Annotated in this window: 209 protein-coding genes, 2 tRNA genes, 2 pseudogenes and 1 riboswitch (2 of these 214 only partly in view); of the genes and pseudogenes, 124 read left to right on the forward strand and 89 right to left on the reverse strand. The window is 67.5% G+C overall.

Annotation, left to right across the window (positions count from 1 at the left end):
• Positions 1–874, forward strand: partial view of a GTPase ObgE gene (obgE, locus tag DFO45_RS00270; protein ID WP_133863328.1) — the 3' portion only. 164 nt of this gene lie to the left of the window's left edge; 874 of the gene's 1,038 nt are visible here — the last part of the coding sequence; its start codon lies off the left edge, out of view; it ends in the stop codon at positions 872–874.
• Positions 875–950: 76 nt separating this feature from the next.
• Positions 951–1,130, forward strand: coding sequence for a hypothetical protein (locus DFO45_RS00275; protein WP_012172660.1), 180 nt, complete (start codon positions 951–953; stop codon positions 1,128–1,130).
• A gap of 40 nt (positions 1,131–1,170) precedes the next feature.
• Here DFO45_RS00275 and DFO45_RS00280 read toward each other — a convergent pair whose 3' ends face one another.
• On the reverse strand, positions 1,171–2,334 hold the full coding sequence (locus DFO45_RS00280) for a GGDEF domain-containing protein (protein WP_133863329.1): 1,164 nt from the start codon (positions 2,332–2,334) through the stop codon (positions 1,171–1,173).
• A gap of 349 nt (positions 2,335–2,683) precedes the next feature.
• On the opposite strand from DFO45_RS00280, the gene proB reads away from it, so the two are divergent.
• From proB to DFO45_RS00370, 18 genes are all read left to right on the forward strand, one after another.
• Positions 2,684–3,814, forward strand: a complete 1,131-nt coding sequence (gene proB, locus DFO45_RS00285; RefSeq protein ID WP_245517909.1) for a glutamate 5-kinase — start codon at positions 2,684–2,686, stop codon at positions 3,812–3,814.
• Between the two features lie 120 nt (positions 3,815–3,934).
• Positions 3,935–5,248, forward strand: coding sequence for a glutamate-5-semialdehyde dehydrogenase (locus tag DFO45_RS00290; RefSeq protein WP_133863812.1), 1,314 nt, complete (start codon positions 3,935–3,937; stop codon positions 5,246–5,248).
• A gap of 35 nt (positions 5,249–5,283) precedes the next feature.
• Positions 5,284–5,934, forward strand: coding sequence for a nicotinate-nucleotide adenylyltransferase (locus DFO45_RS00295; protein ID WP_332118281.1), 651 nt, complete (start codon positions 5,284–5,286; stop codon positions 5,932–5,934).
• A gap of 131 nt (positions 5,935–6,065) precedes the next feature.
• Positions 6,066–6,428 carry a ribosome silencing factor gene (gene rsfS / locus DFO45_RS00300; protein WP_133863813.1) on the forward strand — a complete coding sequence of 121 codons (363 nt, stop codon included), beginning with the start codon at positions 6,066–6,068 and terminating at the stop codon, positions 6,426–6,428.
• A 42-nt stretch (positions 6,429–6,470) separates the two neighbouring features.
• Entirely contained in the window at positions 6,471–6,953 is a 483-nt protein-coding gene (gene rlmH, locus DFO45_RS00305; protein WP_133863330.1) for a 23S rRNA (pseudouridine(1915)-N(3))-methyltransferase RlmH, read from the forward strand.
• Positions 6,954–7,025: 72 nt separating this feature from the next.
• On the forward strand, positions 7,026–8,315 hold the full coding sequence (locus DFO45_RS00310) for a peptidoglycan DD-metalloendopeptidase family protein (RefSeq protein WP_043879685.1): 1,290 nt from the start codon (positions 7,026–7,028) through the stop codon (positions 8,313–8,315).
• Positions 8,312–9,661: a S41 family peptidase gene (locus DFO45_RS00315; RefSeq protein WP_043879684.1), complete on the forward strand. Its 1,350-nt coding sequence runs from the start codon at positions 8,312–8,314 to the stop codon at positions 9,659–9,661. Before DFO45_RS00310 ends, DFO45_RS00315 begins: the two co-directional genes overlap by 4 nt.
• Before the next feature lie 315 nt (positions 9,662–9,976).
• On the forward strand, positions 9,977–10,768 hold the full coding sequence (locus DFO45_RS00320) for a transporter substrate-binding domain-containing protein (RefSeq protein WP_133863331.1): 792 nt from the start codon (positions 9,977–9,979) through the stop codon (positions 10,766–10,768).
• 107 nt (positions 10,769–10,875) lie between these two features.
• Positions 10,876–11,550, forward strand: coding sequence for an amino acid ABC transporter permease (locus tag DFO45_RS00325; RefSeq protein WP_012172651.1), 675 nt, complete (start codon positions 10,876–10,878; stop codon positions 11,548–11,550).
• Positions 11,547–12,206 (forward strand): amino acid ABC transporter permease, encoded by a 660-nt coding sequence (locus DFO45_RS00330; protein ID WP_133863332.1) that lies wholly within the window; start codon positions 11,547–11,549, stop codon positions 12,204–12,206. The genes DFO45_RS00325 and DFO45_RS00330 overlap by 4 nt, the downstream gene beginning before the upstream one ends.
• Entirely contained in the window at positions 12,184–12,912 is a 729-nt protein-coding gene (locus DFO45_RS00335) for an amino acid ABC transporter ATP-binding protein (protein WP_043879683.1), read from the forward strand. The genes DFO45_RS00330 and DFO45_RS00335 overlap by 23 nt, the downstream gene beginning before the upstream one ends.
• Positions 12,913–13,341: 429 nt before the next feature.
• Positions 13,342–13,902, forward strand: a complete 561-nt coding sequence (locus DFO45_RS00340) for a F0F1 ATP synthase subunit delta (RefSeq protein WP_012172648.1) — start codon at positions 13,342–13,344, stop codon at positions 13,900–13,902.
• On the forward strand, positions 13,902–15,434 hold the full coding sequence (atpA, locus tag DFO45_RS00345; protein WP_012172647.1) for a F0F1 ATP synthase subunit alpha: 1,533 nt from the start codon (positions 13,902–13,904) through the stop codon (positions 15,432–15,434). Before DFO45_RS00340 ends, atpA begins: the two co-directional genes overlap by 1 nt.
• 38 nt (positions 15,435–15,472) lie before the next feature.
• Positions 15,473–16,342 carry a F0F1 ATP synthase subunit gamma gene (locus tag DFO45_RS00350; RefSeq protein ID WP_133863333.1) on the forward strand — a complete coding sequence of 290 codons (870 nt, stop codon included), beginning with the start codon at positions 15,473–15,475 and terminating at the stop codon, positions 16,340–16,342.
• Positions 16,343–16,379: 37 nt separating this feature from the next.
• On the forward strand, positions 16,380–17,816 hold the full coding sequence (gene atpD / locus DFO45_RS00355) for a F0F1 ATP synthase subunit beta (RefSeq protein ID WP_133863334.1): 1,437 nt from the start codon (positions 16,380–16,382) through the stop codon (positions 17,814–17,816).
• A gap of 157 nt (positions 17,817–17,973) precedes the next feature.
• Positions 17,974–18,390, forward strand: coding sequence for a F0F1 ATP synthase subunit epsilon (locus DFO45_RS00360; RefSeq protein ID WP_012172644.1), 417 nt, complete (start codon positions 17,974–17,976; stop codon positions 18,388–18,390).
• Positions 18,391–18,514: 124 nt separating this feature from the next.
• A complete protein-coding gene (locus DFO45_RS00365; protein ID WP_133863335.1) occupies positions 18,515–19,435 on the forward strand; it encodes a LysR family transcriptional regulator in 921 nt (306 codons plus the stop codon).
• Positions 19,436–19,582: 147 nt separating this feature from the next.
• Positions 19,583–20,500, forward strand: a complete 918-nt coding sequence (locus DFO45_RS00370; RefSeq protein WP_166657014.1) for a DMT family transporter — start codon at positions 19,583–19,585, stop codon at positions 20,498–20,500.
• A gap of 62 nt (positions 20,501–20,562) precedes the next feature.
• Here DFO45_RS00370 and DFO45_RS00375 read toward each other — a convergent pair whose 3' ends face one another.
• Both DFO45_RS00375 and DFO45_RS00380 read right to left on the reverse strand, forming a co-directional pair.
• The gene (locus tag DFO45_RS00375) at positions 20,563–21,096 is read right to left on the reverse strand and encodes a DNA starvation/stationary phase protection protein (protein ID WP_133863337.1); all 534 of its coding nucleotides are present in this window, start codon (positions 21,094–21,096) and stop codon (positions 20,563–20,565) included.
• Between the two features lie 143 nt (positions 21,097–21,239).
• The gene (locus tag DFO45_RS00380; protein WP_133863338.1) at positions 21,240–22,127 is read right to left on the reverse strand and encodes a LysR family transcriptional regulator; all 888 of its coding nucleotides are present in this window, start codon (positions 22,125–22,127) and stop codon (positions 21,240–21,242) included.
• 121 nt (positions 22,128–22,248) lie between these two features.
• Between DFO45_RS00380 and DFO45_RS00385 the strand changes: the two genes are divergently transcribed.
• Positions 22,249–23,745, forward strand: a complete 1,497-nt coding sequence (locus DFO45_RS00385; RefSeq protein ID WP_133863339.1) for a CoA-acylating methylmalonate-semialdehyde dehydrogenase — start codon at positions 22,249–22,251, stop codon at positions 23,743–23,745.
• Positions 23,746–23,824: 79 nt separating this feature from the next.
• Here DFO45_RS00385 and DFO45_RS00390 read toward each other — a convergent pair whose 3' ends face one another.
• The 4 genes from DFO45_RS00390 to treS all read right to left on the reverse strand — a co-directional run bounded on the left by DFO45_RS00390 (position 23,825) and on the right by treS (position 31,905).
• Complete coding sequence (locus DFO45_RS00390) at positions 23,825–24,085, reverse strand: hypothetical protein (protein WP_245517910.1); 261 nt, start codon at positions 24,083–24,085, stop codon at positions 23,825–23,827.
• A 152-nt stretch (positions 24,086–24,237) separates the two neighbouring features.
• Positions 24,238–26,298, reverse strand: a complete 2,061-nt coding sequence (gene malQ / locus DFO45_RS00395; RefSeq protein WP_133863341.1) for a 4-alpha-glucanotransferase — start codon at positions 26,296–26,298, stop codon at positions 24,238–24,240.
• Between the two features lie 8 nt (positions 26,299–26,306).
• The gene (glgB, locus tag DFO45_RS00400; protein ID WP_133863342.1) at positions 26,307–28,520 is read right to left on the reverse strand and encodes a 1,4-alpha-glucan branching protein GlgB; all 2,214 of its coding nucleotides are present in this window, start codon (positions 28,518–28,520) and stop codon (positions 26,307–26,309) included.
• A gap of 76 nt (positions 28,521–28,596) precedes the next feature.
• On the reverse strand, positions 28,597–31,905 hold the full coding sequence (treS, locus tag DFO45_RS00405; protein ID WP_133863343.1) for a maltose alpha-D-glucosyltransferase: 3,309 nt from the start codon (positions 31,903–31,905) through the stop codon (positions 28,597–28,599).
• Between the two features lie 293 nt (positions 31,906–32,198).
• Here treS and DFO45_RS00410 point away from each other — a divergent pair, with 293 nt between their 5' ends.
• The 3 genes from DFO45_RS00410 (at position 32,199) to DFO45_RS00420 (ending at position 35,658) form a co-directional block, all read left to right on the forward strand.
• Positions 32,199–33,842 (forward strand): alpha-amylase family glycosyl hydrolase, encoded by a 1,644-nt coding sequence (locus tag DFO45_RS00410; protein WP_245517911.1) that lies wholly within the window; start codon positions 32,199–32,201, stop codon positions 33,840–33,842.
• Positions 33,843–34,275: 433 nt separating this feature from the next.
• On the forward strand, positions 34,276–35,133 hold the full coding sequence (locus tag DFO45_RS00415) for a hypothetical protein (RefSeq protein WP_133863345.1): 858 nt from the start codon (positions 34,276–34,278) through the stop codon (positions 35,131–35,133).
• A gap of 108 nt (positions 35,134–35,241) precedes the next feature.
• Positions 35,242–35,658, forward strand: a complete 417-nt coding sequence (locus DFO45_RS00420; RefSeq protein ID WP_208299715.1) for a hypothetical protein — start codon at positions 35,242–35,244, stop codon at positions 35,656–35,658.
• A 21-nt stretch (positions 35,659–35,679) separates the two neighbouring features.
• On the opposite strand, the gene DFO45_RS00425 is transcribed toward DFO45_RS00420, so the two are convergent.
• From DFO45_RS00425 to DFO45_RS00450, 6 genes are all read right to left on the reverse strand, one after another.
• Positions 35,680–37,545, reverse strand: coding sequence for an ABC-F family ATP-binding cassette domain-containing protein (locus DFO45_RS00425; protein ID WP_133863346.1), 1,866 nt, complete (start codon positions 37,543–37,545; stop codon positions 35,680–35,682).
• Positions 37,546–37,606: 61 nt separating this feature from the next.
• Positions 37,607–39,064 (reverse strand): aminotransferase class V-fold PLP-dependent enzyme, encoded by a 1,458-nt coding sequence (locus DFO45_RS00430; RefSeq protein WP_133863347.1) that lies wholly within the window; start codon positions 39,062–39,064, stop codon positions 37,607–37,609.
• Positions 39,065–39,238: 174 nt separating this feature from the next.
• Positions 39,239–39,880 carry a ChrR family anti-sigma-E factor gene (locus DFO45_RS00435; protein ID WP_133863348.1) on the reverse strand — a complete coding sequence of 214 codons (642 nt, stop codon included), beginning with the start codon at positions 39,878–39,880 and terminating at the stop codon, positions 39,239–39,241.
• Positions 39,877–40,485: a sigma-70 family RNA polymerase sigma factor gene (locus DFO45_RS00440; protein ID WP_133863349.1), complete on the reverse strand. Its 609-nt coding sequence runs from the start codon at positions 40,483–40,485 to the stop codon at positions 39,877–39,879. The genes DFO45_RS00435 and DFO45_RS00440 overlap by 4 nt, the downstream gene beginning before the upstream one ends.
• A 253-nt stretch (positions 40,486–40,738) precedes the next feature.
• On the reverse strand, positions 40,739–41,671 hold the full coding sequence (locus tag DFO45_RS00445; RefSeq protein WP_133863350.1) for a response regulator: 933 nt from the start codon (positions 41,669–41,671) through the stop codon (positions 40,739–40,741).
• A complete protein-coding gene (locus DFO45_RS00450; protein ID WP_133863351.1) occupies positions 41,661–45,026 on the reverse strand; it encodes an ATP-binding protein in 3,366 nt (1,121 codons plus the stop codon). Before DFO45_RS00450 ends, DFO45_RS00445 begins: the two co-directional genes overlap by 11 nt.
• 615 nt (positions 45,027–45,641) lie before the next feature.
• On the opposite strand from DFO45_RS00450, the gene urtA reads away from it, so the two are divergent.
• The 7 genes from urtA to DFO45_RS00485 all read left to right on the forward strand — a co-directional run bounded on the left by urtA (position 45,642) and on the right by DFO45_RS00485 (position 52,452).
• Positions 45,642–46,922, forward strand: a complete 1,281-nt coding sequence (gene urtA, locus DFO45_RS00455) for an urea ABC transporter substrate-binding protein (protein ID WP_133863352.1) — start codon at positions 45,642–45,644, stop codon at positions 46,920–46,922.
• A gap of 268 nt (positions 46,923–47,190) precedes the next feature.
• On the forward strand, positions 47,191–48,117 hold the full coding sequence (gene urtB, locus DFO45_RS00460; protein WP_133863353.1) for an urea ABC transporter permease subunit UrtB: 927 nt from the start codon (positions 47,191–47,193) through the stop codon (positions 48,115–48,117).
• Positions 48,118–48,129: 12 nt separating this feature from the next.
• The gene (gene urtC / locus DFO45_RS00465) at positions 48,130–49,245 is read left to right on the forward strand and encodes an urea ABC transporter permease subunit UrtC (protein ID WP_133863354.1); all 1,116 of its coding nucleotides are present in this window, start codon (positions 48,130–48,132) and stop codon (positions 49,243–49,245) included.
• A 12-nt stretch (positions 49,246–49,257) separates the two neighbouring features.
• The gene (gene urtD / locus DFO45_RS00470; protein WP_133863355.1) at positions 49,258–50,025 is read left to right on the forward strand and encodes an urea ABC transporter ATP-binding protein UrtD; all 768 of its coding nucleotides are present in this window, start codon (positions 49,258–49,260) and stop codon (positions 50,023–50,025) included.
• An 11-nt stretch (positions 50,026–50,036) separates the two neighbouring features.
• On the forward strand, positions 50,037–50,726 hold the full coding sequence (gene urtE / locus DFO45_RS00475; protein ID WP_012172622.1) for an urea ABC transporter ATP-binding subunit UrtE: 690 nt from the start codon (positions 50,037–50,039) through the stop codon (positions 50,724–50,726).
• 78 nt (positions 50,727–50,804) lie between these two features.
• Entirely contained in the window at positions 50,805–52,037 is a 1,233-nt protein-coding gene (fmdA, locus tag DFO45_RS00480) for a formamidase (RefSeq protein ID WP_133863356.1), read from the forward strand.
• Positions 52,038–52,098: 61 nt separating this feature from the next.
• Positions 52,099–52,452 carry a zinc ribbon domain-containing protein gene (locus DFO45_RS00485; RefSeq protein WP_133863357.1) on the forward strand — a complete coding sequence of 118 codons (354 nt, stop codon included), beginning with the start codon at positions 52,099–52,101 and terminating at the stop codon, positions 52,450–52,452.
• A gap of 22 nt (positions 52,453–52,474) precedes the next feature.
• Here DFO45_RS00485 and DFO45_RS00490 read toward each other — a convergent pair whose 3' ends face one another.
• Positions 52,475–53,452 (reverse strand): alpha/beta hydrolase, encoded by a 978-nt coding sequence (locus DFO45_RS00490; RefSeq protein ID WP_133863358.1) that lies wholly within the window; start codon positions 53,450–53,452, stop codon positions 52,475–52,477.
• Positions 53,453–53,576: 124 nt separating this feature from the next.
• On the opposite strand from DFO45_RS00490, the gene DFO45_RS00495 reads away from it, so the two are divergent.
• The 3 genes from DFO45_RS00495 to DFO45_RS00505 all read left to right on the forward strand — a co-directional run bounded on the left by DFO45_RS00495 (position 53,577) and on the right by DFO45_RS00505 (position 58,478).
• Positions 53,577–54,368 (forward strand): class I SAM-dependent methyltransferase, encoded by a 792-nt coding sequence (locus DFO45_RS00495; protein ID WP_245517912.1) that lies wholly within the window; start codon positions 53,577–53,579, stop codon positions 54,366–54,368.
• Positions 54,369–54,609: 241 nt separating this feature from the next.
• Entirely contained in the window at positions 54,610–56,304 is a 1,695-nt protein-coding gene (locus DFO45_RS00500) for a HAMP domain-containing methyl-accepting chemotaxis protein (RefSeq protein WP_133863359.1), read from the forward strand.
• Positions 56,305–56,657: 353 nt separating this feature from the next.
• On the forward strand, positions 56,658–58,478 hold the full coding sequence (locus DFO45_RS00505) for a diguanylate cyclase (protein ID WP_166657016.1): 1,821 nt from the start codon (positions 56,658–56,660) through the stop codon (positions 58,476–58,478).
• 508 nt (positions 58,479–58,986) lie between these two features.
• Here the strand turns inward: DFO45_RS00505 and DFO45_RS00510 are convergent.
• The 3 genes from DFO45_RS00510 to DFO45_RS00520 all read right to left on the reverse strand — a co-directional run bounded on the left by DFO45_RS00510 (position 58,987) and on the right by DFO45_RS00520 (position 62,535).
• Complete coding sequence (locus DFO45_RS00510) at positions 58,987–60,576, reverse strand: hypothetical protein (RefSeq protein ID WP_133863361.1); 1,590 nt, start codon at positions 60,574–60,576, stop codon at positions 58,987–58,989.
• A 487-nt stretch (positions 60,577–61,063) separates the two neighbouring features.
• The gene (locus tag DFO45_RS00515) at positions 61,064–61,378 is read right to left on the reverse strand and encodes a hypothetical protein (RefSeq protein WP_133863362.1); all 315 of its coding nucleotides are present in this window, start codon (positions 61,376–61,378) and stop codon (positions 61,064–61,066) included.
• Positions 61,375–62,535, reverse strand: coding sequence for a DNA sulfur modification protein DndB (locus tag DFO45_RS00520; RefSeq protein ID WP_133863363.1), 1,161 nt, complete (start codon positions 62,533–62,535; stop codon positions 61,375–61,377). Before DFO45_RS00520 ends, DFO45_RS00515 begins: the two co-directional genes overlap by 4 nt.
• Positions 62,536–63,192: 657 nt before the next feature.
• Here DFO45_RS00520 and DFO45_RS00525 point away from each other — a divergent pair.
• From DFO45_RS00525 to DFO45_RS00540, 4 genes and pseudogenes are all read left to right on the forward strand, one after another.
• A complete protein-coding gene (locus DFO45_RS00525; protein WP_133863364.1) occupies positions 63,193–63,417 on the forward strand; it encodes an antitoxin MazE family protein in 225 nt (74 codons plus the stop codon).
• Positions 63,414–63,776, forward strand: coding sequence for a type II toxin-antitoxin system PemK/MazF family toxin (locus DFO45_RS00530; RefSeq protein ID WP_133863365.1), 363 nt, complete (start codon positions 63,414–63,416; stop codon positions 63,774–63,776). The genes DFO45_RS00525 and DFO45_RS00530 overlap by 4 nt, the downstream gene beginning before the upstream one ends.
• A gap of 109 nt (positions 63,777–63,885) precedes the next feature.
• Positions 63,886–64,110: a hypothetical protein gene (locus DFO45_RS00535; protein ID WP_133863366.1), complete on the forward strand. Its 225-nt coding sequence runs from the start codon at positions 63,886–63,888 to the stop codon at positions 64,108–64,110.
• Between the two features lie 21 nt (positions 64,111–64,131).
• Positions 64,132–65,751 (forward strand): annotated as a pseudogene (locus tag DFO45_RS00540) (recombinase family protein); the annotation flags it as partial.
• On the opposite strand, the gene DFO45_RS00545 reads toward DFO45_RS00540, so the two are convergent.
• Together DFO45_RS00545 and DFO45_RS00550 are read right to left on the reverse strand one after the other, a co-directional pair.
• Positions 65,722–65,811: transfer RNA gene (locus tag DFO45_RS00545), tRNA-Ser, on the reverse strand. The pseudogene DFO45_RS00540 and the gene DFO45_RS00545 sit on opposite strands and share 30 nt — an antisense overlap.
• 244 nt (positions 65,812–66,055) lie before the next feature.
• The gene (locus DFO45_RS00550; RefSeq protein ID WP_133863367.1) at positions 66,056–66,451 is read right to left on the reverse strand and encodes an acyl-CoA thioesterase; all 396 of its coding nucleotides are present in this window, start codon (positions 66,449–66,451) and stop codon (positions 66,056–66,058) included.
• Positions 66,452–66,746: 295 nt separating this feature from the next.
• On the opposite strand from DFO45_RS00550, the gene rplU reads away from it, so the two are divergent.
• The 6 genes from rplU to wrbA all read left to right on the forward strand — a co-directional run bounded on the left by rplU (position 66,747) and on the right by wrbA (position 70,103).
• The gene (gene rplU, locus DFO45_RS00555; protein WP_012172614.1) at positions 66,747–67,055 is read left to right on the forward strand and encodes a 50S ribosomal protein L21; all 309 of its coding nucleotides are present in this window, start codon (positions 66,747–66,749) and stop codon (positions 67,053–67,055) included.
• 18 nt (positions 67,056–67,073) lie between these two features.
• Positions 67,074–67,343: a 50S ribosomal protein L27 gene (gene rpmA / locus DFO45_RS00560; protein WP_012172613.1), complete on the forward strand. Its 270-nt coding sequence runs from the start codon at positions 67,074–67,076 to the stop codon at positions 67,341–67,343.
• A 151-nt stretch (positions 67,344–67,494) separates the two neighbouring features.
• Complete coding sequence (locus DFO45_RS00565) at positions 67,495–68,127, forward strand: GNAT family N-acetyltransferase (protein WP_012172612.1); 633 nt, start codon at positions 67,495–67,497, stop codon at positions 68,125–68,127.
• A 77-nt stretch (positions 68,128–68,204) separates the two neighbouring features.
• Complete coding sequence (locus tag DFO45_RS00570) at positions 68,205–68,717, forward strand: metallophosphoesterase family protein (RefSeq protein ID WP_133863368.1); 513 nt, start codon at positions 68,205–68,207, stop codon at positions 68,715–68,717.
• 105 nt (positions 68,718–68,822) lie between these two features.
• Entirely contained in the window at positions 68,823–69,329 is a 507-nt protein-coding gene (locus DFO45_RS00575) for an RNA pyrophosphohydrolase (RefSeq protein ID WP_133863369.1), read from the forward strand.
• Positions 69,330–69,503: 174 nt separating this feature from the next.
• Positions 69,504–70,103, forward strand: a complete 600-nt coding sequence (wrbA, locus tag DFO45_RS00580) for an NAD(P)H:quinone oxidoreductase (RefSeq protein ID WP_133863370.1) — start codon at positions 69,504–69,506, stop codon at positions 70,101–70,103.
• Positions 70,104–70,185: 82 nt separating this feature from the next.
• Here the strand turns inward: wrbA and DFO45_RS00585 are convergent, their stop codons facing one another.
• Positions 70,186–71,031, reverse strand: a complete 846-nt coding sequence (locus DFO45_RS00585) for a polyphosphate kinase 2 family protein (RefSeq protein WP_133863371.1) — start codon at positions 71,029–71,031, stop codon at positions 70,186–70,188.
• 159 nt (positions 71,032–71,190) lie between these two features.
• Between DFO45_RS00585 and DFO45_RS00590 the strand changes: the two genes are divergently transcribed.
• Positions 71,191–71,703 (forward strand): hypothetical protein, encoded by a 513-nt coding sequence (locus tag DFO45_RS00590; protein WP_133863372.1) that lies wholly within the window; start codon positions 71,191–71,193, stop codon positions 71,701–71,703.
• A gap of 123 nt (positions 71,704–71,826) precedes the next feature.
• On the opposite strand, the gene DFO45_RS00595 is transcribed toward DFO45_RS00590, so the two are convergent.
• The gene (locus DFO45_RS00595) at positions 71,827–72,015 is read right to left on the reverse strand and encodes a DUF3008 family protein (RefSeq protein WP_133863373.1); all 189 of its coding nucleotides are present in this window, start codon (positions 72,013–72,015) and stop codon (positions 71,827–71,829) included.
• A 174-nt stretch (positions 72,016–72,189) separates the two neighbouring features.
• Between DFO45_RS00595 and mbfA the strand changes: the two genes are divergently transcribed.
• A complete protein-coding gene (mbfA, locus tag DFO45_RS00600; RefSeq protein WP_133863374.1) occupies positions 72,190–73,167 on the forward strand; it encodes an iron exporter MbfA in 978 nt (325 codons plus the stop codon).
• Positions 73,168–73,205: 38 nt separating this feature from the next.
• Here mbfA and DFO45_RS00605 read toward each other — a convergent pair whose 3' ends face one another.
• The 4 genes from DFO45_RS00605 to DFO45_RS00620 form a co-directional block, all read right to left on the reverse strand.
• Positions 73,206–73,739, reverse strand: coding sequence for an AAA family ATPase (locus DFO45_RS00605; protein WP_133863375.1), 534 nt, complete (start codon positions 73,737–73,739; stop codon positions 73,206–73,208).
• Positions 73,740–73,757: 18 nt separating this feature from the next.
• Positions 73,758–75,185 carry a GGDEF domain-containing protein gene (locus tag DFO45_RS00610; RefSeq protein WP_245517913.1) on the reverse strand — a complete coding sequence of 476 codons (1,428 nt, stop codon included), beginning with the start codon at positions 75,183–75,185 and terminating at the stop codon, positions 73,758–73,760.
• A 432-nt stretch (positions 75,186–75,617) separates the two neighbouring features.
• Positions 75,618–77,435: an alpha/beta fold hydrolase gene (locus DFO45_RS00615; protein WP_133863377.1), complete on the reverse strand. Its 1,818-nt coding sequence runs from the start codon at positions 77,433–77,435 to the stop codon at positions 75,618–75,620.
• A gap of 75 nt (positions 77,436–77,510) precedes the next feature.
• Positions 77,511–78,401, reverse strand: coding sequence for a LysR family transcriptional regulator (locus tag DFO45_RS00620; protein WP_244421749.1), 891 nt, complete (start codon positions 78,399–78,401; stop codon positions 77,511–77,513).
• A 135-nt stretch (positions 78,402–78,536) separates the two neighbouring features.
• Here DFO45_RS00620 and DFO45_RS00625 point away from each other — a divergent pair, with 135 nt between their 5' ends.
• The 10 genes from DFO45_RS00625 (at position 78,537) to DFO45_RS00670 (ending at position 88,264) form a co-directional block, all read left to right on the forward strand.
• A complete protein-coding gene (locus tag DFO45_RS00625; protein ID WP_133863378.1) occupies positions 78,537–79,355 on the forward strand; it encodes a putative hydro-lyase in 819 nt (272 codons plus the stop codon).
• A gap of 91 nt (positions 79,356–79,446) precedes the next feature.
• Positions 79,447–80,712: an ABC transporter substrate-binding protein gene (locus DFO45_RS00630; protein ID WP_043879671.1), complete on the forward strand. Its 1,266-nt coding sequence runs from the start codon at positions 79,447–79,449 to the stop codon at positions 80,710–80,712.
• Positions 80,713–80,743: 31 nt separating this feature from the next.
• The gene (locus tag DFO45_RS00635) at positions 80,744–81,622 is read left to right on the forward strand and encodes a branched-chain amino acid ABC transporter permease (protein ID WP_012172598.1); all 879 of its coding nucleotides are present in this window, start codon (positions 80,744–80,746) and stop codon (positions 81,620–81,622) included.
• On the forward strand, positions 81,622–82,605 hold the full coding sequence (locus DFO45_RS00640; protein WP_012172597.1) for a branched-chain amino acid ABC transporter permease: 984 nt from the start codon (positions 81,622–81,624) through the stop codon (positions 82,603–82,605). Before DFO45_RS00635 ends, DFO45_RS00640 begins: the two co-directional genes overlap by 1 nt.
• Positions 82,602–83,333, forward strand: coding sequence for an ABC transporter ATP-binding protein (locus DFO45_RS00645; protein WP_012172596.1), 732 nt, complete (start codon positions 82,602–82,604; stop codon positions 83,331–83,333). The genes DFO45_RS00640 and DFO45_RS00645 overlap by 4 nt, the downstream gene beginning before the upstream one ends.
• Positions 83,326–84,030 carry an ABC transporter ATP-binding protein gene (locus DFO45_RS00650; protein ID WP_133863379.1) on the forward strand — a complete coding sequence of 235 codons (705 nt, stop codon included), beginning with the start codon at positions 83,326–83,328 and terminating at the stop codon, positions 84,028–84,030. The genes DFO45_RS00645 and DFO45_RS00650 overlap by 8 nt, the downstream gene beginning before the upstream one ends.
• 355 nt (positions 84,031–84,385) lie before the next feature.
• Entirely contained in the window at positions 84,386–85,147 is a 762-nt protein-coding gene (locus DFO45_RS00655) for a 5-oxoprolinase subunit PxpA (RefSeq protein ID WP_133863380.1), read from the forward strand.
• Positions 85,144–85,884, forward strand: a complete 741-nt coding sequence (locus DFO45_RS00660) for an allophanate hydrolase subunit 1 (protein ID WP_133863381.1) — start codon at positions 85,144–85,146, stop codon at positions 85,882–85,884. The genes DFO45_RS00655 and DFO45_RS00660 overlap by 4 nt, the downstream gene beginning before the upstream one ends.
• The gene (locus DFO45_RS00665) at positions 85,881–86,921 is read left to right on the forward strand and encodes a biotin-dependent carboxyltransferase family protein (RefSeq protein ID WP_133863382.1); all 1,041 of its coding nucleotides are present in this window, start codon (positions 85,881–85,883) and stop codon (positions 86,919–86,921) included. Before DFO45_RS00660 ends, DFO45_RS00665 begins: the two co-directional genes overlap by 4 nt.
• Before the next feature lie 284 nt (positions 86,922–87,205).
• The gene (locus DFO45_RS00670) at positions 87,206–88,264 is read left to right on the forward strand and encodes a YwqG family protein (protein WP_166657017.1); all 1,059 of its coding nucleotides are present in this window, start codon (positions 87,206–87,208) and stop codon (positions 88,262–88,264) included.
• Between the two features lie 83 nt (positions 88,265–88,347).
• Here DFO45_RS00670 and DFO45_RS00675 read toward each other — a convergent pair.
• The 7 genes from DFO45_RS00675 to DFO45_RS00700 all read right to left on the reverse strand — a co-directional run bounded on the left by DFO45_RS00675 (position 88,348) and on the right by DFO45_RS00700 (position 94,153).
• Positions 88,348–88,424, reverse strand: a tRNA-Arg gene (locus tag DFO45_RS00675).
• Positions 88,425–88,744: 320 nt separating this feature from the next.
• Complete coding sequence (locus DFO45_RS00680) at positions 88,745–90,217, reverse strand: HAMP domain-containing sensor histidine kinase (RefSeq protein WP_133863384.1); 1,473 nt, start codon at positions 90,215–90,217, stop codon at positions 88,745–88,747.
• A gap of 118 nt (positions 90,218–90,335) precedes the next feature.
• Complete coding sequence (locus DFO45_RS00685; RefSeq protein ID WP_012172589.1) at positions 90,336–90,635, reverse strand: HPr family phosphocarrier protein; 300 nt, start codon at positions 90,633–90,635, stop codon at positions 90,336–90,338.
• Positions 90,636–90,675: 40 nt separating this feature from the next.
• A complete protein-coding gene (locus tag DFO45_RS00690; RefSeq protein ID WP_012172588.1) occupies positions 90,676–91,077 on the reverse strand; it encodes a PTS sugar transporter subunit IIA in 402 nt (133 codons plus the stop codon).
• A gap of 110 nt (positions 91,078–91,187) precedes the next feature.
• Positions 91,188–91,643, reverse strand: coding sequence for an HPr kinase/phosphatase C-terminal domain-containing protein (locus DFO45_RS24870; RefSeq protein ID WP_166657018.1), 456 nt, complete (start codon positions 91,641–91,643; stop codon positions 91,188–91,190).
• Between the two features lie 4 nt (positions 91,644–91,647).
• Positions 91,648–93,426 carry a sensor histidine kinase gene (locus DFO45_RS00695; RefSeq protein WP_166657019.1) on the reverse strand — a complete coding sequence of 593 codons (1,779 nt, stop codon included), beginning with the start codon at positions 93,424–93,426 and terminating at the stop codon, positions 91,648–91,650.
• Between the two features lie 25 nt (positions 93,427–93,451).
• Positions 93,452–94,153, reverse strand: coding sequence for a response regulator transcription factor (locus DFO45_RS00700; protein WP_012172585.1), 702 nt, complete (start codon positions 94,151–94,153; stop codon positions 93,452–93,454).
• Between the two features lie 298 nt (positions 94,154–94,451).
• Here DFO45_RS00700 and DFO45_RS00705 point away from each other — a divergent pair, with 298 nt between their 5' ends.
• The 3 genes from DFO45_RS00705 (at position 94,452) to DFO45_RS00715 (ending at position 98,287) form a co-directional block, all read left to right on the forward strand.
• A complete protein-coding gene (locus DFO45_RS00705) occupies positions 94,452–95,183 on the forward strand; it encodes a DUF2470 domain-containing protein (protein WP_133863386.1) in 732 nt (243 codons plus the stop codon).
• 128 nt (positions 95,184–95,311) lie between these two features.
• Positions 95,312–96,925 (forward strand): phosphoenolpyruvate carboxykinase, encoded by a 1,614-nt coding sequence (locus tag DFO45_RS00710; RefSeq protein ID WP_133863387.1) that lies wholly within the window; start codon positions 95,312–95,314, stop codon positions 96,923–96,925.
• A gap of 96 nt (positions 96,926–97,021) precedes the next feature.
• Positions 97,022–98,287, forward strand: a complete 1,266-nt coding sequence (locus DFO45_RS00715; RefSeq protein ID WP_133863388.1) for an MFS transporter — start codon at positions 97,022–97,024, stop codon at positions 98,285–98,287.
• 25 nt (positions 98,288–98,312) lie between these two features.
• Here the strand turns inward: DFO45_RS00715 and DFO45_RS00720 are convergent, their stop codons facing one another.
• On the reverse strand, positions 98,313–98,594 hold the full coding sequence (locus DFO45_RS00720) for a hypothetical protein (protein WP_133863389.1): 282 nt from the start codon (positions 98,592–98,594) through the stop codon (positions 98,313–98,315).
• Between the two features lie 220 nt (positions 98,595–98,814).
• Between DFO45_RS00720 and DFO45_RS24875 the strand changes: the two genes are divergently transcribed.
• Together DFO45_RS24875 and leuC are read left to right on the forward strand one after the other, a co-directional pair.
• On the forward strand, positions 98,815–98,985 hold the full coding sequence (locus DFO45_RS24875) for a hypothetical protein (protein WP_158304150.1): 171 nt from the start codon (positions 98,815–98,817) through the stop codon (positions 98,983–98,985).
• Between the two features lie 77 nt (positions 98,986–99,062).
• Positions 99,063–100,487 (forward strand): 3-isopropylmalate dehydratase large subunit, encoded by a 1,425-nt coding sequence (gene leuC, locus DFO45_RS00725; protein WP_133863390.1) that lies wholly within the window; start codon positions 99,063–99,065, stop codon positions 100,485–100,487.
• A gap of 122 nt (positions 100,488–100,609) precedes the next feature.
• On the opposite strand, the gene DFO45_RS25385 is transcribed toward leuC, so the two are convergent.
• Positions 100,610–100,732, reverse strand: a complete 123-nt coding sequence (locus DFO45_RS25385; protein WP_274532298.1) for a hypothetical protein — start codon at positions 100,730–100,732, stop codon at positions 100,610–100,612.
• Between the two features lie 182 nt (positions 100,733–100,914).
• Here DFO45_RS25385 and DFO45_RS00730 point away from each other — a divergent pair, with 182 nt between their 5' ends.
• The 10 genes from DFO45_RS00730 to yihA all read left to right on the forward strand — a co-directional run bounded on the left by DFO45_RS00730 (position 100,915) and on the right by yihA (position 109,614).
• Entirely contained in the window at positions 100,915–101,334 is a 420-nt protein-coding gene (locus DFO45_RS00730; protein ID WP_043879666.1) for a metallopeptidase family protein, read from the forward strand.
• Positions 101,335–101,451: 117 nt separating this feature from the next.
• A complete protein-coding gene (locus tag DFO45_RS00735; RefSeq protein WP_012172578.1) occupies positions 101,452–101,991 on the forward strand; it encodes a cytochrome b in 540 nt (179 codons plus the stop codon).
• A gap of 108 nt (positions 101,992–102,099) precedes the next feature.
• Complete coding sequence (gene leuD, locus DFO45_RS00740; RefSeq protein WP_133863391.1) at positions 102,100–102,705, forward strand: 3-isopropylmalate dehydratase small subunit; 606 nt, start codon at positions 102,100–102,102, stop codon at positions 102,703–102,705.
• 224 nt (positions 102,706–102,929) lie between these two features.
• On the forward strand, positions 102,930–104,834 hold the full coding sequence (ybaL, locus tag DFO45_RS00745; protein WP_133863816.1) for a YbaL family putative K(+) efflux transporter: 1,905 nt from the start codon (positions 102,930–102,932) through the stop codon (positions 104,832–104,834).
• A 296-nt stretch (positions 104,835–105,130) separates the two neighbouring features.
• A complete protein-coding gene (gene rpmH, locus DFO45_RS00750; protein ID WP_012172575.1) occupies positions 105,131–105,265 on the forward strand; it encodes a 50S ribosomal protein L34 in 135 nt (44 codons plus the stop codon).
• A gap of 3 nt (positions 105,266–105,268) precedes the next feature.
• The gene (gene rnpA, locus DFO45_RS00755) at positions 105,269–105,679 is read left to right on the forward strand and encodes a ribonuclease P protein component (protein ID WP_012172574.1); all 411 of its coding nucleotides are present in this window, start codon (positions 105,269–105,271) and stop codon (positions 105,677–105,679) included.
• Positions 105,676–107,499 (forward strand): membrane protein insertase YidC, encoded by a 1,824-nt coding sequence (yidC, locus tag DFO45_RS00760; protein WP_133863392.1) that lies wholly within the window; start codon positions 105,676–105,678, stop codon positions 107,497–107,499. The genes rnpA and yidC overlap by 4 nt, the downstream gene beginning before the upstream one ends.
• 268 nt (positions 107,500–107,767) lie before the next feature.
• Positions 107,768–108,340, forward strand: a complete 573-nt coding sequence (locus DFO45_RS00765; RefSeq protein WP_133863393.1) for a YceI family protein — start codon at positions 107,768–107,770, stop codon at positions 108,338–108,340.
• Complete coding sequence (locus tag DFO45_RS00770) at positions 108,337–108,876, forward strand: cytochrome b (protein ID WP_208299716.1); 540 nt, start codon at positions 108,337–108,339, stop codon at positions 108,874–108,876. The genes DFO45_RS00765 and DFO45_RS00770 overlap by 4 nt, the downstream gene beginning before the upstream one ends.
• Before the next feature lie 66 nt (positions 108,877–108,942).
• Positions 108,943–109,614, forward strand: coding sequence for a ribosome biogenesis GTP-binding protein YihA/YsxC (yihA, locus tag DFO45_RS00775; RefSeq protein WP_133863394.1), 672 nt, complete (start codon positions 108,943–108,945; stop codon positions 109,612–109,614).
• Between the two features lie 12 nt (positions 109,615–109,626).
• Here yihA and DFO45_RS00780 read toward each other — a convergent pair whose 3' ends face one another.
• Positions 109,627–111,222 carry a gamma-glutamyltransferase gene (locus DFO45_RS00780; protein ID WP_133863395.1) on the reverse strand — a complete coding sequence of 532 codons (1,596 nt, stop codon included), beginning with the start codon at positions 111,220–111,222 and terminating at the stop codon, positions 109,627–109,629.
• Positions 111,223–111,362: 140 nt separating this feature from the next.
• Between DFO45_RS00780 and DFO45_RS00785 the strand changes: the two genes are divergently transcribed.
• Positions 111,363–111,605: a hypothetical protein gene (locus DFO45_RS00785; protein ID WP_043879665.1), complete on the forward strand. Its 243-nt coding sequence runs from the start codon at positions 111,363–111,365 to the stop codon at positions 111,603–111,605.
• Positions 111,606–111,743: 138 nt separating this feature from the next.
• Entirely contained in the window at positions 111,744–112,121 is a 378-nt protein-coding gene (locus tag DFO45_RS00790; protein ID WP_043879664.1) for a hypothetical protein, read from the forward strand.
• A 56-nt stretch (positions 112,122–112,177) separates the two neighbouring features.
• Here DFO45_RS00790 and DFO45_RS00795 read toward each other — a convergent pair whose 3' ends face one another.
• Complete coding sequence (locus tag DFO45_RS00795) at positions 112,178–112,861, reverse strand: nitroreductase (RefSeq protein ID WP_133863396.1); 684 nt, start codon at positions 112,859–112,861, stop codon at positions 112,178–112,180.
• A 374-nt stretch (positions 112,862–113,235) separates the two neighbouring features.
• Between DFO45_RS00795 and DFO45_RS25390 the strand changes: the two genes are divergently transcribed.
• Together DFO45_RS25390 and DFO45_RS00805 are read left to right on the forward strand one after the other, a co-directional pair.
• A complete protein-coding gene (locus DFO45_RS25390; protein ID WP_043879663.1) occupies positions 113,236–113,904 on the forward strand; it encodes a cold-shock protein in 669 nt (222 codons plus the stop codon).
• Between the two features lie 78 nt (positions 113,905–113,982).
• On the forward strand, positions 113,983–114,186 hold the full coding sequence (locus DFO45_RS00805) for a hypothetical protein (RefSeq protein ID WP_043879662.1): 204 nt from the start codon (positions 113,983–113,985) through the stop codon (positions 114,184–114,186).
• Positions 114,187–115,309: 1,123 nt separating this feature from the next.
• Here the strand turns inward: DFO45_RS00805 and DFO45_RS00810 are convergent.
• Positions 115,310–115,906 (reverse strand): CarD family transcriptional regulator, encoded by a 597-nt coding sequence (locus tag DFO45_RS00810; protein ID WP_012172563.1) that lies wholly within the window; start codon positions 115,904–115,906, stop codon positions 115,310–115,312.
• Between the two features lie 499 nt (positions 115,907–116,405).
• Here DFO45_RS00810 and ahcY point away from each other — a divergent pair, with 499 nt between their 5' ends.
• The 3 genes from ahcY to DFO45_RS00825 all read left to right on the forward strand — a co-directional run bounded on the left by ahcY (position 116,406) and on the right by DFO45_RS00825 (position 121,164).
• Positions 116,406–117,800: an adenosylhomocysteinase gene (ahcY, locus tag DFO45_RS00815; RefSeq protein WP_133863397.1), complete on the forward strand. Its 1,395-nt coding sequence runs from the start codon at positions 116,406–116,408 to the stop codon at positions 117,798–117,800.
• A 274-nt stretch (positions 117,801–118,074) separates the two neighbouring features.
• Positions 118,075–119,961, forward strand: a complete 1,887-nt coding sequence (locus DFO45_RS00820) for a KUP/HAK/KT family potassium transporter (RefSeq protein WP_208299717.1) — start codon at positions 118,075–118,077, stop codon at positions 119,959–119,961.
• A gap of 150 nt (positions 119,962–120,111) precedes the next feature.
• Positions 120,112–121,164 (forward strand): lysylphosphatidylglycerol synthase domain-containing protein, encoded by a 1,053-nt coding sequence (locus DFO45_RS00825; RefSeq protein WP_043879660.1) that lies wholly within the window; start codon positions 120,112–120,114, stop codon positions 121,162–121,164.
• Positions 121,165–121,212: 48 nt separating this feature from the next.
• On the opposite strand, the gene DFO45_RS00830 is transcribed toward DFO45_RS00825, so the two are convergent.
• On the reverse strand, positions 121,213–121,836 hold the full coding sequence (locus DFO45_RS00830) for a hypothetical protein (RefSeq protein WP_133863398.1): 624 nt from the start codon (positions 121,834–121,836) through the stop codon (positions 121,213–121,215).
• 276 nt (positions 121,837–122,112) lie between these two features.
• Between DFO45_RS00830 and DFO45_RS00835 the strand changes: the two genes are divergently transcribed.
• From DFO45_RS00835 to DFO45_RS00875, 9 genes are all read left to right on the forward strand, one after another.
• Entirely contained in the window at positions 122,113–123,474 is a 1,362-nt protein-coding gene (locus DFO45_RS00835) for an ATP-binding protein (RefSeq protein ID WP_133863399.1), read from the forward strand.
• 128 nt (positions 123,475–123,602) lie between these two features.
• On the forward strand, positions 123,603–124,646 hold the full coding sequence (gene pstS, locus DFO45_RS00840) for a phosphate ABC transporter substrate-binding protein PstS (RefSeq protein WP_043879659.1): 1,044 nt from the start codon (positions 123,603–123,605) through the stop codon (positions 124,644–124,646).
• Between the two features lie 205 nt (positions 124,647–124,851).
• Positions 124,852–125,829, forward strand: coding sequence for a phosphate ABC transporter permease subunit PstC (gene pstC / locus DFO45_RS00845; protein ID WP_012172556.1), 978 nt, complete (start codon positions 124,852–124,854; stop codon positions 125,827–125,829).
• A 14-nt stretch (positions 125,830–125,843) separates the two neighbouring features.
• Entirely contained in the window at positions 125,844–126,677 is an 834-nt protein-coding gene (pstA, locus tag DFO45_RS00850; RefSeq protein ID WP_012172555.1) for a phosphate ABC transporter permease PstA, read from the forward strand.
• 97 nt (positions 126,678–126,774) lie between these two features.
• On the forward strand, positions 126,775–127,569 hold the full coding sequence (gene pstB / locus DFO45_RS00855; protein WP_244421883.1) for a phosphate ABC transporter ATP-binding protein PstB: 795 nt from the start codon (positions 126,775–126,777) through the stop codon (positions 127,567–127,569).
• A gap of 20 nt (positions 127,570–127,589) precedes the next feature.
• Positions 127,590–128,318 carry a phosphate signaling complex protein PhoU gene (gene phoU / locus DFO45_RS00860; protein ID WP_043879658.1) on the forward strand — a complete coding sequence of 243 codons (729 nt, stop codon included), beginning with the start codon at positions 127,590–127,592 and terminating at the stop codon, positions 128,316–128,318.
• A gap of 6 nt (positions 128,319–128,324) precedes the next feature.
• The gene (phoB, locus tag DFO45_RS00865) at positions 128,325–129,026 is read left to right on the forward strand and encodes a phosphate regulon transcriptional regulator PhoB (protein WP_012172552.1); all 702 of its coding nucleotides are present in this window, start codon (positions 128,325–128,327) and stop codon (positions 129,024–129,026) included.
• A 65-nt stretch (positions 129,027–129,091) separates the two neighbouring features.
• On the forward strand, positions 129,092–129,430 hold the full coding sequence (locus tag DFO45_RS00870; RefSeq protein WP_245517914.1) for a hypothetical protein: 339 nt from the start codon (positions 129,092–129,094) through the stop codon (positions 129,428–129,430).
• Between the two features lie 110 nt (positions 129,431–129,540).
• Complete coding sequence (locus tag DFO45_RS00875; protein ID WP_012172550.1) at positions 129,541–129,849, forward strand: hypothetical protein; 309 nt, start codon at positions 129,541–129,543, stop codon at positions 129,847–129,849.
• Positions 129,850–129,952: 103 nt separating this feature from the next.
• Here the strand turns inward: DFO45_RS00875 and DFO45_RS00880 are convergent, their stop codons facing one another.
• Positions 129,953–130,480, reverse strand: coding sequence for a GcrA family cell cycle regulator (locus tag DFO45_RS00880; RefSeq protein WP_012172549.1), 528 nt, complete (start codon positions 130,478–130,480; stop codon positions 129,953–129,955).
• Positions 130,481–130,821: 341 nt separating this feature from the next.
• Between DFO45_RS00880 and DFO45_RS00885 the strand changes: the two genes are divergently transcribed.
• From DFO45_RS00885 to DFO45_RS00895, 3 genes are all read left to right on the forward strand, one after another.
• Entirely contained in the window at positions 130,822–132,030 is a 1,209-nt protein-coding gene (locus tag DFO45_RS00885; protein WP_012172548.1) for an aspartate aminotransferase family protein, read from the forward strand.
• Positions 132,027–132,956: an ornithine carbamoyltransferase gene (gene argF / locus DFO45_RS00890; protein WP_133863400.1), complete on the forward strand. Its 930-nt coding sequence runs from the start codon at positions 132,027–132,029 to the stop codon at positions 132,954–132,956. The genes DFO45_RS00885 and argF overlap by 4 nt, the downstream gene beginning before the upstream one ends.
• A gap of 121 nt (positions 132,957–133,077) precedes the next feature.
• Positions 133,078–134,064: an Hsp33 family molecular chaperone gene (locus tag DFO45_RS00895; RefSeq protein ID WP_133863401.1), complete on the forward strand. Its 987-nt coding sequence runs from the start codon at positions 133,078–133,080 to the stop codon at positions 134,062–134,064.
• A gap of 41 nt (positions 134,065–134,105) precedes the next feature.
• On the opposite strand, the gene DFO45_RS00900 is transcribed toward DFO45_RS00895, so the two are convergent.
• The 5 genes from DFO45_RS00900 to DFO45_RS00920 all read right to left on the reverse strand — a co-directional run bounded on the left by DFO45_RS00900 (position 134,106) and on the right by DFO45_RS00920 (position 139,333).
• On the reverse strand, positions 134,106–135,602 hold the full coding sequence (locus DFO45_RS00900) for a TrkH family potassium uptake protein (RefSeq protein ID WP_133863402.1): 1,497 nt from the start codon (positions 135,600–135,602) through the stop codon (positions 134,106–134,108).
• Positions 135,603–135,615: 13 nt separating this feature from the next.
• Positions 135,616–136,008, reverse strand: coding sequence for a Co2+/Mg2+ efflux protein ApaG (gene apaG / locus DFO45_RS00905; RefSeq protein ID WP_133863403.1), 393 nt, complete (start codon positions 136,006–136,008; stop codon positions 135,616–135,618).
• 71 nt (positions 136,009–136,079) lie between these two features.
• A complete protein-coding gene (locus DFO45_RS00910; RefSeq protein ID WP_133863404.1) occupies positions 136,080–137,528 on the reverse strand; it encodes a TRAP transporter large permease subunit in 1,449 nt (482 codons plus the stop codon).
• A complete protein-coding gene (locus DFO45_RS00915) occupies positions 137,525–138,010 on the reverse strand; it encodes a TRAP transporter small permease subunit (RefSeq protein WP_133863405.1) in 486 nt (161 codons plus the stop codon). The genes DFO45_RS00910 and DFO45_RS00915 overlap by 4 nt, the downstream gene beginning before the upstream one ends.
• A 120-nt stretch (positions 138,011–138,130) precedes the next feature.
• Positions 138,131–139,333: an O-succinylhomoserine sulfhydrylase gene (locus tag DFO45_RS00920; RefSeq protein ID WP_012172541.1), complete on the reverse strand. Its 1,203-nt coding sequence runs from the start codon at positions 139,331–139,333 to the stop codon at positions 138,131–138,133.
• 52 nt (positions 139,334–139,385) lie between these two features.
• A riboswitch (SAM riboswitch) is annotated at positions 139,386–139,465 on the reverse strand.
• Positions 139,466–139,522: 57 nt separating this feature from the next.
• Between DFO45_RS00920 and DFO45_RS00925 the strand changes: the two genes are divergently transcribed.
• Complete coding sequence (locus DFO45_RS00925; RefSeq protein WP_012172540.1) at positions 139,523–140,647, forward strand: 2'-deoxycytidine 5'-triphosphate deaminase; 1,125 nt, start codon at positions 139,523–139,525, stop codon at positions 140,645–140,647.
• A 6-nt stretch (positions 140,648–140,653) separates the two neighbouring features.
• Here DFO45_RS00925 and DFO45_RS00930 read toward each other — a convergent pair whose 3' ends face one another.
• Positions 140,654–142,894, reverse strand: a complete 2,241-nt coding sequence (locus DFO45_RS00930; protein WP_133863406.1) for an FUSC family protein — start codon at positions 142,892–142,894, stop codon at positions 140,654–140,656.
• Between the two features lie 217 nt (positions 142,895–143,111).
• Positions 143,112–143,426 carry a hypothetical protein gene (locus DFO45_RS00935; RefSeq protein WP_043879656.1) on the reverse strand — a complete coding sequence of 105 codons (315 nt, stop codon included), beginning with the start codon at positions 143,424–143,426 and terminating at the stop codon, positions 143,112–143,114.
• 413 nt (positions 143,427–143,839) lie between these two features.
• On the opposite strand from DFO45_RS00935, the gene zapE reads away from it, so the two are divergent.
• The 9 genes from zapE (at position 143,840) to lpdA (ending at position 155,498) form a co-directional block, all read left to right on the forward strand.
• On the forward strand, positions 143,840–145,027 hold the full coding sequence (zapE, locus tag DFO45_RS00940; RefSeq protein ID WP_133863407.1) for a cell division protein ZapE: 1,188 nt from the start codon (positions 143,840–143,842) through the stop codon (positions 145,025–145,027).
• A 133-nt stretch (positions 145,028–145,160) separates the two neighbouring features.
• The gene (gene mdh / locus DFO45_RS00945) at positions 145,161–146,126 is read left to right on the forward strand and encodes a malate dehydrogenase (protein ID WP_012172536.1); all 966 of its coding nucleotides are present in this window, start codon (positions 145,161–145,163) and stop codon (positions 146,124–146,126) included.
• A 133-nt stretch (positions 146,127–146,259) separates the two neighbouring features.
• Entirely contained in the window at positions 146,260–147,462 is a 1,203-nt protein-coding gene (sucC, locus tag DFO45_RS00950) for an ADP-forming succinate--CoA ligase subunit beta (protein ID WP_012172535.1), read from the forward strand.
• Positions 147,462–148,346, forward strand: coding sequence for a succinate--CoA ligase subunit alpha (gene sucD, locus DFO45_RS00955; protein ID WP_043879654.1), 885 nt, complete (start codon positions 147,462–147,464; stop codon positions 148,344–148,346). The genes sucC and sucD overlap by 1 nt, the downstream gene beginning before the upstream one ends.
• A 350-nt stretch (positions 148,347–148,696) precedes the next feature.
• Positions 148,697–151,654, forward strand: a complete 2,958-nt coding sequence (locus DFO45_RS00960; protein WP_012172533.1) for a 2-oxoglutarate dehydrogenase E1 component — start codon at positions 148,697–148,699, stop codon at positions 151,652–151,654.
• A 12-nt stretch (positions 151,655–151,666) separates the two neighbouring features.
• Positions 151,667–151,969: a YciI family protein gene (locus tag DFO45_RS00965; protein WP_043879652.1), complete on the forward strand. Its 303-nt coding sequence runs from the start codon at positions 151,667–151,669 to the stop codon at positions 151,967–151,969.
• 44 nt (positions 151,970–152,013) lie between these two features.
• Complete coding sequence (gene odhB, locus DFO45_RS00970) at positions 152,014–153,252, forward strand: 2-oxoglutarate dehydrogenase complex dihydrolipoyllysine-residue succinyltransferase (RefSeq protein ID WP_012172531.1); 1,239 nt, start codon at positions 152,014–152,016, stop codon at positions 153,250–153,252.
• 128 nt (positions 153,253–153,380) lie between these two features.
• Complete coding sequence (locus DFO45_RS00975) at positions 153,381–154,037, forward strand: LysE family translocator (protein ID WP_133863408.1); 657 nt, start codon at positions 153,381–153,383, stop codon at positions 154,035–154,037.
• 57 nt (positions 154,038–154,094) lie between these two features.
• Complete coding sequence (gene lpdA, locus DFO45_RS00980) at positions 154,095–155,498, forward strand: dihydrolipoyl dehydrogenase (RefSeq protein WP_133863409.1); 1,404 nt, start codon at positions 154,095–154,097, stop codon at positions 155,496–155,498.
• Positions 155,499–155,637: 139 nt separating this feature from the next.
• Here lpdA and DFO45_RS25395 read toward each other — a convergent pair whose 3' ends face one another.
• A complete protein-coding gene (locus DFO45_RS25395) occupies positions 155,638–155,760 on the reverse strand; it encodes a hypothetical protein (protein ID WP_012172528.1) in 123 nt (40 codons plus the stop codon).
• A gap of 112 nt (positions 155,761–155,872) precedes the next feature.
• Complete coding sequence (locus tag DFO45_RS00985) at positions 155,873–156,286, reverse strand: VOC family protein (protein WP_338010015.1); 414 nt, start codon at positions 156,284–156,286, stop codon at positions 155,873–155,875.
• A 160-nt stretch (positions 156,287–156,446) separates the two neighbouring features.
• Between DFO45_RS00985 and DFO45_RS00990 the strand changes: the two genes are divergently transcribed.
• The 3 genes from DFO45_RS00990 to DFO45_RS01000 all read left to right on the forward strand — a co-directional run bounded on the left by DFO45_RS00990 (position 156,447) and on the right by DFO45_RS01000 (position 159,373).
• A complete protein-coding gene (locus tag DFO45_RS00990) occupies positions 156,447–157,049 on the forward strand; it encodes a hypothetical protein (RefSeq protein WP_133863410.1) in 603 nt (200 codons plus the stop codon).
• 6 nt (positions 157,050–157,055) lie between these two features.
• Positions 157,056–157,337 carry a hypothetical protein gene (locus tag DFO45_RS00995; protein ID WP_133863411.1) on the forward strand — a complete coding sequence of 94 codons (282 nt, stop codon included), beginning with the start codon at positions 157,056–157,058 and terminating at the stop codon, positions 157,335–157,337.
• A 152-nt stretch (positions 157,338–157,489) separates the two neighbouring features.
• Positions 157,490–159,373 carry an acyltransferase family protein gene (locus tag DFO45_RS01000; protein WP_133863412.1) on the forward strand — a complete coding sequence of 628 codons (1,884 nt, stop codon included), beginning with the start codon at positions 157,490–157,492 and terminating at the stop codon, positions 159,371–159,373.
• Positions 159,374–159,382: 9 nt separating this feature from the next.
• Here the strand turns inward: DFO45_RS01000 and DFO45_RS01005 are convergent.
• Positions 159,383–160,276, reverse strand: a pseudogene (locus DFO45_RS01005) (tyrosine recombinase XerC); the annotation flags it as partial.
• A gap of 215 nt (positions 160,277–160,491) precedes the next feature.
• On the opposite strand from DFO45_RS01005, the gene DFO45_RS01010 reads away from it, so the two are divergent.
• A complete protein-coding gene (locus DFO45_RS01010; RefSeq protein ID WP_133863414.1) occupies positions 160,492–161,136 on the forward strand; it encodes a PadR family transcriptional regulator in 645 nt (214 codons plus the stop codon).
• 77 nt (positions 161,137–161,213) lie between these two features.
• Here DFO45_RS01010 and DFO45_RS01015 read toward each other — a convergent pair whose 3' ends face one another.
• Both DFO45_RS01015 and DFO45_RS01020 read right to left on the reverse strand, forming a co-directional pair.
• Entirely contained in the window at positions 161,214–161,615 is a 402-nt protein-coding gene (locus DFO45_RS01015; protein WP_133863415.1) for an MAPEG family protein, read from the reverse strand.
• A 28-nt stretch (positions 161,616–161,643) separates the two neighbouring features.
• Positions 161,644–162,123 (reverse strand): YaiI/YqxD family protein, encoded by a 480-nt coding sequence (locus tag DFO45_RS01020; RefSeq protein ID WP_133863416.1) that lies wholly within the window; start codon positions 162,121–162,123, stop codon positions 161,644–161,646.
• A gap of 101 nt (positions 162,124–162,224) precedes the next feature.
• Between DFO45_RS01020 and DFO45_RS01025 the strand changes: the two genes are divergently transcribed.
• Positions 162,225–162,995: a phosphatase PAP2 family protein gene (locus DFO45_RS01025; protein ID WP_012172519.1), complete on the forward strand. Its 771-nt coding sequence runs from the start codon at positions 162,225–162,227 to the stop codon at positions 162,993–162,995.
• 252 nt (positions 162,996–163,247) lie between these two features.
• Here the strand turns inward: DFO45_RS01025 and DFO45_RS01030 are convergent, their stop codons facing one another.
• From DFO45_RS01030 to lgt, 17 genes are all read right to left on the reverse strand, one after another.
• Complete coding sequence (locus tag DFO45_RS01030; RefSeq protein ID WP_012172518.1) at positions 163,248–164,180, reverse strand: ribose-phosphate pyrophosphokinase; 933 nt, start codon at positions 164,178–164,180, stop codon at positions 163,248–163,250.
• Between the two features lie 104 nt (positions 164,181–164,284).
• Positions 164,285–164,992: a hypothetical protein gene (locus DFO45_RS01035; protein ID WP_133863417.1), complete on the reverse strand. Its 708-nt coding sequence runs from the start codon at positions 164,990–164,992 to the stop codon at positions 164,285–164,287.
• A 169-nt stretch (positions 164,993–165,161) separates the two neighbouring features.
• Complete coding sequence (locus DFO45_RS01040; protein WP_166657020.1) at positions 165,162–166,085, reverse strand: efflux RND transporter periplasmic adaptor subunit; 924 nt, start codon at positions 166,083–166,085, stop codon at positions 165,162–165,164.
• Complete coding sequence (locus tag DFO45_RS01045; protein WP_012172515.1) at positions 166,082–166,801, reverse strand: ABC transporter ATP-binding protein; 720 nt, start codon at positions 166,799–166,801, stop codon at positions 166,082–166,084. Before DFO45_RS01045 ends, DFO45_RS01040 begins: the two co-directional genes overlap by 4 nt.
• Positions 166,802–166,804: 3 nt before the next feature.
• The gene (locus DFO45_RS01050) at positions 166,805–167,938 is read right to left on the reverse strand and encodes an ABC transporter permease (RefSeq protein ID WP_012172514.1); all 1,134 of its coding nucleotides are present in this window, start codon (positions 167,936–167,938) and stop codon (positions 166,805–166,807) included.
• A gap of 3 nt (positions 167,939–167,941) precedes the next feature.
• Positions 167,942–169,375, reverse strand: a complete 1,434-nt coding sequence (locus DFO45_RS01055; RefSeq protein WP_133863419.1) for an efflux transporter outer membrane subunit — start codon at positions 169,373–169,375, stop codon at positions 167,942–167,944.
• Positions 169,376–169,422: 47 nt separating this feature from the next.
• Positions 169,423–170,367 carry an alpha/beta fold hydrolase gene (locus tag DFO45_RS01060; RefSeq protein WP_208299718.1) on the reverse strand — a complete coding sequence of 315 codons (945 nt, stop codon included), beginning with the start codon at positions 170,365–170,367 and terminating at the stop codon, positions 169,423–169,425.
• Positions 170,351–171,274 (reverse strand): hypothetical protein, encoded by a 924-nt coding sequence (locus DFO45_RS01065; protein ID WP_012172511.1) that lies wholly within the window; start codon positions 171,272–171,274, stop codon positions 170,351–170,353. The genes DFO45_RS01060 and DFO45_RS01065 overlap by 17 nt, the downstream gene beginning before the upstream one ends.
• Positions 171,275–171,277: 3 nt before the next feature.
• Entirely contained in the window at positions 171,278–172,705 is a 1,428-nt protein-coding gene (locus DFO45_RS01070; protein WP_133863420.1) for an aminotransferase class III-fold pyridoxal phosphate-dependent enzyme, read from the reverse strand.
• Positions 172,702–173,352 (reverse strand): HAD-IB family phosphatase, encoded by a 651-nt coding sequence (locus DFO45_RS01075; RefSeq protein ID WP_208299719.1) that lies wholly within the window; start codon positions 173,350–173,352, stop codon positions 172,702–172,704. Before DFO45_RS01075 ends, DFO45_RS01070 begins: the two co-directional genes overlap by 4 nt.
• Before the next feature lie 125 nt (positions 173,353–173,477).
• Positions 173,478–175,199 (reverse strand): cyclic peptide export ABC transporter, encoded by a 1,722-nt coding sequence (locus tag DFO45_RS01080; RefSeq protein ID WP_208299720.1) that lies wholly within the window; start codon positions 175,197–175,199, stop codon positions 173,478–173,480.
• Positions 175,196–176,353, reverse strand: a complete 1,158-nt coding sequence (locus DFO45_RS01085; RefSeq protein ID WP_166657021.1) for a GNAT family N-acetyltransferase — start codon at positions 176,351–176,353, stop codon at positions 175,196–175,198. The genes DFO45_RS01080 and DFO45_RS01085 overlap by 4 nt, the downstream gene beginning before the upstream one ends.
• A gap of 139 nt (positions 176,354–176,492) precedes the next feature.
• A complete protein-coding gene (locus DFO45_RS01090) occupies positions 176,493–177,845 on the reverse strand; it encodes a HAMP domain-containing sensor histidine kinase (protein ID WP_133863423.1) in 1,353 nt (450 codons plus the stop codon).
• Positions 177,842–178,516, reverse strand: a complete 675-nt coding sequence (locus tag DFO45_RS01095) for a response regulator transcription factor (RefSeq protein WP_012172505.1) — start codon at positions 178,514–178,516, stop codon at positions 177,842–177,844. Before DFO45_RS01095 ends, DFO45_RS01090 begins: the two co-directional genes overlap by 4 nt.
• A 124-nt stretch (positions 178,517–178,640) precedes the next feature.
• The gene (gene pgeF, locus DFO45_RS01100; RefSeq protein WP_133863424.1) at positions 178,641–179,408 is read right to left on the reverse strand and encodes a peptidoglycan editing factor PgeF; all 768 of its coding nucleotides are present in this window, start codon (positions 179,406–179,408) and stop codon (positions 178,641–178,643) included.
• Complete coding sequence (locus DFO45_RS01105; RefSeq protein WP_245517915.1) at positions 179,405–180,508, reverse strand: SAM-dependent methyltransferase; 1,104 nt, start codon at positions 180,506–180,508, stop codon at positions 179,405–179,407. The genes pgeF and DFO45_RS01105 overlap by 4 nt, the downstream gene beginning before the upstream one ends.
• Positions 180,505–181,320, reverse strand: coding sequence for a prolipoprotein diacylglyceryl transferase (gene lgt, locus DFO45_RS01110; protein WP_133863425.1), 816 nt, complete (start codon positions 181,318–181,320; stop codon positions 180,505–180,507). Before lgt ends, DFO45_RS01105 begins: the two co-directional genes overlap by 4 nt.
• Positions 181,321–181,619: 299 nt before the next feature.
• Here lgt and DFO45_RS01115 point away from each other — a divergent pair, with 299 nt between their 5' ends.
• The 5 genes from DFO45_RS01115 (at position 181,620) to DFO45_RS01135 (ending at position 184,810) form a co-directional block, all read left to right on the forward strand.
• Positions 181,620–181,934, forward strand: coding sequence for an accessory factor UbiK family protein (locus DFO45_RS01115; protein WP_012172501.1), 315 nt, complete (start codon positions 181,620–181,622; stop codon positions 181,932–181,934).
• Positions 181,935–182,222: 288 nt separating this feature from the next.
• The gene (locus DFO45_RS01120; protein WP_012172500.1) at positions 182,223–182,723 is read left to right on the forward strand and encodes a YbjN domain-containing protein; all 501 of its coding nucleotides are present in this window, start codon (positions 182,223–182,225) and stop codon (positions 182,721–182,723) included.
• Positions 182,724–182,791: 68 nt separating this feature from the next.
• Entirely contained in the window at positions 182,792–183,628 is an 837-nt protein-coding gene (gene proC / locus DFO45_RS01125; RefSeq protein ID WP_133863426.1) for a pyrroline-5-carboxylate reductase, read from the forward strand.
• 108 nt (positions 183,629–183,736) lie between these two features.
• The gene (locus DFO45_RS01130) at positions 183,737–184,399 is read left to right on the forward strand and encodes a TetR/AcrR family transcriptional regulator (RefSeq protein WP_133863427.1); all 663 of its coding nucleotides are present in this window, start codon (positions 183,737–183,739) and stop codon (positions 184,397–184,399) included.
• Between the two features lie 54 nt (positions 184,400–184,453).
• The gene (locus tag DFO45_RS01135) at positions 184,454–184,810 is read left to right on the forward strand and encodes a tRNA-binding protein (RefSeq protein ID WP_012172497.1); all 357 of its coding nucleotides are present in this window, start codon (positions 184,454–184,456) and stop codon (positions 184,808–184,810) included.
• 312 nt (positions 184,811–185,122) lie between these two features.
• Here the strand turns inward: DFO45_RS01135 and DFO45_RS01140 are convergent, their stop codons facing one another.
• Genes DFO45_RS01140 through DFO45_RS01155 form a run of 4 tightly spaced genes read right to left on the reverse strand, consistent with a single transcriptional unit; the run spans position 185,123 to position 188,235 of the window.
• A complete protein-coding gene (locus DFO45_RS01140; RefSeq protein ID WP_133863428.1) occupies positions 185,123–185,572 on the reverse strand; it encodes a GNAT family N-acetyltransferase in 450 nt (149 codons plus the stop codon).
• Positions 185,569–186,906: an ATP-binding protein gene (locus tag DFO45_RS01145; RefSeq protein ID WP_244421882.1), complete on the reverse strand. Its 1,338-nt coding sequence runs from the start codon at positions 186,904–186,906 to the stop codon at positions 185,569–185,571. The genes DFO45_RS01140 and DFO45_RS01145 overlap by 4 nt, the downstream gene beginning before the upstream one ends.
• 47 nt (positions 186,907–186,953) lie before the next feature.
• Positions 186,954–187,673: a response regulator gene (locus DFO45_RS01150; protein WP_133863429.1), complete on the reverse strand. Its 720-nt coding sequence runs from the start codon at positions 187,671–187,673 to the stop codon at positions 186,954–186,956.
• Positions 187,674–187,683: 10 nt separating this feature from the next.
• Positions 187,684–188,235, reverse strand: coding sequence for a MarR family transcriptional regulator (locus DFO45_RS01155; RefSeq protein ID WP_012172493.1), 552 nt, complete (start codon positions 188,233–188,235; stop codon positions 187,684–187,686).
• A gap of 214 nt (positions 188,236–188,449) precedes the next feature.
• Between DFO45_RS01155 and DFO45_RS01160 the strand changes: the two genes are divergently transcribed.
• A complete protein-coding gene (locus DFO45_RS01160; RefSeq protein WP_012172492.1) occupies positions 188,450–189,337 on the forward strand; it encodes a branched-chain amino acid aminotransferase in 888 nt (295 codons plus the stop codon).
• A gap of 130 nt (positions 189,338–189,467) precedes the next feature.
• Here DFO45_RS01160 and DFO45_RS01165 read toward each other — a convergent pair whose 3' ends face one another.
• The 6 genes from DFO45_RS01165 to uvrC all read right to left on the reverse strand — a co-directional run bounded on the left by DFO45_RS01165 (position 189,468) and on the right by uvrC (position 196,503).
• The gene (locus DFO45_RS01165) at positions 189,468–190,952 is read right to left on the reverse strand and encodes a diguanylate cyclase (RefSeq protein WP_166657022.1); all 1,485 of its coding nucleotides are present in this window, start codon (positions 190,950–190,952) and stop codon (positions 189,468–189,470) included.
• A gap of 183 nt (positions 190,953–191,135) precedes the next feature.
• A complete protein-coding gene (locus tag DFO45_RS01170; RefSeq protein WP_133863431.1) occupies positions 191,136–192,692 on the reverse strand; it encodes a sensor domain-containing diguanylate cyclase in 1,557 nt (518 codons plus the stop codon).
• 149 nt (positions 192,693–192,841) lie between these two features.
• A complete protein-coding gene (locus DFO45_RS01175; protein ID WP_133863825.1) occupies positions 192,842–193,318 on the reverse strand; it encodes a molybdenum cofactor biosynthesis protein MoaE in 477 nt (158 codons plus the stop codon).
• Between the two features lie 30 nt (positions 193,319–193,348).
• Entirely contained in the window at positions 193,349–193,600 is a 252-nt protein-coding gene (moaD, locus tag DFO45_RS01180) for a molybdopterin converting factor subunit 1 (protein WP_012172488.1), read from the reverse strand.
• Positions 193,597–194,229: a CDP-diacylglycerol--glycerol-3-phosphate 3-phosphatidyltransferase gene (gene pgsA, locus DFO45_RS01185; protein WP_012172487.1), complete on the reverse strand. Its 633-nt coding sequence runs from the start codon at positions 194,227–194,229 to the stop codon at positions 193,597–193,599. Before pgsA ends, moaD begins: the two co-directional genes overlap by 4 nt.
• A 117-nt stretch (positions 194,230–194,346) precedes the next feature.
• Positions 194,347–196,503: an excinuclease ABC subunit UvrC gene (uvrC, locus tag DFO45_RS01190; protein ID WP_133863432.1), complete on the reverse strand. Its 2,157-nt coding sequence runs from the start codon at positions 196,501–196,503 to the stop codon at positions 194,347–194,349.
• Positions 196,504–196,621: 118 nt separating this feature from the next.
• On the opposite strand from uvrC, the gene DFO45_RS01195 reads away from it, so the two are divergent.
• The 10 genes from DFO45_RS01195 to DFO45_RS01240 all read left to right on the forward strand — a co-directional run bounded on the left by DFO45_RS01195 (position 196,622) and on the right by DFO45_RS01240 (position 209,147).
• Entirely contained in the window at positions 196,622–198,769 is a 2,148-nt protein-coding gene (locus DFO45_RS01195) for an adenylate/guanylate cyclase domain-containing protein (protein WP_133863433.1), read from the forward strand.
• A gap of 7 nt (positions 198,770–198,776) precedes the next feature.
• Positions 198,777–200,198 (forward strand): mechanosensitive ion channel family protein, encoded by a 1,422-nt coding sequence (locus tag DFO45_RS01200; protein ID WP_133863434.1) that lies wholly within the window; start codon positions 198,777–198,779, stop codon positions 200,196–200,198.
• 117 nt (positions 200,199–200,315) lie between these two features.
• A complete protein-coding gene (locus DFO45_RS01205; RefSeq protein WP_012172483.1) occupies positions 200,316–200,924 on the forward strand; it encodes an outer membrane protein in 609 nt (202 codons plus the stop codon).
• 211 nt (positions 200,925–201,135) lie between these two features.
• Positions 201,136–201,834 carry an outer membrane protein gene (locus tag DFO45_RS01210; protein WP_012172482.1) on the forward strand — a complete coding sequence of 233 codons (699 nt, stop codon included), beginning with the start codon at positions 201,136–201,138 and terminating at the stop codon, positions 201,832–201,834.
• 335 nt (positions 201,835–202,169) lie between these two features.
• Entirely contained in the window at positions 202,170–202,805 is a 636-nt protein-coding gene (locus DFO45_RS01215; protein ID WP_133863435.1) for an outer membrane protein, read from the forward strand.
• 241 nt (positions 202,806–203,046) lie between these two features.
• On the forward strand, positions 203,047–204,036 hold the full coding sequence (locus tag DFO45_RS01220) for a Gfo/Idh/MocA family oxidoreductase (RefSeq protein ID WP_012172480.1): 990 nt from the start codon (positions 203,047–203,049) through the stop codon (positions 204,034–204,036).
• A gap of 99 nt (positions 204,037–204,135) precedes the next feature.
• Positions 204,136–205,308, forward strand: coding sequence for a DegT/DnrJ/EryC1/StrS family aminotransferase (locus tag DFO45_RS01225; RefSeq protein WP_133863436.1), 1,173 nt, complete (start codon positions 204,136–204,138; stop codon positions 205,306–205,308).
• Between the two features lie 139 nt (positions 205,309–205,447).
• Entirely contained in the window at positions 205,448–207,205 is a 1,758-nt protein-coding gene (locus DFO45_RS01230; protein ID WP_133863437.1) for a hypothetical protein, read from the forward strand.
• Between the two features lie 28 nt (positions 207,206–207,233).
• On the forward strand, positions 207,234–208,211 hold the full coding sequence (locus DFO45_RS01235) for a glutathione S-transferase family protein (protein ID WP_133863438.1): 978 nt from the start codon (positions 207,234–207,236) through the stop codon (positions 208,209–208,211).
• Between the two features lie 30 nt (positions 208,212–208,241).
• The gene (locus tag DFO45_RS01240; RefSeq protein ID WP_133863439.1) at positions 208,242–209,147 is read left to right on the forward strand and encodes a hypothetical protein; all 906 of its coding nucleotides are present in this window, start codon (positions 208,242–208,244) and stop codon (positions 209,145–209,147) included.
• A gap of 77 nt (positions 209,148–209,224) precedes the next feature.
• On the opposite strand, the gene rplS is transcribed toward DFO45_RS01240, so the two are convergent.
• From rplS to ffh, 5 genes are all read right to left on the reverse strand, one after another.
• A complete protein-coding gene (gene rplS / locus DFO45_RS01245) occupies positions 209,225–209,620 on the reverse strand; it encodes a 50S ribosomal protein L19 (protein ID WP_012172475.1) in 396 nt (131 codons plus the stop codon).
• A 172-nt stretch (positions 209,621–209,792) separates the two neighbouring features.
• Entirely contained in the window at positions 209,793–210,485 is a 693-nt protein-coding gene (gene trmD / locus DFO45_RS01250; RefSeq protein WP_133863440.1) for a tRNA (guanosine(37)-N1)-methyltransferase TrmD, read from the reverse strand.
• A gap of 52 nt (positions 210,486–210,537) precedes the next feature.
• Positions 210,538–211,071 carry a ribosome maturation factor RimM gene (rimM, locus tag DFO45_RS01255; RefSeq protein ID WP_012172473.1) on the reverse strand — a complete coding sequence of 178 codons (534 nt, stop codon included), beginning with the start codon at positions 211,069–211,071 and terminating at the stop codon, positions 210,538–210,540.
• A gap of 376 nt (positions 211,072–211,447) precedes the next feature.
• Complete coding sequence (gene rpsP / locus DFO45_RS01260; RefSeq protein WP_133863441.1) at positions 211,448–211,813, reverse strand: 30S ribosomal protein S16; 366 nt, start codon at positions 211,811–211,813, stop codon at positions 211,448–211,450.
• A gap of 86 nt (positions 211,814–211,899) precedes the next feature.
• The gene (gene ffh, locus DFO45_RS01265; protein ID WP_133863442.1) at positions 211,900–213,435 is read right to left on the reverse strand and encodes a signal recognition particle protein; all 1,536 of its coding nucleotides are present in this window, start codon (positions 213,433–213,435) and stop codon (positions 211,900–211,902) included.
• 370 nt (positions 213,436–213,805) lie between these two features.
• Between ffh and DFO45_RS01270 the strand changes: the two genes are divergently transcribed.
• Entirely contained in the window at positions 213,806–214,735 is a 930-nt protein-coding gene (locus DFO45_RS01270) for an MBL fold metallo-hydrolase (protein ID WP_043880563.1), read from the forward strand.
• 32 nt (positions 214,736–214,767) lie between these two features.
• Complete coding sequence (locus DFO45_RS01275; RefSeq protein WP_133863443.1) at positions 214,768–215,697, forward strand: hypothetical protein; 930 nt, start codon at positions 214,768–214,770, stop codon at positions 215,695–215,697.
• Positions 215,698–216,018: 321 nt separating this feature from the next.
• Here the strand turns inward: DFO45_RS01275 and DFO45_RS01280 are convergent, their stop codons facing one another.
• The 3 genes from DFO45_RS01280 to DFO45_RS01290 all read right to left on the reverse strand — a co-directional run bounded on the left by DFO45_RS01280 (position 216,019) and on the right by DFO45_RS01290 (position 219,350).
• The gene (locus DFO45_RS01280; RefSeq protein WP_133863444.1) at positions 216,019–217,500 is read right to left on the reverse strand and encodes an NAD-dependent succinate-semialdehyde dehydrogenase; all 1,482 of its coding nucleotides are present in this window, start codon (positions 217,498–217,500) and stop codon (positions 216,019–216,021) included.
• 159 nt (positions 217,501–217,659) lie between these two features.
• A complete protein-coding gene (locus DFO45_RS01285) occupies positions 217,660–217,881 on the reverse strand; it encodes a hypothetical protein (protein WP_133863445.1) in 222 nt (73 codons plus the stop codon).
• 152 nt (positions 217,882–218,033) lie between these two features.
• The gene (locus tag DFO45_RS01290) at positions 218,034–219,350 is read right to left on the reverse strand and encodes a cobyrinate a,c-diamide synthase (RefSeq protein ID WP_133863446.1); all 1,317 of its coding nucleotides are present in this window, start codon (positions 219,348–219,350) and stop codon (positions 218,034–218,036) included.
• A gap of 47 nt (positions 219,351–219,397) precedes the next feature.
• On the opposite strand from DFO45_RS01290, the gene DFO45_RS01295 reads away from it, so the two are divergent.
• Positions 219,398–220,537, forward strand: a complete 1,140-nt coding sequence (locus DFO45_RS01295) for a cobalt-precorrin-5B (C(1))-methyltransferase (RefSeq protein ID WP_133863447.1) — start codon at positions 219,398–219,400, stop codon at positions 220,535–220,537.
• 347 nt (positions 220,538–220,884) lie between these two features.
• On the opposite strand, the gene cobM is transcribed toward DFO45_RS01295, so the two are convergent.
• The 3 genes in view from cobM to cbiE are tightly spaced (at most 13 nt apart) and all read right to left on the reverse strand, a layout consistent with a single transcriptional unit that may run on beyond the window.
• The gene (cobM, locus tag DFO45_RS01300; RefSeq protein ID WP_133863448.1) at positions 220,885–221,646 is read right to left on the reverse strand and encodes a precorrin-4 C(11)-methyltransferase; all 762 of its coding nucleotides are present in this window, start codon (positions 221,644–221,646) and stop codon (positions 220,885–220,887) included.
• 13 nt (positions 221,647–221,659) lie between these two features.
• Positions 221,660–222,046: a cobalamin biosynthesis protein gene (locus tag DFO45_RS01305; protein ID WP_133863449.1), complete on the reverse strand. Its 387-nt coding sequence runs from the start codon at positions 222,044–222,046 to the stop codon at positions 221,660–221,662.
• Positions 222,043–223,225, reverse strand: partial view of a precorrin-6y C5,15-methyltransferase (decarboxylating) subunit CbiE gene (gene cbiE, locus DFO45_RS01310; protein ID WP_133863827.1) — the 3' portion only. 59 nt of this gene lie beyond the right edge of the window; the window shows 1,183 of its 1,242 coding nt (coding positions 60–1,242); its start codon lies beyond the right edge, outside the window — the gene reads right to left on this strand; the stop codon is at positions 222,043–222,045. Before cbiE ends, DFO45_RS01305 begins: the two co-directional genes overlap by 4 nt.

The raw sequence follows: 223,225 nt of genomic DNA on the forward strand, positions 1-223,225 counted from the left end.
GCTGATCGACTATCGCTACCAGCAGCACTTCAAGGCCAAGAAGGGCGAGCACGGCATGGGTGCCAACCGCGCCGGCGCCAAGGGCTCGGACGTGGTGCTGAGGGTGCCCGCGGGCACGCAGGTGCTGGATGAGGACGAGGAAACCATCCTCGCCGACCTCACCGAAGTCGGCCAGCGCATCCGGCTGCTGAGCGGCGGCAATGGCGGCTTCGGCAATGCCGAGTTCAAGACCTCCACCAATCAGGCGCCCCGCCGGGCCAATCCCGGCCTTGAGGGGCAGGAGAAGTGGATCTGGCTGCGGCTGAAGCTGATCGCGGACGCCGGCCTCGTGGGCCTGCCCAATGCCGGCAAGAGCACGTTCCTGGCCGCCACCACGGCGGCGAAGCCGAAGATTGCCGACTATCCCTTCACCACCCTCCATCCCGGCCTCGGCGTGGTGCGGGTGGACGGGCGCGAATTCGTGCTGGCGGACATCCCCGGTCTCATCGAGGGCGCCCATGAGGGCGCGGGTCTCGGCGACCGCTTCCTCGGCCATGTGGAGCGCTGCCGCGTTCTGCTGCATCTGGTGGACGGCACCTGCGAGCATGCGGGCAAGGCCTACAAGACCGTGCGGCAGGAACTGGTCGCCTATGGCGGCGGGCTGGAGGACCGGGTGGAGATCGTGGCCCTGTCCAAGATCGACTCCCTCACGCCCGAACTCCTGAAGCAGCAGAAAGAGCGCCTCCAGCGGGCGGCGAAGAAGAAGCCGCTGCTGCTCTCGTCCCAGTCGGGGCAGGGCGTGCCGGAGGCGCTGCGCGCGCTGCTCGCCGTCATCGACGAGGGGCGCGAGGCCGAGGTGGCCGAGGCGCGCAAGACCGAGTGGCGGCCCATCTGAGCCGCTGAACGCTCCGCTGCCGGACAGACCGTGCCCATCGGGGACGGTTCCGGCGCGCACGCGGGAGGAGCATGCCATGGGTGAGCGGTTCGAACGGCACAAGCAGCCCTGGACCTATGAGGAAATCCAGAAGCTGCACACCATGGCCAAGAAGGGCATGTCCCTGAAGGCCATTGCGCAGGGGCTGACCCGCAGCGAAGAGTCGGTGAAGATCCGCGCCAAGCTGGACAAGCTCACCATCGAGAAGCTGCGCTGAGCGAAGGGCCGCTATCGAGCAGGATGACGATCCGCGCCGCTCAGCTCTCCGCCGCTGCGATCATCGTGTCATCAGCGGCAGTGCGGTTGCGGCCGCCGCTCTTGGCCACATAGAGCAGCCGGTCCGCGCGGCCATAGAGACCGTCGAACCTGTCATGCGGCTGGAGTTCCGACACGCCGAAGCTTGCCGTCACGGACGCCAGATCGCCAGGCAAGGGGAAGTGATGGCGTGAGATGGCGAGCCGGAATGCCTCCGCGCGGGCGTAGGCCTCCGCGAGGCTGATCCCGGGCAGGAAGATCGCGAACTCCTCGCCCCCAAGACGGCCAATGAGGTCGGAGCCGCGCGCGCCCTGCCGGAGCACCTCGCCCACTTCCCGCAGGACGGCATCGCCCGCGCCGTGGCCGAAGGTATCATTGATCCGCTTGAACCGGTCGATGTCGAGAACGATCAGCGCCCCCGCCCGCACCGTGGCGCGGGCGAAGCTGTCCTCGAACCCCCGGCGGTTCAGCAGGCCGGTCAGCATGTCGACGTCACGCTCGCGGCTCACCTCCTCGAGGATATCCACGGCGGTCACGGCGAGGATGGCGAGGGCGAGGCTCGTGCCGAAGAGGGCGAGGCAGAGTTGCAGGGTCTGCCAGAACCAGGAATTTGCGAAGGCATTCAGCCCCCGGGGCGCCGCGAGGCCGAGGGTCAGCAGCGTGCGCGGAAGGAAGTGCAGACCTAGAAGCAGGAGGATCACGAACAGGAGCCGATCGACGCGCCGGCCACGTGCGAGGTGGCGCAGGCGCCATGCTGCAGCGATGAAGATCACGCCGTAGGAGATGTTCTGGATATAGATGCGGACCGTGAGATCCGAATGGACATAGGAAAAATAGGAGATGGCGAGGACGATCAGGCCGAGCGCGGCAAGATAGGCGAGGGCGGGGAACGAGCGCCCGTAGCGGTGAAGGAGCGCGGCCGCCGTCAGCAACACGGAGCCACTGTAGAAGACGGCGGACACGACAGCATTGGCGTTCACGCCGGGTGGCAGATGCAGGATCTGCGTGCAGGCCCCGAGGCTGAACAGCAGGCACGCCGCGCTGAGGATGAGGAGATGCCGGCGACGGCGTTCCCATAGCCAGAACAGGAGAAACGAGAAGCCGAACACCACCACGATTCCGGCGGGGATCAGGGCCAGCGTCTTGCGGATTATCGCGACTTCCATGCGGGACACGTGCGGATGATCGCCGCCAGCTATGGGGAAGTGGGGAGGCCCGTTCCGGGCAGGACGATACGGCGGTCGGGCGATTGCCGGAGCGACATCATACACATTCAGGTCACGCCGCGCGATGCTGCTGCGGCGCGGTGTGGAGCAGGACGTCGGCCCTTCGCTAACCCCAAGCGGGCGGATGCGCTCCGGCGTTTCCGGCGAGCGGTGTGGGCCGGGCGTCCAGTGCCCGCCCGCGCCCCCTGTTCGCGCGCGCCCGCTTGGAGTATCGAAGCCGCCTCAGCCGAACAGACGCGGCATCGGGGCGGTGCCGCTCCGGCCCGCGCCCAAGCGAAGATCCCGATCCGTGACCAACGCCGCACCCGCCCTTTCCGATTTCCGCCGCATCGTCATCAAGGTGGGCTCGGCCCTCCTCGTGGATCAGGCCAAGGGTAAGGTGCGCCTGCCGTGGCTCACCTCGCTCGCGGAAGACATCGGCACGCTGCATGCGCGGGGCGCCGATGTGCTGGTGGTCTCTTCCGGCGCCATCGCGCTCGGGCGCACGGTGCTGCACCTGCCGCGCGGGCCGCTGAAGCTGGAGGACAGCCAGGCGGCGGCCGCCGTGGGCCAGATCGCGCTCGCCCGCACCTGGGCGGAAATCCTCGGCCATGAGGACATCACCGCCGGCCAGGTGCTGCTCACGCTGGGCGATACGGAGGAGCGGCGGCGCTATCTCAACGCCCGCTCCACGCTCGCCAAGCTGCTGGAATATCGCGCCGTGCCGGTCATCAATGAGAATGACACGGTGGCCACCAGCGAGATCCGCTATGGCGACAACGACCGCTTGGCCGCCCGCGTCGCCACCATGGCGAGCGCGGACCTGCTGATCCTCCTGTCCGACATCGACGGCCTCTACACCGCACCGCCGGCGCAGGATCCCAACGCCACCCACATCCCCGTAGTGCCGCGCATCACCGGCGAGATCGAGAGCATGGCGGGCGCCGCGGGCTCGGAGCTGTCGCGCGGCGGCATGCGCACCAAGATCGAGGCGGGCAAGATCGCCACCTCCGCCGGCACCCACATGGTGATCGCCTCCGGCCATCTGAAGAACCCGCTGAAGCGCATCGCGGAAGGCGGGCGCTGCACCTGGTTCCTCGCTGGCGCCACCCCCGCCCGCGCCCGCAAGGCGTGGATTGCCGGCACGCTGGAAGCACGCGGCGTGCTGCATCTGGACGACGGCGCGGTGGCCGCGCTGCGCCGGGGCGCCAGCCTGCTGCCGGCGGGCGTCGTGCGGGTGGAAGGCCAGTTCGAGCGCGGCGATGCGGTGCTGCTGCGCGGGCCGGACGGCAGCGAGATCGGCCGGGGTCTCGTCGCCTATGACCACGACCATGCCGAGCGCATCCGGGGACGCTCGACGGCGGAAATCGAGGCGCTGCTTGGCCTGCCCGGCCGGGCCGAGATGGTCCACCGCGACGACATGGCCCTCGGCGCGGAATGAACCGATAAGAATTCCAATCGCTTTCCGGGCCTGTGAGCGTGGCGCCCCACATGCTAAGGATGCCGTAGCCGGCTGTTCACAGGCCGGGTCGAGGGAACGTTAGAGAGTTTCGCCATGGCCATGCCCCATGCCGCCCGTCTCTCCGTGGCCGCCAGCGTCGGAAGCGCCGCGCCCGTGGACGTGCCGGCCGTCCTGTCGCAGATGGGGCGGGCCGCCCGCGCCGCTGCGCGCACGCTGGCCTTGGCCCCGGCCGAGCAGAAGACGGCGGCGCTGAAGGCCGCCGCCGCGCGCATCCGCGCCGCGACATCCGAGATTCTCGCCGCCAATGCGGACGACATGGCCCGCGCCAGGGCGGATGGCATGAGCGCCGCCTTCCAGGACCGCCTCGCCCTCACCGAGAGCCGCATCGAGGCGATCGCCGCCGGCGTCGAGATGGTGGCCGGCCTGCCCGATCCCGTGGGCGCCGTCACCGAAAGCTGGACGCGGCCCAACGGCCTTGTGATCGAGCGCGTGCGCACGCCGCTCGGCGTCATCGGTGTCATTTATGAGAGCCGTCCGAACGTGACGGCGGATGCGGCGGCGCTGTGTGTGCGGGCCGGCAATGCGGTGATCCTGCGCGGCGGCTCCGACAGCCTCGGCTCCTCCGGAGCCATCCATCAGGCGTTCGTGGCCGGGCTCGTGGACGCGGGCCTATCCGCCGACTGCGTGCAGTTCGTGCCGTTTTCGGATCGCGCAGCGGTGGGCCTGATGCTGGGCGGCCTCGACGGCAATCTCGACGTGATCGTGCCGCGCGGCGGCAAGGGGCTCGTCGCCCGCGTGCAGAGCGAGGCGCGGGTGCCCGTCTTCGCCCATCTCGACGGCATCGTGCATGTCTATGTCCATGCCGCCGCCGATCTCGACATGGCCAAGACCGTGCTCCTGAACGCCAAGATGCGCCGCACCGGCATCTGCGGCGCCGCCGAGACGCTGCTGGTGGACGAGAAGGTCGCCGCGTCCCAGCTCAAGCCGCTGGTGGAAATGCTGCTGGACGCCGGCTGCGAAGTGCGCGGCGATGCGGCGGCGCAGGCGGTGGACCCGCGCGTGAAGCCGGCCGTCGATGCGGATTGGGACACGGAATATGAGGACGCCATCATCTCCGTGAAGCTGGTGCCGGACCTTGCCGCCGCCATCGATCACATCGAGACGCACGGCTCCCACCACACCGATTCGATCATCACCACGGACGAAGCCGCCGCCGCGCGCTTCCTGCGCGAGGTGGATTCGGCCATCGTCATGCACAATGCCTCCACCCAGTTCGCCGATGGCGGCGAGTTCGGTTTCGGCGCCGAAATCGGCATCGCCACCGGCCGCATGCATGCCCGCGGCCCCGTGGGGGCGGAGCAGCTGACCTCCTTCAAGTATCGGGTGCACGGCAACGGGCAGACGCGCCCGTGAGCTGCGAACCACGGATCGGCACGCCGATGAGACCGGTGAGCGCCCATGACGCCGTCAGCATGCCCATGGCGCCGGCGGGGCTGCGCGTCGGCCTGTTCGGCGGCACCTTCAATCCCGCCCACGCGGCCCACCGGGCGGCGAGCCTCCTGGCGCTGAAGCGCCTCCAACTCGACCGCATCTGGTGGCTGGTCACGCCCGGCAATCCGCTCAAGGACAACTGGGACCTGCCGTCCGTGCAGGAGCGCGTGACGTTCGCGCGTCATGTGGCCCACCATCCCCTCATCGACGTCACCGGCGTCGAGACCACGCTCGGCACGCGCTACAGCTACGAGACAGTCTCCCGCCTCGTGGAGCGGATGCCGCGGGTGCGCTTCGTCTGGATCATGGGGGCGGACAATCTCGCCCATTTCGCCCGCTGGCAGCGCTGGCGGGGGCTGGCGGGCCTCGTTCCGATGGCGGTTGTGGATCGCCTTGGCGACAGCCTGTGCGCGACCTCCTCGCGCGCCGCGCAGGCGCTTGCGCCCTACCGCGTGCCGGAGGAGAAGGCGGCGGCCCTCGCCGACATGGCGCCGCCCGCATGGACCTTTCTTCACGGGCTGAAATCCCCTATATCCTCCACGGAGATAAGGGCCGCGCGGCGGATGCCGGCAGCGGATGCCACGGGGGCGGTGCCCCCTCGCCCTTGAAATTTCCTTGATTCACAGCCATTCTGATGGCGCGGTTCCAAGGCTCGGCACACGTCGGCCCGAGGGGATCGTTTAACTGACCGAGAGGATCCGGACCCCTGTCCACGACGGCTCTCTTGGCCGCAGAGACTATGGCGGCCGCACCGATCTCACAGGCGCAACTCGACGCCGAGGAGATCCTCGCGCTCATCGTGACCCGGCTTGACGAAGACAAGGCCGAGGATCTCGTCTCCATCGACCTGCGCGGAAAGACCTCCATCGCCGACTTCATGGTGGTTGCCTCCGGCCGCTCCCAGCGGCACGTGGGCGCCACGGCCGAGCACCTCATCGAGGCGCTCAAGGCGGCGGGCGTGCGTCAGATCCGCGTCGAAGGGCAGCCAGCCTGTGACTGGGTGCTGATCGATGCCGGCGATGTCATCGTCCACATCTTCCAGCCCGAAGTCCGCAGCTTCTACAATATCGAGAAGATGTGGTCCGGAACCGCGCGCGCCTGAGGGCGCGCGTTCGTTTTCGGCCACCAAGGTTTCGGGCCTGAGGTGCGCGTCCTCCTCATCTGTGTCGGCCGGCTGAAAGCCGGGGCCGAGCGGGAACTCGTGACGCGCTATCTCGACCGCGCCAAGGCGGGCGGGCGGGCCCTTGGCCTGTCCGGCTTCGAGACCATCGAACTGTCTGAATCCGCCGCGCGCCGTCCGGAGGACCGCATGGCGGAGGAAGGGCAGGCCATTCTCGGCGCGCTGCCGCAGGGCGCCGACGTGATCGCGCTTGATCCGCGCGGCAAGAACCTCACCAGCGAAGCCTTTGCCGAACGCGTCCGCACCGGGCGCGATGGCGGCCGTCCGGCAGCCGCCTTCCTCATTGGGGGCGCAGATGGCCTGAGCGAGGCGGTGCGCGCCCGCTGCGACCTCATGCTGGCATTCGGCGCCGCCACCTTTCCCCACCAGATCGTCCGCGCCATGCTGGCCGAGCAGGTCTATCGCGCCACCACCATCCTCGCCGGGCACCCCTACCACCGGGCGTGAGGCGGGCGGGGCAGGGGACGGCGGCAGGATATGGTTTACAGATCCTCAACTTCAGGCGCTTAAGTGTGTCGCATGGATGCCCGTTCCGGCTCGCTCCTCTGCGCCCTTGCCGTCTGCGCGACCCTTGTCGCGGGCGTGCCCTTGCGCGCGCAGCAGGCGACGCCGCCCGCGCCGCGTCCCCGCCCGCTGCCGCAGGTGGACACCAATGCCATCAACGCGGACATCAAGGGTGCCGCCGAGTTTCAGGCGCGGGTGCGCTCCGAACTTGATTCGGTGAAAGGCGACCGGGCCCGCTTCAACCAACTCCTTGTGGACACCACAACCCGCCTGCGCACCGTGGAGCAGAAGATCACGGAGCTGGAAGGCCGCATCGCCACTCTGGACACCAATGCCGCCGAGATCCGCACGTCGCTCCTGAAGCGGCGGGATGTGCTGGCGGACGTGCTCGGTGCGCTGGTGCGCATGGGGCGCAATCCGCCGCCCGCTCTGCTGATGCGGCCGGACGATGCGCTGGATGCGGTGCGCTCGGCCATCCTCCTCGGCGCGCTGCTGCCGGAAATGCGGGTGGAGGCGGAGACGCTGGCGGCCGATCTTGCCGATCTGTCGCGCCTGCGTGGCGATCTCTCCAAGGCCCGCGACCAACTGGCCGAACTGCGCACCTCCATGGAGGAGGACCGACGGCGCCTCACCGCTTATGTGGACGAGCGCCAGCGCCGGGTGGCCGAGGACAATAAGGAGCTTCCGCAGGAGAAGGCGCAGGCGGAGGCCGTCGCGAAGTCAACCGGCGATGTGCACGATCTTGTGACCCGGCTCGAAAGCGAGGTGGCCCCGGCCGCCAAGGCGGCCTCCGAAGCGGCCAAGCCCGCGCCGCCGGCGAAGACGGAGGTGGCGGCCCTGAACCCCGCCCGCATCGCGCCCGCGCGCCCCTTCGCCGAGGCCAAAGGCTTGCTGCCATTGCCCGTGGCCGGGGTGCGGCTCAAGGATTTCGGCGCCTCGGACGGGCTCGGCGGCACCGACAAGGGCATCACCTTCGCCACCCGCGCCGGCGCACCCGTGGCGGCTCCGGCGGACGGCTGGGTGGTCTATGCGGGGCCCTTCCGCTCCTATGGACAACTCTTGATCATCAATGCGGGCGGCGGATACCATATTCTGCTGGCGGGCATGGAGCGGATCACCGTTGAGCTGGGACAGTTTGTCCTTGCTGGTGAGCCTGTCGCGGTGATGGGGAGCGTATCGCGGGCGACGCCCGGAGGTACGGCCTCCGGTCAGCCGCAATTGTATGTGGAATTCCGCAAGGACGGAATCTCGATCGACCCCGCCCCCTGGTGGGCGGCAACGGATAGTCAGAAGGTGCGCGGATAATGCGTCGTACGTCTCTCTTCCTCCTTGGCGTTGCGGCCGGTGCGCTGGTGGCCGTGGCCGCCGTGCAACCGCGCCTCTTCCTTGGAACTGCCGCCGAAGCGGCGGCTTCCGACACCTATCGCCAGCTCAGCCTCTTCGGTGACGTGTTCGAGCGCGTCCGCTCCGACTATGTGGAGAAGCCGGACGATGCGAAGCTGATCGAGGCGGCCATCAATGGCATGCTGACCAGCCTCGACCCGCACTCCTCCTACATGGACGCGAAGAGCTTCCGCGACATGCAGGTGCAGACCCGCGGCGAGTTCGGCGGCCTCGGCATCGAGGTGACGATGGAAGACGGCCTCGTGAAGGTCATCGCCCCCATCGACGACACCCCGGCCGCCAAGGCCGGCGTGCAGGCCGGCGACATCATCACCAAGCTCGACGGCGATCAGGTCCAGGGCCTGACCCTGAACCAGGCGGTCGAGAAGATGCGCGGCGCGGTGAACACGCCGATCACCCTCACCATCGTCCGCAAGGGCGCCGAGAAGCCCATCGAGATCAAGGTGGTGCGCGACACCATCAAGGTGAAGGCGGTGCGCGCCCGCGTCGAGGATGGCAACATCGGCTACCTGCGCATCACCTCGTTTAACGAGCAGACCTACGACAACCTGAAGAAGGGCATCGAGGACGTGACCGCCCAGATCGGTCCGGACAAGGTCAAGGGCTACATCATCGACCTGCGCAACAACCCCGGCGGCCTGCTCGATCAGGCCATCGCGGTGTCGGACGCCTTCCTGGAGCGCGGCGAGATCGTCTCGACCCGCGGCCGCAATGCGGATGAGACCCAGCGCTTCTCCGCCCGTGGCGGTGACCTCGTGAAGGGCAAGCCGATCATCGTGCTGGTGAACGGCGGCTCGGCCTCGGCCTCCGAAATCGTGGCCGGTGCCCTGCAGGACCACAAGCGCGCGACCATCCTCGGCTCGCGCTCCTTCGGCAAGGGCTCTGTGCAGACCATCATCCCGCTCGGCGGCAACGGCGCCCTGCGCCTCACCACCGCGCGCTACTACACGCCGTCTGGCCGCTCCATCCAGGCCAAGGGCATCGAGCCGGACATCGTCCTCATCCAGGACATGCCCGCCGAGCAGAAGGCGAAGCTGGAAGCCGTCGGCGCCGACACCACCCGCGGCGAAGCTTCGCTGAAGGGCCATCTGAAGAACGGCGACGACGAGCAGACGGGTTCGCCCTCCTACGTGCCGCCGGATCCGAAGGACGACACGCAGCTCAAGATGGCCAAGGAGCTCATCGAGGGCACGCAGAAGAACGCGGCCTTCCCGCCGAACCCGAACAAGACCAGCCAGTCGAACTGATCTTCCCAGGGTTTCCCGTTCCGAACCCCGCCGCGCCCCGCGCGGCGGGGTTTTCTTTTGCCCGCCCGTTTTCTGCCTGCCAAATGGGCAGCTGCGGAATGGCGAAACGGATGGGAAATCCAGAGATTCCAATGCGATCTGTCAGAAACAAAGATGAATTGATCTATTTTCCACGTCTGTTGCCGGATTCTGATGCGTGGATGGTGGGCTTTTTGCCCAATGCGTGAGCTTGGGCCTGTTTTTTGGACGAGAATGCGTGGAAAACGGGCTGGCACGGCCCTTGCTCCCGATGAGGCATCAGATCGGGAGAGATTTATGCGTTTGGACCGCCGTACCCTCGTCCTCGCGGGCCTTGGCCTTGCGGCCGCTTCCCTGACCGCGCTGCCGGCCCGTGCCGATGCGCTGGACGACATCATGAAGGCCGGCGTCATCAAGATTGCCGTGCCGCAGGATTTCCCGCCCTTCGGTTCGGTCGGGCCGGATCTGAAGCCGGTGGGCTATGACATCGACATGGCCAACCTCATCGCCCAGAAGCTGGGCGTGAAGGCCGAACTGGTGCCGGTGACCAGCGCCAACCGCATCCCCTATCTGCAGACGAAGAAGGTCGATCTCGTCATCTCGAGCCTCGGCAAGAATCCGGACCGCGAGAAGGTGATGGATTTCTCGGTGGCCTATGCGCCCTTCTTCAACGGCGCCTTCGCCCCGGCGGACGTGAAGGTGACAAAGCCGGAAGAACTGGCGGGCCTCACCGTGGGCGTCACCCGCGGCGCAAACGAGGACATCGAGCTCTCGAAGATTGCCCCCGCGACCGCCGACATCAAGCGGTTCGAGGACAACAACGCCACCATCTCCGCCTTCCTCTCCGGCCAGGTGAAGGTGATCGTGACCGGCAACGTAACGGCCGCCGCCATCCTGGCGCGCAACCCCCCGCGCAAGCCGGAGGTGAAGTTCCTGATCAAGGATTCGCCCTGCTACATCGGCCTCAACAAGGATGAGCCCAAGCTGCTGGAGAAGGTGAACGCCATCGTCACCGCCGCCAAGGCGGACGGGGCGCTCAATGCCATCTCCCAGAAGTGGCTCGGCTATCCGCTGCCTGCCGGCTTCTGACCGTCCGGCCGGTTCGGACCCGTGGTCCGCGCCGGCCGCCTTCCCCTGAAGCTCCGCGCGCCGGTCCTTCCGCCCGGCGCGGCTCCGCCCCGGCAGGTTGCTGACGCATGGCCTATACCTTCGATTACGGGGCGATCGTCCCCTATACGCCGCTCATCGCGAAGGGTGTCGGCATCACCGTCGAACTGACGGTGGTGGGCGGCGTGCTCGGCGTGCTGTTCGGCATCGTCTGCGCCTGGGCGCGCAGCCTCGGACCGAAATGGCTGCGCCCGCCGGTGGTGCTTTATGTGGAGCTGATCCGGAACACGCCCTTCCTGATCCAGCTCTTCTTCATCTTCTTCGGCCTGCCCTCGCTCGGCGTCTCGCTGACCGAGATGCAGGCGGCCATCTTCGCCATGGTCATCAATCTCGGCGCCTATGGCTGCGAGATCATCCGGGCCGGCATCGAGGCGACCCCGCGCGGCCAGTTCGAGGCGGGAGCGAGCCTGGCCATGACGCGCATCCAGACCTTCCGCCATGTGGTGCTGGTGCCCGCGCTCCAGCGCATCTGGCCGGCGCTCTCCTCGCAGATCGTCATCGTCATGTTCGGCTCGGCGGTATGCTCGCAGATCGCGGTGGAGGACATCACCTTCGCCGCCCAGTTCATCCAGTCGCGCACCTTCCGCGCTTTCGAGGTCTATATCCTCGCCACCATCCTCTATCTGGTGCTGGCCCTCGTGCTGCGGCAGGTGATGCGCGCGCTCGGCACCCTTCTCTTCCCGCGCCGGAGGGCTGCCCGATGATCCAGTTCACCACCTGGGACATCCTGCGCAACCTGCTGCTGGCGGCGGAATGGACGGTGCTGCTCTCGCTGGTCGCCTTCGTGGGCGGCGGCATCGTGGGGCTGGCCGTGCTGTTCCTGCGCACCGGCCGCAGCCGTGGGCTGCGGCGCGCGGCCATGCTCTATATCGAGCTGATCCAGGGCACGCCGCTGCTGATGCAGCTCTTCCTTTCCTTCTTCGGCCTGTCGCTTCTGGGCTTCGACGTGCCGCCCTGGTTCGCCGCCGGCCTGTCGCTGACGCTCTGGACCTCGGCCTTCCTCGCCGAGATCTGGCGCGGCTGCGTGGAATCCGTCCCGCGCGGCCAGTGGGAGGCCTCCGCCAGCCTCGCCATGACCTATTTCGAGCAGATGCGCCATGTGGTGCTGCCGCAGGCGCTGCGCATCGCGGTGCCGCCGACGGTCGGCTTCTCGGTGCAGGTGGTGAAGGGCACGGCGCTCACCTCGATCATCGGCTTCGTGGAGCTCTCCAAGGCCTCCACCATGATCACCAACGCCACCTTCCAGCCCTTCGTGGTCTACGGCCTCGCCGCCCTCATCTATTTCGCGCTCTGCTGGCCTTTGTCCAAGAGCAGCCAGATCCTGGAAAGGAAGCTGAATGTCGCTCATCGCAATCACTGAGGTGCGCAAGCGTTTCGGCGACAATGAGGTGCTCAAGGGCATCAATCTCGACGTTCAGGCCGGCGAGGTGATCGCCATCATCGGCAAGAGCGGCTCGGGCAAGTCCACGCTCCTGCGCTGCATCAACGGCCTCGAATCCATCGATTCCGGCTCGATCCTCGTGGCCGGCGCCCATCTCGCCCCGGACGATGCGCATCTGCGGGCGCTGCGGCTGAAGGTCGGCATGATCTTCCAGCAGTTCAACCTGTTTCCGCACCTCACCGCCGGGCGCAACGTGATGCTCTCGCCTATGGTGGTGAAGAAGGTTTCCGCCGCCGAGGCGGAGAAGGAGGCGCGCCTGCGCCTCGAACAGGTGGGGCTTGGCCACAAGTTCGATGCCTATCCGGACGAGCTCTCCGGCGGCCAGCAGCAGCGCGTGGCGATCGCCCGTGCGCTGGCCATGCAGCCGCTCGCGCTGCTCTGCGACGAGATCACCTCCGCCCTCGACCCGGAACTGGTGAACGAGGTGCTCCAGGTGGTGGGCAAGCTGGCGCAGGAGGGCATGACGCTCCTCATGGTTACGCATGAGATGCGCTTCGCGCGCGAGGTGTGCGACCGTGTGGTTTTCATGCATCAGGGGCGGGTCCACGAGATCGGCCCGCCGGAAGAGGTGTTCAGCAATCCACAGACGCCTGAGCTGCAGCAGTTCCTCGGCATGAACGCCTGAGGTGGCTCCTCCCTTGGCGGGCGACCGGGCGTGCGGGTTCCATAGCCTTTACCCAAGCGGCACCCCGGTGCTGTGCCCGCGGACGCCGGCTAAGTGACCGCAGGATAAGGCATTCGTGCCCCTGACGCCGGGGGCGGAGGGGGCGGCTCTCCACATCACACGTTGCATTTGCCTCTGGCGCGATGGGGGGGAAATCCCCTATGGGAATTGCCAATGCGCGGCTATGTCTCGTGCGGTGCGTCAATCCAGCACTGGCTTGCCAGATTTTGACCGTGTTGCCGCACGAAAGCGCGTGTGTTAGGGAACCCGCGACGCTCGGGACACAGCACTTAGTGCGGTTCTGGAGCCAAGAAAAATCTTCCCTACAGATCAAGGGCTTGGCCGGTGATTTCCGCGATGAAGTCGCGCGGTTCGGGCAGATCGAGAGAGGTGCGGCTGGTGGAGACGATCGTGTCAGGCATGGCGGGGCGCTATGCAACCGCTCTGTTCGAGTTGGCCGAAGAGGCCGGCTCCACCGACGCCGTGGCGGCGGATCTGGACCGGTTGAAGGGCCTGATCGCGGAAAGCGCGGATCTGGAACGCCTTGTGAAGAGCCCCGTCTTCACCGCCGAAGAGCAGGTGAAGGCGGTGGGCGCGGTTCTGGCCGCCGCCGGCATCACCGGCATTGCAGCAAATTTCGTGAAGCTGGTGGCGCAGAATCGCCGCCTCTTCGCGCTCCCCTCCATGTTCGATGCGTTCGCGGCCCTCGTGGCCGCCAAGCGCGGGCAGACGGTGGCCAAGGTCACCGTGGCCGAGCCGCTGAATGACGCGCATCAGGCAGCGCTGAAAGAGGCGCTCGCGCAGCAGACCGGCAAGGACGTGAGCCTCGACGTCACCGTCGATCCGTCCATCCTCGGTGGTCTCATTGTGAAGCTCGGCTCACGCATGGTCGACGCCTCTCTCAAGACCAAACTCAATTCTATCCGGCATGCGATGAAAGAGGTCCGCTGATGGACATTCGAGCCGCTGAAATCTCCGCGATCCTCAAGGAGCAGATCCAGAACTTCGGCCGCGAGGCGGAAGTCTCCGAGGTGGGTCAGGTTCTGTCCGTCGGCGACGGCATCGCGCGCGTCTACGGCCTCGACAACGTCCAGGCGGGCGAGATGGTCGAGTTCGAGAACGGCACGCGCGGCATGGCGCTGAACCTCGAAATCGACAACGTCGGCGTCGTGATCTTCGGCTCCGACCGCGACATTAAGGAAGGCCAGACCGTCAAGCGCACCGGCGCCATCGTGGACGTGCCGGTCGGCCGTGGCCTCCTCGGCCGCGTCGTGGACGCCCTCGGCAACCCGATCGACGGCAAGGGCCCGATCGAGGCCACCGAGCGCCGCCGCGTGGACGTGAAGGCGCCGGGCATCATCCCGCGCAAGTCCGTGCACGAGCCCATGCAGACCGGTCTCAAGGCGATCGACGCCCTGATCCCGATCGGCCGTGGCCAGCGCGAGCTCATCATCGGTGACCGCCAGACCGGCAAGACCGCCGTGGCGCTCGACGCCATCCTCAACCAGAAGCCCCTGAACGTCGCCGGCGCGCCCGAGAGCCAGAAGCTCTACTGCGTGTACGTCGCGGTCGGCCAGAAGCGCTCCACCGTCGCCCAGTTCGTGAAGGTGCTGGAAGAGCAGGGCGCGCTTGAGTATTCGATCGTCGTCGCGGCTACCGCGTCCGATCCGGCCCCCATGCAGTTCCTGGCGCCCTTCGCCGGCACCGCCATGGGCGAGTATTTCCGCGACAACGGCATGCACGCCCTGATCATCCACGATGACCTGTCCAAGCAGGCCGTGGCCTATCGTCAGATGTCGCTGCTGCTGCGCCGCCCGCCGGGCCGCGAAGCCTATCCCGGCGACGTGTTCTACCTGCACTCCCGCCTGCTCGAGCGCGCCGCCAAGCTCAATGACGAGAACGGCGCCGGTTCGCTGACCGCCCTCCCGGTCATCGAGACCCAGGCGAACGACGTGTCGGCCTACATCCCGACCAACGTGATCTCGATCACCGACGGCCAGATCTTCCTTGAGTCCGACCTGTTCTACCAGGGCATCCGCCCGGCGGTGAACGTCGGCCTCTCGGTGTCGCGCGTGGGCTCCTCGGCCCAGATCAAGGCGATGAAGCAGGTGGCCGGCAAGATCAAGGGCGAGCTCGCCCAGTATCGCGAGCTGGCGGCCTTCGCCCAGTTCGGCTCGGACCTCGACGCTTCGACCCAGAAGTTGCTGAACCGCGGCGCCCGCCTCACCGAGCTGCTGAAGCAGAGCCAGTTCTCCCCCCTCAAGGTGGAAGAGCAGGTGGTGGTGATCTACGCCGGCACCAATGGCTATCTGGACAACCTGCCCCTGAACAAGGTGCGGGAGTTCGAGGCGGGCTTCCTGCTGGCCATGCGCACGCAGCACCAGGATCTGCTCGACACCATCCGGACCTCCAAGGAGCTGTCCAAGGACTCGATCGCGAACCTGACGAAGGCCCTCGACGCCTTCGCCAAGAGCTTCGCCTGATCGTTTCTCTGGACCTCTGACGCAAAGGGACGGGTGCGATGGCGAGCCTGAAAGACCTCCGTAACCGCATCGCCTCTGTGAAGGCGACGCAGAAGATCACCAAGGCGATGCAGATGGTCGCCGCGGCGAAGCTGCGTCGCGCCCAGATGGCCGCGGAAGCCGCCCGCCCCTATGCGGAGCGGATGGACAGCGTGCTCGGCAACATCGCGTCCGGCGTGACCCTGAGCGCGGACACGCCGCTGCTGCTGTCCGGCACGGGCAAGGACGAGAAGCACATGCTTCTCGTCTGCACCTCGGAGCGCGGCCTGTGCGGCGCGTTCAACACCAACATCGTCCGCGCGGTGCGCGAGCGGGCGAACCTCCTGATCGGCCAGGGCAAGGACGTGAAGTTCTTCTGCGTCGGCCGCAAGGGCTATGACCAGCTGCGCCGGCTCTATCCGGGCCAGATCGTTGAGCTGGTGGACCTGCGCTCTGTGCGCAACCTGGGCTTCGTGAACGCCCACGACATCGCCGAGAAGATCATCGACCGCTTCAACAAGGGCGAGTTCGATGTCTGCACCCTGTTCTTCTCGCACTTCAAGAGCGTGATCTCACAGGTGCCCACCGCCCAGCAGATCATTCCCGCGACCTTCGAGAAGGCCGAGGGTCCGAGCGCGGTCTATGACTACGAACCCGAAGAGAGCGAGATCCTTGCCGATCTCCTGCCCCGCAACGTGGCGGTGCAGATCTTCCGCGCGCTCCTGGAAAACCAGGCCTCCTTCTACGGCTCGCAGATGAGCGCCATGGACAACGCCACGCGCAACGCGGGCGACATGATCAAGAAGCAGACGCTGATCTACAACCGCACCCGCCAGGCCATGATCACGAAGGAACTCATCGAGATCATCTCCGGCGCGGAAGCGGTCTGACGGCGGCGCGGCCTCAAGGATAAAAGGACGTACGAATATGGCGAACAAGAGCGGACGCATCACCCAGGTTATCGGCGCCGTCGTCGACGTGCAGTTCGATTCCCACCTGCCGGAAATCCTGAACGCCCTCGAGACGACCAATCAGGGCAACCGCCTCGTGCTCGAGGTCGCCCAGCACCTCGGCGAGAACACCGTCCGCACCATCGCCATGGACTCCACCGAGGGTCTCGTGCGCGGTCAGGCCGTGCAAGACACCGGTGGCCCGATCATGGTGCCGGTCGGCGAGGCGACCCTCGGCCGCATCATGAACGTGATCGGCGAAGCCGTGGACGAACTCGGCCCGGTGGTCGGCGAGGCCAAGCGCGCCATCCACCAGCAGGCCCCGTCCTATTCCGAGCAGTCCACGGAAGCCGAGATGCTCGTCACGGGCATCAAGGTGGTGGACCTGCTGGCGCCTTACTCCAAGGGCGGCAAGATCGGCCTGTTCGGCGGCGCTGGCGTCGGCAAGACCGTGCTCATCATGGAGCTCATCAACAACATCGCGAAGGCGCACGGCGGCTACTCCGTGTTCGCCGGCGTCGGTGAGCGCACCCGCGAGGGCAACGATCTCTATCACGAGATGATCGAGTCCAAGGTGAACGTGGACCCGCACGAGAACAACGGCTCCTCCGCCGGCTCCAAGTGCGCCCTCGTGTACGGCCAGATGAACGAGCCTCCGGGCGCCCGCGCCCGCGTCGCGCTCACCGGCCTCACCGTCGCCGAGCACTTCCGCGACCAGGGCCAGGACGTGCTGTTCTTCGTGGACAACATCTTCCGCTTCACCCAGGCCGGCTCGGAAGTGTCGGCGCTCCTCGGCCGCATTCCCTCGGCGGTGGGCTATCAGCCGACGCTCGCCACCGACATGGGCGCCCTTCAGGAGCGCATCACCACCACCACCAAGGGTTCGATCACCTCGGTGCAGGCCATCTACGTGCCCGCCGACGATCTGACCGACCCGGCGCCCGCCGCGTCCTTCGCCCATCTCGACGCGACCACCGTGCTCTCGCGCTCCATCGCCGAGAAGGGCATCTATCCGGCGGTGGACCCGCTGGACTCCACCTCGCGCATCCTCTCCCCGCTGGTCATCGGCGAGGAGCACTACAATGTGGCGCGTCAGGTGCAGCAGACGCTCCAGCGCTACAAGGCGCTGCAGGACATCATCGCGATCCTGGGCATGGACGAGCTCTCCGAAGAGGACAAGCTCACCGTGGCCCGCGCCCGCAAGATCGAGCGCTTCCTGTCGCAGCCCTTCCACGTGGCGGAAGTGTTCACCGGTTCGCCCGGCAAGCTGGTCGACCTCGCCGACACCATCAAGGGCTTCAAGGGCCTGGTGGAAGGCAAGTACGACCACCTGCCCGAGCAGGCCTTCTATATGGTCGGCACCATCGAAGAAGCCATCGAGAAGGGCAAGAAGCTGGCCGCCGAGGCCGCCTGAGCCTGATGGTTCGGGGCACCTTTCGGTGCCCGTGAGATTGAACCGCCGGACCTCGTGTCCGGCGGTTGCGGCATAAAGGGGCGAGACCCCGCGGGGCGAAACCGGGTGACCGGCGCCGTCGTTGGATGGACGGCATCGCTCAGGTCGGAGAATGAAGATGGCCACCTTTTCTTTCGAGCTTGTGTCGCCGGAGCGGCTCGTGTTCTCCGGGCAGGTCACCGAGGTGGTGGTGCCCGGCAGCGAGGGCCAGTTCGGCGTGATGGCGGGCCATGCCCCGTTCATCTCCACGCTGAGCGCCGGCATCCTCACCATCAAGGGTGAGGGCGCCGACAAGCGCCTGTTCGTGCGCGGCGGCTTCGCCGAGGCCAATCCGGCTGGCCTCACGGTCCTGGCCGAGCAGGCGACCCCGGTGGAGAGCTTCGACCGCGCCGAGCTTCAGCAGCTCATCAAGAATGCGCAGGAAGACGTGGCGGATGCCAAGTCGGACGAAGCCCGCCAGAAGGCGGCGAGCAACCTCGCCGACCTCCAGCAGGTGGCCGCCCTTCTCGACGGCGCCGCGCCCACCGCGCACTGATTTTCGCCCACCGGCGTTTGTGAAGCGGCCCCCCTGCGGGGCCGTTTTGCGTTTCGGGTGACGCGGGGACGGCCGTTCGGTTTCGCTCACCGCGGGCTATGATCCGCCGTTCGAGGACGCTTCCATGACCCAGACCGGCACGCCCACCTTCGACCAGCTCCGCGTGTTCCTCGCGGTGGTGGATGCGGGCAGCTTCACGGCGGCGGCCCGTCGCCTCGGCCGCGCGACGTCGGTGGTCAGCTACGCCATCACCAATCTGGAGACCCAGCTCGGGGTCGCCCTCTTCGACCGCACCCATGCCAAGACACCGGAACTCACCGAGGCAGGCCGGGCGGTGCTGGTGGAGGCGCGCACCGTCGCCAATGGGATGGACGGCCTGCGCGCCAAGGTGAAGGGACTGCTGGAGGGCCTTGAGCCGGAGGTGCATCTCGCCCTCGACGTCATGCTGCCCGCCGCCCGCGTCGTCGATGCCCTGAAAGGCTTCGCGGAGGCCTTTCCAACGGTGACGCTGCGCCTCTATGTGGAGGCTCTCGGCGCGGTGGGCGAGATGGTGGTGAGCGGCCGGGCCAGCCTCGGCGTCTCCGGCGCCGTGCTGGCGCTGCCCGACAATGTCGAGCGCATCTCCATCGGGGCGGTGGAACTGGTGCCTGTGGCGGCCCCGGACCATCCGCTGGCCCGAGCGGCCCACAATGCGCCCGGCGCCGGGCGCGACCACGTACAGCTTGTCCTCACCGACCGTTCGCGCCTCACCGAGGGCCAGGAGTTCGCCGTGCTCGGCACCCGCACATGGCGGCTCGCGGATCTCGGCTCCAAGCACATGCTGCTGCGCGAGGGGGTCGGCTGGGGCAACATGCCGGAGCCGATGATCCGCGAGGACCTCGCCGCCGGCCGCCTGGTGCGGCTCGACCTGCCGGACATGCGGGCGATCTCCTATCCGCTCCAGGCCATCCACCGCAGCGGAGCCCCGCCCGGCCCGGCCGGAAGCTGGCTCATCCGCCGCTTTCAGGCGCAGGCATGCGAGGAAGCGAAAACGGCAGGGGCCTGAACGGTTTACCGCGCCAGCGCCGGGCGCATGGCGCAAGCCCGAGCAATGCCGCAGCGTCGGTGGTGCTCACCGGCGGAAGCCACCAAGTTGCACTGCAACACGGCCGCGCGAATCGTGGCGCGGCCCGCCTTCCCCGAAAGTTGCATCATGCGCCTTTCCGCCCCGTCCGCCGTCCCGGCGCCCTCGTTCCGCCTGGGGCTTCTCGGCGCGCTCGTTACCGTGGCCATCTGGACCACCTGGATCACCACCACCCGCGTCGCCATGCACGGGCGCACGCCCTTGGCACCGGAACTTCTGGCCTTCATCCGCTTCGGTACGGCGACGCTGCTGCTCGCCCCCTTCTGGTGGCGCTTCCGCCTGTTTCCGCGCCAGTCACCGCCGCTGGCCTTGCTCGGCCTCATGGCGGCGGGGCTGCCCTATCAGTTCCTCGTGCTCTGGGGGCTGCATTTCGCGCCAGTCTCCACCGCCGGGCCGCTGCTGGCGGGCACGCTGCCGCTCTTCATCGGCATTCTTTCGGCCGTGGTGCTCCGGGAGCGGCTCACGCCGCTGCGCATCCTCGGTATCGCCCTCATCACGCTCGGTGTGCTCGCCATCAGTGGTGAGGGCATCGCCTCGCTGACGGGGGACACATGGCGGGGCGCCCTCGCCATTCTAGGTGCCGCCTTCGCCTGGTCGCTCTATACGGTTGCCTTCCGCTACAGCCGCCTCAGTGGCATTGAGGCGGCGGCCTTCGTCGGTGTCTGGTCGCTGGTGGTCCTGCTGCCGTTCGAGGCCGGCAACATCTGGACTGCCGTACAGGCGACGCCGGTGGCGCTGCTGGCGCAGCAACTGGTCACGCAAGGCCTGCTGGCGGGCGTGGTCTCTCTGCTCACCTATACGACCGCCGTCCGGCATCTCGGGCCGGCACGGGCGACGGCCCTCACCGCACTCACCCCGCCGGCGGCGCTTCTGACAGCAACGCTGCTGCTCGGCGAGCATCCGCAGCTGGAGGAGCTGATCGGCTGCGGCTTCATCGTGGCGGGCGTCGTCGCCGCGAGCGGCGCGCTGTCACGGGCGCGCGCCTGAAATGGAAACGCCGGCAGGATGACCTGCCGGCGGTGCATGCTGGGGTCTTCGAGAGCCTGAGATCAGGCCGGCTCGGAGCGGGTGCGGGTGGTCTCGTAGAGGAACCACGTGCGGCGCTCCGCCTCGTCGATCCAGTTTTCGATCAGGCTCGCCGTCGCGACGTCATTGTGTTCGTCGCACAGGTCGTGGGTTTCCCGCAGGAAGGCGGTGAACTGGAGATTGTCGTCGCGCAGCTCGGCCAGCATGTCGAGGGGCGTCACATACTCCGCATCATTGTCCTCGATGCGCTGGAGGCGGGTGGCATGGCCCAGCGAGCGCAGCGTGGTGCCGCCGATCTTGCGCGCGCGCTCGGCCACGTCGTCGGTCATGGCGAAGATCTGGTCCGCCTGCTCGTCCAGCAGCAGGTGATAGTCGCGGAAATGCGGGCCGGACATATGCCAGTGGAAGTTCTTCGTCTTCAGATAGAGGGCGAAGGTGTCGGCCAGCAGCGTGGTGAGCGCGGCGGCGATGTCCTTGGTGGCGTTGGTGGGCAGGTTGGAAGGCGTCTGGAGGGCCGCCGTCTGGCGGGACTTCGGCGCGGCTTTGGTCGCGGGCATGGCAATGTCTCCTGAGGCAAGCGCGCGGAGCGCCGCCGGCGGGCGGGCTCCGTGAACCGGTCCGGTTACGACCCTAGAGAACGTCAGCGGAGCAATATTGTTCGATCGCAGCATTCCTTGCCGCGGGGCCGTGCGCTCTGCGCTCAGCGGGCGAGAAAGGTCCGCCGCGCCGCCTGAACCTCGGTGGTGATGAAGCGCTCCACCTCCTCGATGCGCTTGAGCCCGCGCATGTCCGCATGGACCGCCAGCCAGTAGGCGCGCTCGAAGCGCATCTGGGGGAGCACGGGCACGAGGTCCGCGTCCGGCGCGGCGGCATAATCGTGCAGGATGCCGATGCCGACGCCTGCGCGCACCGCCTCCATCTGGCCGGCGACGCTGGCACATTCGAAGCGCCGGGCGCAGAGGCCGGTCAGCGCCTCCATGTAATCGAGGCCGGGGCTGTAGGTGAGATCCTGCACATAGGTCACCGCCATCCGGTCCTTCAGATCCTCCGGCGTCTCGATGGGACCGAAGCGGTCGAGGTGCGCGCGCGCGGCATAGAGGCTGAGCGAATAGCCGGTGAGCTTGCGCCCCACGAGCCGCCCCGTGCGCGGCCGGTCCAGCACCACCGCAATGTCCGCCTCGCGCCGGGACAAGGAGAAGGTGCGGGGCAGGGGCACCAGCTGGATGACGAGATCGGGATGGAGGGCCGCGAAGGCGGCAAGGCGGGCGGCCAGGAAATAGGTGCCGAAGCCGTCCGGCGCGCCGATGCGCACGGTGCCCGAAAGCGTGAGGTCCGCATTGCCCAGCAGCGACTGGGCCTTCACCATTTCGCTCTCCACCCGTTCGGCGATGGCAAGCAACTGCTCGCCCGCCGGCGTCGGCACGCAGCCGGTTGGGCTGCGCTCGAACACCTTGGCGCCGAGGTCCGCCTCCAGCGCGTTCAGCCGACGGGTGACGGTGGCGTGGTCGAGGCCGAGCTTGCGTGCCGCCCCCAGCATCTGCCCCTCCCGCGCCACGGCGAGGAAGACGCGGGCATGGTCCCAGTTCATGGGGTGCGCCTATATCTGCATAATGGTTGGGCTGTCTTACCCGTTGATCCGCGCGGATGCCAGACCGACAGTGCGCCCGACCCTTCACCCCTCAACCCAGATTCCTGAAGGAACGGCGGGCATGGACACCATCGGCCATTACATCAACGGTCAGGCGATCGGCGCTGGCGCCGGCGAGCGCAGCGCGCCCACCTTCACGCCGGCCACGGGGGAGCAGATCGGCACCGTACTGTTGGCGAGCGCCGCCCGCGTGGACGAGGCGGTGCGCGCCGCCGCCGCCGCTCTCCCGGCCTGGGCCGCGACACCGGCGCTCAGCCGCGCCCGCATCATGTTCCGCTTCAAGGAACTGCTGGACCGCAATCTGGACCGTCTCGCCGTCCTCATCACCCGCGAGCACGGCAAGACGGTGGAGGACGCCAAGGGCGAACTCATCCGCGGCCTGGAGGTGGTGGAGTTCGCCTGCGGCATCCCGCATCTGCTGAAGGGCGAGTTCTCCGATCAGGTGGGGCGCGGCATCGACGTCTTCTCGCAGCGCCATCCGGTGGGCGTTTGCGCGGGCATCACGCCGTTCAACTTCCCGGCCATGGTGCCCATGTGGATGTTCCCAGTGGCCATCGCCTGCGGCAACACCTTCGTGCTGAAGCCCTCCGAGAAGGATCCGTCCACGGCGCTGGTGCTGGCGGAACTGCTGGCGGAAGCCGGCCTGCCCAAGGGCGTGTTCAATGTGGTGAACGGCGACAAGGAGGCGGTCGACGCCCTGCTGACCCATCCGAAGGTGGCGGCGGTGAGCTTCGTCGGCTCCACGGCGGTGGGTGAATATGTCTATCGCACCGCCTGCGCCCACGGAAAGCGCGCGCAGGCGCTCTGCGGCGCCAAGAACCACCTCGTGGTGATGCCCGACGCCGATCTCGACAAGACCGTGGATGCGCTCATGGGCGCGGGCTATGGCTCGGCCGGGGAGCGCTGCATGGCGGTGTCCGTGGCGGTGGCCGTGGGCGGCATCGGCGATGCGCTGATGGACAAGCTGGCGCCCCGCGTGCGGGCGCTCAAGGTCGGTCCCGGCACCGATCCGGACAGCGAGATGGGCCCGCTCATCACCAGGGAGCACCTCGCCAAGGTGTCCGGCTATGTGGACCTCGGCGTCACCGAAGGCGCCAAGCTCGTGGTGGACGGCCGTGGCCTGAAGCTCCAGGGCCACGAGAACGGCTATTATATCGGTGGCTGTCTGTTCGACGATGTCACGCCGGACATGCGCATCTACAAGGAAGAGATCTTTGGTCCCGTCCTTTCCGTGGTCCGCGTGCCGGCATTCGATGACGCGCTGAAGCTCGTGAACGAGCACGAATATGGCAACGGCACCGCCATCTTCACCCGTGACGGCGACACCGCCCGCGCCTTCGATTACGGCGTGCAGGCGGGCATGGTGGGCATCAACGTGCCGATCCCGGTGCCCGTGGCCTTCCATTCCTTCGGCGGCTGGAAGCGGTCCATCTTCGGTGATCGCAACGTCTATGGCATGGAGGGCGTGGGCTTCTACACCCGCGTCAAGACCACCACGGCACGCTGGCCCAACGGCCAGCGGGGCGGCGCCGAGTTCGTCATGCCCGTGATGTCCTGACGGTCATCGGGTCACCAGACGAGAAAAGGCCCCCGTCGTCATTGGCGGGGGCCTTTTTCATTGAACCGGGGGCGGAAGGTCAGTCGCGCGGGTCGGCGTCGTCCTTGCCATGCTTGATGGTGATTGCCGGCGGATCGCTGGCGGGAAACGTGTCCTCCAGAGCCTCGTCCAGCAGGTCGGATTCCGCTTCCTTGCCGGAGGAAGCCGCAGGCTTCGTGTCGGGTGTGTCTTCTGCGCCGGTGAAGTGGCCGGGGGCCGGCGGATCGCTCGCGGGGAAGGTTTCCTTCAGCGTATCGTCCAGCGCCCGTTCCGGCTTGCGCGGTGTGGCGTGTGCGGTCATGGCCATCCTCTTGTCTGCGCGAAGGCGCTCTGCCTCCGCATTGTCGCCTGTCCCTGCCCGCGCGTCTTGCCGGAAAGCGCGGGCAGGCGGCCTTCACAAAAGACAACGCTGCCGCAGCGGGATCGGTTTCAGCCAAGCTTGCGCGCGAGGGGTCAGGCGAGCGGCTGGCGGGCCTGGTCGAGCAAAGCGAGGCGTCGTTTCACCTCTGGCCGGTCCAAGAGCTGGGCCGTCGCCCCCGGCTGGCGCCGCCGCCAGTTGGGGTGGTCGTCCACGGTGCCCGGCAGGTTGGGCTGCTCGCTTTCGCCCAGAACGTCCTCCAGCGGGATGATGACCAGCGGCGCGGTCGTGCGCCCAACGAAGCCGAGGGCGGCATCGACTGCGGCATCCGGCTCGGTGGCGGCGGGTGGCGGCGTGCCGTCGCCGATGGTGGACCACAAGGCGTGCCGGTCCGCCTCGCGCTCGGCCCGCGCGGCCGGCTCGTCTATGCCTTCGCCGAGCAGGCCGAGGGGCGCGCGCCAGTCGATGTCGCGCCCGCGCCACCAGCCGGCGACGGTGGGCAAATCGTGCGTGCCGGTGACCGCCATGGCGGTGGGCAGATATTCGCCCGCCGTCTTGAAGCGCGGCCCCTCGCGCTCGAACCACAGCACCTGCATGCCGAGGATCTGCCGGCTGGCGAGCGTCTCGCGGAAGCCATCGGGCACGGTGCCAAGATCTTCGCCGGTCACGATGGTGCGGTGGCGCTGGGATTCCAGCGCCACCAGCCGGATCAGATCCTCGAAGGGATAGGCGAGATAGGCCCCGTCCTTCGGATCGGCCCCGTCCGGCACCATCCACAGGCGCAGCAGGCCCATCACATGGTCGATCCGCACCCCACCCACATGGGCCATGCTGGCGCGCAGCATGGCGATGAAGGAGCGGAAACCCGAGGCAACGAGGGCGCGCGGGGAGAAGGCGGCGAGCCCCCACGCCTGCCCGAGCGAGTTGAGCAGGTCCGGCGGTGCGCCGATGGAGAGGCCGATCAGCATGTCGTCCGGCGCGCTCCAGCACTGGCTGCCGCCGCCGTCGCAGCCCACCGCCAGATCGCCGATGAGGCCCACGGGCATGCCGGCCGCGCGGGCGGCCGCCTGCGCGCTCGCCAGGCCATGCGCCGCCGCCCATTGCAGGAAGGCGTGGAATTCCACCTCCGATCCGTGCTCGCGGGCAAAGGCCGCTACCGCCGGGCTCGTCGCATCGCGGTACTCGCCGGGCCAGGTGCGCCAGTTCCAGCGGTGAAGGTCCGAGCCCCAGATATGAGCATGCAGCGCCTCGAAGCGGGCGTGGCCCTCGAGGGCCTGGCCCCGGGCGCGGCGGAAGTCCGCATAGGCGGCAACGAGATCCGGGCGCGCCGGCAGTTCGGTGTCGAACAGGCGGCGCAACAGGGCGAGGCGCGCCGGGCCGGCGCGTACCCAGTCCACCAGCGGAGCGCTCTCGCAGGCGGAGAGGATGCCGCCGAGGGAGAGAGCGTCCGCGGCCTGCCGCACGGCATCGGTGCCGAACAGACCGGCGGGGTCCACATGCAGCACGTTGAGGAAGAGCCGGCTCGATGGTGCATAGGGGCTGAAGTGATGCGGATCGGCCGAAAAGGCCGCATGCACCGGGCTCAGCACCGTCGCCGAGGCACCGGCCCCTGCGGCGTGGCGCACGAAGTCGGACAGGGCGGTGAAGTCGCCGATGCCGCCGTCGCCCGGTCGCTTCAGCCCATAGAGCTGGACCCCCAGTCCCCAAAGCCGAGCCCGTTCGTCTCCGGTGGCGTCGGCGATGGAAAAGCACCGCTCCGGCGCGATGGCGAGCGTCACGTCCAGCCCGCCCGCCTCCAGCCTGTGATAGCCGGGCACGTTGAGCGCCGGCAGGTCCAGCCCGCCGCCTTGGCTTTCGCCCTCCACCAGCCCGCCCTCCTCCAGCGTGATGCGCCAGCGCATCGGCCCGCTGCCGGGCAGGGGCACCCGCAGGGGCGCACCCACGTCGCCGGTCACGAGCGGCGGGGTGGGGACCGCCGTGTGCCGGAGGCCGTCAAGGCTCTCGCGCGCCAGCGCATCGGTCTCCGCCGGCAGGCCGAGCGCACCGAGGATGGCGCGCAGGGCATGGGGCGGCACCGTCTGCGGGCGGCCGAAGGCATCGTGCCAGTGCGGCGAGACGCCGGCCGCGCGCGCGAGGTCGTGGAGGGTATCGTCCATGGGTCGGTTCAGCCTTGGCGCGGCGTCAGGAAGAGGGTGGCGAGCGGGGGCAGGGTGAGGGACAGGCTGAAGGGCAGGCCGTGGCTCCCGATGGCCTCCGCCTCCACCGAACCGCCATTGCCCACGCCCGAGCCGGCATAGGCCGCGGCGTCCGTATTGACCGCCTCGAGCCACGGGCCGCCGTCCGGCACGCCGATGCGATAGGCCTCGCGCGGCACCGGCGTCATGTTGGCGACCACCAGCACCGGCGGCGCGCCGGGCGCGTGACGGAAGAAGGCGAAGACGGAATTGGCGCTGTCGTCACCGATGATCCAGGAGAAGCCGTCCGGCGTCGCGTCGCGGGCATGGAGGGCCGGCAGGTCCGCATAGGTGGCGTTGAGGTCGGCCACCAGCTTCTGAATGCCCGCATGGGCAGGCTGCTCCAGCAGATGCCACGGAATGACGCCGTCGTGGTTCCACTCGTCCGGCTGGGCGATCTCGCAGCCCATGAACAGCAGCTTCTTGCCCGGATGGCCCCACATGAGCCCGAGATAGGCGCGCAGGTTCGCCATGCGCTGCCAGTCGTCGCCGGGCATGCGGGCCAGCAGCGAGCCTTTGCCGTGCACCACCTCGTCGTGGGAGATGGGCAGGATGAAGCGCTCGGAGAAGGCGTAGACGAGGCCGAAGGTGATGTCGTCGTGGTGATGGCGGCGGTGGATACTGTCGTGCTCAATGTAGCGCAGCGTGTCGTGCATCCACCCCATGTTCCACTTGAAGGAAAAGCCGAGCCCGCCCTCGCTCACCGGCGCCGTGACGCCAGGCCACGCGGTGCTTTCCTCCGCGATGACGATCGCGCCCGGTGCCCGTTCCGCGACCATGGCGTTGAGCCGCTGGAGGAAGGCGACCGCCTCCAGATTCTCGCGCCCGCCATGGATGTTGGGGACCCACTCGCCGGGCTTTCGGGAATAGTCGCGGTAGAGCATCGAGGCCACCGCATCGACCCTGAGCCCATCCACATGGAAGCGCCGCAGCCATTCCAGGGCCGAGGCGATCAGGAAGCCGGACACCTCGCGCCGCCCGAAATTGTAGATCAGCGTGTTCCAGTCGGGGTGGAAGCCCTCCCGCGGATCAGCATGCTCATAAAGCGCCGTGCCGTCGAAATGGCCGAGGCCGTGGGCGTCATTGGGAAAGTGCGCCGGTACCCAGTCGAGGATCACGCCGATACCGGCGGCATGGCAGCGGTCCACGAAACGGGCAAAGGCCTCCGGCGGACCGAAGCGGGCGGTGGGCGCGAACAGGCCGAGCGGCTGATAGCCCCAGGAGCCACCGAAGGGGTGCTCCATGATGGGCAGGAACTCCACGTGGCTGAAGCCCATCCGCTGCACATAGGGGAGCAGCCGGTCGGCGAGTTCATCCCAGTTCGGGCTGCGGTGGCCGTCCGCCTCGATGCGGATCCAGGAGCCGGGATGCACCTCATAGATGGAGATGGGCGCCTCAGGCCCCTGCCGGCCGGCGCGGCCAGCCATCCATGCCGCGTCGCTCCAGTGGAACGGCGCGGGACTGCTGACGATGGAGGCGGTGGCGGGCGGCAGCTCTGCCGCGCGGGCGAGGGGGTCCGCCTTCAGCGGCAGCAGCGTGCCGTCCGGACCTAGCAGCTCGAACTTGTAACGCGCGCCGGCCCGCACGCCGGGCAGGAAGATTTCCCACACGCCCGACTGGCGCAGCCGCATGGGATGGCGGCGGCCGTCCCATAAGTTGAAGTCGCCCACCACGGAAACGCGCCGGGCGTTCGGCGCCCAAAGCGCGAAGCGCACACCCTCCACGTCTCCGACCCGCACCACATGGGCGCCGAGCATCTCCGAAAGGTCGAGATGAGTGCCCTCAGCGATCAGATAGAGGTCGAGATCGCCCAGCAGTGGCCCGAAGGCGTAAGGGTCTTCGGTCTCCTCCACGGTTCCGTCCGGCCAGGTGATGCGCAGGAGATAGGGGCCTGCGCCCTCTGGCAGCCGGCCGGCGAACAGGCCGGCGGGGTGGATCTTTGCCAGTTGCACGGTCATTCCGGCTGGCCCCACGTGCACCTCCACAGTGGCGGCGCCCGGCTGAAAAGTGCGCACGATGGGCGTGCCATCCACCATGTGCCGGCCGAGCAGGCTGAAAGCGTCGCCATGGCGGCCCTCGACCAGCGCCGCGAGGGCGCCGGCTTCGGGCGCAAGCGTGCGGTCGATGGGGTCCGCGAGGGTCATGAGCACTCTCCAATGGATGTGGGGCCGACGCGGCACGCCGCCGCGTCGGGAAAGGGAGCCGGGGCGGCAGCCGCGCTCATGCGGGCTGGCCGGCGACGGGCGCTTCGGTGTCCACGTCCTCGCATCCGGCAAGGCGAACGGCGAGCGCATGCAGGCGCCGGACAGGACCTGCGAGCCAGGACGGCCGTTCGGCCGCCTCCCGGCGGATGTCGCGGGCCACTTCCGAGAGCAGGAAGAGATCGAGCAGCGCCCGGTCCCGCGTCACGACGGGGGGAGCCGCTTCAAAATAGCCGTTGAGGAAGGCGCGTTCCGCCCGCGCGCGCACCCGGCGGATCAGGCCGAGCCGCTCGCCCCCGTCGCCTACACCCGTATTCTCGTAAGATGCGGAGGCCAGCGTGCTGGCGGCGAAATCCAGCGAATGCAGGAGATCAGCGACATCGCGCCACGGGCTGCTCTTCGCCCGCCGCTCGGCGAGCGGGCGGGAGGGCTCCGCCTCGAAGGCGACGATATAGGCATCGCCCGCCACCGCCAGCACGTGGCCGAGGTGGAAGTCGCCATGGGTGCGGATGAGGAGCGCCCCGTCCGCCGACCCCGAGAGGCGCCGGATGGCGGCCATCAAGGGCTCGCGCACGGCCAGGATCGTGGCCGCGAGATCCTGTGTTTCCCTGTCCGCTCCTGCCGATAGCCCGGCCAGAGCATCGAGCGCCTCGCCCATCTCGCGGCAGCCGGCTTCCGCCCAGGCGGCGGTCTCCGCTTCCCCGGCGGTTGCGGGCAGGAAGGCCTCATACACGCTCTCGGTGGCGAGCAGGGCGTGGAATTCCGCGAGGCGCCGGCCGATGGCGCGCAGGAATGGTGTGAGGCTCGACACATGCTCTTCGAAGCGCGCGTCCCGGTCCTGCGGCGTGGCGGTGGTCTCGTCGAGCGCCCGGCGCAACTGGTCGAGCGTCCAGGACCAGCCGTCGCCCTGATGGGCGACGAAGCCCAGCATCAGGCCGAGGAGGGCGGTTTCGCCCTGCGGCGAGACCCGCAGCAGTTCACCCAGCAGGGGCGGGGTGTTGGCATAGCCGCGCTCGGTGAGATAGCGGGCCACCTCGCTTTCCGGATGCCCGCCATAGACGGTGCGGCGGACCACCTTGATGACCGCCGAGGTGCCGATGGTGATGGTGGAATTCGCCCGCTCGGCGGCGCTGCGCTCGATGGGCGCGTCCGGCGGGATGTCGATCTCGCCCAGCGCCCGCGTGGGCACGAAGCGCAGTTCGCCGCCGTCGGGCAGCGGCATCACCGCCTTGCGCCGCAGGGCCCGGCCGAGGGCATGGGGCAGAGCGTCCGAGGTGAGCGCGTCGGTGAGATAGCCCACGCGCCGCCCCTTGCGCACGCGGGTCAGGGCCAGTTGGGGAACAAGGGCAGACGGACTCTGGTCCTCCCAGACGATGGTGAGCGGCAAAGCGTAATGCTCGATGGACCCGCCATGTTCGACCACGATGTCAGCGAACTGGAAGTCGTTCTCCTTGCCCGGCAACGCCGCGGTGAGGGCAAGGCGCGCGCCCGTGATGGTCTCGTTGCGTCCGCCGAACCAGCGGCGCCGGTCGAGATAGGCGGGCAGCGCGTCGCGCTCGATGACGGCAAGGTTCCGGCCCGCGAGAGCGTCCGACAGTCCTTCCTTCACCACCAGCGTCGTGAATTCCGGCAGCTGTTCCGGCGGAATGGTGTGCCAGGACGGCTCAGCCTCGTCCTTGGAGAGCTGGAAGGCGTACATGCCGTACGGCGGAATGGTCAGCAGATACGGCAGCCGCCCGACCGGCGGAAAGGGCGTGCCGCCGGCCATGGAGACGGGCACGCGATGCTCGAATTCCTGAAGGTCCAGCTCCACTGCCTGCAGCGTGTGCGAGAGGTTGGCGACACACAGGATGGTCTCGCCGTCATATTCGCGCAGATAGGCAAGGATCTTGCGGTTGCCGGGATAGAGCAGGCGGAAGCTGCCGCGCCCGAAGGCCCGTGAGCGGCGGCGGATCGCCAGCATCTGGCGCATCCAGTTCAGCAGCGAATGCGGGTCGCGGGTCTGCGCCTCCACATTCAGGGCATTGTAGCCATAGAGCGGATCCTGAATGGGCGGCAGGACCAGTTGTTCGGGGTCGGCGCGGGAGAAACCGCCATTGCGGTCCGGCGACCACTGCATGGGCGTGCGCACACCGTCGCGATCGCCCAGATGGATGTTGTCGCCCATGCCGATCTCGTCGCCATAATAGATGACGGGCGTGCCGGGCATGGTGAGGAGGAGGCCGTTCATCAATTCGATGCGCCGGCGGTCGCGCGCCAGCAGCGGGGCGAGGCGGCGGCGGATGCCGAGATTGAGCCGCGCCCTCCGGTCCGCCGCATAGACGCTCCAGAGATAGTCGCGCTCGGAATCCGTCACCATTTCGAGCGTCAGCTCATCATGGTTGCGCAGGAAGATGGCCCACTGGCAGGTCTCGGGGATTTCCGGCGTCTGGCGCAGGATGTCGGTGATGGGGAAGCGGTCTTCCTTGGCGATGGCCATGTACATGCGCGGCATCAGCGGGAAGTGGAACGCCATGTGGCATTCGTCCGCATTCAGCCCGAAGTATTGCTGGGTGTCCTCCGGCCACATGTTGGCCTCGGCCAGCAGCATGCGGCCCTGATAATTGGCATCGAGATGGGTGCGGATCTTGCGCAGGATCTCGTGGGTCTCGGGCAGGTTCTCGTTGGAGGTGCCTTCGCGCTCGATCAGATAGGGCACCGCGTCGAGCCGCAGGCCATCGACGCCGATGTCCAGCCAGAAGCGCATGACCGAGAGCACGCGCTCCAGCACCTCCGGATTGTCGAAGTTGAGGTCCGGCTGATGGGAATAGAAACGGTGCCAGAAATACTGGCCTGCGACCGGATCATAGGTCCAGTTGGACTTCTCCGTATCAAGGAAGATGATGCGCGTGCCGCCATAGCCCTGATCGTCATCGGCCCAGACGTAGAAGTTCCGCTCGGGCGAGCCCTTCGGCGCCTGACGGGCGCGCTGGAACCAGGGATGCTGGTCCGACGTATGATTGATGACGAGTTCGGTGATGACGCGAAGGCCGCGGGCATGGGCGGCTTCGATGAAGCGCCGGGCGTCCTCCATGGTGCCATAGTCGGGCGAGACGCCTTCGTAGAGGGAGATGTCATAGCCATCGTCCCGCCGGGGCGAGGGATAGAAGGGCAGGAGCCAGATGGTGTCGGCGCCGAGTTCGGCGATGTAGTCCAGCTTGGCCAGCAGGCCGGGGAAGTCGCCGATTCCGTCATTGTTGGAATCGAAGAACGACTTCACATGGAGCTGGTAGATGACCGCATCCTTGTACCAGAGCGGGTCCATGTCAGGGCGCGCGGCGGCATCCATGGCTCATCCTCCCCGCGTCTGGGTGGCGCGCCGCTGGAACGGCGAGGGAGCGGCGGCGGAGGTCGGGGAGAGGGGCGCGCGCGGGATATGCATGGGTCTCGTCGAACGGGATCAAGAATGACGCGCCCCCGCCGTGTGGCGACGGGCGCGTCCTGCCTGTTCCACAACGCGGGATTCTGACACGGGGTTCCATCGAACCCCGTCCGCGCGCGTCGCGTTATGCCATCGGGCTGTTGCCACTTGTGTGGCAGGGAACAGGTATCACGATCGGGCGCGAGCCGAGGGAGATGAGCGTGAGCGAGAGCCGAGCCGAACGGGAGGACGCGCCGCGCTGGTGGCAGAGCGGCGTGATCTATCAGATATATCCGCGCAGCTTTCAGGACAGCGATGGCGACGGCATCGGCGATCTCGAAGGCATCCGCCGGAGGCTCGACCATCTGGTGGACCTCGGCGTGGACGCGCTCTGGATCTCCCCCATCTATCCATCGCCCATGGCAGACTTCGGCTATGACGTGGCGGATTATACCGGCATCCATCCTTTGTTCGGCACGCTCAAGGATTTCGACCGGCTGGTGGCCGATGCCCATGGGCTCGGCCTCAAGGTCATCCTCGATCTCGTGCCCAACCACACCTCCGACGAACACCCCTGGTTTCGCGAGGCCCGAGCGTCCCGCACGAGCCCGAAGCGGGACTGGTATATCTGGCGCGATCCCGCGCCGGATGGCGGGCCGCCGAACAACTGGCTTTCGGAATTTGGCGGCAGCGCCTGGGCCTTCGATCCGGCGACGGGGCAATATTATTACCACGCCTTCCTTGACCGGCAGCCGGACCTCAACTGGCGCAATCCGCAGGTGGCCGAGGCTATCCACGCGGCCATGCGCTTCTGGCTGGATCGCGGCGTGGACGGCTTTCGCGTGGATGTGATCTGGCACCTCATGAAGGACGCCGCCTTCCGCGACAATCCGCCGGATGAGGACTGGCGTGAGGGCATGAACCCCTATCGGCGCCTCAAGCCCGTCCACACCACCGATCTCGAGGAGGTACATGGCGTCATTGCCGGTCTTCGGTGTGTGATGGACGCTTATGATGACCGCGTGCTCATCGGAGAAATCTACCTGCCGGTGGAGCGGCTCGCGGCTTATTACGGGGCGAGCCTCGACGGCGCGCATCTGCCCTTCAATTTCGCGCTGCTGGAAGCCGAGTGGAATGCGCGAGCGCTCGCGGATCTCATCGCCCGTTATGAAGGTTCCCTGCCCGAAGGCGGCTGGCCCAACTGGGTGCTGGGCAATCACGACCGCCCGCGCGTGGCCGCCCGCCTCGGCCCCGATCAGGCGCGGGTGGCGGCCATGCTGCTCCTCACCCTGCGCGGTACGCCGACGCTCTATTATGGCGATGAGATCGGCATGACCAACGTGCCCATCCCGCCCGAACGGGTGCAGGACCCCTGGGAGAAGAACGTGCCCGGCCTCGGCCTCGGCCGCGACGGTGTCCGCACGCCCATGCAGTGGGATGGCTCGCCGCATGCTGGCTTTTCGGATGTCGAGCCCTGGCTGCCGGTTGATGAAGCCTTTCCAGAGGTGAACGTGGCGCAACAGCGCGCGGAACCCCACTCCATGCTCGAGCTTCATCGCGAACTGCTACGCCTGCGGCGAGCGCATGCCGCCTTGTCGATTGGAGCCTACGTGCCAGTGGCGGCGGGCGGCGACCTGCTGCTCTATGGCCGAGAGCACGCCGGCGAAAGCTTCCTGATTGCCCTCAATCTCGGCGACGTTCCAGTTCTGGCGGCCTGCGGGCCCGGGCTTGCTGGCAGGATCGCCCTATCCGTCTTCTGCGACCGGATGGGCGAGCGCGTGGTGGACGAGGTGGCACTACGGCCCTCCGAGGGTGTCGTCATCACGCTCGACGGGGCCCCGCCGTCGTTCTCCGGGCTGCGGTGATTGCAAGATCAGTGGAGCGGGAACGTCTCTGCTGCCGATGATTGGCGCCGGAGGCTCCATGAATGGGGGACGTGCGGCCCCCGGCGCTCGCGCCTGAGCAGGATGTCAACGGAGCGGCCGCGAAACTGTCCAGCGCGATGCGGATGCCAATGGTGATGCGGGGCAGGGCTGGCTCCGGGATCGGGCCAGCCCTGAGATGAACAGCTAGCATAGCTTGCAACTTCTCGGTTAAGTTGTATTGCATAACATTAAATATTAAAAGTTGTATTTCGAGATAAACGCTCCTAAAGATTGTGTCGCGCATCCATGCGCGAAGTCATAGGAGGGCGTTATGGGGAAGTCACCGTCCATCGAGGAAAAAGAAAAAGAGGATAGAAAATTCCGGGAGTACATGGATAAGTTGGCCGCGGAATCAAAGGCCAAAGAAGCGGAAATGTTGAAGGAGATCACGGCTCTCGTTGCCGAACATTATACAAAGAGTGGATGGAAATATGCCCGCTTCTTCGGGGATCGGCGATCGGACTATCAGAATTACGCCGAGTGGTCCCTCAAGAGCGTCACCAACATCATCCATCATATCGGACGCGCCATCACCGCTGGAAAATTCCCGTCGCCGGATATTCCTGGCTCCGAAGATGCCAAGCCGGAGACCAACAAGGAAGTGAAGGACTATCTGCCGTCCTTCATCGACGACATCAATCTCACGCTGGCGCGGGTCGTTGCGCTTCTGGACGGCTTCCTCACGCAGTTCGCCTCCACGTCCAGTGCGACCCAGAAGAGCATCTTCCAGGACATGCCCCTGTCCGGTGGCCTGCATCTCTTCCTTGCCCAGAACGGCAGCGTCTACCGGGAGAAGCAGTTCTTCACCAACTCCTTCATCGGTTCCTTCCAGATCGTCTTCGAAGTCTACATGAGCGTTGAAGAGGCCCGCGCCATCAGCATTCAGCAGATTCTCAAGACGACGCAGAAGGAGATCGAGATTATCAACGACCTGATCATCTGGATCCGCACCGAACAGTCGAAGACGCTGAAGGAGCTGATCAAGGACCCGGCTGCCTACAAGCAGACCAAGAAGGATTTCGACGACATGCTCGCGCTGGAGCGCGAGGATCGCGATCGCCTGGTGAAGGAGTATGACAAGTACAAGGACGTGGTCGACGCTGTGCACCGTCTGGTCCTGATCGACGGCGCGGATCCGAAGCTGGCCCTCGATTTCGACCTCAGCACCATCTTCGACGAATGGGAGGCGCGCATCGCCACCCGCCATATCCGCGAGCAACTCGCCGCCTAACGGCCGGGCCGGTCGTACAATCAATCATATGTTCATTTAAATGGCCTCCGCATCTCCGGTCCGGGAAGCGGCGGCATCGGTTCCACTTTGTCCACGAAAGGAAACGTCATGACCTATGCAAACGCCACGACTTTGGCACCGACGGCGATCACTGCGCGGCTCCCGAAGCTTGCCCTGGCGGCGGGCCTGCTCACGTCGGCCAGCCTGCCGGCCTTCGCCGCGGATCTTAATTTCGACGCCACCTGCCAGAATCCCACGGCCATCAGTGTGTCGCAGCCCAACACCGGCATCACCTTCCGCAAGAACCCGAACAGCTCGACCACGCGCGCCGCCACCGCCACGGTCCAGCGCGGCACTGGCGCGGCGGCGGTCAATATCGTCATTCCGGCCGGGCAGCTACCGTCATGCTTCTATCAGGTGCAGGGCAGTTATAGTTATTGCTTCACCCAGCGGGGCACGGCGGACATCACCGACATCAACGCGGTGCCCGGCACGAACACCGCCGGAGCCGCCGCCTGCCAGTGACCTGGGGGGCAGTTCCGCCCTTTACGTGGTGAGCCCCTCCAGCTCCGCGCTGGCTTCCAGCCAGTCTTCCTCGGCCTTCGCCATGGCGGCGAGGGCCTCTTCCCGCTGGCGTTGCAGGCGGGCGGCGTCGTTGGGGAATTTCTCGATCTTCGGGTCGGCGAGGCGCTTGTCGATGGTGGCGATGTCCTTCTCGCACTTGGCCATCAGCGCTTCCATGTCGCGTACCCGCCGGCGCAGAGCGGCGGCCGCGTCACTCTCCGACGGGATCTCATCGGAGACATCCGACGCCTTGTCCTTGCGCCCGTCGCCGGTCATGCGGCCCGTGCGGCTCAGCACCTCGGAGCGATACTGGTCGAGGTCGCCCTCATAGGGCTTCACCGTGCCATTGCCCACCACCCACAGCCGCTCGGCGCAGGCTTCCAGCAGGTGCCGGTCGTGGGAGACGAGGACGATGGCGCCGGGAAAATCGTTGATGGCGGTGATGAGGGCCGCGCGCGCCTCGATGTCCAGATGGTTGGTCGGCTCGTCGAGGATGAGCAGATGCGGCCCGTGGAAGGCGGCAAGGCCCAGCAGCAGGCGGGCCTTCTCGCCGCCGGAGAGCTGGGAGACTTTCGTGTCGCCGGCGGCGGAGGAGAAGCCCATCTCGGCGGCGCGGGCGCGCACGCGGGCTTCCGGCGCATCGGGCATCAGGCGGCGCACGTGCTCCACCGGGCTGTCGCCGGGGCGCAGTTCGTCGATCTGGTGCTGGGCCAGATAGGCGATCTCCAGCTTATCCGCCCGCACCACGCTGCCCTTCTGGGGCGCGAGCCGGTCGGCCAGCAGCTTGGCGAAGGTGGACTTGCCGTTGCCGTTCGGCCCGAGGAGGGCGATACGGTCGTCCTCGTCGATGCGCAGGTTCAGCTTCCTGAGGATCGGCTTGTCCGGCTCATAGCCCACGTTCACGTCGTTGAAGACGACGATGGGCGGGGAGAGCAGCTTTTCCGGATGGCGGATGGAGATGTGGGCCGGTGCCTCGGAAATCTCGTCCGCCAGCGGTTCCATGCGGGCCAGCGCCTTGAGGCGCGACTGCGCCTGCTTGGCCTTGGTGGCCTTGGCGCGGAAGCGGGCGACGAAGGCTTCCATGTGGGCGCGCTGGGCTTCCTGCTTCTTGCGGGCCTTCTGGTCCTGCAACAGGCGCTCGCGGCGCTGGCGGTCGAACTGGCTGTAGCCGCCGCGATAGAGCGTCAGCTTGTTGTTGAAGACGTGGAGGATGTGGTCCACGGACGTGTCCAAGAGGTCGCGGTCATGGCTGATGAGGATGACCGTGCGCGGATAGTGCGCGAGATAATCCTGAAGCCAGAGCGTGCCTTCGAGGTCGAGATAGTTGGTGGGCTCGTCGAGCAGCAGCAGGTCCGGCTCGGTGAAGAGCAGGGCCGCGAGCGCCACGCGCATGCGCCAGCCGCCGGAGAATTCCGAGCAGGCGCGGGCCTGCGCCGCCTCATCAAAGCCGAGACCCGAGAGAATGCGCGCCGCCCGCGCGGGGGCGGAATGGGCGTCGATGTCCACCAGCCGGATCTCGATCTCCGCGATGCGGTGCGGATCGGTGGCGGTTTCCTTTTCCTTGAGCAGCGCCGCCCGCTCGGTGTCCGCCGCGAGCACCCGCTCCAGCAGGCTGTCCGGGCCGGCGGGCGCCTCCTGCGCCACGCGGCCGATGCGGGTGCGGTTCGGCAGGCGCACGGCGCCGCTTTCGAGCTCGAGCTCGCCCATCAGCGCCTTGAACAGCGTGGTCTTGCCGGCGCCGTTGCGCCCCACCACGCCCACATGGGCGTTCTCGGGCAGGGCAACCGAGGCATGGTCCAGCAGCAGGCGGCCTGCGATGCGCAGGGAAATGTCGTCGAGCACGATCATGATGGCGCCCTTGTCGCAGGCACGGGCGCCAAGGGCAAGGCCGACGCGCGGCCCTGCCGCATCAGGCGGCCGCTGAGGCCGCCGTGCGCCGCGCGCCCAGCTCCAGCACGCCGGCCAGCAGCGCGTCCAGATCCTGACGGCGGGTGCGGTGGTTGACGAGACAGACCCGGATGGCGGTGCGGCCGTTCAGCGTCGTGGTGGAAGGGGCGGCGATGCCGGCCTCCTGGAGGTCCGCCACGATGTCCTTGTTGAGCTGGTTCAGCGCGGCTGTGTCGCAGGGCGCGACATAACGGAAGCACACGATGTTGAGGCTGGCCGGTGAGAGCAGTTCGAGGCGCGGCTCGGCGGCCACCTTGTCTTCGAGATAGCGCGCCTGCGCGATGTTCTTGGCGATGATGGCGCTAATGCCGTCGACGCCGTGGCTCTTCAGCGTGAACCAGACCTTCAGCGCGCGGAAGGTTCGCGAGAGTTCCGGACCGTAATCACAATACCAGGGCTCGCCTGCAGCCAGGCCGCGTTCCGAACTGGCGAGATATTCCTTCCGGCCCGCGAAGGTCTCGTAATGCGCCTTGGCATCGCGGATCAGCACGATGCCCGCGTCATAGGGCACCTGAAACCACTTGTGGAAGTCGAAGGCGATGGACTCCGCCTGCGCCATGGGCGCGGCCTTGGCCTTGTGGGCGTCGCTGAACAGGGCGCCGATGCCGAAGGCGGCATCCACATGGAACCACATGCCTTCGCGGTGGGCGAGGGCGCCGATGCCGGCGATGTCATCGATGGCCCCCGTGTTCACGGTGCCGACGGTGGCGGCGACCACAAAGGGCTTGAGGCCGGCGGCGCGGTCGGCGGCGATCATGGCGTCGAGTGCGGCGATGTCCATCTCACGGGCCGCATTGACGGGGACCGCGCGCAGGGCATTGCGGCCGAGGCCGAGCAGGTCGAAGGCCTTGGCGATGCAGGAGTGGGCCTCGGTGGAGGCATAGCCCACGAGGCCGCGCCCGGCGACGGCAACACCCTCGCGGCCGATGTCGCCGTCCGCATGGACGTGGCGGGCGGTGGCGATGGCGAGCACGGTCGCCATGGAGGTGCCGGAGGTGAGCAGCCCGCTGGCCTCGGCGGGCAGCCCGGTGAAGTCCTTGCACCAGTCGACGACCACGCGCTCCAACTCATTGGCCATGTGGGCGCGTCCGCCCACGTTGCAATTCATGAAGGCGGCCATCAGCTCGCCCAGCACGCCTTCCGCATTGCCGGCGCCATGGACCCAGCCATAGAAGGCCGGCCGCACATTGCCGACCCCGTAGGGCAGCACATGGGTGCGGAAGGTCTCATAGACTTCTGCGGCGGGCATCGCGGTGCGGGGCAGGGGCTCGTGGAGCGCGCTCTTGGAGCCGTCCGGCGGTGCCACCCAGACGGGGGTGTCGAGTGCACCTTGAAGATGCGCGAGACCGTCATCCACCGCCTGATGGAAGACCGCGCGCAGCGCGCTCCAGTCCGCCGGATCGAGGGTGGGCTCGCGCATGGGTGTCTCCACAGGGATGTGCGCCGCCTGAGACGGCTGGCCGGTCAGAAAAGGGGCTGTGTACCCGCCGGCGACGGACGCGCCGCAGGGGCCGACAGCCGCCTCCGCAGAGGTCTAGCCCGAATGGCTTGCGGGAAGATGCCGTGGGGCGGGATGTGGTAGAGGGGAGGGGCGTCAGCCGGTGAAGGGCTTCAGCACCGCGCCGAGCAGGCCCTTGAAGCGCATGGGCGCGTCCATGGCGATGATGCACAGGCAGCCTTCCGGATCGGCCACCGGCTGGTGCTCCAGGCTCTCGTCCGCCTCGCACACGTCGCCAGCCTCGTAATGGCCGTTCTCGTCGGAGAAGCCGCCGGAGATCACATAGGTGATCTCGTTGCCGCCGTGTCCGTGGTCGGGCATGCGCCGGCCGGGGCCAACTTCCACGAGGCCGACATTAGCTTTCGGGGCGCCGGGAATGGTGATGGCGCTGTAGCGCACGCCCGGGCCAATCCAGATCCAGCGGCCGATGGAGCAGCCTTCCAGCGCCTTCGGCAGCCGGACGTCGGTCGGCATGCGGGCGGCGTGGCGCACGGGGATAGGCGCGGGCGGCGGCGGTTCCGACTCGTCGAGGCGGGCCAGCAGGCGGTCGAGGGCGTCGTTCGCCAGATCCGTGGGCGGCAGGTCATCCAGCACGGCGCCGGCGGCGGCCTCGAAATGAGCGAGGCGGGCACGGCTCTTCGGCGCGGCCTCCAGATGGGCCGCGACCGCGAGGCGAATGCCGGCGTCGAGCGTGCCGGCGGCGTAACTGGCGAGCGTTTCGTCGTGCGGGGTCGTCATCCGATGTCTTCCAGCAGCGCGCGCAAGCGTGCAAGGGCAAGCCGCACCCGCGATTTCGCGGTTCCGAGCGGAATGCCGAGTTCCTTTGCGATCTGGGCGTGGGGCTTGTCCTGAAAGAAGGACAGGCGAACGATATTGGCCTGGTCGGCCGAGAGACGGGAGAGGGCGGCGCGCACCTTATCCTCCCGCTCCTGCGCCAGCATGAGGGCTTCCCCATTGGGGGCCTCGTCCGGCGTATCTTCCGCCTCGGTGGGCAATTGCGCCACCGGGCGCTCGCGGCGCAGGGCGTCGATCTTGAGATTCCGGGCGATGGTGAAGATCCAGGTCGCCGCGCCGGCCTTGGCAGGATCGAAATAGCCGGCCTTGCGCCAGACCGAGAGCATGGTCTCCTGCGCAATCTCCTCCGCCGCCGTGGCGGAGAGGCCGGAGCGCATGAGGAAGGTCTTGAGGCGCGGAGCGAAGTGCTTGAACAGGGCTGCGAAGGCGGCCCGGTCCTGGCGTTCCGCGATAGCGAGGATCATGGCGTTGTGGGCGGCGCGCTCGTCCGTCGCAGGCGAGGCATTGGGTGCCACGCCCTCGTCCCGTGCCGACAGGGGTTCGCTCATGATGCGCCGTTCCGGGGGCACGATCCGGGCGCTGGACCGGTGGCGGCCGTTCCGCCCTGAGCGCCTGCGAGCGCTTGGTTCTGGCGCCCCCACATCCGGATCGACATTCCACCCTCGCCTTTGACCGACGCATCCCATAAACGCGCGCAGGCATGCCTGCCGCCGCGGCCGGTCGGCGGCGCTAGAATAGGCGAGACGGCGGCTTTGTCCATGCGCCGCGCGAACGCCAGTCATTCGCAAGGGGCGGGCCGATCTACTGCGGACCGGAAAGCGCCTTAACGGCCATGGCGGCGGCGGCGGCGCGGTTCTCGACGCCGATCTTGGCGTAGATCTGCTCCAGATGCTTGTTCACGGTGCGGGGCGAGAGGCCGAGGATTTCGGCAATGTCGCGGTTGGGCTTGCCGCGGGCGATCCACAGCAGGACTTCCGCCTCCCTCTGCGTGATGCCGAGCGCCGTGCGCAGAATGTCCTCGTCGCGGGCGCGCACCTCGTCGGTAACACGCAGCAGCACTTCCTGCTCGCCGATCTGGCCCACGTAGGAGAGCTTGAGGCTGCGCCCGCCGTTGGGGTCGGGCAGTTCCACACTTTCCGGCGGGGTGCCTAGGGCGGCGTGTCGCGCGCGCAGCCACGAGAGGGCGGCGTCCGGCAGCAGATAGCCCTCTCCGGGCAGGGCGGTGAAGAGAGCGCCGATGAGGCGGGTGGCCTGCGGCGTGCTCCACAGCACGCGGCCGTCGAGGCTGGCGGACATGAGAAAGCGCCCCGCCGCATCCAGCGCCACCTGCGCGCTCTGGGTTTGCCGGGCATTGGCCAGATGCACGCGCATCCGGGCGATGATCTCGTTCGGCACCACGGGCTTGGTCACATAGTCCACGCCACCCGCGTCGAGCCCCTTCACGATATGCTCGGTCTCCGAGAGGCCGGTCATGAAGATGACCGGCACATGGGCGAGGGCTTTCAGGGCCTTGAGCCGGCGGCAGGTCTCGAAGCCGTCCATGCCGGGCATGATGGCATCGAGCAGGATCACGTCCGGCGTGATCTGCTCGACGAGGGTGAGCGCATTGGCCCCTTCCACCGCCACGAGGACGGTGACCCCGGCATCCTCCAGGGCATCAGTGAGCAGGCTCAGCGTCTCGGGGCTGTCGTCCACCACGAGGACGATGTCGCGGCGTTTGGCACTATGCATCATGGGTGCGCAGAGCCTCCAGAACGGACATGTAGCGGTTGAGATCGAAGGTGCGCACGATGTCGCTCATCTCCTTGACGAACGGCTCGTGCTCGGGGGATTCGGCGGCAAGGGACTGAAGCTTGGCCTGGATGCCGCGCACATAGCCGATGCGGCCGAGCTTCAGCAGTTCCTCGATATGGCCGGCGGACGGCGGCACCACCGGCGGGGCGATGGCGGCGGGCTGGTCCGGCGCGTCCGACTGATAGACCCAGTCGAGGCCGAGCTGGGCGCGGATCTTCTCCAGCAGCATGCGCAGGTCCACCGGCTTCACGCACTGGTCGTCGTGGTGGCGCGGCTCGGCGGGCCGGCGGCCCATTTCCTGCGCATTGGCCGAGACCATGATGATGCGGGCGCGTGGGGCAACGCGCGTGCGCAGGGCGGTCGCCGTCTCCCAGCCCGTGAGGCGGGGCATGGAGACATCGAGCAGCACGAGATCGGGATCGGTCTGGCCCGCCATCTCGAGGCAGGCGAGGCCATCGGCGGCGGTGAAGACGATGAAGCCGAGCGGGCGCAGCATCTCGCACATGAGATCGCGGTGGGCGTCGTCGTCGTCGGCCACGAGCACCGTGCGGGCGGCGCCGGCATAGGCGACGATGCGCTGCTCGGGTGGCGCAGCCTCCCGACCCGGCGCTTCCGAGAGCAGCAGGCGCACCTTGAAGGTGCTGCCCTTGTCGAGTTCGCTCTTCAGCGAGATTTCCCCGCCCATGATCTCGGTGAGGAGCTTGGTGATGGTGAGGCCGAGCCCGATGCCGATGGCGTTGAACGCCCCGCCGCGCGAGCCCCGCTCGAAGGGCTCGAAGATGCGGCCGCGTTCCTCCGGCGCGATGCCGATGCCGGTATCCTCGACTTCGAACTCCGCCACCTGATTGCGATAGGTCACGCGCAGCGCCACGTGCCCCTTGGCCGTGAACTTGATGGCGTTTGAGAGGAGATTGATGAGGATCTGCCGCAGGCGCTTCTCATCGGTAAACACCACCGCCGGCAGGCGCTCGGAGCGCATGTGGATGAACTCGATGCCACGCGCCGAGGCCTGGAGGCGGAACATGTCCACCAGCTGGTCCAGCAGGTCGCGGATGCGCACCTCGTCGCGATAGAGGTGCAGGCGCCCGGCCTCGATCTTGGAGATGTCGAGCAGGCCGTCGATGAGGCCGGACAGATGCTCCGAGGAGCGGCGCACCACCCGGATGGCATCCCGCCGGTGGGCGGGGATGGAGGTGTCGCGCTCCAGAAGCTGGGCATAGCCGAGGATGGCGTTCAGCGGCGTGCGCAGTTCGTGGCTGATGCCCACCACGTAGCGGCTCTTGGCGAGGTTCGCCGCCTCCGCCACTTCCTTCGCCTTCTGGAGCTTGGCGTCGGTGCGCTTGTGGGCCTCGATCTCGCGCATGAGCAGGGTGGTCTGGCGCTGGCTCTCCTCTTGCGCCACGCGGCGGCTCTCCTGCGCCAGCACGAACAGCCAGGCCACCACGCCGACGATGATCATCAGCACGAAATAGAGCGTCCACAACGTGCCCCGGATCGCTTCGCCATGGGACGGGCTCTCGAAGCGGGCGTGGAAATAGATGATAGCGAGGATGCCGCCGATGACCGAGGCCAGCATGGCCTGAATGGCGAGATAATGCCCGACGCGGGAATTGAGCTTCGCCACCACCCAGGCCGGCAGGGCCGAGCCGAGCAGGGCGAGGATCTGGTCGGCGACGCGCGCGTCCGTCTTGCAGCGGTCGTGGCAGCGCGCATCCAGCGTGCAGCAGAGCGAGCAGATGGGGCCGGCATAGACGGGGCAATGGGCCATGTCCTCCGGCTCGTATTTATGCTCGCAGATGCAGCAGCGCACGATGCCCTTGCGCCATTCGGTCTTGGGCTTGCGGGCTGTGTAATAGCGCCCGCCCGTGGCGAATGCGATGGCGGGAGCGGTGAGGAAGGACACGATGAGCGCGATGAAGGGCGCAAAGGCCTGCGGCAGCGGGCCGAATGCCCCCGTATAGGCGAGGATGGCGGCGCCCGTGCCGGCCAGCACCGCGCCGACGCCCACCGGGTTCACATCATAAAGATGCGCCCGCTTGAATTCGATGGTGGGCGGGGACAGGCCGAGGGGCTTGTTGACCACGAGATCGGCCACCAGCGCCGCCACCCAGGCGATGGCGACGATGGCATAGATGCCCAGCGTCTCGTTCAGCACCCGATAGATGCCGAGCTCCATGAGCAGCAGAGCGATGGTGACGTTGAATACCAGCCACACCACGCGGCCGGGATGGGAATGGGTGAGGCGGGAGAAGAAGTTGGACCAGGCGATGGAGCCCGCATAGGCGTTCGTCACGTTGATCTTCAACTGCGAGACGATGACGAACACGCCCATGAGCCAGAGCGCCGCTTGATGGGAGGGGATCATGGCGCCGAAGGCGACGAGATACATCTGCGTGGGCTCGGCCGCCTTGTCGAGCGGCACACCGCTCTCCAGCGCCAGATAAGCGAGGAACGAGCCAACCAGCATTTTAAGCGCGCCGGGAATGATCCAGCCCGGCCCCGCCGCCAGCATGCCGCACCACCACTTGATGTTGCGTCCCGAAGCCTCCCGGGGGAGGAAACGCAGATAGTCCACCTGCTCGCCGATCTGCGCCACCAGCGCGAAAACCACCGTGGCGGCGCCGCCGAAGGCGATGAGGCTGAAGGCGCCATCCTTCGGGCCGGCGAGGCCGGTGAAATCCATCCAGTGGCTCAGCTCCTCGCCCCGATGGGCCAGAAGCCAGACCAGCGGTACGATATGGAGGGCGAGCCACAGCGGTTGCGTCCAGGTCTGGAACCGGCTGATGAAGGTGATGCCGTGGGTGACGAGGGGGATGACCACCAGCGCGCTCAGCACATAACCCGCCGCCAGCGGCAGGCCGAGGCACATCTCCAGCGCCAGCGCGAGGATGGCCGCCTCCAGCGCGAAGAAGATGAAGGTGAAGGAGGCGTAGATGAGCGAGGTGACGGTGGAGCCGATATAGCCGAAGCCGGCGCCCCGCGTGAGCAGGTCGATATCGACGCCGAATTTCGCGGCATAATAGGAGATGGGCAGGCCGGTGAGGAAGATGATGAGGCTGACCGCCAGAATGCCGGCCGCCGCATTGGTGAAACCGTAGGAGAGCGTGACCGCCCCGCCGATGGCCTCCAGCGCGAGAAAGGAGATGGCGCCGAGCGCCGTGTTGGCGACGCGGAACGGCGACCACCGCCGGGCACTCTTGGCGGTGAACCGCAGGGCGTAGTCTTCCAGGGTCTCGTTGACGACCCATTGGTTATACTGGCGTCTGACCCGGACGATACGCTGTTCCGCCGCCATGGACGTGCGCCCCGCCTCCAGATGGGGTGAAGGGCCTCCGTGCTGCATCGCTCCCCGTGGATTTTTGATTATGTCCCTTTCCGGAACCGTGACTGTTCCGGGCCCTGAAGAATTCCGTGCTGGCGCGCTCCGACCCTGAGGGACCACGCTCCAGAGGCCGTTCCGCTCCTGTTGCATCAACCTGAGCGATGAGTCAGTCCGTCCCACGACGCGGCATGATCCAGCCTGCGGGAGACTACGGCCGTTGCCCGGCTTTCCACAAGTAGAATTCGTGCTGCATTTTCAGCCGCTCCGTTCTTTTTCTGCTGATATCTCCGCAGCTTTCCGCCTGCTTCCATGAAGCCCTCATGCGACCGTCCTGCCGCTGCTTAGCAACGCGGCAGGCACTGCTCACGAATTACACTCCCCCTCGCTTCGCGCACGCGCGAAACACATCGCGCACGGACAAGCCGCTCGTTCAAGCACAGCATAGCGTCGGCCGGGCGGGGGCATATACGTCAATCGACGTATTGCTGCGCTGCGGCACTCACGGGAAGCATGAGGTCCATGGCAGCTTCGCTCGTGAATCTGCTGGGGCCGAAGTTCGGGCCACGATTTTCCGTGGAGGGAATGGGCATGTCATCCAGTGACGACCGTCAGGACAAGATGAGCGCCACGCGCCGTGGCGTATTGAAGGGGCTTGCCGCACTGCCGATTGCTTCGGCTGTTCCTGCCGTCTCTTTTCTCTCGACGCCGGCCCGCGCTGATGTTCCGCCGACTTCTGCCGTGAATACGACCGGTCTCGCCGTGACCGATACGGAAGTCACGGTCGGCATCCTGCACTCCGTCACCGGCACCATGGCCATTTCCGAGACCGGCTCGGTGCAGGCGGAGAAGCTCGCCATCGATCAGATCAATGCCGCCGGCGGCATCCTCGGCCGCAAGATCAAGTTCATTCAGGAGGATGGCGCCTCCGATTGGCCGACCTTCGCCGAAAAGGCCAAGAAGCTGCTGGTGCAGGACAAGTGCGCCTCGGTGTTCGGCTGCTGGACCTCTGCGTCCCGCAAGGCGGTGCTGCCAGTGTTCGAGCAGTATAACGGCATGCTGTACTATCCCACCTTCTATGAAGGCCTGGAGCAGTCCAAGAACGTCATCTACACTGGCCAGGAGGCCACCCAGCAGATCATCGCCGGCCTCAACTGGGTGGTGAAGGAGCGCGGGGCGCAGACCTTCTACCTGCTCGGCTCGGATTATATCTGGCCGCGCACCTCCAACAAGATCGCCCGCAAGCACATCGAGAATTTCCTGAAGCTCAAGGTGGTGGGCGAGGAGTACTTCCCGCTGGGCCACACCCAGTTCAATTCGGCGATCAACAAGATCAAGCTGACCAAGCCGGATGTGATCTACGCCATCATCGTTGGCGGCTCGAACGTCGCCTTCTACAAGCAGCTCAAGGCGGCGGGCATCGACCTCTCCAAGCAGACGCTGCTCACCATCTCGGTGACGGAAGACGAGATCCTCGGCATCGGCGGCGAGAATATCGCGGGCGCGTTTGCCTGCATGAAGTACTTCCAGTCGCTCAACAATCCCAACAACAAGGCGTTCGTCGACGCATTCAAGAAGACCTATGGCGACAAGATCGTCATCGGCGACGTGACGCAGGCCGCTTATCTCGGCCCGTGGCTCTGGAAACTGACGGTGGAAAAGGCCGGCTCCTTCGACATCGACAAGGTGGCCGCGGCCTCGCCGGGCGTTGCCTTCGACAAGGCGCCGGAAGGCTACGTGCGAATCCACGAGAATCACCATCTCTGGAGCAAGACCCGCGTCGGCAAGGCACGCGTCGATGGCCAGTATGACGTGGTCTACGAGACCTCCGAGCTGGTCGAGCCTGATCCGTTCCCGAAGGGCTATCAGTGAGCGATTGAACAGGGATTGTGGCTGGATATACTCCCTCCCCCCTTGAGGGGGAGGGCTGGGGAGGGGGGTAATGCCCTCTCCGCCGGAGCGAGTTCAGCCGAGAGCAGGGGGCACGACAGACGTAACCGCGTTACCCCCCTCCCAACCCTCCCCCGCAAGGGGGGAGGGCTTTGAACGCTCAGCGGGTCATTCGCGCCATGGGGCGCTTGCAGACGCCAACGCAGTTTCTGAAGCCGACCACCCAGAAACCGGAACCGGGAACCATCGCATGTTCATGGGATATTCGCTCGGCGAGCTCGGCTCGATCTTTGCCATGCAGGCCTTCGCGGGCCTGATCCTGTTCTCGGTCTTCGTGCTGATGTCCCTCGGCCTTGCCATCATCTTCGGCCAGATGGGCGTGATCAACATGGCGCACGGCGAGTTCATGATCCTCGGCGCCTATATGACCTATCTCACCTCCCAGCTTTTCCAAGCCTACGCGCCGGGCCTTTACGGCATCTACTTCTTCGTGGCCATGGCGGTGGCCTTCGTTGTCTCCGGAGGGCTCGGGATGCTGGTGGAATGGGGGCTCATCCGCTTTCTCTACAAGCGCCCGCTGGACACGCTGCTCGCCACCTGGGGCCTCTCGCTCATCATGCAGCAGGCATTCCGCTCCATCTTCGGCGCGCGCGAGGTTGGCGTGGAACTGCCGGACTGGATGATGGGCTCGCTGCCCGTCACCGACACCATTGAAGTGCAGATCAACGGCCTGTTCGTCATGGGCCTCACCACGCTCATCGCGGTCGCCGTCTATCTGCTGATGTTCCGCTCCCGCTGGGGCCTTCAGGTGCGCGCCGTGGTGCTCAACCGCACCATGGCCGGGGCGGTTGGCATCTCCACCGAGCGGGTGGACCGCATGACCTTCGGCATCGGCTGCGGCATCGCGGGCGTGGCGGGCTCCGCCTTCACCATGGTCGGTTCCACGGGGCCGACCGCCGGCCAGCTCTATATCGTGGATACCTTCCTCGTGGTGGTCTTCGGCGGCGCGGCTTCGCTCGCGGGCACCATCGCCTCGGCCTTCACCATCTCGCAGGCCCAGTCGACCATGGAATTCTTCATGTCCGGCTCCATGGCCAAGGTGCTCACGCTGCTGGTGGTGGTCGGCATCCTGATGCTGCGCCCCGAAGGCCTCTTCGTCCTCAAGGTCCGTCGCTGAGGAGCCCGACCCATGTCATTCTCGCTGCGTTCCAAGGATCTCGTCGGCGTTCTCCTCCTCGCCGTGCTTCTGGTGGTGGTGCTGCCGCTGGTGCTGGAGCCCTTCCGGCTCAACATGGTGGGCAAATATCTCACCTATGCCTTCGTCGCCGTGGGCCTCGTGCTGTGCTGGGGCAATGCGGGCATTCTCTCCCTCGGTCAGGGCGTGTTCTTCGGCCTCGGCGGCTATTGCATGGCCATGTATCTGAAGCTGGAGGCCTCCACCCCGGAGGCGACGAAGATCCAGTCCACGCCCGGTATTCCGGATTTCATGGACTGGAACCAGCTCACTTCGCTGCCCTTCTTCTGGGTGCCGTTCAAGTCACTGGGCTTCTCCATCATCGCGGTGATGCTGGTGCCGGCGGTGTTCGCCCTCGTCCTCGCCTTCGCGCTGTTCAAGCGGCGGGTGGGCGGCGTCTACTTCGCCATCATCACGCAGGCGCTGGCCGCGATCATGAGCATCCTCATCATCGGCCAGCAGGGCTACACCGGCGGCGTCAACGGCATCACCGATCTGCGCACCCTGCACGGCTGGGACATCCGCACCGACAGCGCCAAGTTCATCCTGTATTTCGTCAATGCGGGCCTGCTCATCGGCGTCATCCTGCTGTGCCAGTTCGTGCAGCGCTCCAAGCTCGGCCGCATCCTCGTTGCCATGCGCGACAAGGAGGACCGGGTGCGCTTCTCCGGCTATGACGTGGCGAGCTTCAAGATCTTCGTCTTCTGCTTCGCCGCCGCGCTCGCGGGCATCGGCGGGGCCATGTTCACGCTCCAGGTGGGCTTCATGTCGCCTTCCTTCGTGGGCATCACGCCCTCCATCGAGATGGTCATCTACACCGCCGTGGGCGGCCGGCTGTCGTTGCTCGGCGCGGTGTATGGGACGCTCCTGGTGAACTGGGCCAAGACCTCCTTCTCCGAGAGCTTCCCGGAGCTGTGGCTGTTCGGCCTCGGCGGCCTTTTCATCGCCGTGGTGCTGCTGTTCCCGAATGGCCTGGCCGGCCTCTACCGCACCTATGTGGAACCGCGCCTCGGCGCGCTCCTTGGCGGGCGCCGAGCCGCCGCCAAGCCCGCTCCCGCCCCGGCCGAATGAGGAGGAAACCCCATGAATGCGCAGGTCATCTCCGACCAGATGGCGCCGGACTTCCTCCTCGCGGTGGAAGGGCTCACCGTCTCCTTCGATGGCTTCAAGGCCGTGGACGATCTCTCCTTCTATGTGGATGAGAACGAAATCCGGGTCATCATCGGCCCCAACGGTGCCGGCAAGACCACGGTGCTCGATCTCATCTGCGGGCGCACCAAGGCGACCTCCGGTTCGGTGAAGTTCAAGAACACCGAGCTCACCAAGATGAAGGAATATGAGATCGTGCGCGCCGGCGTGGGCCGCAAGTTCCAGAACCCCTCCATCTATGAAGACCTCACGGTCTTCGAGAATCTGGAGATTTCCTATCCCAAGGGGCGCGGCGTCGTCGGCGCGCTGGCCTTCAAGCGCGATGCGGCGGTGAAGGGGCGCGTTGAGGAAGTTGCCGAAACCATCTTCCTCGCGGACCTGCTGAACCAGCGGGCTGAATATCTCTCTCACGGCCAGAAGCAGTGGCTGGAGATCGGCATGCTGCTGATCCAGGACCCGGAGCTCCTCATGCTGGATGAGCCGGTGGCCGGCATGAGCGTCGCCGAGCGCAAGAAGACCGCTGAGCTCCTGAACAGGATCATCAAGGACCGCTCGGTGATCGTGATCGAGCACGACATGAAGTTCGTGGAGGACATCGCCCACAAGGTCACGGTGCTGCACCAGGGCAAGATCCTTTCCGAGGGCACCATGGCCAAGGTGCAGGCTGATCCTAAGGTCGTCGAAGTCTATCTGGGCCATTGAGGAGGCGCGCCATGCTGAACGTCGAGAATCTCGTCGTCTCCTACGGCCAGAGCGAAGTGCTGCACGGCCTGAACTTCTCCGTCGCACCCGGCGAGATCGTCGCCATCATGGGGCGCAACGGCATGGGCAAGACCACACTCATGAAATCGCTCATGGGCGTGGTGCCCACCCGCTCCGGCAAGGTCTCGCTGGGCGAGGGGGATATCACCGCAATGAAGAGCCATCAGCGGGTGGCCAAGGGCATCGCCTATGTGCCGCAGGGGCGCATGATCTTCTCCACCATGTCGGTTGAGGAAAATATCGAGACCGGCCTCGTCGCCCATGGCGAGAGCAAGGTGCCGGGCGACATTTACGAGCTGTTCCCCGTGCTGCTGGAGATGAAGAAGCGGCGCGGCGGCAATCTGTCCGGCGGCCAGCAGCAGCAGCTCGCCATCGCCCGCGCGCTCGCAACCAAGCCTAAGGTGCTGCTGCTGGACGAGCCCACGGAGGGCATCCAGCCCAGCATCATCCGCGACATGGCCCGCACCCTGAAGCGCATTCGTGATGAGCGCGGGCTTTCCATCGTGGTGTCCGAGCAGGTGCTCTCCTTCGCGCTCGACATCGCGGACCGGGTGCTGGTGCTGGAGAACGGCGAGATCGTCCATGAGGATGCCCGCGCCGATATCGACGAGGCCAAGGTCTCGAAATTCCTCTCCGTCTGATCCGCCCGCGCCGCGCGGCGCTCCCGCGCGTTTTCACGCCCTCCTTCGTCTTTGCGTCCCAAGGAAACGGAGCCGTCCATGACTGATACGCTCATCAAGGTGGATCTCAGCCAGTCCGCCTATGACAACGATATGGTGCACAACCGCTGGCACCCGGACATTCCCATGGTGGCCTGGGTGAAGCCGGGCGACGATTTCATCGTCGAGACCTATGACTGGACCGGCGGCTTCATCAAGAACAACGACAGCGCCGACGACGTGCGCGACATCGACCTCTCCATCGTCCACTTCCTTTCCGGCCCCATCGGGGTGAAGGGGGCCGAGCCCGGCGATCTGCTGGTCGTTGATCTGCTGGACATCGGCGCCATGCCCTCCAGCCAGTGGGGCTTCAACGGCTTCTTCTCCAAGAACAATGGCGGCGGGTTCCTGACCGACCATTTCCCCCAGGCGCAGAAGTCGATCTGGGATTTCAAGGGCATGTTCACCTCGTCCCGGCATGTGCCGGGGGTGAATTTCGCCGGCCTGATCCATCCCGGCCTGATCGGCTGCCTGCCCGATCCCAAAATGCTGGAGACCTGGAACACCCGTGAGGCGGCCCTCATCGCCACCAATCCCAGCCGCGTGCCGGGCCTCGCCAATCCCCCGTTCGGCCCCACCGCCCATATGGGCCGGCTCACTGGCGCGGCCAAGGAGAAGGCGGCGGCGGAAGGCGCGCGCACCGTGCCGCCGCGCGAACATGGCGGCAATTGCGACATCAAGGATCTCTCGCGCGGCTCGAAGATCTATTTCCCGGTCTATGTGGAGGGCGGCGGCCTTTCCATGGGCGATCTGCACTTCTCGCAGGGCGATGGCGAAATCACCTTCTGCGGCGCCATCGAAATGGCCGGCTGGGTGCATCTCAAGGTGGACGTGCTGAAGGGCGGGATGGCGAAGTACGGGATCAAGAACCCCATCTTCAAGCCCTCGCCCATCACCCCGCACTATAATGACTACATCATCTTCGAGGGCATCTCGGTGGATGAGGCGGGCAAGCAGTATTATCTCGACGTGCACATCGCCTATCGCCAGGCCTGCTTGAACGCCATCGAATATCTGAAGAAGTTCGGCTACTCGGGCGCGCAGGCCTATTCCATCCTCGGCACCGCTCCGGTGCAGGGGCACATCTCCGGCGTCGTGGACGTGCCCAACGCCTGCGCCACGCTCTGGCTGCCCACCGAGATCTTCGATTTCGACATCAATCCCAGCGCCGCCGGGCCGACCAAGTTCCTCGACGGCTCGGTGGACATGCCGCTGTCGCCCGATCTCGTCTGAGCGTCACCCTTCAATGGCAGGCCGGGTAAACCGGTCTGCCGGCCCATCTCGGGAGAGCCCCATGCCGGTCTATGACTACATGTGCGAGGACTGCGGCCCCTTCACGCAGATGCACCCCATGAGCGCGTGCGCAGACCCGCAGTCCTGCCCGGACTGCGGGCTGCTGGCGCCCCGCGCCTTCCTCTCTGCCCCCTATTTCGCCGGCATGGACAGCGCCCGTCGCAGCGCCATCGCCACCAATGAGCGCAGCGCCAATGCGCCCATGACGTCTTCTGAATTCGCGGCGAAGAAGCATGGCGCCGGCTGCTCCTGCTGCTCCGGAATGCAGAGCCGCTCGAAGAAGAGCCGCACCGCCACGGCGCCCTCGGGGGCCAAGAGCTTCCCCTCGGCCCGGCCGTGGATGATCAGCCATTGACGCCAGGCCGCTGGCGCGAAGCTTAGCCCAGCGCCGCCTTCAGCCAGCCGGCGATGTCCCTCAGCGTCGCCACGCATTGCGGGAAGCGCGCAACCGTGCCGCCGCCCACGGCGAAGTCATGGTGCATGTCGGGGGCGTGGAGGTGCGTGACGGTCACGCCCGCCGCCTGAAGCTTGTGCGCATAGACGATCGCCTCGTCCCGCAGCACGTCATATTGTGCCGTGGTGACGAGGGTCGGCGGCAGCGGCGGCAGATTGGGGTGGCGCAGCGGCGCGGCGTCGAAATCGGCCCCGCTCACACTCGGCGCATAGATGCGCCAGAACCAGCGCATCAGGTCGGCTTCGAGACCATAGCCGCGCGCATTCTCCTCATAGGAGGGATGCCCCGCGTCGGGCAGATCGGTCACGGGATAGAGCAGCATCTGGGCGCGGAAACTCGACCCAAGGCCTGCGGTCGCCAGCCGGTTGAGTGCGGCTGCCGCGAGATTGCCGCCGGCGCTGTCGCCGCCGATGGCAAGGCGCATGCGGTCGCCACCCAGATGATCGGCCTCCCGCAGCACGAAGCGGGCGGCCGTCACCGCATCCTCCAGTCCGGCCGGAAAGGGGTGCTCCGGCGCGAGGCGATAATCTACCGAGAGGATGAGCACGTCCGCCGCCGCGCTCAGCAGGCGGCAGAAGGGATCGTGCGTGTCCAGCGAGCCGGCGGCCCAGCCACCACCGTGGAAATAGACGAGCAACGGATGCGGGCCATCCCGGCCGGGCCTGTAGAGCCGCCCGCGCAGGTCATCGTCGATACGGATATCGGCGGTCTCGACGCCGTTGGGCAGACCCGGGATGGTTGTGCGCACGGCGCGGGCCGTCTCAAGCGCCGTACGCCGGGCGATGAGGATCTCCGCGTCGGTCTGCGGCACGGGTGTGCCGGGCGGGGGCACCAGGCTGTCCAGATAGGCGCGCAGGGCCGGATCAAGAGGCCGGGAGGCGAGGCCGCTGCCGTTGGTCATCTGGAATGTCCGCTTTCCGTCTCGGGAGTATGGAAGGCGGATGAAGGCCCGTTGTGGCTCCGGCGTCAACGGTCAAGGTTCGTCATGGCACTGTCATGGATCGGTCGCACAACGCCCGAAACCGATGAAGGGCATCACGATGGACGGGCGGCGGCGGGACGGCAGTGCGGGCGATGCGGACTATGGCCGCATCGGAGGCCACTATAGCCGCTACCGCCAGCCCGATCCCCGCATCGCCGCCATCATCCTCGACGCGCTCGGCACCGCAGAGCGTGTGCTCAATGTGGGGGCGGGCGCGGGCTCTTATGAGCCGACGGACCGCCGCATCACGGCGGTGGAGCCCTCCGCCACCATGCGCGCCCAGCGTCCCGCGCACCTCTCCGCCGCCATCGACGCCGTGGCCGAGGCTTTGCCTTTCGATGACGGCACCTTCGATGCCGCCATGTCCACCTTCAGCATTCACCAGTGGAGCGACCTGCGAACCGGCTTGCGCGAGTTGCGGCGCGTGACACGCGGGCCGATCGTGCTTCTGTCCTGCGAGCCGGGGGAGGTGGAGCGCTTCTGGCTGTCGGATTATGCCCCCGGCGTTCTGGCGGCCGAGGCGCGGCGCTATCCGTCACACGTGACCATTGCCGAGGCTCTGGGAACGGACGTGGAGGCGCGGTGGGTGCCGATCCCCTTCGATTGCGTGGATGGCTTCAACGAGGCCTATTACGGCCGTCCGGAGATGTTTCTCGATCCCGGTGCCCGCCTGTCCTGCTCCGCGTGGAGCTTCATCGAACCGGCCGCGGCGGAGGCGGCCGTGGCCCGTCTGGCAGATGATCTAAAACAAGGCGTCTGGGATGCCCGGTACCGCGACCTGCGGCAACAGCCGAGCTATGAAGGCTCGCTTCGGCTCTATGTCGCGACGATATGATTGCTTGCATTGCATGCGTTGGGTGCATGTCACTGCGTCACCTGTCGCGGGGGAATTCTGCGCAAGGCTTTGCCGAACTTGAAAAAATGACAGGTGCAAACAACTAAGCCTCACAACCCTTAAGTTCACCAAGCAAGCTCGGTGCAAGCATCGGTGAACTTTCTGTGGACCAGGTTACCGCCGTCGCGCCCAAGCCGCCGGCTCCGCCTCCACAACAAGCCGATGTGCTTCCGAGGGTGTGATGTACACGAACCTGTCTTTGATCTGGAAAGTCGCTTCGCTGCTTCTCGCCCTCGGGCTCGTGAGCATCGCCGGCGCCACCTATTCAGACTATGCCCTGCGCGAGGTGAACTCCTCCTACATGAGCGTCCTTGAAGGGCCGAGCGCCGCGGCGGTGGCGGGCGCCCGTGCCAACCGCCTCGTCTCCGACACGCTCGGCGCGCTCTATCAGAACATCGCGTCCATCTCGCCGGAGGACAACGCCCGCGCCAAGGCGGCGATCGTCAAGGCGCGCGAAGGCACCTTGACCCGCCTGGCGGAGGCAGCGCGGCTCTCCCCGCAGTTCGCCCCGCGCTTTCAGGATGTCAGCGATCGCTTCCAGTCCGTGGTGGACAAGAGCTGCGCGGAGACCATCCGCCTCGCCAATGCCAGTTCCGATGGCGATGGCAATGCGCGCACCATGGCCGAGATGAACAAGACGTGCGAACCCGCATTCCGCGCCCTCATCGAGGGGCTGTTCGCGCTCAATGGCGATCTGGTCAAGGCCGCCACCGAGGCCGGCCGCCAGACTTCCGCCAAGGCCGAGCGCAGCAGTGTTCTCGTCCTTGTGGTCATCTGTCTCGCCACGCTCCTGTTGCTGGCCGCAGCGGCGGTTCTCGTCCGGCAGAAGATCGTCGCCCCGATCCGCGCCATGATCGAGGTGATGAAGGGGCTCGGCGAGGGCCGGCTGGCGCAGGCTGTGGCCGGCACCGATCGCAAGGATGAGGTCGGTGCCATGGCCGGCGCGCTCGAAGTGCTGCGCGGCCAGCTTTCCGATGCGGAGACCGCGCGGCAGGTGCATGCGGCGCGCGAGGCCGAGGAGCGCCGTGTGCTCGACCGCCGCAACACGCTGGCGGAGGATTTCGTGGCGCGCATGACCGAGCTGTCCTCGGCCTTCGCGGCCTCGTCCGATCAGGTGGCGGGTTCGGCCCGCAACCTCTCTGCGACCGCCGAGCAGACCTCCCGTCAGGCGCAGGCCGTGGCTGAAGCGGCCGAAGAGGCCGCCGTAAACGTGCAGACGGTTGCCGCTTCCTCAGAGCAGCTTGCGGCCTCCGTGCGCGAGATTACCGGGCAGGTGAGCCATTCGGCGCAGGTGGCGGATGTGGCCTTCAATGAGGCGGAGACCTCCAACAGCCGGATCGGCGAACTGGCGACTGCCGCCACCGCCATCGGCGACGTGATCTCGCTCATCAAGGGCATCGCGGACCAGACCAACCTTCTCGCGCTCAACGCCACCATCGAATCCGCCCGTGCGGGCGAGGCGGGCAAAGGCTTCGCGGTGGTGGCCTCCGAGGTGAAGGAGCTGGCCTCCCAGACCGCCCGCGCCACCGACGAGATTGCGGCGAAGATCTCGGAAATCCAGCAGTCCACGCAGGGCACGGTGAGCTCCATGGCCGAGATCATGCGCGTGATTGCCAGCATGAAGCAGATCTCGTCCTCCATCGCCGGCGCGGTGGAGGAGCAGGGCGCCGCGACGGGCGAAATCGCCCAGAACTGCCAGCGCGCCGCCGACGGCACGCAGAAGGTCACGCAGAACATCACCGGCGTCGGCCAGGCAGCGGAACTCACCGGCTCGGCCTCGACCGAGCTTCTGGCCCTGTCCGAGGGGTTGTCCGGCCAGGCCTCGGATCTGAAACGCGTGGTTGAGGCCTTCGTGCTCGACCTGCGCGCTGCGTAAAAGCAGCAGCGGATCGCCGGGAGCGGGCCGCCGCGTCCGGCGATCCGGAAGCTTGATCTTTATCAAGTGGTTGACGCTCAGATCGCCGCCCCCGTTCGCGCGGGTTTCGTTCGCCGGACCTTCGTGTCTCCAGCGGGCCGCCCTCGACCGCTGGTTGGTGCGGAAAAAGGTTGGCGTGTTTGTTTTTGCTGCGCTAAGTCAGTTTCACGCAATCGCGCAGTGGTATCTGGGCGGTAAGATGTTGGCGTGGAGCGGGGCGGTGGGCGTTCTGTTTCGAGCGCCCCGCCGCGTGAGTTCTGGCCCGATGTCCGCAGATGTCCGTTATCCGCAAAGCTAGAGGCGCCCGCCATCTGATGGCGGTCCTCTACGGGATCGCGGTCTTCCTCGCTTTCGGCGTCTGGAGCGAGGTTACTAGCTGGAACGCCTATCGTGAGCGGGTGTCCTCCCAGTTGGCCGAAACCGCGCGGGCCGTGGGCAACCACGTGGACGATGTCATCGAAGTGGCCAAGCAGCCTCTGGGGGCTCTGGCGCTTGATCTGGATCGCGATCGGGCAACGGCCCTCGGCGGGCTCCACTTCATTTCCACCATGCGCACGCTGGCTGAGCAGTCGCGCTTCGTGCGCAGCCTCGCCTTCGTCCGTGCCGACGGTTACCTGGTGGAGTCCACCCTGTCCCCCTTGAGCCCCGGTCTCAATCTCGGCCACCGGGACTATTTCGAGCATCACAAGACGTCGCCGAGCCTCGAACCTCACATCGGAAACCCCGCCTTCGGCCCGGTCATCCGGGACTGGTTCATCACCATCTCGCGGCGCGTCAACCGCCCCGACGGCACCTTTGCCGGCGTCCTGCTGGCGACGGTGAGCATCGATCATTTCGCGAAGTTCTTCGATGGTTATGCACTGGGCGAGGGGCGCACCCTGCTGCTGATCGGCACGGATGGACGGGTGTTGCTGCGCCTGCCCGTAGAGGCGTCGTCTTCCGTCGTTTCCCTCGCCCAGACGAAGTTTTTCCGCGAGCGGCTGGTGGTGGAGCCGTTCGGGACCGCCGAATACACGTCACCGTTTGATGGGGAGCGACGGGTCGGCGGCTACTTCAGGAGCGCCGCCTCCGGGATCACCTCGACCGTCGGCGTCGCGACGTCGACGCTCTTTGCCGATTGGGTGCGGCAAGTGGCCATGCGCTGGGCCTTCGCGCTGATGGCCGTGATGGGGGCGGTCTTCCTCGGCATCCGCTGGCAGCGGCAGTCCTGGATGCGCGAGCGTTCGGAGGCGGAGACGGCCGCGCGGGTGGCGGAATTCCGTGTCATTGCCAATGCCTCGTCGGACCTCATCGAGAAGCTCGATGACGCGGGCACCCGCGAATATGTCTCGCCGTCCGCGCGGGACCTGCTGGGGCGCGAGCCGGAGGATCTGATCGGGCACCCGATCTTCTTCGGTTACGGCCCTGAGGCGGAGGCCGACTGGCGCGCCGCGCTGTCCCGCATCCGCGGCGGGTCCTCGGTCGAGCGGCTGATCTTTTCCAAGACGGCGGTGGATGGCGGGACGATCTGGTTGGAAAGCCTCATCACCAAGGCGGCGGATACGGGCGGCATGGTGGTGGTGACGCGCAACATCACCGGCCAGAAGATGCTGCAGGAGAAACTCGACGCGCAGACGAAGATCGACGAACTGACGCGGGTCTTCAACAAGCGTCATTTCAACGCCGCGCTTCAGTCCCTCACCTCGGCGGCGCTGGCGTCGGGCGGGCGGCCCTTCTCGCTGCTCATCGTCGATGTCGATCGCTTCAAGATGTTCAACGACACCTACGGCCACGTGCCGGGCGACGCCTGCCTGCGGCGCATCGCGACGGCGATTGCGTCGGCGGTGCGTGCGAGCCAGGATGTCGTGGCGCGCTACGGCGGCGAGGAATTTGCGCTCCTGCTGCCGGACGTCGGCCCCGAACGGGCGGCCGACATTGCCGAGAAGGTCCGCGCGGCCGTTTTTGACCTCGGCATCGAGCACCGCGCCAACGTGCCCTGGGGGCGCGTCACGGTGAGCATCGGCTGCGCCACCTTCGATGGCACCATCCTGCGCGAGGCCAACGAACTTGTGGTCCTCGCCGACCGCGCCCTCTATCGCGCCAAGACCGAAGCCCGGAACGCCGTCCGCGTCCACGAGCCCGTCGGCGGCGTCTGACGCGCGAAGCTGCCGCCACGCGAACGGGGTGCCTGCGCGGGTATGTGGTTCGATCAGGAAAGGAGACTGGCGGGCCGCGCCGGATAGCGATGAGCATTATGAAATATTCATAACCCTTTGATGATTATGAAGATACTTGGCGTTGTGCGGTTATCGGCGGCATTTGGGTGGCTAATGGCGGCCATTTCGGGCGCTTGGCGGGGTATTTCCAGTTCGTCGGCCGATATCGCCATGCAGTTGCTCCTTCGATCTACCGGTCTGTTAAACCTGTGCTACAGTTCAATCAAACGGTAAGAACTGGGACGATGCCGCCATTCGCAAGCCGACAGTTGGACGGCAGCTTACGCTTAGAGCGGCGGTCCCAAACCCGAATGTGCCGAAACCCGATCGGGAGTCGGTGGCACTTTTCCGAGCCATAGAGAGAAGATACCGGCATCGCCGATAGGCGCCCGATCATTCGTTTGGAACCGCTATCGCCCGTCCAGCGGTCGCGAGCGACCTTATTGACCTAGAACTTGAACACCCCGAGCATCAGCCAGCCGATGGCATCATCGACCTGAATGCAGTTATAGGGCCAGAACTGCCGCAACACGTCAGCATGGGGATGCTTGTCGCCCTTGCTGGGGTCGGAACAAAAGATGCTCGCACGTGGCGCCACAAGGGCTGCGACCTCGGGCGACGAGTTCCCGGACGCGCCATGATGCATCACCTGGAAAACGGATGCCTTGTCGAGTCGGCCATCGGGCGTGAAGAAAGTCTCAAACCCTGTCCGACGCGGTTTTGAGTTGAGCGAACCATCCCCTGTGAACAGCATCGAGAAATGGCTCGCAGAGAGGCGGGACCAATCTGGCTCGTGGTGCCAGGCCATATTCCCAAATAGGGTCTCGCCGGTCCCGAAATAGGCCTCGACGGGTGTCGACACCGGACCGCCGTACAGGAACAGCGAGATGATATTGCGGCGATAGGCGCTGCCGCCGAAGGTCGCGTCATAATGGGCCTTGAGGGCATCGAGGGCCTTTTTGCGGTCGGCCGGATTGGCGGCGGCCAGCAACGTCTCGATTAGCGGCTCGACAGTCGCCGGGAAGCCAGCCGGGCAACGCTCGGCCTGGTGCGCGTCGTTATACGGCACGAACTCCCACAGCCCGTCGATGTGGAGCACCGATTCTGCCTTCAGGAACTCAGCCTCCGACAGGCGCAGGCCCGTCACGCCAGGGATCTCGCCGTCGACCACGACCGGGACGCGCTCAGTCTCCAGCCCCAATTTCATCGGCCGGACGTCGAGTTCGCCGCGCGGACCTTCGGGCGGACCGGGATCGGGCGCGGGCGGGGGCGGGGGATAGCTCTCGCTCGGCGACACAAACACGATCCTCGCCTCCGCGCCGCCGTCCACGCCAAGAAGGTAGCCGGCGGGATCGATCAGAAACTGGAGGAAGTCGGCGTCGAGATCGTCGGCTGATGTCGCAATCCAGAATCGCTGCCAAAGCTGCAGGAAGGGCAGGAGGATCATCTTGACCTCGAACAGCCCGAGCAGGTGCACGAGACCAGAGATATGGTCCGCATCGAAATGGGACAGCGCGACGAAATCGAGCTCGGGTTTCGACCCGTGCGCCGCGCCGCGTGCGGTGCACAGGTCATCGAGCTCGCTTTCGACCTGCGCCTGCGCGGTGACGCTGCCGCAATCATAGACCCAGGTGAAGGGCGGGCGGCGTCCCTGTCGCAATTCGCCCGAGTGCAGCATGCCCTGGCCCACGGGATGGAAACGATAAGCGACCTGCCACGCATCCCCATTGAGGCCCTGCTCGTCGAGGCAATACCAAAAATGGGAGACGGGAGGAAAGGTCGACCAGCAGTCAAGAAAGGCTTGTAACTGCGCGTGGGTTGCGGGCGGCGGCAGGAGGGACCGATCGGCCGAGCGCAGGGCTGATATCCTGTTATGATTGAAGTCGCGTCCGGGCTGGCTGAAAAAGGCGTGGATCTGCTGATCCTTTAGCCCGGCATCGATCATCGCCAGGATGAGGCGGAGATCGCGGCGGCAGATGAATACTTGACCGGTTCGCACCAACCCGTTGAAACGCAGAGGAGAAGGGGAAGTAGGCAAGGGCCGTCTCCTACTACGATGATGTCGCATTCTGCCGATAGAGCGCAGAAGTATGCTTTGGACAAGATTAGAATTGCGATCCCTCTCCCGGAAGTCCCATCATTAGATGCTGGACCCAAGGACGCGTAGGAACTAAGTGCTCAGCGGGATGCCCGCGGGATCGTAGGCGGATGACTAGTTCCGGCATGAACAGACGTTAATCTTCGACCCCGGAATGGCAATGGTTGGTTGAAAGCTGCTGCACTGCCGGCCCTGGTGTGCAAGTATCGGACAATAGCGTGGAAACGGCGGTTCGTTATACCGCATGGCGATGTGCGGTGTTCGGCGGCAATATCGGGTCATAGAGGGAAATCGGCGGGGTTGGCGGGCCACGACCGATAGCGATGATCACTACGTATACGCTGTAACCCTCACTAATTAGCTCCGTTCGGGCTCGTCGACCCAATAAGAGGAGGGGCGACGCCGTCCCTCCCCCGTTTCGGCTGAATCAGCGGTGCTGGGCGAGCTGCCTGATAGTATTTTCAGCTGCCGCCAACGCGCTTTTCACCAATGTCAGAGACTCTATCGCGGCAAGGGCCTGCGCCGCTTTCGGATAAGGCCCCCGAGGCGGAAGTTCCGCCGGATTTGCCTCCTGCACATCTGCAAACCGGTCTCCCACCGCGATCTCGGCTATCCGGCCGCCATTGACGCCGAACCATGCAGCGATATCGTGCTGACGATCCCCACGGCGCAGCATTCCCTTGATAAGCGCAGCGTCAGCGGCGCTTAAGGTTATGCCGCTTGGCTTTGCCCGCCGGCTCATAGCGCGGCTTTCACTGCAATGGAGTTCTTCTCGCCCTCGGTCAGGTTAATACCTAACTTGGACTTGATGAACGCCTTTGTGGCGGCACGAGCCTGTCGGTTAGACACTACCGAGTTGGCTACAATGCAAATATTCTCCCACTCAGGGTTCTTCTTGGACCAGTTGATTTTCTCAAGGGGAGTGAGCCGGGCCTTCCAATCGCCTGACACCATCAGATCGACCCCGAGCCCGCCCAATGCACGCAAAACGGTCGAATGGGAGGAAATCTTCTCCTGACGCAGCTCAACCGCCAATTTCTGCCCTGCCAATACCTTGCCCCAATCGGGCATGTGTTTCGCGACTTCCGTCCAGTAGTCGATGAGCAGGCCTGCATTGGTGGAAATGTCGTTGTTGCCGTAGCCCTTCAGCAACTCGACATTTGCGTCATATAGGGCAGCCAAGGTGAACAGCTTGGTCGATTTTGATTCAAGCGAAACCTTTTCTTTTTCGGTCAGCTCTTTGAAGGCGGGGACCTTCTCAATCATCATCAGCGTCGCAGCTGCCACGTCGTCGCGCTTGTCGTACAGAATATCGAGAGACTTCGAGGTTTTCTGCACAAAGCGATTTAGGTCTGAGAACATCTGCTGCACCCGGTCAGTGCTTTCCCATGGGAACAGCAGGACCGACAATGTATGGTGCTTAAGTGCCTCGCTACCGTTCTTCAGCGCCCTGACGATGCCTGCGCACCGGTGCTGACCGTCATTGATGATCAGCTCGTCGCCAAGTTGCAGTTTTAGGATGCCGATGTCGCTTCCAGGCGTAAACGACTCGAACACCGGCTCAGACTTGTAGGAAGCCGTAATGGATGAAAACAGATAATCGTCTTCATTCTCAGTGATATAGTTGGCTAATTCAGGGATACGCTTTTCCACCAGGACCCGCTGTTCGCGGTCCTCCGGGAGCATCCCGCTCCAGTCCGTAAACTTGAAAAACTGGGGCACCGCATTCAGCGGCATGAGGCACGAGTAATAGGTGCGGGAGCCCATCCTTCCACGCATAGCAGGCACATGTACTTGCATAATATCTTCTCCATAGAGCTCGCGATCACTAGAGCGAACAGCTCGCTCTTTCACGTCTAGCAGCTCTATGGAAAGATATCGCACAGCTGCGATTTTCAATCAAGAGCTCCTGCGAATAAAATTGAGAGCTCCTGCGACGTGACTGTGGAGCTCCTCCGGACGAAGAGGCGAGTGCCGGAGTGGCAGCACCGCACTTATGCATGTGTCCGGCGGGGCTGTACCGATGTTTGCACTTGGCAGGAGGCGCCACTCTCAATGCATATGTCCCGAGCTCGTCGAGCCGGGTGCGCGCGTCCCTGGGGGCCTTGGGACCTACGTCAGGCGCGCTGTTTCCGACATCGCTAGCGTGCCTCGCTTCGCGTTTAGCGGCGCAATATCGATGCTGTACCCCCGCGCCAGTGGGGCCGTACGGCGGATTTCCCTCAGGGCGGTCGGCGGCGATTTCGTAGGGCGCTGGCGAGGGGGGGCTTGATGGCAGGATAAAAGCGCGCACATTGCGCTTTGGGTCGGTCGTTGTCTTTTCAGTGACTTAGCATTCGAGGGGGCAATGTATGGGGAGATTTCCCAATGTGCCCTGAGGCGCGAAAACCGCAATTTTCATCGTATTTCCAGGGAGATGGCCAAAAGGTGCGTTCCGCCGAATGTGCGACATGGCTCTCAGCCTTCGGGAGCCCCGCAGGAGCCGTTTTCCATTCGGATGGACTGGTCAGAAGGGCATCCCCATGCTAGTTACATGTAACTTCTGAGGGGGCTTCCATGTCATCCGCACCCCGGCCCAAGTCCTCGCGCGTGAAGGTCGGCGAGCATCGTGCGCGACTGCGCGCCCAGGGGCTTCGGCCGATCCAAATCTGGGTGCCGGATGTACGGGCACCCGCCTTCCGAGCGGAAGCGCGACGCCAGTCGCTGGCCGTCGCATCGAGCGCGCCGGCTGCCGATGATCAGGCCTTCATCGATGCCGTGTCGGACTGGGGCGACGAATGAGGCGCGGCGAAGTGTGGACCGTTGCCGGAGGGCAGGATTACGCCGGAAAGCCGCGCCCGGTGGTCATCGTGCAGGACGACAGTTTCGAGGGAACGGACTCCCTCACCATCTGCGCCTTCACAACCGATGAGACGGAGGCCCCGCTGTTCCGGCTGGTAGTCCAGCCGAACGAGAGAAATGGCCTGCGCGCGGTCTGCCGCCTGATGGTCGACAAGATCACGACCGTTCGAAAGGCGAAGTTCGGGCAGCAGGTCGGTCGCCTGGACGACGAGGACATCGTCCGGCTCAATCAGGCGATGATCGTCTTCCTCGGGCTGGCGGCGTCGCCAAGGGCAAGCCGGAAAGGGAGTGAGCCATGATGCGCGTCGCCCCCGCTGTTCGAGCGTCAAGCGACGCGGGGCGAAACGGTGGGCTGTGGCGTGGATATCGGCCCTTCGTCCGAGCGCGGTCCCGGGCGAAGCTGGCGTCATGGCCAGAACGCGACGACCTCCCCCTTCCGGCGCATCCGCCGAGCTTGAGGCCCTGCTGGGATATCCGTGGCCGTTTGCGGGCCGACCACCGAAGCACGATCCCGCAACCTGGATCGTCACCGATGACTGGCCCGAAGCTGTGCCGATCACAGAGGCCGAGATCGACGTTTTCGAGCGCTGGTTCGGCGACCTGTTCGATGATCTGCTCGGCCCGGACACCTGATCTTCTCGGGAGATACCAGTCATGACCGCACCTTTGCGCGCCGCCCTCTATCTGCGCGTCTCGACGGTGCGCCAGGCCGAGCACGATGTCTCCATCCCCGACCAGAGACGCCAGGGGGAAGCCTGGTGCGCCGCGCGCGGCTACCAGTTGGTCGAGACCTATGTGGAGCCGGGCGCATCGGCCACCAATGACCGCCGCCCCGAGTTCCAGCGGATGATCGAAGCGGGCACGTCAAAACCCGCGCCCTTCGACGTGGTGATCGTCCACTCGTTCAGCCGCTTCTTCCGCGATCATTTCGAGCTGGAATTCTACGTCCGCAAGCTGGCGAAGAACGGCGTGAAGCTGGTCTCGATCACGCAGGAAATGGGCGACGATCCTATGCACGTCATGATGCGGCAGATCATGGCGCTGTTCGACGAGTATCAGTCGAAGGAGAACGCCAAGCATGTGATGCGGGCCTTGAAGGAAAATGCCCGGCAAGGCTTCTGGAATGGCGCCCTGCCACCCATCGGCTATCGCATCGTCGCGGCCGAGCAGCGCGGGGCGAAGACCAAGAAGAAGCTGGAGATCGACCCGCTCCACGCCGAGACCGTGCGGCTGATCTATCGGCTCGCGGTGGAAGGCGACGGCACCACCGGCCAGATGGGCGTTAAGAACATCGTCTCGTACCTGAACAAGCGGCGCATCTTCACCCGCGATGGTGGGCGCTGGGGCATTGGGCAGGTTCACCGCATCCTGACCCGCCGCACCTATATGGGCGAACATGAGTTCAACAAGCGATCCAAGACCAAGGAGCTGAAGCCGGTCAGCGAGATCGTTGTCGTGCCCGTGCCGCCGATCATCAGCCGCGAGACCTTCGACACCGTGCAGGCGCTCCTCAAGGCGCGACATCCCAGGGTGACACCATCTGCCGTGATCAGCGGCCCGACCATGCTCACCGGCCTGATCCATTGCGCAAAGTGCGGCGGCGCCATGACCATACGCACCGGCAAGGGCGGACGCTACCGCTACTACGCCTGCTCCATGAAGGCGCGGCAGGGGCCGACCGCCTGCACCGGCATGGCGGTGCCGATGGAAAAGCTCGACGATCTTGTCGCCAGTCATCTGGAGGAACGCCTGCTCCAGCCGGAGCGGCTGGAAACGATTCTCGCCACCGTGCTCGATCGGAGGCAGGAGCGATCCGAACGCCAGCGCGAGCATGTCGCCGAGTTGAACAGGCGTGCAGCCGAGTCTGAAGCCCGCCTCAGGCGGCTTTATGACGCCATAGAGGCAGGCGTCGCCGATCTGGACGACCCGGCGCTGAAGGACCGCATCCTTGGCCTGAAAGCCATCCGCGATCAGGCCAAGGCTGACGCCGAACGCGCCCAGGCCATGCTCCAGAACGCCGGGAGCAAGGCCGTTACGCCGGAGATGCTGGGCAAATTCGCGAAGGCCGCGCGTCAGCGCATCCGACTAGAGGGCGGGGGCTATCGCCGTGACCACCTCCGCGCGCTAGCCCAGCGCGTCGAAGTTGCCGAGGGTGAAGTGCGGATCATGGGATCGAAATCCCGGCTGCTTCAGACGCTGGTATCGGGTGATGGCGTAAACGCAGTGCCCACTCAGGGACTGAAATGGCGGAGAGGGGGGGATTCGAACCCCCGATACGGTTGCCCGTATGCCGCATTTCGAGTGCGGTGCATTCAACCACTCTGCCACCTCTCCATCCGAGGGCACGAGCCTGAAAACAGGTCCGGCGTGGTTGTCCGGCGCTTCTAGCCGAGAGCTCGCGTGGAGACAAGAGAGGCTTGTGGGCAACGCAAGGTCCACGCAATCCGTGGCGGCGGTGGTCCGCGGGCGGGACTTTGCGGCCCGCACGCACCGTAAACGGAGATTTCGCCCGGCTGCTCCGTCCGCGTGACGCGGAAGGCGGACGCCTTCGGGCCAGATGCAGCCGGGCGTCCGCGGCTCAGAGCTCGGGCGGGACGGGGCGGGCCTTGCGGTCGGCGTCGATGGCCACGAAGGTGAAGATGGCTTCCGTCACCTTGTGTGTCTCCTCGCTCTCGCGGGCGCGGCGCCAGGCTTCCACCTCGATGCGCATGGAGGTGCGGCCCACGCTCAGGAGGGTGGCGAACAGGCTCACCTCGTCGCCCACATAGACCGGCGAATGGAAGGTGATGGCCTCGACCGCGATGGTGGCGGCGCGGCCGCGCGAGCGGCGGGCGGCCACATTGCCGGCGGCAAGGTCCATCTGCGACATCAGCCAGCCGCCGAAGATATCGCCGGCGGGATTGGTGTCAGCGGGCATGGCGATGGTGCGGATGACGGGCATTCCGTCAGGCATCTGGGCGGAGGGCGGGTGCATGAAGCGCGTCCTTAAGGCGGGCTCATCGCATCGCGGCTGGGGCCGCAACGATCGGGCGGAGAGGCTCGCGGGGAGCCGGCGGTGAAGGCCAAGCCTTCCTGAAGGCTCGATGCCATCGCGGGCCTTGCGGCGCAAGCGCTCTCTGGAAGCGTTCCGGGCAGCGCTTTCCATTGACAGGCGCTGGTCCGGCCTATAAAGGGAACCCTCCCCGAAAAGCTCCTGCGGATCGGGGTTCCCGTAGCGACCGAAAGAAGCCTGCCCTTCGAGGCGTGGCTGAACACGAAAGCGAGACAAGATGTTCGCGGTCATCAAGACGGGTGGCAAGCAGTATCGCGTTGCCACCAATGATGTGATCACGGTGGAGAAGCTCGAAGCCGCCGCTGGCGAGAGCGTCACCTTCCCCGTCCTCCTCCTCTCCGGTGAGACGACCCTCGTGGGCGCGCCGCTGGTGGAAGGCGCTTCCGTCACCGCCGAGGTGGTGGAGCAGACCCGGGGCGAGAAGGTGATTGCCTTCAAGAAGCGCCGTCGGCAGAATTCCCGCCGCAAGCGCGGTCACCGTCAGGATCTGACGGTGGTGCGCATCACCGAAATCGCCACGGCCTGATAGGACGGAGAACGCAAAATGGCTCATAAAAAAGCAGGCGGTTCGTCCCGCAACGGTCGCGATTCCGACGGCCGCCGCCTTGGCGTGAAGAAGTTCGGCGGCCAGGCCGTTGTGTCCGGCAATATTATCGTGCGCCAGCGCGGGACCAAATGGCATCCCGGCACCAACGTCGGCATGGGCAAGGATCATACCCTGTTCGCCCTCGTGGAAGGCCGAGTCGAGTTCCGCACCAAAGCCAACGACCGAACTTACGTATCCGTCGTCCCCGCCCTTGAGGCGGCTGAATAAGCAGCGAGACCCTGACGTGAAGGATCCCGCTGCGCTCGTCGAGCCGGTGGGAGCCTGATCCAGGATCATCTGGGCTTCCAATACGAACCGGGGAGACGAGCAATCGTCTCCCCGGTTTCGTTTTGTCCACCGTCTGGCCAAGGAGCCCGCCATGACCCTCGTCGAACCGCCTTTCGGCGCCCCGCTCGCGGAGAGCTGTATCCCCGTCCTCGAAACCGAACGGCTCGTGCTCCGCGCGCCGCGCATCGAGGACATCCCGGCCATCGCGGCCCTTGCCAACCATCGAACTATCGCCGAGATGACGGCGAACCTGCCCTATCCCTATCGCCTGTCCGATGCGCGCGCCTTCGTGGAGACGCTGGCGCAGACGCCGGACGCCGCAACCTTCGCCATTTTCCTCAAAACCGGGGACGAGGAGGTGTTCGCCGGCATGTGCGCCTATGGCCGCAAGCCGCCGGAGACCATGCACGAAGTGGGCTACTGGCTCGGCCAGCCCTTCTGGGGGCTCGGCATCGCGACCGAAGCCCTGCGTGCCATGATCGATTACATCTTCTCGGAGACCGACATCGACATCATCGGCGGCGCCGCCCGCGTGGTGAATCCGGCCTCCCGCCGGGTGCTGGAGAAGTGCGCCTTCCAGTGGTCGGGCGTCGGCCTGTGCCGCGTGCGCGCGCTCGCCGCCTCGGTGCCGGTGGACCGCTTCCAGCTGGAGCGGCGGACCTGGGCCTCGCTCCGGGCCTGGGGCTCCACCGCCATGCCGATGCGGCGGGAACTGGCACACTGACAGGGACAGGGCGGGCGGCCTCAAGTGCCGCCCGGACCTCACGCACGGGCGTGCCTTCAGGGCTATGATGGCGCCGCATGGCCATCCATTTCACCAGCGATACCCATTTCGGCGACATCGGCGCGATCAATATCCGCCGCCGCCCCTTCGCCTCCCTCGCCGAGCATGATGCGGCGCTCATCGCACGCTGGAACGCCGTCGTCGCGCCCGGCGACGAGGTCTGGCATCTGGGCGACTTCGGCAAGGGAAAGGTGGAGCGCCTCGCCGCGATTCTTGGCGCGCTCAACGGCTGCAAGCATCTCGTCACCGGCAATATCGACACACCGGCCCTGACCGCGTTGCCGGATTGGGCGAGTGTCCAGCCCTATGCGGAACTGAGCCTCGACGGCCACCGTCTCGTGCTGTGCCATTATCCCTTCCGGTCCTGGAACGGGGAGGGGAAGGGCGCCCTCAATCTGCACGGCCATTCCCATGGCCGGCTGAAGCCGCTGCGGCGGCAGGTGGATGTGGGCGTGGATGTCTGGAACTATGCGCCCGTGGCCCTGCCGGCCCTTTTGCAAGCGGCGGCCGGAAAGCGCGCGCCCGCCTGACGGGAAGGGGCAAATCCTCTTGCCTCCACCCGGCGCCTGCGCTTCCGTGGCCCGGACAGGTGGGGGCCACGGACGCGAATCGGGGGCCCTGAGGAAAAGGCAGCGATGACACGTCTCGAGGATCTTCCCTATCGCCCCTGCGTGGGCCTCGCCATCTTCAATCGTGCAGGTCAGGTGTTCCTCGGCCAGCGCCTGAGCGGCCCCGAGCATGTGGATGCCACCCATTCCTGGCAGATGCCCCAGGGCGGCATCGACAAGGGCGAGGAGCCCTATGAGGCGGCCCTCCGCGAGCTGTATGAGGAGACCTCGATCCGCTCGGTGGTGAAGCTGGGCGAGGTGGAGGACTGGCTGTCCTACGATCTGCCGGGCCGCGTGGCGGGAGAGGCCTGGAAGGGCAAGTATCGTGGCCAGACACAGAAGTGGTTCGCGCTGCGTTTTACCGGCGACGAAGGCGAGATCGACATCCTCAAGCCCGGTGGCGGCGCGCACAAGGCCGAGTTCTGCAACTGGCGCTGGGACGCGCTGGACCGGGCAGCCGAACTGGTGATCCCCTTCAAGCGGCAGGTGTACGAACGCGTGGCCCGTGAATTCCGCCGCTTCGCGCAGGACTGAATGGGTCGGCGTGCGTTCTGAAAAATAGAACGTAACAGACAAGATTATTCGACTATTTCGTTTCTCTCTGCCGTGCCAATGTCCGCCTCGAGTTCAGGGCGGTTGGCGCGGCAGAAGTCCCGCGGCGCTGCCACAGCATTTCCCGGCGCAAGGCGCTGGGGCAGGGAGAGTGAAATGGCGAAGGTCCTGGTCCTTTATTATTCCACCTACGGCCACCTCGAGACGATGGCGAACGCGGTTGCCGAGGGCGCGCGCGCTGCCGGCGCCACGGTGGACGTGAAGCGCGTCCCCGAGACCGCTCCGGAAGAGGTGGCGAAGGCCGCCCACTTCAAGCTGGATCAGGCGGCGCCCATCGCCACCATCGCGGACCTCGAGCATTACGACGCGATCATCGTCGGCGCCCCGACCCGCTTCGGCCGTATCGCCTCGCAGATGGCCGCCTTCCTCGATCAGGCCGGTGGCCTGTGGTTCCGCGGCGCGCTGAACGGCAAGGTCGGCGCGGCTTTCACCTCCACCGCCACCCAGCACGGCGGCCAGGAGACCACGCTCTTCTCCATCATCACGAACCTGCTGCACTTCGGCATGGTGATCGTGGGCCTGCCCTACAGCCACCAGGGCCAGATGAGCATGAGCGAGATCGTCGGCGGCGCGCCCTATGGCGCCACCACGCTCGCGGCCGGCGACGGTTCGCGCCAGCCGAGCGAGATCGATCTCGCCGGCGCGCGCCACCAGGGCGAACTGGTCGCCAAGACGGCCGCCAAGCTGTTCGGCTGATCCATCGTTCAGTGAATGACTGGAGGCCGGTCCGGCGCATGCCGGGCCGGCCTTTTACGTTTAGGCGGGGCCGCGCCGGGAGCTATTTGTCTTTCTTCGCCTTGGCGACCTCGGCCGCATAGAGCTTGCGGATCGCGGCAATGTCCACGTTCGGCTCCGGCGGCCGCAGATCCATGTCCTGCAACGTGTTCGCGATGATCTGCGAGATGGCGAGATCGCGGAACCACTTGTGGTTGGAGGGGATGACATACCAGGGGGCGTGTTCGGTGGAGCAGCGGCCGATCATGTCGTCATAGGCCGCCATGTAGTCGTCCCAGCGGGCGCGCTCGGTATAGTCGCTCTCGCTGATCTTCCAGTGGCGGTCCGGATCGTCCAGCCGGTCGCCGAAGCGCTTGAGTTGCTCCTCCTTGGAGATGAAGAGGAAGAACTTCAGGATCGTGGTGCCGGAAAGTTCAAGCCCGCGCTCGAAATCGTTGATGGTCTCGTAGCGGTGCTTCCAGACCTGCTCGGGCACGAGGTCATGGACCCGCTCCACCAGAACGGCCTCGTAATGGGAGCGGTTGAACACCGCCACGGAGCCCAGAGCCGGCGTATGGGGATGGATGCGCCACAGAAAGTCGTGCGCCTTCTCCTCGTCGGAGGGCACCTTGAACGCGTGCACGTGGCAGCCCTGGGGCCCCATGCCCTTCAGAACGTGCCAGCACACGCCATCCTTGCCGGCGGCATCGATGCCCTGAAGCACGATGAGCAGGGAATGACGCCGCTCCGCATAGAGCTTCTCCTGCAAATTGCCCATGCGCTTCAGTTGGGCGTCGATCTCCGGTTGGGCTTCGGAGCGGCTGGAGAAGGCGTTGTGGAAGCCGGCGTCGCAATCGGCGAGACGGAAGGGGGCGCCGGGCTTGGCGAGGAAAGCGGTGCGATAGTCCATGGCGCCATGGTGCCTGCTTTCGCAGCGCTTTTTAACTGCTCGCGACGCCGCGGGGGCGGATTTTGTCCGGCAAAGTAAGGGCGCATTATCGTCCCAGCTTCAGGCAAGCTTGCGCCAGCAGGGTGCGCGGCGTGGTGGGGACCACAGGAGCATGGTCCTATGACCAGTGTTTCATCCACAACCTCCTCGCTCGTCACCGGCCTGACCGCCAGCACCGGTGGCTCGGGGCGGCTGGCCAGGCTGCAGGACCAGCTTGAGCAGGCCCAGCAGGCGCTGGAGGAGGCCCAGGAAGCCAACGATCAGGAAGAGATCGCGGCTCAACAGAAGACCATTGCGACTCTGCAGCAGCAGATCCAGCAACTGGAGCAGCAGCAACAGCAGCAGACGCTGGCGGCCCAGCAGACGCAGGGCACCTCCGCCACCGGCCGGACGGACGCCACGTCCGCAACGTCCGGTACCTCAACCACGTCTTCATCCTCTGCCACGTCTTCGAGCAACGCCACCGGCGGGAGCAATCCCTACCGGCCAGTGATGAAGCTCGATCTGGCTGCCATCGCCGAACGGGTCAGGGCCTCCGGAGAGGACAAGACCGGCGCGGTCGATGCGTCCAGCGAGACGTCCGCCGAGCAGGCGGCTTCGGAAAGCCTGGAAAAGTCCACGTCGTCGGTCTGACCGGCCGTCCTCTTCATCGCGGACGGGAGGTGTCTGCGGCGAAGTCCGGTTCCTCGCGGCCGCGAACCCATGGCCGTACCCACATGGTGGCCGCGAGGACCGAGACCAAAGAGGCCGCCGTTCTCAGTCTTCGCTCGCATGCTTCGGCTTGCCCTTGCGCGGGGTGTCCGCGAGATCGTGCAGTTCCTTCTTGTCCATGGACTTGTACATGGATTTCGAGGCGCCCTTGAGCTCCTGCGCCTTGCTGTGATCGCGCTTGGCGGCCAGCGCTGCCCCCGCCGCCATCTGCTGTGCCTTTGACTTGGCCGGCATGTGATCCTCCTTCGGTTTGCCTCTGCTCCCCCAACGCGGAACCCGCCCGCACGGTTCGCGCGTGCCATTGCGGCCGCGCGTTTCCAGGCGGGCAGGGCGCCTGCGTCGCATTGCAACACGCGCGGCCGACTGCTATCTAAATTAGAAGAGTTCTAAAAATAGAGGCTTGGCCCAATGGTTGCCCTGTTGGCTTCGCGTCGGCGTTTCTCCGATCTGTCCGAGCAGGAGGTTCTGGCGCTGGCGATCTCGTCCGAGGAGGACGATGCGCGCATTTACGGCGACTATGCCGCCATGGTGCGGGAGGAGTTTCCCGACACCGCGAAGATGTTCGACGGCATGGCTGCCGAGGAGAGCGCCCATCGCGGCCGGCTGATCGCCGATTACGAGCGCCGCTTCGGCCCGCACATTCCCCTCATCCGGCGCGAGCATGTGGCGGGCTTCTATTCCCGTCGGCCGGTGTGGCTGGTGAAGAATCTCGGCATCGACCGCATCCGCGCCGAGATCGCCAAGATGGAAGAGGACAGCGCCAATTTCTATCTTGAGGCGGCCAAGCGCACCTCGGATGCCGGTACGCGGCGCCTGCTCGGCGATCTCGCCCTTCAGGAGCGCCGGCACGAGGAACTGGCCGACCGGCTGGAAGCCAAGAACCTGCCCGCCGATGCCAAGGCGGAGGAGGACGGCAAGGCGCGGCGCCAGTTCGTGCTCACCTGGGTGCAGCCGGGCCTGGCGGGCCTGATGGATGGCTCGGTGTCGACGCTGGCGCCCATCTTCGCCACCGCCTTCGCCACTGAGAATTCCTATACGACCCTGCTCGTGGGCCTCGCCGCCGCCGTGGGCGCGGGCATCTCCATGGGCTTCACGGAAGCCGCCCATGACGATGGCGTCATTTCCGGCCGCGGCTCGCCGCTGAAGCGGGGCCTCGCCTCGGGCGTGATGACGGCGGTGGGTGGCCTCGGCCACGCGCTGCCCTATCTGATTCCCGACTTCTGGACCGCCACCGTGTTCGCCGGCATCGTCGTCTTCGTCGAACTCTGGGCGATCGCCTGGATCCAGAACCGCTACATGGAAACGCCCTTCTTCCGGGCGGTCATCCAGGTGGTGGTCGGTGGCGCGCTGGTGCTGGCGGCCGGCATCCTCATCGGCGGCAGTTAGCGCCGGCCGGAACCTCGAGCGCTCCGGCCGATGGCGCTTCAGCCGTCGGCGAGCGTATCCAGCACAAAGCGGACCCGCGCGCCGACATCGGTGCGCGGCAGGATGACGGCCTCATAGCCGAGGGCGGGGAGGATGGTGCGCAGCCGCTCGTATTCCTCTTCGGCAGCCGCAAGATCATGGCGCCGTTCGGCGTCCCTCACATAGATCTCCGGCCAGGGCGGGGTGAGGAAGACCCGGCGGTGGTAGTGCCGCTCCGGGCCGAGGCTGTCCCGTAAAGGCACGCCTTCCACCTGCTCCAGCGCGGCGGCCGCGTCGATCGTGCCGCGGTCGAAGAAGACGAGGCCCGGCCGCGCGAGCGCCGCCGCACGATCGGAGCGCGCGAGGGCCAGAGCGTGGCGCGCAAACGCACCGAGATCGTTCCACGGGAGGGCGCCGCCTTGCCCGGCGTGAAAGGCGGCGATGACCCGCCGGCCGGGTTCGGCAACCACCTCATGGCCGAGGGCGGCCAGGGCTTCCAGCAGGGTGGACTTGCCGCCGCCGGAGCAGCCGGAAATCAGGACGAGGCGGCCCATGGTAGTCCGCACGCGGCCTCAGTGGACCGCTTCGTCCTTTTCCCGCTTCTTCTCATACATGCCGAGATCGGCGCGCTTGATGGTGGCTTCCAGCCGCTCGCCGATGCGGCTGGTGGCAACGCCCACCGAGAGCCGCAGCGGCGTCTTGGCGGAATTGTACTGGTTGTTCAGCTCCACCAGCTTCACGAGATTGTCGAGCACCGTCTGCGCACCCTCGCCGTCGATGCCGGGCAGGAGGATGACGAATTCGTCGCCGCCGATGCGCGCCACGTGGCAGGGCTTCTCGACGAGGGACGACAGCACCTCGCCGGCCCGCCGCAGCAGGTCGTCGCCCGCGCTATGGCCGAGCTGGTCGTTCACCAGCTTCAGGTCGTCGAGGTCGATCATGATGATGCTCACCGGCCGGGGGCCCTTGCGGTCCAGCCGGTTCAGCTCTTCCACATAGAAGGAGCGGTTGTAGAGCCGGGTGAGCACGTCGTGCTTGCCGAGATATTCGAGATAGGCTTCGGCCTTCTTGCGGGCGGTGATGTCCACGAAGGCGACCTGCACCTGCGCCCAGTCGGTCTCATGGCCGGGAAGGACCGAAAACTGCTGGAGCAGATAGAGCTGCGTGCCCTCCAGCGTATAGGCGGCGACCTCGCGCTGCTGGAACAGCTTGCCGTCCCAGAGGTCGATCAACTGCTCGCGGAGCGCCTGGAGCATCTCTTCGCGGAACACTTCGTCCAGGCGGCGGATGATCGCCGCCTTTTCGCCCGAGCCGAACAGTTGGAGCGTCTGGTGGTTGACCTCCAGAACGCGGATCTCGCTGGCGCACTGGTCCACGAATTCCGGATGCACGTCGGTGAAGACGCGGAAATCCTGGATGCCCTGCATGCGCACGCGGTCGAGCAGCGCCTTCACGCCGGAGAAGTCCTCCACCCAGAGCGAGACTGGCGAATGCTCGAACAGGCCCCGCGCATAGGCTTCGCTGAGCGCCAGACGGCGACGCGACTGCACGCTGTCCGTGACGTCTTCCAGCGAGACGAGGACGCGCGACCAGCTGTCCTCATAGCCCGGCAGGATGACGCCGTGCAGTTGCACGTCGATGCGCCGTCCGCTGAGCGAATAGTTGCAGGTGTGGCTGGAGAAGCTGGTTTCGCCAGACCACAGATGGACAAGCTCCTCGGCGTGAACCGACAGCATGTCGTCACGGAAGATCTTGCCGAGATTGGCGGTGAGGTCCTCCAGCGAGTCTGCTTCGAACAGGTCGAGCGTACGCCTGTTGACCTTCACGATGTCGATGTGCGCGGCACACTGACTGACGCGCGTCATGTCATCGGCGAAGAAGGAGCGCAGGTCGCGGACGCCCTCCGCGCGCCACTGATCGAACAGCCGTTTCAGGCGGCTGTAGTCTTCGACCCATAGGGAAACGGGCGACAGGTCAAAAATCAGGGCGTCATCGAGCATGGCGGGCAAAATCGGATTGGCCGGGAGGAGCGATCGCGCCGTCATGGCGCGTGCCCCGAGGCGGGGCAAAGCAGACCGGCACGGCGCGCGGGACCGAAACGGTCGATGGCGCGTGCGATCATGTCTTTTTGAACAAGAGCGGAGCTATGCATACACCGAGGAGCAAAACCGATAAAGGCCCGCGCCGCAAATTGCGACGCCGCCATCATGCCTATCGTGCATCACCGCTGCGGTGGCTGCGGCGATGTGCATCAGAACATCCCTCTATATCGGGCACGGGCGGGAAATAGTCGCGCCCAGGTTGCCAAACGGAAGCTTGGCCATATCGCGCGGCGACGTTCCCTGCGATCGGTTTATCGCTGCCGCCAGAGCCGATGCCCTGCGGAAGCGCCGCTTTCCCGCTCTCTCATGTTGAGGTATCTGGTGCCGGCGTCACCGTTGGTGGACATACGTTCCCGGCGCCGGGCAGAGCGGGTGCAGGCCCGCTTGGGGCGCACCCATCGGGGGCGGCAGCACGCGGCCGGGCGAGGAGTGCGCGGCCAGCCATTCGCTCCATTCCGGCCACCAGGAGCCGGGCTTCAGGTCGCTCCCCGCCACCCATTCGTCCGGGCTGATGTAGGCATCCGCAGCCGCCTTTCGCCGCACGCGATAATGCCGGTGCGGATGGCCCGGCTCGGAGACGATGCCGGCATTGTGCCCGCCGGAGGTGAGCACGAAAGTGACGTCCGTATCCGTCAGGTGGTGTAGCTTGTATACGGAATGCCAGGGCGCCACATGGTCCCGTTCCGTCCCCACCGCGAAGATGGATTGCCGGATGTTGGGCAAGGCCGCCGGATGGCCGTCCACGATGTAGTGGCCGCTGGCCAGGGCGTTGTCGAGGAACAGCTCGCGCAGATACTGGCTGTGCATGCGATAGGGCATGCGGGTGGAATCCGCATTCCAGGCCATGAGATCGATCATGGGCGTGCGCTCGCCCAGCAGATAGTCCTTGATCATGTGCGACCAGACGAGATCGTTGGAGCGCAGCATCTGGAAGGCCCCCGCCATCTGTTCGGCGGACAGGAATCCCTGGTCCCACATCATGCTTTCGAGGAAGTGCAGCTCGCTGTCGTCGATGAAGAGCTGCAGCTCGCCCGGCTCAGTGAAATCCGTCTGGGCCGCGAACAGGCTGAGGCTGGCGAGCCGCTGGTCGCCCGCCCGGCCCATGGCCGCCGCGGCGATCGCCAGCAGCGTGCCCCCGAGGCAGTAGCCGGTGCCGTGGACTCGCGTGCCGGGCACAATGGTCGAGATGGCATCCAGCGCATCGAGCACGCCCTGACGGCGGTAGTCGTCGAAGGAGACGTAGCGGTCCTCGGCGGTGACGTTGCGCCAGGAGATGCAGAAGACCGTGTGTCCCTGCGAGACGAGGTAGCGGATCAGCGAGTTCTGCGGCGATAGGTCGAGGATGTAGTACTTCATGATCCAGGCCGGCACGAGCAGGACCGGCTCGGCATAGACGTCCGGTGTCGTCGGCGCGTACTGGATCAGTTCGATGAGGTGGTTGCGATAGACCACCTGTCCGGGGGTGACGGCCACCTCCACGCCGGGGCGGAACTTCTCGGTTCCGGCCGGCGGCTCGTCGGAGAGTGCCGCGCCCACGTCTTCCAGCCAGTTCTGGAAGCCGCGCAGGAAATTGGCGCCCCCTTCCGCATGGGCGCGCGCGAGCACGTCCGGATTGGTCAGCGGCAGGTTGGAGGGCGAGGCCATGTCCAGCATCTGCCGCACCAGGAAGGAGGTGACGTCCTGCGTGTGGCGGGAGGTGCCCGGCACCTCATGGGTGGCATTGTGCCACCACTGCTGGGTCATCAGGAAGCTCTGGGCATAGAGGCTGTAAGGCCATTTCTGCCAGGCCTCGGAGGCAAAGCGGTCGTCGCCCGGCAGCGGCTCGATCACTGGCGGCGTCGCGGGATCGCGGCTCGCCCGCGCCATGTAGCCCGCGAGGCGGGAATATTTGCGCCAAGCCTTCAGCATCAACTCGGCCCGCTTGCCGGGAGCCGCCGCGAGGTGGATGGACCAGTCGGTCCAGGCCAGCGCCATGGCGGCGGGCGAAAGTCCGCCGGTGAAGCGGGCGGTGAGGGCCTGTGTCATCCGGTCGAAGGCGCGGAAGCCCTCGAGGCCGAGAGCGCCGTCGTCCGACTGCGGAGCGGGTGTGCCGTGGAGCGATCGTTTGGCGGGAGCGACTTCGGCGGGCGGGGCATAAGGCGCATTCATGGGACGACACCTCTCGGGGATGCTTGTCCATGGACCGGCAACGCCTGTTCCGCCTTGAGCCGAATCAAGCGTTGTTCACATGCCGCCGCGTTCCTGGGCGATGACGGCGGCGATCTCGACGATCTGCCGGGCGGCGCTGCTGTCCGGCGTGGAGGTCCAGGCCGCATAGAAGGGCAGATCGGGAATGTGCGTGTTGGTCTCGATGACGGCGAGGCGGCCGCTCGCCAGCTCGCCCGAGACGATGGCGGCGGGAATGACCGCGATGCCAAGGCCCTCGGTCGCCATATGCACGACGGTGGAGAGCGAGGCGCTGGCGTGCAGGCGCACCGGCGGCAGGTCATGGCGCGAGAACAGGGTGCGCACCGCCATGTAGGGTTGTGTGTTGCGGGAGAAGGTGATGATCGGGAAGGTCGCCAGCTCCTCCAGCGTCACCGGCTTCTGGCTCCAGCTGATCTCCGGGCTGGCGACGAAGGAGACCGGATAGGAGCAGAGCAGCCGGTTCTCCATCAGCGGCAGGTGGCTGGGGCCGAGCATGAAGACCACGTCGAGTTCCTGCGCCGCGAGCCGGTCGCGCAGGTTCGGCGAGATGTCGACCTCGATCTCGAGCCCCAGATGGGGATGGATGGCGTTCACCTGCTTGAGGAAGCGCGTCAGCCACGTGTGGACGATGGTCTCCGCAAGCCCGATGCGCATGACGCCGCGCAAGCTCGTTGAGTCGCTGAACACGGTCAGCATCTCCGCACGCAAGGCGAGCATCTTTTCCGCATAGGCCAGCAGGGTGCGGCCGCGAGGGGTGGGCGTGACGTTGCGGCGTTCACGCTCGAGCAGCCGGGCGCCCAGTTCGCTCTCCAGTTGAGCGATGCGCTGGGAGATGGCGGGCTGGGTGGTGTGCAACTTGTTCGCTGCGGCGCGAAAACTCCCCAGTTCCGCCACACGCACGAATGTTTCCAAGGCTTTGAGGTCCATCACCACCCTCCGCCGGGGCCGGATGCCTGACGCATCGATAAGGCCAGTTTATCCAAAACGATCCGAAATTAAAATTCGACACAATGGATTCGTGGTGATGATATGGGCATGCGCAACCAATGAGCAGGTTTTCCGATGACCGCGCATGCCTCCATTGCCACTCCCGGCGGTATTTCCCTGGCCACCGGCCGCGACGTGCGCCTTGCGAGCCGCAGCGGCGCGCTCACCGGCTCGACCGCGGGTTTCGCCCCCGGCTTCGTGCAGGCGAACCTCGCCATCCTGCCCGAGAAGCTCGCCTTCGACTTCCTGCGCTTCTGCCAGCGTAACCCCAAGCCCTGCCCGGTGATCGGCGTGTCAGAGCCTGGTGATCCGACGCTGAGCTCCATCGGCCTCGATCTCGACATCCGCACCGACGTGCCCGGCTACTGCGTCTACAAGGACGGCGTGCTCGTGGACGAGCCGGCGGACCTCAAGGCCTACTGGCGCGAGGATCTCGTGACCTTCGCCATCGGCTGCTCGCTCTCCTTCGAGGAGGCGCTCATGGCGGCGGACATTCCGCTGCGCCATGTGGAGAAGGGCGTGAAGGTGCCGATGTTCCGCACCAACATCGCCTGCGTGCCGGCCGGCCCCTTCGCCGGCCCCATGGTCGTGTCCATGCGGCCCATGACGCCCGCCAATGCGATCCGCGCGGTGCAGATCACCTCTCGCTTCCCCTCGGTCCATGGCGCGCCGATCCACATCGGCCTGCCGGAAGCCATAGGCATCAAGGATCTCTCCAAGCCTGACTATGGCGATGCGGTGGAGATCCTCGAAGGCGAGATCCCGGTGTTCTGGGCCTGCGGTGTCACGCCCCAGTCGGTCATCTCGGCCGCCAAGATCGAATACGCCCTGGCCCACGGGCCCGGCATGATGCTGTGCACCGATCTCAAGAACAGTGCGCTCGCAACCGGCTGAGCGCCGGCACAACCTTTCCAAATCGACACTACCCCCGCGGAAGCAAACGCCGTAGAGCGTGACCGGGGCATTCAGCAGAGGGATCCCTGATATGTCGTTCACGATCAATCGTCGCAATCTTCTCGTCGGCACCGCCGCGACGCTCGCTTTGGGCGCCGGGGCGGCGGGCAAGGCCAGTGCCCAGACCAAGGAAGTGGTCATCGGCGCGCTCTATCCCATGTCGGGTGCGGCCGCGCAGATGGGTGTCGACGCCCAGAAGGCGTTCGAGACCGCGCTGATGTTCATCAACGAGAATTCCGACGCGGATCTGCCGCTCGCGGGTGCCGGCGGCCTGCCGAACCTCGGCGGCGCCAAGGTGCGCATCGTCTATGCCGACCATCAGGGCGACCCCCAGAAGGGCCGCGCCGAGGCCGAGCGCCTCATCACGCAGGAGAAGGTGTGCGCCATCGTCGGCACCTACCAGAGCGCGGTGGCGGCGACCGTCAGCCAGTCCTGCGAGCGCTACGGCGTTCCCTTCTTCTCGGCTGACAACTCCTCGCCGAGCCTGACCCGCCGCAACCTGAAGTTCTTCTTCCGCGCCGCCGCCCACGACGAGATGTTCTCGGCGGCCATGTTCGACTTCCTCGACAGCCTGAAGAAGAAGGGCCAGAAGGTCGAGACGGTCGCCCTGTTCCACGAGGACACCATCTTCGGCACGGACAGCGCCAACGCGCAGCTGAAGCTCGCCAAGGAGCGCGGCTACAACGTCGTCGCCGACATCAAGTACCGCGCCAACTCGCCCTCGCTCACCGCCGAGGTGCAGCAGCTCAAGGCGGCGAATGCGGACGTGCTCCTGCCGTCCAGCTACACCACCGACGGCATCCTGCTGCTCAAGACCATGAACGAGCTGGGCTACAAGCCCAAGGCGCTGCTGGCGCAGGCGGCCGGCTTCTCCGAGCAGGCCCTTTATGATGCCGTCGGCCCGCTGGCCGAAGGCTCCATGACCCGCGGCAGCTTCTCGCTCGACCTCGCCGCCAAGCGTCCGTCGGTCGGCAAGGTGAACGACGCCTTCAAGAAGATCTCGGGCAAGGACCTGAACGACAACACCTCGCGCGAATTCATGGCCCTGCTGCTGCTGGCCGACGCCATCAACCGCGCCAAGTCCACGGAAGGCGAGGCCATCCGCGCCGCGCTGGTCGCCACCGACCTGCCGGGCGAGAAGACCATCATGCCGTGGTCCAAGGTGAAGTTCGACGAGACCGGACAGAACCCCTATGCGGACCCCGTCCTGCTCCAGCGCATCGGCAACAAGTTCGTCACCGTCTTCCCGGCTCAGGCGGCCATCGCCGAAGCCGTTTGGCCGATGAACAAGAGCTGATCTCTCGAAAGGAGGTGCGTGGAGCAGGAACATGACAGCCGCAATCGTTATCCAGAGCCTGGCCAGCGGCCTGCTCATGGGCTTGCTCTACGGCCTTATCGCCGTCGGGCTGGCGCTCATCTTCGGCCTGATGGACGTGACCAACTTTGCACATGGCGAATTCCTGATGTTCGCCATGTACATCACCTTCTTCTGTTTCAGCTGGTTCGCCCTCGATCCGCTGCTTTCCGCCCCCATCGCGGCGGCGGTGCTGTTCGGGTTCGGTGCCTTCGTCTATCTCGCCATCATCCGCTTCGCGATGCGGGCGAAGACCAACGTGGGCATGGTGCAGATCTTCGCCACCTTCGGACTTGCGGTGGTGATGCGCGGTCTCGCCCAGCTGCTGTTCACGCCGGACTACCGCTCCATTCCCCACACCTGGCTCGGCGGCAAGACCGTCTCGGTGTTCGGCATCTTCCTGCCGGCGCCGCAGCTGGCGGGTGGCGCGGTCTCCATCCTCGCCTTCGTCGGCCTGTTTTTCCTCATCAAGAAGACGGACTTCGGCAAGGCGCTGGAAGCCACCCGTGAGGACGCCGGCGCGGTGGCGTTGGTGGGCATCGACAAGAACAAGGTGTTCGCGCTCGGCTGGGGCCTCGGCGCGGCGCTGGTGGGTCTCGCCGGTGCCATCATGGCGAGCTTCTTCTACGTCTATCCGGATGTGGGTGCTTCCTTCGCGCTCATCGCCTACGTCACGGTGGCGCTCGGCGGCTTCGGCTCGGTGTTCGGCGCCTTTGCCGGCGGCATCGTGGTCGGCCTCGTGGAGGCCATGACGGCGATGGTGCTGCCGCCTTCGCTGAAGTCGGTGGGCATCTACGTGGTCTACCTGCTGGTGGTGTTCTTCCGCCCGCGCGGCCTGTTCGGGAGCATCTGATGAGCGCCGCACCCTCCTTCACGGCGCGGCGCACGCGCCAGCTCCTGCTCGCCCTGGTGATCTTCGCGCTGGTCGCCCTGCTGCCCTTCGGGGTGAAGGACGTCTACACGCTGAACGTCCTCATCCTGTTGCTGCTCTATGCCGGCCTCTCGCAGAGCTGGAACATCCTCGGCGGCTATTGCGGGCAGCTCTCGCTGGGCCATGCCCTCTACTTCGGCATCGGGGCCTACACCTCGACGCTGCTCTACACCAAGTTCGGCGTGCTGCCCTGGTTCGGCATGGCGCTCGGCGGTGTCATCGCGGCGCTGATCGCCATGGGCATCGGCCACGCCTGCTTCCGCCTTGCCGGCCACTATTATGTCATCGCGACGATCGTGATCGCGGAGATCGGACTGCTGCTGTTCCACAACTGGGACTGGGCGGGCGCGGCCACCGGCATCGAACTGCCCATCGGCCGCGACAGCTGGCTGACCTTCCAGTTCGCCCGCGACAAGCTTCCCTACTTCTACTTCGTCCTCGTCTTCGCGGCGGTGGTGTGGCTCGTCACCTGGAAGATCGAGAATTCCAAGTGGGGCTACTGGTGGCGTGCGGTGAAGGACAATCCGGAAGCCGCCGAGAGCTTGGGCGTCGTGGTGTTCAACTCCAAGATGATGGCCGCGGCGGTCTCCGCCTTCTTCACGGCGGTGGGCGGCAGCTTCTACGCCCAGTTCCTCGGCTACATCGACCCGGAATCGGTGATGACCTTCCAGTTCTCGCTGCTCATGGCCCTTCCGGCCGTGCTCGGCGGCATCGGAACGCTATGGGGGCCCGTGCTCGGCGCCGCCATCCTCATCCCGCTCACCGAACTCACCCGCACCTACATGGGCGGCTCGGGCAAGGGCATCGACCTCATCGTCTACGGCTGCCTGATCATGGCCATTGCGCTGGCCCGTCCCGACGGTCTCGTGGGCCTGTTCCAGCGCCGCAAGAGGAGCGCAGCATGAGTGCCTCGCCCCTTCTCGATGTGCGCAACGTCTGGCAGCGTTTCGGCGGCCTCGTCGCCAACAGCGATGTCAATCTTCAGGTGGCGGCCGGCGAGATCGTCGGCCTCATCGGCCCGAACGGGGCCGGCAAGTCCACGCTGTTCAACGTCATCGCGGGGCTTCGGCCCCCGACCGAAGGCTCGGTCTGGTTCGACGGTCAGGACGTGACGCGCCTCTCAGCGCCGGAGCGTTGCGCCCGTGGTATCGGCCGCACCTTCCAGGTGGTGAAGAGCTTCGACAGCATGACGGTGGCGGACAATGTCATCGTCGGCGCCCTCGTGCGCACCTCCTCCACCAAGGAGGCGCGCAAGAAGGCCGAGGAAGTGCTGGAGTTCGCAGGTCTCGGCCATCGCGCCGAAGTGTTCGCCAACGAGCTGACGCCGCCGGAAAAACGGCGCCTGGAAGTCGCCCGGGCCCTCGCGACCGAGCCCAAGCTCCTGCTGCTGGACGAGGTGATGACCGGGCTCACGCCCTCCGAGGCGCGGGCGGGGGTCGAGCTCGTGCGGGCCGTGCGGGCGAAGGGCGTCGCCGTGCTCATGGTGGAGCACGTGATGGAGATCGTCATGCCGCTGGTGGACCGCGCCGTGGTGCTGAACCTCGGGGCCGTGCTGGCGGAAGGCAAGCCTGCGGACGTGGTCCGCGACGAGCGCGTCATCAGCGCCTATCTGGGGGACCGCCACCGTGCTTGAGGCGAAGGACATCACGGTCACCTACGCGGGCCTCATCGCGGTCTCCGGCGCCTCCATCGAGGTGAACAAGGGCGAGATCGTCTGCGTGGCGGGCGCCAACGGCGCGGGCAAGTCCTCGCTGCTCAAGGCCATGGTCGGCATGGAGAAGCCGAAGTCCGGCTCGGTGAGATTCGACGGCGAGGAGCTGGTGGGCGTGCCGCCCCATCTCATCACCGCCAAGGGCCTCGCCTATGTGCCGGAGAACCGCCGGCTGTTCCCGCGCTTGTCGGTGCGCGACAACCTGCGGCTCGGCAGCTACATGTACCGGGCGCAGGACGACCGCGAGGCGCCGCTGGAGATGGTGTTCCGTCTCTTCCCGCGGCTTGCCGAGCGTCTCGACCAGCGGGCCAACACGCTGTCGGGCGGCGAGCAGCAGATGCTGGCCATCGGCCGCGCGCTGATGACGCGTCCGCGCCTGCTGATGTTGGACGAGCCCTCGCAGGGCATCATGCCCAAGCTCGTGGACGAGATTTTCCAGGCCGTCACCACCATCCGCGACACCGGCATGACGATCCTCATCGTCGAGCAGCGGCTCACGGAGTGCCTGGAGATTTCCGACCGGGCCTATGTGCTGCAGACCGGACGTGTCACCATGAGCGGGCCGGCGGACGAGATCCGCGCGAACCCCGACGTGCGCCGCGCCTATCTCGGCCTGTGAGGCCGGGGAGGGGTTCGTCGGTGGCGTGAACGTCAGGACCATTTCAGCCCGTCACCGACGGCAGGGCGGTCCTGAATGCAGCAAAAGAGGTGTCATGCCCGGACTTGGTCCGGGCATCCACGGGTCGCCGCTGGCGGGAGCTTCGAGGTCCGCACTGTCGGCGCGGCGTGGATGGCCGGGACAAGCCCGGCCATGACGGATGTGTGAGATGCGGGCCTGACACGGCGAACGCCGATCGTGGAAGGCCGGTTGAATGAGGCGTGGACGCGAGGACGCATCTCGACGCCCACACATCGTGTAAAAGCTCGCCACCGGCCCACGCCCGATGGCAGCATTTCCGTTTCGAGGCCGACCCATGCCGTCCGTTGACCTGAATTCCGATCTCGCCGAAGGCTTCGGCATCTGGCACCTCACGGAAGACGAAGCCCTGATGGACATCGTCTCCTCGGCCAACATCGCCTGCGGCCTGCATGCGGGCGATCCGGAGATCATGGCCAAGGCGTTTGCCTACGCCAAGTCGCGGGGCGTGGCGGTGGGCGCGCATCCTGGCTTTCCGGATCTGTGGGGCTTCGGCCGCCGCCGCATGCCCTTCACGCCCGGCGAGATCGAGCGGCTGGTGGCCTATCAGGTGGGCGCGGCGCAGGCGCTCGCCACCTATTCCGGCCATCGCATCACCTATGTGAAGGTCCATGGGGCGCTGGGCAACATTGCCGAGCAGGAGCCCGAGGTCGCGGTGGCGGTGGCCAATGCGGTGAAGGCGGTCGATCCCTCGCTCGTGGTCCTCGCCGGCCCGCTGGGCGCGCAGGCGCCCGCCACCCGCGACGCGGGCCTGCGCCTCGCCGCGGAGATCTTCGCCGATCGCGGTTATACGGAGCAGGGTCATCTCATTCCGCGCAGCCAGCCCGGCGCCATGATCCACGATCCCGTGGCGGCGGCCGACCGCATCATTGCCATGGTGCAGTCAGGGGCCGTCATCACCGCGCAGGGCACGCACCTGCCGACGTCCATCGATTCCATCTGCGTCCATGGCGACGGGCCGAAGGCGGTGGAGACCGCGCGCTATGTGCGCGAGCGGCTGGAAGCGGCCGGCATCACCATCGCGCCCTTCGCGCCATGATCGAGGGGGAGGTCTACGCCGCGCCGCGCTTCCTCGACAGCGGCGAGACGGCGCTGGTGGTGGAGTTCGGACGGGCGGTTGAGCCGGAGATCAGCGATCGCGTGCTGGCGCTCGACGCCGCGCTCGTGGCGCGGGCGCTGCCTGGCGTGCGCGAGAGCGTGCCCACCTATCGCTCGCTGATGGTGCATTACGATCCGCTGGTCATTTCCCGCGCGACGCTGGTCGGCGAGATCGAGGCCATGGTCAATGCGCCGCGGGCGGCCTCCGGCCCCGTGACGCGCTGGGTGCTGCCCTGCTGCTACGATCCGGAATATGGCGAGGACATCGGCGAGGTCTCTCGCATGACCGGCCTGTCCGAGGAGAAGGTGGTCGCGCTGCACGCCGCCGCCGTCTTCCGCGTCTATATGTACGGCTTCGCCCCCGGCTTCTGCTATCTCGGCGGCCTGCCGAAGGAACTCGCGGTTTCCCGCCGCACCCGCCCGCGTCCGCCGCATCCGCCGAACACGACGCTGATCGGCGGGGGCCTCGCCATCGTCACAACTTTCTCCATGCCCACCGGCTGGTGGCTGATGGGGCGCACGCCCGAGCGCATGTTCGCGGCCGAGCGCAACCCGGCCTTCCTCGTCGCCGTGGGTGATGAACTGAAATTCGAGCCGGTGGATCGCGACACCTTCCTCGCCCTCGATGCGCGCGCCGCGTCGGGCGAGGTGGTCGCGCGCCGGGAGATCCGCTCATGAGCGAGACGGCCGCGCAGCCGGGCCTGCGCATTCTCTCCGCCGGCCCCGGCGTCACCCTTCAGGATGCCGGCCGGCACGGCCTGCTGCGCTTTGGCGTGACCGGCGCGGGCCCGATGGACCCGCTCGCCTTCGCCCTCGCCAATCGCGTGGCGCAGGTGCCAGAGGGCGCCGCTGCGCTGGAAATCTCCATGGGCGGGGTCGAACTGGAGGCCGTGGAGGCGCCCGTCACCGTCGCGCTGGTGGGCGGCGCGTTCAGGATCACGCTGGACGGTCAGCCCGTCCCGTCGGCGTGCCGCCTGACACTGGAGGTGGGCCAGAAGCTCGCCGTGCGCGCGGGCACCACGGGCGCCTGGTGCTATCTCGCGCCCTGCGGTGCCATCGACATTCCCCCGACGCTCGGCTCGCTCTCCACCCACGCCCGCTCGGGGCTCGGCGGCCTCAAGGGCCGCGCCCTGATGGCAGGCGACCTGCTGCCGCTCGCCGGCGGGCACGTGCTGCCGGGCGGCACCATGGAGCTGGCCGCGCCCGTGCTGAACCGCCCCGGCGAGATCATCCGCGTGATGCTCGGGCCGCAGGACGATTATTTCAACGCCGCCGAGATCGCCGCCTTCCTCGCCGGCCCATGGACGGTGTCCGTGCGCTCGGATCGCATGGCCTATTTCCTCGATGGCACGCCGCTCACCCATGCGGGCGGCTTCAACATCGTTTCCGACGGCATCGCCCATGGGGCCATTCAGGTGCCGGGGGAGGGCTTTCCCGTGGTGCTGATGGGTGACCGCCAGCCCACCGGCGGCTATCCCAAGATCGCCAACGTCATCGGCGCCGATCTCGGCCGCATCGCCCAGCTGCGTCCCGGCGCTACCTTCCGCTTTGCCGCCGTGACGGCGGAGGAAGCCATCGCCGCCCGCCGGGCGGAAGCCGCCGCCCTCACCGACGGCTGGACGCTGACGCCGCTCGTGCGCACGCACCTCACCTCCGAATTCCTCTTCGGCTGCCGCCTCATCGACGGCTGGGTCGACGCCTTCGCGGAGGGGTGAGGGGCGGCGTGTCATCGGGCGTCGCGCCTTGTCGCCGACGGTCCGCGGCGATCCATACGGCCGCCCTACGGCTCCGGCGATAAGCGATTGTGATGCACGGTGCCGGGGCGCGGCACCGTATGCCACGCGCGCAGATGCTGTCTCACGTGAGACGTCACCAAAATGTCCCATCGCTTGGCTACGTGGTGCGGGATATGCCGCCAATCCCGGCGTGATTTTCTTTCGTTTCTTTCATCCTGATGTGTGCGGAACGACAAGAGAAGCGACAGGAGTCGTTGCGAAATATGAGCAAAGCCCTGCCACGGACGCGCGATGCACTTCGGGCATCTTTAGGCGATGAGGACCTGCCGGCGGAAATTGTGGAGCGTCTTGCCGCTCAGGCGCTGCCGGCGCTGCTTCTGACCACGGCCGCACTTGGCGAGAACAGGCCGCTTCCCGGCGCAAGTCGGCTGGGCGGGACGCCCGACCTTCCGCCGGGCATGGGGTGGCCGATGCGACCGCCCTATCCGGATGCAGAACGGCGTGCCACCGGACATCGGAAGGATGCCAGACGGCTCCTGGAGGACTCCCGCAAGCCGCGTTCTTGGATGACCCCCGAGCAGGGCGTGATGTTCAGCCAGGAGCGCATGGCGAAGGCGGATGCGACGGAGCGCCCGTTTCCGCTGGCCTTCTTCGGTCAGTTCGATCTGGCGGCTCTGTCGGCCATCGAAGGGTTCGATCCCCTGCTCCCGAAGACGGGCCGCCTCCTCGTCTTCTACGATTTCTGGGAGCAACCGGAAGACTTCACCCCCGAGGCCGCGGTCGGCTGGCGCGTGATCTGGGATGACAGCCCGAGGGACCTCCTCACACCGGCTGCCGTCCCCATGGATCTGGAGACAATCTCGAGCGACGACTGGACGACCATTTTCGCGCCGGCCCTGATCAGTGCGGTTCCCGTCGTCACGCCGATCCCCATGAGCGAGCGTGGCTGGGATGCTTTCGATCTCGAGGGCGAAGACCTGCGGGAGGTTTACGGCGACTGGCTTTCGCAGTTCGGGACGCCGGATGAGGACGGTGGAGAGAACCACCAGTTGGGAGGCTTCCCGCGTCCCCTTCAGAACGGCCTGCAAGCCACCAGTCAGCTCGCATCGCACGGCATCTATTGCGGCAATGGAGACGCGTGGAAAACCCCGGAGGCGCAGGCGCTCCTTAAAGAGGCCGGCGCCTGGCGGCTTCTGCTTCAGGTCGGTGTCGATCTTAATGCGGGGATGAGAGGCCCCGGCGCCTATTACGTCATCATCCGGAACGAAGACCTTGCCGCCCGCCGTTTCGAACGCGCACGCGTCACCTATCAGTGTGACTGAGCGGGTAGCCTCAATTGTGAGGGACGGCAGTCAGGAGCGTAGGCACAAGCTCCAACCGTCGACAGATCTGATTTGAAGATAAATGGCGCGCCCGAAAGGATTCGAACCTCTGACCCCCAGATTCGTAGTCTGGTGCTCTATCCAGCTGAGCTACGGGCGCGTTTCCCTTTGGAGATCAACGGTCAGGCCGTGATCCGGAGGCTGGTCCTCCGAGGGCCCGCCCCGGTGTCCCGGCGGCGAGGTGTGTTGAACTACTGCCTTTTCCCCGGCAGTGCAAGGCCCGCCGCTGCGAGAAATGTGAGCCGGCCCACGGTCCTGTGGAAAGCTGTACTGTCGGCGGCGGGCTCCGCGCCGGTCGATCCTTGACGCGCCAAGGGCTTGCGCGTGCGTCGTCCACAGGCGCCGGACAGGGAAGGGGAGGGGCGCGTCCGTTCCGGCGTGCGGAGGGCCGCTGGCGGGCAGGGGCGAGCCCAACGGCCCTCAGGCGCGGGCGCGCAGGGCGCGCTGGCGTAGCTCGATGGGGCGGTCGGGCAAGGAGATGAGGAAGGTGGCGCCGATGGTGCCTTCCAGCAGGCGCAGTTCGCCGCCATGGGCGCGCACGAGTTCGTCCGCGATAGGCAGGCCGAGGCCCGTCCCGCCCCGGCGGGCGGAGCCCTGGAAGGCGGCGAACAGCCGGTCGCGCCGTTCCGCAGGAATGCCGGGGCCGGTGTCCGACAGCTCGATCTCCACCACCGAGCCGATGCGGCGGGCGCTGATGCGGATCTGGTCGCGCTCCGGCGTGTTGGGCGCGCGGGCCTCCAGCGCCTGCACGGCGTTGCGGGCGATGTTGAGGATCACCCGGAAGAGCTGGTCGGGATCGGCATCGGCGGCCAGATGCTTCTCCACCGCGCACACCCAGCCGATGGGCGCGTCCGGGCCGAGGCCCAGCGTCTCGCGCACCTCGGTGAGCAGGGCGGCGATGTCCACGGGCCGGCGGTCGGGCAAAGGCTCCTGCGCGCGGCCGTAAGAGAGGGTCTGCTGGCAATAGGCGATGGCGCGATCCAGCGCCGCCACGAGCTTCGGGGCGAAGCGCTGCACGGCGGGATCGGGAATGTCCACGAGGCGGTCCGACATGAGCTGCGCAGAGGCCAGCAGGTTGCGCAGGTCGTGGTTGATCTTGGAGACCGCGAGGCCTAGGGCGGCCAGATGCGTCTTCTGGGAAAGCGTCTGGGCAAGCTCCGTCTGCATCTCGGCCAGCGCCTCCTCGGCGACACCGATCTCGTCGTCGCGCCCGCTCGGCACGACGATGCGGGAAGCATCCTCGGGCGCCGCCTGGAACTCGGCCATCTGCGCGGTGAGCCGCCGCATGGGCCGCACGAACAGCCAGTGCAGGGAGAAATAGACGAGCACGCCCGCCAGCACCGAGACCACCAGCGAGATGGCGAGCACGGTGGCCGAGAAGCGCAGCATGGCCTTGCGCAGCGGCGTCTCGGGAATGACGATTTCGAGAAATTCGCCGTCGCGGGGCGCATCGCCCACCACGCGCAGCGTGCGGCCGTTGCCAGCGGCCAGCGTGTCGAAGGCGTCCGCCACCGCGTCCCAGAGCGAGGTGTTGCGCATGTCCACGTGCCGGTCGATGGGCGGCGGCATGTCGGACATGGCGAGCAGGCGGCGCGTCTCCTGCCGCTTCACCACCACCACCTTTGCGCCCACGCTCTGGAGCAGGGCACGGGTGAGATCACCGGGAATGGTGTCTTCCGGCGCGGCATCGAGCACGAGGGCGGCGGTCCGCGCCGCCGCCAGACGGTCCGAGAGCCAGGCGAGCCGGAAGTTCGCCATGGTGGGCACGAAGATGGCGATCTCCGCGATGGTGACGAAGGCGATGGTGAGGGTGAGCAGCTTTGCCGACAGGCCAAAGCGCACCCGCCGCGCGGCTGCGCGGGGAGAGGATGTGCTGGTGTCTGCCTGCGTCATTCTGCTTGTACGCACGCCTGTCGGAGCTTGGATGGCGATCCGGGTCGCGCATAATTGAAGAAGTGGGCGGTTTGGTGGGCGCCCGCCCGAAGCCTGATCCGGATGTCCGTGCCGAGGGCTATTCGTCTTCGCCGAAGCGGTTGGCGACCAGCGCCTCCAGCGCGTTCAGCACATCCTGCGCCTGTTCGCCGGTTGCTGTCACCACGACGCTCGTGCCGGGCGCCGCGGCCAGCATCATCAGGCCCATGATGGAGTTGCCGCCCACCGCCTCGCCATTGCGGCAGACGGTGACGTTGGCATCGAAGCTCTCCACCATCTGCACGAACTTGGCGGAGGCCCGCGCATGCAGGCCGCGCTTGTTGATGATGGGCAGGCGCCGCACCAGGGCGCCTTCGGGCGCGGGCGCGCCGCAGACCACGGCGACGTCCTCGGCCTCATCGAGCGTGGTGGGGGAGGCGTTATTTTCCGGCAAGGACGCGGCTGGCGACATTGATGTATTTCCGCCCGGCTTCCTGCGCCACGTCCACCGCCTCCGAGAGGGGGAGTTCGCCCCGGACCTTGGCGAGCTTGACCAGCATGGGAAGATTGATGCCCGCCACCACTTCCACGTCCGGCGCATTCATCACGGAGATGGCGAGGTTGGAAGGGGTGCCGCCGAACATGTCGGTGAGGATGACCACGCCCTGGCCGCTCTGGACCTTGGCGACGGCCTCGATGATATCGTGTCGGCGCCGTTCCATGTCGTCATCGGGGCCGATGGTGACACTCGCGATCTGGGCCTGTGGCCCCATCACGTGCTCCAGCGCAGAACAGAACTCGGTGGCCAGGCGGCCGTGGGTGACGAGCACGAGACCGATCATGTTGCCTCCGCCTTCACCTCTTTTGAATGGGTGAAGGCCTTCCCGCACAACGGGGCCGTCATATTCAGAGCGGCTCAAAAATTACGCAAGGGGTGCAGCGCACAAAAGCATCATGTGTTGCCTGTTTCCTGCGTCGCCAGGGCTGCGGCGAGCAGCAGCGCTGCGTCAGCCCCCGGTGGCACCGGCAAACGCTGGATCTTTATTCCGCAAAGGATTTCCGTGAGATCGGCGGCGTCGGGCAGGCGCGGCGCAAGCTCTGCCGCAAGATCGATCACAATCTTCACCTTCCCGCAAAAAAGATGGGGAACCTGCCGGATGCCCAGATGCCGGACCTCGATCAGCCCGGCGAGCACTTCCGGCGCCTGCGCCACGAGGTCGGCTCCCTCCGCGCGCAGCAGCACCCGGTCGTCCGCCACCAGCCGCGCCTCCGGTAGGGCGCGGGGTGGGTCGAGCATCAGCCGCAGCGCGAGGGTGGACTTGCCGGCGCCCGACGGGCCGCGGATGAGCACGCCGGTTTCGCCCAGGACGACGCAACTGGCGTGAATGCTGGCGCCGGCCACGCTCATGGCGTCAGCCGTTAGGCAGGCGGACGATGAAGCGGGCGCCGAGCACCTTCGGCTCCTCGCCCGACGCGCCGGCCTGCGTGCGGTTCTCGGCCCAGATGTGGCCGGCGTGGGCTTCCACGATCTGCTTGGAGATCGAGAGGCCGAGGCCGGAGTTCTGGCCGAAGCCCTGGTGCGGGCGGTCCGTATAGAAGCGCTCGAAGATGCGCGAGAGGGCATCGGGTCGGATACCGGGGCCCTCGTCGTCCACGATGATCTCCGCGCCGGTCTTGGTGCGGCGGCAGAGCACCTTCACCGTGCCGCCTTCGGGCGAGAAGGAGCGGGCGTTGGAGACGAGATTGTCCACCACCTGACCCAGCCGCGAGGCATGGCCGGCGATGGTGAAATCGGCTGGCGCGCCGGGCAGGCGTTCAAAGGCGAGGGCAACGCTCACGCCGTCATCCTTGCGCACGTCCTGCGCCATGCCCACCACCATCTCCAGCAACTGCTTGAGATCGACGCTGGCGGCCTCCTGCCGCTGAAGCTCGGCATCGAGGCGGCTCGCGTCGGAAATGTCCGAGATCAGGCGGTCGAGCCGCTTCACGTCGTGCTGGATCACCTCCAGCAGGCGGCCGCGGGAGGCGTCGCTCTTGGCGAGCGGCAGGGTCTCCACAGCCGAGCGCAGGGAGGTGAGGGGGTTCTTCAATTCATGCGCCACGTCCGCCGCGAAGCTCTCGATGGCCTCAATGCGGTTGTAGAGCGAACTGGTCATGTCGCGCAGGGCGCCCGACAGGTGGCCGATCTCGTCGGCGCGGCTGGTGAAGTCGGGGATTTCCACGCGCGTCTTGATGCGCCGGCGCACCCGCTCGGCGGCGTCGGCCAGCTTGCGCACCGGATCGGCGATGGTACCGGCGAGCAGGATCGACAGCAGAACCATGACGGCGGCAGCGACGAGGAAGACGCGCACGATGACGAAGCGCTCGGCCTCCACCGCCTCGTCGATCTCGCCGCCCTGGGTGGAGAGCAGCAGGACGCCCAGAATGGCGCGGAAGCGCTGGATCGGGACCGCCACGGAGACGACCACGCGGCCGCGATCATCCACCCGCACGGCGCTGGCCTTCTGGCCGAGGGCGGCGGAAGCGACTTCGGGATACTCCTTGCCGCTCTGGGGGCCGAGTTCCTTGTAGAGGGGCAGGTCGCCCCGGCCGAGCCAGGATTGCGCGCCGCGCCATGCCCGTTCCAGCAGGCCGGGCGGCGGCTGGGTGGGCGGGGGCAGATCAAAGCGCAGGATCTCGCCCTTGGAATAGAGCGAGCGGGAATCCAGCAGCATGATCCCGTCCCGGTCATAGATGCGGGCACGGGTGCGGGTCGGGCCCACGAGACGGCGCAGGACCGGGGCGACGCGCTCGGGATTGATGGGGAATTCCAGCGGCGCGAAGCCTTCTTCCGAGGGGCCGTAGCTCTCGCCGGCCTGAAGCTCCAGAAGGCGCTCGGGATCGATGGTGATGGCGTTGGTCTCGACCTGCGCCGAGGCGGCGATGGCGCCGGCGATGATCTCGCCCTGCACCAGCAGGCTCTGCACGCGGGCATCGATGAGGCCGGCGCGGAATTCGGACAGATAGAGGATGCCGGAGACGAGCGCGCAAAGACCCGCCAGATTGAGCAGGACGATACGCTTGGTCAGGCTGGAGAAGCTCTTGAAGACCACGAACCGGCGCACACGCCGGAGGGTCGCAAGAATCCCGAGCCCCCGTTTCGGGGGGGCTTCGGGTCCTCGACCTGAGATCGGATCTGCGGCGTCGGTCATGGGAATGGGCGCCCCGCGCCCGCCCTCAGCTTTCCTTGAAGCGATAGCCGACGCCGTACAGCGTCTCGATCATGTCGAAATTGTCGTCGGCGGATTTGAACTTCTTGCGCAGACGCTTGATGTGGCTGTCGATGGTGCGGTCGTCCACATAGACCTGGTCGTCATAGGCCGCGTCCATGAGGGCGTTGCGGCTCTTCACGACGCCGGGGCGCTGGGCGAGCGCCTGGAGGATGAGGAATTCGGTGACGGTGAGCGTCACCGGCTCGCCCTTCCAGGTGCAGGTGTGGCGCTCGGGGTCCATGCGCAGCAGGCCGCGCTCCAGAACCTTGGCGCTGTCCACCTCGCGGGGGGCGGTGCCATCCTTGGCGCCCACGCGGCGGAGCACCGCCTTCACGCGCTCCACCAGCAGGCGCTGGGAGAAGGGCTTCTTGATGAAATCGTCGGCGCCCATCTTGAGGCCGAACAGCTCGTCGATTTCCTCATCCTTCGAGGTGAGGAAGATCACCGGCATGTCGGTCTTCTGGCGCAGGCGGCGAAGCAGCTCCATGCCGTCCATGCGGGGCATCTTGATGTCGAGGATCGCGAGATCGGGCGGGTTGGTCTTGAACCCGTCCAGCGCCGAAGCCCCATCGGTATAGGTGTCGATACGATAGCCTTCCGCTTCCAGCGCGATGGAGACGGAGGTCAGGATGTTGCGATCGTCATCGACGAGGGCGATTGTGGGCATGACACCTCTTTCAAGCGTCGGGGTCGGTCAAGATCACGTCTTCGTGCCGAAGAAGCCGGTTCGCGTGGCCGAAATGTGACACCGCGCTTTATTCTGCACGGAAAATAGACGGAAACGCTTGAGTCGCCAAATCTCGGTTGCCAAAGCCGCGCGTTTTCCAACGGCGGTGCGGGGATAAGTCTCCCGGCGCGCGGATGCGTCAGCTTGAATTGCTCCAATCGCACGCCGAGCCTCTCACGCTGTCGGGGCGATGGCTTTACGGTCCCGCGCGTTGTTGCAGCCGCTTCGGGAGGAGACCATGGGCGAGGCCATAACGCGGGCGAGCGAGGTGATCCGCAGGCTGATGCGCGAGGCGCGCTTCGGCGCGCTGGCGACGCTGGAGGAGACAGGCGCGCCCTATGCTTCCCTCGTGGCGGTGGCCCCCGACGAGACCGGCGCGCCGGGCCTTCTCATCTCGCGTCTCGCCCGCCACACCCAGAACCTTGCCCGCGACTCCCGCGCCTCGCTTCTGCTGGCCGCGAGCGGCACCGATCCGCTGGATTCCCCCCGCGCCAGCCTGCTCGGCCGTGTGGTGCCGGCGGCCGAGGGGAGCAGCCTCCGGGTGCGCTACCTCGCCCGTCATCCCAACGCCGCCCAATATGCGGACTTCGCCGACTTCGGTTTCTTCACGCTGGAACTGGCCGAAGCCCATCTGGTGGAGGGCTTCGGCCGCATCGTCACGCTCCCGGCCAAGGGCCTTCTCACCGACTGGACCGGCGCGGACGAGGTGCGCGAGAGCGTGGAGGGCGTGGTATCGCACATGAACGAGGACCATGCGGACGCCATTGCCCTCTATGCGACGCGCCTGCTCGGTGAGCCGGAGCGCGAGGGCGTCGCGTGGCGCATGATCGGGCTCGATCCGGATGGATGCGAACTGGCCGGTGGTGATGTGGTGCGGCGTCTCGACTTTCCGCAGCGCGTGACGGGACGTGGTGCGGTGCGGCAAGTCCTTGTGCAGCTTGTGACGCAGGCGCGAGAGAAAATGCCCTGAAAATTCAAACGATTTGAACGCATTTAAAAGAATAGACAGTCTCCCTGTCCGTATTTCATCCTGCTGCTCCCCTTCGGGAATCCGGCGCAGGCGCGTCGCGTTACGTCGCGCGCAACAGGAGATGTTCCGTGATCGAGACAGGACTTCGCAACAGCTCTCAGGGCATCGAGACCTTCGGCCTCCGGAACCTCGCGGGGGTTCACTGGAACCTCACCGAACCCCAGCTCTATGAGCATGCCATCGCCAAGGGCGAGGCGCGGCTCGCCGCCGGCGGGGCGCTCGCGGCCAATACGGGCGTCCATACCGGGCGCAGCCCCAAGGACAAGTTCGTGGTGCGCGATGCGACCACCGAGGGCGAGGTCTGGTGGGACAACAACGGCTCGATCACGCCTGAGCAGTTCGAGACGCTCTATCAGGACTTCCTCGCCGCCGCCGAGGGCAAGACACTGTTCGCGCAGGATCTTTATGGCGGCGCCGACCCGGCCCACCGCATCGCGGCCCGCGTCTACACCGAATATGCGTGGCACTCGCTCTTCATCCGCACCATGCTGCGGCGGCCGGCCCGCGAGGAACTGCCGGGCTATGTCCCCGAGCTGACCATCATCGACCTGCCGAGCTTCAAGGCCGATCCGGCCCGCCACGGGGTGCGCAGCGATACCATCATCGCGGTGAATTTCACCCGCCGCATCGTGCTGATCGGCAGTTCGTCCTATGCGGGCGAGATGAAGAAGTCGGTCTTCACCTTCCTAAACTATCTCCTGCCGGCCAAGGGCGTCATGCCCATGCACTGCTCGGCCAATGCGGGCAAGGACGGCGACGTGGCGCTGTTCTTCGGCCTGTCCGGCACCGGCAAGACGACGCTCTCCGCCGATCCCGCCCGCACGCTGCTGGGCGATGACGAGCATGGCTGGAGCGACACCGGCGTCTTCAATTTCGAGGGCGGCTGCTATGCCAAGACCATCCGCCTCTCCAAGGAAGCTGAGCCGGAAATCTTCGCCGCCTCGGACCGCTTCGGCACCATTCTGGAGAACGTGATCCTCCATGAGGACACCCGCGTGCCGGACTTCGACGACGGCAGCCTGACCGAGAACACGCGCTCGGCCTATCCACTCGATTTCATCCCGAACGCCAGTCCCACCGGGCGGGCCGGCGTGCCGAAGAACATCATCATGCTCACGGCCGATGCCTTCGGCGTGATGCCGCCTATCGCCCGCCTCACGCCGGCGCAGGCCATGTATCACTTCCTCTCCGGCTACACGGCCAAGGTCGCCGGCACGGAGAAGGGGGTGAAGGATCCCGAGGCGACGTTCTCCACCTGCTTCGGCGCGCCCTTCATGCCGCGCCATCCGTCCGTCTATGGCAATCTGCTGCGCGATCTTATCGCGAAATATCAGGTGGACTGCTGGCTGGTGAACACCGGCTGGACCGGCGGCAAATATGGCGTCGGCCGGCGCATGCCCATCAAGGTCACGCGGACCCTGCTCACCGCCGCGCTGGATGGCTCGCTGAAGGACGCCGCCTTCCGCACCGATCCCTATTTCGGCTTTTCCGTTCCCACATCGGTTCCGGGCATCGAGCCGCACATCCTCTATCCGTCCAAGACCTGGGCGGACAAGGCCGACTTCGACGCCACTGCCCGCAAGCTCGTCGCCATGTTCCGGGACAATTTCGCGAAGTTCGAGGGGCATGTGGATGCGGCGGTGCGCGATGCCCAGCCGCAGGTGCGGATCGCCGCCGAGTGATCGTTTGACCCAGCGGTAGCGGGAACCCGCCAAAGCTCCGCTTCGTTGGGGACGTGCCGCGACGCTCACGCTCGCGCCCGTCCCCAGCGAGGTCTCATGAGCGCTTCCTCTCCCGCCGCCGATGTGGCCCTGTCTCCCCGCACGGTCGGCGCCTCCGTGGCGGCGCTGGCCGGGCTCAATTTCTTCCTGGCGGACGTGCGGGACGGGCTCGGCCCCTTCCTCGGCGTGTTCCTCGTGGAGCAGGGCTGGAAGGCCGACGCCATCGGACTCGTGATGATGGTCGGCGGCCTGGCCGGCATGGTGGCCACGACGCCGCTGGGCATGCTGGCGGACGCGGTGCGCTCCAAGCGCGCGGTGGTCGCCGTCTCCGCCGTGCTGGTGGTCGTCGCGACGCTGGCGCTGCTGCTCTATCCCTCCGGCCCCGTGGTGACGCTGGCGCAGATCGCCACCGGCCTCACCGGCGCGGCCATTGGGCCGGCGATTGCGGGCCTCACCCTCGGTCTCGTGGGGCAGGCGGGCCTCGCCGCCCAGCTTGGCCGCAACGAGGCCTGGAACCATGCCGGCAATTTCGCCGCCGCCGGTCTCGCGGGTCTGTTCGGCTATTTCTATGGGCTCACCGCCGTCTTCGTGCTGATGAGCCTGATGGCCGTGGGCTCGCTGGCGATGCTGGCGCGCATCCGTCCGCAGGACATTGACCATGATGTCGCGCGCGGGCTGGAGGCGGTGCCGGAAGGGGCGGCCCATCCCGAGCCGCCCAGCCTCACCGTGCTGCTGCGCTCCGTGCCGCTGCGGGTGCTGGCGGTGACGCTGCTGCTGTTCCATCTGGGCAATGCCGCCATGCTGCCGCTGCTCAGCCAGCAGGTGGCGAGTGCCGGCAGCTTCGATCCGGCCGCCTATGCCGCCGGCACGGTGCTCATCGCCCAGCTCACCATGGTGCCAATGGCGCTCTTGGCTTCGCGGCTCGCGCAGACGCGCGGCTATGGGCTGGTGATGGTGCTGGCGCTGGTGGCCCTGCCGGTGCGCGGCCTCGTGGCGGGCTTCTTCGATCACCCGCTGACGGTGCTGCCCGTGCAGATCCTGGATGGCGTGGGCGCCGGCCTGTTGGGCGTGGCGACGCCCGGCATCGTCGCCCGCATCCTGCGGGGCACCGGGCATGTGAATGCGGGGCTCGGGGCGGTGATGACGGTGCAGGGGATCGGGGCCGCGCTCAGCCCCGGCGTCGCCGGGCTGGTGGCGGCGCGCCTCGGCTATGCGCCAGCGTTTCTGGCGCTGGGCGGGTTTGCGCTGCTGGCGCTGGCCCTGTGGCTCGTGGCCTTGCCGCGCACGGCGTCCGCCATGAACGGCGGCGAGAGCCTCAGGTGAGGCCGCCCCGGCGCGGCGCTCCGCGTCAGCGGGCGTCGCAGCCGGTGGCGAAGTCGGAGGTGACGTAGGTGCCGGGCTCCAGGAACTGGAGCGAGGTCGCGGCAGGGCGGCCCGGAATGCGGCTGCAGGCGGTGTCCGTGGCGGGCGTCTTGTCCTCGGCGCGGGCCGTGGTCGAGTAGGCGACCGGGGCATCATAGCGCGCCGTCATCTCGCTCTGGTCCGGTGCTGCCGCCCGTCCGAGATCGCCGAAGATCGAGGCGCTCGCCGCAACCACAAGCGCGCCCAGGACATAAACCTCCAACCGCATGACCCTTCTCCGTCCGGCCCCCCGAAATTCTGAAGATGATGCAAGGCAACACCATTTGCTGCATCGCAGCAATACGGCTGAGCTCATGGCTTTTCGCCGCGCTCTGAACAGGGCGCAGACCTGCGGTTGTTGCCGCGGCGGATTGATCGCGTGCGCCGCAGCGTCGAGGGCACGGGCTCGTGCATTGTCGCAGCACGCTGGAACTGCTAAAAAGCGCAGCATGAACCGCCCCTTCCATGTCGCCCCGCATCTGCCCAGGGCCGCGCTGTGCGCGACCGGGCACTATGCCTGCACGACCATGGACTTTGCCGCCGTGCCGGATCACGTGCGTTTGCCGGGCCGTTTCTTCGGGCGCTTCACCACGTCCGCGCTGGCCCGACTCGGTCGCTGACACCCTTTCTTCCGTCATCATCGTCGCATCGAATGACCCGGCGCGTGCGCTTGGGTTCATGCTCCTAGGACATCGTCATGAACGCCCCCACCAGCGGCCCCAAGACCCTCTACGACAAGATCTTCGACGACCACGTGGTCTCCCGGCAGGAGGACGGCACCTGCCTGCTCTATATCGACCGCCATCTCGTCCATGAGGTGACGAGCCCGCAGGCCTTCGAAGGACTGCGCATGGCCGGCCGCAAGGTGCGCGCGCCCTCCAAGACGCTCGCCGTGGTGGACCACAACGTGCCCACCACCGACCGCTCGCACGGCATCGACGATCCGGAAAGCGCCACGCAGGTGGAGACGCTGGCGGAGAACACCCGCGAATTCGGCATTGAATATTATAACGAGCGCGATATCCGTCAGGGCATCGTGCACGTGATCGGCCCGGAGCAGGGCTTCACGCTGCCCGGCACCACCATCGTCTGCGGCGACAGCCACACCTCCACCCATGGGGCGTTCGGCGCGCTGGCCCATGGCATCGGCACCTCGGAGGTGGAGCATGTGCTCGCCACCCAGACGCTGATCCAGAAGAAGTCCAAGAACATGCGCGTCACCGTGGACGGCACCCTGCCGGAGGGGGTCGGCGCCAAGGACGTGACGCTCGCCATCATCGGTTCCATCGGCACGGCCGGCGGCACCGGCTACGTGATCGAATATGCCGGCGACGTGATGCGCCAGCTCTCCATGGAAGGCCGCATGACGGTCTGCAACATGTCCATCGAGGGCGGCGCCCGCGCCGGCATGGTGGCCCCGGACGAGAAGGCCTTCGCCTATCTGAAGGACCGTCCCCGCGCGCCGAAGGGCGCCGACTGGGACAAGGCGGTCGCCTATTGGGAGACGCTGCGCTCGGATGACGGCGCCTATTTCGATGCGGAAGTCCGCCTCGACGGCGCCAACCTGCCGCCCATCGTCTCCTGGGGCACCAGCCCGGAGGACGTGGTGTCCGTGGAAGGCCTCGTGCCCGATCCGGAGGCCATCGAGGATGCGGTGCGCCGGGACGCCAAGAAGCGCGCTCTGGCCTATATGGGCCTCACCGCCGGCACGAAGATTTCCGACATCGCCATCGATCGCGTGTTCATCGGCTCCTGCACCAACGGGCGCATCGAGGACATGCGTCAGGCGGCACAGATCGTTGCCGGCCACACGGTGAACGCGAATGTGAAGGCCATGGTCGTGCCGGGCTCCGGCCTCGTGAAGGCACAGGCGGAGGCCGAGGGGCTGGACAAGATCTTCCTCGCCGCCGGCTTCGAGTGGCGTGAGCCGGGCTGCTCCATGTGCCTCGCCATGAATGCGGACCGCCTGTCGCCGGAGGAGCGTTGCGCCTCCACCTCGAACCGCAATTTCGAAGGGCGCCAGGGCTTCAAGGGCCGCACCCATCTCGTGTCGCCCGCCATGGCGGCGGCAGCGGCCATCGCCGGCCGCTTCGTGGATGTTCGGACCTGGCCGCGCGGCTGACGACGGAAATAGAAAGGCCGCACGATCAGGTGCGGCCTTTCATGGCGTTACGAGGCGCGCCGCAGGATGCAGCGTTCGCCTTCCGGCGTTCCGGCAGATTCGGTGCACGGCAGGGTGCGGTGTTACTGAATGGCCGCGAACGTCGTCGCAACGAGGGTGGCGTTGGCCTCGTGGGGAGCCAGGTACGCGGCGATACCCAGTATCGTCACCAGCGCGCTGGTGACCGCAAGCTTGCGCAGCAGCATGGTCACTCTCCGTAGTCGTCCTGTTATTGCAACGACGTTTTCGCTTCACGGTTCCTTAACCATGTTCGCGTGGCGTCAACTTGAGCGAAACTTGGCGAAGCCCGGACCAACTTGGGCGGCGCCGTGGCGGCGGAGTACCGCCGCCGGTCCGGTGCGGGATCATCCCGAAGGAGCAGGTTGAAATGTCCGACGCCCTGAAGTGGCGGACGCTGGAGGCCCCGAGCCTCGCGGAGATGGAGGAACTGGCGGACGAGGTCTTCGCCCGGCTGCCGGAGCCGTTCCGCCGCCTGTGCGCGGGCGTGGTCATCCGGGTCGAGGACTTTCCCACCGACGAGGTGCTGGAGGAGATGGAGGCGGAAAGCCCCTTCGACCTCCTGGGGCTGTTCCAGGGGATCGGCCTCGCGCAGGACGAGGCCGTGGCACCCACCGGCCGCCTGCCCAACATGATCTTCCTCTACCGCCGCCCCATCCTCGACTACTGGGCGGAGCACGAGGAGACGCTGGGCCATGTGGTGGCCCACGTGCTGGTGCATGAGATCGGTCATCATTTCGGCTTCTCGGACGATGACATGGAGCGCATCGAGGCTGCGGCGGACCTATGACGCGCACCCCTCACTCCCATGCGACCGGCGGGGTGGTCCTCCGCAAACATCCGAATTTATGCCGTATTGCACGCTCTCTAGTCTGGACCGGTTCTAAACAGGCGGGCGGAGGTCAGCGTGCAACCGGTTCAGAGATATCCCAACCTCTTCTGTTTCATTCACTGGGCGACGGTGGCGCTGATCGCCATCATCTACGGCCTCACCTACGTGCGCTTCCTGTTCGAGCGCGGCACGCCGCTGCGGGCGATGGTGTGGTGGCTGCACATTTCGTTCGGGCTGGTGCTACTCGCCTTCATCGTCGCCCGCGTGGTGGCGCGGCACGCCATGACCATGCCCGGCCCCTCGGCGGCGCTCTCGCCGCTGGTGCACCGGGCCTCGCAGGCCGTGCACGTGCTGCTGTATGCGCTGCTGGTGCTGACGCCGGTGGTCGGCGTCTATCTCGCCTTCCTGCGCGGGGATGCGGTGACGCTGTTCGGCCTGTTCACCATTCCCTCTCCGGTGGCGGTGGATCGCACCTTCGCCCGGCAGGTGGTGGAAGTTCACGAGTGGCTGGCGAATGGCCTCGTGGCCGTGGCGCTGGTGCATGGGGCGGCGGCCATCGGCCACCACTTCGTGCTGAAGGACGACGTCCTCACGCGAATGTTGCCGCGGCGCTGAGCCGATCGCGCGGCGTCGCCGGCCTCTCGCTTTTTCGCACGGACGCGCGGGCGCTGCCCCGCGCGTCGGCATCTGGAACAGCCAAGGCAAGGGAGCTGCGTTAGGCCCATGGAAAAGTTCACGACGCTGGAAGGCGTGGCCGCACCGCTGAAGATTGTGAATGTCGATACCGACATGATCATTCCCAAGCAGTATCTGAAGACCATCAAGCGCACGGGCCTCGGAACGGGCCTGTTCTCGGAGATGCGTTACAAGGAGGACGGATCGGACAATCCGGACTTCGTGCTGAACCAGCCGGCCTACCGGAATGCGAAGATCATCGTGGCCGGCGACAATTTCGGCTGCGGCTCCTCGCGCGAGCACGCGCCGTGGGCGCTGCTGGACTTCGGCATCCGCTGCGTGATCTCCACGTCCTTCGCGGACATTTTCTATAACAACTGCTTCAAGAACGGCATCCTGCCGATCGTCGTCTCCAAGGACGACCTCGACAAGCTGTTCGACGATGCCGACCGCGGCGCCAATGCCACGCTCACCATCGATCTCGCGGCGCAGGAGATCCGCGGCCCCGACGGCGGCACGGTGAAGTTCGAGATCGACCCCTTTCGCAAGCGCTGCCTGCTGGAAGGCCTCGACGATATCGGCCTGACGCTCGAGAAGGGCACCGAGATCGACACCTATGAGGGCGAGAAGAAGACCGAGCAGCCCTGGCTGTGACCGGCCGGCTTCACCCGCCCACGCCCGCAAGGCGCCTCCCCGGAGGCGCCTTTTTTGTTCGGCAGGGCGCGGCGGGCAAAAAAGTTCCGCTCCGGAAGGCGGAAGTCACTGTTCTGCCTTTGAGATTGGCTTAAACTCGCGGAGTTCCCTTCCGCGCCGTGCGCCCGTACTCCCTCCGGGAGTGGGTGTGCCTTTCCATGCTACCCCTCCAGGAGGATGTGCCCGTGCCGCATGAGACGCCGCTTGTCGCCACCATCGTGGGGGCCATCGTCCTGGCCTTCATCTTGGGTACGCTGGCGCAGCGTCTGCGGGTATCGCCTCTGGTGGGCTATCTGCTCGCCGGCATCCTCGTGGGGCCCTTTACCCCCGGCTTCACCGCCGATCCCGAGCTGGCGATGGAGCTGGCCGAGATCGGCGTCATCCTGCTCATGTTCGGTGTCGGCCTGCATTTCTCCCTCGCCGACCTGCTCTCGGTGAAGGCCATCGCCATTCCCGGCGCGGTGGCGCAGATCGCGGTCGCGACCCTGCTCGGCATGGGCCTCGCCCACCTTCTCGGCTGGCCGCTTGGAGGCGGCCTCGTCTTCGGCCTCGCTTTGTCGGTGGCGAGTACCGTGGTGCTGCTGCGCGCCCTGCAGGAGCGGCGCATCCTGGAAAGCGAGCAGGGGCGCATCGCGGTCGGCTGGCTCATCGTCGAAGACCTCGCCATGGTGCTGACGCTTGTGCTGCTGCCGGCGCTCTCCGAGGCGATGGGCGGCAAGCCGGCGGGGGCTTCGCAGGCGGAGCTGCTGTTCGGCACCTCCAGCATCGCCGCGACGCTGGGGCTGACCCTCGCCAAGGTCGCGGCCTTCGTGGTGCTGATGCTGGTGGTGGGCCGTCGCCTCATCCCCTGGCTGCTCGACCGGGTGGCGGGTCTCGGCTCGCGCGAACTCTTCCGCCTTGCGGTCCTCGCCATCGCACTGGGCGTGGCCTACGGCTCGGCCAAGCTGTTCGACGTCTCGTTCGCGCTCGGCGCTTTCTTCGCCGGCATGGTGCTGAGCGAATCGCCGCTGTCGCACCGCGCCGCCGAGGAGACGCTGCCGTTGCGCGATGCCTTCGCGGTGATGTTCTTCGTCTCCGTGGGCATGCTGGTGGATCCGGCCATCATCCTGCGCAGCCCGATCCCGCTCCTGTGCACACTGCTGATCGTGCTGGTGGGCAAGTCGCTCGCTTCCTTCGCGCTGGTGCGCATGTTCGGCTACGGGAAGGGGACGGCGCTCACAATCTCGGCCAGCCTCGCGCAGGTGGGCGAGTTCTCCTTCATCCTCGCCGCGCTGGGCGTGGAGCTGGGCCTTCTGCCGCAGGAAGGGCGGGATCTCATCCTCGCCTCCGCCATCATCTCCATTCTCCTCAACCCTTTCTTCTTCCTCGCGCTGGACAAGCTGCGCGGCAAGCTGGTGGTGCAGAAGCCGGAGGACGACGTGGGCATGGGCCCCGCCGCCGCCTTGGCGGCGACGGCCCAGAGCAACCACACCGTTCTTGTCGGCTTCGGGCGGGTGGGGCGCCTCGTGGCGGCCGGGCTCGAGACCGCGGGCACGCCCTTCCTCGTGGTGGAGGACCGGGAGGATGCCATTCACGAGCTGAAGGAGGCGGGCATCGAGGTGGTGCCGGCCAACGCCGCCGCCGCCGAGGCGCTGGTGGCCGCGAACGTGACCGGGGCGCGCCGGCTGATCCTCGCGATTCCCGATGGCTTCGAAGCCGGCCGCGTGCTGCGCCGGGCGCGCGAGCTCAACCCCGAGCTCGACATCATCGCCCGCGCCCATTCGGACGCCGAGGTGGAGAATCTGCGCCAGGGCGGCGCCGGCTTCATCATCATGGGCGAGCGCGAGGTGGCGCGCGGCATGCTGGGCCACGTCTTCGGGCTCAATGACGCAGCCCGCGAGGCCTCGCCCGGCAAGGTGGAAGGCGAGCGGACCCAGATCATCACGCCCGAAGGCGTGTTCTTCCCCGTGGACGAGCCCCTGAAGCCCGCCGATACGGCGGATGAGAGCATTCTGCCCGACGTGGGCGAGGTGCTGGCCGGCAAGGGCCGCAGTCCGGAGGAGGCTTCCGAGGCCGAGGCTGAGAAAACCGACAAGCTCATGGCGGGCTGAAGCGGGGCGGGAAGGGTGTTCGGCTGTGTCCGACCGCCGGTTCGCCGTTGACGCGCGGCCCTCCCACCCCTATAAGCCGAGCCCGAACTCGGGCGGCCGTGCCTCCTGGGATACTGTCTTATTCTCCCGTTGAACCGGGAGGCGGCCGAAGGCGAAGTCCGGTGGCCGGGGCAGACCCGGGACACAGCCGCTGGAGCCGGTTCGGGAGCGCGTCTCGCGATCCCGGTGACCGTGCTCGACATTTTTGAAATCGGCCGTGCCTCAGGGCGTGGCCCGTCAATCCGGAGACAAGACCCGTGAAGCGCACTTATCAACCGAGCAAGCTCGTGCGCAAGCGTCGGCACGGCTTCCGTGCGCGCATGGCGACCAAGAACGGCCGCAAGATCATCGCTGCGCGCCGCGCCCACGGCCGCAAGCGCCTGTCTGCGTGAGGCGTGCCCGCGGAGCTGGCCGTCGTGGATCGTCTCCGCAAGCGTCGTGACTTCCTGGCAGCGGCCAGGGCAGAGCGTGCGAATGTCCCGTCCTTCCTTCTGCAGGGGCGGGACCGGCACGACGAGGCCGAGCCCCGCCTCGGTTTCACGGTGACCAAGAAAAACGGCAATGCCGTCGTGCGCAATCGCATGCGCCGCCGGCTGCGCGAGGCTGCCCGGCTGGTGATGCCGCAGCTCGGCCGCAGCGGCTTCGATTACGTTCTGGTGGCGCGCGGCCCCTGTCTCGACGCGCCCTTCCAGACGCTGGTGCGCGATATGGAGCGCGCCGTCTCCCGGCTGCATGCCGCGAAAAAAGCCAAGACCCCCACATCCAAGACACCTATCGCCCCCGCCGACGGAGGCCGCCCGGCATGACCGATAACCGCAACATGTTCATCGCCATCGGCTTGTCGTTGGTGATCCTCATCGGGTGGCAGTATTTCATCGCCCTGCCGCAGGCCGAGAAGCAGCGCCAGATCCAGGCGCAGCAGCAGGCCGCGCAGGCGATCCCGACGCCGTCGCCGTCCGCCGAGGCCGCGCAGGGCGGTGGTGCCGCGCCGACCGCGCCCGGCTCCACGGGCGTTGCCGGTTCGCGCGTCATGACCCGCGCCCAGGCGCTGGCCGCGACCCCGCGCGTTGCCATCGAGACCCCGAGCCTGCGCGGCTCCATCTCGCTGCGCGGCGCCCGCGCCGACGACCTGACCCTCAGCCAGTTCCGCGAAACGGTGGACCCCAAGAGCCCGAACATCGTGCTCCTGTCCCCCTCCGGCTCGCCCGAGCCCTTCTATGCGGAGTTCGGCTGGACGGTGGCCCCAGGCGCCAACCTGCCGGTGCCCGGTCCCGATACGCTGTGGACCGCCGAGGCCGGCGCCAAGCTCACCCCCGCCACCCCGCTGGTGCTGACCTGGGACAATGGCCAGGGCCTGCTGTTCCGCCGCACCTTCACCGTCGATGACCGCTACATGTTCACGGTCAAGGACGAGGTGGAGAACAAGGGCGCGGCCGCCGCCACCCTTTATTCCTACGGGCTCGTCTCCCGTCATGGCATGCCGCACACCCAGGGCTATTACATCCTGCACGAGGGCCTCATCGGCGTGATGGGTGACCACGGCCTGCAGGAAGTGACCTATGCCAAGATGGACGACGCCAAGCCGCTCGCCATGAAGGCGACCGGCGGCTGGCTCGGCATCACCGACAAATACTGGGCCGCGACGGTTATTCCGGACCAGAAGGCGCAGGTGGACAGCCGCTTCTCGTCGAGCACGGTCGCCGGCACGCGCACCTTCCAGGCCGATTATCTCGGCAGCGCCCAGAGCATCGCGCCCGGCGCGAGCATCGCCTCGCAGTCGCGCCTGTTCGCCGGCGCCAAGGAAGTGGCGGTGGTGGACGGCTACGAGCGCCAGTACGGCATCGACCGCTTCGACCTGCTCATCGACTGGGGCTGGTTCTACTTCATCACCAAGCCGCTCTTCCTCGTCATCGACTGGATTTACAAGCTCGTCGGCAACTTCGGCGTTGCGATCCTCATTGTGACCGTGCTGCTGAAGGGCATCTTCTTCCCGCTGGCCAACAAGTCCTACGCCTCCATGGCGAAGATGAAGGCCCTGCAGCCGGAGATGATGGCCATCCGCGAGCGCTATGCCGATGACAAGGTGAAGCAGCAGCAGGCCACGATGGAGCTGTACAAGAAGGAGAAGATCAATCCGGTGGCGGGCTGCCTGCCCATCCTGATCCAGATCCCGGTCTTCTTCGCCCTGTACAAGGTGCTGTTCGTCACCATCGAAATGCGGCAGGCGCCCTTCTTCGGCTGGATCCACGACCTCTCCGCGCCCGATCCGACCACCGTATTCAACCTGTTCGGGCTCATTCCGTGGGACCCGAGCGTGGTGCCCGTGCTCGGCCCCTACCTGATGCTCGGCGCCTGGCCGCTCATCATGGGCGTGACCATGTGGGTGCAGATGAAGCTCAACCCCGCCCCGCCGGACCCGACGCAGGCGATGATCTTCAACTACATGCCCATCATCTTCACCTTCATGCTGGCGCATTTCGCCGCCGGTCTGGTGATCTACTGGGCGTGGAACAACACCCTCTCGGTGCTCCAGCAGGCGGTCATCATGCGCCGCAACGGCGTGAAGATCGAGCTGTGGGACAACATCACCCGCACCTTCTCAAAGAAGAAGACCGCCAAGGGTTGATGCCCCTGGGTCAAGTCGAATTCGGAAGGGCCGCGCATTGCGCGGCCCTTTTTATTTGGCGCGGGCCTCGAAAATACGCTCTCGCCACATCCAGAGACCACGCCCTGCGTAGAAGAGGCGGGGACGAAACCTCGCGGCGATGCTGCCGTAAGGGACGGTTGCTTGGTGGGAATGCGACCAGCGGCGCAGCGGGATCTCTTCCGGCGCCGCGTGGCCTGCTCCCCGTGCCGGCCGATGCCCCATCGGCGGCACCTTCGGGGAGGTCTGAATGTCCATGTTTCGTCGCACCGCCGGGCGGGCGGTCATCGCTGCCGCCGTTCTGGCGCTTGCCGCGGGCGCCGTGCGCGCCGCGCCCTATGTGCTCGATCCGGCCCGCAGCGCCATCCGCTTCGAGATCGGTGCCGAGGGCTATCCGCTGACCCGCGGCCAGTTCCGCAAGTTCACCTCCAACCTTGCGGTGGACTTCGACCATCCCGCGCGCAGCAAGGTGAGCTTCAAGGTGGAGGCAGCATCGCTCGACACCGGCCTGCCCATGCTGGACAGCTATGTGCGCAGCGATGCCTTCCTCAATACCGAGCGCTTTCCCGCCGTGAGCTTTGAATCCACCGCCGTGGAGAAGCTCGACGACCACCGGGTGCAGGTGACCGGCATCCTGACGCTGCTCGGCGTCAGCCGCCCCGAGGTGTTCGTGGTGGATGTGGACCAGTCCACGGGCAAGGGCGCGCTCGGCCTCACGGCGCGCGGCCACATCCACCGGTCGGACTTCGGCATGACGGCGGGCCTGCCGCTGATCTCCGACGATGTCGCCATCACCGTCGCCGCGCTGGCGGACACCCAGTGAGGAGCGAACGCCGGCGCTGGAGCCTGCCGCTCCGGCTGCTGCACTGGGCCATGGCGGCGCTCATCCTCGGCCTGCTGGTGCTTGGCTGGGTGATGACCCATGTGCGCACGGACCTCGGCACCACCTTCGCCTGGTATCTGTGGCACAAGTCCTTCGGCTTCGCCGTTCTGGTGCTGGTGGCGGCGCGGATCGCCACTCGCCTCCTGTCGCCCGCGCCCCGCGAGGCAATGCCGCCCGGCTGGCAGCGGCGGGCGGCGCATTTGGCGCATGGGCTGCTCTATCTGCTCATGGTCGCCGTGCCGGTGGCGGGCTGGATGATGGCCTCGGCTTCGCCGCTGCATCTGCCCACCCGGCCGTTCAACCTCTTCACCTTGCCGGATCTGGTGGCGCCCAACGCCGCCTTGTTCCGGCAACTGGAGCTGGTGCACGCGACGCTCGCCTATAGCCTTCTGGGGCTGGTGGTGCTGCATGTGGCAGCGGCGCTGAAGCATCGCTTCCTCGACCGGGATGGCGTGCTGGCCCGCATGGGCTTCTGACCGCCTGCGGCGGGGCTCGACGGCGCCGCCGCTTGCGTCCGCCGGCCGTGCGGACCATAAGCGGGCATGACCGAGACGCCCGAAGCCGCCGCGCCCGCCGAAGAGCCCGTTGATCCCTTCCTGGAGAAGGGCCGCCTGCTGTTTGCCGGCGAGTGGAAGTTCGTGACCGCTGCGCCCACCGTGGACGTGCTTCCGCCCATGCAAGGGGTGGAGATTGCGCTCGTGGGCCGCTCCAACGTGGGCAAGTCGAGCCTCGTGAACGCACTCACCGGTCGTACGGCGCTCGCCCGCACTTCGGTGACGCCGGGCCGCACGCAGGAACTCATCTTCTTCCGGTGCGTGCCCGAGATGATGCTCGTGGACATGCCGGGCTACGGTTTCGCCAAGGCGCCGAAGGACAAGGTGGATGCCTGGGTCGCCACGATCCGCGCCTATCTGCGCGGCCGGGTCAACCTTGCCCGCGTGTTCGTCCTCATCGACGCCCGCCACGGCATGAAGCCGGTGGATGCGGAAATCCTCGACCTGCTCGACAAGGCAGCGGTGTCCTATGCCATCGTGCTGACCAAGAGCGATCAGGTGAAGCGGACCGACCTTGAGGCCGTCATCGCCGACACCAAGGACAAGATCCGCCGCCGCCCCGCCGCTTTTCCGGAGGTGTTTCCCACCTCCAGCCATGGCGGCAAGGGCCTCGCGGAACTGCGCGCGGCCATCGCCCGGATCATCGACGAGCGCAGCTGATGCGCGGCGGGATCAGACGCCCGCCGCCCCGCCGTCCGCGCGCGGATCGTGCGCGCCTTCGAGATCGCGCTTGGGCGTATAGATGACCGCGCCCGCATGGCCCATGGTGTCGGAGAAAGCCTCCGGCAGAACTTCCAGATCATGGCCGGCGGAGACGAGGGCTCGCACCACATCCTCGTCGAAGCGGTTCTCGAGCCGCAGGTTGGTGTGGGTCGAGCCCCAGGTGCGGCCCAGCAGCCAGCGCGGCCGCTCGATGGCCTCGCCCAGCGGCACGCTGTGCAGCACATGGCGGGAGAAGACGGCGGCCTGCGTCTGCGGTTGGCCCTCGCCGCCCATGGTGCCATAGGCCATCACCCGCCCGTCCCGCAGCACCGCCAGCGCCGGGTTGAGCGTGTGGAAGGGCCGCCGGCCGGGCGTGAGCGGGTTCACGGCTCGCTCGTCGAGGCTGAAGCTGGCGCCCCGGTTCTGCATGAGGATGCCGGTGCGCGGCAGCACGCAGCCCGAGCCGAACTCGAAGAAGATGGACTGGATGTAGGAGACGACGAGCCCGCTCGCGTCCGCCGCGCCCAGCCAGATGGTGTCGCCGCGCTTGGCCGGCTGCGGCCAGGGCAGGGCGCGGCGCCTGTCGATCCGGGCCGCATCCGCATCGAGCGCGGCGGGGGTGAGGAAATGGGCGGGATCGTGCTTCAGATGCTCGAAGTCCCGCACCACCTCGTTGCGCACGAGGAAGGCGCGCTTTGTCGCCTCGACCAGACCGTGGATGAAATCGAAGCTCTCCGCCCGCTTCACGCCGAGGCGGCTGTAGAGCCCGAGGATGAGAAGGGAGGCGAGACCCTGCGTCGGTGGGGGCGCGTTGAAGATGCGGCCCTCGGGCAGATCGACGCTGAGCGGCTCGCGCACCACGGCGCGATAGCGCTCCAGATCGGCGCGGGTGACCGGGCTGCCGATGCGCTCCATATCCGCCGCCATCTCGTGGGCGACGTCGCCCCGGTAATAATCCTCCAGCCCCGCCCGACCGAGATGCTCCAGCGTGTCGGCGAGCCGCTCCGCCTTCTGGATGTGGCCGACTTCCGGCGGCTTGCCATCCACGAGGAACTGGGCGGAAAAGCCGGGCGCGTCCTTCAACTCGGTGAGTTTGTCGGCGGTGAGCTGAGCCTGCGAGCGGGTGACGGCCACGCCGGCGCGGGCGTGCTGGACGGCGCTCTCCAGCAGCCGCGGGAGGGGCAGGTGCCCGCCGGCGGCGCGGGCCGCTTCCAGCGCCAGCCCCCAGCCGCCGACGAGGCCGGGGACGGTGAGCGCGGCGAGGGGGCCGCGCTCGGGAATGGTGTCATAGCCGGCGTCGCGATAGCTCTTGATGGTGGCGCGGGCGCCGGCATAGCCGCAGGCTTCGATATAGCGCACCCGGCCGTTGGGCTCGCGGATGAGCCAGAAGCCGTCGCCGCCCAGATGGTTCATGTGCGGATAGACCACCGCAATGGCGGCGGCGGTGGCGAGCGCCGCTTCCACCGCATTGCCGCCCTCCGCCAGCACCTGCCGCCCGGCCTCGACGGCGAGGGCATGGGGCGCGGCGACGATGCCGCGCGCGGTGTGGGTGCTTTCGTGGCTCATGGGGCCCTCCGGGGCGGCTGATGCCGTGCGCTTGACCCGCGCGGCTTTGCAGAGCAGTGTCCCGGCCTCTTAATTCAGCTTGCCCCCGACCGGAAGGGTCGGCGCGGCGCAGCGGGCGCAAGGCCCTGACGGAGACGAGAATGGCGCGGACGAATGATGGACTGACGGCACGCGGGCTGGTGAGCGTCATCAGCGCCACCATTCTCGTCGCGGTCCAGGCATTCACGGTGGCGGTGGCGGCCGGGTGGGCGCTCGCCGGCCTGTTCCAGCTCGGCGATATTGGCGAATACGCCTTGATGGCCCTGTTCGGCCTGCTGGCCGTCTATTTCAGCGTAAAGTATGTGCGCAGCGCCGCCCAGGCCGAGGCCAAGCTGCACTATTGACCGCGCCTTTCGAGCGCTGCTGGGGGATCGACCCCATTTGCGCCATGGGAGACGGGCGAAACCTCGATTGACCACGCAAAAGTGATCCCGTAGTTGGGTACGGCGATCGGGCCTGTGGCCCTGCGTGGGAGGCTGAGGATGGTTTCGCGTATCTGCGCCGCAGTGCTGGCGCTCTTTACCGTGCTGGCGGTGTCCGGCCCGCTCGCTGCCGCCGAGGCGCGGCAGAATTTCACCCTCGTCAACAAGACCGGCTACGACATCGAGAAGGTGTTCGTCTCGCCGAGCAAGTCGGACGACTGGGAAGAGGACGTTCTCGGCAAGGACACGCTGGACGACGGCGATTCCTGGGAGATCAAGTTCCACCGGGCCACCAAGACCTGCAAGTGGGACCTGAAGGTCGTCTATTCGGACGATAACTCCAGCGCGATCTGGTACGACATCGACCTGTGCTCGGTGTCGAAGATCACCATTCGCTACAACCGCAAGAGCGACAAGACGACGGCTTCCTTCGACTGAGGACGGCGCGTCGCTGAACCTTTGGAGAGGCGGGCTCTGGCCCGCCTCTTTGCGTTTCAGCCCGGCTGCCAGTGGGTCACCACGTCGGGGAGCGCGGGGCGGGGGCGATCGTCGGGCCGCTCGGCCGGGCTGCCGAGATGGATGAAGCCGGCCACCTGCTCGCCCGCGCGGACGCCCAACAGGGCCGCGGCCTCTGGGTCCCGGCCGGGCCATTTCAGCAGCCACTGGGCGCCATAGCCCAGCGCCGTCGCGGCGCTGACGAGCGCCATGCCGGCGGCGCCCGCCGATAGGATCTGGTTGAAGACCGGAACCTTGGCGGCAGGGTCCGGCCGGCTCACCAGAACCACCGTGACCGGGGCCCGCAGGAGATAGAGGCGCCACATGTCCGCCTTGCTCTCGGGCAGGTCCGGGTTCTGGCGACGATAGAGCGCATCGAGCAACCCTCCGGCCTGCGCCCGCGCTTCGCCCGACAGGACGATGAAGCGCCACGGCACCAGGCGGCCGTGATCCGGTACGCGGGCGGCCACCGCCAGCAGGCGGTCCAGCTCCGCCGGCGTCGGGCCGGGTTCGACCAGGGAGCGCAGGGGCAGGGAGCGGCGCCGTTCCAGCAGCGCGAGGGCTTCCGGCGCCTCGGCGCGGGGCAGGGCGACACCGGAATGGGTGGGGGCGGCGCCGTGGTGGCGGGCGGCGGGAGTCTCGGCGGGCGCGCGAATGTCCTGTTGGGTCAATGGCTCGGACATCATGCTACCTCTGGCCTCGGCGGGGCGGCGACGAAAAACATTGCAAGCCTGACCGGTTTTGCTTGTTCCAAAAATGTAAAGCGTCTTTCTGACGGGCCCCTGATCACGTCAGATAAACATTGATGTACCAAATCGGCAGGAATGTGTGTTAGTGTGTGAATATGCCGGTGTGATGGGCGTTTCTGCATTGAACGCACGGAAAATCCGGCCATGTCCATTTAGGCTGTAAGGCGAGAAGCGGGAAGCTGGCTTGAGCGTGTCGAGGGGGACTTATTCAGGTCGTTCCAAGACGGTATCAGTACAAACGACGACAAGTTCAGCAATGGTGGATGGCCCAGGCCAAGATTGGCGACCTGACCTCAACGGAAATACACATGAGCCGTAACCGAGACTTCCGAGAGCCGCGCCGTCGTGGCTTTGATGACGATTATGCCCCGCCCCCGTCGCGGGACCGCGCCTTCGGCGGAGAGCGTGCTTTCCCCTCGCACAGCTCGTTCAGTGCACCGGCTCCGTCGGGTCCGCCCATTGAGGCCACCGTCAAGTGGTTCAACCCCGAGAAGGGCTTCGGCTTCGTCGAGCTGTCCGACGGTTCGGGTGACGTGTTCCTGCACGCCCGCGCCCTCGAGGCCGCCGGCCAGGAAAGCGTGCCTCCCGGCTCGAAGCTGAGCGTCCGCGTCGGCCAGGGCCAGAAGGGCCGTCAGGTCACCGAGGTGCTCGAGGTCGATACCTCGACCGCCGAGGCTGCCCCGCCCCGTCGCGCGCCCGCCGGCCCCGGTGGCTTCGGCGGCGGCGCCCCCCGTTCGGGTGGCCCGCGCGCGGCTTCCGGCCCGACCGAGGAGCGTGTCGGCACCGTGAAGTGGTACAACCCCGAGAAGGGCTTCGGCTTCATCGCCGTTGAGGGCGGCGGCAAGGACGTGTTCGTTCACGTCACCGTCGTGTCCCGCTCCGGCCTTGCCGACCTCAGCGAAGGTCAGCGCGTGGTGGTGCAGGTCGGCCAGGGCCCGAAGGGTCCGGAGGCCCGCGGCATCGAAGTCGCGGACTGACCGGCGCCTTAGCGTTCATGGGCGGCCGCTGCCTTCGGGTGGCGGCCGTTCCCGTTGTTTTCGGGAGTTGGCTGTTTCATGGCTCAAAGTTCTGAGGCGGATCTCGACGGTCTCCTCGATCGACTGAAGAAGGCGCAGAGGGACCTGATCGTCACCGCTGCCAAGGCCGGGACGCTTCCGTCTGACGGCGCACTCCGCAAGATTTCGGAGCTGGAAGGGGCCATCGCGGCCACCGAGGCCCTGCTTCAGGAAGAGCAGCACGCGCCGCAGGCGCGCCGCTGATACCAAGAGATTCCGGCCGCCGTCCGAAGGGGATGGAGCGGCGCCGGAATATCGCCCGCACTCCATGAGTTCGATGAGCGCCTCGCGGGTCCGCGACGGCGCTTTTTGCATTCCGGGGGAAGGCCTCCCGCGCGGGGCGATGTTCCGGACGTGCTCCGAGGAGGGTGTGCGGCAGGGCTCCTGCCAGGGCGGCGCCTGCGGCCCGCAGCGGGGTTGGGGGGGCTTTTATCAGGATCGCGCCAGACGTCTCGATCTTGGCTATGACGGGCGATGCGTCGCCTCATCTCGGCGCTCCCGCACGAGCAGGCGTCGCTCACGAATGGAGCGTCTTCTGAGCTCGCTGTTTCTTTCGAGAAGTGGCGGCCCGGGCGTCCGCGCTAGCGGACGATTGGTCCGCACCCGGCGTGGCGCGCTTCCCGCTTCTGCCAGTGCCGGCTTCTTCCCGAAAGCTTGGGTGGGCCGGGGAACCTGGAGGCCGGACCCGGCGGCTCTCAGCGAAGGCCCGCTGAAGTGAGGCCTAAGCTGCCTCCGTTCGGGTGACGACGGCTCAGGCAACAGCTTCCGCCTCGCCGACACTCCGCGCCTGAAACTTCCTGCGATTCTGCTCGAAGGCCTTGAGTCGGCCTTTCTCAACGACGTGTCTGTCGGAATAGCCGGTCCGCTTGCGACGTGACGGTCAGCGTCGCCATCCCCGGACGGCTGCACGCATATCGCGCGTCGCTTTCCAGCTCCGCCGGCGTCTGTCTTGTCCGCGAACGCTTATGTCGGGCTGGCAGGCCCGTAAGACCTGTCGGTTTCGGCCAGCGTAAAAATAGAGATCCGCTGAAGCGCGGCCATGACCAGACGGCAAGGGGGGGATGGCTCAGGTCCGTCTCTCCTCCTGTGCCGGGATCGCGGATGCGCCTCCCTATGCAGGGGATGGTCTGCGGGTGTTCCGGCCGGCACGCATATGGCGCATTGGCTTTCCGGCTCCGCCAACGGCGGATTGGTCCGCATGCGCTCGGCTGCCCGCAGGCGCGGATGGCCGACACTCCGGCCGGGAGGGTCGGCTCGTTTGGGGGCGCCCAAAAGCAAAGGCCCCGCCGAAGCGGGGCCTTGACTGGAGAGGTGTGGGCGAAACGGCTCAGGCCGCCTCTTCCGCCTCGATGTCCTGGTCGATCTCGCTGTCCTCGACCTCTTCCGCCTTGCCGGCCCCCCGCTTGGGGCCCTTCTGGAGGTTCTGCTCGATCAGCTTGACGGACTCGGTCTCGGTGATGTTCTGCACGGCCGAGAGTTCGCGGGCCATACGGTCCAGCGCGGCTTCATAGAGCTGGCGCTCGGAATAGGACTGCTCGGGCTGCGCGTCGGAGCGATAGAGGTCGCGGACCACTTCCGAGATGGCGATGAGATCGCCGGAATTGATCTTCGCCTCATACTCCTGGGCGCGGCGGCTCCACATGGTGCGCTTGACGCGGGCGCGGCCCTTCAGGGTCTCCAGCGCCTTGGTCACGACCGGGCCTTCCGACAGCTTGCGCATGCCCACCGAAGCGATCTTCGGCACCGGCACGCGGAGCGTCATTTTGTCCTTCTCGAAGGAGATCACAAACAGTTCGAGCTTGAAGCCCGCGACTTCCTGTTCTTCTATGGAGGTGATTCGGCCGACGCCGTGAGAGGGGTACACGATGTGTTCTCCCGTCTTGAAGCCAAGACGGGCCTGCGCGCTGCTCTTCTTTGTCGACATGCTTTGAACCGCTCCTGATCAGGCCCGGAGGCCGGATCGTCCTGACACGCGCGCGCCGATGACCGGCTTTTCGACGGGTGCGTGACTTGTGCTGACGACTGGGCTACGGAAGATCCGGCAGCCCGCTGGCAGTCGAAATCAACAATCAATCCTTCGCGCCAAGCCGTACCCCGCGGCCGGACACGCCAAACTCTCGCCCCTATGTCCCGAGAATGCGCAGATGATATGAGCGCGGGATGGTTGACTGAGACGCAATCGACTGTAACACCTTACATAACACAAAAATCACCTGAATGAAAGCGTCGTTCATTTTCGCGCAAGCGATCCGGCGCAGGGCACGCATGCGATTCTGCGGGGCCGTTCCGTTTTGGAAGTGGTCATATAAACATTTCTTTATATCGTTATTGATGCTGCTGCCGGGTCGTGCTACGTCCCCGGCACTCGGCTGGCGTGCCGCAGCATGCCGCGCCGCCTTGAGGCCCCGACAGGGAGAGCAGACATGACCGATTATGTGGTGAAGGACATCAATCTCGCCGATTGGGGCCGCAAGGAGCTCGACATCGCCGAGACCGAAATGCCGGGCCTCATGGCCACCCGCGCCGAATACGGCCCGTCGCAGCCGCTCAAGGGCGCGCGCATCGCCGGCTCCCTGCACATGACCATCCAGACCGGCGTCCTCATCGAGACGCTGAAGGCGCTCGGCGCCGACGTGCGCTGGGCCTCGTGCAACATCTATTCGACCCAGGACCACGCCGCAGCCGCCATCGCCGCCGCCGGCACCCCCGTCTTCGCCGTGAAGGGCGAGACGCTGGAGGAATACTGGGAGTACACCCACCGTATCTTCGAGTGGGCCGACGGCGGCACCCCGAACATGATCCTGGACGACGGCGGCGATGCCACCCTGCTCGTCCACCTCGGCCTGCGCGCGGAGAACGGCGACACCGCCTTCCTCGAAGGCGCCACCAATGAGGAAGAGGAAGTCCTCTTTGCCGCCATCAAGCGCCGCCTGAAGCACAAGCACGGCTGGTACACCCAGCTCGCCAAGAACATCCGCGGCGTGACGGAAGAGACCACCACGGGCGTGCACCGTCTCTACGAGATGCAGAAGAAGGGCACGCTGCTCTGGCCTGCCATCAACGTGAACGACAGCGTCACCAAGTCCAAGTTCGACAACCTCTACGGCTGCCGCGAGAGCCTCGTGGACGGCATCCGTCGTGGCACGGACGTGATGATGGCCGGCAAGGTCGCGATGATCGCGGGCTTCGGCGACGTGGGCAAGGGTTCGGCCGCTTCGCTGCGCAACGCCGGCTGCCGCGTGCTCGTCTCGGAGATCGACCCCATCTGCGCGCTGCAGGCGGCGATGGAAGGCTATGAGGTCACCACCATGGAAGACGCCGCGCCGCGCGCGGACATCTTCGTGACGGCGACCGGCAACCTCGATGTCATCACCGTGGACCACATGCGCGCCATGAAGGACCGCGCCATCGTCTGCAACATCGGCCACTTCGACAGCGAGATTCAGGTCGCCGGCCTGAAGAACTTCAAGTGGCACAATGTGAAGCCGCAGGTCGACGAGGTCGAGTTCCCCGACAAGAAGCGCATCATCCTTCTCTCCGAAGGCCGCCTCGTGAATCTCGGCAACGCCACCGGCCACCCGAGCTTCGTGATGTCCGCCTCCTTCACCAACCAGACGCTCGCCCAGATCGAGCTCTGGACGAAGCCAGGCCATTACGAGAAGAAGGTCTACACGCTGCCGAAGCATCTCGATGAGAAGGTGGCGGCGCTTCATCTCGAAAAGATCGGCGTGAAGCTCACCAAGCTCTCCAAGGTGCAGGCCGATTACATCGGCGTGCCGGGCGAGGGCCCCTTCAAGCCCGAGCACTACCGCTACTGATCGCACAGATGGCCGCGCCCGAAAGGCGCGGCCATCCATTTTGGCTGGTGCGGGGCTGAGGTGCCCTGATCCGGCACATTGTCAGCCGGTCCGATCGGAGCTAGGTGTGAGCGGCAGCCGATGCTTCGGCCGCGTGTTCTAGGGGGCAGCCTTGGACCGTTTCGACCGGAAATCGGGACGCATGGTGCGCGCCCGATCGAGAGTGAGTGTCGTGCGCGTGCCGCTCCCATCCCTTCCGTCGCCACAGCAACCGTGAACGACCGGAACGCGAGCGATGGCCTTGAGCTTCAGTCGTGATCGTTCCCGCGCCCTGCCGCTCGCCGCGGAGATCGGCGCGCTGGGCGTCGTCTTCGGCGATATCGGCACCAGTCCGCTTTATGCCCTGAAGCAGGGCGTCTTGGCGGTTGGCGGCACGGACTTCACCAGCGCCGACGTGATGGGCCTCCTGTCGCTCATCACCTGGAGCATCATCCTTTCCGTCACCGTCAAATACGTGATGCTGGTCCTGCGCGCCGACAATGACGGCGAAGGCGGCATCCTCGCGCTCGTGACGCTGCTCGACCTGCATCGCAGCGCCATCGGCCTGCGCTGGTATCTTCTGGCGGCCGGCCTCGTGGGCGCCGCCATGCTCATCGGCGACGGCGTGCTGACGCCCGCCATGTCGGTGCTCTCGGCGATCGAAGGCCTTCAGGTCATCTCGCCGGCCCTGCTGGACTGGATCGTGCCGCTCACCGTGCTGGTGCTGGCGGCGGTGTTCCTGTCGCAGCGCCTCGGCACCGAGCGGATCGCCAGTTTCTACGGCCCCATCATGGTGCTCTGGTTCGGCTCGCTGGCGGTGCTGGGCGTCTATGGCATCATGCAGGCGCCCGAAGTCCTGGCGGGCCTCGACCCGCGGGCGGGCTTCCATACGGTCACCACCCATCCGGGTCTTGCCGGCGTCATCATCGGCGCCTGCTTCCTCGCCATCACTGGCGGCGAGGCGCTCTATGCGGACCTTGGCCATTTCGGCCGCAAGACCATCGCCCGTGCCTGGCTGTTCGTCGCCATGCCGGCGCTGCTGCTGAACTATTTCGGGCAGGGCGCCATCCTGCTGCGCGACCCGCAGGCGGTGCGCAATCCCTTTTACGACCTCTGCCCGGACCTGTTTGACATCCCGCTGCTGTTCCTCGCGACGGCGGCGACGGTGATCGCCTCTCAGTCCATCATCACCGGCGTGTTCTCGCTGGCGAAGCAGGCGATCGAACTCGGCTACCTGCCGCCCATGCGCATCCGCTACACCAGCGAGCACAACGAGCAGCACATTTATGTCGGCCGCCTTAACTGGCTGCTCATGGTGGCCTGCATCGCCGTCGTGCTCGGCTTCGAGGCCTCCGACCGCCTCGCCTCGGCCTATGGCATCGCGGTGGCCTTCGCCATGGTCACCACCTCCATCCTGTTCGTGGCGCAGGTGAACCGGGCGTGGAAATGGCCCAAACCCGCGGTGATCGCGCTGGGTGTCGGCCTGTTCAGCCTTGATGCGGCGTTTGCCTCCGCCAATCTCACCAAGCTGCATGAGGGCGGCTGGCTGCCGCTCACCATCGCCGGCATCGTCATCTTCGTGATGGTGAGCTGGCGGCGGGGCCTTGAGGGGGTGGTGGCGCAGCAGCAGCGCTTCACCGAGCCGCTCGATGAATTCGTGCTGCGCGGGGATCGCGCCTCGGATGCGGAGAGCCCGCGCACTGCCATCTTCCTGTCCCGCGCCGGTGCCATGACGCCGGTGGCTCTCTCGCGCATGGCGGACCTGCTGAAGGTGCGCTTCCAGCGGGCGGTCATCGTCTCGGTCTGGATCGCCGCTCGGCCGCGCGTCTCGGTGGATGACCGGGTGCGGGTGACCAATCTCGACGGCGGCTTCATCCGCGTGGATCTGCGCTTTGGCTACATGCAGCAGATCGACGTGCCCTCGGTGCTCGGCCCGGCGCTGAGCGCCCGCGGAGTCGATCCCGACGAGGCGATCTACGTGATCGGCCACGAGCGCATCATCCCTCCGGACGAGGTGGTGCGGGGCCGCGACGTGGTGGCCCACGTCTTCGCCTTCCTCGCCCGCAACGCCGAGCGCTCGGTGGACCGCTTCGGCCTGCCGCGCAGCCGCACGGTCGAGATCGGTTATCCGGTGAAACTTTGAAAATCGGGCCGCGTGCCTTGGGCGCGCCGTCTTGAGGCTGTAGGGCTTCAATGCAAGGATGGTGGCGACGTAGCGTCATCCCATCCGATCCGGGCGGTTCGCCGGTGGGGCAATGGGGCGGGCGGGCCGTCTGCGGGGACACGGTGCGTGATGAGCTTTCCTAAGACGGTTTGGCGTTTCCTGCGGGACCGCGTGGGCCTGCATGGCTTGGGCTTTATCCTGAGCCTCGTGGTGATCGGCTTTGCCATCACCGTCCTGTACAAGATGCTGCACAACCTCAACGTGGCCGACGTGGTCGCCGCGCTGAAGGCGAAGAACCCGCTGCACGTGGCCGCGGCCTTCATTCTCGTGGCCTGCGCCTACCTGACGCTGACCTTCTATGACTGGTTCGCGCTCCGGACCATCGAGAAGCCGCACGTGCCCTATCGCGTCGCCGCGCTCTCGGGCTTCTGTTCCTATTCGGTCGGCCACAACGTGGGCTTCACGGTCTTTACCGGCGGCTCCGTGCGCTACCGCATCTATTCCGCCTGGGGCCTCTCGGCGGTGGACGTGGCGAAGATCTGCTTCGTCGCGGGCCTGACCTTCTGGCTCGGCAACATTGCGGTGCTGGGCCTCGGCATCGTCATCCATCCCGATGCGGCGACCGCCGTGGACCAGCTTCCGCCGCTGGTGAACCGGCTGATCGGTATCGGCGCGCTCGCCGTGCTGGTGGGCTATGTGTGGTGGGTCAGCGCGGCGCCGCGCAAGATCGGCCGCTCCAACTGGTTCATCACGCTGCCGGCGGGCAAGACGACGCTGCTGCAGATCGGCATCGGCATCCTGGACCTCAGCCTGTGCGCCGCCGCCATGTACATGCTGATGCCGGCGAGCCCTTATATCGATCCCATCTCGCTGGCGGTCATCTTCGTCACCGCGACGCTGCTGGGCTTCGCCAGCCATGCGCCCGGCGGCCTCGGCGTGTTCGACGCGGCGCTGCTGGTGGCGCTGCCGCAGTTCGACACCGGCGAGATGGTCGGCGCGCTGCTGGTGTTCCGGCTGTTCTACTACATCGTGCCCTTCGCCTTCGCCCTGTCCCTGCTGGGTGGGCGGGAACTCTACCTCGGGCGGCTGCGGGCCCGCGGAGCGGCGGAAGCCGCAGCCGAGGCGGCCACCGCGAAGGACACGGTCGTTCCCGAGAAGAAGCACGTCACCGCCGCCGAGTGAGGCTTGCGGCGAGAAGGGACTTGCGGCGGCGTTGCCGGCCGCAGGGGCCTATGGCGCGGAGGGGGCAGCCAGAAGGTTGAGCCCCGGCACCGCCGCCACCGCCGATTTCGGCAGCTTCACCGTCTGCACGCCATGGGGCACCATGAACTGGCGCGGGTCCTGAGGGCCGCGCGTCAGCGCGGTCGCTTCATAGACCAACTGCGGCTTGCCCTGGATTTCCACATGGGTGCGCAGGGCGATGCCGTCGGCCGTGATGCAGGCGGTAGTGGGGCCGGCGGTGGTCTGGCTCGGCACCGGATCGATCTTCCAGAGGTCGCAGGTTTCGCCCGCCACCGTGTCGGTGCCGGTCTTGGTGCCGGAGCCGGTGAGGGCGGCGAAGCTGAAGCTGGGCGGCAGGTCCGTCTGCATCGCCATCTTGGGCATGGACGGCACCATCAGCGCCACCTTGCCGGACTTCAGGTCGGCGATGCCGACGATCAGGGTGGGCGAGGATTTCGGCAGCAGTTCCAGGCGCATGCGCCCGTCCGCATAGGCGAGGTCGAGAGAGCCCCCGTCGCGCAGGACCGCCTTCAGGGCGAAGTCCGCGGAAGGGTAGGGCAGGGGATCGGCAGCGGCGGCGCCGAGGCCCGCGGCCAGGGTCGTCACCGCCAGAAGACCCGTACGAATGGACATGGTTTCGTCCCGTCAGATACACGCCGCCACAGCGCAGCCTGCATGGAAAGAGTTCTATAGGAGAACAGGTTCCCTTGAAGGAACTTTGAATCACACCCTGCGGCGAAAATAGGGACCGCCGCTTTGTCGTATTGCTTTCGCAGCCCGAATTCACCATCACCCGATTAACGAATCGAAGAAGGCCGGCCAGCCGCGCCTTCCGTTGCCAGAGGTCACGCCCATGTCGGGCCGCAATGTGAGGCGCGCCGGTCCTGTAACCGGCGGGAGAGCGCTGCCATGAACGAGCCTGTCGAGGCGCGCGATGCCGCGTCCGCGCCGCCGTTCTGGCGGCAGCCGCGCCTGTGGATCGGCCTGATCGCCGCGATCGTGCTGGTGGCGATGCTGAGCGGCGAGATGGCGCCCGGCGTCGGGCTGCCTTTGCTGGTGGTGGCGGTCATCGGCTTTTTTGCCTGCGCCATCCTCACCGGAGAGCCGCCGGTGCTCCAGCGTCTCGCCGAGAAGGTGCGGCCCCAGGAGGACCGCGTGGAAGGTGAGCCGGCGGTGCATGCGCTGATCGCCGCTCTGCCGGAACCGGCATTGCTGCTCACGCCCACCGGCGAGATCCGTACCGCCAATTCCCGCGTGGCGCTTGCCATCGGCCCGGCCAAGGTGGGCGATCCGCTCTCCTTCCTCGTGCGCGTGCCCGAGGTGCTGGAAGCGGTGCGCATGGCGGCCGAGGACGGCATCCCCCGCCGGGTCGAGTTTGCCGAGCGCATCCCGCTCGACCGCTGGCTCGAGGCCCATGTGGTGCCCGTCCAGCTGAAGCCGCGCCCCGACGCCTCGGGCTCGAAGGGAGCGGCGCCGGCGCCAGCGAAGCCGGACGGCGTGCTGCTGACATTCCGGGACCTCACCGCCCAGCGGCGCAGCGAGCAGATGCGGGCCGACTTCGTGGCCAATGCCAGCCACGAACTGCGCACCCCGCTCGCCTCCCTCTCCGGCTTCATCGAGACGCTGCTGGGTCCCGCCAAGAATGACGCCGCCGCGCGCGAGCGCTTCCTTGGCATCATGGGCGCACAGGCCCGCCGCATGTCGCGCCTCATCGACGATCTGCTCTCGCTTTCGCGCATCGAACTCAACGTGCATGTGCGGCCGGACACGGTGGTGGACCTGTGCGGCATCCTCTCCCATGTGCGCGACACGCTCGGCCCGCTGGCGCAGGACCGCGCCATCACCATCACGCTGGAGACGGACGGGACCGCCATGCCGGTGCGCGGCGATCGGGATGAACTCATCCGCCTGTTCGAGAATCTGGTGGAGAACGCCCTGAAATACGGCGGCTCCGGCCAGAACGTGGATGTGCGCATCGCCCGCGAGCCGGGGACGCAGGGCGATGTGGCTGCGGTGAGCGTGCGGGACTATGGGCCGGGCATCGCGCCGGAGCATCTGCCCCGCCTGACCGAGCGTTTCTATCGGGTGGACGTTGCGGCGAGCCGCGACCAGGGCGGGACGGGCCTCGGCCTCGCCATCGTCAAGCACATCGTCGCCCGCCATCGGGGCCGGCTGATGGTGGAGAGCGCCCCCGGAAAGGGGGCAACTTTTACCGTGCGCCTCGACCTCTCCGATGACGCTGCGAAAAACTCAGTGAATACAGCGGCTTGATCCGTCATTCAGGTGTCACGAACCAGTCATAGAAGGTTCGGGCCAGACCGCTATGTGTGGGCGGTCCAAAGTTGCGTCAGGACGGGAACGTCCCGTGGCAGCACCTGATTGGCAATGGAGAGAACCCCGTGAAGCTCACCCATATTCTCGGCGCAGCCCTCGCTGTGGCCGGCACCCTCGTCGCCGGTAACGCGTCTGCCCTCGATTTCAACGGCGCTGGCGCGTCCTTCCCGGCCCCGGTCTATCAGTCCTGGGGTGCGAAGTATAAAGAGAAGACCGGCAACGGCCTGAACTACCAGTCCATCGGCTCCGGCGGCGGTCAGAACCAGATCATCAACCGCACCGTGGACTTCGGCGCCTCCGACGCCCCGGTTGAGGGTCCGAAGCTGGCCTCCAACAACCTGCTGCAGTTCCCGGCCGTGATCGGCTCCATCGTCGCCACCGTGAACCTCGACGGCATCCAGACTGAGCAGCTCAAGCTGACCGGCCCGGTCCTCGCCGACATCTACCTCGGCAAGATCACCAAGTGGAACGACAAGGCGATCGCCGACCTCAACGCCGGCGTGAAGCTCCCCGACCAGGCGATCGTCCCGGTGTATCGTTCGGACGCCTCGGGCACCTCCTACGTCTTCACCTCCTACCTCGCTGAAGTCAGCGCGGACTGGAAGGCCAAGGTCGGCGCCGCCACCTCCGTGCAGTGGCCGACGGGCGCGGGCGCCAAGGGCAACGAAGGCGTTGCCGGCACCGTGAAGAACACCAAGGGCGCCATCGGCTACGTCGAGTTCGTGTACGCCGCCGCCAACAAGCTGGTCGTGACCCAGCTCCAGAACAAGGCCGGCAAGTTCGTCGCCCCGACGGTCCCGGCCTTCATGGAAGCCGCCGCTGCCGCCGACTGGGCCGGCTCGAAGGACTTCGCCGCCTCCATGCTGAACACGCCCGGCGCCAATGCGTGGCCGATCGTGTCCGCCACCTACATCCTGCTGCCGAAGAACCCCACCAACGTGGACGCTTCCAAGGAAGTGATGAAGTTCTTCCAGTGGGCCTACACCAAGGAAGGTGGCGAGATCGCCGAGAAGCTTCACTACATCCCGCTCCCCGAGGCGGTCGTGAAGCGCGTCGAGGAAGCCTGGAAGGCTGAAGTGAAGGCTCCGGACGGCAAGCCGGTGTTCTGATGATCCTCCGGCCCGCACCCTCGCCGGTGCGGGCCGGTCCCTCCGCGGAGGGTGCCGGGCTGGTCCCGGCTTTTTGAATGCAATGCGTGCAGGATGCCATGGCGCTGCCGCCCGCACGGACGCCGGAGCAGGGGGCTCCTGGCGACGTGGATGAAAGACCCACACCGGCACTGGACGCAGCCGGGGGACGCAGGAAGGGCTGGGAATGGACGCGACGATCGATACCAGGGATGACATGGGCCGAATTCCCATTCATCAGGCCAAGCGCATCGGCGGACTGTCCGATCCGCTGTTCGTGGGCGCCCTGTGGGCCTGCGGCATCCTCGTTCTCGTGCTGCTCGGCCTGATCATCGGCCAGCTCTTCCTCGGCGGCCTGCCGGCCCTGCGCGAGTTCGGCCTCGACTTCCTCTGGAGCCCGAGCTGGAACCCGGTCACCGAGAAATACGGTGCGCTGGTGATGATCTATGGCACGCTGTTCAGCGCCATCATCGCCGTCATCGTCGCCCTGCCGCTCTCCTTCGGCATCGCCTTCTTCCTCACCGAGATCGCGCCGCAGCAGCTCAAGCGCCCCATCGGCGTCGCCGTGCAGCTGCTCGCCGCCGTGCCCTCCATCATCTACGGCATGTGGGGCTTCTTCATCGTGGCGCCGCTGATGGCCGCGTATGTCCAACCCCCGCTGATCGAGTGGCTGGGCCCGATCCCGGTGATCGGCGCGCTGTTCCAGGGTCCGCCGCTGGGCTCGGGCATGTTTACCGCCGGCCTCATCCTGGCGGTGATGATCGTGCCCTTCATCACGGCCATGTTCGTGGAGACGCTGGAATCGGTTCCGCCCATGCTGAAGGAATCCGCCTACGGCGTCGGCTGCACCACCTATGAGGTCTACAAGAACGTCTCCGTTCCCTACGGCCGCACGGCCATGGTGGGCGCGATCATGCTCGGCCTCGGCCGCGCGCTGGGCGAGACCATGGCGGTGACCTTCGTCATCGGCAATGCGACCCGCCTCTCGGCCTCGCTCTTCGCGCCGGGCGCCACCATCGCCTCCACCATCGCCAACGAATTCCCCGAGGCGCCGATCGGCTCGCTGAAGCTCACCTCGCTCCTGCAGCTGGGCTTCATCCTGTTCGTCATCTCCTTCATCGTCCTCGCGCTGTCCCGCGCGCTGGTGCGTTCGCGCCTCGACTGAGAAAGAACCGAACCATGGCTTCGCTCGCCGCCCGCCGGGCCAAGGACACGACCGTCAAGGCGATTTCCGTCGGATTCGCCGCCCTCGCCATCCTTCTGCTCGCGTGGATCCTGCTCACGCTGCTCGCCAAGGGCCTTCCGGCGCTCGGCACCAACGTCTTCACGCGCATCACCATGCCGCCGGGCCAGAACGGCGGCCTCTTGAACGCCATCGTCGGCTCGCTCATCCAGATCGGCCTCGCCCTCGTCATCGGCGGTCCGATCGGCATCTTCGCCGGCACCTTCCTCGCCGAGAACGGCAAGGGCACGAAGATCGGCTCCGCCGCCCGCTTCGTGAACGACATCCTGCTCTCGGCGCCGTCCATCCTGGTCGGCCTCTTCATCTACCAGCTGCTGGTGGTGCCCTTCGGCGGCTTCTCGGGCTGGGCGGGCTCCATCGCCCTCGCCATCCTGGTGATCCCGGTCATCGTGCGCACCACCGAGGACATGCTGAACCTCGTGCCGGTGGGCCTGCGCGAAGCCGCCTTCGCGCTCGGCGCGCCGCAGTGGAAGGTGGTCATGATGGTGACGTGGCGCGCGGCCCGCGCCGGCATCGTCACGGGCGTGCTGCTGGCCATCGCCCGCGCCGCCGGCGAGACGGCGCCGCTGCTCTTCACCTCGCTCGGCAACAATTCCTGGTCGGTGGACCTGTCCAAGCCGATGGCCAGCCTGCCGATCGCCATCTATCAGTATGCCGGCAGCCCCTTCGACGACTGGGTGGCCCTGGCCTGGGCCGGCGCGCTGCTCATCACGGTGGGCGTGCTGGTGCTCAATGTGGTGTCGCGGCTCGTCCTGGCGCGGTCGCACTGACCGGGCCGGCTTCCCTACGCAATTCCGCCCGCTGCGCCGGGCCCCGAGATCCGAACGAGGCTAGACCATGACTTCCGCCGTCGATCCGAACCTCAGCATGTCCACCAGCGTGTCGGCCAAGCCCGGCGCCCCGGACGCGCCGACGAAGATTCAGGTCAACAAGCTGAACTTCTACTACGGGCAGAACCACGCCCTGAAGAACATCAACTTCACCATCCCGGAGAAGCGCGTGACGGCCATGATCGGCCCGTCCGGCTGCGGAAAGTCCACGCTGCTGCGCGTCTTCAACCGCATGTACGACCTCTATCCCGGCCAGCGCGCCGAGGGCGAGGTCATGTTCGACGGCGTGAACGTGGTGGGCAAGGATCTGGACTCCACTGTGGTGCGCAGCCGCATCGGCATGGTGTTCCAGAAGCCGACGCCCTTCCCCATGTCCATCTATGACAACATCGCCTTCGGCGTGCGCCTGCACGAGAGCCTGTCCAAGTCGCAGATGGACGAGCGCGTCGAGAGCTGCCTGCGCAAGGCGGCGATCTGGGAAGAGACCAAGGACCGTCTCCACACCTCCGCGCTCGGCATGTCCGGCGGCCAGCAGCAGCGCCTGTGCATCGCCCGCACCATCGCGGTGAAGCCGGAAGTCATCCTGCTGGACGAGCCCACCTCGGCGCTCGATCCGATCTCCACCTCGAAGATCGAGGATCTGATCGACGAGCTGAAGCAGGAATTCACGATCGTCATCGTGACCCATAACATGCAGCAGGCGGCGCGCTGCGCCGACCGCACGGCGTTCTTCTACCTCGGCGAACTGGTGGAGGTCGGCCCCTCGGACGTGATCTTCACCAATCCGAAGGAGATCAAGACGCGCGACTACATCACTGGCCGGTTCGGCTGACGCGGCACGGGGAGGTTTTGATGCCTGAACATACTGTTTCCTCTTTCGATGCCGAGCTGAAGGAACTGGGCCGCAAGATCGTCGAGATGGGCGGCCAGGCCGAGCGTCTGGTGGCCGATTCCGTCGGCGCCCTGATCCGCCGGGACGGCACCGCCGCCCAGCGCGTGGTGGTGATGGACGCTGCCATCGACCACATGCAGCGCGACATCGAGGAAAAGGCGGTGCTGGTCATCGCCAAGCGCCAGCCCATGGCCAGCGACCTGCGGGACATCGTGGCCACCCTGCGCATCTCCAACGATCTGGAGCGCATCGGTGACCTCGCCAAGAACGTCGGCAAGCGCGTGCTGGCCATCGAGGGCGAATACCACCCGCAGAAGCTGGTGCGCGGCGTCGAGCACATGACCGACCTCGTGCTTGAGCAGCTCAAGGAAGTGCTGGACGCCTATGCCGGCCGCGACGAGGCCAAGGCGCTCGAGGTGTGGCGCAAGGATGCCAGCGTCGACACCATGTACACCTCGCTGTTCCGCGAACTCCTCACCTACATGATGGAAGATCCGCGCAACATCTCCGTGTGCACGCACCTCCTGTTCTGTGCCAAGAACATCGAGCGCATCGGCGACCATGCCACCAATGTGGCCGAGACCGTCTATTACATGGTCACCGGCAACATGCTCTCCGACGATCGTCCGAAGGCGGACGCGTCCAGCGAGACCACGGTGACCTTCCCCACCCGCACCCTTCAGGGGTAAGCCAACGTGCCTGCGCGCATTCTGATCATCGAGGACGAGGAGCCGCTGACGCTCCTCCTGCGGTACAACCTCGAGAGCGAGGGTTACGCCGTCGACAATGTGGGGCGGGGTGATGAAGCCGAGACGCGGCTGCGCGAGAGCGTGCCCGATCTCGTCATCCTCGACTGGATGCTGCCAGGCCTTTCGGGCATCGAGCTCTGTCGCCGGCTGCGCACGCGGCCGGAGACGGAGCGCCTGCCCGTCATCATGCTGACCGCCCGTGGCGAAGAGACCGAGCGGGTGCGCGGCCTTGCCACCGGCGCCGACGATTATGTGGTGAAGCCCTTCTCCGTGCCGGAATTGCTGGCGCGCGTGCGGGCGCTGCTGCGCCGGGCCAAGCCCGAGCATGTGGCGACCCTGCTGCGGGCCGGCGACATCGAGCTCGACCGCGAGACCCATCGGGTCCACCGCTCGGGCCGCGAGGTGCATCTCGGTCCGACCGAGTTCCGCCTGCTCGAATTCCTGATGCAGAGCCCCGGCCGCGTCTTCTCCCGCGAGCAGTTGCTCGACGGCGTGTGGGGCCAGGACGTCTATATCGACGAGCGCACCGTGGACGTGCATGTGGGCCGCCTGCGCAAGGCGATCAATCGCGGCCGCCAGCCCGATCCCATCCGCACCGTGCGCGGCGCCGGCTATTCCTTCAACGAAATGTTCGCCCGCGCCCATTGAGGGGCGCGGTGCGCCACGCCATCTGCCGTCCGATGGCCGCGTGGGTGGCGCGAGGGAGGCTGAGCATGGCAGGTGTGGTGCGCATGTCGGGTCGTTGCCTGAAGGCGGCGGCCCTCGCCCTGGCGCTGTTGCCTCCCTTCGCGTCCACCGGCGCACAGGCGCGGCCCAACACGCGCGCCATGACCTGCGACCAGGCGGCGCGGCTGGTCGCCCGGGCCGGCGGCATCGTGCTCGACACCTCCGCGACCACCTTCGACCGCTATGTGAGCGATTTGCGCTTCTGCATGCCGCAGCAGGCGCTGCGGCCGGCCTTCGAGCCGACGCGCGACAATCCGCAATGCTTCATCGGCTACACCTGCTACGACCCCGCCAAGGGAGACTGGCGCTGGGGCTGGGGCTGGTGAGCCGCCCGCTGGCAGCAGGCCGCGGCTGAGCCTATGTTGGAGCGGTCGCCGGAGACGGTGGCGAACGCCACAAGGGGCCGCGCCGAACGCGGCTGCGGGAGTTAAGGATCATGAACAACTGGTCGCGCGCTGTTCTGGCGCCGGTTCTGCTGGCCGGTGCCGTCGTCGCCTCCGGGGCGGCGCTTGCGCAGGGGCTGCCGGACAGCCGCAAGATGAGCTGTGCGCAGGCCACCGGCATGGTGCGCCAGCAGGGTGCCGTGGTGCTCGCCACATCTCAGCTGGTTTACGACCGCTATGTGGTGAGCGGGGCCTATTGCCCCATGGACCAGCAGACCAACCCGGCCTGGGTGCCGACCCGCGACAATCCGCAGTGCTTCGTGGGCTATACCTGCTACGATCCGACGCGGGACCGGCGCTGACGGATGCGCGCCCGGCGTGTCATCCGCGCCGGGCATCGTCTTCGACGGTCATAAGGCCCCTGAAAACCGAAGCCCCGCCGGAGCGGGGCTGGGTCAGGACAGATCAGAGACGGGCCACCCGGCGGTCCCGCCGGCGATCCTGGACCGGCTGGTAGGCCATCCGGGCATGGGTGGTGCAGTAGGGCATCCCGGGAAGGCTGCGTCCGCCGCAGAAATAGAAGGCGTCCGTCCCCGGTTCGCCCACCGGCCAGCGGCAGGTGGCTTCCGTGAGATTCATGATCGTGCAGCGCTGGCCCATCGGCACGATGTTGGCGGAGGGCTGAGCCTCCGGCGCGGGCGCCGGAGCGGTCTCCACCAGTTCCTCGAAGGCCGGGGCGAGGGCGGTGTTGCCGATGGTCGCCGGACGGGTCGGGGCCTGGGGGCGCGGTGCGGGCGCCTCGGGACGGGCGGCCTTGCGCGGACGGGCCGCGACGGCCGGAGCCTTTGCCCGGCCCGACAGGCCGAGACGGTGAACCTTGCCGATCACGGCATTACGCGTGATCCCGCCGAGTTCAGCCGCGATCTGGCTGGCCGACAGTCCTTCGCTCCAGAGCTTTTTCAAGAGTTCGACGCGCTCGTCGTTCCAGCTCATCGCTCGCCTCCTTGGCTGCCTCATCGAATCCCCGGCCGCTTCCTGCGACGCGCTGTCCGCGCGCAGGACTGGGGAGCCGACGCCACTTGGGAACGGTGCCGCACGACATCTCGTAGGCGGCGAGTGGGAAACTACAATATGGGGGCTGGGTCGCGAAGAGTCAGAATCACGCAGCCGGCTGTTTTCCCCAAGTCGTTGCGAAAACGTTAACCAAGCTAGGTATGTTGACCCCGCGTGGGCGATAGCTAGAATCACCCACGTCGGGCTGCCCCGCTTGGGCGGCCTTTTTCCGTTTGTCCCTGCGCCACTCCGGCGCTCAACCCTCGTGAGGAGGGGTTCCCGTGATATCCCCCGTTCTGCCGACCTATGCACGCATCAACCTGGAATTCGAGCGGGGAGAGGGCTGCTGGCTCGTGACGACGGACGGGCGACGTTATCTCGACTTCACCGCCGGCATCGCGGTCAATGTGCTGGGTCACGCCAATCCCTATCTGGCGCAGGCCCTGACCGAGCAGGCGGGCAAGCTCTGGCACACCTCGAACCTGTTCCGCATCGCCGGCGGCGAGCGGCTGGCCGAGCGCCTGACGCAGGCGACCTTCGCCGATACGGTCTTCTTCACCAATTCCGGTGCGGAAGCGCTGGAGTGCGCCATCAAGATGGCGCGCAAATACCAGTATGTCTCCGGCCATCCCGAGCGGAACCGCCTCATCGCCTTCGAGGGCGCCTTCCACGGCCGCACGCTCGCGACCATCGCCGCCGGCGGCAATGCCAAGTATCTCGAAGGCTTCGGCCCCGAACTGCCGGGCTTCGACCATGTGCCCTTCGGCGATCTGGAGGCGGTGAAGGCGGCCATCGGCCCCGCCACCGCCGGCATCCTGCTGGAGCCCATCCAGGGCGAGGGCGGCGTGCGCGTGCCGCCGTCCGGCTTCCTCGCCGCCCTGCGGGCGCTGTGCGACGAGCACGGCCTGCTGCTGGTGCTGGACGAGGTGCAGAGCGGCGTCGGGCGCACCGGCAAGCTGTTCGCCCACGAATGGGCGGGCGTCACGCCGGACATCATGTCGGTCGCCAAGGGCATCGGCGGCGGCTTCCCCATGGGCGCCTGCCTCGCCACGGAAGAAGCGGCCAAGGGCATGACGCTGGGCACCCACGGCTCCACCTATGGCGGCAACCCGCTCGCCATGGCGGTGGGCAATGCGGTGCTGGACAAGGTTCTGGAGCCGTCCTTCCTGGAGCATGTGAACCAGATCAGCCTGCGCTTCACGCAGCTTCTGGCCGGCGTGAAGGACCGCCATCCCGGCGTCATCGCCGAGGTGCGCGGCCAGGGCCTGCTGCTCGGCCTGCGCGCCAATGTGCCGGCGGGCGATCTCGTGGTGGCGCTGCGCGAGGAGGGCCTGCTGGCCCCCGGCGCCGGCGACAATGTTGTGCGCCTCCTGCCGCCTCTGGTGGTCAGCGAGGAAGAAGTGAAGCTTGCGGCGGAAAAGATCGAGGCGGCTTGCCGGCGGATCGAGGACGGGCTTGCAGCCGCGCCGGTGAAGGGGGCCGCCGAATGAGCGGGAATGGTGTGCGTCACTTTCTGGATCTGACGGATCTGGAGGCAGTGGACCTGCGCGGGGTGCTGGAGCTCTCCAAGCAGCTGAAGGCCAAGCGCAAGGCGGGAACCGAGGAGAAGCCGCTGGCGGGCAAGTCGCTCGCCATGGTCTTCGACAAGCCCTCGACCCGCACGCGCGTGTCGTTCGATCTGGCCATGCGCCAGCTCGGCGGCGAGACCATCATGCTCACGGGCGCGGAAATGCAGCTCGGGCGGGGCGAGAGCATCGCCGACACCGCCCGCGTGCTGTCGCGCTTCGTGGATGCGATCATGATCCGCATCCTGAGCCATGAGGACCTGCTGGAACTGGCGAAATTCGCCACCGTGCCGGTCATCAACGGCCTCACCCGCGTGTCCCATCCCTGTCAGGTGATGGCCGACGTGCTCACCTTCGAGGAGCACAAGGGCAACATCCAGGGCCGCAGCGTGGCCTGGACCGGCGACGCCAACAACGTGCTCGCCTCGTGGGTCCATGCGGCGGCGCAGTTCGACTTCTCCATCAATGTCGCGACGCCCAAGGAGCTGTCTCCGCGTCAGGCGCTGAAGGAGTTCGTCAAGCGCACGCAGGCCAAGGTCCGCTTCATGCGGGATCCGGAAGAGGCGGTGGAAGGCGTCGATTGCGTCATCACCGACACCTGGGTCTCCATGGGCGACAAGGAGGCCGAGCGCCGTCACAACCTCTTGAAGCCCTATCAGGTGAACGCCAAGCTCATGGCGCGCGCCGCGCCCGACGCCATATTCATGCATTGCCTGCCCGCCCATCGCGGCGAGGAGGTGACGGACGAGGTGATGGACGGCCCGCAGTCGGTGGTGTTCGACGAGGCGGAGAACCGTCTGCACGCCCAGAAGGGCATCCTCGCCTGGTGCCTGGAGAAGGCAAGCGCCTGATCCCGTCGCTTGGCCGGCCCCGCATGGGGCCTGTAAGGCCCAGTGGACGGACGGGTGCAAAGAGCGCAATCCTTGCGGCCCCGGTCCATGACCGGGGCCGTTGTCATGATTTGGAGTCCCGATGGCTGAAGAGGAAAAGCAGCCCCGCCTCGATGCGGATGACTGCGTGACGCCGTTCCAGGTGGAGACGCTCGACGTGCGCGGCCGCGTGGTGCGCCTCGGCAGCGTGCTCGACGGCGTGCTGGCCCATCACACCTATCCGGCGGCGGTGAAGCGGCTGATCGGCGAGGCGGTGGTGCTGGCGACCCTGCTCGGCTCGTCCCTGAAGTTCGAGGGCCGCTTCATTCTCCAGACCCACACCGACGGTCCCGTGGACATGCTGGTGGTGGATTTCGTGACCCCCGACAAGATCCGCGCCTATGCCCGCTTCGACCGCGAGGCGGTGGAGGCGGCGGTGCTGGCCAATGCCGCGAGCCCGGCCGCGCTGCTCGGCAAGGGGCATCTGGCCATGACCATCGATCAGGGCCTGTCGGTCAATCGCTATCAGGGCGTGGTGGCGCTCACGGGCGAGGGGCTGGAAGAGGCGGCGCACGAATATTTCCGCCAGTCCGAGCAGATCCCGACCCGCGTGCGTCTCGCCGTGGGCGAGGAATTGCAGGCGGGCGGCGGCTCCTCCTGGCGGGCGGGCGGGCTGCTCGCGCAGTTCCTGCCGGCCGAGGCCGGCCGCGCGGCGCAGGCGGACTTCCATCCGGGCGATGCGCCGGAGGGCACCGAACTCCATCAGGTGGATGACGACGAGGCCTGGGCCGAGGCGCAGGCACTCGCCGGCACCATCGAGGATGTGGAACTGGTGGACAAGACGCTGACCAGCGACCGCCTGCTGTTCCGCCTCTTCCACGAGCGCGGGGTGCGGGTGTTCGAGCCGCAACTGCTGAAGGCCCAGTGCTCCTGCTCGCGCGAGCGGGTGGCGGGCGTGCTGAAGAGCTTCACCCGCGAAGAGCAGAAGGAGATGGTGCAGGACGACGGGCGCATCACCGTCACCTGCGAATTCTGCGGTCGCACCTATGGGTTCGCGGCGGAAGAAGTGTTCGACCAGCTGGATTCCTGAAGACCGATGACGGGCGCGCCGCGCCCGTCATCCGCATATCGTCACCGCCACCAGAAGCGCGGCACCACCAGCACCAGCACGGTGACGATTTCGAGCCGCCCCAGCAGCATGGCGAGCGTCAGCACCGCAATGGCCGGCTCGCTCAGCCCGCCGTAGTTGGAGGCCGGCCCCACCAGCGGCCCGAGGCCCGGCCCCACGTTGGCGAGGCAGGCGATGGCGGCGGAAAGCGCGGTGCGCAGATCGAGCCCGAGCATGCTCAGGATGACGCTGACCACGATGAAGCTCGCCACATAAAGGAAGATGAAGCCGAGCACCGAGGCCACCACGTCGTCGGAGACCGGCGCGCCGCCATAGCGGATGGGGAACTGGCCGTTGCGGTAGGAGATGCGCTTGAGATGCTGGCGCACGGCTTTGAGCGCGATGAGGATGCGCAGCGACTTGAGGCCGCCGGAGGTGGAGCCGGTGCAGCCGCCGAGGAACATGGCGATGAAGAAGATGGCGTCCGAGAGCGGGCCCCAGTTCGTATAGTCCACGGCCATGAAGCCGGTGGTGGACATGAGCGAGGCCACCGTGAACAGCGCCCCGCGCAGCGCCGGCTCGCCGCTGGCGATGCCCTGAAAGGTCTGCTGCAGGAAGGACGCCACCGTGAAGACGGCGACGAGCCCCAGAAACAGGCGCACTTCCGGATTGCGGAACAGCTTGCGCACGTCGCCCGAGAAGGCCCGCACATAGAGCGGGAAGGGCAGGGCCGCCGCCAGCATGAAGACGATGGCCACATAGTCCACCGCTGGATTGGCGAAGACGGCCAGCGAGGAATCCGAATTGGCGAAGCCGCCGCTCGACACCGTGGACATGGCGAGCGTCACGGCATCGAAGGGGCGCATGCCGGCGAGCCCGTAGCCGATGGCGCACAGCAGGGTGAGCACCCCATAGGCGGCGAGCAGCCCCTTGGCGACGGAGCCGGCGCGGGGGAGGAATTTCTCCGAGCGGTCGGAGGATTCGGTGCGGAAGAGCTGCATGCCGCCGATGCTCAGTGCCGGCAGCACGGCGATGGCGATGACCACGATGCCGATGCCGCCGAACCAGTGCAGCATGTTCCGCCACAAGAGCACGCCCGGCGCCATGGCATCGAGCCCGCTCATGACGCTGGCGCCCGTGGTGGTGAGGCCGGACATGCTCTCGAACAGCGCCTTCACCGGCGAGAGGCCGCTCGGACCCCAGGCGAGCGGCAGGGCCGCGAATAGGGCAAGCACCACCCAGACCGAGGTGGTCAGCAGGAAGGCCTGCCGCAGATCGAGCCGCATGGGGCCGGCGGAGCGGCCCGACACGATCATCAGCACGCCGACGAAGATAGTGACGGCGGCGGAACCCACGAAGGCGCTCTCCCCCGCGACGCCGGCCCTGAGATCGGCGAGGGCGGGCAGCACCATGCTGGCGCCGAGGATGGCGAGCAGCGTGCCGATGGTGGCGGCAAGCGGCCGCAGGTCGAGCGCCGGGGTGGAGCCCCTCTGCACCCGCGCGGCATTGGCAAGGCTCATGGCGATAAGGTCGTCAGTTCAGGATGCGGGGCATGTGGGGCACGTCCAGCGAGAAGGCCGGCACCTCCACCGAGAAGGTCTCGCCCGTCTCGGCGAGCATGTCGTAATGGCCCGACATGATGCCGGTGGGGGTCGAGAGGGGCACGCCGCTGGTATATTCGAAGCGCCCGCCCGGCGGCAGCACCGGCTCCTCGCCCACGACGCCCGCGCCATGCACCTCTTCCACATGCCCGTGGGCATCGGTGATGACCCAATGCCGGGACTTGAGCTGCACGCTGACCTTGCCGAGGTTCACCACCTCGATCGTATAGGCCCAGAAATGGCGGCCCTGATCCGGCTCCGACCGTTCCGCCACATAGCGGGGCGTGGCTGTCACCTGGATCTTGCGCGTCGTGGCGCGGTACATGATCGCGCGTCCTCCCCCTTCGCACGGCGCACCTCTGCCGGCTGCGCGGTCAGGATGGGCGGTCCCGCCCCTCAGTTCAAGGCCGGAGCGGCGGGTTCCGGCGGCAGGGGCACCATGTCCTCCAGCTTCCGGTCCCCGGCGCCGGCCGGAAGCGGCGCGGCGGGCGGGGGTGGGCCGGCCAGCAGCAGGCGGGGGTGCGTCAGCGCCGGAACGAGGAAGACGGTGCCGAGCACCAGCGCCAGTGCGCCGAGATATGGGGCAAGAGCGCGCAGCATGGCGGGCATGGGGGCATCGCCCTTCAGCCGGTCCCGCGTCACCACCAGCGCATAGCCGAGCGGCGGCAGGAGGAAGCTCATCTGCAAGGTGAGCAGGATGAGCACCGCCACCCAGGCCGCGTCATCCACCCGCATCAGCAAAGGCGGGGCGATCAGCGGCACGATGACGAAGATGATCTCGAAGGCATCGAGCACCAGAGCCGAGGCGGCCACCACCAGAAGCGCAGCCGCTGTTGCCGCACCGGGGCCGCCGGGGACCGACTGGATGGCGGTGGCGATCAGCTTGTCTGTGCCGAAGAGGCGGAAGACGAGGGTCAGCGTCGTCGCCGCCGCCAGCAAGGCGAAGAGGGCGCCCGTCATGCGCAGCGTCTCGTCGAGCAGCGGCCCGATGGTCGCCCGCGAGACGTGGCCGGACAGGAGGCCGGCGAGGAAGAGCACCACCGCACCGCAGGCCGCTGCCTCCACCGGATAGACATAGCCGAGCGCCACGCTGACCAGGAGGCCGCCCACGAAGGGCAGAGCCAGCAGCGAGATGAGCGCATCCGGCAGGCTCAGCGGCGGGCGCTCGGCCGGCGCCGTGCTCTGACGGCGCTGGGTCAGCACGGTGACGAGGATGCTGCCGGCCACGAAGAGGCCGGCGGGCAGCAGCGCGCCCCGAAACACATCCTGCGTATTCACCACCTGCGCGATCCGGCCCGAGGCGTTGAGCGCCACCGTGTGGGCGTTCAGCATGGCATCGCCCAGCAGGATCAGCACGAGCGAAGGCGGCACCACGACGCCCAGGGTCGCCGCCACCGCCGTCACCGCCTGAATGGTGGCGAGCGGCACGCGGTTGGCCGCCATGCCTGGCGCAATGGTGCGGGTGAGCGCCATGGCGGAGGCGCCGACCGACCCGTTCATCGGCCCCAGCAGCACGCCGATGCCGATGCCCGTCACCGGCGCGCTGGCGGAGGAGCGCGGCAGCAGCGCAAGCCCGGTGCGGAAGAGGGCGGAGGCGACCGGCAGGCGGTTGAGCAGCGTGCCGAGGAAGACGAACAAGGGCAGCGCCTGCAACAGGTCACTGCTCATCAGGTCGATGATGCGGGTCGGCAGTGCGGGCAAGAGGTTCGGCGTGATGACGCCGGTGAAGAGGCCCACCAGAACGCCGAAGACGGCGGTGGCGAGCAGCACCACCACATTGGGCAGCCCGGTGAAGACGCTGCCCACGCCGATCATCAGGAGGAGGACGAGGCCGAAGGCGCTCATGCCGCCCGCTCCGGACGCGCGATGTCGAGGAGCGCCTGCGCGAAGGCCAGCAGCCCCAGCAGCCACATGGCGAGCTTCACGAGAAAGAAGCCGGGATTATAGGTCTCGGGAAAGGCTTCGAGACTGAGGGTCGAACGCCACGCCATGTCCCATCCCGCGCCCAGCAGCCAGAGGGACCAGGGCAGCAGTCCGATGGCGGCGCCGATGCGGGCGAGCCGCGCCCGTGTGCGCGGGCCGTAGCGATGGGCGAAGATGTCGCTGGCAAGGTGCGCTCTCGCCCGCGTCGCGGCGGTGACGGCGACCGCCACATAGAGGCCGAACAGCCACTGGCCGAGGTCGTTGGCCTCGCGCGAATAGGCGTGCACCACCTCGCGCAAGGGCCATTGCAGGAAGAGGAGGAGGGCGATGGGCAGGATGAGCCAGCGCCCGCCCGCAAGTGCCGCGCCGATGCCTGCGGAGGTCAAGCCCGCCAGCCGTTCCATCCCTCGCCTCCTGCCCGTTGATCCGGGCTTGCGGCAAAGGTAGCGGGCGGCGGCGGGCTGTCCAGATTCTCCCAGCGTCAGACGAAGCGGGGCAGAGGCAGGGCCCCGTCCAAATCCGCCTCAGACGGCTTTCAGCGCCTGCACGATATCCGAGACGAGATCGTCCGGATGCTCAAGGCCCACGGAAAGGCGCACGAGGCCGTCCGAAATGCCCATTTCCGCCCGCGCCTCGGGGGTGAAGCGCTGGTGGGTGGTGGTGGCCGGATGGGTGAGCAGGCTCTTGGAGTCTCCCAGATTGTTGGAGATCCGGATCACCTTCAGCGCATTGGCGAAGCGGAAGGCACCCTCCTTGCCGCCGCCCACCACGAAGGTGACGAGCGTGCCGCCGCCGGTCATCTGCCGGCGGGCGAGGGCTGCCTGCGGATGGTCGGCGCGGAAGGGATAGAGCACCTTCTCCACCTTCGGCTCGGCAGCCAGCGCATCCGCCAGCGTCGCGGCGGAGGACTGGGCGCGCTCCACGCGCAGGCCCAGCGTCTCGAGGCCCTTCAGCAGCACCCAGGCATTGAAGGGCGAGATCGAGGGGCCGGTCTGGCGCAGGAAGGTCTGCAGGTGGTCGGTCACGAACTGCTGCGAGGACAGCACCACGCCGCCGAGGCAACGGCCCTGCCCGTCGATATGCTTGGTGGCCGAATAGACCACGACATCCGCGCCCAGCTCGAAGGGCTTCTGGAGCAGGGGGGTCGCGAACACATTGTCCACGATGAGCAGAGCGCCCTGGGCGTGGGCGATGTCCGCCACCGCCTTCACGTCGATGATTTCGAGCGTCGGGTTGGTGGGGCTTTCGAGGAAGAAGATCTTGGTGTTGGGCCGCGCCGCCGCCTTCCAGGCGTCGAGGTCCGTGCCGTTCACCAGCGTCGTCTCGACGCCGTAGCGGGGCAGGAAGTCTTCCAGGATCCAGCGGCAGGAGCCGAACAGCGCGCGGGCGGCCACCACATGATCGCCGGCCTTGAGCTGGCAGAGCAGGGAGGCGTTCACCGCCGCCATGCCGGAGGCAGTGGCGCGGGCCGCCTCGGCGCCGTCGAGCAGCGCCATGCGCTCCTCGAACATGGCGGTGGTGGGATTGCCGTAACGGGAATAAACGAAGCCGGGGTCCTCGCCCTTGAAGCGGGCCTCGCAGGCTTCGGCATTGTCATAGACGAAGCCCTGCGTCAGGTAGAGCGCCTCCGACGTCTCGCCATAGGGCGAGCGGGTGGTGCCGCCGTGCACGAGCAGGGTTTCGGGATGCAGGGTTGACGGATCCGGGGGGACGAACTTCGATGCCACGGTTCAAGCCTTCAGGTGAGGCCGGGACCCGTGGATGCAGGCACGATGCGCGCCTGCCACGTCCCCGGCCTTTTAGCGATCTGTTTAACGTGGCAGCAAGCCGGCCGGCTCAAATTCTCCACGAGCCGGGGCAGTTAACGCCGTGGGCCGCTTGGCGTCAAGCCGAGCGTCCGTTAAAACGAACGATAGATGGAAGCGGAGCCGCGCGTGGGCGAACAGTATAAAGCAGGCATTCTCCCGGCGCAGGCCATTGCGGCGCTTGTGGAAAGCGGCGGCATCTCCACGCGGCGCGCGCTCGATGACGACCAGATCCAGCCGGCGAGCCTGGACCTGCGTCTCGGTCGCACGGCCTGGCGCATCCGCGCCAGCTTCCTCCCCGGCGCCGGCAATACGGTGAAGGACCGCCTGTCGGAGCTTGTGCTGCACAAGCTCGACCTTTCGGACGGTGCGGTGCTGGAGACGGGGGGCGTCTATCTCGTTCCTCTTTTCGAACGGCTCCGCCTGCCCATCGACGTGGCGGCGTCCACCAATCCGAAAAGCTCCACCGGCCGGCTCGATGTCTTCACCCGCGTCATCGCGGACGGGGCACGGGCCTTCGATGCCATCCCCATGGGCTATGCCGGCCCGCTGTATCTGGAAATCGCGCCGCGCACCTTCCCCATCCTCGTGCGCACCGGGTCGCGTCTGTCACAGGTGCGCTTCCGGCGCGGGGTAGCGCGACTCTCCGATCTCGAGCTGCTGAACCTCCAGCAGGAGCAGCGCCTGGTGGATTCCGACGCGCCGGACGTCGCCGGTGGCGGCATCGCGCTCGGCGTCGATCTCGCCGGCGCTGCGTGGAACGGCATCCTCGGCTTCCGGGCCAAGAAGCACACCGGCGTCGTGGACGTGGACAAGCGCGCGGCGCTCGACGTGGAGGACTTCTGGGAGCCCATCCGCGCGCGCGGCCATTCTTCGCTCGTGCTTGATCCGGACGCCTTCTACATCCTCGCCTCCCGCGAGGCGGTTCAGGTGCCGCCGGAGCATGCGGCGGAGATGGTGCCCTTCGATCCGCTGGTGGGCGAGTTCCGCGTGCATTACGCGGGCTTCTTCGATCCCGGCTTCGGCCATCCGGCCGCGGGCGGCAGCGGGGCGCGGGCGGTGCTGGAAGTGCGCTCGCGCGAGGTGCCCTTCATCCTTGAACATGGCCAGACCGTCGGCCGCCTGGTCTATGAGCGGATGGCGGCGCGGCCGGACCATCTTTATGGCGAGGCGCTCGGCTCCAATTATCAGGGGCAGGGCCTGAAGCTCTCCAAGCACTTCCGCCCCTTCGCCTGAGGCGGCTCAGCTCTCCGCGGTCTCCGGCCGTTCCGCCTTGGCCGGTTCGGCCTCGGTGGAAGGCGTGGGGGAGGCGACGCGCCGGTCCAGCACGCTCTGGAGGTCGCCCAGCGGCTGGAGGATGGCGTCGGAGAAGGCGAGATAGTCCGCCACGAAGGGCAGCAGCCGGCGGGACGTGTCGTCCGTGAGATTGCCCAGCGCCGCCTGGAGCGCGGCCTCGAGCTGCGGGGCGGCGGTGGTGGAGACGGCGGGCGCCGCCGTGCCAAGCGCCAGGTCGAAGCCCTGGAGGGTGCGCGAGCGCGCCGCTTCCAGCACGTTCACCAGTTCCTCCGGCGGCGACAGGGCCGAGAGCCGCTGGGCGGCATCTTCCAGCAGGGCGAGATAGGTGGTGAGCACGTCGAGGGTCGAGACGAGGTTCACCACGTCGCCGGCCGTGCGATAGCCGAGCGCGGATTCCGCATCGAGCTGGGGCAGTTGCTCCATCACCGGGCGCATTTCCCAGGCGAGGATGCTCACCGAATCCCCCTTCTCGCCGCGCGGCCACCATCCGGCGAAGGCCGCACGGCAGCGGGTGACGACCGCCTTCACCTGATTGAGCACCTCGTCGCTGCCGTAGATGGGCAGCACCAGATAGGAGATGGCGAGCGCCACGGCCGCGCCGATGGCTGTCTCGTAGATGCGCGAACTCATGCCCTCGGCGGTGAGGCCGGTGACGAGATGGAGCCCCACCACCACCGAGAGGCCCGTGGCGGCGGAGGCGATGTCATAGCGGTCGCGCATGGTCAGCAGCCCGACCATTTGACCGACAAGGCAGATGGCGGCGAGGAACCAGATGCCGTTGCTCATGAGATAGACGGCGAGAATGCCGATGACGACGCCGAGCAGCGTGCCCCAGGTGCGGTAGCGCACGCGCAGCACCGTCTCGCCGAGGCTGTTCCCGAGCACGAACATGACCGTCATGGTCGCCCAATAGGCGTGGTCGAGACCGATGAGCAGGTCGAGGCTGGTGGTGATGCTGGTGGCGACCACCGCCTGGATGCCCACGCGGATGGCCCGCCCGGCACCTTGGGCCTGTGCGACCGGGGCCTGCGCCCGCACGCTCTGGGGCGCGACGAAGGTGGCGACATTCTCCTGCACCGGCCGTTCGAGATGAAAGCGCTCCAGCCCGCCCACGAGGAGGGCGAGACGCTCGAAGGCGGTGATCGCGCGCAGCAGGGTGAGTTGCACCTTCACGTGCAGATCAGCCGCCATGGCCGCCTGCCGCATGCGGGACAGGCTGGCGTTGAGCCGCGCATCCCCGCCCACCGGCTGCTCGCCGATGCGGTCCAGATGGCGGGCCACCTCTTCCGCCACCGAGGCGACGGAGGGCTCCCAGCCGTCCGGCTGGCCGTCGGGTCGGCGCACGGGGGGGATGCAGTCGTGCAGCAGTTGCGTGGCGATGCGCAGGCGATAGACATGGGTGCGCACCGCCTCCACCCAGGCGCGGGCGTCCGGGTCCTCGGCCGTGGCGGTCAGGAGCGCGACGCGCACCCGCACGCGCAGGCGGTTGAGCATGGTGTCGGCGGGACGGGGCACGTCCTGCCCGCTGCGGATCGCCTCGGCGAACTGGCGCAGATAGTCGCCGACGCCGCGCACGGCATCCACCACCGCATCGTTATAGGCCTGCATGGCGCTGGGCCGGAACGGCGAGAGGCGGATGAGGGCGGTGACGATGCCGCCCTCCAGCGCCGCCAGCAGCAGCCAGAGCCCCTCCGTATGGGTGGGCCGCAGGATGGCGGCGACGGTGGCCATGATGATGATGGAGATGCCGAGGCGCTGCCCGTCCATGCCATAGCGGCGCAGGTACATGGCGAGGAACGACAGCGGGATCAGCAGCAGCTTCAGGATCAGCCCGTTGATCTCGTGGTCGCCCGGCCCGATCAGCGCCACCAGCGCAAGCAGGCTGAAGTTGACCGCGAACAGCCGCGCGAACGTGCGCGCCTCGATGGCAATGGAGGCGGCTGGCGTGAACGTGATCAGCACCGAGGCGGTCATCGCCGCCACCATCGGAAAGATCACGTCGAGCTGGAGGTCGAAGGCGCGCGAGGTGGCGAGCCCGAGCAGGATCACCACCACATAGGAGAGGCAGAGATGCAGGGTGCGGATGCGGTCGATGCCGCCGGGGTCATGGTCGTCGAGCCACGCGCGCAGGCGGTGGAGCAGCGGCTGGTGACCGGAGATGTTCTCGACCGACGGCCTGAATTTCACGTCCCGCACCCGGTTTGAACGCCTGACCGAACTTGGGCCACGGCGGCATCTGAATGTCCAGAGCTGCGGCAGGCGGCCGCGCGCATCCGGGTCACGATGGCCGAGGGTAGTGAAGGAATGCTGGCAGCATTCGGACAAAAATGCCCCCGGCGTGCGGTATCCACACCGGGGGCATGTTGATGACCGTCAGCCCTCAGGGCCGTGGCGCCGCAGCGCCTCAGTAGGGGGCGTAATAGGTGCTGCTCGGCACGCTCTGGTAGCCCGGCGTCACCACATAGACGTTGGTGGGCGTATAGGTGCGGTTGGCCGGCAGAACCATCGTGCCGTTGCGGCCGCCCACGGCCATGGAATTCTGGTCCTGGATCAGGACATAGCCGCCGTGGCGGCTCAGATAGTCCATCTGCCGCTGCTGGACCATGCTGTCGTTCACGGCGTTGATGCTGTCATCCGCCGATGCGGTGCTGGCGAGGCCGGCGGCGCCGGTGGCGAGGGCGAGAGAGAAAGCGGCGGTGCGCAGAAGCGTGGTCTTCATGGACTGTTCCTTTCGCTCTTGAGCCCGCCCCCCAAGGGCTGGTGAAGTGAAGCCGATGACCGCGGCGGCGCTCGGGCCGCCCTGCGGCGCAACGCGGGCCGTTCCGGGCCCGTATGCGGCGGTTCCGGCTTCTCCCGGTTGCACCGCCGCGTGATTTTACAATCAGGAAACGCGGTCGCCGCGGTTTGGTTTCATGCGCCGGGCCGGATCGGTAGGGCTTGCGCTTGCGGGAGCCGGGCCGGGCGTCTAGAGGCTGATCCCGCAGGCGGGCCCCCGCCTGCCGGGTGTATCCGTCACGGCCAACCCTGCGAGACGGCCCACCTGCCTGCCCGTCCGGGCACATCAGCACCAAGACGCGCGCCAACCGGGCGAAAGCCGGGGCCTCAGGCCGGCGCGCGGAGGCCGGAGGTTCCATGGGCATCGAGAGCGGCACCCGCATTGCCACCCGTTACAAGGCCATGGTGGCCGCCGGGGAGATCCGCGAGGACGCCGCCCAGGCGGCTGTGGTGGATGCGCTCGCCCGTCTTGAACAGGCCCTGAAGGACAGTTCGCTCGCCCGCAAGGGTTCGGCGCTCGGCTGGCTGTTCCACCGGCGCACCGTCACCGCGCCGCCCAAGGGCCTCTACATTTATGGCCGGGTCGGGCGCGGCAAGACCATGCTCATGGACCTGTTCTTCGAGAGCATCAGCTTCGTCGCCCGCCGCCGCTCGCACTTCCACGAGTTCATGGCCGACGTGCATGACCGCATTTACAAGGAGCGCGAGGGCCAGAAGAAGGGCGAGCGCAAGACCGGCGATCCGATCGTGCCGGTGGCCGCCTCCATCGCCGCCGAGGCGAAGGTGCTGTGCTTCGACGAGTTTCACGTCACCGACATCGCGGACGCCATGATCCTCGGCCGCCTGTTCCAGCACCTCTTCCCGGCCGGCGTCGTGCTGGTGGCGACCTCCAACGTGGCGCCGAAGGACCTCTATGCCGGAGGCCTCAACCGGGCGCTGTTCCTGCCCTTCATCGACATGATCATCCAGAAGACGGACGTGCTGGCGCTGGACGCCTCCACGGACTACCGGATGGAGAAGCTGGACGGCATCAAGGTCTGGCATGCCCCGCTGGGACCGGAGGCGGACGCGGCGGTGGAGGCGGCCTGGCTGCACCTGGCCGGTCCCGACGGCGGCGCGCCCTACGAACTGCACATGAAGGGCCGCACCCTCGCGGTGCCCCGTGCCGGCGGCGGGGCGGCCCGCTTCACCTTCGCGGACCTGTGCGAGCATCCGCTCGGTGCGTCCGACTATTTGCGGCTGGCGCACACCTTCCACACCCTTGTGGTGGAACACATTCCCGTGCTCAATCCGGAGAAGCGGAACGAGGCCAAGCGCTTCATCACGCTGATCGACGCCCTCTACGACAACAACGTGAAGCTGGTCGCCTCGGCGGACGCCGAGCCGGAGGGGCTTTATGTGGGGGCTGACGGAACGGAAGGGTTCGAGTTCGCCCGCACGGTTTCGCGCCTGCACGAGATGCGCTCCAGCGACTATCTCGCGCAGCCGCACGGGCGGGGCGACTCCATTGCGAGCGGAGATGCTACCGGATTGGTGGAAACCTGACCCTCGGTCTGCCGAAACCGTGGTTGGGCGCCTAAAGGGGTAGATGCGGCGTCTTGAACCCTTGTGCGGATGGGAGTAGTCAAGCCCCGCTCGGCCTAAGGCCGTATCCTCTGTTGCCCGAGGTTTCCTGTTCATGGCGCGCAGCAAGATTGCCCTGATCGGCGCCGGCCAGATCGGCGGCACGCTTGCATTGCTGGCAGGCCTGAAGGAACTCGGGGACGTCGTGCTGTTCGACCTGGTGGAAGGCGTCCCCCAGGGCAAGGCGCTCGACCTCGCGGAGCTGAGCCCCGTGGCCGGCTTCGACGCCGCCTTCGCCGGCACCGGCGCCTATGAGCAGATCGCGGGCGCGGATGTGGTGATCGTCACCGCCGGCGTGCCGCGCAAGCCCGGCATGAGCCGCGACGATCTGCTGGCGGTCAATCTCAAGGTCATGGAGCAGGCGGGCGCGGGCATCGCGAAATATGCGCCCGATGCTTTCGTGATCTGCGTCACCAATCCGCTCGATGCCATGGTGTGGGCGCTCCAGAAGGCCTCCGGCCTGCCGCGTCACAAGGTGGTCGGCATGGCCGGCGTGCTCGACAGCGCGCGCCTGCGCTATTTCCTGGCGGACGAGTTCAACGTCTCGGTGGAAGACGTGACCGCGATGGTGCTCGGCGGGCACGGCGACACGATGGTGCCGCTGATGCGCTATTGCACCGTCGCGGGCATCCCCGTTCCCGACCTCATCCGCATCGGCTGGACCAGCACGGACCGCATCGAGGCGATCGTCACGCGCACCCGCAACGGCGGGGCCGAGATCGTCGAACTGCTCAAGAGCGGCTCGGCCTTCTATGCGCCGGCGGCCTCGGCCATCGTCATGGCGGAGAGCTATCTCAAGGACAAGAAGCGTGTGCTGCCGGTGGCGGCCCCCCTGTCGGGCGAGTACGGCTTCCGCGACCTTTACGTGGGCGTGCCGGCGGTGATCGGCGCGCGGGGCGTGGAGCGCATCGTCGAGCTCGAACTCGACCGCGCCGAGCGCGCGCAATTCGAACAATCGGTGGCCTCGGTCCAAGGACTGGTGGACGCCTGTGCCAAGATCGCGCCGGACCTCGTTCGGTGACACTGCCATCCGCGGCGGCCCTCCGGGTCGCCGTTTTCGTGCCGGCGGGGGGACCCGGCGGCAATAGTCCAACCGGAGCGGATCGCCTTCGTCATGAGGGCGGGACGGTCCGAAACTCTTGGGACGGAGCCCCATGAATATCCATGAGTATCAGGCGAAGGCCCTGCTGAAGACCTACGGTGCGCCCGTGTCTCGCGGCGTGCCGGTCTTGGCGGTGGGCGAGGCCGAGGCGGCCGCGCGTGAGTTGGGCGGCCCGCTCTGGGTCGTGAAGTCGCAGATCCATGCCGGTGGCCGCGGCAAGGGCAAGTTCAAGGAGCCGGAAGCCGGCGACAAGGGCGGCGTGCGGCTGGCCCGGTCGGTGGAAGAGGTGAAGACCTTCGTCGAGCAGATGCTCGGCAACACGCTCGTGACCGTGCAGACCGGCCCGGCCGGCAAGCAGGTGAACCGCCTCTACATCGAGGAAGGTTCCGACATCGAGACCGAGTTCTACCTCTCGCTCCTCGTGGACCGCTCCACCTCGCGCGTCTCCTTCGTGGTCTCCACCGAAGGCGGCATGGACATCGAGGAAGTGGCGCACTCCACCCCTGAGAAGATCGTCTCCTTCTCGGTGGACCCGGCCTCCGGCATCCAGGCTTTCCACGGCCGCAAGGTGGCCGATGCGCTCGGCCTCTCCGGCGACCTCGCCAAGCAGGCGGGCAAGCTGACCGAGGTGCTCTACACCGCCTTCACCGACACCGACATGGCGATGCTGGAGATCAATCCGCTCATCGTCACCAAGGATGCCAAGCTGAAGGTGCTGGACGCCAAGGTGACCTTCGATTCCAACGCGCTGTTCCGCCATCCGGACCTGCTCGCCCTGCGCGACGAGACGGAAGAGGACGCCAAGGAGATCGAAGCCTCCAAGTATGACCTCGCCTACATCGCGCTCGACGGCACGATCGGCTGCATGGTGAACGGCGCGGGCCTCGCGATGGCGACCCTCGACATCATCAAGCTCTATGGCGAGAGCCCGGCCAACTTCCTCGACGTGGGCGGCGGCGCCAGCGAGGAGAAGGTGACGGCGGCCTTCAAGATCATCACCTCGGACCCGAACGTGAAGGGCATCCTGGTGAACATCTTCGGCGGCATCATGAAGTGCGACGTGATCGCGCGCGGCGTGCTCGCCGCGGTGACCGCCGTCGGCCTCAAGGTTCCGCTGGTGGTGCGCCTCGAAGGCACCAACGTGGAGCAGGGCAAGCAGATCATCCGCGACAGCGGCCTGAACGTGATCCCTGCCGATGACCTGGACGATGCGGCGCAGAAGATCGTCGCGGCCGTGAAGAAGGAAGCTGCGTGATGTCCGTGCTTATTGACGCCAATACCAAGGTCATCACCCAGGGCTTCACGGGCAAGAACGGCACGTTCCACTCCGAGCAGGCCATCGCCTACGGCACCAAGGTCGTCGGCGGCACCTCGCCCGGCAAGGGCGGCTCCACCCACCTCGGCCTGCCGGTGTTCGACACCGTGATCGAGGCCCGCGAGAAGACCGGCGCCGACGCCTCCGTGATCTACGTGCCGCCTCCGGGCGCCGCCGACGCGATCCTGGAAGCCATCGACGCGGAGATCCCGCTCATCGTCTGCATCACCGAGGGCATCCCGGTGCTCGACATGGTGAAGGTGAAGCGCGCCCTCTCCGGCTCCAAGTCGCGCCTCATCGGCCCGAACTGCCCGGGCGTGGTGACCGCCGGCCAGTCGAAGATCGGCATCATGCCGGCCAACATCTTCAAGACCGGCTCGGTCGGCATCGTGTCGCGCTCCGGCACGCTGACCTATGAAGCGGTGTTCCAGACCTCGCAGGAAGGCCTCGGCCAGACCTCGGCGGTCGGCATCGGCGGCGACCCGGTGAAGGGCACCGAGTTCATCGACGTGCTCGAGCTGTTCCTTGCCGATCCCAAGACCGAGTCGATCGTCATGATCGGCGAGATCGGCGGCTCGGCCGAAGAGGATGCGGCGCAGTTCCTCAAGGACGAGGCCAAGCGCGGCCGCAAGAAGCCGATGGTCGGCTTCATCGCCGGCCGCACGGCGCCTCCCGGCCGCCGCATGGGCCATGCCGGCGCGATCATCTCCGGCGGCAAGGGCGGCGCGGAAGACAAGATCGCCGCCATGGAAGAGGCCGGCATCCGGGTCTCTCCCTCCCCGGCGCGCCTCGGCAAGACCCTGGTGGAAGTGCTGAAGGGCTGATGAAAAGGACGGCAATCCGGCGGGAGACCATCGGGTTGCCGTCTTTGCATTGGACGAGTGTCACCGCGTGCCACGCTGGGGAAAGCCTCCAGCAGTACGCGGAGCGCAGGTCCGCCGTGCGTGAAATGCCGGGGTTGGCGGGGGAAGGGAGCTTCCCCCATGCCGCCAAGCATCTTATGTAGCGGCCGGATTTCTCTCCGCTCCATCTGGAGCAAGGCAATTTGCGGGAGTGCGGCGGGATTGCCGGCGCGCTTCCATGGTGTGGCTGTCAACGGCTTGGAGCTTGGTTTTGAACGCGCCCGGCGCGCCGAAACCGGCTAAGCTCCGAAGGCCATCCGGGATTTAGGCCCATGTCGCGCGCGGACCAAAACGACCAATTTCTCGCTACCTCCTTCCTGTACGGAGGTAATGCTCAGTGGATAGAAGATCTCTATGCCCAGTATGAGGCCGATCCGAATTCGGTCGATGCGCAGTGGCAGAGCTTCTTCGCCGCGCTGAAGGAAGACCCGGAGCAGGTCAAGCAGAACGCCCGCGGTGCCTCCTGGAAGAAGCCCAACTGGCCGCTCCACGCCAATGGCGAGCTGGTCTCCGCCCTCGACGGCAACTGGATCGAGGTGGAGAAGAAGGTCACCGACAAGGTCAAGGAGAAGGCCCAGAAGGCGGGCGTCGAATTCTCCGCCACCGAGGTGCAGCAGGCCACGCGCGACAGCGTGAAGGCGCTCATGATGATCCGCGCCTACCGCATGCGCGGCCATCTCCAGGCCGATCTCGATCCCCTGAAGCTCACCCCGCCGCGCGAGGCGCCCGAGCTCGATCCGGCCTCCTACGGCTTCTACGAGAGCGATCTCGACCGCAAGATCTTCATCGACAACGTGCTGGGCCTTGAGTTCGCCACCGTCCGCGAGATGGTGACGATCCTGCGCCGCACCTACTGCCAGACCATCGGCGTCGAGTTCATGCACATCTCCTCCCCGGAGGAGAAGGCGTGGATCCAGGAGCGCATCGAGGGCGTGGACAAGGAAGTGTCCTTCACCCGCGAAGGCAAGCGCGCCATCCTGAACAAGCTGGTGGAGGCCGAGGGCTTCGAGAAGTTCCTCGACGTGAAGTACACCGGCACCAAGCGCTTCGGCCTGGACGGCGGCGAGGCGCTGATCCCGGCGCTGGAGCAGATCATCAAGCGCGGCGGCAATCTCGGCGTGCGCGACATCGTGTTCGGCATGGCTCACCGCGGCCGCCTGAACGTGCTCACGCAGGTGATGGGCAAGGCCCACCGCGCGCTGTTCCACGAATTCAAGGGCGGCTCCTGGGCCCCCGACGACGTGGAAGGCTCGGGCGACGTGAAGTACCACCTCGGCGCCTCGTCGGACCGCGAGTTCGACGGCAACCGGGTGCACGTGTCGCTGACCGCCAACCCGTCGCATCTGGAAATCGTCGATCCGGTGGTGCTGGGCAAGGCCCGCGCCAAGCAGGACCAGATGCACGACACCGACCGCGTGGCGGTGCTGCCGCTGCTGATCCACGGTGACGCGGCCTTCGCGGGCCAGGGCGTGGTGGCCGAGTGCCTCGGCCTCTCGGGCCTCAAGGGCCACCGCACGGGTGGTTCGCTCCACGTCATCATCAACAACCAGATCGGCTTCACCACCAATCCGCGCTACTCGCGCTCCTCGCCCTATCCGTCGGATGTGGCGAAGATGATCGAGGCGCCGATCTTCCACGTGAATGGCGACGATCCGGAAGCGGTGACCTTCTGCGCCAAGGTGGCCATCGAGTTCCGCCAGCGCTTCCACAAGCCGGTGGTCATCGACATCTTCTGCTATCGCCGCTTCGGCCATAACGAGGGCGACGAGCCGTCGTTCACCCAGCCGCACATGTACAAGGTGATCCGCCAGCATCCCACGACGCTGGAACTGTACGGCAAGAAGCTGGAAGCCGAAGGCGTGATCGCCGCCGGCGAGCTCGACCAGATGCGCGCCGAGTGGCGCAACCGCCTGGAAGGCGAGTACGAGGCCGGCCAGCACTACAAGCCCAACAAGGCCGACTGGCTGGACGGCCGCTGGTCGGGCCTGAAGGCGAGCCACGAGGATGACGATCCGCGCCGCGGCGACACCGGCGTGGCGGAAGATGCGCTCAAGGCCATCGCCGACAAGATCACCAAGGTGCCGGAAGGCTTCACGCCCCACCGCACCATCCAGCGCTTCCTCGACAACCGCCGCAAGGCGGTGCTCGACGACGGCGCCGGCATCGACTGGGCGACCGGCGAGGCGCTGGCCTTCTGCTCGCTGCTGGAGGAGGGCCATCCGGTCCGCCTGTCCGGCCAGGACGTGGAGCGCGGCACCTTCTCGCAGCGCCACTCCGTGCTGACGGATCAGGAAACCGAAGGCCGCTACAAGCCCTTCAACCACCTGACCGACAACCAGGCCAAGTACGAGGTCATCAACTCGATGCTCTCGGAAGAGGCGGTGCTCGGCTTCGAGTATGGCTACTCCCTGTCCGAGCCGAACGCGCTCGTGCTGTGGGAAGCCCAGTTCGGCGACTTCGCCAACGGCGCGCAGGTCGTGTTTGACCAGTTCATCTCCTCGGGCGAGCGCAAGTGGCTGCGCATGTCCGGCCTCGTCTGCCTGCTGCCGCACGGCTATGAGGGCCAGGGTCCGGAGCACTCCTCCGCCCGCCTCGAGCGCTATCTGCAGCTCTGCGCCGAGGACAACATGCAGGTGGCCAACTGCACGACCCCGGCGAACTACTTCCACATCCTGCGCCGCCAGATTAAGCGCGACTTCCGCAAGCCGCTCATTCTGATGACGCCCAAGTCCCTGCTGCGCCACAAGAAGGCGGTTTCGCGTCTCGACGAGTTCGTGACCGGCACCACCTTCCACCGCGTGCTGTGGGACGATGCCCAGTCCCATCCGGATGCGGCGGGCCTGCAGCTCGTGGCGGACGACAAGATCCGTCGCGTCGTGCTGTGCTCGGGCAAGGTCTATTACGACCTGCTGGAGGAGCGCGAGAAGCGCGGCACCAACGACGTGTACCTGATGCGCGTGGAACAGCTGTTCCCGTTCCCGCTCAAGACCCTCGTGCAGGAGCTGGGCCGCTTCAAGAACGCGGAAGTGGTGTGGTGCCAGGAAGAGCCGAAGAACCAGGGCTCCTGGGCTTTCGTGCAGCCTTACCTGGAGTGGGTGCTGGAGCAGGTGGGCGGCGCGTCCAAGCGTCCGCGTTACGCCGGCCGTCCGGCGTCCGCCGCCACCGCCACCGGCCTGATGTCCAAGCATCTCGCCCAGCTCAAGGCCTTCCTCGAAGAAGCCCTCGGCTGAGGCGCCTGCGGCATGAGCTATTTCCTGCTGCGGCTGCGCCACGTGCGCCCCACCTTCCCCTTCGACGCCACCGAGGCGGAGATGGCGGCGATGGGGCAGCACATGGCCTACTGGCAGCAGCAGGCTGAGGCGGGACCGGCCATTGCGGTCGGTCCGGTCTTCGATCCGGCCGGCGCCTGGGGACTGGCGCTGGTCGAGGCGGATGACGAGGCGCAAGCCCGCCGTCTGTCCGAAGATGATCCGATCACGGGGATGAACCTCGGCTTCTCCTATGAGGTGCTGCCGGTTCCATCCCTTATTTTGCGCCGGGGTTGACCCGGCATCGAGCGTTTGAGGGAGGCCCCCCGCGGGCGAATGTGATGGCGACCGAAATCCGCGTGCCCACCCTGGGCGAGTCCGTTACCGAGGCCACCATCGGCAAGTGGTTCAAGAAGCCTGGCGATGCGGTGAAGGCCGACGAGCCTCTGGTGGAACTGGAGACCGACAAGGTCACCGTCGAGGTTCCCGCCCCGGCCGCTGGCGTCCTCTCCGAAATCATCGCCAAGGACGGTGACACCGTTGGCGTCGGCGCCCTCCTCGGCGCGATCGCCGAAGGCGCTGCCGGCGCTGCTGCCGCCGCTCCGAAGGCCGAGGCCCCCAAGGCGGCTCCGGCTCCGGCCGCTGCGCCCGCTCCGGCGCCTGCCGCCGCCCCGGCCAAGGCCGCTTCCGGCGCCAATGGCCCGGCGGTCGAGCGTCTCGCCGCCGAGACCGGCGTGTCCGCCGCCAACGTCGCCGGCTCCGGCAAGGATGGCCGCGTGACCAAGGGCGACATGCTCGCCGCCATCGCCTCCGGCGCTGCCGCTCCGGCCGCTGCCCCGGCGCCGGTCGCCGTCCGCGCCCCCTCCGCGCCGGTGGATGCCGCGCGCGAAGAGCGCGTGAAGATGACCAAGCTGCGGCAGACCATCGCCCGCCGCCTGAAGGACGCCCAGAATACCGCCGCCATGCTCACCACGTTCAATGACGTGGACATGAGCGCGGTGATGGGCCTGCGCGCCCAGTTCAAGGACTCCTTCGAGAAGAAGCACGGCACCAAGCTCGGCTTCATGGGCTTCTTCACCAAGGCCGTCATCGCGGCCCTGAAGGACCTGCCGGCGGTGAACGCCGAGATCGACGGCCAGGATATCGTCTACAAGAACTACTACAACATCGGTATCGCGGTGGGCACCGAGAAGGGCCTCGTGGTTCCCGTGGTGCGTGACGCCGACGAGCTGTCGGTGGCCGGCATCGAGAAGGCCATCGCCGGCTTCGGCCGCAAGGCCCGTGACGGCAAGCTCGGCATCGAGGACATGCAGGGCGGCACCTTCACCATCACCAACGGCGGCATCTACGGCTCGCTGATGTCCACCCCCATCCTCAACGCGCCGCAGTCGGGCATCCTCGGCATGCACCGCATCGAGGAGCGTCCGGTGGTGGTCAAGGGCCAGATCGTCGTGCGCCCGATGATGTATCTCGCGCTCTCCTACGACCACCGGATCGTCGACGGCCGTGAGGCCGTGACCTTCCTGGTGCGTGTGAAGGAGACGCTGGAGGATCCCGCGCGTCTCGTGCTCGACCTCTGATCGTCCAAGCCTGACACCGGCGCGGCGGCTCTGTCGCCGCGCCGTTTCCCGACCGGGCGTCCGCCGCCCGCTGACAGGCCGGTTGCGGCAGGGCCGCGCCCCACGGCCGCTGACACGAGGACGGGCGAATGAGCAGCCATCTCGCGGAATTCCTGACCATCATGGCAGTGTTTTCCCTGGCCGCCGTGACACCGGGACCGGACTTCGCCATGGTGGTGCGCCAGAGCGTGGTGCGGGGCCGCCGCGCGGGCATCATCACCAGCTTCGGCATCGGCGCCGCCATTTTCTTCCATGCCGCCTATACGGTGGCCGGGATCGGCCTGCTGGTCGCCCACTCGCTCCTCGCCTTCAATGTGCTGAAATGGGCGGGTGCCGCCTATCTCTTCTACGTGGGCGTGAAGACCTGGCGCGCGCCGCCGCCCAGCTATCAGGTGGATCTTGCGGACGCGCCCGCGCCGGCGGTTGCCCCCCGGCGCTACGGCGATGCGTCCGACTTCACGCTCGGGTTCCTCACCAATGCGCTGAACCCGAAGGCGGTGCTGTTCTTCCTCTCCATCTTCACTACGGTGGTGAGCCCCACCACGCCGCAGAGCATGCAGATGGGCTATGCCGCCGGCATGGCGGGCCTGCTGGTCGTCTGGTTCACGCTGGTCTCGGTGTTCTTCACCGGGCGGGCGGTGCAGGCGCAGCTCTCGCGCATCGGCCGCTGGTTCAACCGCATCACCGGCGCGGCCCTGGTCGGCCTCGGCATCCGCCTCGCCTTCCAGAGGGCCTCCGCCCACTGATCCCTTCCCGTTCGCTGCGGCCGGCTGGCCGCCCGCTTCCTTCAAGGACTGTATTCCATGGCTAATTACGACCTGATCGTCATCGGCACCGGCCCCGGCGGCTATGTGGCGGCCATCCGCGCCGCCCAGCTCGGTCTCAAGACCGCGGTGGTCGAGAAGCGCGCCACCCACGGTGGCACCTGCCTCAACGTCGGCTGCATCCCCTCCAAGGCGCTGCTGTTCGCCTCCGAGAAGTTCGAGGAAGCCGGCCACAGCTTCGCCAGCATGGGCATCACTGTCCCGGCGCCGAAGCTCGACCTCGCCGCCATGCAGGCCTTCAAGGACAAGGGCGTCGACGGCAATGTGAAGGGCGTCGAGTTCCTGCTGAAGAAGAACAAGGTCGACGCCTATCACGGCGTCGGCAAGATCCTCGCCCCCGGCAAGGTGGAAGTGACCGCCGCCGACGGCACCGTGCAGGTGCTGGAGACGAAGAACATCCTCATCGCCACCGGCTCGGACGTGGCCCAGCTTCCCGGCGTCACCATCGACGAGGAGAAGGTGGTGTCCTCCACCGGCGCGCTGGCCCTCAAGAAGGTGCCCGGCAAGCTCGTGGTGGTGGGCGCCGGCGTCATCGGCCTTGAGCTCGGCAGCGTGTGGCGCCGCCTCGGCGCCGAGGTGACGGTGGTGGAATATCTCGACCGCATCCTGCCCGGCATGGACGGCGACGTGGCCAAGTCCTTCCAGCGCATCCTCCAGAAGCAGGGCTTCGCCTTCAAGCTCGGCACCAAGGTCACGGGCGTGGACACCAAGGGCAAGACCCTCAAGGTCTCCGTGGAGCCGGCCGCCGGCGGTGCGGCCGAGGTGCTTGAGGCCGACGTGGTGCTGGTGGCCATCGGCCGCGTCGCCTACACGGGTGGCCTCGGCCTTGCCGAGCTCGGCGTCGAGACCGACAAGCGCGGCCGCGTGGTGGTGGATCACCACTACAAGAGCACCGTGGACGGCATCTATGCCATCGGCGACGTGATCGCCGGCCCGATGCTCGCCCACAAGGCCGAGGATGAGGGCGTCGCGGCGGCCGAACTGCTGGCCGGCAAGGCGGGCCACGTGAATTACGACGTCATCCCCGGCGTCGTGTACACCTTCCCGGAGGTGGCTTCCGTCGGCAAGACCGAGGAAGAGCTGAAGGAAGCCGGCATCGCCTACAATGTCGGCAAGTTCCCCTTCACCGCCAATGGCCGCGCCAAGGTGAACAACACCACGGACGGCTTCGTGAAGTTCCTGGCTGACGCCGCCACCGACAAGGTGCTGGGCTGCCACATCATCGGCCCCGAGGCCGGCGAGATGATCCACGAGGTCTGCGTGCTCATGGAGTTCGGCGGCTCGTCGGAAGACCTCGCCCGCACCTGCCATGCCCACCCCACCCGCTCGGAAGCGGTCAAGGAAGCGGCCATGGCGGTCGAGAAGCGCGCCATCCACATGTGAGCCTTTCCGCGCCGGGCGACCGGCGCGGTCCTCAAACGGAACCGGCCGGCCCGCGCTGCGGACCGGCCGGTTTTGTTTTGGCACGCACCGCTCCGCCTGTTCCTGGTGCGGGCGGCGCGCACTCTCGGCGCGAAGAGGCTCAGGTGCCCTTGGAGGGCGTGCTCTTCGTCGTGTTGGAGGCGTGCGCCGGGCAGTCGGCGAAAGCGGGGGCGGTGGCTCCGAGCAGGCTCAGGGTCACGAGGGCGAAGGCAAGACGCTTCATGGCTCATCACTCCCATCGGGTTGCGACATTCGAGAGCCTACGCCCGGTTGTGGCGTGGACCGAAGCCTGAAAGAGCGGCAAACCTGCCCCAGCGGCATCTCGATGCCGCCGCTCACGCGGACGTGTCGGCCACCGCCTCGATGCGCCAGCCGTCCGGGTCGATGAGGAAAGCGGCGTAATAGCTTGGCCCGTAATCGGGCCGCGGTCCCGGCGGGCCGTTGTCGGTGCCGCCGGCGGCAAGCCCCGCCGCATGGAAGGCATGGACGGCGGCCGCATCCGGCGCGCCGAAGGCGAGATGAAAGCCCGGCGGGCAGGAGAAGCTCGCGCCCGGCCGCTCCTCCAGCCAGAAGGGCACATTGTCCTCCAGCGCCCATTGCCCCGGCTGTCCGTAACCCGCCGAGCGCGTCCCGGTGGGCTCGGTGAAGAGCACCTCCCGTGCCAGCCCGAGGGGCGCGAGCACACGGTCATAGAAGGCCATGGCCCGGTCGAGATCGGCGACGCCGATGGACATGTGGTGGATGTTCACCTGAAGTGTCCTTGCCCTTTCTGCCCTGACACAGATTAGAGCGCGACCGGGGCGCAGGTGCATCCGACGAAAGGGGGAGGCAGCGGGCCCAAGGGATCGTGCCGCAAGGTTCGCGACAGCCATGGAAAGGCCCCAAAGGCCGCACCATCTTCCTCAAGCCATGCCTGATACCGCCCCCATCCCGCCCGTGCGTCCCCGCAGCCTCTGGCGCCGCCGCCTTCAGCGCGCGCTGCTCATGGTGCTCGCCGTCGGCTTCCTCATCGAGGCTTGGCTCTGGGCGCACACGGCGCCGCTCATCCGCCGGCTGGCCGAGATCCTGCCCTTCGAGCGGCTGAAGCAGGCCATCGGCCATTGGGCGCACCGCCTGCCGCCTTATGGCGCGCTGGTGCTGTTCGTGGTGCCGCTGATTCTCATCGAGCCCATCAACATCCTCGCCCTGTGGTTCTACGCCCACAAGCATTTCATCTTCGGCAGCCTCTGTTTCCTTGTGGCGAAGCTCGTGGGCGTCGGCCTCATGGCCTTCCTGTTCGAGGCCTGTCAGGCGCAATTGCGCTCCATCGGCTGGTTCTCGCGGCTGTGCGACATCGTGATTGCCGCCAATGCCTGGGCGCACCGGCTGGTGGAGCCCTACAAGGAGAAGGTGAAGGCGGCCCTCGTGCGGCTGCGGCAGGACGCGGCCCGGGTGCTCGGCCTCGGGGATCGGCGCAGCCGCTTCCGCCGCGCCGTTCTCGATCTGCGCCGGCGCGTCTTCTCCCGCTCCTGAGGCGGCATGCCCTGCGACCGCTGCCGCGCGCTTTGCCTCGACTGGTCCATCCGCACGCCGGGTGAGCTGGAGCATGCGCTGACGGTGGCGCGGGACAATCTTTTGGACGGCACGCTGACGGAGCAGCCGGACCACCCCGACAATTCCGTGCTGCGGATGGGGCAGGACAGGGGTTGGCCGGACATCGTGTCGGTGGATTTCACCTGCACCACCTGCGGCGCGCGCTTCCACCTCGCCTGCGAAACCTATCACGGTGGTGGCGGCGGCTGGTCGTTCAGGCCCCGCTGATCGACGCCCCGCCCGCCCGGTGGATACGTCCAACGACGTGTTATCCACCCCGATTTCGTCTTGGGCGTGCCGGCGGGCGCGTGATATGCACCGGCCATCATGGTTGAGGTCCGGCGCCCTATGCGGCCGGACAGGTGGGCGCTCACTCATTCATGCATCAAGGGCTGGAGTACCGGCCGCACATCGATGGCATGCGGGCCATCGCGGTGGGCGGGGTCGTTTTGTTTCATTTCGGGCTGACGCCGCTCTCCGGCGGCTTCACCGGCGTGGACGTCTTTTTCGTCATCTCGGGCTTCCTCATCTCGAAGACGCTCTATCGGGATGTGGCCGCGGGCGATTTCTCCTTCGCGGATTTCTATGCGCGGCGGGCGCGGCGCATCGTGCCCGCCTATGTGGCAGTGTCGCTGCTCTCGACGCTAGCCGCCGGCCTGCTGCTCTATCCGCACGCGCTGCGGGATTTCGCGGCCTCGCTGCTGGCCTCCACCGTCTTCGCCTCGAACATCTATTTCTATTTCAGCGCCAATTATTTCGCGCCGGCGGCCCATGAGCTGCCGTTGCTGCATTACTGGTCGCTGGGCGTCGAGGAGCAATTCTATCTCCTGTTCCCGCCGCTGCTCTTCGCGGCCCGGCGCTGCACGCGCCGCCGCGTGCCGCTGCTGCTCGCGGTGGTGGCTGTCGCCTCGCTGCTGTCGGGTGAGATGCTGCTGCGCTTCAATCCGGAAGCCGCCTTCTATCTGCTCCCGTTCCGGGCCTTCGAGCTGCTCATCGGCTGCCTGCTCGCGCTACCCGGCGTGCGCTTTCCGGCCCAGCCGCGCATCGCCAATGGCGCGGTGCTGCTCGGCCTCGCGCTCATCCTCGGCGGCATGGTGGCGCTGAGCGAGCGCGGCCCCTTCCCGGGCACGGACGCCCTCCTGCCCTGCGCGGGGGCGGCGCTGGTCATCTGGGGCGCGGACCGCGTGCGCACGGGGGCGGGCGCCCGCCTGCTGTCGCTGGCGCCGCTGCGCTTTGTCGGCCGCATCTCCTATTCGCTCTATCTGGTGCACTGGCCGGTGGCTTCCTTCGGCCGCCATCTCTTTCCCTTCGCCGAGGGATGGGAGTTCTTCCTCGGCGGCGTCGCGACCTCGCTGCTGTTCGCAGTGGCGATCTATGCGCTGGTGGAAGCGCCCTGTCGCCGCTGGCTCGGCACGGCCCCCCGCGCGCTCGTGGCGAGCACTGCCGGCCTCGCCGTGCTCGCGGCCCTCGCCGGGACCATCCTTGCGCTGGGTGGATTTCCGCAGCGCGTGGAGGCCCGCGTGCTGCGGATGCTGACCTATGTGCACTATCGCCCGAACGAGGCCTTCCGGACCGGCACCTGCTTCCTCGGCCCGCGCGAGACGGCCGAGAGCCTGCGCAGCGATCTCTGCCTGCCCGCGCGCCGGCCGCTGGCGGTGCTGTGGGGCGACAGCCATGCGGCGCATTATTATGCCGGACTGGAGCCGCTGTTCGCCGCGCGGGGCTATGCACTGGGCCAGCTCACCGCCTCCGGCTGCCCGCCGCTGCCGGGCATCGCCATTCCCACTCGCCCCAACTGTGCCGGCTTCAATGACTTCGCCTTGGCGGAAATCCTGCGCCTCAAGCCGCAGCTTGTGGTGATGGCAGGCTTCTGGTCCGTGGACCCGGCCTGGCTGGAGGCGCTTGAGCAGGCGCTGTCCAGGCTGGAGGCGGCCGGCATTCCGGCGGTGGTGCTGGGGCCGGGGCCGGTGTTCCGGCGCTCGGTCCCGCTCATTCTGGCGGACCGGCAGCGGGCCGGTGACCGCGGCGTGACCTCGGGCGATGAACTGTCGGCCGGCGTGGTGGAGGAGATCGACGCCGCCGTACAGGCCGTCGTCACCCGCGTTCCGGGCGCGCGCTATGTGCCGGTGCTGGAGACGATCTGTCCGCAGCGCCAGTGCCCGTTGGCGGCGGACCATGTGCCACTCTTCTTCGACAATGCGCACCTCACGGCCCACGGGGCGCAGGTCTTCTCCCGTGCGCTGATCGGCCGGATTCTGCCCTAGGACGGCGGCTCAGGCGCGCGGATGGGCGGCGCGATAGGCGTCCATGAGGCGCGTGGCATCCACCGCCGTATAGACCTGCGTGGTGGAGAGCGAGGCGTGGCCCAGCAACTCCTGGATGGCCCGAAGCTCGCCGCCCCGCGCCAGCAGATGGGTGGCGAACGAATGGCGCAAGGCATGGGGCGTGGCGCTGTCCGGCAGGCCGAGCGCGCCGCGCATGCGCTCCACCGCCATCTGCACGATGCGCGGTGACAGCGGCCCGCCCTTGGCGCCGCGGAACAGTGGTTTGTCCGCTTCCAGCACATAGGGGCAGAGGGCGGCATAGTCGGCCACCGCCTGCGCGACCTGCGGCAGCAGCGGGACCATGCGGGTCTTGTTGCCCTTGCCCGTCACCGTGATCTGATCGCCGACGCCCGGTTCCGGCATCATCGCCCGCGTGAGGCCAAGGGCCTCGGAGATGCGTAGGCCGCAGCCATAGAGCAGGGCGATCACCGCCGCGTCGCGGGCGAGCACCCAGGGGGCGCGGTCCTCGCCCGCCCGCGTGGCGGGATCGGCCAGGGCTTTCGCATCCGAGACGGAGACGGGCTTGGGCAGGCTGCGCGGCACCTTGGGCGCGCGCACGGCGGCGAGCGCGCCCACCTTGCCGAGCCCCTCTCGCTCCAGATGCCGGCCGAAGGAGCGAGCCGCCGCCATGAGCCGCACCAGCGTGCGCGGGGCCACGCCTTCCATGCGGCGGGCGGCGAGCACGGCGCGCACATCCGCCGGGGCGAGGGCCGCCATGTCGACGACGGTGGGCCGGTGGCCGAGATGGAGCGTCAGCAGGTTGAGCACCACGGCGAGGTCGCGGGCATAGGCATCCTGCGTCTTGGGGGAGAGCCGCCGCTCATGGGCAAGGCGCGCCAGCCAGCCCTCGACGGCCGGCTGAAGGTCCGCCGTCTGGGCCGCCAGAAGCGCCGCGCGCGAGCGGGCTGCCTTCTCCACATCCGACATGGCCATGGCTGTTCTCCTGACGCCGCCACCTTAGCCCGCGAAAATTAACGGTGCCCTCTTGCGTCCAGATATATCGAAAGATATATGTGCTGTCGTTGTATCGTAAGATACATCATAAGGAGCAAAGATACATGTTTGGATGCAGACACCATGGGCGCGAGGAGCGCTTTGCGGCCGGTGGCCGGGGTGAGTTCGGCGGCGGGTTCGGTGGCGGCTGGGGCCGTGGCCGGCGCGGCGGCGGCGGTGGGTTCGGCGGCGGTGGCGGCGGGGATTTCTTCCGCATCGGCCGCATGCTGGCGCAGGGCGATCTCAAGCTTCTGGCGCTGAGCCTCATCGCCGAGCAGCCGCGCCACGGCTACGAGATCATCAAGCTGATCGAGGAGAAGACGGGCGGCTGGTACTCGCCGAGCCCGGGCGTGGTCTACCCGACCCTGACCTTCCTTGAGGAAGCGGGTTATGTGACGGCCGAGCCGGACGGCGCCAAGAAGCGCTTCACCATCACGGAAGAAGGCCGCGCCTATCTCGAAGAGAACAAGGACGTGGCGGACGCGCTGGTGGGCCGCCTGTCGGAGATCGGCCTGAAGGTCGGCAAGATGCGCCGCTGGATGGGCAAGGGCGAAGAGGGCGGCGAGCCGTCCGGACTGCCCCGCCTCGTGGACGCGGCCATCGAGAACCTGAAGGACGTGGCGAAGGCCAAGCTGGCCGAGAACCCGCGCACGGAAACGCGCATCGTGGAAATCCTCGCCGGCGTCGCCAACGACCTGCGCGAGGTCTGAGCGGCCTCAAGCGCCGCAGCGACGCCGGACGGGTCGGACGCGACCCGCCCGGCGCCTGTCGCACAAAAGGGTGAGGCTCAGGCCCCTGCCACAAAAGGGGCCGCCAGCACCAGCAGGATGCCAAATACGGACATGGCCCAGACGCCCGAGCGGATGTAGGGCAGGCCAGTCGCATAGAGGGGCACATACAGCACGCGTCCCCAGAAGTAGATGTGGGCGCCGCCAACGGAGAGTGCGCTATGCGTTCCTGTCACGGAAGCGATCAGCACCGCCGCCACGAACAGTGGGAAGGTCTCCATCAGATTCCGGAAGGCGCGGTCCAGCCGGCCGGCCAGCGGCCCGAGTGGCTTGACGGCTTCATCGCGTGGGCCCGCATTCCAGGCCAGCCCGCGCTCGCGGGTGGCAAGCTGGGCCGCCACAATCAACTGGACCAGAGCGAGGACACAGCTTGCGGCGAGCAAGGCGAGTTCGTGCGTCATGCCATGTTTCCTTGAAAGGGCTTGAGGATCAGGTGGTAAAGCCCGCCCGCTTCAGCCGCACGATCGCAAGATCGAGCGCGGACAGGAAGGCGGAGCGGTCGCGGGGGGAGAAGGGCTTCGGCCCGCCGGTGATCTGGCCGGCGGAGCGCAGGTCGTCCATCAGATTGCGGGTGGCGAGCGTCGCGCCGATGGTGGCCTCCGTATGGGCCTTGCCATTGGGCGCGATCACATCCGCGCCCGCCTTCACGCAGCGGGCGGCAAGCGGGATGTCCGCCGTCACCACCACGTCGCCGCGCGACACCCGCTCGGCGATCCAGTCGTCCGCCACATCCGGCCCGCTCGGCACCACCACGCGGTGGATGCGGTCGTCACGCGGAATCGCGATGGGCTGGTTGGAGACCACATGGACGTGGAGCGCATGGCGCTCCGCCACCTTGTAGATTTCCGCCTTCACCGGGCAGGCATCGGCATCGACATAGAGGGTGATCGGCTCGGGGCGTGCGCTCATCCTGCCGTGATGGCAGGGGTGCTGCGATGCCGCAAGCGTGTTTGCATCCTGCCGGGACGACAGGCTTGACGGCACATCGGCCGTCATGGCCAGCATCGTCCATGACCAGCCTGCTCGACCATTGCCATCGCCTTCTGTCCGGTATCCCCGGTGTCGGCCGCATTGTCCGCCATGTCAGCCGCATGGAACGGGCGACACTCGTCGTCGTCGCCTTGACGGCGGGGGCCTTCTACCTCTTCGTCGCCATTGCCGACGAGGTGCGCGAGGGCGGCACCCGCTCGCTCGACGAGCGCATCCTGCTGGCCCTGCGCGTGCCCGGCGACCTGTCCAATCCCATCGGCCCGCGCTGGCTCGAAGAATCCATGCGGGACCTGACCGCGCTCGGCGGCACCACCGTGCTGTCGCTCATGACGCTGGCGGTGATCTGCTTCCTGCTGATGGTGCGCAAGCGCCAGACGGCGCTCATCGTCCTGCTTTCGGTGGCGGGCGGGGCGCTGCTCTCCACCCTCTTCAAATGGGGCTTCTCCCGCCCCCGGCCGGACCTCGTGCCCCACGGCATGGCGGTCTATTCGGAGAGCTTCCCGAGCGGCCATTCCATGATGTCCGCCATCGTCTATCTGACGCTCGGCGCGCTGCTCGCCCGCACGCAGGCGCGCTGGCGGGTGAAGGCCTTCCTGTTCGGCCTTGCCATCGCGCTCACCTTCATCGTGGGCGTGAGCCGGCTCTATCTCGGCGTCCACTGGCCGACCGATGTCCTCGGCGGCTGGACGCTGGGCGCCGGCTGGGCCGCTTTGTGCTGGCTGGTCATGCTCTATCTGCAATCGCAGGGCGAAGTGGAGCCGGAGGAACCGGCCCGCGATCCGGACGCCTGAGGGCGGGGGCTCGTCGCACTCGGCTTACGCGCGCTCCCTCAAGTCATGCCCGGGCTTGTCCCGGGCATCCACGCCGCGCCGACGGTATAGACCTCTGGCGGTGTGCTTGGCGGCACCCCGTGGATCGCCGGATCAAGTCCGGCGATGACGGTCGCGCGGGGGAGTGCCGGACGAGCCCAGTCCGATGGAAGCACCTCCAAACGCAAACGGCCGGCGCGAGGCCGGCCGTTCAGAAACAGAAGAGCGGGACGATCAGTCGAACAGGCTCGACACGGACTCTTCGTGCGCCGTGCGGGCGATGGCCTCGCCGATGAGGGTGGCGATGGGCAGCACGCGGATGTTGCGCGCCACGCGGACCGCCTCGGTCGGCAGGATGGAATCGGTGATCACCAGTTCCTTGAGCTTGGAAGCGGTAATGCGGGCCACCGCACCGCCCGAGAGCACGCCGTGGGTGATGTAGGCGTGCACTTCCTTGGCGCCGCGCGCCAGCAAGGCATCGGCCGCGTTCACCAGCGTGCCACCGGAATCGACGATGTCGTCCACGAGGATGCACGAGCGGCCGGAGACGTCGCCGATGACGTTCATCACTTCACTCTCGCCGGGGCGCTCGCGGCGCTTGTCGACGATGGCGAGCTGGGCATCGATGCGCTTGGCGAGCGCGCGGGCGCGCACCACGCCGCCGACGTCCGGCGAGACCACCATGGTGTTGCCGAGCTCGAACCGTTCCTTGATGTCGCGCACCATCACCGGGGCGGCGTAGAGGTTGTCGGTGGGAATGTCGAAGAAGCCCTGGATCTGGCCGGCGTGCAGGTCCAGCGTCATCACGCGGTCGGCGCCGGCGTGGGTGATGAGGTTGGCGACGAGCTTGGCGGAGATGGGCGTGCGGGGCGCGGGTTTGCGGTCCTGCCGGGCGTAGCCGAAATAGGGCAGCACCGCCGTGATACGCTTGGCCGAGGAGCGGCGCAGCGCGTCGATGATGATGAGCAGTTCCATCAAATGGTCGTTCGTGGGGAACGAGGTGGACTGCACCACGAACACGTCCTCGCCACGGACGTTTTCCTGAATCTCGACGAAGATCTCCATGTCGGCGAAGCGCCGCACCACCGCCTTGGTCAGCGGCGTTTCCAGGTAAGCGGCGATCGTCTCCGCGAGCGCGCGATTGGAGTTACCCGCGACCAGTTTCATGGATCTGTTCTCTTAAGGGTATGCGGCCCGTCCGGAAGATCGGGCACCGGAATCCTGTCGGCGCCCTGATAGGCATCCCGGTCCCGACTTGTAAAGACGCAGATTCAGCGGGACGCGTATGCGAGGCCGGGGGCCTCGGCGGCGGAGGGGCCGAAGGGCGACGCGCTGGCCACCGGGACTCCGCCCACATCCACGGGCGCGCTGGAGGGCGCCGTGGCCGGCGCCGGCTGCTCGGCGACCGGAGGAGTGGCTTCCGTCGGTCCGGCGGGGGCGGCGGCCGCAGGAGCGGACGCCGTGCCGCTGGCGGCGGCGTTCGGATTGCCCACCTGGAGGGTCTCGGAGAGGCTGGCGATGGTGGTGCCGGCGATGCGGGCGATCACCTCGTCGTCGCAGGAGGCCCAGGCGCCACCCTTGGCGGACTTGATGGTCTCCGTACCGGTGATGCGGGCGACGCGCTGCTTGTCGGCGTCGAACACGTCCCAGGCGTAGTTGACCAGCGTCTTGCCCTTCTCGGTGTGGGCCGAGACATAGCCGCGGATGCGGTAATTGGCCGGCTGGGTGCGGGAGACGAGGGCCACCTGCTGCTGCTCGGCCTGGTCGGCGAGCTTGGTCACGAGCCGGTCGAAGGTCGCCTTGGGCGGGCCGTCGATGGACTCAAAGGCCAGCGCCTGATTGGAGCGGGAGGAGCCGGAGGCGACGCCGGCGCCGTCCGTCTGGCATCCGGCGAGCGCGAGACCCGCGCCGAGCAGTGCAAAACGGGCGAGCCGCCCAACGAGGGCACCCCATCTCACGTGGCTCGTCGCGTCCGTCATGCCGCAACCCTTCTTCACATTTCGTTAAGCAGAAGGGGTAGCGTTCTTCCGGCTCGAGGTCCAGAAGTTCGGTTAAGGTATCGTTAATCGTGATCGGAAGCCGGCTTTCTGTAACGGTTGTTGGCACCCTGCGGCGCCGATGCGCGAGGTCCGGTGGCGCCCCGAAAGCTCAGCGCGGGGCCTGGCGGAAGCGCAGATAGACCCGCTGACCGATCATGAAGGGGTTCGGCGCGTCGATGAGCAGCACCCCGTCGGCCACGCGCACGTCCACCCGTTCCGTAGCGTCCGCCGTGCGGCGGGTATCGAGGAAGGGGCTGATGCGCAGCAGCCGGCCGGTGCCGGTGGACTGGTCGTCGCTCTCGGCGGTGATCTCCGCCTCCATGCCCGGACGCAGCAGCCGGACGAAGGGCTCCTGGATCTCCGCCTTCACCACCAGCGGCGCGTCGGGGATCAGCACGAACATCTCCGTCATGGCGGCACCCGACATGACATCGCCCGCCTTGACGTTGCGCCGGGCGACGATGCCGGCGACGGGCGCCCGCACCTGACGCTGCTCCATCTCGTAGCGCGCGGTCTCCATCTTCGCGGTGGCCTGCGCGAGGGCAGCGTCCCCGAGCCGCAGGTCCGCCGTGAGCGCGGCGAGGGCAGCTTCCGTCTCGTCGAGCGCCTGGGGGGAGATGGCCTGCTCCTTGGCCGCCCGCCGCATCCGCTCGGTCTGCCGCAACTGGGCGGTGCGCCGGGCATCCAGCGCCGTGCGCCGCGCCTGCGCCTCGGCCAGCTCCGCCTCGGCGGCTCGCAGGGCGATGGCGGCGGCGCGCGTATCGAGCTCGGCCAGAAGGTCGCCGGCGGCGACCCGCTGCCCCTCGCTGACCCGCACCTCCCGGACGATGCCGTCCCGGCTCGCGAGGATGCGCGAGAGGCCGCCCTCCACGTCCACGCGCCCCCGCGCCGCGGCGACGATGCCGGACTGCGCGGACAGGTTGGGGTCGGCCTGGCTCTCGTCGGGTCCCAGCAGCGCCCAGGCGCCGATGCCGAGGCCGATGCAGGTCAGCAGCCCCAGCGCGACGGTGGTGAAGCTGTCCAGCCGTCTCATGCCTGCGCTCCGGCGGGCAGCGCCGGCGCGGGGCCGCGGCGGTCGCGGATCAGGCATCCGTCCTCCATTTCCAGAATGCGATCGGCGCGGGCGATGAGGCGCGGATCGTGGGAGACGCAGGCCACGAGGGCGCCGCTCTCATGGGCGATCTGCCGGAGCAGATCGGTGACGCGCGCGCCGTTCACGCTGTCCAGCGCGCTGGTCGGCTCGTCGGCGAAGAGCAGGGCAGGGGCCTTCACCACGGCGCGGGCGATGGCCACGCGCTGCTTTTCTCCGCCCGACAGCTCCGCCGGGCGCAGATGGCGCCGCCGCCACATGCCGACCAGTTCCAGGGCTTCGCCGGCCTGTTCCACCGCCTGCGCGTGCGGCACGTCCAGATAGTCGAGGGCGATCTGCACCTGTTCGAGGGCGGTGAGGGCAGGAAACAGGTTGAAGCCCTGGAAGACGAAGCCGCAATGGGCGAGCCGGAAGGCGTCGCGGGCCGCGTCGTCCAGCTTGCCGAGATCGATGCCGAGCGCATGGACGCTGCCGCTGTCCGGCCGCGTGAGCCCGCTCATGAGCGAAAGCAGGGTGCTCTTGCCGCAGCCCGAGGGACCGATGATGAGGGACATCTCCCCCGGCCACAGGTCGAGGGAGACCTGCCGCAGGGCTTCGGTCCGGATGTTCTGCACCATGTAGGATTTCGACAGGGCGCGGGCGCTCAGATGGGGCGGCATCAGCTATCTCAGCAGGGAGGCGGGATCGGCGCGGCGCAGCGGGCGCAGGGCCAGCAGGCCGGCGACCAGCGCCACCGAGAACACGACGAGGGCCGAGAGCAGCATGATGCTGCCGCGCAGCTCGAACGGAATGGCATTGAGCCGCGCCAGCAGCGCCGCCAGCAGGCTGCATGCGAGGCCGAGGACGAGCCCTGCCGCGCCAACGAGGCCCGCCTGCTTCAGCACGATGCGGCGCAGGTCCGTGAAGGGCACGCCGAGCGCCCGCAAGGTGGCATATTGCGTGGTGGAGGCGGCCACCGCCGCCATGAGCGTCTGGCTGGTGATGAGCGTGCCCACCAGCATGGCGATGAGGGTGGCGAAGACGAAGCCGATGCCGGCCCCCGATTCCAGCAGCCAGTAGCGGACCGAACGGTTGGCGAGATCTTCGGCGGTCCAGCTCTCGAACCGGGCCTTGCCGGCGAAGGACTGGAGGCGCCGCCTTACGGCGGATGTGAGGCGGGGGTCTTCCACGCCGGCGAGGAAATAGGTCGCCTTGTCCGCGCCCCGCAGGGCCGGGTCCAGCAGGCGGGCGGTGCTGAGCGAGGTGACGACATTCACGCCGCCCATGGAGCGCAGATTGTCGGTCACGCCGACGATGCGCACCATGTGGCCGTTGATCTCGGCGGTGGCGCCGATGTCCGTGGCGAGCTTGTCGAGGTCGCTTTCGTCCACGAGGATGGTGCCTTCCTCCTGGAGCAGCACGCGCTCGCGCGGCGTCACCGAGCGGGCGAGGCCGAGGCCATCCCTGCGCGTGTCGATGCCCACCAGCGTCACGCTCATGCCGCCGCCCCGCGCGCCGCGCCAGTCGCCATTGCCGAGCAGCAGCGTCTCGAGGCGCGAGATGCGGGGATCCATCAGGATGTCGGCGGCGATGCCGGAATCGATGGGCCGGCCGAGATCGGCGCTCGGCGTGCCGGGAAAGCCGACCCAGAGGTCCGCGCGGGACTGGGTGACATAGAGGGCGTTGGCCCCCACGATGCCGAGCAGCAGCGCGCCCTGCACGATCATGAGCACGCCGGAAAAGGCGACCGAGATGGTGGCGGGGAGAAAGCGGCGCCATTCGTGGATCAGGCTCTTGCGCGCCAGGGGTACGGCCATGCTTTACTCCCGGCCCGCGACGGGCGCGGCACCGCCCAGCGCCTTGTAGAGCGCGACGAGGGCGACCGCTTCCACCTCCTGCGCCTGCACGAGGCGGCGGCGCCGGTCCAGCAGCGCGGTTTCTGCCTCCCAGAGCCGGGCGCGGTCGGCGAGCCCCTCGCCGGACAGGACGCGGGCCGAACGCTCGGTCTGCGCTGCTGCGGCAACCGCCGCCTTCTGCCCGGTGACTGCCTTGCGGCTGGCGCTCAGGGCCGCGAGGGCGTCCGAGGCCTCCTTGTAGGCGTCGAGCACCGTCTGGCGGTAGGCGGCCTCGGCCTCCTCCACCTGCGCCCTGCGGGCGGTGAGGTTGGCTTCGCGCCTGCCGTAATCCAGCAGCGGGATCTGGAGCACGGGACCTCCCGCCACACCGAAGGCGGAATTGGTGAAAGGCGCGCCGGCGCCGATGGTGCCGACGAGGCGCAGCTTGGGATAGAGGTCGGATAGCGCGATGCCCGCCTCCGCCGAGGCGCGCAGGACGCGCTGCTCGGCCGCCCGCACGTCCGGGCGCGCCCGCAGCAGGTCCGCCGGGCGGCTGGCGGGCAGCCCTTCCGCCGGCATCGGCTGGGGACCGGCCGTCTCCAGCGCCGGATCGTGCGTCGCGGAGCCGAGCAGCGTCGCGATCTGAAGCCGGAGGCTTGCGGCGCGGGCATCGAGGTCGGCCAGTTCGGCCTTCGCCTCGGCCAGGGCAAGGGCGGCCTCCGCCTCTTCGCCCAGCGCGGCAAGGCCCGTGCGGATGCGGGTCTGCACGAGATCGGAGCGTTTGCGCCGGGCCTCCAGCGCGGCGCGGGCGATCACCTGCTGCTGCTGGACCGCGCGCAGCATGATGTAGGCCCGCGCCACTTCCGCCGTGACGGAGATCTGCACACTCTCGAGATCCGCCGCAACGATGGCGGCGGAGGCGGTGGCCGAGCGGTTTGCGTTTTCCGCAAGACCGAAGAGACCGACGTCCCAGCTCATGTCGAAGCCGGCCATGAGCGGACGGCGCAGCGGATCGTCGGTTTCCGAGGGATTGGTGGTGGCGATGGCGGTGCCGCCGGCGCCGGCCATGGGCAGGAACAGGGTGTTGGCCGCTGCCGCCTGCGCCCGGGCGGCGGTGAGCCGAGCGCGGGCCTGCGCCACCGAGAGGTTCTGGCCCATTGCCTGATCCACGAGCCGGTTAAGGGCGGGATCGCGGAAGGTGCGCCACCAGTGCCCGGTATCGCGACGGGCCAGCGGCACATCCGCAGCCGCATAGGCGGAGGGCAGGGCCGGTGCCTCGGCAGTCGTCTCCGGCAGGGCCGCGCATCCGGCGGTGAACAGCGCCAGACCGAAGGCGCAGAAAACCCCTCGCCGGGCCTTTCGCATCCCCCAAGGCCCCTTGGCCCCTTCCATGGGCTCGCGCCCTACCACCGACCGCATCCGTTTTTCTTCCCGAGCGGAAACCCTGCCGAACCGCCCGCGACAGATCACCGGGCGGCTTCGGCGAACGCGTGGGACGGGCGCCGTCGGCCGCCGGGGACATCCCGCAGCGTGGCGAGAGGCATGGGGGTGCTGGATTGCCGCAACATTACGGGCTTCGCACCCGAGGTGCCGATCCGCGACATGAGGGCGAGCGTGCGTTCGATGACGACGTTGCGCTGCCGGTCCAGCGTCACGATGTGGTAACTGTCGTCCAGCACCGTCAGGTCTGCGATGCCACCGAGACGCCCGGCGATATGGGTGCTGTTGCGCAGGCTGCTGATATCGTCCGTGCGGGCATGCAGCAGGATGGCCGGGGCCTTCACCTCCGGCAGCTCCCGCCGCACGCGGGCGCTGATCCGCCATAGCTCCCGAAGGGCATGGGCCGGCGTTCCGGCAAGACCAGCCTCCGCGCTGTCGCCCCCCAGCATGGCGGCGGCGACGCGGGCGCGGATGCGCGCATCGCGGATGCCGAAGGGCTCGCGCTCCACGAACCGGTAACGGCGGCCGATGGGCGTATAGACCGCGACCTTCAGCAGCGCGCGATACCACGGCATGGCCCAGCCGTCGTACCAGAGCGTCGGGGCATAAAGGGCAAGGCCATGCACGTCCGATCCGCGTCGGGCCGCCAGATGCAGGGCCAGCACGGCACCGAGCGACAGCCCGCCGACCACCACCCGCTCGCACCGGGCGGAGAGGCGGTCGAACGCGGCTTCCACGCTCGCGTACCAGTCCTGCCAGCGTGTGGCGACGAGATCGGCCTCCGTTCCGCAATGTCCCGCGAGCGTGCAGCAATACGCGGTGTGCCCCGCCGCGTGGACGGCCCGCGCGATGCGCTTCAGCTCGACGGGTGTACCACCGAGGCCGTGGATGAGCAGTAGGCCTGTCGGGCCGCCCTCGTACAGGATGTCGTGCACCGATGCGGGGTAAGGGGTGTCACTCTGGGCGCTCACGGAAGATGTCCTCCATCAGCCGCAGCAACTGGGCATTGGCTCGGGCGTTGATGACCGCGTGATCTGCGGCGCGGACGCGCCGGCAGTCATGGTCGGTGAAGGCGAGAAAGCGCCGCCACGGATCGCGGAAGCGGGCGGGCGAATAATCGCCGCAGACATCCATGCCGACGATGCGGTGGCGGGTGGCGATGCGGCGGAGCAGGACGAGTGCGTGGACCAGGGACATTTCGCCCTGGTCCCAGTTGGTCAGGGCGTCCGGCTCGCAGAACACGTCCTTGTCGAGGGTGATCCAGACCGCGCGGGTGGGGATGCGCCTTGGCAGGTCCGAGAGGAAGCTCTCCCATGCCGCGCCGCCCACGTTGTGCCAGCGGATCGTGTTGCCCGTCCAGCCGGAGGCGGCCGACATGCGGGCGCTCAGGAGCCGGGAGGGCGGGTGGCGCCACGGATAGACCTCCAGCGCCCCATCCGCGAGGGCACGCAGGTTCGCGCCCTTCAGGTCCGGCGCGGCGAGATCCGGGCTGCAGGGGCCGATGGTGATGACCTTACGCACGTGGGGGAGGCGCAGGGCGCGGCTGACCCATCCGCCGCAGTTGAAGGTGGGGGGAAAGGTCAGCCAGTCCGGATGGTTGTCGAGATGGATGACCGTCACCGGCTCGTCGACCCGCCGCAGCAGGCCGGCGGTGAGGTGATGGAAGTCGCCGGAGCCGTAGAAGAACATGTCGGCGTCGCGCCCCGGCGGCGGCAGCCGCCCGAGGAACGCTTCCATGGCGCGGCGGCCGCCCGTGAGCCGGAGTTGGGGTGCGAGGTCGCGCATCTCGACGAATGTCGCCGCCCCGGCGGCGCGGCGATCGAGAAACAGCGGCTGCGCGGCGACGCTTCCGTCAAGATCAAGGACGCACAGCCGCATCTCTCAGCCCCGGGTCACGCGGGTGATGAGGAGATCCAGCAGGCGGATGGCCTGGTCGATCTCGGACTTGGTGATGAGCAGCGACGGGGCGAGGGTGACCACGTTCTTGTAGTAGCCACCGATATCCAGCACGAGGCCGTGGCGACGCCCGTCGAGTTCCAGATCGGCGGCCAGCGCGATGTCGACCATGCGGTCAACAAGGGCCTTGTTGGGCGTGTAGCCGTCCTCCTCGCAGATCTCCATGCGCAGGGCGAGACCGAGCCCGTCCACGTCGCCCACCACCTTGTGGCTGCGCTGGAGATACTGGAGGCCTTCCAGGAAATACGCGCCCTTGGCCATGACGGCGGCGCCGAAATCCTGCTCTTCCTCCACCATGCGCAGCGTCTCCAGCGCCACGGCGGTGCCGAGCGGATTTGAGGCGAAGGTGGAGTGGGTGGAGCCGGGCGGGAACACCTCCGGATTGATGAGCGCATCGCGCGCCCAGATGCCCGAGAGAGGGTTGAGCCCGTTGGTGATGGCCTTGCCGAAGACGAGAACGTCGGGCGTGACGCCGAAATGCTCGATGGACCAGAGCTTTCCCGTGCGATAGACGCCCATCTGGATCTCATCCACCACGAGCAGGATGCCGTGGCGGTCCAGAACCTTCTTCAGCTCGATGAAGAAATTGTGGGGCGGGATGACATAGCCGCCGGTGCCCTGGATGGGCTCCACGAAGAAGGCGGCGCATTCGGCCTCGCCCGCCTTCGGGTCCCATACGCCATTGTATTCACTCTCGAACAGGCGCTCGAACTGCTTCACGCAGTGGAGGCCATACTCCTCCTTGTCCATGCCCTTGGGGCCGCGGAAATGGTAGGGGAAGGGCACGAACAGCGCGCGGTCGAAGTGGCCGTAGCGGCGGCGATAGCGATAGGACGAGGTGATGGCGGAGGCGCCGAGCGTGCGCCCATGATAGCCGCCCTCGAAGGCGAACATGGTGCCCTTGCCGCGCCGGGCGTTGCGCACCAGCTTGAGCGCATCTTCCACCGCCTGCGACCCGCCGACGTTGAAATGCACGCGGCCCCCGGCGCCCCATGTCTTCTCGGCATGCTGGGCGATGGTCGCGGCCAGCTCGATCTTCTCGGCGTGGAGATACTGGCTCGCCACCTGCGGCAGGCGGTCCAGCTGGCGGGTCAACGCCTTGTTGAGCCGCTGGTTGCCATAGCCGAAATTGACGGCGGAATACCACATCTGGAGGTCCAGATAGGGCACATCCTCGGCGTCATACATATAGGAGCCCTGGCAGCGGTCGAAGATCTTCGGCTCGCTGTAGTGCACGGTGTCGCCGTGCGAGCAGTAGCGCTGCTCCAGGGCGAGCAGCCGGGTCTCGCGGCTGACGTCGAACGCGCTCGGGCGGGTGCCGCCGGCGGCGAGGTGACGGGCGGGGATGTTCATTGGACGGCTCCGTTCTTGAGGGTGCGGACGGGCGCGTGGGTCAGCCACTGCGCGACATCGCCCAGGGTTTCGAAGGGAAGGTAGGAAATGCCGTTGCGGCGGCAGTGGTCGGCGAGCTTCGATTTTGCGAAGACAATCTGCGCGGTCTCGGCCACGCAGAAGTCCGAGCGCCCGTCGCCGATCAGCACCACGGCCTCGCTCTCCGCCAGCGCGAGCCCGCACTTGCAGGTGCCGGCACCGCATTCGGAGGCGGCGTTGGGGAAGGCCAGCGACCAGTGCCCGCCGGACAGGGCGACGAGGCGGTTCGCCCGCACCGGCAGGCGCAGATCGTAACGGGCAAGCACACGCATGATCACGCGATCAAGACCATCCGAGACGATGGTGAGCGGAATGCCCCTGGCCCGGCACTGGTGCGCCAGATCCGGAAAATGGGGGTCGACCGCGATCTGGTCGGCGAATGCGTCGAGTTCCGCGGCCGAGGCCCGGATCAGCGCCACCTGCCGGCGCATGCATTCCATTGAGCCGATGCGGCCGGCTTCCCAGTCCTGCTCCACGTCGCGCCAGGACGGGTGGGCAAAGGATTCGAGGATCAGATCAGTCGTATCTTGCCTTGTGATCGTTCCATCAAAGTCGAGCATGATGGTCATGCGCGGAAGCATCGCAGATCAGTCTCTTTCCGGACCGTCAATCTGACGGCGGAGGGACATTTTCATTCGAGCATTACGGATACATTACGTAATATGGAGACACGAAAATTATCGCCGCTTTGTATTTACGGAGCGGTATGCCCATATCCGGCGTCATGCGTCGCGCCGGGGCGAAGGGAGGCGATGCGGCCGCCGTCCATCTGGATCACACGGTCGGCCAGCGCGAAATAGCGGTCGTCATGGCTGACGCAGATGATCGTCTTGCCCAGCGCGCGCAGCTCCAGCAGCAGTTCGTGATAGAACAGCCGCCGGTAGGAGGGATCCTGATCGGCCGCCCATTCGTCCAGCATGAGGATGGGCCGGTCCTCCAGAATGGCGTTGATCAGCGCCAGCCGCTTGCGCTGGCCCGTGGAGAGATCGAGCGTCGAGAAGCGCCCCGTCTCCACATCCACCACGCCCTCCAGATCGAGCCGGCGGAGCCAGACCCGCGCGCGGGCCACGGTGTCGGCGCGCGGCGCGAGCTCCTCGAACAGATGGAAATCGGCGAAGACGGCGGAAAAGAGCTGCCGGTATGCGGCGAGGTCCTTCTGCGCCAATGGCCGGCCGTCGAGCAGGAGGTGTCCGCTCGCGGGCGTGCTCAGGCCCAGCAGCAGCTTCACCAGCGTGGTCTTGCCGCTGCCGTTTCCGCCGACGATGAACACCAGCTCACCGGCGCGGATGTCGAGGTTCGTGACGTGCAGGGTGAACACGCGGCCGGTGGCGGGATCCTCCAGCCGGTGGACCACGTCGCGGAGCGCGATGCTGTGGCCGAAGGCGGCCGGACGCCCATGCTGGTTCTCCGTCTCCCCGCGATCCGCTGAGAATTCCGCCGAGAGGGCGCTGATCCGGCGGAAAGCGATCTGCGCCTGGCTGAACACGGGCAGGGCGCCCGCCAGTTCCTCCACCGGCCCGCGCGCGAACAGCATGACGATGATGAATCCGGTAACGGCCTCGTTCGGAATGTCGAGGAAAGGGCGGATGATGAGGATCACCCCGATGATGAGGAAGATCAGCGAGAGGCTGAGCACGTCCACGGCCCAGAAAATGGCAAAGGCCCGCCCGTTGAGGCGGGCGATGCGGTTCGTCAGGTCGACGATCCCGTGCCGGTGGAGCCGCTCCATGCGGTCCCTGTTGAGCCGAAGCTCCTTGGCGCCCTCGACCACGCTGCGGAACAGCTTCTGGAGGCTGTCCTCCAGCGAGCGCGCCGCCTCGAAGCGGTCCAGCCACATGGCCATGCCCTTGTGGTTGAGGAACCCGCCGAGGGCGACGACGCCGAGCGCGAAGGCGAGCATCACCGGCGACAGATGGAGGAGGTAGACGAGGCAGCCGGCGACGATGGCGAAGGCGGCCGCATAGCCCGCGAAATGGTGAGCAAATTCGGAGATCTTCTCCACGTCGCCCGTGAGGATCGCCAGCAGCCGGTGGGCCTTCGCGCGCTCCACCGCGGCGAGCGGGGCCTCGAGGATGCGGCGGCAGATGTCCTGCCGCAGCCGGGCGATGATCTTCTGGCCGAGGATGCTGTTGCCGATGCCGGCCGCGAACTGGCCGAGCAGGCTGATGACGCACAGGGCGCCGAAGGCCAGAAGGCCCGTCACCGGCGCCTGTACCGTCAATGCCTCGTTGATGACCGACAGCGACCAGGCCATGGCCATGCCGCCGATGGCCCCCGCGATGGTGGTGCCGAGGATCGGCTTCCAGAAGGGGCGCAGCAGATGCAGCACTTCCCGCATCAGGCGCGGGCGGGCGGGGGAGGCGTGGCGCATGTCCTGGCCCTGCTGAGAGATCGGGATGCCGCTCGCCCGGCTCATGCCTGTACCCGCCCGGGCGCGGGGCACCGTGCCGCCTGGAGGCTGGGGTCGAGTTCCTCGAAGCCCAGCAGCGGCGAGATGGCCCGCAGCATCGCGTTCAGCATCGGGCTGCGATGGCGGAAATAGTTGTGCATGGGTTCAAGGACGCTGCCGAGCCGCAGCTTGTTGGCGAACGTGCCCTGGCCGGTCTGGAGCCGCGTCTTGCCGTTGGCGATGCAGTAACGCACGTTCTCCATCCAGCTGATGAAATAGAGGTCGTGCGTGCGGGCCAGCGGGTAGTTCATGCCGAGGAACTTGTCGATGACCCGGTCCTCCTCCACCATCAGCAGGTTGAAGGCCGCGAGAACGCCGTCGATCCGGTAGCAGACGCAGAAGGCGCGGGGCGCCAGCGCCGCCACCACGCGGGTGAAGTAATCGGCCGGCAGCTGTTCGAAATCGCCGTAATCCGAAGGGCTCTCCAGCCGGGTCTGCTCGTAGAGGGCGAAGATCTCGTCACCGATGTCCGAGATGTCGTGCCGGTATTCGATCTCCACGTGGGCGGCGTCGCGCAGCTTGCGCTTCATGTCCTTGCGGGTCGAACGGGACAGCGAGGCGAGATAGTCGTCGAACGTGGCATAGGGCAGATGAAGCACCGCCACCGGCAGGCTCGACATGCGCGTATAGCCGCGTGCGAGCAGATGCGGGCGGAAGGCCGGCAGGTCGTCCTCGTGAATGTCCTTGATGACGGTGAGGCCGATGTTTTCGAGATGCGCCTGCCGCTCCAAGAGGTCCAGCAGGCGGTCGGCGGCACGCAGCCGGTCCGCCTCGTCCATGTCCGGCGGGAAGCCGCAGTGGCAGCGCTCCGCGAACGGCGAACCGAGGCCAAGCATGGGCAGGCGGAAGAGCCGGGGGAAGCGCCGGTCGAGCTGCCGCATGGCGGCGCCCAGCCAGCCGTCCTGGATCGAAGTGTGCAGTGCATATTCCATGCGGAACAGCGGCGCCACGGCCTCCGGCCTCTGGGTGCCGTTGGCGATCAGGGCGCGCACGTGGGCCTGCGCGGGCCGCGCGGCAGCGCAGGCCTGATAATAGCGCAGGTTCTCCACCTCTCCGGGAAAGCAGATGTCCCACATGGCCTCGGGCAGGCGGCCGAATTCGCTGACGGCGGAAACCCTCACAGCCTGACGTCCTTTTGCGGCTTTGAAGCGCGACGCGCGGGGCCGGCAACAGGACATGCGTCCGGCCCCAGGGCTCGCGCGCTGGTGCCGGCATTCTGTTCGTGAGGATTACGCGGACATTACGCGGGATCAGGGCCGTTCAGGTGACCGGCAGCGGCGTGAAGGCGATGCGCACGGTGGTGCCGCCGCCGGGCGTCTCGTCCAGCGAGACCCCCGCATTATGAAGGGCTGCCACCTGCGCGACGATGGAGAGGCCGAGGCCCGTGCCGCTGCTGCTCCGGCTGCTGCGGGCGAAGGGCTGCATCACGCTCGATCCGTTGTAGATCGTGCCGATGCCGGCGCCGAAATCGATCACCGAGACGCGCCCGCAGGCTTCCACCTGCACGATCACCCGACCGCCGGAGGCCGCATGCTGGGCTGCGTTGCGGATGAGGTTGGAGAGCGCGACGGTGATGGCCTGTGCCGAGCCGTTGATGAAGACGGGCGTATCCGGCGCCTGGAACTCCACTTCCATTCCCGCGGCGACGAGGCTCGGCGCTTCCTGCGCCGTCAGGTTGCGCGTGAGGTCGGTCAGGTTGAGGCGGCTGATCTCGGCGGGCTCGGAGGTGAGCCGGGCGAGCTGGAGCAGCATGGTCACGGTGGCCGAGAGGGAATGGATCTCGGTGGCAAGCTCCGCCCGCAGGCGCGGGTCCGGCACGGCCTCGAGGCGGGTGCGGGCGCGGGCCAGTGGCGTGCGCAGTTCGTGGGCGGCGTTGGAGAGGAAGCGGCGCTGCTCGGCGGTCACGTTGTCGATGCGGTCGAGCGCGCGGTTGAAGGCGGCGATGAGCGGGCGCAGTTCGGTCGGCGCATTGTCTTCCGGCAGGCGCGTGCCTTCCCGCGTGCCGTCGATGAACTCCGCCGCCGTCGCCACACGGCGCACGGGACGTGCGATGACCTGCGGCACGAGGATGACCGTGACGACCATGGTGGCGAACAGCACCACGAGGATGGGCACGGCCGTGGTGTTGATGTCGCGCAGCAGTTCGATGGTGATCTGGGTGCTGCTGTAGGCCGCCCCGCCCACTTCGATGAGGATGGTGTCGTCCTCGAGCGGCACCACGAGGCCCAGCCGCTCCGTCCTCATGGTCGAGCCGTTGACCGCGTAGCCGGAGAGCGGCTGCGGCGGGCTCCAGACCTTGGCGCCGGCCTGCACCCGCTCGGGCACCGGCCCGTAACTCACGGACGTCCGGCCGTCGGAGACGAGATACCAGAGGGTTGGGAATTTCCGCTGATAGGCGAGCAGATCCTCCACGGGCTGGAGGGTGAAGCTGCCGGTCTCGGTCCGCTTCAGGGACTTCTGGATGGCCGTTGCCGCGTCGAACTGGGCATAGCCGCCGTCATCGCCTTGCAGGGCGGCGAAGGTGACCCAGGAGAACAGCAGCACGACCGTGAGGCAGAACCCCAGAAACAGCGCCCCCGACGCGGCGATGGAGCCGGGCAGAAACCGTTTCAATGTTCGGACAGCATGTAGCCCAGGCCGCGCAGGGGGCGGATCTGGGCCTGGCAGTTGTGCTCGCGCAGGCGCTTGCGCAGGCGCGAGAGATGGGCGTCGATGGCGTTGGACTGAATCTCGTCGTCAAAACCGTAGGCGGCGTTTTCCAGCGTCTCCCGCAGCACCACCTGCCCCACGCGCCGGATCAGCGCTTCCAGCAGCGCCAGCTCCCGTCGCGGCAGGATGAGGGAGGTGTCCTCGATATAGGCGGTGCGGGCCGCGGTGCAGAAGCGCAGGTTCGCGACCGTCACGACGCCGTCGCTCTGGTCGAGCTGGGCGCGGCGCATCACGGCCCGCACACGGGCGATAAGTTCCACCGGCTCGAAGGGCTTGGCGAGATAGTCGTCCGCGCCCGCATCGAGCGCCTTGGCGATGTGGTTCGGATCGTCGAGGGCGGTGAGCACCAGAAGGCTCGGCCGCGGGCGCAGCCGCTGGAACGCGCCGATGAGCTCGATGGAGTCCCCGTCCGGCAGCCGCCGGTCCATGACGATGAGGTCGAACTCCCGGACCTTGACGGCCGCCTGTGCCTCGTCGAGCGAGGTCACGAGATCGGCCCCGCCAAAGGCGTCTTCCAGCGTGGTGCGAAGCCAGGAACCCAGCTCCGGATCGTCCTCGATGACGAGCAGCCGCACGTCGTGTCTCCAGCCCCCACCGGCGCTCGTTCCCCGAACGCGCAGCTTAAGATTTTGCTCAACATATCCGGCAGTCGAGCAGAATGATGGCGGAACTGGGCTTACGGCGTGTCCGGAGCGGTGGCTATTCGAGGACGATCGCCGCCACGAGGCGGCCGTAGTCCGGTTCCCTGCGGTGGGTCATGCGCCGGTAGCTGAAGAAGCGTTCGGGGTCGGTGTAGGTGTCGAGGCCCAGATCCTCCACATGGTCGATGCGGGCTTCCCGCAGGCGATGGGCGATGAAGCCGGGCAGGTCGAACAAGGCGTGGTGCGGCCGGTCGGCCGGCGCGAAGAAGCGGGCGAAGGTGCGGTCCGCATCGAGGAAGCGGGCGATGAAGTCCTCGCCCACCTCATAGCTCGGCTGGCGGATGAGCGGGCCGATGACCGCGCGGATGTCGCCGCGCCGGGCGCCGAACGTCTCCATGCGGGCAACCGTCGCCTCGATGACGCCGCCGAAGGCGCCTTTCCAGCCGGAATGGGCGGCCGCCACCACCCGCGCGACGGGATCGGCGAACAGTACCGGGCCGCAGTCGGCAATGGTGACGGTGGCGGCAAGGCCGGGGACATTGGTGGCGATGGCATCCGCCTGCGGCGCCTCGGGACGCGTCCAGGGCGCCGTCATGGGCACGCATATGGCGGAATGGACCTGCCAGCACATGACGAGATGCGCGGGCTCGACGCCGATCGTCCGCGCCATGCGGCTGCGGTTCTCCATCACGTTCGCCTCCGCGTCATTCGAGCCGAGGCCGCCGTTGAGGCTGGTGTAGGGGCCGGTCGAGACGCCGCCCTGCCGGGTGAAGAAGGCGTGCCGGATGCCGGGCAGGGCCTTCAGCAGGGGGGCTTCCACCATCATGTCGCGAACTCCTCTTCCGGGGCGAAGGCCGGCGGCGGGCCGAACGTGGGCGCCGCCAGCGCCAGAACCTTGAACAGCATGCCCATCTCGCCCGCTCCCGCACCGGTGAGGCGGGTGAGAGCCGAGCCGATGGCCGCCTTCTGCGCCTCGCTCGCGCTGCCCATCAAGGTCGCCGCCCGCGCCTCGATGCCGAGGCGGCGCAGGAAGTCGCCTTGTGTCAGCGGGCCGAAGGTGCGGGCACCGGCCGCGCGGGCCATGCCCGCGAGCGCGGCGAAATCCACATGGGCGGTCAGGTCGGCCTCGCCCGGCTCCGCCAGCGGATCGGTGAAGCGGTGGTCCTTCATGGCCTGGAGCGTATCACCGAAGCCCGAGCGGGCATGGCCGTAATCGAGGACGAGGGCGGTGCCCCCCTGCGCCGCGAGGCGGGCGGCGAGCGCGCGGGCGGGGCCGCTCTCCATCCGCTCCAGAAGATCGCCTTCCGCCGGGCGCGGGAAAGAGGAGGCAAAGGCCTCGATGGGCCGGAAGGGGCTGGGATCGAGGCCGAAGATCAGATTGCCGGCCGCATCGAGCCCCACCCGCCGCTCATGCCAGCCGGCCGCGCCGCGCACGAACTGGTCGACGGGCAGGGCATCGAAGAATTCGTTGGCGACGACGATGGCCGGTCCCTCCGGCACGTCCTCGATGCGGTCGTGCCACTGGGGCGCGTGATCTTTCAGTGTCTCCGCCTGCCGGCGGCGCAGCACCGGGCTCATCTCCACCAGATGGAGGCGCATAGCCGCGCCGAAGGCGGGGACGAGGCGGGCGGCGCGCAGGGCATCGGCCATCAGCGTGCCGCGTCCGGGGCCAAGCTCCACAAGGCGGAAGGATGACGGCTCGCCCATCTGCTGCCAGCACGCCACCGCCCAGAGGCCGATAAGTTCGCCGAACATCTGGCTGATTTCGGGCGCGGTGATGAAGTCGCCGCCGGCGCCGAAGGGATCGCGCGTCACATAATAGCCGTGGCGCGGATGGCCGAGGCAGAGCGCCATGTAGCGCCCCACGCTGATCGGCCCTTCCGCCTCGATGAGGGCGCGGATCTCGTCCTTCAGCGGGTTGGTCACGGGACCGGGCGCCTCAGCGCATAGATGACGAGACCGGCCCCGGCCAGCACCAGCGGGATGGAGAGCAGCATGCCCATGGTGGAGCCGAACATCAGGAAGCCGAGCTGCGGGTCCGGCTCGCGGAAGAATTCGCCGACGATGCGGCCGATGCCGTAGCCGATGCCGAAGATACCCGCCGCCAGCCCCGGTCGCTTGAGCGCGCCCATGCGCACGGCGATCAGCATGGCGATGAACAGGACGAGCCCTTCGAGCCCCGCCTCATAGAGCTGGCTCGGATGGCGGGGCACGTCGCCGCCGGTGGGGAAGACCATCGCCCAGGGCACATCCGCCGGGCGGCCCCACAGCTCGCCATTGATGAAGTTGGCCAGGCGGCCGAAGAGCAGGCCGATGGGGGCCACGACGCCCGCCACGTCCAGCAGCGAGAACACCCTGATGCCCCGGGCGCGGGCGAACAGCACGAGCGCGACGAGGGTGCCGGCGAGGCCGCCGTGGAACGACATGCCGCCGTGCCAGAGCTTCACGATCTCGTCGGGGTGCTCGAGGAAGAAGGGCAGGTTGTAGAACAGCACATAGCCCGTGCGTCCGCCGAGGATGACACCGAACGTGGCCCAGAACAGCGCGTCGTCGAGATCGTTCGGCTGCATGGGCGAGGTGCCGCCCCAGAGCGCCGGGCGCGAGACGAGGTAGCGCGCAAGCTGCCAGCCGATCAGCAGGCCGGCGATATAAGCGAGCGCATACCAGCGCACCGCGAAGGGGCCGACCGCGAACAGGACCGGATCAATGGCCGGGAAGGGCAGGGCGAACTGGATCATGGGGTCTCCGGGGGCGGCCGCCGCGCCTTTTTAAGCATACGGCCGTGAACTTGCCTTTAAGGTCGAGATGAAAAGACACCCGCTCGACGGGATGTCGCCCAGCCGGGCGCGGATGTGCGCCGCACGCGGCGTGGCGTCAAGCCGCAGCTTGGCCGCGGGCCACTCCTGTCGCATTGCACAGCCTCTTGTTCGCCGCCGGCCGCGCAGGTCTTGCGGGCGCCATACAAGATGCCCATTGTCAGTCCGATCGCGCCCGAGGAGGGCGCAGGATGCCTGAAAAACCGGCGCGGAGGCCGACCATGACCCAGACCACGGGCCGTCTGTTCGACGAAATGTCCCGTCTCATGAATGACGCCGCCGGCGTCGCGCAGGGGATGCGCCGGGAGGCGGAAACGGTCGTGCGCGCGCAGATGGAGCGGTTCCTGCGCGACATGGACCTCGTGAAGCGCGAGGAATTCGAGGTGGTGAAGGATCTCGCCGCCGCCGCCCGCCTTGAGAACGAGCGCCTCGCCGCCCGTCTCGCCGAGCTGGAAGCCAAGGTCGCGGCCCTCTCTGGCGGCGCCTCCGAGACCAGCTTCTCCGGGACGCCCGGCGCCGGCCCCGGCCCGGTCTGAGGCGGAACCCTTTTGCCCCGCTGCTCTTGACGACAGGCGGGTGACACAATCTGTCGTAGCGGCGCGATGCCGCGCCGCGATATAGTGGGTCCAGTGGCGATTCGAGCCGGATCGTCGCGCCAAGCGCGACGGGGCGCAGCCTCGCCATGGCACGCCGTTCCGGGTGGCCGTAGCTCTCCGGATGGCGGAGCCGCCGGCACGCCGCGTCGCGCAAATCCTGGCTGGCTTTGAGTGCCGTTCGTGCCGCGTTCGACCGTCTCCGCGCCCCTCCAACCGCGAGGTCGAGGCATGTCTCTGATCGAAATCGAAGCCGATTCGCCGGCCAACCCCGTCGATCTGGTCGAGCAGCTCGCCGCCGTGCGTGACTGGTCCTTCGAGCGTTCCGCCGAGGACGAAATCACGCTCTCCCTCAACAATCGCTGGACCGACTGCCACGTCTCCTTCCAGTGGATGGACGAGATCGAGGCCCTGCACGTGGCCTGCGCCTTCGACTTCAAGGTGCCCGACAGCCGTCGCAACGAGGTGCTCAAGCTGCTCGCGCTCGTGAACGAGCAGATGTGGCTCGGCCATTTCGACATCTGGCAGCAGGAAGGCGTGGTGATGTTCCGCCACGCGCTCGTGCTGGCCGGCGGGGCGAGCGCCAGCGACCGCCAGTGCGAGGCGATCGTGGATGCGGCCATGGAGGCGGTGGATCGCTATTACCCGGCGTTCCAGTTCGTCGTCTGGGCGGGCAAGACCGCCCGGGAGGCGATGGACTCCGCGCTTTTCGAGACGGCCGGAGAAGCTTAAGACAGCGGAACCTGTTTCGCGGGGCGCGCCGCCGGTCCGGCGGGCGCCTCCACTTCCAAGGTGTTCCGATGTCTCTCGAAGTTCTGAAGCAGTTGGACGGCCCGATCGTCCTCGTGGGCGCGGGCAAGATGGGCGGCGCGCTGCTGGAAGGCTGGCTGGGGCTCGGCATCGAACCCGCCCGCCTCGTGGTGCTCGATCCCAACCTCAATCCCGAGGCCGCCAAGGCGCTGGCCGACAAGGGCGTTTCCGCCAATCCCGCCTATGACGCCATCCCCCACGCCGCCGTCCTCATCCTGGCGGTGAAGCCGCAGGTGGCGCCGGCCGTCATTGCCAGCATCCGCGGCATCGTCGGGCCGAAGAGCGTGGTGGTCTCCATCATGGCGGGACGCACCATCGGCTTCATGCAGGAAGCGCTGCCGCGGGGCGCCGCCGTCGTGCGCACCATTCCCAACACGCCGGCCGCCATCGGCAAGGGCATCACGGTCGCCGTGGCGAATGCCGCCGTCTCGCCGGAGGCCCGCGCCGCCACCTCCGCTTTGCTCGGCACCGTCGGCCCCGTGGAATGGGTGGAGAGCGAGAGCCTGATCGACGCGGCCACCGCCGTCTCCGGCTCCGGCCCGGCCTATGTCTTCCTGCTGGCCGAGGCGCTCGCCAAGGCCGGTGCGGCGGCCGGCCTGCCGGCGGATCTGGCGGACCGGCTCGCCCGTGCCACCGTTTCGGGTGCCGGCGCGCTCCTGGAGCAGTCCGGCATCGATCCCGCCATTCTGCGCCAGAATGTCACCTCGCCGGGCGGCACGACGGCAGCGGCGCTCGCCGTGCTCATGGATGAGGCCAAGGGCTTCGGCCCGCTGCTGACGCAGGCCGTGGCCGAGGCGACCCACCGCTCGCGCGAACTCGCGGGCTGAACCGCGCCGGTCCGCCTCTTGCTGATGGCGGAGGCGGGGCTTGTGGCGGCAGGTCCGCGCCCCCACGTCTGGCGGGCGTGGGGGAGTTCAGCCGGTGAAGGAGGACGCATGACGTTCGAAACCAGCCGCGACGCGGCGCTGCGGGCCTTTCTTCAGCTTCTGGAGACGACGCCCTTCGAGCGCATCGACCTTCTGGACGTGGCCGAGCATTCGGGCGTGCCGCTGCCAGAACTGCGGGCCGCGTTCGCCTCGCGCCGCGACCTGCTCGCTGCCTTCTTCAAGGCCACCGACCGGCAGGTGCTCGCCGCTTCCGACGAGGATTTCACCGATGAGACGGCGCAGGAGCGGCTGTTCGAGGTGCTCATGCGGCGCCTCGATGCCCTTGAGCCGCACAAGGAGGCGGTGCGGGCCCTGATGCGCTCCGCCCGCCGGAATCCGCCGCTGGCTCTCCTGCTGCTGGAACTGAGCGTCAAGTCGCAGACCTGGATGCTCGCCGCCGCCCGCCTGCCGGCCTCCGGCCTTGCGGGCGCCGTCCGGTCGCGGGGTCTGGCGCTCCTGTTCGGCCGCGTGCTCGACGTCTGGCTCGACGAGGAGGATCCGGGCCTCTCGCGCACCATGGCGACCCTCGACCGGGAGCTGGCGAATGGCGCCAAGCTGCTCGGCATGCTTGACGACCTTGCCTATCTCGCCCGTCCCTGGCGCATCGAACGCCGCCGCCGGGATGTGCCGCCGGTGACCGAAGAGCCGGGGACAGCGGACGCCGCCGCTTGACGATCGGCTCCCGTCGCGCCCGAGTGGTGCGGGGAGCCGGAACAGGAGAGCGGCATGGCGGATGCGAGTCAGACGGCGCAGATCGGGATCGACGATTTTCTGAAAGTGGACGTGCGGGCCGGCACCATCATCGCGGCCGAGGCCTTCCCCGAGGCGCGCAAGCCCGCCTACAAGCTCACCATCGACTTCGGCCCCGAGATCGGCACCAAGCGGTCCTCGGCCCAGATCACCGAGCATTACACGCTGGAGGGCCTGGTCGGTCGTCAGGTGGCGGGCGTCGTCAACCTGCCGCCGCGCCGCATCGGCCCTTTCACCTCCGAAGTGCTCACCTTGGGATTCCCCGATGAGAAGGGTGCCGTGGTGCTGGTGACGCCGGCCGCCGGCGTGCCCAACGGTGGCCGCCTGTTCTGATCCCCGCGCTCTATTCGTTTGCGCCCTAGTTTCCGGGGCCGGCGCGCTCCCTCCCCCCTTGCGGGGGAGGGCCGGGGAGGGGGGTAATGCCCTCTCCATTCTGAACGCGGCCAGAGGTTGGCTCTTCATCTGAAAGGGCGAGCTTGCGGCGCCAGCCATACCCCCCTCCCAACCCTCCCCCACAAGGGGGGAGGGCTTTCCCGCCCGGCTTCGACGCGCCGTTATGACTTAGGCCAAGGCCGTCACTTCTGCGTCCGGCCGACAATCTCCCGCCTTCGCCGCTACCGGCACCGCACCCGATGACCGCCCCCCTCACAACCGCTTCGCCATATGGACGAGATGAAGGTCCGGCTCGGCGACGCGGTGGGTCTCCTCATAGCCGCAGCGGCCGTAGAGGGCGATGTTCTCCACCATGGCCACGTTGGTGAAGAGGCGGATGGTCTCGAAGCCAGCGGCGCGGGCCGTCTCCTCCACGAAGGCGAGCAGGCGGCGGCCGTGGCCCTGCTTCTGTGCCGACGGGGCAACGGCGATGTTGTCCAGGAGAAGGCAGTCCGGCTCGCGCACCAGCACCACGAGGCCGAGCACAGCGCCGTCCTGTTCCAGCACATGCACGAGGCCGCGTCCCACCAGCTCCGCATAGTCATCCTGCATGGGCAGCGGCGGACGGCCGATGCGCGGAATGTAGATGCCATAGGCCGCCGCCACGAGGGCCGTGACGGCGGGCACATCCCCGGCCCGCGCCGGGCGGATGAGGGGGCTCATACGGGCAGCCGGATGCTGGCGCGCAGACCACCGAGCGGGCTGTCAGCGAGGATGACGTCGCCGCCATGGGCGCGGGCGATATCGCGGGCGATGGAGAGGCCGAGGCCCGAGCCGCCGGCATCCTGATTGCGCGCATCATCGAGGCGCAGGAAGGGGCGGAACACGTCTTCCCTCTTGTCCTCGGGAATGCCGGGGCCGTCGTCATCCACGGTGACGATCAGCCAGCGGGCATCACGCGTGCCGGTGATCTGGAGTGTCTTCGCATAGCGCACCGCATTGCCCACGAGATTGCCGATGCAGCGCTTCAGCGAATCCGCCTTCACCTGCACCAGCGGTGGCCCCATGAAGGTGCAGGTGGCGGTGGCGCCGGAGCGCTGGGCGCTGGCGCACAGATCTTCCACGAGTTGCGCCATATCGGTGAGCTGGGTCTGCTCGCCCCCGTCGCCGCGCGCGAAGGCCAGATAGGCCTCCAGCATGCCCTGCAATTCGTCCACGTCCTTGCGCAGGGCTTCCACCTCCGGCCCGTCGGGCAGGAAGGCCAGCTCAAGCTTGAAGCGGGTGAGGATGGTGCGCATGTCGTGGGAGACGCCCGCCAGCATGGCGGTGCGCTGCTCGATCTGCCGCTCGATGCGCCGCTTCATCTCCAGGAACGCGACGGAGGCGCGTCGCACCTCGCGGGCGCCGCGCGGGCGGAAGTTTTCCACGTCGCGCCCCTTGCCGAAGGCCTCGGCCGCGTCGGCGAGGTTCTCGATGGGGCGGATCTGATTGCGCAGGAAGAGGATGGCCACCGCCAGCAGCACCAGCGAGGTGCCCACCATCCAGAGCAGGAAGATGTGCGAGTTGGAGGCATAGGCCGCATTGCGCCGGGCGAAGATGCGCAGCACCGACTCGGGCATCTTCACCCGCACCTCGATGAGATTGGAGCGGCCGACCGTGTCGATCCAGAAGGGCTCCTTCACCTTGCGGCTGATCTCGCGGGAGAGGGCGCTGTCGAGGATGGAGAAGAAGGGGCGCGGGCCCTGCACCGGCAGCGGATCGTTGGGCAGCACGTCCACGGAGAGCTCCATGGTCTGCCACACGATGCGGCGCAGCGTCTGGACATCCTTCTCCTGCGGATAGGCGGCATAGAGCTCCACCACGGCCGCGATGTCCTGGCTGACGGCGGCCGAGAGGCGGCGGGTCACGGTGTTGTAGTGGCGCTCCATGAAGACGAAGGCGACCACCGACTGGAGGATGACCATCGGCACCACGATGATCAGCAGCGAGCGCGGGAACAGGCCCTTGGGCGTGACGCGGTTGAACCAGGCGCCGATGCGCGCGTTCGCCTCGCGCATGAAGTCCCAGAGACCGCGCAGCCCGGCGCGGCTGGCATCCATCACGGTCACGGCGTCACCACCAGCCTGTAGCCGAGGCCGCGCACGGTCTGCACGAAGGAGGGATTGGCGGGATCGCGCTCCACCTTGCGGCGCAGGCGGTTCACCTGCACATCCACGGCCCGCTCGCTGGCGGCACCGCCGGCGGCGAGGGCAAGGCGGGGCACCGTCTCGCCCGGCTGCTCGGCCAGCGCCCGCAGCATGTCGCGCTCGCGCTCGGTGATGCGCACCGGCTCGCCGAGCCGGGTCAGCTCGCCGCGCCCGATATGGAAGGTGAAGTCGCCGAAGCGCACGCTCTCGATGGCCTTCTGCGGCGCGGGCGTGGTGCGCTTGAGGATGGAGCCGATGCGCAGAAGCAGCTCGCGCGGCTCGAAGGGCTTGGACACATAATCATCCACCCCGGCCTCGAGGCCGGTGATGCGGTCCATGGTCTCCGAGCGGGCGGTGAGCATCAGGATCGGGATGGAGGAGGTGGCCCGCAGGGAGCGGGCGAAGTCGATCCCCGTCTCGCCCGGCATCATCACGTCCAGCACGATGAGGTCGAACTCCAGCCCTTCCATGCGCCCGCGCGCCTCGGCGGCGGAGGCGGCCGTGGTGACGCGATAGCCGTTCTCGCTCAGGAAGCGCGAGAGCAGGGTGCGGATGCGGTTGTCGTCATCCACCACCAGCAGATGGGGCGCGTCGTCCGGCAGCGGCGGCGGAGCGGGGCGGGCAGCGGTTTCGGTCATCCGTTGATCCTCAGGCGGAGGGCGTGGCGGCGGGCAATTGTGCCCGCTCGATCAGCCGCTCCACCGCTGCCCGATCCTCGGTGTCGATCATGGCGACAAGAAAACGGCGCGCCGCCTCTTCCGCCCCCGGTCCACACTGTTCCAGCGCCTTGGCGATGCGCTGGCTCTGGAGCCCCATGAATTCGCGCGCAAGCGCCGCGCCCTTGGCGGTGGGATAGAGCAGGCGCTGGCGCCGGTCGGCCGATCCGGCGCGGCTTTCCACGAAGCCCTCGTCCACCAGCTCGCGCAGCACGCGGCCGAGGCTCTGTTTGGTGATGCGCAGGATGTCGAGGAGGTCCGTCACGCGCATGCCAGGATTGCGGTTCACGAAATGCAGCACGCGATGGTGGGCCCGGCCGAAGCCGAAGGACGACAGGATTTCGTCGGGGTCTCCCACGAAGTCCCTGTAGGCAAAGAAGAAAAGTTCGATCAAATCGACGTGCGTCTCGCCGGCCTCGATGGCGTCGCGCCCTTCGGTGCGGCGGGGGAGGGGCGTTTCGCTCAGGTGCGTTATGTCAGCCATGTTGACTTTTTTCGGTCCGATCGTTACTCACAGGGCGCCGGCGACGAAATGATCGGTCTCTTGATCCCGGTGAGATGTTTCGATCATTGCGCTTGCGAACGGCTGGGCTCATCCTTGAGTCCAGAAAATATCGACAACCTCGGCCCCTGCAAAGCGCGGGGGTGCGCAGGAGACAAGGGCCGCCCCGAAGACGAGCCCAACAGGAGTGAAGATCATGAGCGGAGAGCCTTTCGACAAACGTGACGGCTGGATCTGGATGGACGGCGCTCTGGTGCCGTGGCAGGACGCCAAGCTGCACGTACTCTCCCATGGCCTTCACTATGCCAGTTGCGTGTTCGAAGGCGAGCGCGCCTATGGCGGCACGATCTTCAAGTCCTCGGAGCATTCCGAGCGCCTGCGTCTCTCCGCCGAGATGCTGGACTTCACCATTCCCTATTCGATCGCCGAGATCGATGCGGCCAAGCGCCTGACGCTCGAGAAGAACAATCTCGTGGACGCCTATGTGCGTCCGGTTGCCTGGCGCGGCAGCGAGATGATGGGCGTCTCGGCCCAGCACAACAAGATCCACCTCGCCATCGGCGTGTGGGAATGGCCGAGCTATTTCGACCCCGAGCAGCGCCAGAAGGGCCTGCGCCTCGACCTTGCGGAGTTCCGCCGCCCCGATCCGGCGACGATCCCCTGCAAGGCCAAGGCCTCCGGTCTCTACATGATCTGCACCATCTCCAAGCATAAGGCCGAGCGTCGCGGCTATGCGGATGCGATGATGCTGGATTATCGCGGCCTCGTGGCGGAGTGCACCGGCGCCAACATCTTCTTCGTGAAGGATGGCGTCATCCACACGCCGAAGCCCGACTGCTTCCTCGATGGCATCACCCGCCGCACGGTGATCGACCTCGCCAAGCGCCACGGCTACGAGGTGGTCGAGCGCCACATCAAGCCCGAGGAACTGGCCGGCTTCTCCGAGTGCTTCATCACCGGCACCGCCGCCGAGGTGACGCCGGTGGGCGAGATCGCCGAGTGGAAGTTCACGCCGTCGGGCATCACCCATCAGCTGATGGATGCCTATACGGCCGAGACCCGCCCGAAGCAGGCCGCCGCCTGATCGGGATCGCCTGATCCGCCGCGAACGCGGCGCAGGACCAAGACCAGAGGGCCGCTCCGTGAACCGGAGCGGCCCTTTTGCTTTGCGGTTGCGAAGCAGAAGGGTGAGGCCGGCGGACGCGACCGACGGCTCAGCGGCTGCGCACGCGTGAAGGCGGCAGCAGGGGCAGGGCCTCCGTCACGGGCGCCGTGCCGGAGGCGAGGACCACCCGGTTGCGTCCCTGCGCTTTCGCCTCGTAGAGCGCGGCATCGGCGGCGGCCAGCAAGGTCCGGGTTTCCGTCTCGGGGGCAAGCGTACCGGAGGCGGCCCCGATGCTCACGGTCACGGTCATGTCGGGGCTCGGGAAGGCGTGCTCCACCGCGGCCCGCATCGCCTCGGCCACGCGGGCGGCGCCGGCGGCGTCCGTGCCAGGCAGCACGGCGGCGAACTCCTCGCCGCCATAGCGCGCCACCATGTCGTCCGGCCGGCGGGCGCAGGCGTTCAGCACCTGGCTGATCTGGCGGAGCACCTCGTCGCCGCGCCCATGGCCGAAACGATCGTTCAGCACCTTGAAGCGGTCCACGTCGATCATCAGCAGCGCCAGCGGCGCCGCGGAGCGGGCGGTGCTGCGGGCGGCGGCGATCAGGCGCTCGTCGAAGGAGCGCCGGTTGGGAAGCCCGGTCAGCCAGTCGGTGGTGGCGAGGTTCTCGAACCGCGCGCTCATCTTCTCCTCCCGCCGCAGCGCGCCTTGCAGCGCCAGCACCAGGAGGACGATGGCGCCGGCAATGACGCAGCCGATGAGGCCGAAGGTGAGGGCCTGCCGCCGCCAGAGGCCGAGCACCTCGTCCACGGAGAAGCCCACCACCAGCGTCAGCGGAAAACGGCCGACGGGGGCGTAGAGATAATGTCGCTCGACGCCGTCGGTGCCGTCGCTGGTGGTGAAGGAGCCGCTCGGCCCCTCGGCGATGTGCCGGAAGAGGCCCGACCGCGAGATGCTGGCATTGAGCAGGTCGTGGGTGTCACCGGACGGCCAGCGCATGACGAGGCGCCCGTCGCTGCGCACGAGGGCGATCTCGCCCGCCCGGCCCATGTTGATGCGCGAGAAGAGGTCGCGGAAATAGTTGAGGCTGATTGCCCCCATCACCACGCCGTCAAAGCTGCCGTCCGGATTGCTGATCCGCCGGCTGAGGGCGATGCCGGGGGTGTCGCCCCCCAGCCGCCCGACGAAGGGCGCGCTGATATAGGGCTCCTGCGCACTGTCCTTCTGCACCTGGAAATAGTCCCGGTCCGCGAAATTCCCGCTCCGGGGCTTCACCTCGCTGGCGTCATAGACGATCTCGCCGCTGGGGGAGAGCACCAGCATGGCCCCGAGATATTCGGCACTCCCGGCGCGATCGAACAGCACGAGGTTGCGGATCACCGGGTCGAGGTTGGCGATCTCGACACGGGTGGTGGCCTCCTGTGCGCCCTGAAGGGAGAGGTCGAGAAGATTGAGGTTGCGGTCGACATCGCTGTCCAGCGTATGAAGCACGTTCTGCGCCGCCTGGATGGCGCTGGTCCAGCGGTCCTGCCGGATCTCCAGCAGCAGCACGGCCTGCACGCCGAGGGTCGCGATAAGGCCGAGGCATACGGACACGATGACCCCGTGCCGCCGGAGGGACATCTTCAAACGGGTTGGCAACGTCGCAACAGCCTTCTCTGTCGGGGCGTTATCTTTATACCATGCGATGGATAGCATGCGCGGCACAAGGGCCAGTCCGGCGTGTCGAAGATTGTCCCTGATGGAAAGCGCCGCAGGCGCGCTCCGCATTGCGATGGATCAGACCGCCTGAGCGGTCCGGGGATCCTCGGACGTGTAGTCGGCGGCCGCGTGAGTGCCGGCATCCGGAGGACGGCGGTGATCCGGCGTCTCGGTGAGGTTGCGCACCGCCACGCGGTTACGACCATTCGCCTTGGCTTCGTAGACGGCCTTGTCCGCCGCGGCGAGCAGCCCTTCCGCGTCCTGCCCGGTGAGGAGGTGCCCGGTGGCGACGCCGATGCTGACGCTCACCGGCATATTCGGGCGGCCGACCTGCCGTTCGATGTCGGCGCGGATGCCTTCGGCCACACGGGCCGCTCCGGCGGCTCCGGTGGCGGGCAGGATGACGGCGAATTCCTCGCCGCCATAGCGCGCCGCCACATCATCGGCCCGCCGGGCGGCGGCGGCGATGACGGCACCGATCTGGTGCAGCACCTCGTCGCCCTTGGCGTGGCCGAAGGTGTCGTTGAGAAGCTTGAAGCGGTCGGCATCGATCATCAGCAGCGACAGGGACGCGCCGGAACGGGCGGCCCGGCGACCGGCCATGATGAGATTTTCGTCAAAGCTGCGCCGGTTGGCGAGCCCGGTGAGCCAATCGGTCGTGGCGAGGTTTTCCAGCCGGGCGGAGACGAGCCGCTCCTTGCGCAGCGCCCGCTGCAAGGCAATCACCAGCAGGATGATCAGCAGGCTCGATGCGCCGCTGATGGCGCCGAAGGCGAGGGCCTGGCGGCGCCAGGGCGCGAGTACGTCATCCACCGCGAAGGCTACGACGAGGCGGAGTGGATACTGGCCGACCCGGTCGTAGAAATAGTGCCGGCGCACCCCGTCCACGGCCCCGTCCATGGTGAAGGGCTGGCCGTCGCCGGTCATGATCCGCCGCATCCCTTCGGAGCTGGCGATATCGAGGTTGGTGTCGCCGTGCCCGTCGCTGGAGGGCCAGCGCATCACGATCACCCCGTCGTCCCGCACCAGGCTGACAATGCCGCGCGGCCCCACATCCACATTGGCGAAGAGGTCGCGGAAGAATTCGAGGCCGATGCCCCCCATGACGACGCCCCGGAACGATCCGTCCGGCCCTGAGATGCGCCGGCTGAGAGCGACGCTCGGTTCAAAGTCGCGGAAACGGGCGTTGTAGGGACGGCTCAGATAGGGGGCGTGATTCGCGTCCTTCTGGACCAGGAAATAGTCGCGATCGGAAAAATTGCCGGGACGCGGAATGGGGTGACCGAGGTCGTAGAGCACGTCGCCGCTGGGCGACAGGATGAGCATGACGCCGAGGTAGCGCGCGTTCAGGGCGCGGTCGAACAGCACCATGTTGCGCGTGGCGGGGTCCAGCGTCGTGAGGTCGGCCTTGAGGAAGGCATCCTGTGCCCCCTGCAGGGACAGGTCGACGATGTTCAGATTGCGGTTGATGTCGCTGGTGAGCGTGATGAGCACATTATGCGCGGACTGCACCGCGCTGGCCCAGCGTTCACGGCGGTTCTCCCAGAGCAGGAAGGCGGCGACGGCCAAAGAGAGGAAAACACCAACGCAGATCGCGGCCAGCGCATAGGTGCGTCGCACATCGGGGTTCAGCATGCCTTATGGCGGTCCGGACTCGCGCATTTCACTCGTATGCAAAACATACCATGCGTTGCATTGTGCTGCAGCGAAATCTAGAGCGGCGCCGCATTTTTCCGCCTGACGGACCATCAGGTCTGCGAGCCGTTCCTGAGCCGTCTCCCGACTCAGGCCGAAGGCGAGCCCCAGCGCAGGGCGGCGTCGTCGTCTGCCTCCTTGGCCTCGACCCAGGCGCCGTCATCGGCCGCGCCGGGGCGTTCCTCCTTCTTCCAGAAGGGGGCGGAGGTCTTCAGCCAGTCCATGAGGAATTCGGCCGCCGCGAAGGCCGCCCCGCGATGGGGCGAGGCGGTCACGACCAGCACGATGTTCTCGCCGGGCACGATGCGCCCGAAGCGGTGCACGACACGGCCACCGGAGAGAGGCCAGCGGGTGCGGGCCTCGTCGAGGATGCGCTCCATCTCGGCTTCTGCCATGCCGGGATAATGTTCGAGATGCAGGGCGGCCAGCGGCAGGTCGTCCTTAACGTCCGCCCGGCACAGGCCGCTGAAAGTCACCACCGCGCCGATGTCCGTGCGGCCCTGCGCCAGCGCGGCGATCTCTGCGCCGGCGTCGAAATCCTCCGCCTGCACGCGGACGCTGAACAGGTCGTCGGCGGGAGGGGCGTCGCTCACCGCTCAGCCTCCGGTCATAGGCGGGAAGAAGGCGATCTCCCGTGCCGCGCCGAGGGGCGCATCCGGCTTCACATGCTTGCGGTCGAGAGCGGCGCGCACCACGGCCGGATTGTCGAAGGCATGGGCATGGCCGCCGCCCTTCGCGCGCAGGAAGGCCGCGAGCTCGGAGACGGTGCGCACCTCTGCGGGCACCTCCACCTCTTCCTCCGGCACCCCCACACGTTCGCGCAGCCAGGCGAAATAGAGCACCTTCACCGATTGTCTCCCGACACCAGATGGCGCCCGCCGGCCCGGAAATAGTCATAGCCCGTGTAGAGGGTGAGCACGGCGGAGATCCACAGCAGGGCAAGGCCCGCATAGGTCACGCCATGGATCAGCCGGTCGCCTGCCTCGCCCGCCAGCAGGAAGCCCACGGCGATGAGCTGGAGCGTGGTCTTCCATTTGGCGAGCCGGGACACCGGCACGCTGACGCGCAGCTCGGCGAGGAATTCCCGCAGGCCCGAGACGAGAATCTCGCGGCACAGGATGACGATGGCCGCCCACAGCGACCAGCCGCGGATGGTGCCGTCCGACGCCAGCATCAAGAGGCAGGTGGAGACCAGCAGCTTGTCCGCGATGGGATCAAGCATGCGGCCGATGGCCGACTGCTGCGACCAGGCGCGGGCGAGATAGCCGTCGAAGAAATCCGTCACGGCGGCGGCGATGAACAGGCCGAGCGCCACCCAGCGCAGCGACAGGCCGCCTTGCAGGATGTCGGCCCAGAACAGGCACGCGGCCACCAGCGGCACCGCCGCGCAGCGGGAATAGGTGAGGATGTTCGGCACGGAGAAGGCGAGGTTCCGCGCCGGTGCGGGAGAAGAAGGGCGGGTCACTGCTTCGGCCATGCCGGACGGGCCTCGGTGCGTTCTGCCACGGGACGCCGCGCGCCTCGAATCTCGAGGCCTGCCGTTACGTCCATCGCAGCCACTGTGCGCGCGAAAGCAGGCAGGGTCGAGGCCGCCTCACGCGCCGATGCGATCATGGAAATACTCGTAGATGGCCCGTGCCGTCGAGGCATTTACGCCCGGAACCTGCTCAAGATCGGCGAGCGAGGCCCGTTCGATGGCCTTGAGGGTACCGAAGTGCCTCAGCAGCGCGCGCTTGCGGGTCGGGCCGACGCCGGGGATGGCCTGAAGGCCGGCATCCGAAATGTCCTTCTTCCGCCGCGCCCGGTGCGAGCCGATGGCGAAACGGTGGGCTTCGTCCCGCAGGCGCTGGATGAAATAGAGCACCGGATCGCGGGGCTCCATGCGGAACGGCTGCTGGCCGGGGATGAAGAACTGCTCGCGGCCCGCCTCGCGGTCGAGACCCTTGGCGATGCCCACCATCGGCACGTCGGTGATGCCGAGCTCGTCCATCACCGCCCGCGCCGCATTGAGCTGGCCGAGGCCGCCGTCGATCAGCACGAGGTCGGGCCAGGGGGAGGCATCATCGGCGGCTTCCTGCACCTCGGCCGGGGTGGGCGGGAGCGGGGCGGGATCGACCGGGATTTCGCCGGGCTCGCCGCGCGTGCGCCACGTCTCCTGCGCGGCGGCGGCGGGGGCGGGAGGCGGAGCGGGCAAATCCGTCGGAGCTGGCGCCAGCGGGGCCACCGCAGGCGCCGCCCCACCGCGCGGGGCTTCCCGCAGCAGGCGGGAGAAGCGGCGGCGCAGCACCTCGCGCATCATGCCGTAATCGTCGCCGGGCACGAGGTCGGCGGACTTGATGTTGAACTTGCGGTACTGGCTTTTGCGGAAGCCTTCCGGCCCCGCCACGATCATGCCGCCCACCGCATTGGTGCCCATGATGTGAGAGTTGTCATAGACCTCGATGCGCTGGGGCGGCTTCTCCAGCTTGAAGGCGGCGGCGACACCGTCCAGCAGCTTGCCCTGCGTCGCCGTCTCCGCGAGCTTGCGGCCCAGCGCCTCGCGGGCGTTCTGGAGCGCGTGGTCCACGAGATCACGCTTCTCGCCCCGCTTGGGGGCGCTGATCTCCACCTTGTAGCCCGCCTTCTGCGACAGGGCCTCGGCGATGAGATCCTGCTCCTCCACCTCGTGGCTCAAGAGGATGAGGCGCGGGCAGGGCTTGTCCTCATAGAATTGCGAGAGGAAGGGGCCGAGCACGTCCTTCTCGTCGAGCGAGCGGTCGGCGCGGGGATAATAGGCGCGGTTGCCCCAGTTCTGGCCGGTGCGGAAGAAGAAGACCTCGATGCAGGTGGCCCCGCCCTGCTGGTGGCAGGCGAAGACGTCCGCCTCCTCCACCGAGCGGGGGTTGATGCCCTGGCTGCCCTGCACGGCGGACAGCGCCGCGAGACGGTCGCGCAGGCGGGCGGCGCGCTCGAATTCCAGCTCCTCCGCCGCCGCTTCCATCTCCTTCGCCAGTTCCTCCTTGATGGCGCGCGAGCGCCCGGCGAGGAAGGCGCGGGCCTCGCGCACCAGCTCGGCATAATCGGCGGTGCTCACCTCGCCCGTGCAAGGGCCGGAACAGCGCTTGATCTGGAACAGCAGGCAGGGGCGCGAGCGGTTCTCGTAATAGCTGTCCGAGCAGGAGCGCAGGAGGAAGGCGCGCTGGAGCGCGTTGATGGTGCGGTCCACCGCCCAGACGCTGGCGAACGGCCCGTAATAGTCGCCCGGCCGCGAGCGGGCGCCGCGATGCTTGAGGATCTGCGGCGCCGGATGGTCGGCGGTGATGAGGATATAAGGAAAGGACTTGTCGTCCCGCAGCAGCACGTTGAAGCGCGGCTTCAGCTGCTTGATGAGGTTCGCTTCCAGCAGCAGCGCCTCGGGCTCCGTCGCGGTGGAGACGAACTCCATGCTGGCGGTGGCCGCGATCATGCGGGCGATGCGGTTGGTGTGGCCGACGAGGCGCGTGTAGCTGAGGATGCGCTTCTTGATGCTCTTGGCCTTGCCCACGTAGAGCACCGTGCCGTCCGCCCCCAGCATGCGATAGACGCCCGGTCCTGTCGGCGCGTGCTTGGCTGCGCGGGCGATGACGGCGCGGCCCGTGGCGAGGGGACCCTCGGCGGGCTCGGCCTCGTCGCTCTCCTCCGCGAGGGGCAGGGAGGCTTCGTCCTCGGTCTCGGGCAGGAGGTCGGCGTCGTCCGGCGTGTCGGGCAGGTCGTTCGGGAGGCGGCTCGTCATGGGCGGAAGGTAGGGATTCGCCGGGCCGAGGGCCAGAGGCCAGCCTTTGCATCCCCCAATCCATGGACAAGGCGTAAAAAACTACTACCAATCAGCCCGGTACCTGCCGGGGGGCTTCATGTTCGGTTTCCTGTCCATCCGCTCCAAGGTTCTGGCCATGCTGCTCATCTGCGGCATCGGCTGTCTGGTGGCGGCGAGCCTTGTCGCCATGCGCAGCGGAACCACGACGCTGAAGTCCAGCATCTTCGACCAGCTCACCACCCTGCGCACCGCCAAGGCGGCGCAGGTGGTCAACTGGTTCCAGGACGTCTCGGACGACTTCAGCGACATCTCGCAGGATGCCTCGACCATTGCCGGCATACAGGCCTTCTCGGCCGCCTACCTGCGGGCCGGCGTCGGCGCGTCCGCGACGCCCACGCCGGAGCTCGATGCCTATTACAAGGACAAGTTCCTGCCCTCCTTCGCTATGCTCGTGGATGCGCCGCTGGTGCCGCGCGGCTTTCTGCCGGCGAGCCCGGCCGCCCTGCGGCTTCAGGCCGCCTATGTGACGCGCAACGCCAATCCGGTGGGCACGGAGGGCGTGTCGCGGGAGGATACCGGCCAGCCGGCGGACTCCGGCCTTGCCGCCTATGACGATGCGGTGGCGCGCTTCCAGCCCTTCTTCCGCCGGGCCGTGGAAACCCACGCGCTGGAGGACATCCTGCTGGTGGACGCGAGGAGCGGCACCATCGTCTATACGGTGGCCAAGCGGACCGATCTCGGCGCCAGCCTGAAGAGCGGGCCCCTCTCCACCTCCGGCGCCGCCCGCGCCTTCAGCCGCGTGATCGAGGGCGGCGGGGTGCCCGGCCATACGGTGCTGGAGGACTTCTCCGCTTACATTCCGGCGGGCCTGCGCCCCTCCGCCTTCATCGCGGCGCCGGTCTTTTCGGACGGCAATCTCGTGGGCGTTGTCATCGGCGTGCTGTCGGTCAAGCAGATCAACGCGCTCATGACCAACGACCGGCATTGGGAAGAGGCCGGGCTGGGACGCACGGGCGAGGTCTATCTCGTCGGCGTCAACGAGCTGCTGATGCGCTCGCCCTCGCGCTTCCTGATCCAGGACCCGGCGGCCTATTTCAAGGCGCTGGAGGCCACGGGCGTGAGTTCGGAGACGCTCGCGCGCATCAGGCACTTCGACTCGCCCATCATGGCCCAGAAGGTCAGCACGGAGGCGACGCGCGAGGGCCAGAAGGGGCGCTCCGACACCCAGATCGTGGCCGATTACCGGGGCGTCTCCACCCTGAGCTCCTGGGGGCCGGTGGCGGTGCAGGGCCTGCACTGGATCGTGGTCGCCCAGCAGGACGAGGCGGAGGCGCTGGCGCCGGTGGACGGCCTGCGCCACTCCATCCTGGTGGTGGCGGCGCTGGCGGCGGTCATCCTCACAGCCATCTCGGTGGCGCTCGCCAGCGTGTTCACCCGCCCCATCCAGGCGGTGCTCGCCGGCGTCAACACGCTGGCGGCGGGCGACGAGAGCGTGCGCATTCCGGTGAAGGGGCGCGACGAATTTGCCGACCTTGCCCGCGCCTTCAACGCCATGGCCAACGAGATCGCCGAGCGCTCCGCCCGCATCGAGCAGAAGACGGTCGAGTACGAGCAACTGCTGCGCAATTTCTATCCCGACCTCATCGCCGACCGCATCCGCAATGGCGAAGGCGCCTTCTCCGAGCATGTGCGCAACGTCTGCGTGGTGGTCCTCATCATCGAGGGCTTCGAGGGGCTGGTGCGGGGCGGCAGCGGCGAGACGCTGGAGCGCGTCAATGCCGTGGTTGGCGATCTGGACGAACTGTGCACCGCCGGCGGGCTGGAGAAGATCCGCACCATCGGCGAAACCTATATGGCCGCCTGCGGCCTCTCGACGCCGCGCCTCGACGCCGCCCAGCGGGGCCTTGCCTTCGTGGAGCAGGTGAGCGGTGCGCTCGACCGCCTGTCGCGGGTCTATGAGGTCGAGCTCTCGGTCCGCGCTGGCGTCGCGCTCGGCGACGTGGAGGTGGGCATCGTCGGCCGCCACCGCATGCTTTACGACGTGTGGGGCGCCACCATGCTGGAAGCCCGGCGCATCGTCTTCGACGCCGAGCCGGGCACCGTGCGGGTGACGGAGGCGGTCTTCCAGCAGTTGAGCGTGCGCGAGGGCTTCGAGCCCAAGGCGGAGATCACGCTGTTCGACGACACGCCGGTCGCCACGTGGCAGCGTCCGGCCGCGCCTGCGCCCGCCGCCGAGAGCCGGTGAGACGGCGATGCTCAGCGCGCAGATCGCCCAAGAGGTGCCGTGGACGATCCTGATCGTCCTCGGCTTTCCGCTCCTCACGGTTCTTCTCATCGAGCTGACGCGGCGTTTCGCCGGGCCGGACTCGGCGGCGCGCCGGCCGATCAAGGCACTGCAGATGATCGTGGTGCCGGCAGGCGCCGTCTGGATCATCGTCCACGAACTGCTGCACCTGCCGCCGGACGGCCTGACGGTGAAGATCGTGGACACGGCGGTGGGCATCCTGCTGCTGCACGCCGTCTTCACCATCCTCCAGAGCCTCATCATCGCCTTCAGCGAAACCGTGGGGCGCCTGCCGGCACCGCGCCTGTTCTATGAGCTCGGCTCGTCCGCGGTGGTGGCCATCGGCGCGGCCATCATCGTGTCCACCATCTGGGACGTGGACCTCGGCAGCCTGCTGGGGGCGCTCGGCATCGGCTCGGTGGTGCTGGGCCTCGCGCTTCAAAACGTCATCGGCGGGCTCGTGGCGGGCGTGATCGTCTTCTCCGGCCGCCACTTCAATCTCGGCGACTGGCTGCAGATCGACGGCACGCCGGCCAAGGTGGTGCAGATCGACTGGCGGGCCATCACGGTGGAGACCCTCTCCGGCGAGCGCATCGTGGTGCCGAGCGCCAACATGTCCAGCGCTTCCTTGCGCATCACCCGCGCCCGGCAGTCGGTATCGGTCGCGACCGACGTGTCCCTGCCGCCCGGCACCGCGCCGGCGGAAGCCAAGGCCCTCCTGCTGGAGGCGGCACGGGACGTGCCCCAATTGCTCGACGCCAATGCCGTTGCCTGCCGCGTCAAGCAACTGGGCGGCACGGCAATCGTCTATGGCGTGTCCTTCCCGGTGGCCGATGCCAGCCAGGTGGTGAAGGCGCGCGACGCCTTCCTGCACCGCCTCTGGTACGTCGGCCAGCGCCACGGCGTCTCCGTGGCCGAGGGCGTGAGCGCGGAAGAGCTTTATGGCACCGACACCCCGCAGACCCGTCTTGCGGCGCTCGCCGGCACCGGCGCCTTCGGTGCGGTGAGCGACGACCTGCGTGTCGTGGCGGTGGACGCGCGCCTGCGCCTCTATGCGGCGGGCGAGATCATCCTGCGGGCGGGGGAGGCGGCCCCTTATTTCCTGGTGCTGCTGTCCGGTGCGGCCCGGGTGAGCCTGCCGGCCGGCGGGGTGGTGGAACGCCTCGCGGATGGCGCGCTCTATGCCACCCGCGACGCCTTCCGCGGCACGCCCTCGTCCGTGGAGGTTCTGGCGGAGAGTGAGGTTCATCTGCTGGAAGTGCCTGTGGCCGCCATGGAGCGCCTGCTGGAGCGCCACCCGGCGCTGGCCCAGAGGGTGGACATGATCGTCGAGGCGCGCACCGCCGCGCTCGCCGACTCGCTGGCAGGCAACGGCGGCGCGGCCGCTTAAGACTCTCTTCACCAGCTTCGCAGGCCGAAGCGGAGCGGCGACACTTCCTTTGCCTTTGGAAGCCTTACTCGCTGCAAGGCGGGACGACCCCCTCCCGTCCGCAATGAGGAGAGTTCCATGAAGACCCGCATCATCGCGGCCTTGGCCGCGACGCTGGCGGCGAGCCCCGTGGCGGCAGCCGATCTCAGCTACGGCAACAGCTATGGCTATGCACCGGCGGCGGCCGCGCCTGCCTCCTGGACCGGATTCTACGTCGGCGGAAACATCGGCTACGGCTGGGGCTCGGCGGGCGCCGATTCCCCGAAGGGATTCCTGGGCGGCCTGCAGGCCGGCTACAATCTTCAGATGGCCGGATCGCCCATCGTGCTCGGTCTTGAGACCGACTTCGACTGGGCCGGCATGAACGACGGCAATTACAGCCAGGACTATATCGGCACGGTGCGGGCCCGCGCGGGCTTCGCCTTCGACCGCGTCCTCATCTACGGCACCGCCGGCTTCGCCTATGGCAAGGGCTCCTACCAGGTGTTCGGTCTCAGCAACAGCCAGACCTCCTACGGATGGGCCCTGGGTGCCGGTGCGGAATATGCGATCGACCGCAATTGGAGCGCGCGTGCAGAATATATGTACGTCGATCTAGGCAACTCGACCTATGGCACCTGGGTCGGCCCCACCAACGTGAGCTATGACACAAGCGTTCTTCGCGCAGGTGTGAACTATCGTTTCTAGTCTCTTAACGTCAGTCGACGCCGCGGAAATCTTGAAACCAGAAGGCTTTTTTCGTGGCGTCGGCTGCAATTGTGTCGCGATCTGGAACCTCTGCCGCAATTTTGCCGTGCTTTCAAAAGGAGGTGTTGCGCTAGGGTGACAGACGGGGCGGCGATCCCGATGTATGGTCCGCCTCACTGGTTCTTCGTCGAAAAACACAAAAGGTGTTCCCATGTTGAAGCGCGCTCTCGCCGGGGTGTCGGCCCTGGCTCTCCTCGGCTGCGGCGCCGCCTCTGCGGCTGACCTCGCCACCAAGTACCCCGTCAAGGCCATTGCGCCGGTCGTGCCCGTGTTCTCCTGGACCGGCTTCTACATCGGCGCCAACGTCGGTTACGCCTGGGGCTCCACCGACTTCCACGGCAACACCCGCACGGGCCTGCCCTACAGCTACTCCGTCGGCGGCCAGGACGACTGGCTGGGCGGTGGCCAGATCGGCTACAACTACCAGTTCGCCAACAACGTCGTGGTCGGCATCGAAGCTGACATCGACTGGACCGGCATCGGCAGCTCCGGCGTCGCCGTGAACGGCCCGCTCGCCGGCCAGACGATCAACGGCTCGCTCGACTACTTCGGCACCGTCCGCGCCCGTCTCGGCTACGCCTTCGACAAGTTCCTGCCCTACATCACCGGTGGTGCTGCTTGGGGCCATGTCGACTACGGCAACATCTACGGCGTCGGCACCTCCTCCACGAACTGGGGCTGGACCATCGGCGCGGGCTTCGAGTACGCCGTCACCAACAACATCACGGCTGGCCTCGAGTACCTGTACGTGGATCTGGGTGGCAACAACTACCTGTTCCCGAACCTGACCTCGCTGGACACCTCGTTCAACATGAGCGTCCTGCGCGCTCGCGTGAACTACAAGTTCTGATCCGGACCTTTCCGGTGACGAGAACCCCGGGCGAAAGCCCGGGGTTTTTTATTGCCCCGACTCTGCCGCATTTGGTCCTTGCCTCCCCCAAGGCACGCCGCAGGTTCGCTGGCTGCCGTAAGGTGCTGCCACCCCCTTCGGCCGATATGCAACAGGTGTTGCTGATATCGCGCGCCTTACCTCTCGCGGTCCCCGTCTGACGCACCGCCACGTCCGCGCTGCCGCTATTCGGCCATCTGCCCGCTGCCATCGCTTTGCCCAGACCGTGCCATGCCCTTGCCCGCCTCGCGGGCGATACGAGGGGGAATGGGCTTTCAAGTGAAGGGTAGAGCGTGATGAAATCGGTTCTGGTCACGGGAGCGCTGGCGAGCCTGCTGTTCGCTGCGCCCGCCATGGCGGCCGATCTGTCCCGGCCGGCCCCCGTGATGCCAGCGAGCGCCGTGAGCGCGCCGCCGGTCTTCTCCTGGACGGGATTCTATATCGGCGCCAACACCGGCTATGCGTGGGGCTCGGGCAAGGGCAGCGCGGATGCGCTCGGCCTCGATCCCGACGGATGGTTCGGCGGTGGTCAGGTCGGCTACAACTACCAGTTCCAGAACAACATGCTGGTGGGCCTCGAGGCGGACGTGCAGGGCGGCGGCATCAGCGCCGGCAACGGCCCGGTGTCCAGCAAGCTCGAATCCTTCGGCACCGTCCGCGCCCGCCTAGGGTATGCGGTGGACCGCGTGCTGCCCTATGTCACCGGCGGCTTTGCCTGGGGCAACAACAAGATCACCGACTTCGGCACGAGCCAGTCCCAGACCCTCACCGGCTGGACGGTGGGCGGCGGCGTGGAGTACGCCCTCACCAACAATTGGACCGCCCGCGCCGAGTATCTCTACACCGATCTCGGCAAGGCCGATTACAAGGCGCTCGGCGAGGCTGGGGTCGCCGCGTCAACGGCGCGGCTCGGCGTCAACTACAAGTTCTGACGCATCGGACAGCGCGCGGGCAGGTCCCGCGTCCGGCACGACGGGGGTCGTGATGAGGGGGCGTGGCGCGAGCCGCGTCCCTTCTGCTTTTCCGCCGGAACCGGCCCGTTTGTGGCGGCGCGGTAACACGCGGACGTAATTCTTGAACGGCGAAACGTCGCGGAATTGATGTGGCGCCTCGCTTTGGCCCGCCCCCCCATGATAGGAGCGCAGCCGAAGTTCAGTAGGCAAGAGGGCTGAAATGGCTCGTGATTCGGCGGCCTCCGTGGCGCGTCCCCTTCGCGTCGGCGTCACCGGCATTGGCATCATGGGCTCCAACCACGCCCGCGTTCTGGCGGAACTGCCGGGTGCGGAGCTGGTGGCGGTGGCCGATCCGGACACGGCGCAGGCCGGCCGCGTGGCCGAGGTGCTCGGCTGTCAGGCGGTGAGCGATCATCACGGTCTGCTGGAACTGGGTCTCGATGCGGTGATCGTCGCCGCCCCGACCCATCTCCACCATTCCGTGGCGCTCGATGTCATCAATGCCGGCTGCTCGGTGCTGGTGGAAAAGCCGGTGGCCTCCACCGTGGAGCAGGGGCGCGAGATCGTTGCCGCCGCCAGGGCCAAGGGCGTGACGCTCATGGTCGGCCATGTGGAGCGCTTCAATCCGGCCGTGCAGGCGGTGAAGAAGGCCATCGAGGGCGAGGAACTCCTCTCCATCGCCATCACCCGCGTCGGTCCGTTCCCGCCGCGCATGTCGAACGTGGGCGTGGTCATCGACCTCGCCGTGCATGACATCGACCTCATCCGCTGGTTCACGGGCTCGGACATCGTCGAGGTGCAGCCGCAGACCTCCAGCGCCATGGCCGAGCGCGAGGACATCGCTCTGCTCCAGTTCCGCACCGCCTCCGGCGTACTGGCCCATATCAACACCAACTGGCTGACGCCCTTCAAGGCGCGCACGGTGCATGTGGCCACCCGCAAGAAATACGTCATCGGTGACCTGCTGACCCGGCAGGTGACCGAGTGCTTCGACTACCGCCCGGACGGCTCCTATTCCATGCGCCACCTGCCGGTGGCCTATGCGGAGCCCCTGCGCACCGAACTCACGCACTTCCTTGATGCGGTCCGCACGGGCGGCACGCCGCCGGTGTCGGGCGAGGAGGGCGTTGCGAGCCTGGAGATCGCCATCTCCTGCCTCACCGAGCGGGTGGAGGCGGCCGCCCGCGCCAAGGTGCGGCGCGCCGGCTGAGGCCGGGCGCCTTCATACCAGACGCGGGGCCTCCGGCTCCGCCTGTCCCATGCCGATCGCCCCGCGCCTCTGCGCGCGGCCTGCCAGGAACGTGTGCCCATGACCTCGACCGCTGCCCAGCTTCATCCGGCGCCGGCTTTCGCCCAGCCCATCCCCTTCATCGACCTCGCCGCCCAGAAAGCCCGTCTCGGGCCGAAGGTGGACCAGGCGGTGCAGGCGGTGCTGGACAGCTGCCGCTTCGTGAACGGGCCGGAAGTGACGAAGTTCGAGGCCGAACTCGCCGCCTTCGCCGGCGCCAAATATGCGGTCTCCTGCTCCAGCGGCACGGATGCGCTGGCCATGCTGCTGATGGCCTGGGGCATCGGCGCGGGCGATGCGGTCTTCTGCCCGGCCTTCACCTTCTGCGCCACCGCCGAAGTGGTGCCGTGGGTGGGCGCGACCCCGGTGTTCGTGGACGTGAGGGCGGATACCTTCAACATGGACCCGGCGAGCCTTGAGCAGGCCATTGCGGTCGCCAAGGAAAAGGGCCTCACCCCCAAGGTGGTGATCCCGGTCGATCTGTTCGGCCAGCCGGTCGACTATGACGCGATCCTGCCGATCGCCGCCAGGCACGGCCTCAAGGTGCTGTGCGACACCGCGCAGGGCTTCGGCGGCACCTGGAACAACAAGCGCACCGGCTCCATCGGTGACGCCACCGCCACCTCCTTCTTCCCGGCGAAGCCGCTCGGCTGCTACGGTGACGGCGGTGCCATCCTCACCGACGATGCCGACCTCGTTGCCGTGCTCAAGAGCGTGCGCGAGCACGGCCAGGGCGTGGACAAGTATGAGAATGTCCGCATCGGCATGACCGCGCGCCTCGACACCATCCAGGCCGCGGTGCTGCTGGAGAAGCTCGCCATCTTCGAGGACGAGATCGCCGCCCGCGAAAAGGTCGCCCGCCGCTACAACGAGGCGCTGGCCGACATCGCCACCGTGCCCTTCGTCGATCCGCGCGCTTCCTCCGTGTGGGCGCAGTACACGCTGCGCTTCGCCCCCGGCGTGCGCGATGCGCTGGCGAAGGCGCTTCAGGCGGAGGGCATTCCCACCGCCGTCTATTACCGCATCGCCATGCACCGCCAGCCGGCCTATGCGCAGTATCCGGCCGCTGCCGAGAGCCTGCCCGTTGCGGAGGGCCTCTGCGCCGAGGTCATCAGCCTGCCCATGCACGCCTATCTCGATGAGGCGACGCAGGACAAGATCATCGCCGCCGTGCGCCGCGCCGTCGGCAAGTGATCTCCGCCGCCGAAGGCGGCCGGACGAGGTTCAGGGGCGCCGCGAGAGATCGCGGCGCCCTTTTCGTTTCTCCCGTGCAACGTCGGGCGGGCGTGTTTGCCGATTCCGGTTTGCGGCTTTTGGCTCTACAAGTCGGGGCATGAGCGCGACCGCCGAGCGCCAGCCAGAGAGGTGGCGGGGGCGGGCGGTCTCCCTCAGGTTGAAGCAGCGGCAGGACGTGCGGGTGGTGGAGCAGGACGTGACGGGCGCGGCCCGAGGTGGGAAGGGCAACGCCGCGGCGCGCGCCCTCAAGGTTCTCCTCTTCCTCATTCTCGTGGCGCTGGTCCTCGTGCTGGTCGCGCTCCAGCAGCGGGCCCTCGGCGGCTATGGCGCGGAGATGTCCGCCGACAATGCGGACGAGGCGAGCCACTTCATCAGCGGCCTGATGATCGCGGACTATCTGCGCAGCGGCCTCTCCCAGCACCCGCTCGCCTTCGCCACCGACTATTATCTGCACCTGCCGAAGGTGGCGATCGGCCACTGGCCGCCGCTCTATTATCTCGCGGAGGCCGGTCTCTTCCTTGCGTTGCCGCCGACGACGCCGGTGGCGCTGCTCCTGCCGGCGCTGCTGGCGGCGCTGCTGGTCGTGACCACGGGATGGATGGCGGCGCGCACGCTGGGGCCGCTCCAGGGCGTGGCCGTGGGCGTGGTGTTGCTCGCCGCGCCGCTGCTGCGGCAGGCGATGCTGGTGATCCAGCTCGACCTGCCCGTCGCCTCTCTGGCCCTGCTGGCGACGCTCGCCTATGCGCACTTCCTGCGCACACAGCGAGTTGGGCCGGCGGCACTCTTCGGCCTCATCGCCTCGATTGCGATCCTCACCAAGGGCACCGCCGCCGCGCTGGCGCTGCTGCCGCCGCTGGTGGTGCTGCTCGGCGGGCGCTTCCGCCTGATGCTGCGCTGGGGCTTCTGGGTGCCGCTGCCCATCGTGCTCGTGCTGGCCGGCCCCTGGACGGTGATGACCGCGAAGATGGCGGCGAACGGCTTCCAGTATGAGGCAGGCGTGGACTTCATCGATCTCGCCATCGCCACTTATGCGGACGGCCTTTCGGCGGCACTCGGCGGCCTGCTCCTGCTGCTGGCCGGCGTCGGCATGTCACTCGCTGTGGTCCGGAGCTGGCGGGGACGGGCGCAGGCGGATCTCTGGGTGGCGCTGGTGGCCCTGGCGGTCGCCTTCTTCGTCTTCCACTGCCTCATGCCGTCGGGCCTCGACCCGCGCTACATGCTCCCCGTGGTGGCGCCGCTCATCCTGCTTGCGGCCTATGGCGCGACGGGGCTGCTCGGGATGCTGACAACGGGCTGGCCGACGCTCAAGGGGCTCGTGGCGGCGCTCGTGCTGCTCATCGGGGCCCTGCCGGCGCTCATGACGCCGGTGGAGAAGCGCCCCATCGGCATGGGCGCGGCCGCCGAAGCCTTCCTTGCCGGACGTCCGGACAATCCGCTGGTGCTGGTGGGGTCCGATGCCATGGGGGAGGGGGCCTTCATCTCCACCATCGGCCAGCAGGACCGTGCCCGGCGCATCATCGTTCTGCGTGGAACCAAGATGCTGGCGCGCACCGACTGGAACGCAACCTCGTATCGGCCGTTGGCCAAGGACGCGGCGGATCTCCTGCGGCAGCTCGATGCCGTGGGCGTCGGCCATGTGGTCGTCGATACCTCGGCGGCTGCGCAGGCGCTGCCGCACGACCGGCAACTCGAGGAGGCCATCGCGGCCTTCCCAGAGCGCTTCCGGCTGATCGCCAGCTATCCGCGTGCGGACGCGCGGGGCGAGGTCCGGCTTTACGAGCTCACGGGCAACGGCGACCGGACGCCGGACATGAAGGATCTTGCGGCCCGCATCATGGCTGACAAGGCGAACTGAAACCGCAACAGGCGGAAGGAGAAGCCCGATGGGTCGGATGGTGGATGGGGTCTGGCACGGACAGGAAGATTTCCCCACCGACGCGGGCGGGCGCTTCACCCGGCCCGATTCCGTGCTGCGGCACTGGGTGACGGCGGACGGCAGCCCCGGCCCCACGGGCGCGGGTGGTTTCAAGGCCGAGCCGGGCCGCTACCATCTCTATATCGCCCGCGCCTGCCCCTGGGCGCATCGGGCCATGATCTTCCGGACCTTGAAAGGTCTGGAGGACGCCATCTCCTTTTCCGTCACCCACTGGCTGATGGCGGAGGAGGGCTGGACCTTCCATCCCGGCCCCGGCGTCATTCCGGACTCGAACGAGGGCGTGACCCGCATGCACGAGCTCTATGCCCGCTCGGACGCCGCCTATAGCGGGCGCGTGACCGTGCCGGTGCTGTGGGACAAACAGACCCGGCAGATCGTCAATAACGAATCCGCCGACATCATCCGCATGCTGAATTCCGCCTTTGATGGCGTCGGCGCCAAGCCCGGCGACTATTATCCGGCCGAACTGCGGGCGGAAATCGATGCGGTCAACGACCGCGTCTACAAGACGCTGAACAACGGCGTTTATCGCTGCGGCTTTGCCACCACGCAGGCGGCCTATGAGGAGGCGCTGGCGCCTTTGTTCGAGACGCTGGACTGGCTGGAGGAGCGCCTGTCCCGCCAGCCCTATCTCATGGGCGACCGGCAGACGGAGGCGGACTGGCGGCTCTGGACGACGCTGCTGCGCTTCGATCTCGTCTATGTGGGCCACTTCAAGTGCAACGTGCGCCGCATCGTCGATTATCCGGCGCTCTGGGCCTATACCCGCGCGCTCTATCAGGTGCCGGGCATCGCCGAGACCGTCGATGTCTTCCACATCAAGCACCATTATTACGAGAGCCACCGGGGCATTAACCCGCGCGGCATCGTGCCGGTGGGGCCGGAGGTGGATTTCACCGCACCCGTGGAACGCCCGGCCGCTTGACGGGGCGGGCGGCGCCTCCCACAAGGCGCCATGCGCGCGCTGAAGGATTATTCGCTGAAGGAATGGGCGGCGGCCGAGCCGCTGTTCCATCGCTTGCGGCGGGCGCGCAACGTGCTCGTGGACCGTGCCTACCGCCGCCGCACCGCGCCGGGGCAGGCGGAACTGGTGGCGCGCCTGCGCGAGAGCCGGGCCCCCGCGCTCGCCTTCACCATCGCTTTCAACCTGCCCGAGGCCATCGCCCTGCTGGCGGACGGGATGGCGCGCTTCGCGCCCGGCATTCCGCTGGTGGTGTGCGACAATTCCAGCCGGCCGGAGGCCCGCGCCGCCATCGCAGCGCTCTGCGCCGCGCGCGGGCTCGCTTATTGCCCGCTGCCGCCCTCACCCTTCAAGGGCGGGCGCAACGGCTCGCGCTCCCATGGCGTGGCATTGAACTGGGTGCTGCACAGCCTCATCCGGCCCGTCGCGCCGAGAGTCTTCGCGTTGCTGGACCACGATCTCGTGCCGCTGGCGTCGGTGGACCTTCCCGGCCTCGTCGCCCACCAGCCGGCCTATGGCATGGTGCGGCGGGGGGAGCGGTTCGGCGGCTGGTATCTCTGGCCCGGCTACAGCGTGTTCGATCTCGACGCGCTGGGCCATCTGCCGCTCGATTTCGGCACCGATACGCCGCTGACGCTGGACACCGGCGGACAGAACTGGGGCGTGCTCTACCGCACGCTTGATCCCGCGCGCCTCGAACGTGCCACCACCCGCACCGCCTGGATCGCCGATCCTGTCACGGGAACGCCAGAGCCCTATCTGCTGGCTGATGGCTGGCTGCATGTGGGCGGCGCCGGCCATCGCGGCGGCGGGGCGCAGGCGCTCGCCACTGTGCGCGCGGCCTATGACGCGGACCCGGAGGGGCTTCTCGCCCGGTTGCTGGAAACGGCGACGGACTGATCCGAGGCGCCCACGCGGGCAATAAAAAAGCCGCCGGGCGAACCCGGCGGCTGAAATCGTCAGAAGGAAACGGCGCCTCACTCGGCGGCGGTCGCCTTGGCCTTCTTCGCGCGATCGTCGGTGCGCTCGGCGATACGGGCGGACTTGCCGCGACGGTCGCGCAGGTAATAGAGCTTGGCGCGACGCACCTTGCCGCGACGCACCACCTTGATGCTGTCGATCAGCGGCGAGTAGATCGGGAACACGCGCTCCACGCCCTCGCCGTAGGAAATCTTGCGGACCACGAAGTTCTCGTTGAGGCCGCCGCCGTTGCGGGCGATGCACACGCCCTCATAGGCCTGAACGCGGGTGCGCTCACCTTCAACCACCTTCACGTTGACGATGACGGTGTCGCCGGGCTGGAATTCCGGGATCGTCTTGGTTTCGGAAAGGCGGGCGGCCTGTTCGGCCTCAAGCTGCTGAATGATGTTCATTGTCGCCAACCTCTAGCAGCGCTTCGGGAATAAGCCGTCTCCGGCCGTGCCCCGGCGCCACATCGTGTCGTTGTAAGTTAAGGGACGCGCTCACATACAGGAGAAAGGGACAGATGTCATGCCCTTTCCTTCATGGCAGCGTCATCTTCCCCACGGGACGCGGCGCGCAGCCTCACTTTTCCGCCTTGGCGAGAAGGTCCGGCCGGCGCTCGCGGGTGATGGCGAGCGCCTGCGCCCGGCGCCAGGCGGCGATCTTCGCGTGATCGCCGGAGGTGAGCACCTCGGGGATGCCAGCGCCCTCGAAGAGCTGCGGGCGGGTGTATTGCGGATATTCGAGCAGGCCGTCGGAGAAGCTCTCCTCCGTGCCGCTCTCGGTCTTGCCCATGACGCCGGGGATCAGCCGCACGCAGGCATCCAGCGTCAGCAGCGCCGCCGCCTCGCCGCCGGAGAGCACCACGTCGCCCACGCACACTTCTTCCAGATTGCGGCCGGGGATGATGCGCTCGTCCACGCCCTCGAACCGCCCGCAGAGGATGACGGCGCCGGGCCCCGCGGCGAGGTCGCGCACGCGTGCCTGCGTCAGCGGGCGGCCGCGCGGGGTCATGAGCAGGCGAGGGCGGGGATCATCCGGTGGAGAGACGGCGTCGATAGCGCGGGCGAGCACATCGGCCCGCATCACCATGCCGAGCCCGCCGCCGGCCGGCGTGTCGTCCACCGAGCGGTGCTTGTCCAGCGCATGGTCGCGGATCTGCACCGCCTGCAGCGCCCACAGCCCGTTGGCCAGCGCGCGGCCGGCCAGCGCATGGCCGAGCGGCCCCGGAAACATCTCGGGATAGAGGGTGAGGACGGTGGCGCGGAAGGTCATGGCGCAGGAATGGGGGAGCCGGCCCGTGCCGTCAACTTGACGGCAGGCGGGCTCAGGCCTGATCGGCGTCCTCGGGCGGGGTCTCGTCGGGATTGGTGTCAGGCACCACCACGATGCGTCCGCCGGGCACGTCCACCACCGGCACGGCGGCCTTGGTGAAGGGCAGCAGCAGCGTGCGCCCGCCACCTTCGGGCGTGTATTCGAGCACGTCGCCGGCACCGAAATCGTGCATGGCCAGAACGGTGCCGAGCAGCGCACCGCTCTGATCTTCCACCCGGAGGCCCATGAGATCGGCGTGGTAGAAGGTGTCCTCGTCCTCCGCCGCCGGCAGGGCGTCACGGGGCACGAAGAGGTCGGTATTGGTCAGGGCCTCGGCCGCGTTGCGGTCGGCGATGCCCTCGAGCCTGGCGACGAAATGATCCTTGGCCGCCCGCAGCGACTGGACCTTGAAGCGGCGGGCGCCGCTCTCGTCGGTCAGCGGATAGCGCTTCAGCGCCAGCGGGTCTTCGCCGAAGGCGAACAGGCGCACCTCGCCCTTCACGCCATGGGGCGCACCGATGCGGGCGATGAGAATGCGATCTGTCATGGGCTGCGGATACCGAAAACACGAACCGGCCTCGGGTGAGGCGGGGATCTGAAGCGTTAACTTTGCCGCCGGCGCGACAGGCTCTCTCTCCCGCTTGCGGGGGAGGGTCGGGGAGGGGGCAGGGGCGTGGCCTATCCCCTTCCACCCATGGCGGACGTCACGTCTGCGGATGTGTCCCGCCGTTCCCCCTCCCTGCCCTCCCCCGCAAGCGGGAGAGGGTGAAATCGGAGAGGTCGGCGCAGAACACGAGCCGCCTGTCTGGCTACGGAACTGGACGCCACCGCCACCGGAACAGGCTCCCTCTCCCGCTTGCGGGGGAGGGATGGGGAGGGGGCAGTGGCGCGACCCTTCAGCCGCGCATCCCCTCCGGCCGAAATCACTCGGCGGACGCGGCCTCGGAGGCCTCGGCAGCCTTGGCGGCACGCTCGGCGGCGCGCTCCTGGGCCTTCTTGCCGGGCTCGGCCTTCTTCGGGTTGTTGCGGGCCTCACGCTTCAGCAGGCCGGCGGCGTCGAGGAAGCGGGCCACGCGGTCGGTGGGCTGGGCGCCCTTCTCGAGCCAGGCCTTGGCCTTCTCGGCGTCGAGCGTCACGCGCTCGGCGGCGTCCTTGGCCAGCAGCGGGTTGAAGGTGCCGATCTTCTCGATGAAGCGGCCATCGCGCGGGGAGCGGGCGTCGGCCACAACGATGCGGTAGTAGGGACGCTTCTTGGCGCCGCCGCGGGCGAGACGGATCTTGAGGGACATGGGACTTTCCTTTCAGTGTCTTCGTGTTCGTGTGTCTTGATTTCAATCGGCCGACCGCTGATCCCCATGGGAGCAAGCGGCGGGCGTCATTTCTTCTTCGGGCCGCCGAGGCCGGGCAGGCCGGGGAAGCCCTTGGGCAGGCCCGGAGGCAGGCCCTTGCCGAGGCCGGGAAGGCCACCGGGGAAGGTCGGGGGGAGGCCGCCGCCACCGGGCAGGCCGCCCGGCATCTTCTCGGCCATCTGCTGGAGCATTTCCGGCGAGGGGCCGCCGGCCCCCATGCCCATCATGCTGGCGAGGCCGGCGAGCGGGCCGCGCTTGCCGGCGGCGCCGCCCATCGCCTTCATCACATCCGCCATCTGGCGGTGCATCTTGATGAGGCGGTTGATCTCCTCGACCTTGGTGCCGGAGCCGGAAGCGATGCGCTTCTTGCGCGAGGCGTCGAGCACCTTCGGATTGCGCCGCTCCTGCCGGGTCATGGAATTGATGATGGCGACCTGGCGCTTGAACACCTTGTCGTCGAGATTGGCGGCGGCGATCTGGTTCTTCACCTTGGCGATGCCGGGCAGCATCCCCATCAGGCCGCCCATGCCGCCCATCTTCTGCATCTGGAAGAGCTGGTCGCGCAGGTCTTCCAGATCGAAGACGCCCTTGCGCATCCGCTCGGCGGTGGCCTTGGCCTTCTCGATGTCGAGATTCTCGGCGGCCTTCTCCACGAGGGCCACCACGTCGCCCATGCCGAGGATGCGGCCGGCGACCCGCTGGGGATCGAAATCCTCCAGCCCATCCATCTTCTCGCCCGTGCCCAGCAGCTTGATGGGCTTGCCGGTGACCGCGCGCATGGAGAGCGCGGCGCCGCCGCGCCCGTCGCCGTCGGCGCGGGTCAGCACGATGCCGGTGATGGAGACGCGGCTGTCGAAGGCCTTCGCGGTGTTCACCGCGTCCTGGCCGGTGAGGCTGTCGGCCACCAGCAGCACTTCGTGCGGGTTGGTGATGGCCTTCACCTCGGCCACTTCCGCCATCAGCGCTTCGTCGAGGGTGACGCGGCCGGCGGTGTCGAGGATCACCACGTCGTAATTGCCGAAGCGGGCGGCATCCATGGCCCGCTTGGCGATCTGCACGGCGCTCTGGCCGGGCACGATGGGAAGGGTATTCACCTCAACCTGCGTGCCCAGCGTCGCCAGCTGCTCCATGGCCGCCGGGCGGCGGGTGTCGAGCGAGGCCATGAGCACGCGGCGGTTGCCGCGCTCGGTCAGGCGCTTGGCGATCTTCGCGGTGGTGGTGGTCTTGCCCGAGCCCTGGAGGCCGACCATCAGGATCGGGACCGGGGCGGGAGCATTGAGGTCGATGGGGTCGGCGTCGGAGCCCAGCGTCTCCACCAGCACGTCGTGAACGATCTTCACGACCATCTGGCCGGGCGTCACCGACTTGATGACCTCGACGCCCACGGCGCGCGCGCGCACCTTGTCCGTGAAGGAGCGCACCACGTCGAGGGCGACGTCCGCCTCGATCAGCGCCCGCCGGACCTCGCGCATGGCCTCGCCGACGTCGGCCTCGGTGAGAGCGCCGCGCCGCTTCAGCTTGTCGAGTATGCCGCCAAGGCGGTCTGAAAGGCTGTCGAACATGGGTCCGTCCTGATCACTCCGGCCGGGACCGGAGTTGGGGTTCGCAAGGCCGGCGGCTGGCCCGCCGGGTCTTGTCTCTCTGCCGCGCCACAGATGGGGTATGATCCCAATGGCGCAACGAGAAACGCGCCCGAGGGCGCAACGCGCTGTCGGGCGGTGACCTCCGGACCCTCGGTCCGGTCGGCGGATCGGCGATGCCGTCCTCTTGAAGCGCGAGCCCTTAGCACTGAAAATGGGCCGAGGCAATTTAAACGTGCCGTCCGGCCACGCCGAGGGCAGCGATGCTGGCGCAAGCCTAGGGCTCTAGAACCGGCATGGAATATGCGGGCCGTGCGTCCGCGTGCCCGCCTTCGCCATCGTGAGAGGCCCGATGACGTCCGCCACAGGTCTGCTGTCCCGCCGCGATTTCCTGGCCGGTGCCGCCGCGCTCCCGCTTGCTGCGGGCGGGCTCGGCCGGGCGATGGCGACGCCACTCAATGCGCCCTTCAGCGTTGGCGCCTTCCGGATCATGCCCATTCTCGACGGCCCCTTCGGTCTCACACCGGCCCTGATTCCCGATGCCGATTCCGTGGAGGGCGAGAAACTGGTGGAGCGGGCGGGCCTGCCCAAGCTCGGCCCCTGGCCGCAGCCGGTGAACGTCTTCGCCATCAATCGCGGCGACCGATTCTATGTGGTGGACGCGGGTGCCGGAGCGACGCTGGGGCCTGATCTCGGCAAGGCCGCAGAGCGCCTTGCCGCTGTCGGCGTGCCGCCCGAGCGGGTCAACGCGCTGCTCATGACCCATCTCCATGCCGACCATGCGGGCGGCCTGATGAAGGCGGACGGCACGGCCCTGTTCCCCAATGCGGAACTGGTGGTGCAGCAGATGGAGGTGGCTTTCTGGAGCGACGACGGCGCGATGTCGCGCATGCCGACGTCCATGGAGCCCATGTTCATGATCGCCCGCAAGGCGCTGGAGGCCTACAAGGGCCGCGTCCGCACGGTGAACGGCAGCGGCGAGGCGGTGCCGGGCATCACCTTCGTGCCGCTGCCCGGGCACACGCCGGGCCATGCGGGCTTCCTGCTGGCGGACGGCAAGGAGCAGTTCCTCATCTTTGCCGACACCATCCATTCCGCTTTGCTGCAATTCCCCCATCCCGCCTGGACGGTGGTGTTCGACGTGGACGCCTCACTCGCCGCCGCCACCCGCCGGGGCATCCTCGATCGGCTGGTGATCGACAAGATCGGCGTCACCGGCTCTCATATTCCCGACCGGGGCCGGATCATCGCCCGGCAGGCGGGTTACGTACTGGTGGATTGAGGGGCCGTGGCGGCCCCGTACGCGGGGCACGCATGGCATCACGTTTCTTCCTGACGGCTCTTCTCGGCCTTCTCACATTCGCGCCCGCTTCCGCACAGGAGGCGGCGGCGACGGTGCGCAACGAGAGCGTGCCGACGCTTTGCGCCGAGACGGACAATGTGGCGCTCACCTTCGCCGCGCCGGGCATCAGCCGCCTGCGCATTGCCGCCGTCCATCCCGCTTACATCGGCACGCTGTCCGTGGACCGCATGGCGCCGGACTTCACCGCCTGCGACATGAGCAAGGATCCCGCCGTGCCGGCGGTGCCGAAGCGCGTGACCTTCTTCGAGACGCCCGACCTCTGGCTCACCGGCTACACTTTCCCCTCCTTCTGGCGGCCGGCTGCCGTGCCGTTCCGCGTGGGCGACAAGGTGGTGGAGGGGCTGCATCTGGTTCAACTCTGGGTGCGCCAGCAGGACCGGGCGGAGGAGGTGCTGGTGGTCTATCCCCCGGACGGCTACTGGCGCGCCCGCCCGCTCTCGCCGAGCCATCTGCCCATGACCGGCTATGGCTCGTCCTTCCTCGTCGGCCCGGTGGAGACCGAGGGGCGGCCGCTGGTGAAGCTGAAGGAGATCGCCTTCGATCCGGCCACGCGCTCCTTCACGCTCACCTTCGCGGGCGGCGGCACCGCGCGGATGCATCTCGCGACTCTGGACCGCGAGCAACTGGCGCTGGACGTGACCTTCGATCGGCCGGTGGCGGGCGCCCCCTTCGCGGCGCTGCGCTCCATGTATGTGACCGAATTCAACGCCGACGTGGCGCGGCTTGCCTGGAAGGCGCCGGGCGAGAAGGGCTGGGGTGAGGCGCCGGTGATGACCTATCCCGGCGGACTGGCCAGCGAACTCTGGGCGGGCCGCCTCGTGCCTTCCCGCCACAACACCAGCGCCCCCGACATGGTGTTCGGCCCGTTCGGCACGAAGTGATGCCGAAGCGGGCGGTGCTGGGCGGGACCGGAGCGTGATTTCTTCTGCCGTCCGCCCCTCCTGACCGTGCCTGCCCCCTCCCAACCCTCCCCCGCAAGCGGGAGAGGGCTTTCCCGCCGGGAGTTCAGGAGCATCGCCTCAGCCAGCGCGACAGGCCCCCCTCTCCCGCTTGCGGGGGAGGGTAGGGGAGGGGGCAAGCGAGCGATCGAAGGGGAGCAGGCGCGGGAAAGAGCGGCGGACGGTCTCAAAACAGGCCCCGAAACGAAAAGAGGCGGCGCGTGGGCCGCGCCGCCTCTTTCATCGAGCGAAACCGCGCGGGGCTCAGACGCCGCCGATGCAGATGTACTTGATGTTCAGATAGTCGTCGCAGCCATACTTGGAGCCCTCGCGGCCGACGCCGCTCTCCTTCACGCCGCCGAACGGGGCCACCTCGGTGGTGATGACGCCGGCATTGACGCCCACCTGCCCATATTCCAGCGCCTCGGAGACGCGGAAGGCGCGGCCGAGATCCTTGGTGAAGAAGTAGCAAGCGAGGCCATATTCGGTGCTGTTGGCATAGCGAACGACCTCCTCCTCGGTCTCGAACTTGAAGAGGGGCGCCATGGGGCCGAAGATTTCCTCACGGGCGAAACCCATGTCCTGCGTCGCATTGGCGATCACGGTGGGCTCGAAGAAGGTGAGGCCGAGCGGGCTGCGCTTGCCGCCGGTGACGATCTGGCCGCCCTTGTCGGTGGCGTCCTTGAGCAGGCGTTCCACCTTGGCGACCGCCTTCTCCTCGATCAGCGGGCCGGCGACCACGCCGTCGTCGAAGCCGTTACCGATCTTGAGCTTGCGCACCGCTTCCGCGAACTTCTCGGCGAAGGCGTCATGGATGCCGGCCTGCACATAGATGCGGTTGGCGCACACGCAGGTCTGGCCGGAGTTGCGGAACTTGGAGGCGATGGCGCCTTCCACCGCCGCATCGAGATCGGCATCGTCGAACACGATGAAGGGGGCGTTGCCGCCCAATTCCATGGAGATCTTCTTCATGGTGTCGGCGGACTGCTTCATCAGCAGCTTGCCCACCGGCGTGGAGCCGGTGAAGGTCACCTTCTTCACGATGGGGTTGGAGGTCATCTCCAGCCCGATCTCCTTGGCATCGCCGGTGACGATGTTCACGCAGCCGGCCGGGATGCCCGCCATTTCCGCCAGCACGCCCCAGGCGAGGCCCGAATAGGGGGTCAGTTCCGCCGGCTTCGCCACCACCGTGCAGCCGGCAGCAAGCGCCGCGCCCACCTTGCGGGCGAGCATGGAGGAGGGGAAGTTCCAGGGGGTGATGGCGGCCACCACGCCCACGGGCTCCTTGGTCACCATGATGCGGCGGCCGGCCCACGGGGAGGGGATGGTGTCGCCGTAAAGGCGGCGGGCTTCCTCGGCGAACCAGCGCACATAAGCGGCAGAGGCGCCGACCTCGCCCTTGGCCTCGGCGAAGGGCTTGCCCTGCTCGGTGGTGAGCAGGCGCGCAAGATCACCCTGGTTGGCGAGGATGATGTCGGCCAGCTTGTGCAGGGCGCTGGCGCGCTCGGCGGCGGTCTTGGCGCGCCAGATCTTGAAGGCGTCAGCGGCGGCCTCGATGGCGCGGCGGGTCTCGGCGCGGCCGGCGTGCGGAATGGTGCCGATGATGGCGCCGGTGGCCGGGTTGTTGACCTCAATGGTCGCGCCGCTGTCCGCGTCGACCCAGGCGCCGCCGATGAGGTTCTGCTCGCGCTGGAAGGGGAGCGGCTGCGCGGCGGGGGAAGACTGGGAAGCGGTCTGGGCGGCCATCGGCATCTCCTGTGCGGCCGGCTGGCACGACGGGCTCCACCGGCGGAACACCGCGCGCGCCCGTGGCGGGCCGCGCGAATACCGCTGTCATATAGGGAAACGGCTGCCCCGTGCGAGGGGGCAAGCGGAGTTTCTTTGGGCGGGATCTATAGCCGGAGGCTATCGCACGCACGTAATGGAATGGAAGGGCACCACCTGCTCCTTGTGGTTGTCCCCCGCCGAGACATAGCAGCGCAGATAGTCCTTGCCCACGCTCATGGGCGCATAACCGGTGATGGTGGTGCCGCCGATGACCTGGATGACGATGGCCTGACCATCCTTGGCGCTCACCAGATCCATGATGGCTTCACGGAAGTCGTTTTCCTTGTTCTGGCACCGCATGGGATTTGCTCCTCCTGCTCAGGACGCATTCTGCAACCTGCGGCCGTTCGGCTCGTTGACCCAAGTATAACGCCGGAACGGTCCAAAAAGACACGCTCCAGCATGGGCCGGGAGGGTGCGACTTGCTTTGCGATGCAGCAAAAAGCGGATGCTCATTCCGTAGGGGCAATGGCGTGGAAGAAGGTGCCCGTCACCTGTCCGCGCCGGCTGCCCGACGGCGGCAGCGCGGTGCCCTGGCTGTCGGCGAGCTCCGCCAGCGGCGCGTCGGAACCCCGGTCGATCACGCTGGCATAATGGAATTCGTGCCCCCGCACCCGCGTCCCCGCCCGGCCGATGGGCGTGTCGCCGAGCAGGCGCGCCTCGCGGTAGCCGAGATTCATCTTGCGCTTTGCGAAGCTCGTCTCCAGCGCCAGCAGCCCGGCCATGGCGTGGCGCGCGCCCTGTGCATCGACGATGCCCTGGCCGAGGGCCATGTAGCCGCCGCACTCCCCATGCACCGGCTTGTGCGCTGCGAAGGCGGTGAGCCCCGCCTTGAAGCGCTGGGCATTGGCGAGCGCCCCGCCATGCAGCTCGGGATAGCCGCCGGGCAGCCAGCAGATGTCGGCGGAAGAATCGGGCGCCTCGTCCGCCAGCGGCGAGAAGGGCAGGATCTCCGCGCCCGCCGCCCGCCATTCCGCCAGCAGATGGGCATAGACGAAGGTGAAGGCGGCATCCTGCGCCAGCGCGATTCTCTGCCCGGGCGGCGGCAAGGCACGAGCCGGGTTCGCGGCCACCGGCCGCACGGGGGCGGCGAGCGCCAGAATGGCCTCGAGATCGAGATGGGCTTCCGCCATGGCGGCCAGCGCATCGAGCCGGGCGTCGAGGTCCGCATGCTCGCCCGCCTGCACGAGGCCGAGATGGCGCTCCGGCAGCGCGAGGGTGGCGTCGCGCGGAATGGCGCCCACCACGGGCAGGCCGAGCGGCGCCATGGCTTCGCGCACCAGCCGGATGTGCCGCTCGCTGCCCACCCGGTTGAGGATCACGCCGCCGATGCGCACCTGCGGATCATGCGCCATGAAGCCGCGCGCGACGGCGGCGGCGGTCTGCGACTGGCCGGAGACATCCAGCACCAGCAGCACGGGAACGCCGAGCAGCGCCGCCATGTCCGCCCCCGCGCCGCTGCGGCGGGGCGGGGCGGCAACGCCATCGAACAGGCCCATGGCGCCTTCCACCACGAGGAGGTCGCCATCCGCCCCGGCGAGATCCACCAGATGGGCGAGCAGGCCGGGCGGCATGGCCCAACTGTCGAGATTGAGGCCCGGCCGGCCGGTGGCGGCGGCGTGGAAGGCGGGGTCGATATAGTCCGGACCCGATTTCGCCGCCCGCACGGCAACGCCACGCCGGGCGAGCGCGGCGAGGAGGCCGAGCGTCACCGTGGTCTTGCCGGAGCCCGAGCGCGGGGCGCCGATGAGCAGTCCGTTGAGGCTCATGGCTGGCCCCCGTGACGGCGCGCCGCCTGCGGCCTATGAAGGGCCTCATGAGCACAGGCGGCAAGGAAGACGGGCCTTTCGCGGAGCAGCCGGACGGCGCGCCGGCCCCGAACCTGCGTCGCGGCTGGACGACGGGTACCTGCGCCGCCGGTGCCGCCAAGGCCGCCTTCGCCGCGCTGGTGACGGGCGCTTTCCCCGATCCCGTCGAGGTGGAGCTTCCGAACGGTGCCCGCCCCGCCTTTGCCCTCGCGGTGAGTGTCCTTGAAGGCGACAGCGCCCGCGCCAGCATCGTGAAGGATGCGGGCGATGATCCGGACGTGACCCATGGCGTGCTGGTGAGCGCCACCGTGCGCCGGGGCCCGCCGGGGGCGGGCGTCACCTTCGCGGCGGGGGAAGGGGTCGGCATCGTGACGCGCCCCGGCCTTCCCGTTCCGCCCGGCGAGCCGGCCATCAATCCCGTGCCCCGGCGCATGATTGCGCAGGGCATCGCCGAGGTGGCGGCGGCGGCGGGCGTGCCGGCCGATGCCGAGGTGGAGATTTCCATCGCCGACGGGGAGCGTCTCGCCAAGAAGACGCTCAATCCCCGCCTTGGCATTGTCGGTGGGCTCTCGATTCTGGGCACCACGGGCGTCGTGATCCCCTTCTCCTGCGCGGCCTGGATCCATTCCATCCATCGTGGCATCGATGTGGCCCGGGCCATGGGGCTCGATCATGTGGCGGGCGCCACCGGCTCGGCCTCCGAGGCAGCGGTGCAGGCGCTGCATCAGTTGCCCGAGACCGCGCTCATCGACATGGGCGATTTCGTCGGCGGCATGCTGAAATATCTGCGCGCCCATCCGGTGCCGCGCGTCACCATCGCCGGTGGCGTCGCCAAGATGACGAAGCTCGCGCAGGGGATGCTGGACCTCCACTCCAAGCGCGGCAGCGCCGATCTCACCGCGCTGGCGCATCTCGCGCGCGAGGCCGGCGCGAGCCTCGATCTCGCCGACCGCATCGGCAGCGCCAACACTGTCGCGCAGGCTTTTGAGGAGGCCGGAGCCGAGGGCCTGCCGCTGGGCGATCTCGTGGCGGCGCGGGCGTGGGACGCGGCGGCGGGCGTGATCGCGGGCACGGGCATGGAACTGGAGATCGTGGTCTTCGACCGCGACGGCGCGCTGATGGGGCGGACCGGGTTTCGGGCGGCTTAGGTTTGTGGGCGGCTGCGCGTCGCTCTGGCGGCCGCCGTTATACCCCCCTCCCCAGCCCTCCCCCGCAAGGGGGGAGGGGGTGGGGTGCGCGAGATGAAGGGCGTTTTGGCGAGCGGATGGAGCGGGACAAGCGAGGAACGGCGCGTGCTCGAAGTCCGCGTGCTCAGAACCGGGCGGGAAACCCTCCCCCCTTGAGGGGGAGGGCAGGGAGGGGGGTAAGACGCTCTCCGCTTGTGCCCGGTTGCCCAATCCCCACGCGGTGACAACTCGCATCAAACGGGCGTTGCTCCAGCGGCGGCCGTCGCCGCCGGGCGGGCGGGTTCGCCTCTCCCCGAGAAGCACCGTCCTCACTCCGCCATCCCCCGGAAGCGGCGGACGTAGTCCACATTGTAGAGGGCGCTCTCGCGGAAATCGGCGGCGGCGAGGGCGGGGCCCACCAGAATGAGCGCCGTGCGGGCGATGGGGTCGGCCGCATCCTGCGCGGCGATGGTGGCGAGCGTGCCGCGCAGGATGCGCTCGTCCGGCCAACTCGCCTTCACCACCACCGCCACCGGGCACTCCGCCCCATAGAAAGGGGTGAGCTCCGCCACCACGCGGTCCAGCGCATGGATGGCGAGATGGATGGCGAGCGTCGCGCCACTTTCGGCAAAGGTGGCGAGCTTCTCCCGCTCCGGCATGGCGGAAGCGCGGCCGGAGACGCGGGTCAGCACCACGCTTTGCGCCACTTCCGGCACGGTGAGTTCCGCCCGCAGCGCCGCCGCCGCCGCCGCGAAGGCGGGCACGCCGGGCGTCAGCGTATAGGGGATGCCCCGCCGCTCCAGCCGGCGCACCTGCTCGGCGACCGCGCTATAGACCGAGAGGTCGCCCGAATGCAGCCGCGCCACATCCTGCCCCGCCGCATGGGCCGCCACATATTCTTGCTCGATCCGGTCGAGATCGAGGGGCGCGGTGTCCACGATGCGCGCGCCCGGCGGGCAATAGGCCAGCAGGTCCGGCGCCACGATGGAGCCGGCATAGAGGCAGACGGGGCAGCGGGCGATGAGATCGCGCCCGCGCACGGTGATGAGGTCGGCGGCGCCGGGGCCGGCGCCGATGAAATGTACGGTCATGGGAAACGGGAACTCATGGCAGCGCGCCGCTGCGGGCGAGCGCGCAGGTGACCGAGCCGAGCGCGAGGCGCGGGCCCAGCAGATGGGCATTGAGGCCGCAGGCGGCAAGCGCCGCCGTCTCTGCGGCGGAGGGAATGCGCAGCAGTGCCACCACCCGTTCGGAATGGGTCTGGGTGCGCTCGGCCATGGCTTCCAGCTGGCCCTGCGGAATCAGCACCAGCGGCAGGCCCAGCAGGGCCGCCGCCTCGGCGATGCCCGCCTCGCCACCCTTCACGGCCGGTGTGGCGATGACTTTCAGGTCTTCGCGCGACAGGTCCACGCGCGTCAGTGCCGCGTCGATGGCGGCGAGCACGTCCTGCGCGGTGACGCCCCGCTTGCTGCCGATGCCTGCCGCGATCATGCGGACGCTCCCGCCTTGACGACGCTCCACTGCGTGACCGGCATCGCCGGGCGCCAGCCGGTCATGCCCTTCACCGGCACGGCGCGGGACACGGACAGCCGCGCCAGGCTGCCGCCGAGGCGCGCGTAATGCTCCAGAAGCACGGCTTCGGTCTCCAGCGTGACGGCATTGGCGACAAGGCGCCCGCCCGGCTTCAATGCTGCGAGGGCTCCGGCGAGGACACCCGGCTCGGACCCGCCGCCGCCGATGAACACGACATCGGGCTGCGGCAGGCCCGCATAAGCCTGCGGCGCGATGCCCGTGACGACGGCAAGGTGCGGCACTCCCAGATTGCCCGCATTGACCCGGATGCGCTCGGCGCGGGTTTCGTCCTGCTCGATGGCGGTGGCCGAGAGGGAGGGGTGCGTCAGCAGCCATTCGATGGCGATGGAGCCCGCGCCCCCGCCCACGTCCCAGAGATGCTCCCCGGCCCGCGGCGCGAGGGCGGACAGGGTCACGGCGCGGATCTCGCGCTTGGTGAGCTGGCCGTCATGGTCGAACAACCCGTCCGGCAGGCCGCAGGTGAGCGGCAGGGCCTGCGAGGCCGTGTCCGCCGGGACTTCCAGGGCGAGGATGTTCAGCGGATCGACATCCGCGAGATCGAAACCGGCGGCAGTCGCCGTGCGCATCCGCTCGCGCGGGCCGCCGAGGGCTTCCAGCACGGTGAGCCGCGCCGCGCCGAAGCCGAGCGCGGCGAGGAGGGCCGCCGCCTGCGCGGGACCTTCGCCGTCCGAGGTCAGGGCCAGAATGCGGGCGCCCGGTTGCAGAAAGGGCCGGATGCGGCCGATGGCCTTGCCGTGCAGGGAGACCTGCGCCGTCTCCTGCAAGGGCCAGCCGAGCCGGGCCGCCGCGAGGCTGAAGGCCGAAGGGCCGGGAATGACCCGCATCTCATCCGCCGGAACATGGCGCGACAGGGTGGCGCCGACGCCGTGCAGGAAGGGATCGCCGGAGGCGAGCACGCACACGCGCCGCCCGCGCGCCGCCAGCACCTGCGCGATGCCCTCCGAGAACGGGCTGGGCCAGGGGCAAGGCGTGCCGCGGACGAGCGCTCCGGCCAGCGCCAGATGCCGGACGCCGCCGAACACCAGCTCGGCGTCGCCGACGAGCGCGCGCGCGGCGGGGGAGAGGCCGTCCGCGCCA

The sequence above is a fragment of the Azorhizobium sp. AG788 genome (assembly GCF_004364705.1).
In the GTDB taxonomy this organism is placed as follows: domain Bacteria; phylum Pseudomonadota; class Alphaproteobacteria; order Rhizobiales; family Xanthobacteraceae; genus Azorhizobium; species Azorhizobium caulinodans.

What these genes read in the sequence shown, in the direction of transcription:
- DFO45_RS00275 (WP_012172660.1), top strand. Translation starts at nt 951, where the DNA reads ATGGGTGAGCGGTTCGAACGGCACAAGCAGCCCTGGACCTATGAGGAA.
- DFO45_RS00280 (WP_133863329.1), bottom strand. Translation starts at nt 2,334, where the DNA reads ATGGAAGTCGCGATAATCCGCAAGACGCTGGCCCTGATCCCCGCCGGA.
- DFO45_RS00290 (WP_133863812.1), top strand. Translation starts at nt 3,935, where the DNA reads ATGCCCCATGCCGCCCGTCTCTCCGTGGCCGCCAGCGTCGGAAGCGCC.
- rsfS (WP_133863813.1), top strand. Translation starts at nt 6,066, where the DNA reads ATGGCGGCCGCACCGATCTCACAGGCGCAACTCGACGCCGAGGAGATC.
- DFO45_RS00310 (WP_043879685.1), top strand. Translation starts at nt 7,026, where the DNA reads ATGGATGCCCGTTCCGGCTCGCTCCTCTGCGCCCTTGCCGTCTGCGCG.
- DFO45_RS00320 (WP_133863331.1), top strand. Translation starts at nt 9,977, where the DNA reads ATGCGTTTGGACCGCCGTACCCTCGTCCTCGCGGGCCTTGGCCTTGCG.
- DFO45_RS00325 (WP_012172651.1), top strand. Translation starts at nt 10,876, where the DNA reads ATGGCCTATACCTTCGATTACGGGGCGATCGTCCCCTATACGCCGCTC.
- DFO45_RS00330 (WP_133863332.1), top strand. Translation starts at nt 11,547, where the DNA reads ATGATCCAGTTCACCACCTGGGACATCCTGCGCAACCTGCTGCTGGCG.
- DFO45_RS00335 (WP_043879683.1), top strand. Translation starts at nt 12,184, where the DNA reads ATGTCGCTCATCGCAATCACTGAGGTGCGCAAGCGTTTCGGCGACAAT.
- atpA (WP_012172647.1), top strand. Translation starts at nt 13,902, where the DNA reads ATGGACATTCGAGCCGCTGAAATCTCCGCGATCCTCAAGGAGCAGATC.
- DFO45_RS00350 (WP_133863333.1), top strand. Translation starts at nt 15,473, where the DNA reads ATGGCGAGCCTGAAAGACCTCCGTAACCGCATCGCCTCTGTGAAGGCG.
- atpD (WP_133863334.1), top strand. Translation starts at nt 16,380, where the DNA reads ATGGCGAACAAGAGCGGACGCATCACCCAGGTTATCGGCGCCGTCGTC.
- DFO45_RS00360 (WP_012172644.1), top strand. Translation starts at nt 17,974, where the DNA reads ATGGCCACCTTTTCTTTCGAGCTTGTGTCGCCGGAGCGGCTCGTGTTC.
- DFO45_RS00365 (WP_133863335.1), top strand. Translation starts at nt 18,515, where the DNA reads ATGACCCAGACCGGCACGCCCACCTTCGACCAGCTCCGCGTGTTCCTC.
- DFO45_RS00370 (WP_166657014.1), top strand. Translation starts at nt 19,583, where the DNA reads ATGCGCCTTTCCGCCCCGTCCGCCGTCCCGGCGCCCTCGTTCCGCCTG.
- DFO45_RS00375 (WP_133863337.1), bottom strand. Translation starts at nt 21,096, where the DNA reads ATGCCCGCGACCAAAGCCGCGCCGAAGTCCCGCCAGACGGCGGCCCTC.
- DFO45_RS00380 (WP_133863338.1), bottom strand. Translation starts at nt 22,127, where the DNA reads ATGAACTGGGACCATGCCCGCGTCTTCCTCGCCGTGGCGCGGGAGGGG.
- DFO45_RS00385 (WP_133863339.1), top strand. Translation starts at nt 22,249, where the DNA reads ATGGACACCATCGGCCATTACATCAACGGTCAGGCGATCGGCGCTGGC.
- DFO45_RS00390 (WP_245517910.1), bottom strand. Translation starts at nt 24,085, where the DNA reads ATGACCGCACACGCCACACCGCGCAAGCCGGAACGGGCGCTGGACGAT.
- malQ (WP_133863341.1), bottom strand. Translation starts at nt 26,298, where the DNA reads ATGGACGATACCCTCCACGACCTCGCGCGCGCGGCCGGCGTCTCGCCG.
- glgB (WP_133863342.1), bottom strand. Translation starts at nt 28,520, where the DNA reads ATGACCCTCGCGGACCCCATCGACCGCACGCTTGCGCCCGAAGCCGGC.
- treS (WP_133863343.1), bottom strand. Translation starts at nt 31,905, where the DNA reads ATGGATGCCGCCGCGCGCCCTGACATGGACCCGCTCTGGTACAAGGAT.
- DFO45_RS00415 (WP_133863345.1), top strand. Translation starts at nt 34,276, where the DNA reads ATGTTGAAGGAGATCACGGCTCTCGTTGCCGAACATTATACAAAGAGT.
- DFO45_RS00420 (WP_208299715.1), top strand. Translation starts at nt 35,242, where the DNA reads ATGACCTATGCAAACGCCACGACTTTGGCACCGACGGCGATCACTGCG.
- DFO45_RS00425 (WP_133863346.1), bottom strand. Translation starts at nt 37,545, where the DNA reads ATGATCGTGCTCGACGACATTTCCCTGCGCATCGCAGGCCGCCTGCTG.
- DFO45_RS00430 (WP_133863347.1), bottom strand. Translation starts at nt 39,064, where the DNA reads ATGCGCGAGCCCACCCTCGATCCGGCGGACTGGAGCGCGCTGCGCGCG.
- DFO45_RS00435 (WP_133863348.1), bottom strand. Translation starts at nt 39,880, where the DNA reads ATGACGACCCCGCACGACGAAACGCTCGCCAGTTACGCCGCCGGCACG.
- DFO45_RS00440 (WP_133863349.1), bottom strand. Translation starts at nt 40,485, where the DNA reads ATGAGCGAACCCCTGTCGGCACGGGACGAGGGCGTGGCACCCAATGCC.
- DFO45_RS00445 (WP_133863350.1), bottom strand. Translation starts at nt 41,671, where the DNA reads ATGATGCATAGTGCCAAACGCCGCGACATCGTCCTCGTGGTGGACGAC.
- DFO45_RS00450 (WP_133863351.1), bottom strand. Translation starts at nt 45,026, where the DNA reads ATGGCGGCGGAACAGCGTATCGTCCGGGTCAGACGCCAGTATAACCAA.
- urtA (WP_133863352.1), top strand. Translation starts at nt 45,642, where the DNA reads ATGTCATCCAGTGACGACCGTCAGGACAAGATGAGCGCCACGCGCCGT.
- urtB (WP_133863353.1), top strand. Translation starts at nt 47,191, where the DNA reads ATGTTCATGGGATATTCGCTCGGCGAGCTCGGCTCGATCTTTGCCATG.
- urtC (WP_133863354.1), top strand. Translation starts at nt 48,130, where the DNA reads ATGTCATTCTCGCTGCGTTCCAAGGATCTCGTCGGCGTTCTCCTCCTC.
- urtD (WP_133863355.1), top strand. Translation starts at nt 49,258, where the DNA reads ATGAATGCGCAGGTCATCTCCGACCAGATGGCGCCGGACTTCCTCCTC.
- urtE (WP_012172622.1), top strand. Translation starts at nt 50,037, where the DNA reads ATGCTGAACGTCGAGAATCTCGTCGTCTCCTACGGCCAGAGCGAAGTG.
- fmdA (WP_133863356.1), top strand. Translation starts at nt 50,805, where the DNA reads ATGACTGATACGCTCATCAAGGTGGATCTCAGCCAGTCCGCCTATGAC.
- DFO45_RS00485 (WP_133863357.1), top strand. Translation starts at nt 52,099, where the DNA reads ATGCCGGTCTATGACTACATGTGCGAGGACTGCGGCCCCTTCACGCAG.
- DFO45_RS00490 (WP_133863358.1), bottom strand. Translation starts at nt 53,452, where the DNA reads ATGACCAACGGCAGCGGCCTCGCCTCCCGGCCTCTTGATCCGGCCCTG.
- DFO45_RS00495 (WP_245517912.1), top strand. Translation starts at nt 53,577, where the DNA reads ATGAAGGGCATCACGATGGACGGGCGGCGGCGGGACGGCAGTGCGGGC.
- DFO45_RS00500 (WP_133863359.1), top strand. Translation starts at nt 54,610, where the DNA reads ATGTACACGAACCTGTCTTTGATCTGGAAAGTCGCTTCGCTGCTTCTC.
- DFO45_RS00505 (WP_166657016.1), top strand. Translation starts at nt 56,658, where the DNA reads ATGGCGGTCCTCTACGGGATCGCGGTCTTCCTCGCTTTCGGCGTCTGG.
- DFO45_RS00515 (WP_133863362.1), bottom strand. Translation starts at nt 61,378, where the DNA reads ATGAGCCGGCGGGCAAAGCCAAGCGGCATAACCTTAAGCGCCGCTGAC.
- DFO45_RS00525 (WP_133863364.1), top strand. Translation starts at nt 63,193, where the DNA reads ATGTCATCCGCACCCCGGCCCAAGTCCTCGCGCGTGAAGGTCGGCGAG.
- DFO45_RS00530 (WP_133863365.1), top strand. Translation starts at nt 63,414, where the DNA reads ATGAGGCGCGGCGAAGTGTGGACCGTTGCCGGAGGGCAGGATTACGCC.
- DFO45_RS00535 (WP_133863366.1), top strand. Translation starts at nt 63,886, where the DNA reads ATGGCCAGAACGCGACGACCTCCCCCTTCCGGCGCATCCGCCGAGCTT.
- DFO45_RS00550 (WP_133863367.1), bottom strand. Translation starts at nt 66,451, where the DNA reads ATGCACCCGCCCTCCGCCCAGATGCCTGACGGAATGCCCGTCATCCGC.
- rplU (WP_012172614.1), top strand. Translation starts at nt 66,747, where the DNA reads ATGTTCGCGGTCATCAAGACGGGTGGCAAGCAGTATCGCGTTGCCACC.
- rpmA (WP_012172613.1), top strand. Translation starts at nt 67,074, where the DNA reads ATGGCTCATAAAAAAGCAGGCGGTTCGTCCCGCAACGGTCGCGATTCC.
- DFO45_RS00565 (WP_012172612.1), top strand. Translation starts at nt 67,495, where the DNA reads ATGACCCTCGTCGAACCGCCTTTCGGCGCCCCGCTCGCGGAGAGCTGT.
- DFO45_RS00570 (WP_133863368.1), top strand. Translation starts at nt 68,205, where the DNA reads ATGGCCATCCATTTCACCAGCGATACCCATTTCGGCGACATCGGCGCG.
- DFO45_RS00575 (WP_133863369.1), top strand. Translation starts at nt 68,823, where the DNA reads ATGACACGTCTCGAGGATCTTCCCTATCGCCCCTGCGTGGGCCTCGCC.
- wrbA (WP_133863370.1), top strand. Translation starts at nt 69,504, where the DNA reads ATGGCGAAGGTCCTGGTCCTTTATTATTCCACCTACGGCCACCTCGAG.
- DFO45_RS00585 (WP_133863371.1), bottom strand. Translation starts at nt 71,031, where the DNA reads ATGGACTATCGCACCGCTTTCCTCGCCAAGCCCGGCGCCCCCTTCCGT.
- DFO45_RS00590 (WP_133863372.1), top strand. Translation starts at nt 71,191, where the DNA reads ATGACCAGTGTTTCATCCACAACCTCCTCGCTCGTCACCGGCCTGACC.
- DFO45_RS00595 (WP_133863373.1), bottom strand. Translation starts at nt 72,015, where the DNA reads ATGCCGGCCAAGTCAAAGGCACAGCAGATGGCGGCGGGGGCAGCGCTG.
- mbfA (WP_133863374.1), top strand. Translation starts at nt 72,190, where the DNA reads ATGGTTGCCCTGTTGGCTTCGCGTCGGCGTTTCTCCGATCTGTCCGAG.
- DFO45_RS00605 (WP_133863375.1), bottom strand. Translation starts at nt 73,739, where the DNA reads ATGGGCCGCCTCGTCCTGATTTCCGGCTGCTCCGGCGGCGGCAAGTCC.
- DFO45_RS00610 (WP_245517913.1), bottom strand. Translation starts at nt 75,185, where the DNA reads ATGCTCGATGACGCCCTGATTTTTGACCTGTCGCCCGTTTCCCTATGG.
- DFO45_RS00615 (WP_133863377.1), bottom strand. Translation starts at nt 77,435, where the DNA reads ATGAATGCGCCTTATGCCCCGCCCGCCGAAGTCGCTCCCGCCAAACGA.
- DFO45_RS00620 (WP_244421749.1), bottom strand. Translation starts at nt 78,401, where the DNA reads ATGGACCTCAAAGCCTTGGAAACATTCGTGCGTGTGGCGGAACTGGGG.
- DFO45_RS00625 (WP_133863378.1), top strand. Translation starts at nt 78,537, where the DNA reads ATGACCGCGCATGCCTCCATTGCCACTCCCGGCGGTATTTCCCTGGCC.
- DFO45_RS00630 (WP_043879671.1), top strand. Translation starts at nt 79,447, where the DNA reads ATGTCGTTCACGATCAATCGTCGCAATCTTCTCGTCGGCACCGCCGCG.
- DFO45_RS00635 (WP_012172598.1), top strand. Translation starts at nt 80,744, where the DNA reads ATGACAGCCGCAATCGTTATCCAGAGCCTGGCCAGCGGCCTGCTCATG.
- DFO45_RS00640 (WP_012172597.1), top strand. Translation starts at nt 81,622, where the DNA reads ATGAGCGCCGCACCCTCCTTCACGGCGCGGCGCACGCGCCAGCTCCTG.
- DFO45_RS00645 (WP_012172596.1), top strand. Translation starts at nt 82,602, where the DNA reads ATGAGTGCCTCGCCCCTTCTCGATGTGCGCAACGTCTGGCAGCGTTTC.
- DFO45_RS00655 (WP_133863380.1), top strand. Translation starts at nt 84,386, where the DNA reads ATGCCGTCCGTTGACCTGAATTCCGATCTCGCCGAAGGCTTCGGCATC.
- DFO45_RS00660 (WP_133863381.1), top strand. Translation starts at nt 85,144, where the DNA reads ATGATCGAGGGGGAGGTCTACGCCGCGCCGCGCTTCCTCGACAGCGGC.
- DFO45_RS00665 (WP_133863382.1), top strand. Translation starts at nt 85,881, where the DNA reads ATGAGCGAGACGGCCGCGCAGCCGGGCCTGCGCATTCTCTCCGCCGGC.
- DFO45_RS00670 (WP_166657017.1), top strand. Translation starts at nt 87,206, where the DNA reads ATGAGCAAAGCCCTGCCACGGACGCGCGATGCACTTCGGGCATCTTTA.
- DFO45_RS00680 (WP_133863384.1), bottom strand. Translation starts at nt 90,217, where the DNA reads ATGACGCAGGCAGACACCAGCACATCCTCTCCCCGCGCAGCCGCGCGG.
- DFO45_RS00690 (WP_012172588.1), bottom strand. Translation starts at nt 91,077, where the DNA reads ATGATCGGTCTCGTGCTCGTCACCCACGGCCGCCTGGCCACCGAGTTC.
- DFO45_RS24870 (WP_166657018.1), bottom strand. Translation starts at nt 91,643, where the DNA reads ATGAGCGTGGCCGGCGCCAGCATTCACGCCAGTTGCGTCGTCCTGGGC.
- DFO45_RS00695 (WP_166657019.1), bottom strand. Translation starts at nt 93,426, where the DNA reads ATGACCGACGCCGCAGATCCGATCTCAGGTCGAGGACCCGAAGCCCCC.
- DFO45_RS00700 (WP_012172585.1), bottom strand. Translation starts at nt 94,153, where the DNA reads ATGCCCACAATCGCCCTCGTCGATGACGATCGCAACATCCTGACCTCC.
- DFO45_RS00705 (WP_133863386.1), top strand. Translation starts at nt 94,452, where the DNA reads ATGGGCGAGGCCATAACGCGGGCGAGCGAGGTGATCCGCAGGCTGATG.
- DFO45_RS00715 (WP_133863388.1), top strand. Translation starts at nt 97,022, where the DNA reads ATGAGCGCTTCCTCTCCCGCCGCCGATGTGGCCCTGTCTCCCCGCACG.
- DFO45_RS00720 (WP_133863389.1), bottom strand. Translation starts at nt 98,594, where the DNA reads ATGCGGTTGGAGGTTTATGTCCTGGGCGCGCTTGTGGTTGCGGCGAGC.
- DFO45_RS24875 (WP_158304150.1), top strand. Translation starts at nt 98,815, where the DNA reads ATGAACCGCCCCTTCCATGTCGCCCCGCATCTGCCCAGGGCCGCGCTG.
- leuC (WP_133863390.1), top strand. Translation starts at nt 99,063, where the DNA reads ATGAACGCCCCCACCAGCGGCCCCAAGACCCTCTACGACAAGATCTTC.
- DFO45_RS25385 (WP_274532298.1), bottom strand. Translation starts at nt 100,732, where the DNA reads ATGCTGCTGCGCAAGCTTGCGGTCACCAGCGCGCTGGTGACGATACTG.
- DFO45_RS00730 (WP_043879666.1), top strand. Translation starts at nt 100,915, where the DNA reads ATGTCCGACGCCCTGAAGTGGCGGACGCTGGAGGCCCCGAGCCTCGCG.
- leuD (WP_133863391.1), top strand. Translation starts at nt 102,100, where the DNA reads ATGGAAAAGTTCACGACGCTGGAAGGCGTGGCCGCACCGCTGAAGATT.
- yidC (WP_133863392.1), top strand. Translation starts at nt 105,676, where the DNA reads ATGACCGATAACCGCAACATGTTCATCGCCATCGGCTTGTCGTTGGTG.
- DFO45_RS00765 (WP_133863393.1), top strand. Translation starts at nt 107,768, where the DNA reads ATGTCCATGTTTCGTCGCACCGCCGGGCGGGCGGTCATCGCTGCCGCC.
- yihA (WP_133863394.1), top strand. Translation starts at nt 108,943, where the DNA reads ATGACCGAGACGCCCGAAGCCGCCGCGCCCGCCGAAGAGCCCGTTGAT.
- DFO45_RS00780 (WP_133863395.1), bottom strand. Translation starts at nt 111,222, where the DNA reads ATGAGCCACGAAAGCACCCACACCGCGCGCGGCATCGTCGCCGCGCCC.
- DFO45_RS00785 (WP_043879665.1), top strand. Translation starts at nt 111,363, where the DNA reads ATGGCGCGGACGAATGATGGACTGACGGCACGCGGGCTGGTGAGCGTC.
- DFO45_RS00790 (WP_043879664.1), top strand. Translation starts at nt 111,744, where the DNA reads ATGGTTTCGCGTATCTGCGCCGCAGTGCTGGCGCTCTTTACCGTGCTG.
- DFO45_RS00795 (WP_133863396.1), bottom strand. Translation starts at nt 112,861, where the DNA reads ATGTCCGAGCCATTGACCCAACAGGACATTCGCGCGCCCGCCGAGACT.
- DFO45_RS25390 (WP_043879663.1), top strand. Translation starts at nt 113,236, where the DNA reads ATGAGCCGTAACCGAGACTTCCGAGAGCCGCGCCGTCGTGGCTTTGAT.
- DFO45_RS00805 (WP_043879662.1), top strand. Translation starts at nt 113,983, where the DNA reads ATGGCTCAAAGTTCTGAGGCGGATCTCGACGGTCTCCTCGATCGACTG.
- DFO45_RS00810 (WP_012172563.1), bottom strand. Translation starts at nt 115,906, where the DNA reads ATGTCGACAAAGAAGAGCAGCGCGCAGGCCCGTCTTGGCTTCAAGACG.
- ahcY (WP_133863397.1), top strand. Translation starts at nt 116,406, where the DNA reads ATGACCGATTATGTGGTGAAGGACATCAATCTCGCCGATTGGGGCCGC.
- DFO45_RS00820 (WP_208299717.1), top strand. Translation starts at nt 118,075, where the DNA reads ATGGCCTTGAGCTTCAGTCGTGATCGTTCCCGCGCCCTGCCGCTCGCC.
- DFO45_RS00825 (WP_043879660.1), top strand. Translation starts at nt 120,112, where the DNA reads ATGAGCTTTCCTAAGACGGTTTGGCGTTTCCTGCGGGACCGCGTGGGC.
- DFO45_RS00830 (WP_133863398.1), bottom strand. Translation starts at nt 121,836, where the DNA reads ATGTCCATTCGTACGGGTCTTCTGGCGGTGACGACCCTGGCCGCGGGC.
- DFO45_RS00835 (WP_133863399.1), top strand. Translation starts at nt 122,113, where the DNA reads ATGAACGAGCCTGTCGAGGCGCGCGATGCCGCGTCCGCGCCGCCGTTC.
- pstC (WP_012172556.1), top strand. Translation starts at nt 124,852, where the DNA reads ATGGACGCGACGATCGATACCAGGGATGACATGGGCCGAATTCCCATT.
- pstA (WP_012172555.1), top strand. Translation starts at nt 125,844, where the DNA reads ATGGCTTCGCTCGCCGCCCGCCGGGCCAAGGACACGACCGTCAAGGCG.
- pstB (WP_244421883.1), top strand. Translation starts at nt 126,775, where the DNA reads ATGTCCACCAGCGTGTCGGCCAAGCCCGGCGCCCCGGACGCGCCGACG.
- phoU (WP_043879658.1), top strand. Translation starts at nt 127,590, where the DNA reads ATGCCTGAACATACTGTTTCCTCTTTCGATGCCGAGCTGAAGGAACTG.
- DFO45_RS00870 (WP_245517914.1), top strand. Translation starts at nt 129,092, where the DNA reads ATGGCAGGTGTGGTGCGCATGTCGGGTCGTTGCCTGAAGGCGGCGGCC.
- DFO45_RS00875 (WP_012172550.1), top strand. Translation starts at nt 129,541, where the DNA reads ATGAACAACTGGTCGCGCGCTGTTCTGGCGCCGGTTCTGCTGGCCGGT.
- DFO45_RS00880 (WP_012172549.1), bottom strand. Translation starts at nt 130,480, where the DNA reads ATGAGCTGGAACGACGAGCGCGTCGAACTCTTGAAAAAGCTCTGGAGC.
- argF (WP_133863400.1), top strand. Translation starts at nt 132,027, where the DNA reads ATGAGCGGGAATGGTGTGCGTCACTTTCTGGATCTGACGGATCTGGAG.
- DFO45_RS00895 (WP_133863401.1), top strand. Translation starts at nt 133,078, where the DNA reads ATGGCTGAAGAGGAAAAGCAGCCCCGCCTCGATGCGGATGACTGCGTG.
- DFO45_RS00900 (WP_133863402.1), bottom strand. Translation starts at nt 135,602, where the DNA reads ATGAGCCTTGCCAATGCCGCGCGGGTGCAGAGGGGCTCCACCCCGGCG.
- apaG (WP_133863403.1), bottom strand. Translation starts at nt 136,008, where the DNA reads ATGTACCGCGCCACGACGCGCAAGATCCAGGTGACAGCCACGCCCCGC.
- DFO45_RS00910 (WP_133863404.1), bottom strand. Translation starts at nt 137,528, where the DNA reads ATGAGCGCCTTCGGCCTCGTCCTCCTCCTGATGATCGGCGTGGGCAGC.
- DFO45_RS00915 (WP_133863405.1), bottom strand. Translation starts at nt 138,010, where the DNA reads ATGGAACGGCTGGCGGGCTTGACCTCCGCAGGCATCGGCGCGGCACTT.
- DFO45_RS00925 (WP_012172540.1), top strand. Translation starts at nt 139,523, where the DNA reads ATGGAAGCGGAGCCGCGCGTGGGCGAACAGTATAAAGCAGGCATTCTC.
- DFO45_RS00935 (WP_043879656.1), bottom strand. Translation starts at nt 143,426, where the DNA reads ATGAAGACCACGCTTCTGCGCACCGCCGCTTTCTCTCTCGCCCTCGCC.
- zapE (WP_133863407.1), top strand. Translation starts at nt 143,840, where the DNA reads ATGGGCATCGAGAGCGGCACCCGCATTGCCACCCGTTACAAGGCCATG.
- mdh (WP_012172536.1), top strand. Translation starts at nt 145,161, where the DNA reads ATGGCGCGCAGCAAGATTGCCCTGATCGGCGCCGGCCAGATCGGCGGC.
- sucC (WP_012172535.1), top strand. Translation starts at nt 146,260, where the DNA reads ATGAATATCCATGAGTATCAGGCGAAGGCCCTGCTGAAGACCTACGGT.
- sucD (WP_043879654.1), top strand. Translation starts at nt 147,462, where the DNA reads ATGTCCGTGCTTATTGACGCCAATACCAAGGTCATCACCCAGGGCTTC.
- DFO45_RS00960 (WP_012172533.1), top strand. Translation starts at nt 148,697, where the DNA reads ATGTCGCGCGCGGACCAAAACGACCAATTTCTCGCTACCTCCTTCCTG.
- DFO45_RS00965 (WP_043879652.1), top strand. Translation starts at nt 151,667, where the DNA reads ATGAGCTATTTCCTGCTGCGGCTGCGCCACGTGCGCCCCACCTTCCCC.
- odhB (WP_012172531.1), top strand. Translation starts at nt 152,014, where the DNA reads ATGGCGACCGAAATCCGCGTGCCCACCCTGGGCGAGTCCGTTACCGAG.
- DFO45_RS00975 (WP_133863408.1), top strand. Translation starts at nt 153,381, where the DNA reads ATGAGCAGCCATCTCGCGGAATTCCTGACCATCATGGCAGTGTTTTCC.
- lpdA (WP_133863409.1), top strand. Translation starts at nt 154,095, where the DNA reads ATGGCTAATTACGACCTGATCGTCATCGGCACCGGCCCCGGCGGCTAT.
- DFO45_RS25395 (WP_012172528.1), bottom strand. Translation starts at nt 155,760, where the DNA reads ATGAAGCGTCTTGCCTTCGCCCTCGTGACCCTGAGCCTGCTCGGAGCC.
- DFO45_RS00990 (WP_133863410.1), top strand. Translation starts at nt 156,447, where the DNA reads ATGCCTGATACCGCCCCCATCCCGCCCGTGCGTCCCCGCAGCCTCTGG.
- DFO45_RS00995 (WP_133863411.1), top strand. Translation starts at nt 157,056, where the DNA reads ATGCCCTGCGACCGCTGCCGCGCGCTTTGCCTCGACTGGTCCATCCGC.
- DFO45_RS01000 (WP_133863412.1), top strand. Translation starts at nt 157,490, where the DNA reads ATGCATCAAGGGCTGGAGTACCGGCCGCACATCGATGGCATGCGGGCC.
- DFO45_RS01010 (WP_133863414.1), top strand. Translation starts at nt 160,492, where the DNA reads ATGTTTGGATGCAGACACCATGGGCGCGAGGAGCGCTTTGCGGCCGGT.
- DFO45_RS01015 (WP_133863415.1), bottom strand. Translation starts at nt 161,615, where the DNA reads ATGACGCACGAACTCGCCTTGCTCGCCGCAAGCTGTGTCCTCGCTCTG.
- DFO45_RS01020 (WP_133863416.1), bottom strand. Translation starts at nt 162,123, where the DNA reads ATGAGCGCACGCCCCGAGCCGATCACCCTCTATGTCGATGCCGATGCC.
- DFO45_RS01025 (WP_012172519.1), top strand. Translation starts at nt 162,225, where the DNA reads ATGACCAGCCTGCTCGACCATTGCCATCGCCTTCTGTCCGGTATCCCC.
- DFO45_RS01030 (WP_012172518.1), bottom strand. Translation starts at nt 164,180, where the DNA reads ATGAAACTGGTCGCGGGTAACTCCAATCGCGCGCTCGCGGAGACGATC.
- DFO45_RS01035 (WP_133863417.1), bottom strand. Translation starts at nt 164,992, where the DNA reads ATGACGGACGCGACGAGCCACGTGAGATGGGGTGCCCTCGTTGGGCGG.
- DFO45_RS01040 (WP_166657020.1), bottom strand. Translation starts at nt 166,085, where the DNA reads ATGAGACGGCTGGACAGCTTCACCACCGTCGCGCTGGGGCTGCTGACC.
- DFO45_RS01045 (WP_012172515.1), bottom strand. Translation starts at nt 166,801, where the DNA reads ATGCCGCCCCATCTGAGCGCCCGCGCCCTGTCGAAATCCTACATGGTG.
- DFO45_RS01050 (WP_012172514.1), bottom strand. Translation starts at nt 167,938, where the DNA reads ATGGCCGTACCCCTGGCGCGCAAGAGCCTGATCCACGAATGGCGCCGC.
- DFO45_RS01055 (WP_133863419.1), bottom strand. Translation starts at nt 169,375, where the DNA reads ATGCGGTCGGTGGTAGGGCGCGAGCCCATGGAAGGGGCCAAGGGGCCT.
- DFO45_RS01065 (WP_012172511.1), bottom strand. Translation starts at nt 171,274, where the DNA reads ATGCGGCTGTGCGTCCTTGATCTTGACGGAAGCGTCGCCGCGCAGCCG.
- DFO45_RS01070 (WP_133863420.1), bottom strand. Translation starts at nt 172,705, where the DNA reads ATGAACATCCCCGCCCGTCACCTCGCCGCCGGCGGCACCCGCCCGAGC.
- DFO45_RS01075 (WP_208299719.1), bottom strand. Translation starts at nt 173,352, where the DNA reads ATGACCATCATGCTCGACTTTGATGGAACGATCACAAGGCAAGATACG.
- DFO45_RS01080 (WP_208299720.1), bottom strand. Translation starts at nt 175,199, where the DNA reads ATGAGCCGGGCGAGCGGCATCCCGATCTCTCAGCAGGGCCAGGACATG.
- pgeF (WP_133863424.1), bottom strand. Translation starts at nt 179,408, where the DNA reads ATGATGGTGGAAGCCCCCCTGCTGAAGGCCCTGCCCGGCATCCGGCAC.
- lgt (WP_133863425.1), bottom strand. Translation starts at nt 181,320, where the DNA reads ATGATCCAGTTCGCCCTGCCCTTCCCGGCCATTGATCCGGTCCTGTTC.
- DFO45_RS01115 (WP_012172501.1), top strand. Translation starts at nt 181,620, where the DNA reads ATGACCCAGACCACGGGCCGTCTGTTCGACGAAATGTCCCGTCTCATG.
- DFO45_RS01120 (WP_012172500.1), top strand. Translation starts at nt 182,223, where the DNA reads ATGTCTCTGATCGAAATCGAAGCCGATTCGCCGGCCAACCCCGTCGAT.
- proC (WP_133863426.1), top strand. Translation starts at nt 182,792, where the DNA reads ATGTCTCTCGAAGTTCTGAAGCAGTTGGACGGCCCGATCGTCCTCGTG.
- DFO45_RS01130 (WP_133863427.1), top strand. Translation starts at nt 183,737, where the DNA reads ATGACGTTCGAAACCAGCCGCGACGCGGCGCTGCGGGCCTTTCTTCAG.
- DFO45_RS01135 (WP_012172497.1), top strand. Translation starts at nt 184,454, where the DNA reads ATGGCGGATGCGAGTCAGACGGCGCAGATCGGGATCGACGATTTTCTG.
- DFO45_RS01140 (WP_133863428.1), bottom strand. Translation starts at nt 185,572, where the DNA reads ATGAGCCCCCTCATCCGCCCGGCGCGGGCCGGGGATGTGCCCGCCGTC.
- DFO45_RS01145 (WP_244421882.1), bottom strand. Translation starts at nt 186,906, where the DNA reads ATGCGCGAGGCGAACGCGCGCATCGGCGCCTGGTTCAACCGCGTCACG.
- DFO45_RS01150 (WP_133863429.1), bottom strand. Translation starts at nt 187,673, where the DNA reads ATGACCGAAACCGCTGCCCGCCCCGCTCCGCCGCCGCTGCCGGACGAC.
- DFO45_RS01155 (WP_012172493.1), bottom strand. Translation starts at nt 188,235, where the DNA reads ATGGCTGACATAACGCACCTGAGCGAAACGCCCCTCCCCCGCCGCACC.
- DFO45_RS01160 (WP_012172492.1), top strand. Translation starts at nt 188,450, where the DNA reads ATGAGCGGAGAGCCTTTCGACAAACGTGACGGCTGGATCTGGATGGAC.
- DFO45_RS01170 (WP_133863431.1), bottom strand. Translation starts at nt 192,692, where the DNA reads ATGCTGAACCCCGATGTGCGACGCACCTATGCGCTGGCCGCGATCTGC.
- pgsA (WP_012172487.1), bottom strand. Translation starts at nt 194,229, where the DNA reads ATGGCCGAAGCAGTGACCCGCCCTTCTTCTCCCGCACCGGCGCGGAAC.
- uvrC (WP_133863432.1), bottom strand. Translation starts at nt 196,503, where the DNA reads ATGACGAGCCGCCTCCCGAACGACCTGCCCGACACGCCGGACGACGCC.
- DFO45_RS01195 (WP_133863433.1), top strand. Translation starts at nt 196,622, where the DNA reads ATGTTCGGTTTCCTGTCCATCCGCTCCAAGGTTCTGGCCATGCTGCTC.
- DFO45_RS01200 (WP_133863434.1), top strand. Translation starts at nt 198,777, where the DNA reads ATGCTCAGCGCGCAGATCGCCCAAGAGGTGCCGTGGACGATCCTGATC.
- DFO45_RS01205 (WP_012172483.1), top strand. Translation starts at nt 200,316, where the DNA reads ATGAAGACCCGCATCATCGCGGCCTTGGCCGCGACGCTGGCGGCGAGC.
- DFO45_RS01210 (WP_012172482.1), top strand. Translation starts at nt 201,136, where the DNA reads ATGTTGAAGCGCGCTCTCGCCGGGGTGTCGGCCCTGGCTCTCCTCGGC.
- DFO45_RS01215 (WP_133863435.1), top strand. Translation starts at nt 202,170, where the DNA reads ATGAAATCGGTTCTGGTCACGGGAGCGCTGGCGAGCCTGCTGTTCGCT.
- DFO45_RS01220 (WP_012172480.1), top strand. Translation starts at nt 203,047, where the DNA reads ATGGCTCGTGATTCGGCGGCCTCCGTGGCGCGTCCCCTTCGCGTCGGC.
- DFO45_RS01225 (WP_133863436.1), top strand. Translation starts at nt 204,136, where the DNA reads ATGACCTCGACCGCTGCCCAGCTTCATCCGGCGCCGGCTTTCGCCCAG.
- DFO45_RS01230 (WP_133863437.1), top strand. Translation starts at nt 205,448, where the DNA reads ATGAGCGCGACCGCCGAGCGCCAGCCAGAGAGGTGGCGGGGGCGGGCG.
- DFO45_RS01235 (WP_133863438.1), top strand. Translation starts at nt 207,234, where the DNA reads ATGGGTCGGATGGTGGATGGGGTCTGGCACGGACAGGAAGATTTCCCC.
- DFO45_RS01240 (WP_133863439.1), top strand. Translation starts at nt 208,242, where the DNA reads ATGCGCGCGCTGAAGGATTATTCGCTGAAGGAATGGGCGGCGGCCGAG.
- rplS (WP_012172475.1), bottom strand. Translation starts at nt 209,620, where the DNA reads ATGAACATCATTCAGCAGCTTGAGGCCGAACAGGCCGCCCGCCTTTCC.
- trmD (WP_133863440.1), bottom strand. Translation starts at nt 210,485, where the DNA reads ATGACCTTCCGCGCCACCGTCCTCACCCTCTATCCCGAGATGTTTCCG.
- rimM (WP_012172473.1), bottom strand. Translation starts at nt 211,071, where the DNA reads ATGACAGATCGCATTCTCATCGCCCGCATCGGTGCGCCCCATGGCGTG.
- rpsP (WP_133863441.1), bottom strand. Translation starts at nt 211,813, where the DNA reads ATGTCCCTCAAGATCCGTCTCGCCCGCGGCGGCGCCAAGAAGCGTCCC.
- ffh (WP_133863442.1), bottom strand. Translation starts at nt 213,435, where the DNA reads ATGTTCGACAGCCTTTCAGACCGCCTTGGCGGCATACTCGACAAGCTG.
- DFO45_RS01270 (WP_043880563.1), top strand. Translation starts at nt 213,806, where the DNA reads ATGACGTCCGCCACAGGTCTGCTGTCCCGCCGCGATTTCCTGGCCGGT.
- DFO45_RS01275 (WP_133863443.1), top strand. Translation starts at nt 214,768, where the DNA reads ATGGCATCACGTTTCTTCCTGACGGCTCTTCTCGGCCTTCTCACATTC.
- DFO45_RS01280 (WP_133863444.1), bottom strand. Translation starts at nt 217,500, where the DNA reads ATGGCCGCCCAGACCGCTTCCCAGTCTTCCCCCGCCGCGCAGCCGCTC.
- DFO45_RS01285 (WP_133863445.1), bottom strand. Translation starts at nt 217,881, where the DNA reads ATGCGGTGCCAGAACAAGGAAAACGACTTCCGTGAAGCCATCATGGAT.
- DFO45_RS01290 (WP_133863446.1), bottom strand. Translation starts at nt 219,350, where the DNA reads ATGAGCCTCAACGGACTGCTCATCGGCGCCCCGCGCTCGGGCTCCGGC.
- DFO45_RS01295 (WP_133863447.1), top strand. Translation starts at nt 219,398, where the DNA reads ATGAGCACAGGCGGCAAGGAAGACGGGCCTTTCGCGGAGCAGCCGGAC.
- cobM (WP_133863448.1), bottom strand. Translation starts at nt 221,646, where the DNA reads ATGACCGTACATTTCATCGGCGCCGGCCCCGGCGCCGCCGACCTCATC.
- DFO45_RS01305 (WP_133863449.1), bottom strand. Translation starts at nt 222,046, where the DNA reads ATGATCGCGGCAGGCATCGGCAGCAAGCGGGGCGTCACCGCGCAGGAC.